The sequence below is a fragment of the Streptomyces sp. NBC_00090 genome, from assembly GCF_045160815.1.
GTDB lineage: Bacteria > Actinomycetota > Actinomycetes > Streptomycetales > Streptomycetaceae > Streptomyces.
In genome coordinates, this window is sequence record NZ_CP108224.1 from 684,544 (window position 1) to 915,229 (window position 230,686).

Here is a 230,686-nt window from a genome sequence, read left to right on the forward strand (position 1 = left end):
CTCCTCGGCTACACCCCGGACGTGCAGGTCCTCGCCGGCTCGCGCACCGGCTACGACAACCGGATCCAGCTGCGTCCCGGGCTCTCCGGCGCGGACCGCGGCCGGCTCCTGACCGCCCTCTGCGACCGCCTCCTGGAGCGGGCCGAGGAGCGGGGCGCCCGGCACGTGTCCTGGTGGTACCTGCCCGACGAGGAGGCCCGGGAGCTCGCCGCGCTGCCCGGCTTCGCCACCGTCGCCACGCCCTGTCTGCCCACGGCGGTGGTCCGCCCGCGCGGCGCGGGCTTCGAGGAGCACGTCGCCGCGCTGCCCGCCTCGCGGCGGTCGCTGGTCCGCCGCGATCTGCGGCGGCTCGCCGCCGGCGGCTACCGGTCCCGTAGCCTCACGGCCGATCCGGCGGACCTGGAGCGGTACGCGCCGCTCGTCGTCCAGGTGCAGGTCCGGCACGGTGAGGAGCTCAGCGAGGAGGGCGCGCTCCGGTACCTGCACCGATGTCTGAGCATCGGCTCCGACGACGAGGGCCCCGGCGACGACGGGTCCGGCAGCAAGGAGTCCAGCGACAACGTGGTGATCACGGAGGTCGTGGACGAGAAGGACCGCCCGGCCGCCTTCGCCCTGGGGATCGTCCACGGCCGGACGCTGCACATGCGGGTGTTCGGCTGCGACTACGCGGGCGGGCACGGAGCCAGTGGCGAGTACTTCGAGGCGACCGTGTACGAGCCGCTGCGGCTCGCCCTCGCGCGCGGCCTCGACGCCGTCCACCTCGGCGTCACCTCCTACCGGGCGAAGTCCCTGCGGGGCGCCGAACTCCGCCCCCGCCGCACCCTGTTGATGTCCCGCTCGGAGCGGGACCTGCCCACGCCCGCACCCGACTGGAGCTTCCTCGGGGACGACGAGCGGTTCCTCGCCGGAGCGTCATCGGAGGTCATCCCGTGCTGATCGTCGTCCAGCCCCTCTCCGCCGGGGTGCGGCTCGCCGCCCGCGCGGTACGGGCCGGCATCCCCTGTCTGATCCCCACCCAGTTCCCCGAGCTGCTGCCGCCGGAGGTCACGGCGGGCGCGACCGTCGTCGACTGGCATCCCGAGCTCGGCGTGCCCGGCCTGCTCCGCCGCGTCGAGGAGTCCGGGGCCCGGCCCACCGGGGTCGTCGCGGGCTTCGAGTACGTCGTGCCGGAGAGCGCGGAGCTGGCCCGGACGCTGGGCCTGCCGGCGCTCGGCGCGGAGGCCGCCGAGGCGGTGCGCCAGAAGGACGTGATGCGCCGGCGGTGCGCCGAACGGGACATCGCCTTCCCGCGTTCGGTGCCCGTCGCGCCCGAGTCGGCGGGCCCCTGCCCGCTGCCGTTCCCCGTGGTGGTCAAGCCGGTGGACTGCGGCGGCAGCCTGATGGTGAGTCTCTGCCGCGACGCGGAGGAGTACGAGCGCGCCCTGGCGGCCGTGCACCGGCCCGGCGAGGTGAAGTTCCATCCCAGCCCCCGGCGGGTCGCGCTGGTGGAGGAGTACGTCGAGGGGCCGGAGTTCTCCCTCGACGGCTGGGTGGACGGCGCCGGTCCGCACGTCGCCAGCGTCACCACCAAGTTCCTTTCGGACCCGCCCGACTTCTTCGAGACGGGTCACATCGCCACCGCCCCCGCGCACTCCCCGCACGGCGCGCTCCTGGAGGAGTTCGCCCGGCGGGTCGTGGAGGCCTTCGACCTGACCGTCGGCCCCTTCCACATCGAGACCCGGATCGACCGCGGCGGCCGGCCCGTGCTGATCGAGGTCGGTGCCCGGCTGGCCGGCGACTGCATCCCCGAACTGGTGCTCGCCGGCCCCGGGGTGGACCTGTGCGCCGCCGCCGTGGACGCCGCCCGGGGCGTGCGGCACGAGCCTGGCCCCCTCTCCCCGGTGAGCGCGGGTCTGGCGTTCGTCACGACCGACCGTCCCGGGCCCTTCGCCGGGACGCTCTCCGGTGCCGAGCCGTTCCTCCGGGCCGAGGAGTTCCGGGGGCTCGTCCCGGAGGCCGAGCCGGGCACGGTCCTCGACCCGGCCGACATCTTCAGCAACCGGGTCGCCCGGCTCCACTTCGAGGGAGACCTCGACCGGGTGGAACGGCTGGTCGCCTCCGTCCTCACCGAGGTCGAGGTCGACATCGCGGCCGCCGGCGCGACCGGCACCCAGCGCCCCGTACTCAAGGAAAAGGAAGGTGTCCGCGCATGAGCAACGAACTGGTCGTCACGCCGACCAGCACCCCTCGCCCCCGGCCGGAGGCGGGTTCGTCCACCGGGGCGATCCTCACCGACCACGCGTTCTTCATGCGGACCGGGAAGCGCCGCAGCTGGCAGGGGCTGACCGTCGCCGACCGCGACGCGATCCCGGCGCTGCGGCCCACCGCCGCCGCCGTGCACGGCGGGCAGGTCGTGATCGACGGGTTCACGGCGCACCGGATGGCGGACGGGACCGTCTCCGTGTTCCGTCCCGACAGTCACATCAAGCGGCTCAACAACGGAGCCCGGCGCCTCGCCCTGCCGCAGGTCGACTTCGACCGGGTGTGGAGCTCCGTACGCGCCCTGGTGGAGCTGGACCAGGGGTGGCTGCCCGAGGAGCCGGGCGCGACCCTGGACCTGCGGGCGGTGCTGGCCGCCGACGGGACGGGACTCTCGGCGGCCCCGGCCGACGACTGCCTGTTCTACGTGCTGGCCTCGGTGGCGGATCCCGCCGCGGCCGCCGGGAGCCCGGTGCGGGCGATGACGCTCGACGGCTACGTCCGGGCCTGGCCCGGCGGCACGGGTGACGTCAACGTCGCCGGCACGGTCGCCGCGGGCGTCGTCCCGGGCGAGATCGCCGCCAACTACGGCTACGACCACGTGCTGTGGCTCGACGGGCCGCAGGGCCGCTTCGTCCAGCAGATCGGGCGGCTGAACGTCTTCTTCGTGATCGACGGGGTCCTGACCACGCCGGTCCTGGACCGGACCGTCCTGCCGGGCATCACCCGCGACTCCGTCGTCAAGCTGGCGCGCGACTCCGGGACGAGGGTCGTCGAGCGGCAGGTGGAGCTGGCCGAGGTCCTCAAGGGCATCGCGGACGGCACGGTCGGCGAGTGCTTCGCCACCGGCACCGGGGTCGGCGTGGTGCCGGTGACGGGGCTGGGGCACGAGGGCGAGGAGCACCGGCTCGGCGAGGCGGCCGGGCCCGTGACCACGCGTTTCCGGGAGCTGCTCTCGTCCGTCCACCGGGGCGGGGCGGTCGACCGGTTCGGGTGGATGCGCCGGGTGACCGAGGTCGCTCCGGTCCACGCGTGAGGGCGTCACACCCCCTGTGACACGAGTCGCGGCGAAGAGGCCGGGAACGAAGAGCGCGGAGGTAGCGAAGAGATGGCGTACGTCGTCACCGACGAGTGCATCGGCTGCAAGTACACGGATTGTGTGGACGTCTGCCCCGTGAGCTGTTTCCACGAGGGCCCCGACATGCTCTACATCAATCCCGAGGAGTGCATCGACTGCAACGCGTGCGTCGCCGAGTGCCCGCCCGAGGCGATCTGGGCGGACGTCGACCTGCCGGAGGAGAAGCTCCAGTGGATCGAGATCAACGGAGAGATGAGCGCCACCTACCCGGTGCTCGACCAGAGCCGGGGTCCCAAGGGACAGCCCGCCAGCCAGCCTTCCTGATCAGAGAACGGGAACCGAGGCCATGACGACCCACGTCGAGAACCCCTTCATGCTCGGCCTTGACTCGAACTTCTATTTGAAGGACGAGTTCGAGAGCCCCGAGAAGCGCACCAACGTCACCTGGTTCTACCCCAAGATCTGCGGCTTCCAGGACGCCCTCGACGACGAGGCGAAGAAGGCGGAGTACTTCTCCTTCCTGGACCGGCAGTCCCACCCGGAGCAGACCGACATCCTGCTCTACTTCCACATCCCCTTCTGCGAGGCGTTCTGCAACTTCTGCGCGTGCTTCAAGGAGTCCGCGGCGAAGTACCAGGGCGAGCGGCAGAAGCGCTTCGTCAGGGCGATGGTGAAGGAGATCGAGCGCAACGCGCGCTCGAAGTACTTCCAGGGGACGAAGGTCAAGTACGTCCAGTTCGGCGGCGGCACCCCCTCCGCGCTGGAGCAGGAGTCGATGGCCGACATCCTGGAGGCCGTGCACCGCGAGTTCGACCTCAGCGAGGTCGACGGCATCTCCCTGGAGGGCAGCCCGCTCGGGCTCTCCAAGGACGGCTACATCGAGATGCTCAAGTCGCTCGGCATCACCCGCATCTCCTTCGGCGTGCAGACCCTCGACGAGGAGATCCGGCGGAAGCTGACCATCAAGGCCACCGTCGAGCAGGTCCACCAGACCGCCGAGAACATCCGCAAGGCCGGGATCCGCACCTTCGCGCTCGACCTGATGTACAACCTGCCGGGGCAGGACGACGAGGTCCTCGCCCGGGACCTGGAGGGCATCTGCGCCGAGCTGCGGCCCAGCTTCGTCCAGACGTACCGCTTCAACCAGTGGGAGGGGACGCGGCTCGACCAGCAGATCCGGGCGGGGAAGGTCGCCGACGTCAAGCCCTCGGGCAGCATCGAGCGGGTCCAGTACCGCCAGATCAAGGACGGGCTCGCGGCCTACGGCTACGACAAGCAGCTCCTGATCAACTTCTTCACCCACCTGGACGACCCGGGCGAGATCGGCCTCAACCACGCCTGTGGCGGCAACGGTTACCGCGCCAGCTACACCCTCGGCATCGGTCCGGCCGCCGAGAACTACATGGGCGAGCGGAGCTACCGCAACCACACCGACGTGGAGCGGTGGATGCGGGACGTGGAGGCCGGTGTCCTCCCCATCGAGCAGGGCCGGATCTGCAGCGAGGACGAGGTCGAGAACCGCGTCATGGTCTTCTTCCCGGTCTTCGGCACCGTCCGGAAGGAGGACGTCGCCAACTTCGAGAAGTACCGCCGGGAGGTCGACTGGCTGGTCGAGGGCGGCTACGCGGTGGAGACCGACGAGGAGCTGACCCTCACCGAGGTGGGCCGGGAGAACGCCGGCAACATCGCCTTCCTCTTCTACTCCGACGAGGAGAAGGCCCGGGCCCGCCGCACCATGTACCTCTCGCTGAAGAACAAGCGCAACCCCTTCCACCAGGACCAGCAGAACATCCCGCGGACCCCGCTCTTCCTGCAGACCCGTCCCAAGACCGCGGACGAGGCGCCCAAGACGCAGGACGAGACCCCCGCGGCGCCGGAGAGGAGCTGAACCGAGGGTGAGTGACCGCAAGACCCAGGCGGACATCGAGAACGACCTCCGCGAGGTCATCGCCGAGATCTTCCCGCACCAGCGGGTCGACCTCACGTCCGGCACCCCGCTCTTCAACGGCGGGCTGTCGCTGAACTCGACGCAGATGATCGAGCTGACCCTGGCCTTCGAGACGTACTACGACATCGAGCTCGAACCGGAGCTGCTCACGGTGGAGAACTTCGCCACCCTGGGCTCCCTCTCCGGGCTCCTCGAAGAGCTCCTGGACGACGAGGTGTCCCCTGTCTGAGATCGCCACGACGGGCCCGGCCCCGGCCGGGTCCCGTTCACGAGCGGACGCGCGGATCGTCCTGATCCACGGGAACGCCGGGGCGAGCGTCGAGGGCATCTGGTTCCCGTACCTGCGACGGGAGTTGGAGGCCCTCGGCCACCACGTGGTGGCCGAGACCTTCCCCGATCCCATCAAGGGCCGGATGCGGTACTGGCTTCCGTACCTCACGGACGTCATCCGCCCGGACGAGAACACGGTGATCGTCGGGCACTCGTCCGGGGCGCTCGCCGCCTTCCGGTACGCCGAGACGGCCCCGCTGCTCGGCACCTTCGCCGTCGCCGGACACCACACCGACTGCGGCTTCGAACTGGAGCGCCGCAGCGGCTTCTTCGACCGGCCGTGGGACTGGGAGGCGATCCGGGGCAACCAGCGCTTCATCGCCCAGTTCCACTCGAAGGACGACCCCTGGGTCCCCTTCGAGGTCGCCGAGGAGCTGCACGGCCTGACGGGCAGCGATTTCACGGTGATGGACGGCCTGGGTCACTTCGGCTCGTACGACCAACAGATGGACACCTTCCCGGAGTTGCTGGACGCGATCCGGCGCCGGCTGGAGGACCCCACGACCTGGCGGGAGGAAGGATGAGCGACTGCGGCGGGAGCACCGCCCCGCGGTTCGCGGACGAGCTCCTGGAGGGCCGGCGCGAGAGCGCGGCCACGGCCGTGGTGGACCTGGACTCCGGCGAGCGGGTCTCGTACGCGACCCTGGCCCGGCGTACGCAGACGCTGACGGACCTCCTCTCCGGGCACGGTGTCGGCCGGGGTTCGACCGTCGCCATGGTGATGGACAAGTCCGTCGCCTCGGTGACGGTCATGTGGGCCGCGCTGCGGCTGGGCGCCCGGTACGTCCCGCTGGACGAGTCACTGCCGTCGGCGCGGGTCGCGCTGCTGCTCGGCATGTGCGAACCCACCGTGACGCTCGTCCACCCCCAGCATCGCGGCCTGCTCGACGGGGCGCCCGCGGGCACCGTCGTGACGGTGGGCGGAGAGCTCCCCGCGGAGCCCGACGGGGAGTGGTGGGATCCCGGGGCCGAGACCGACGTCCGCGCCGCAGACTTGGCCTGCCGCGCCCCCGACGACCACGCGTACGTCGTCTTCACCTCGGGGTCGACGGGCTCCCCCAAGGGTGTCGTGATCAGCCACCGGGCCATGTGCGCCCTCCTCGACGGGGTGCAGCGGGTGGTCGGCTTCGAGGAGGACATGCGCTACCTCAACGTGGCGCCGCTCTTCTTCGACGCCTCGGTGGTCGACCTCTGGTCGACCTTCCTGGTCGGCGGCACCGTCCATCTGCTGCCCCGGCTGCGGATGCCCACCCAGATCACCCGGGCGTGCGAGGAGTGGCGGATCACCGACACCCTGCTCGTGCCCTCGGTGATCCGCATGCTGGTGGGCCGCTTCAGCGACGCGGGCCGCCGCGACCTGAGCTCCCTGCGGCGGCTCTGGTTCGGCGGCGAGTCCTGCCCGGTGTCGGTGCTGCGCGCCTTCGCCGCGATGGTGCCGGGGCTCACGTACGTCCACGGGTACGGGCCGACCGAGACCACGCACAGCGCGACGCTCTTCCTCACCGACGACATCGCCGGGTACGAGGAGGAGTTCCTGCCGATCGGCGGCCCGCTGCCCTCGGTCGACCTCCTCGTCGTCGACGACGGGCTCCGGCCCGTTCCCGACGGCGAGACCGGTGAACTGCTCATCGGCGGGCCCCAGATGATGGTCGGCTACTGCGGGGACCCGGAGCGCACCGCGCGGGCCCTCGTCGAACCGCCGGGCGCCGGCGGCGAGCGCTTCTACCGCTCCGGCGACTACGTGTGGCGGCGCGGCGACGGCGCCCTCGTCTTCCTGGGCCGGCGCGACGACGCCCTGAAGATCAACGGCAACCTCGTCCATCTGTCGGAGGTCGAGGCGGCGACGCTCGCCGTGCGGTGGGTGACGGACTGCTGCGCGGTGCCGGCCGAACACCCCGTGACGGGAAAGGCGATCACCCTCTTCGTCCTGGGGCGGCGGGACGCCGGCGACTCCCTTCCGGACGAGACGGAGCTCCGCCGGGAGCTGGCGCTGCGGCTGCCCGACTACATGCTCCCGGCCCGGATCGACTTCCTGGCCGACGGGGACGTGGACCTGACGCCGTCCGGCAAGCTCGACCGCAGCCGCCTGCGGGAACTCGCGAACAAGTAGCGCACACGCGAAGGGAAGGGAAGGCAGCGCATGGTGGAGGAGGAGCTCGCCCGCTTCGAGCGGTACGGCGCCGTGACCGTCGTCCCCCGCTCGGCCACCGGGCTCGCGCTCGGCGACGACCCGGCGCTGCTCCTGCGGCATCCGGTGGAGGAGTTCCTGCCGGAGCCCGCCACGATCGACCGGCTGGCCGACGCGTACGCCCGCGAGGGCCTGCGCGTCGAGGCGCGCACCGATGTCGGACTCACCGTCGGCGGCGATGTGGAGCTCCTCGCGGAGGTCTTCGGCAGCCCCGTGCGGCCCGTACGCAACAAGTACATCCGGGAGTCCGTGCGGTACGAGCCGGTGGCCGCCGGACCGCTCAGGTCCCGCCCGCACCCCGAACTCGTCGCCGAGGTCCGGGCGCCCCGGGCGGGGTTCGAGCTGGCGGCGAGTGCCACTCCCCCGCTGCCGCCGAGCGACCGGCACCTGCGGCTGCCCGAGGACGCTGCGCGGCTCGCGGGCGCCGACCGGCTGCACGCGGACGGCATCAGGGGTGACGGGGTCCGGGTCGTGATGGTGGACACCGGTCTCTACGACCATCCGCACCACCGGGCGCACGGCTACACCACCTCCGTGGTCCCGGCGCTCGCCCCGCTCGACCCCGAGGCCGACGAACGGGGGCACGGCACGGCGATGTCGGCGCTGCTCCTGGCGGTCGCCCCGGGGGTGGAGCTGACCATGGTCAAGATGGCGGGCGAGGCGTTCTCCTTCCCGCTCGCCGCGTTCCAGCGGGCCGTACAGCTGGCGCCGGACGTCATCTCGTGCAGCTGGGGCACCCTGCGGGCGGAGCCACATCTGCACCTGGAGGTCGCCGACGCGGTCCGGCGGGGCATCACGGTCCTGTTCGCCGCGGGGAACGGCTCCACCGACCGGCGTACCGCCATGTTCCAGTCGGTGGCCACGCCCGGGGCGCTCACGGTCGGCGGGGTCCACGTCGGCCCGGACGGCGGGCTGCGCGCCTCCGACCTCGCCTCCAGCTACCGGTCGTCGGTCTTCCCCGGCCGGGCCGTGCCCGATCTGTCCGGTCCCTGCGGGATGTTGCCCAACGGGAACTACATCGTGTTCCCGACGCAGCCGGGCTGCCTCTTCGACCGGCGGAACAGCGCCTACGACGGGACCGCACCCGACGACGGCTGGCTGGTCTCCAGCGGGACCTCGGGGGCGACGGCCTACGCGGCCGGGGTGGCGGCGCTCGCCGTGCAGCAGGGCATCGGCAAGGGCCGGGCGCTCCGGACGGCGGACCTGGCGGAGGCCTGCCTGCCGGTCACCGAGGGGCGCTCGATCACCGGGGACGACTGCGGTGGGGTGTGCCCGAACCACGCGGTGGGCCATGGCCTGCTCACCGCGCGCATGCTCCATCATGGGTGACGGCTCGGCACCTGGTCCGCCGATCGCCGGACGGAGCAAGAGAGTTGGTTGTCGGCATGATGATCGGTCCCACGGGCGGCGACACCGCCGTCGCCGGAGAACTCGCCACGATCGGTGAGGCCTCGGCCTCGGCGGCGTACGGCCTGGTCGGCAGGCCCGTCCTGTGCGTGGGCACGGATCTGGTGGAGGTGGACGAGATGCGGGCGGTCCTCGCCCGCCAACCACGCTTCGCGGCACGGGTGTTCACACCCGGCGAGCGCGCGTACTGCGACATCCCGGCGGACGGCGCCGAACGGTACGCCGTGCGCTTCGCCGCCAAGGAGGCGGTCCTGAAGGCGCTGGGAGTGGGCCTCACCGGTTCGGTCCTGACCGAGGTCGAGGTGGTGCGCGCCCCGTCCGGCAGCCCGTCGCTCCGGCTGACGGGCCGCGCCGCGGCGCTGGCCGAGGAGGCGGGCGTACGGACCTGGCTGATCACCCTCACCCACACGCGCACCCTGGCCCACGCCTTCGTGGCGGGACTCCCGGCCGGACTCCCGGCCGGCTGACCGGGGGCCGCACCGGGGCCGCACCCCCTGACCGCGCCCCGTGGCCCGCCGCCGCGCGGTGCTCACCCGCCGGCCTCGGCCACCGCCGCGATACGCAGGGACTCCACCAGCTCGCGGTAGAGGGTGTCCGACTCCAGCAGCTCCTCGTGGCGACCCTGTGCGCGGACGCGTCCGGCCTCCATCACGACGATCGTGTCGGCGTCGATCACCGTCGACAGGCGGTGGGCGATCGTCACCACGGCGCCGGTGCTCGCGCGGGAGCGGACGCACTCCTGCACGGCCACCTCGGTCAGGCCGTCCAGCTGGGCGGTGGCCTCGTCGAGCAGCAGCACGTCCGGGGTGCCGAGGAGGGCACGGGCCAGGGCGATGCGCTGGCGCTCCCCGCCCGACACGCTCGCCGAGGACAGCTCCGTGTCCAGGCCGTCGTCCAGCGTGTCGACCTTCTCGGCGAGCCGGACGTCTCGCAGGACGCGCCACAGTTCGTCCGAGGTGGCCTCGGGGCGCGCGAGGAGGAGGTTGTCACGGATCGTCCCGGGGACGATCGGGGTGTCCTGCTCGACGTAGGCGAGACGCGACCGGATCTCGTCGTGGCCGTGGTCGCGGTACGGCCGGCCGTCGAGGAGCAGCTCGCCGGCCGTCGGCTCCAGGAACCGCAGGACGAGGGAGAGCAGGGTGGTCTTGCCCGCTCCCGACGGGCCGACGATCGCGGTATGGCCTCGCCGGGGGACGGCGAGGTCGACGTCCCGTACCGCCGGTGCCGTGCCCGGCCCGTAGGCGGCCGTGACGTTCCTCAGCCACAGCACCGGCGTGCCGTCGTGGCACCCGCCGACCGTCGAGTCGTCGTGGAACTCGCCGGTCGTCGGGCCGTCTTCGGCCGACGAAGGGGACGCGGCCTCGCCCTCGACGGGCAACGCGTCCGTCTGCCGGATGCGTTCGGCGGCCGCGATGCCGGACTGCAGCGTGGTCACGTTGTGGCTCAGCTCAGTGACGGGGTCCATCAGGGCGAACGCGTAGAGGAGGAAGGCGATCAGGCCGGACACCTCCAGCCGCCCCTCGCCGACCCGCCAGGCGCCGACGGCGAGGATCGCGATGATCGCCAGGTTGACGCCGGACCACGCGGTCGTCCAGGCCAGCGCCTCGCGGCGGACGGCGCGGATGCCGTGCTCGGTCGAGGCGCGCGCGTCGGACATGATCCGCTCGGCCATGCGGTCCTCGGCGCGGTTGACCTTGACGGTGCGGATCGCGCGCAGCGTGCCTTCGAGGACACCGCCGAGCCGCCCCACATGGTCCTGGGCCCGCTGCTGGGCCTTGGCGATGCCAGGCATCAGGAGCGCGAAGGCCACGCCGATCAGCGCCACGGCGGCCACGGTGGTGGCGAGCAGTACGGGGTCGAGGACGCCCATCAGGACGAGGCTGCCGACCAGCATGACGGCGCCGTTGATCAGCCCGACCAGCGATTCGGCGGCGGCCTCGCGCAGCAGCACGGTGTCCGAGGTGACGCGGGTGACGAGTTCGCCGGTCGGATGCCGGGTGACGCCGGGCACGGTGGCCCGGAGGAAGCGCCGGACCATCGACTCGCGGGCCTCCAGCACCACCCGTTCCCCGAGCGCGCCCAGCAGCGTCCACTGCCGGTAGGAGACGGCGCCGCCGACCACGAGCAGCACGAGGAGGGCCGCCACGGGGCCCACCAGCGACGCGGAGCCGCCGAACGCGTCGAGCACCTGCTTGGTGACCATGGGCGTGGCGAGGCCGAGGGCGGAGGCGACGAGCGCCAGGCCGAGGCCCTGGACGAGGGTGCGCCGGTGCGGGCGGACGAACGACCACAGGATGCGCAGACGCGGCGCGGCCGTGCGGGCACGGGGAGTGGGGGCGAGGGAAGTGGCCATACCCATAAGGGAACACCCGTGTTCCACAACGGTCAAATGCTTTCCCAAACGGCACTGGCTGTTACCCTGAGCGCATGGGGTCCGAGCACACCGCCGCGCACCGCGCGGCCACCACCAGCGAGAGCGCCACCCGCGCCCGCACCCGACGCGCGATCCTCGACGCGGCCGTCTCCCTGCTCTCCACCGATCACGCCGCCTCCCTCGGCGATGTGGCGGAGGCCGCGGGCGTGGGGCGCACCACGGTCCACCGCTACTTCCCCGAGCGCTCCGACCTGCTGGCGGCGATCGGCGCGGACGTCCGCGAACGGGTCGCGGCGGCCACCGACCGCGCCCGGCTCGACGAGGGTCCGGCCCCCGAGGCGATGGAGCGGCTCTGCCTGGAGTACTTCGAGCTCGGCGACCGCCTGATGCTCCTGTACGACGTGCCGCAGTTCATCGCCTGGTCCGGCATCGAGGAGGAGACCCCCGCCGACCTTGCCGTCCTTGCCCTCGTCCGTCGGGGCCAGGAGGAGGGTAGCCTCGACGGCACGGTCGACGTCTCCTGGCTCCAGGAGGTCATGTGGGCGATGCTCTACACGGCCTGGCTCCAGGCCCGCGATCGCGGCACCCCCAAGCACACCTCGCTGTCGCTGTGCCTGCACACCCTGAGGAAGGCCACCGCTCCCTAAGGGGTGTCTCAGCGCGGACCGAGGACGGCGGAACGATGTACCGGTTTGCCTGATACCTTCGAAATGCCGTAATTGATCTGCGACACGCATCCGTGCCGCCCGCACGACGGGATCAGAGATGACCGGTGGACCCGAGCCCCTCAGCGCCGTCGCCCGCGACGCCTTCGAGCGGGAGCTCGTCGACCTGCGGACCGAACGCGAAACGGTCGCCGTGACCCTGCGGGACGGTGGCGGCGATCAGGCGGGCGACCGGGCCGACCAGGCCGACGAGCTGCAACGCGTCACCGACCTCCAGCGGCTGGACGCCCGTATCGCCGAGATCGAGGCCCGGCTGCGCGAGGGCTCCGTCGCCGGGCCGCCGAGCACCGACGTGGTCGGTGTCGGCAGCAGTGTGACCGTACGGTTCGCCGACGCCACGGAGACGACCGTCCAGATCGGCGAGGTCGCCGAGGTCCTGGACGCGACCATGGTCACCGCCGACAGCCCGCTCGGCCGCGCGCTGCTCGGCCACCGCGCCGGCGACACCGTCACGTACGACACCCCCGCGGGCCGGACGACCGCGGTCGTGCTGTCGCTCGGCTAGTGCGGCCAGTCGGCTGGTTCGCCAGTTCGGCCAGTTCGGCCAGTTCGGCCAGTTCGGCTAGTTCGGCTAGTTCGTGACGATCCCGGTGACCAGATTGATCGTGGTGGCCAGGATGCTGGCTCCGAAGACGTACGACAGCAGGCAGTGCCGGAGGACGATCGCACGGAACGTCGACGTCGAGACGTTCGTGTCGGAGACCTGGTAGGTCATGCCGAGGTTGAAGCTGAAGTAGAGGAAGTCGCTGTACCGCGGTGGGTCGTCGCTGTTGAAGTCGATCCCGCCGCCGGGTTCCAGGGCGTAGTAGAGGTACGCGTAGCGCGTGGCGTACATCAGGTGGAGCGACGCCCAGGCCATGAACACGCCGCCGAGCGCCGTCGCGGCCGCGGCGTGGCTCAGGTCCGAGTTGCCGACCAGCAGCATCACGACGATGCCGACGAGGCCGCCGACCGCGGCCCCGACGACGGCGAGCTCCTCGACGACGGGCCGGAACTCCTCGCGCCGGACGTTGTGATGGGTGGTGGCGGCGTCCATGGGCCACAGCACCCACCATCCCGTGACGACGAAGAGGGCCTGCGCCGTGGCGATGCCGGCGAGGATGCCGAGCGGCGCGTGCGTCAGTCCGCCGACGGCCGTGCCGGCCGCCGCGCCGAGGAACACCGATGCGGCGAGCCGGGGAACGGCTCCGAGCCACCAGCGGTTCACGGGTCAGGCCTCCAGGACGACCACGGCCTCGTCGGTGTACGCGAGGAACGTCAGCGTCTCGTGGAAGTACAGCTCGACGCTGTCGGCGTCGTGACCCGTGTAGCCGATCGCCACGTCCTGCCCGAGCAGCAGCTCGAAGTCGCCGCCGCGGGTGGAGAGGACGAAGCCGCCGCTGAGGGCGGGCGCCCAGATCGGGGAGCCGTCCAGCATCCGGCCCAGGTGGGCCGCGATCGGGTACCCGTGGTCGGAGGTCTCGCTGACCGCCCGGTACTCGTCCGCGCCGAGCAGCAGCGCGTACGGCCCGTCGACGCCGACGAGCCGCAGCGCCGTCAGGGCCCGGCTGACCGCGTCGGGATAGTCGCGCGGCTCGACGGGCAGCCGCAGCACCGGGTTGGAGGACCGGGAGCGCAGCCCGTCGACGCCGGCGGCACCGTACCCATCGAAGATCGTCCTGTCCTCGACGTACGCCATCGTGCGGGCCGCGTCCTTGACGGGCTGCCAGTCGGAGTCCCTGGAGCCGCGCTCGACGTCGTCGACGGCGGCCCGGGAGACGGTGAACGGCACCCGCAGTTCGACGATCGGCCGCGCCTCGCGCAGCCGCGCCGAGACACCGGGCGCGGGCGGGTGGATGTCGGTCAGATGGCCGACGCCCACGGCAGCGAGCCCGGGACCCGCCGGGTCGGGGACGTCGACGACGCGGCGGCCCGCGACATGGCGCCGGAACGTGCGGCGGGCCTCCTCCTCGATCTCCGCCCAGGCCGCGGGGGTGATCGGGGCGAGCTCACGGTGCAGGTTGTTCGTCACGTCGGGAGTCGTCATGACGCGGGGGCTCCTTTCAGACTGCCGATGCCCAGGGAGTCCCCGACGCCCGGGGAATCACCGGGGGCCTGGGAGTCCCCGGCGCCCGGGGAATCACCGGGGGCCTGGGAGTCACCGATGCCCTGTTGGTCACCGGGGCTCACGGCGGCCGTGGACCGGGCGGAGGGGGCGGCGGGGAGGTCGTCGAGCAGGTCGGCGCTCGGCACGAAGAAGAGACCGCCGGTGACGGCTCGGGAGAAGTCGAGGATGCGGTCCGTGTTGCCCGGGGGATCCCCGAGGAACATGTTGCGGAGCATCCGCTCGGTGACGGCGGGGGTGCGGGCGTAGCCGATGAAGTACGTGCCGAACTCTCCGCTGCCCACCCGCCCGAACGGCATGTTCTCGCGCAGGATCTGCTGCTCCACGCCGTCGTCGTCGGTGATCGTGTTGAGCGCGACGTGCGAGTTCGCCGGCTTGACCTCGTCGGGCAGTTCGACGTTGGCCTGCTTGGTGCGGCCGATGACGTGCTCCTGCTCCTCGACGGTGAGGGAGTCCCAGGCGGTCATGTCGTGTACGTACTTCTGCACGACGACGTAGCTTCCGCCCCGGAACTCCGGGTCCTCGTCGCCGATGTGCACGGCCTCGGCGGCAGCCGTGCCCGTGGGGTTCTCGCTGCCGTCGACGAAGCCGAGCAGGTCGCGCTGGTCGAAGTACGTGAAGCCGTGGACCTCGTCGACGACCGTCACCGCTCCGCCCAGCCGGTCCAGGATCAGCCTGGCCAGTTCGAAGCAGAGGTCCATGCGCCGGGCGCGCAGATGGAGGAGCAGGTCGCCCGGGGTGGCCGGGGCGTGGTGGCGGGGGCCGTGCAGCGGTGGGAAGGGGTGCAGGTCGCGCGGGCGGGGATCGCCGACCAGCCGGTCCCAGGCATCCGATCCCAGGCCGACGACGCAGGTGAGCCCGGACTCGGGGGAACGGAACGCCACCGAGCGGGTCAGACCCGCCAGGTCCTGGAGCCCCGCCCGGACGGCCGCCTCGGCGCCGGGGGCCACGGTGACCACCAGGAAGACGGCCGCCCCGGCCCGGGTGGGCGGCGTGACCACGGCCTGGGCGACCCCGGACTGGGCGACGAGGGACTGGGCGACGACCATGTGACTCCCGTCGAGCACTGATGCACATAAGCGACAAAGAGGACGGTGTCAGGGTATCCGCGTGTGCGATCACGCGCCCGGCCTGAGCCGATCCGGGGCCCTGCGGCGGCCGGGACGGTCGAGTGGCAGGCGTCGAGGGCCGGATCTAGCCTGCCCGAGGGAGCCGTTTCGTCTCCCGTGCCCGAACGCCGGAAGGTGGAGTGTCGTGAGCGCCGACAGCGACGACCAGGAGCGTCCCGAAGCCCGCGTGGGTCCCACTCCCGAGGGCGAACCGGCGTTCCGCCCGTACCACCATCCCGCGGCGGGCTGGGGCGCCGCCAAGAGCGTGACGCGCTTCCTCGTAGCCGAGGGCGCGCTGGTGGACGGCCCGCGCGCGATCATGAAGATGAACCACGAGAACACCGGGTTCGACTGTCCCGGATGCGCGTGGCCGGACGACACCAAGGGCCTCCACCTCGACATCTGCGAGAACGGCATCAAGCACGTCACCTGGGAGATGACCCGCAAGCGGGTCGGGCGCGAGTTCTTCGCCGCCCACTCGGTGACCGAGCTGGCCGGGTGGAGCGACTACGACCTGGAGAACCAGGGCCGGCTGACCGAGCCGATGGTCTACGACCCCGAGACGGACCACTACGTCCCGATCAGCTGGAAGGACGCCTTCGAGGTGGTCGGCCGCGCGCTGCGCGAGCTGGACAGCCCGCATCGGGCGTCCTTCTACACCTCCGGCCGGCTCGGCAACGAGGCGACGTTCCTCTACCAGCTGATGGCCCGGGAACTGGGCACGAACAACCTGCCGGACTGCTCCAACATGTGCCACGAAGCGAGTGGCCGCGCCCTCCAGGCTTCCCTCGGCACGGGCAAGGGGACCGTCGACCTCAAGGACTGGGAGTCCGCCGACGCGCTCTTCATCCTGGGGGTCAACGCCGCCTCGAACGCGCCCCGGATGCTCACCGCCCTCGCGGAGGCGCACCACCGGGGCGCGAAGATCGTGCACGTCAATCCGCTCGTCGAGGCGGCGGCCACCCGCACGATCGTGCCCCACGACTTCCTCGACATGGCCCTCTTCAAGACGACGAAGACGAGCACCCTGAACGTCCAGCCGCGCATCGGCGGCGACATGGCGCTGCTGCGCGGCATGTCCAAGGCGATCCTGGAGCAGTCGGAGACGGATCCCAAGGCGCTGGACCGGGAGTTCATCGACCGTCACACGGCCGGCTTCGACGAGTACCGCGCGCTGTGCGAGGCCACGCCGTGGGAGGAGCTGGAGCGGCAGTCCGGGCTGAGCCGCGCCGACATCCTCGCGGCGGCGCGCGTGTACGGAGAGGCCGACCGCTCCATCGTCAGCTGGTGTCTGGGCGTGACCCAGCACGAGCACGGTGTCGACACCGTCCGGGAGATCGTCAACCTGCTCCTGCTGCGCGGCAATCTGGGCCGGGAGGGAGCGGGCCCCTCCCCCGTACGCGGGCACAGCAACGTCCAGGGCAACCGCACCTGCGGGATCGACCACCGTCCCGGCGACGCGTTCCTGGACCGCCTGGCCGAGGTCTGCAAGATCGAGCCGCCCCGCGAACACGGCCTGGACACCGTCCGGACGATCCCGGCGATGCACCGCGGCGACATCACGGTGTTCGTCGGCATGGGCGGCAACTTCGCCCTCGCGGCGCCGGACACCCCGTACACCTACGCGGCGCTGCGCAACTGCGACCTCACCGTGCAGGTGAGCACCAAGCTGAACCGCAGCCACGTCGTCCACGGCCGGAAGGCCCTGATCCTGCCGTGCCTCGGCCGGACCGAGAAGGACCACCAGCGCAAGGGCGTCCAGAGCACCTCCGTCGAGGACTCGATGAGCATGGTCCACCTCTCCGTCGGCATGAAGCGCCCCGCCTCACCGCACCTGCTCTCCGAACCGGCGATCGTCGCCGGCATGGCCCGCGCCGCGCTGCCCGACAGCGAGACGCCCTGGGAGTGGTACATCGAGGACTACGACCGGATCCGCGACACGATGGCCCGGGCCCTCGACGGTTTCGAGGACTTCAACCGGCGCGTACGTCTGCCGCTCGGCTTCCGCATCAAGCAGCCGGCCAGGGAACTGATCTTCCTCACCCCGTCCGGCCGGGCCGAGTTCTCCTCGGCGGCGCTGCCCGACGTCGTCCCCGCCCCCGGCACCCTCGCACTGGGCACCATGCGCTCCCACGACCAGTGGAACACCACGATCTACTCCGACAACGACCGCTACCGGGGTATCAAGAACCTCCGCACGCTGGTCTTCATGAACCGGGCCGACATGCGCGAACGCGGCATCCCCGACCTCGGCCCCGTCGACATCACGAGCACCGCGAAGGACGGCAGCCAGAGGTTCCTCAACGGCTACCTCGCCATCCCGTACGACATCCCCCGGGGCTGCGCGGCCGGCTACATGCCGGAGATGAACGTGCTGTGCGCGCTCGGCGACTTCAGCACCCAGAGCGACCAGCCGATCATGAAGCACGTCAAGGTCACCATCGCCCCGGCGGCCTGACGAGACGTTCCAGGAGCAGGTACGCGCGCTGCTCCGCGGCGGCGAGCTCGGTCGGGTCCATCTCCGCCGGCCAGAGCTCGCCGGCCGCGGCGTCGTCGGCCTCGCGCAGCTCCACCACGGCCGCCGCCAGACGCGTCTGGACGAGCGGGAACGACGCTTCCCGGCCGTCGGCCAGGGCCTGTTCGGCCCGCTCGGCCGCCTCCGTGCACGCGGCCAGGGCCCGGTCCGCGCGGACCGCCGCGCGGTCGTGGACCACGAGCAGCGCGCAGGCCAGGGCGATGCCCATACCGAGGACGCTGCTCAGCGCCCGGTCCTGGACGAGCGCTTCGGCCGTGGAGGGAGTGGCCAGGTCGGTCAGCAGCAGGGCGAGCGGAGTGAGGAAGACGACGCCGAGACCGTAGTTGCGGGCGACGACGTACTCCAGCAGGAACTCCAGGAGCACGATCACCAGGACGAGCGCCACGGGTTCGGGGTGCGCGGCCAGCACGCCGAGTGCGATCCCGAGGCCGGCGACCGTACCCAAGGTGCGCTGGACGGCGCGCTGTGTGGCCGTGCGGACGTTGATCGAGTGCAGGACCGCGGCGGCGGAGACGGCCGCCCAGTAGCCGTGGCCGAGGCCCAGCAGCAGGGCCGCGCCGCCCGCGAGCCCGGTGCCGAGGACCATCCGCAGGGCGGGGACGAGCAGGACCGCGGCGTGACCGGGGCGCCGGCCCGTCAGCAGCTCGCCGGCGCGCAGTTCGGTCGCGCGTAGCTCTGCGGCGCGCGGCTCGGGGGCGTGCGGATCGGTGGCGCGCGGATCGGTGGCGCGCGGATCGGTGGCGCGCGGATCGGTGGCGCGCCGCCCGCCTCACCCGCGCCGGTGTTCAGGAGATCCGCGAGCTCGCGCAGCGCCGCGGCCACGGCGAGGCGCTGCGGCCGGTCCGGGTGGACGAACCAGCCGGACACGGCGAGCACCCAGGCCACGGCCGCGCCCGACGCGGCCAGGGCGGTGTGGGGAAGGATGTCGGCCGTGGCCGGTGAGCCGTTGGCCGCCACGGCGAAGGAGAAGAGCAGCAGCACCGCGCCGAGACCGCTCAGGCGTGCCGCGTCACAGGCGAGTTTGGCGAGCCCCGCCACCACGGCGGTCGCCGCGACGACCACGGCGGCGCCCGCTCCCCCGTCGGCCGGATCGGCCCACGCGGCGAGCGCCGAACCGCCGCCCACACACGCGGTCATGGCCACCGCGACCAGTGCGAGCACGCGGGCGCGCCGCGCGTAGGGCAGGTTGCGGCCGAACGTCGTCGTGAAGGAGCCCAGCATCGCGTAGACGGCCTGGTCGGCCCGCCCCGCCAGGGCCATCGGCAGAGCGGGCAGCGCCATGGCGAGGGCGGCCCGCAGTGCGAAGGACAGGGCGCCGTCCACGCTCTGCAGGGCGAGCGCCCCGCGCGGGGAGAGCGCGCTCCGCGCACGGGTCGCCGTACGACGCCACCCGTTCAGCACGCGCCGACCCACTCCTCCGCGCCGTCCGCGAAGGTCTCTCGTGCTCGCTGCCCCGGTACCTCCAGGACCTCGACATCGGCCCCGGCCGGCACGCCGCCGGGCGGGACCACCGCGAGGCCGTCGACGAGCGCGAGACCGCGCAGCATCGCCGGTCCGCCGAACGGGAGCGGAGCCACCTCGTGCCCCACGCGGCGCACCGGAAGCAGCCGGGTGTCGTGTGCGTGCCCGGGCAGTGCCGCGACGACGGTCGTCCGGTACGGCTGGCCCGCGACGACCCAGCCGTCCATGGCGGAGGTGTCGAACGGCGGCAGGTCGGTGAGTGCGGTCAGCGGTGCGGCGAGGGCGTGACCCAGAGCCGCGTCGAGGTCGCGGACGACGACGGGCAGCGGTCGTCCGGCGCTGTCACGGGCGCGGACGCGGGCCTGTTCCCACGCCACGGCGTGCACCGCCGATCCCCCACCGGTCCCGGGCACGGGCCGTGGCGTGTCCGCCGCCCTGGTCACAGGTGCGGTGCCGCGCAGCCCGTCGAGGGCGAGTTCGATGTCCAGTTCGGCCTCGGCCGCGGCGATCCATTGACGCATCTGGTGCATCCGGCTCCCCTTTCTCCTCGGGTCGGGCATGCAGTACGTACAGCGCAGGTTGCAGCGGTCGGTGAGGGACACTCTCAGGTCCGTGTGCACGCGGCCGAAGCCGTGCGGTCGCCGGAATTCACCGCCTTTCCTGACGGTCGGCGAAACCGGAACAATCACCCGTCGATCACCTTCGGAAATTTCCCGGAGGAAGTCAAAGAGGGATTCACGATGACGTCATCGGCGGCGCCTATCCGACCACAGAACCCCTGTACACAGCGGTGCGACACATCGATAGGCCACGCCTGTCACCTCATCGGAAACACCTCTTTGACATTCCCCGGGAAATCTCGCGAAGCTGCCGCCGCAGTGCGAGCCGAAAATTCGGAAAGAGGCGGACCGGAACATGACCGACATCGAGGATCCGAGCGACGATCCGAAGGTCACCGCGCCGAAGACGTGGGCGACGGGCCTGCCCGCCGTGACGCACGCGCTGGAGTACTCGCTCGGCCAGACGTCCCCGCGCTGATTGGCGTTACGGCGGGCGGTCCGGTACACCCGTGAGGTGCTGTTCCGTCAACTCGAATACCTGGTGGCCCTGGACCGGGAGCGTCACTTCGCCCGCGCCGCCCAGGCCTGCCACGTCTCCCAGCCCGCGCTCTCCGAGGCCGTCCGGAAGCTGGAGGAGGAGCTGGACGTCCCGCTGGTGCTGCGCGGCCGCAAGTACGAGGGCCTCACGCCCGAGGGCGAGCGCATCGTGGTGTGGGCGCAGCGGATCCTCGCCGATCGGGACGCCCTCAAGAGCGAGGTCGGCGCCCTGCGCAGCGGGCTGAGCGGCACGATGCGGATCGGCTCCGTCCCGACCGCGTCCGGGGCCGTCGCCCAGCTGACCGCCCCGTTCTGTCTGGCGCACCCGCTGGTCACGGTGGAGGTGAGAGCGGACCTCCGGTCCGGGGACGTGCTCCGCCAGCTGCGGAGCTTCGAGATCGACGCCGGGATCACCTATCTCCACAAGGGTCTCTCCGAGGGCTTCCGGTCGGTCCCGCTGTACGAGGAGCGGTACGTGCTGCTGACCGGCGCCGCCGACAGCCTCGTCCACCGGACGACGGCGACCTGGGCGGAGGCCTCGCGGCTGCCGCTCTGTCTGCTCACCGGCGCCATGCAGGGGCGTCAGGTGCTGGACGAGGTGTTCGCCGAGGTCGGGGTGCGGCCCTCGCCCCGGGTCGAGACCGATTCGGTGGCGGCCCTCTTCGCCCACGTCCGGACGGGCCGGTGGGCCGGCATCGTGCCGCACACCTGGCTGCACGTCTTCGGCGTGCCGCACGGGATGCGGGCGGTGCCGCTGGTCGAGCCCTCCCGCACGGTGCCGGTCGGTCTGGTGACCGTCGCCCGGGACCCGGGCTCGGTCATGGCCCGCGCCCTCACGGAGGTCGCCCGCGGCACGGATGTCGCCGCGGCCCTGGAACGCCTTCCGGGAGATCCGGCGCCGGGGCCCCTGTAGGGGACCGCGAGCGGGGGGGTCGGATAGCGTCGTGGGAGCGAACGGAGCCGGTGTCCGGTGCCGGCCGGCGCACACGAAAGGACAGCCATGCCCCTCGAAGGTGAGTACGAGCCCAGCCCGTCGACGTGGGTACGCAACCAGGTCGAGCTGTACGAGTCGTCCGGCGGCACGAAGGGCACGACGATGCGGGGCCTGCCCGTCGTCCTGGTGACGAACGTCGGGGCGCGGAGCGGCAAGCTCCGCAAGACGCCGCTCATGCGCGTGGAGCACGAGGGGGCGTACGCGCTCGTGGCGTCGAACGGCGGGGCGGTGAAGCACCCCGTCTGGTACCACAATCTGGTCGCCACACCCCTGGTCGAGCTGCGCGACGGCCCGCGGACGTGGGACATGAAGGCCCGGCTGGTCACGGGCGAGGAGCGGCAGGCGTGGTGGGAGCGGGCCGTCGAGGCCTTCGCCGACTACGCGGACTACCAGCGCAAGACGGACCGCGAGATCCCGGTCTTCGTGGTCGAGCGCATCAGCTAGGGTGTCCGGCCCCGATCCGCCGGACAGGCCCTCGGGGGTGTCCGGCGGGCGCGGCTACGCCCCGGCCGACCGGGGCCGCGTCAGCCGAGCGCCGCGCGAGAGCGGTTGAGGTAGTCGCGGAAGGCGTTGCGCTCGCGGGTCGTGAAGCCCGCGAGCATCTCACCCTCCAGGGCCTCGACGGCCGGGGCGTGGAGGGCGAGCAGGGCGCGGCCCTCGTCCGTGAGGCTGATGACGTGGCGCCGTCGGCTCGCCGGGTCCGGGGACCTGGTGATGAGGCCGCGCCGTTCCAGCGCGCCGACCAGGTCGGACATCGACTGGGGCGTGACGAAGGAGTTGCGGGCGAGCTCCGCCGAGGACATGCCGTCCCGGCGTTCGAGCACGGTCAGCGCCGTGTACTGGAGGGCGGTGACGCCCGATGGTTTGAGCAGCTCGTCGAGCCGGGCCCGGGTGGCCAGCTCGACCTGCTTCACCGAGTACAGCAGGGACGGCAGAGCGGCTTCCGTCACTTCCCCTCCCCATCATCAGGAATCCTGTCGAAAATTCTAGCGCAACCCCTTGCCCGGCGGCGGGGCGTCCTCCGATACTCAGGATTCCTGATGATTGAGGAGCCCTTCTTGAGCACGCTTTCGATCGACCGCCGCGACGGAGTGGCGGTCCTGACACTCCGACGGCCGGCCAAGCGCAACGCCCTCGACGACGCCACGGTGCTGCGCATCGAGGAGTTCTTCCGCGGTCCGGGACCCGACGTCCGGGCCGTCGTCCTGGACGCCGAGGGCGACCACTTCTCGGCCGGGCTCGACCTCGGCGAGCTGACCGAGCGGTCCACCGAGGAGGCCCTGGAGCACTCGCTCATGTGGCACCGCGTCTTCGACACGATCGAGGGCGGACGGGTCCCCGTGGTGGCCGCGCTGAAGGGTGCGGTGATCGGCGGCGGTCTGGAGCTGGCGGCCGCCGCGCACCTCCGGGTCGCCGAGCCGTCCACGTTCTACGCGCTGCCCGAGGGGCAGCGCGGGCTGTTCGTCGGCGGCGGCGGCTCGGTCCGGATACCCCGGCTGATCGGCGCGCACCGGATGGCGGACATGATGCTCACCGGCCGCGTCCACGACGCCGCCGAGGGCCAGGCGATCGGGCTCTCGCACTACCTGACCGACGAGGGCGGAGCGCTCGCCAAGGCCATGGAGCTCGCGGAGCGGATCGCGGCCAACGCCCCGCTGACCAACTTCGCCGTCCTCCGGGCACTCCCCCGCATCGCCGAGGCCTCGCCCGCGGGCGGCCTCCTGCTCGAATCGCTCATGGCGGCCGTCGCCGCCGGCAGCGACGACGCCCAGCACAGGATGCGGGCGTTCCTCGACGGCCGCGCCGGAAAGGTCGCCCGATGAACGAGATCCTCAGCACCCCGGGACCGCGGGTCAGGGACGAGTCGGAGATCGGGCGCTACCTCGGCTGGCTGGAGAAGGAGCGGCGGCTGTCGTTCCCGGACTACGACAGCCTGTGGCAGTGGTCCGTCACCGACCTGGCGGGCTTCTGGTCCTCGATCTGGGAGTTCTTCGACGTCCGCCCGCACACCGCGCCCACGGCCGCCCTGGGACGCAGGTCGATGCCGGACACGGAGTGGTTCCCCGGCGCGACCCTCAACTACGCCGAGCACGCCCTCGGGCGCGAGGGGTCCGACGACGACGCCGCCGTCGCGGTCGTGGCCCACTCCCAGACCAGGGCGCCGATCGAGCTGACCTTCGGCGAGCTCCGCGACCGGGTCGCCCGGGCCCGCGCCGGGCTCCTGCGCCTCGGTGTACAAAAGGGCGACCGGGTCGTCGCCTATCTGCCGAACATCCCCGAGACGCTCGTGGCCTTCCTCGCCACCGCGAGCATCGGGGCGGTCTGGGCGGCCTGCGCACCGGAGTTCGGCCCGCGCAGCGTGGTCGACCGGTTCGCCCAACTCGAACCGAAGGTGCTGCTCACCGTCGCCGGCTACCGCTACGGGGAGCGGGACGTCGACCGCCGTACCGAGGTGGCGGAGATCGTCTCCCAGCTCCCCACCGTGGAGCGGGTCGTCCACGTCCCCTACGGCTCGAACACCCTGCCCGACGCGATGGGCTGGGCGGAGCTGCTCGCCGAGCCGGCGGAGCCGGCCTTCGAGCCCGTGCCCTTCGACCATCCGCTGTTCGTACTGTTCTCCTCCGGCACCACCGGCATCCCCAAGGCGATCGTCCACCGGCACGGCGGGATCCTCCTGGAGCACCTGAAGAACAACGCGCTGAGCTGGGACCTGAGGCCGGGCGACCGGATGCTCTGGTTCAGCACGACCGCCTGGATGCTCTGGAACACCCTGGTCTCTGCGCTGCTCGTCCGCGCGTCGATCGTCATGATCGACGGCAATCCGGTCCACCCGGACCTGCGGGAGCAGTGGCGGATCGCCGAGGAGACGGGGGCGACGCTCATGGGCGTCAGCCCCGGCTACCTGATGGCCTGCCGCAAGGCGGGCGTCCGGCCGGCCGAGGAGTTCGACCTGTCCCGGCTGCGGCAGCTCGGCGCGGCGGGCAGCCCGCTGGCCGCCGACGGTTTCCGCTGGGTGGCCGAGCAGTTCGGCGACCGGGTGCTCCTGAACGTCGGCTGCGGCGGCACCGACGTCTGCACGGGCATCCTCCAGGGCGGCCCGCTCCAGACCGTGCGGGCCGGGGAGATCTCCGGCCCCTGCCTCGGCGTCGCCGCGTACGCCTACGACGCCGAGGGTAAGCGGGTCGTCGGCGAGCTGGGCGAGCTGGTGATCACCGAGCCGATGCCGTCGATGCCCGTCGGCTTCTGGGGCGACACCGACGGCTCCCGCTACCGGGCCGCCTACTTCGAGGAGTACCCGGGCGTGTGGCGGCACGGCGACTGGGTGCGGTTCGCGCCCGAGGGCCACTGTGTCGTCGCCGGGCGCTCCGACGCCACGCTCAACCGGGGCGGGGTCCGGCTCGGCACCGCGGAGTTCTACGCCGTCGTCGAGGACCTGCCGGAGGTCGACGACAGCCTCGTCGTCCACATCGAGGACCCCGAGGGCGGCAACGGCGAGCTGCTGCTCTTCGTGGCGTGCCCCGCCGGGCTGGACGACGCCCTCCGTACGAGGATCGCCCGCGCGCTGCGGTCGGCGCTGTCGCCGCGGCACGTCCCGGACGTCATCGAGCGGGTACCGGCCGTCCCGCGCAACCGGACCGGCAAGAAGCTGGAGGTCCCGGTCAAGCGGATCCTCCTCGGCGCGCCGCCCGAGTCCGTCGCGAGCACCGACGTCCTCGCCGACCCGCGCGCGCTGGACACCTTCGTCGCGTACGCGGCCGGGCGCGGCGCGGACACGGAGCGGCGGAGCGCGTCATGAGGGTCGCCGTCGTCGGGACCGGGGTCATCGGGGCCTCCTGGACCACGCTCTTCCTGGAGTACGGGCACGAGGTCGTCGCGACCGACCCCGCGCCCGGCGCGGAGTCCCGGCTCCGGGCAGCGGTCACCGCCGACCAGGCCCGGCTGACGTTCACCGCGGACCTCGCCGAGGCCGTCGCGGACGCCGGCTTCGTCCAGGAGAACGGCCCCGAGCGCCCCGAGCTGAAGGACGGGGTCTTCGCCGTCCTCGACGCCGCCGCCCCGCCGGGCACGATCCTGGCGAGCAGCTCCTCCGGGCTGCCGCCGTCCCGGATCCAGCGGGCCTGCGCCGCCCATCCCGAACGGGTCCTGGTGGGCCATCCGTTCAACCCGCCGCACCTCATTCCGCTCGTCGAGGTCGTACCGGGCGAACGGACGGACGAGTCCGCCGTCGAGGGCGCCATGGCCTTCTACCGCGCCCTCGGCAGACGTCCGATCCGGCTGCGCCAGGAGCTGCCCGGCCATGTCGCGAACCGGCTCCAGGCCGCGCTGTGGCGCGAGGCGTACTCCCTCGTCGACCGGGGCGCGGCCACCGTCGCCGACATCGACGCGGCCATCGCCCACGGGCCGGGCCTGCGCTGGGCACTGCTCGGGCCCTTCCTCAACCAGCACCTCTCGGGCGGGGCCGGCGGCATCGCGCACGTCCTGGAACACCTCGGCCCGCCCATGGAGGAGTGGTGGGCCGACCTCGGCGCGCCGAGCCTCACTCCCGAGCTGACCCGCAAGATCACCGAGGGCGTCGCCGCCGAGCTGGCCGGGACCGCGGAGGCCGATCTCGTCGCCGAACGCGACGCGCTCCTCTCCCTCCTCCTCGACGCCAAGAACCGGACCGACCACCTGTGAGCACCCCGATGAACCCCGACGATCTGACCGCGATCGACTTCCACGTCCACGTCGAGCAGGACGCCCACGGCCACCTCGCGCTCGACGCGGAGCTGATGGACGCCTCCGCCGCCTACTTCAGGTCCGGCCAGGACCGCACCCCGACGGTCGAGCGCCTCGCGGCGTACTACCGGGAGCGCCGGACGGCCGCCGTGATCTTCACGGTGGACGCGACCACGGGCCTCGGCCACCCGGCCCTGTCCAGCGAGGAGATCGCCGCGGCCGCGGCCGAACACCCGGACGTCCTCATCCCGTTCGGCTCCGTCGACCCGCACCGGCCCGACGCCGTCGACCGGGCCCGCGCGCTCGTCCTCGACCACGGCGTCCGCGGCTTCAAGTTCCACCCGAGCCTCCAGGCCTTCGCGCCGAACGCGCCGGAGCACTACCCGCTCTACGAGGCGCTCCAGGAGCTGGGCGTCCCCGCGCTGTTCCACACCGGGCAGACGGGGATCGGCGCGGGCCTGCCCGGCGGGCGCGGCATCAGGCTGCGCTACTCGGACCCGATGCTCCTGGACGACGTGGCCGCCGATTTCCCCGGCCTGACGATCGTCCTGGCGCACCCCTCGGTGCCGTGGCAGGACGAGGCGATCTCCATCGCCACGCACAAGGCCAACGTCCACATCGACCTGTCGGGCTGGTCGCCGAAGTACTTCCCGCCGCAGCTCGTCAGGGCGGCCGGCTCCTTCCTCCGGCACAAGGTGCTGTTCGGTTCGGACTTCCCCGTGGTCACACCGGACCGCTGGCTGGCCGACTTCGAGGCACTGGACATCAAGCCCGAGGTCCGCCCCCTGATCCTCAAGGAGAACGCCGTCCGCCTCCTCGGCCTCTGACGACGGCCTCTCCCCCGTGAACCGAGCGCGCGGAGCGCAGGGGGCTCCGCGCGCTCCTTCACGCCCTGCGGCGCCGCAACACCTCGCTGAAGCATTCCGCAAGATCTTGCCCGACGGAACCGGTCAGCTCGGCGACCTCACCCAGGAGGCCGGCGCGGTCGATGGCGTCGCTCCCGGTCGCCGGTACGGTGCAGGCAAAGGCGCCAGCCACCGCGCCGAACAGGGCGCATCGGGACGGCGGACGGTGGTGCCGGTGGTGGCAGTAGTGCCGGCGATCCGGCGGGGGAGGCCCGATGACGTCCGCCCCACCCACCGGCCCGTACGACGTCGTCGTCCTCGGCGGTTCGTCCTGCGTCAACGTCTGCTGGAACACCTGGGGGTCCGCCGCGGACCACGACGAGTGGTCCCGGGCGGACGGCCCCCGCCGGACCGCCGCCGCCATGGAGCCGTACCGCGACAGGGCCGTGCGCCGGATGGGGCTGCGACAGGTGCCCGACGGGGAGCTGTCGGCGCGGCGCTCGACGCGGCGCGCGAACTCGGCTGGTCCGAGGTCGCGGCGCCCGGTGGACCGGGCTTCCGGAGGACCGGGGAGACGGAGTAGCTATCCGCACGCGCGCCCCGGGTACGCGTCGCTCTCGGGTGCGCCGGCCGCCCGCATCCTGCGCAGGACCTCTCCCAGGGAGGCGTCGTCGACGGCGACGGGGATGTTGAGCTCCGTGTCGAAGACCATGGTGTCCGCGTCGGGGTGCCAGATGATCCACCGGGGCGGTACCGCCGGTTCCTGCCAGAGGGGCGCGAACCGTTCGACGTGTTCTCCCACCGTGCTCACTGCTTCGCCTCCCGCGTGCGCCGGCCGTCCACGAACGTCTCCACGATCTCGATGTCCCCGATCCGTCCGGTGTCGACGCGCCGCGGGTCGTCCCCCAGCACCACGAGGTCGGCGCGCTTGCCGGGGGCGAGGCTGCCCGCGCTGTCGTCCCAGCGGCAGGCGTACGCGCCGGCGACGGTGTAGGCGTGCAGGGCCTCGTCGACGGTGACGCCCTCGTCCGGGCCGATCCGCCGGCCCGAGACGGAGGCGCGTTCGACCATGAACTGGACGGCGCGGAGCGGCGAGCCGTCCGTGACCGGCCGGTCGGAGCTGCCGACGAGGGTGACTCCGTGGTCGAGGAATCCGCGGCCCCGGTACATCCACGGTGCCCGCCGCTCCCCCATGATCTCCGCGTAGTCGTCGCCGAAGTAGCGCAGGAAGTTGGGCTGGATCACGGCGCTGAGGCCGAGGCGTGCGAAGCGGGGCAGCTGGTCGGGCCGGATCAGCCCGGCGTGCTCGATCCGGTGCCGGGCGTCGGGGCGGGGCCGCAGCTCCTGGGCGCGTTCGAGGGCGTCGAGGGCGAGGTCGGCGGCGCGGTCCCCGATGGCGTGGACGGCGAGCTGCCAGCCGGCGAGGTGGCCGTCCACGATCAGCTCCGCGAGCCGCTCGGGGTCGTCCTGGAGCTGGCCGCTCCCGGACGTCCCCTCGTACGGGGAGGTGAGCGCGGCCGTGCGCGCCATCATGCCGCCGTCGGTGTAGATCTTGAGCGCGCCCAGGGACAGCCAGTCGTCGCCGAAGCCGGTCCGCAGGCCGAGGTCGAGGGCGCGGGGGATGCCGTCGTCGCGGTGCGCGCCGACCGGTCGGAGGGTGTCGCCGGCGGCCATGAGCTGGACCCGCAGGGGCAGTCGGGCCTGGTCCCTGAGCAGTTGGTAGGCGCCGAGTTCGACCGGGCTGTGGCCGAGGAGGCCGCCGCCGATGCCGGCTTCGGCGGCGGCGGTGATGCCCTCGGCGAGGCAGGCCCGGCCCGCGTGCTCGATCGCGTCGGCGAGCTCCTCCTGCGAGTACGGCAGCCGGAGCCGGCGTACGGCGGACATGGCGCTCTCGACGAGGAAGCCGTCCTGGTGCGGCACGTCGGACGGGAGCAGCTCCAGTACGGCGCTGTTGACCACGCAGGCGTGTCCGGAGTCGTGCATGACGAAGAGCTTCCGCCCGTGGCTGACCCGGTCGAGCTCGGCGGCGGTGAGGTGGCGGCCGAGGGCCCGCTGGTCGTATCCGGCGATGTCCACCCAGCTGCCGGGCGCGCCGGTGCGCGAGGTGGCGGCGTCGACGACGGCGAGCACGTCCTCGACGCGCTCGCACGGTGCGATGCTCGGGGTCTTCGCCTTCAGTCCGGCCCACGCGAGGTGGACGTGGCTGTCGATGAAGCCGGGGAGCACGGTGGCGCCCTGGAGGTCGACGACCTCGCGGGCGGGCAGCGAGGTCACCGCCGCGTCCAGGCCGACGATCCGTCCCCGCCAGATGCCGAGGTCGTGGGCGACGGGGTGGTCCGGGTCCATGGTGAGGATGTGCGCGTTCGTCAGCCTCGTGCAGAGCATGGGCAGTCCGTCCGGTTCGTCGGCGTCAGGAGGTCGGGGCGAGCACGGTGGCGCCGGTGGTGGGCGCGTACCGCTTGGGCGCCGCCGGCACCATCAGCGGGGTCCCCGTCTCCGGGTCGTCGATGATCCGGCAGGGCAGGCCGAAGACGTCCTCGACCAGTTCGGCGGTCATGACGGTCGCCGGGTCGCCCTCGGCGGCGATCACTCCCCCGGGCCGCATCACGATCAGGTGCGTGGCGTAGCGGCACGCCTGGTTGAGGTCGTGCAGGACCGCCACGATCGTGTGGCCCTCGCGGGCGTGGAGCCCGGCGCACAGGTCGAGGACCTCGACCTGGTGCGCGATGTCGAGGAAGGTGGTCGGCTCGTCGAGGAGGAGGATCGAGGTCTGCTGCGCCAGGACCATGGAGAGCCAGACGCGCTGGCGCTGGCCGCCGGACAGGTCGTCGACGGGCCGGTCGGCGAGTTCGAGGACGCCGGTCTGCCGCATCGCCTCGACGACGGCCGCCTCGTCGTCGGCGGACCACTGCTTGAGCATGCCCTGGTGGGGGTAGCGGCCGCGGGCGACGAGGTCGCCGACGGTGATGCCGCCGGGCGCGGTCGAGGACTGCGGGAGGAGCCCGAGGCGGCGGGCGACCTCGCGGGACCGGTACGAGCCGATGGCGCGGCCGTCCAGGTGGACCTGTCCGGTGCGGGGCTTGAGCATCCGGGCGAGGGCCGTGAGCAGGGTGGACTTGCCGCAGGCGTTCGGGCCGATGATGACGGTGAACGAGCGGTCGGGGATGTCGACGGTGAGGTCGGTCGCCACCGTCCGCTGGTCGTAGGAGAGGGTCAGGTTCTCGGCGCGCAGGCGGGAGGCCGGACGGTTCGTTGCTGTCATGCGCGGCTCTTTCGCGACTCGGTGACCAGTAGCCAGATGAGGTAGAGCCCGCCGACGCAGCCGGTCGCCGTGCCGACCGGGAGGAGCGCGGGGGCGAAGAGGCGCTGCACGGCGAGGTCGCTGAGGGCGAGCATGACCGCGCCCATGAGGGCGGACTGGAGCAGTGCGGGCCCGGAGGAGCGCGCCAGTTTGCGGGCCACCTGGGGCGCGGCCAGGGCGATGAACCAGATGGGGCCGGTGACGGCGGTGGCGAACGCGGCCAGGGCGACGCTGATGACGAGCAGGACGGTCCGGGTCCGGGTCACGTCGACGCCGAGGGCCATGGCGGTGGTGTCGCCCATCTCGACCATGGAGAGGCGGCGGGAGAGGAGGAAGGCGAGCGGCAGCAGGACGGCGACGGCGAGGCCGATGGCGTTGGCGTGCGTCCAGAGCCGGTTGCCCAGGCTGCCGATCAGCCAGGCCTGGGCTTCCAGGGCCTCCTGGAAGGTCGCCCGGGTGATCAGGTACGAGTTGACGGCGAGGAGCAGGGCGCTGACGCCGATGCCGACGACGACCAGCCGGAAGCCCTGGATGCCCCGGCCGAGCATGAGGAGGTGGACGGCGAGGGCCGTGGCGAGGCCGCCGATCAGTGCGCCGAGCGCGATCTGCGTCATGCTGCCGTGCAGCATGACGATGACGACGAGCGCGCCCACCGCGGAGCCGTTGGTGAAGCCGATGATGTCGGGGCTGCCGAGGGGGTTGCCCGTGATGCTCTGGAGGATGGCCCCGCTGACGGCGAGGGCGGCGCCGACGAAGAGCGCTGTCAGGAGCCGGGGCATGCGCAGGGTGTTGACGACGAAGTCGGCGATGCCGGACCCGTTCCCGGTGAGCGTTTCGAGGACCTCCCCGACGGTGAGGTCGAAGTCGCCGGTGGTGAGGGTGACGCCCACGACGGCGACCAGCGCGGCGAGGAGGGCGGCGGTGACGGCGACGGTCCGGCCCCGGAAGAGCACGGAGACGGATCCCGAGCGGGTACGGACGACCCGGCCGCTGACGACGCGGGGCGGGGCCGGGACGGTCCCGCCGGCGGGACCGGGTCGGGGCGCGGGTCCGGAGGCCTTCGCCTCCCGTACGGGAGTCACAGCATGACCAGCTTTCGGCGACGGCACAGGGCGATGAAGAGCGGGGCGCCGATGAACGCGGTGACGATGCCGACCTGGACCTCGCCGGGGGCGCCGAGGACGCGGCCGATGACGTCGGAGCCGATGAGGAGGACGGGGGCGATGAGCATCGAGTACGCGAACACCCACCGCTGGTCGGGGCCGACCACGAAGCGGGCGATGTGCGGGACGGCGAGCCCCACGAAGCCGATGGGCCCGGCGGCGGCGGTCGCGGCGCCGCACAGGAGCATGACGGCGACGGCGCCGAGGGCGCGGGTCCTGCCGACGTTGACGCCGAGGGCGCGCCCCAGCTGGTCGCCCATGGCGAGGGCGTTGAGCGAGGGCGCGAGGAAGAGGGCGACGATCAGGCCCACGGCGATGAACGGCAGGGCCATCAGGACGACGTCGTAGTAGCGGCCCGCGAGGGAGCCCACCGTCCAGAAGCGGAACTGGTCGAAGGCCCTCGGGTTGAGCAGCAGGATCGCCCAGTTGAAGGCGTACAGGACGGCGGTCACGGCGGCGCCGGCGACGACGAGCCGCTCGGGCGAGGCGAGTTTCCGGCCGGATGAGCCGAGGAGGTAGACCCCGACGGACGCGGCGGCGGCGCCGGCGAGGGCGAACCACACGTAGCCGAGGGGCGCGGCGACGCCGAAGAAGGCGATGGCGACCACCACGCCGGCGGAGGCCCCCAGGTTGACGCCGAGCATGCCGGGGTCGGCGAGCGGGTTGCGTGTCAGGGCCTGCATCAGGGCGCCGGCCAGACCGAGCGCCATGCCGACGAGCATGCCGAGGAGGGTCCGGGGGATGCGGTAGTCATGGATGATCACCGACGTCTCCGACCCGTCGGGGTTCCACAGGACGTGCCAGGTGGCGGTGAAGGGGATGCCCCGGGTGCCGACCCACACGCTGAGGAGGGCGACGAGGACCAGTGCGGCGGCGCCGACGAGCAGGCCGAGGCTCCGTAACGTCGCCCCGGTGCGGCCCGAGCCCGGCGGGGCGTCGCCCGGCGTCTTCCCGGGCTCACCACCGGTCTGCTGTCCGGACACCACCCGGGGATCGCGGGACTGGACGGACAACGACAGCTCCCCTGACGGCAGTTGACGCGTGGGGCGGGCCCAGCGGTGCACGGACTGACGGGTCGATACTTAGGTGAGGCTAACCGAAGCGCACGGCCGGGTCAACGCACGGGTGGACCCGGCCGGAGACTCGCGCACGGGTGGCCGGAACCTCCCCCTCACCCATGCCGACCGGCCATCCGGTCAGAGTAGGCTTACCTAACCATTCGCTACGTCTCCGTGGAGGAGCCACATGCCAACGGGCGTACCCACAGGGGGACTTGTCCTCGGTCGAGCGATCAGAGGGCAACGCCGCCGTGTCGTGGCGGCATCCCTGCTCGGCATGACCCACCAGGGCTGCGAAGCCCTGGTACCGGTGGTCATCGGCGTCATCATCGACACGGCGGTGGCCACCGGCTCCTCCGAAGCCCTGCTGCGCCGGCTCCTCGTCCTCGCGGCCCTCTTCCTCGTCCTCTCCACGTGCTACCGCACGAGCGCCCGGATCACCGAGGGCGCGGGCGAGCACGCCGCGCACCGGCTCCGGATGGAGCTGGCGGCCCGCGTCCTCGACCCCCGGGGCGGCTCCGACGCGAACCGGCTGCCCGGCGCCCTGACCAGCATCGCCACCAACGACGCCCGTCGCGTGGGCTCGGTGGCGACCGTCATCTCGTACGGGGTGTCGGCGGTCGCCGCCCTCGTGATCAGCGCCGTCGCGCTCCTCAGGATCTCCGTACCGCTCGGCCTCCTCGTCCTGCTCGGGATCCCGCCCCTGCTGTGGCTCGGCCACCGCATCAGCCGGCCCCTGGAACGGCGCAGCGAGACCGAGCAGGAGCACGCCGCCCACGCCTCGGGGGTCGCCGCCGACCTCGTCGCCGGCCTGCGTGTCCTCAAGGGCATGGGCGCGGAGTCGGCGGCCGTCGCCCGCTACCGCACGACGAGCCAGGACTCGCTGGCAGCCGCCCTGCGCGCGGCCCGGAGCCGGGCCGGACACGAGGGCGCGATCCTCGCGCTCACCGGCGTCTTCATCGCCGTGATCGGCCTGGTGGGCGCCTACCTCGCCATGGACGGCAGCATCAGCGTCGGTGACCTGGTGGCGGCCGTCGGCCTGGCGCAGTTCCTCCTCGGCCCGTTCCAGCTGCTCACCTACGTCAACGCCGAGCTCGCCCAGGGCCGGGCGTCGGCCCGGCGGATCGCCGAGGTGCTGGCCGAGCCCGTCGCCGTCGAGGGCGGGCAGGCGGCCCCGGCCGTCCCGGCCGCCGGACACCTCGCCCTGCGCGGGGTGTCGCTCGGAGCGCTGCGGGGGGTGGATCTCGACCTTCCGGCCGGCGGCCTGACCGGCATCGTCACCAGGGATCCGGCCGCCGCCGCCGATCTGCTGCTCTGTCTGGCCCGGGAGAAGGACCCCGCCGAGGGCATGATCGAACTCGACGGCGTACCCCTGACCGGGCTCGACCCCGACGCGCTGCGCCGGGCGGTCCTGGTCGCCCACCACGACGCGGACCTCTTCGAGAGCACCCTGCTCGACAACGTCCGGGCCGGCGCCGACGGCGACGGCGACGCGGTGGCCGTCGACAGCGCCCTGCGGGCCTCGGCCGCCGACGACGTGGCCCAGCTGCTGCCGGACGGCACGGACACCCTCCTCGCCGAACGCGGCCGGTCCCTCTCGGGCGGCCAGCGTCAGCGCGTGGCGCTCGCCCGGGCGCTCGCCGCGGACCGGCCCGTCCTCGTCCTGCACGATCCGACCACCGCCGTCGACACCGTCACCGAGTCCCGGATCGCGGGCCGCCTGCGCGAGCTCCGGCAGGGCCGTACGACCGTGCTGGTCACCACCAGTCCCGCGCTCCTGGCGGTGACCGACCGCGTGGTGGTCCTGGAGGACGGCACCGTACGGGCCGACGGCCACCACATCGAACTCCTCGCCGCCGACGAGACGTACCGCGCGACGGTGCTGGCATGACGTCCGACGGGGAACGACGTACCGGCGACACCGGCGACACCGGCGACACGCGCGCCACGGGCGACACGAGAGACACGAGGGAGACGGAACAGACCATGAGCGGAACCAGCCAGGACCGCGCGCTCCTGCCGACCGCCACCGGCGCCCAGTCCATGGCGGCGCTCCGCACGATGCTCCACGGCCACCGGCTCCTGGCCGTGGCCGCGATGACCGTCCTGGTCGCCGGAACCGCCATCGGGCTGCTGACCGCGCCCCTGCTCGGCCACATCGTCGACCTGGTCGTGGAGCAGCGGGGGTCCCAGGCCCTGACGGTGCCGCTCGTCCTGCTCATCGCCGTCGCGGTGGCCCGCGGCGCCGCCACCGCCGTCGGGAGCACCCTCGTCGCCCGGCTCGGCGAGACCGTCCTCGCCGCCCTGCGCGAGCAGTTCATCGAGCGGGCGCTGCGGCTGCCGCTCGACCGGGTCGAGGCGGCCGGCTCCGGCGACCTCGTCTCCCGCGTGACGAGCGACGTGACGATGATCGCCAAGTCGGTGCGCCAGGCGCTGCCCGAGTTCAGCCGCTCCGCCCTCACGATCGTGCTCACCTTCGTCGGACTCGCCGTCCTCGACTGGCGGTTCCTGCTGGCGGCGCTCCTCGCCGCGCCGGTCCAGGTCTTCTCCGTCCGCTGGTACATGCGCCGCTCCTCCCCCGTGTACGGCGAGCACCGCATCGCCACCGGCGCGTTGCAGCACCAGCTGCTCGACAGCGTCGGCGGCGTGCGGACCGTCCGTGCCTTCCGGCTCGGCGCCACGCACGCCGGCCTCCTGGAGGAGCGGTCGGGGGCGGCGCGCGACCTGGGCCTGCGGGGCATCCACCTCGTCACCGGCTTCTTCTCCCGGCTGAACCTCGCCGAGTTCATCGGCCTGGCCGCGATGCTCGCCACCGGCTTCGTGCTGGTCGACGGCGGCTCGGTCAGCATCGGTACGGCCACCGCGGCCGCGCTGTACTTCCACAGCCTCTTCAACCCGATCAACGCGACGCTGTACCTCCTGGACGACGCCCAGTCCGCGGGGGCGAGCTTCGCCCGCCTCGTGGGCGTCTCGGCCCTGCCGGCGGAGCCGGCGCCGCAGGGGGCCGACGCCCCCGTGGACGGCTCGGTCACGGTGTCGGGGCTCAGCCACGCGTACGGCACGGGAGCTCCGGTGCTGCACGAGGTCGACCTCGTCGTGCGCAGCGGGGAACGGGTCGCGCTGGTGGGCGCGAGCGGGGCGGGCAAGACGACCCTCGCCAAGGTCATCGCCGGGGTCCACGAGCCGTCCTCGGGGTCGATCACCCTCGGCGGGGTCCCCGTCGGGAAGCTGGGCCCGGCCGGGGTCCGCCGCGCGGTCGCCCTCATCAGCCAGGAGGTGCACGTCTTCGCCGGGCCGCTCGCCGAGGACCTGCGGCTGACCCGGCCGGACGCCGACGACGCGGAGCTGCGCGGCGCCCTGGAGCGGGTGGGCGCCCTGGAGTGGGCGGAGGCGCTGCCCGAGGGCCTGGACACGGTCGTCGGAGAGGGCGGCCACCGGCTGACGGTGACGCAGGCGCAGCATCTCGCGCTGGCCCGGCTGGTCCTCGCCGACCCGCCCATCGCCATCCTCGACGAGGCGACGGCCGACGCGGGCAGCGCGGGCGCGCGCGTCCTGGAGGACGCCGCCGCGCGTGCCCTGGAGGGCCGCACGGGGCTGATGGTCGCCCACCGCCTCCCGCAGGCCGCGACCGCCGACCGCGTCGTCGTCCTGGACGGCGGCCGCGTCGTGGAGAACGGCACCCATGAGGAGCTGATCGCCGCGGGCGGCCGGTACGCCGACCTCTGGGCGGCCTGGTCCGACAGCCGGCGGGAGCCCGCGGAGAAGGTCCCGAAGCCGGCCGCCGGCTCCGAGGTCCCGGTCGCACCGGCCCTCTGAGGGGCGGCACGGCGGGAACGGAAGGAGGGGCGTCACGACGGATCGTCGTGACGCCCCTCCCTTCGTGTGCGGCCCTCGCGCGTTCAGCTCTGCCGGGCGACGAGACTCGCCGGGCGCAGGTCGGTCCAGTGGGACTCCACGTACGCCAGGCAGGCTTCCCGGGTGTCCTCGCCGAAGACGGTCCGCCATCCGGCGGGAACCGCGGCGAAGGAGGGCCACAGCGAGTGCTGGTTCTCCTCGTTGACCAGAACCAGAAAGCGGCCCTGCGGGTCCTCGAAGGGGTTGGTCGTCATGCGTTCTCACTCCTCATGGATGTGACGTTGAACAGCTCGGACAACGGCTGTTCGGCGTCTGCTGTCACCGTGTGCAGCAGGGTCTGCAGTTCTTCGGCGAGCCGGCGGGCCTTCGCGGCGCCGATCCGCTCGGTCGCGTGGACGATCCCGCAGTGCACGGGCCCGTCGCCGCGCGGCTCGTAGAAGCTGAGCGTCAGCTCCGCCCGGGTCGAGCCGGTCGGGACGGCCAGGAGGGCTCCCACGCCGCCCTCCAGCTGGTCGAGGTCCGCCTGCTCGTGGTGGATCACCATCACCTGCGGGCCCTCCGGCCGCAGTCCGGCCGCCCGGACCACCGCCTCGAAGGGGACGTCCTGGCGGTCCAGCGCGCTCAGCGTGGTCTCCCGTACGCGGGTCAGCAGTTCCGCGAAGGTCGGGTCGCCCGCCGTGTCGGTGCGCAGCAGGACCGTGTTGAAGAAGCAGCCCACCAGGTCGGCGAGCTGGTCGTCGGTACGTCCGGCGACCATCGTGCCGATGGGCAGGTCGGTGCCCGCGCCGTGGGCGGTCAGCAGCGCCGCGAGGGCCGAGTGCAGGACCATGAACATGCTGGTGCCGGTCGCCCGCGCCAGCCGGTCGACGTCCGCGTGGAGCCGCTCGTCGAGGACGAACTCGACGATCCCGGCCGCCCTGCGGGCCTCTGTCGCTCCGGCCCTGGGGTTCGGCACCGCGGCCGGCAGGGCCAGTTCGCGCGGCACGTCCCTCAGCGTCCGTCGCCAGTGGGCGAGCTGGCGGCCGCCCCGACTGTCCGGGTCGTCGAGGTCGCCGAGGACCTCGCGCGCCCAGCGGGTGTAGTCGGAGTAGGTCACCGGGAGCGGCTCCCAGTCGGGTGCGAGGCCGGCCGTGCGGGCGGCGTAGGCCGTGGTGAGGTCGCGGAGGAGCGGGACCACCGACCACTCGTCCACCGCCAGGTAGTGCATGGTCAGCAGGACCGCCTGGGCCCCGTCGGCGCCGGTGAGCAGCCGCACCCGCAGCGCGGGCTCGCGCTCCAGGTCGGGTGCCGAGGCGGCCGGTTCGGCCAGTCGGGAGTCCAGGTCCCCGCAGCGCTCCGAGGTCAGCGCCGGGGCCTCGGCGGGCCGCCGGACGACCGTGCCGTCGGGCCGCTCGGCGAAGGCCGTGCGCAGCGGCTCGTGCCGGGCCGTCACGTCGGCGAGCGCCGCGGCGAGGGCGTCGGCGTCGAGCCCGCCGGGCGAGCGCAGCACCAGCGCGTGGTCGTAGCCCGGGCTGCGCCGGTACGACTCCCACTGCCACCGCTGGACGGGGGCCACCGGCAGGTCGGCGCCGTCGGCCGCCGTGTCCCGTGCCGGGCGCAGGGCGGGGCGGGCGGCGGCCGCGCCGTCCAGCTTGCCGGCGATGCCGGCGACGGTCAGCGCGTCGAAGACGTCCCGGATGCTCAGTTCGACGCCGAACTCGGCGCGGATCCGGCCGAGCAGCCGCATCGAGGCCATGGAGTGGCCGCCGAGCGCGAAGAAGCTGTCGTGCGCGCCGACGTCGTCGAGCTTGAGGATCTCGCAGAACAGCTCGGCGAGCCGGGCCTGCGTCGGGGTCGCCGGGCGGGCGTCGCCGGTCATCGCGGACCACTCCGGCGCGGGCAGCGCCTTGTGGTCCAGCTTGCCGTTGGGCGTGAGCGGGAGCGGGCCGTCCAGGGCGACGACGAGGGCGGGGACCATGTACTCGGGCAGCTGCCCGGCGACATGGGCGCGCAGTTCCTGCGGGTCGAGTGCGCGGGGCGCGCCCTCCCCGGTCTCGGGTACGGCGTAGCCGACGAGGCGGACGATGTCGCCGTCGCGGTCGGGCAGGACGGCGGCCTGGGCGACCGACGGGTGGCCGGCGAGCGCGGCCTCGATCTCGCCGAGCTCGATGCGGAAGCCGCGGATCTTCACCTGGGTGTCGACCCGGCCGAGGAAGTCGAGGTTCCCGTCGGCGCGCCAGCGGGCCCGGTCGCCGGTGCGGTACATACGGCTGCCGGGCGCGCCGAACGGGTCGGCGACGAACCGCTCCGAGGAGAGCGCCGCCTGCCCGAGGTAGCCGCGGGCGAGGCCGCGCCCGGCGACGTACAGCTCACCGACGACACCGGGTGGCACCGGCCGCAGGTGCTCGTCGAGGACGTAGCAGCGGGTGTTGGGGTCGGGGCGGCCGATCGGCACCCGGCCGGAGGCGCGGCCGCCGTGTTCGCGGGCCGGCCAGAGCGTCGAGTTGACGGTCGCCTCGGTGAGTCCGTACGCGCAGATCAGGTTCGCGGTGGCGCCGAACCGCTCGAAGAGGTCCGGGGGCACGGTCTCGGTGCCGACGAGGACGGTCGAGCCCTCGGGGAGCGCGCAGCCGGGGGGCAGCGCCGAGACCAGGGACGGCGGCAGGATCATGTGGGTGATCCGCTGATCCGCGAGGAAGTCGGTGAGGGCGGGGCCCGCGACCCTGGCCTCGTCGGTGATGAGCACGAGCCGTCCGCCGTGGCAGAGGGCCATGGCGAGCTCGAAGGCGAAGACGTCGAAGCCGATGGAGGCGAACTGGAGGACGCGGCTGTCGTGTTCCAGGCCCATCCGGTCGACGGCGGTGGCGACCAGGCTGGCGATGCCCTCGTGCGGGACGACCACGCCCTTGGGGCGGCCGGTGGATCCGGAGGTGTAGATCACGTACGCGGCCTGGTGCAGGCCGGCCGGTCCGCCGGCGGGCGGTGTCGCGGGCAGCGCGTCCAGTTCGGCCGCGGTGTCCGGGGCGTCGAGCAGCACCACCGGGACGCCGGTGACGTCCGGGATCTTGCCGGCGACGGGCTCGGTGCCGACGACGACGGCCGCTCCCGAGTTCTCGATCATGTAGGTGAGGCGGTCGCCCGGGTGGACGAGGTCGAGCGGCAGGAACGCGGCGCCCAGCTTCAGCGCCGCGACGACCGTCGCGATCATGTCCACCGAGCGCGGGACCGCCACGCCGACCACGCTCTCGGCGCCGACGCCGCGGGCGGCGAGCAGCCGGGCGACGCGGTCGGCCCGGGCGTCGAGCTGGGCGTACGTCACCGACCGGGAGCGCTCGACGACGGCGACGGCGTCGGGGCGCTCGGCGACCCACCGGGCGAAGAGCGCGGGCAGGGTCTCCTCGTCGACCTCGCGGGGCAGGCCGTTGAAGCCTTCGAGGACGAGGCTCCGCTCCTCCGCGGAGAGGATCTCGGCCCGCGACACCGGCTGGTCGGGGGCCGCGGCGAGTGCCCCGACGAGTCGGCGGAGCCGGTCGGCGATGACCTCGGCGGTCTCCCGGTCGAAGAGTTCGGTGGCGAACTCCAGGCGGCAGCCGAGGAAGTCGGTGTCGGCGCCGTCGGTGGAGGTGCGCTCGGTGAAGCTGAACACGAGGTCGAACTTGGCGGAGCCGATCCGGAACGGCACGTAGCGCGCCCGGAGTCCGGGCAGGGCCAGCTCGTCGTCGGTGCGGGCGTGGTAGCCGACCATTACCTGGAACAGCGGGTTCCGGGAGAGGGAGCGGGTCGGGTTGAGCTTCTCCACGACCGATTCGAAGGGGACGTCCGCGTGGGAGAACGCGGCCAGGTCGGTCTCCCGCACCCGGGCGAGCAGCTCGGCGAAGGTGGGGTCGCCGCCGAGGTCGGTCCGGAGCACCAGCGTGTTGACGAAGAAGCCGACCAGCTCGTCCAGGGCCTCGTCGCCGCGCCCGGCGATGGGTGCGCCGAGGGGGATGTCGGTGCCCGCGCCGAGCCGGTGGAGCAGGGCGGCCACGGCCGCGTGCGCCACCATGAACATGCTGGCGCCGGTCTCGCGGGCGAGCCGCTTGAGGCCCTCGTGGACCGTGCGGTCGAAGGTGATGTCCAGCTCGGCCCCGGTGAACGCCGGGCGGGCGGGCCGCGGCCGGTCGGTGGGCAGCTCCAGCTCCTCGGGGGCGCCGGCCAGGGTCGTGCTCCAGTGCTCCAGCTGCCGGGCGGCGAGGCTGGCCGGGTCGGCCGGGTCGCCGAGGAGACGCTGCTGCCAGAGGGCGTAGTCGGCGTACTGGACGGGCAGCGGCTCCCAGTCGGGGGCGGCGCCGTCGAGGCGGGCCGTGTAGGCGGTGGTCAGGTCCCGGAGGAAGGGACGGTCGGACCACTCGTCGGTGGTGATGTGGTGCAGGAGCAGCACGACGACGTGGTCGTCTGTCGCGAGCTCCACGATGGTGGCGCGGATCGGCAGTTCGCCGGCGAGGTCGAACGGCCGCCCGACGGCGGCGTCCACGATGCCGGGCACCTCGTCCTCGGTGGCGCGCAGGTGCTCCACGACGGGCGGGGCGTCGGCGGGCAGGACCCGCTGGAACGCGTGGCCGTCCCGCTCGACGAAGACGGTGCGGAGCGCTTCGTGGCGGGCGGTCACGTCGGCGAGGGCGGCGCGCCAGGCCTCGGCGTCGAAGGCGCCGCTCAGCCGCAGGACGAGCGGGAAGTTGTAGGCGGCGGAGGTGCACTCGATCTGCTGGATGACCCACAGGCGCTGCTGGGCGTGGGACAGCGGCAGTTCGTCGGGCCGCTCGGCGGCCGTGCGGGCCGTCAGGACCGGGCGGGCGGCGCCGCGCGAGGCCGCCGCGCGCTCGACGAGTTCGGCGACGGTGGGCGCCTCGAAGAGGTCGCGGATCGCGAGCTCGGCGTCGAGCGCGGTGCGGGCGCGGCTGACGAGCCGGGTGGCGAGGAGCGAGTGCCCGCCCAGGTCGAAGAAGTCGCTGTCGATGCCGACGCTGCCCTCGGCGAGGCCGAGGACCTCCGCGAAGAGCGCGCGGAGCGTCTCCTCCTGCGGGGTGCGCGGCTCACGGCCCGCTCCTGTGCCGGCGAAGTCCGGGGCGGGCAGGGCCTTGACGTCGAGCTTGCCGTTGACGGTCAGCGGCAGGGTGACCACGGTGACCAGCGCGGACGGGACCATGTAGTCGGGCAGGCCGGCCTTCAGGTGCTCGCGCAGCCGCCGGCCGAGCGTCTCGTCGGGCTCGGCGCCGTCCTCCCGTACGACGTAGCCGACCAGGCGCTTGGTGCCGGCGGCCTCGTGGACGACGACGGCGGCGTGGGCGACCTCGGGGTGCGCGGACAGCGCCGTGGAGATCTCGCCGAGTTCGATGCGGTAGCCGCGGATCTTCACCTGGTCGTCGGTGCGGCCGAGGAAGTCGAGCAGGCCGTCGGGGCGCTGCCGTACGAGGTCGCCCGTGCGGTACATGCGCTCGCCGGGCTCGCCGAAGGGGTCCGCGACGAACCGCTCGGCCGTCAGACCGGCCCGGTCGTGGTAGCCGCGGGCGAGGCCGGTGCCGGCGATGTACAGCTCGCCGGGGCAGCCGGGGGGCACGGGGCGCAGCATCGCGTCGAGCACGTGGGCGCGGGTGTTGCGGATGGGCATGCCGACCGTCGGCGTCGCACTCTCGGTGGTGGAGCCGCCGAGCGTGTTGATCGTGTACTCGGTCGGGCCGTACAGGTTGTAGCCGTAGGTGCCCTCGGTCACGCGCAGCCGCGTCCAGACCGTGTCGGACACGGCCTCGCCGCCGAGCAGCACGAGGGCGGGCCGGTGCCTGCCCGCGGGCTCGCCGGCCCCGCCGGACTCGCCGGCCTCGCCGGGTTCGTCGCGGTCGAGGAGGCCCTCCTCGATGAGCAGCTGGGCGTAGGTGGGCGTCACGTTGACGACGTCGACGCGGTGCTCGTCGCAGTACGCCACCAGGGCCTCGGCGTCGCGGCGGAGCTCCTCGTCGCAGACGTGGACCTCATGGCCCTCGACGAGCCAGAGCAGCTCCTCCCAGGACATGTCGAAGGCGAAGGACACGGTGTGCGCGATGCGCAGGCGTCGTCCGCCGGCCGAGGCGATGGCCGGGTCGAAGATCTCCTTCTGGTGGTTGAGCTGCATGTTCGTCAGACCCCGGTAGGGGGTGACGACGCCCTTGGGCCGGCCGGTGGAGCCGGAGGTGTAGATGACGTACGCGGGGTGCTCCAGACGGTCCGGCACGCCGTGCGCGAAGGCGGGCCGCTCGGCGTCGGTGACCGTGTCGCCGGGGAGCGCGGCCAGTTCGGCCGCGACGGCCGCCTCGTCCAGGAGGACCTCGGGGGCGACGGGCCCGTCGGGGCCGCGCAGCGTCGGAGCGACGGCGGCGGTGGAGAGCAGGCAGAGCGGTCCCGTGTCCTCGGCCATCAGGCGCAGCCGGTCGGCCGGGTGGTCGAGGTCGAGCGGCAGGTAGGCGGCGCCCGTCCGCAGGACGGCGAAGAGCGCGGCGACCATCTCGATGGACCGGGGCAGTGCGAGCGCCACGACGGTCTCGGGTCCGGCGCCCCGGGCGAGCAGCAGCCGGGTCAGCCGGTTGATCTGCGCGTCCAGTTCGGCGTACGTGAGGGCGCGGTCGCCGAAGACCAGCGCCACCGCGTCCGGGGTGCGGGCGACCTGGGCGGTGAGCATGTCGGCGACGGTCTCGTCCGGCACGTCCCCGCGGGTGGCCGTCCAGCCGGAGACGAGCGCGGCGCGCTCCCGCGGCAGCAGCAGGTCCATGCCGACGGTGCGGGCGGCCGGGCCCTCCAGGGATGCGAGGGCCTCGCCCAGCCGGTCGAGGACCGTGGTGAAGCGGGCGAGGATCGTGGCGGCGGCCTCCGCGTCGAACAGGTCGGGCCTGGCCGCCAGGGTCACCCGCAGGCGGGCGCCGGGCGTGACGATCAGCGTGAGCGGGAAGTGCGTGCCGTCGACGTTGGAGACGTCGGTGACGCCGTGGAGCGAGCGGAGTGCCGCCGTCCGGTCCTCGCCGTCGGCGGAGCGGAGCACGAAGAGGGTGTCGAAGAGGCGGCGGTGGCCGGTCTCCTGCTGGAGCGTGCCCAGACCCACGTACTCGTACGGCATCACGGCCGCGCGCTCGGTCTGCAGCCGCCGCAGCAGGTCGAGCAGCGGCTCGTCCGGGGCGAAGGCTATCCGGGCGGGGACCGTGTTCAGGAACATGCCGATGATGCCGGCCACGTTCGGGACGTCCGCGGGACGTCCGGCGACCGCGGTGCCGAAGACGACGTCGCCGCGGCCCGTCATCGCCGAGAGCACCAGGCCCCAGGCCGCGTTCAGCACCGTGTTCAGGGTGAGTCCGTGGCGCCGGGCGAGGGTGCGGAGCCGGTCGCTGCTCTCCCGGGTGAGGAGGGCGTCGAAGTCCGCCGGGATGACCGGGCCCGCGTCGCGCCCGGAGGGGGCGACGAGCGTCGGTTCGTCGAGTCCGGCGAGCGCCCCGCGCCAGGCGTCCAGGGCGGCCGTGGTGTCCTGGGCGTCGAGCCAGGCCAGGTAGTCGCGGTACGAGCCGGGCAGCGGCAGGCCGGTGGCGTCGCCGGCCCGCTCGTACAGCGTGAAGAGCTCCTCCAGGAACAGCCAGGCGGACCAGCCGTCCCAGAGGATGAGGTGGTGGGTGACGACGAGCCGGTCCCGGCCGTCGCCGAGGCGGATCAGCAGCAGGCGGCAGAGCGGTGCGGCGGACAGGTCGAAGCGCTGCCGGCGGTCGGCGGCGAGCAGCTCCTCCACCCGGGTCCGCTGCTCCTCGGCGGACAGGTGGGTCAGGTCCTCCTCCACCAGCGGGATCGCGGCGCCGTCCGCGATGAACTGCACGGGCCGGGGCAGGCCGTCGCTGGTGAATCCGGCGCGCAGGCTGGTGTTGCGGGCGAGGAGCGCGCGGCAGGCGGCCCGCAGGCGGTCGGCGTCGACCCTGCGGTCGAAGTCCAGGGCCTCCTGGGACTGGTAGACGTCGAGCGCGTCTCCCGCGTCGTAGGTGGCGTGGAAGTACATGCCCTCCTGGAGCGGGGAGAGGGGCCAGATGTCCGCGACGGGGAGCCCGGCGGCGGCGTGGACGCGCTCGGTCTCCTCCGGGGTGAGGACGAGGCCGCCCAGCGGGGCGGGGGCCGGCGGCTCCGGGGGCGCGGCGGCGGTCAGCTGGTCGAGCAGGGCCCGGAGGGCCGGGTCGACCGCGGCGCCGGACTGCTGCTGGAGGGCGAGGACGGCCTGGAGGGCGGCGGCGGCCTGCCCGGCGTCGGTGGCGGAGACGGTCACACCGTCTGGGTGCACGGGTACCTCGGGTGTCTCGGGTGCGGTCGGTTCGGCCGGGGCCGCGGTGGCGGCCGTCTCGGCGAGGGCGGCGGGGGTGCGGGACGCGAACACGTCGCGGGGGCTGAGCGTCAGCCCCTTCTCGCGCGCCCGGGTGGCGACGGTGATCGAGCTGAGGCTGTCGCCGCCCAGGACGAAGAAGTCGTCGTCCACACCGATCCCCGGCACGCCGAGGACGTCGGCGAAGATCGCGCACAGGGCGCGCTCGCGCTCGTCGCGGGGCGCCCGGCCGTCCGCCCGGGGCGCGGCCCCGGGGGCCGGCAGGGCGTTCTGGTCCAGCTTGCCGCTGGGCGTCAGCGGCAGTTCGGCGATGACCACGACGGCGCTCGGCACCATCGGGGCGGGCAGCGCTTCGGCGAGCGCGGCGTGCAGCGTCCCGGGCTCCGGGGCGGTGCCGGGCGCCGGGACGGCGTAGCCGACGAGGGCGCCGTCGCGGACGGTGACGGCCGCGCGGGCGACGCCGGGCAGGGCCGCGAGCGCGGTCTCGATCTCACCGAGCTCGATGCGGTTGCCGCGGACCTTCACCTGGCGGTCGGTGCGCCCGAGGTACTCGACCGCCCCGTCGGCGCGGCGCCGCACCAGGTCGCCGGTGCGGTACATCCTCTCCCCCGGCGCCCCGAAGGGGTCGGCCACGAACCGCTCGGCGGTCAGCCCGGGCCGGTCGTGGTAGGCCCGCGCCAGCTGGACGCCCGCGAGGTAGAGCTCGCCGGGCACCCCGTCAGGCACGGGGCGCAGGAAGGGGTCCAGGACATGGAGCCGGGTGTTCCACACGGGGCGGCCGATCGGGACGGCCGGTTCGGTGGAGCCCTCGTACGGGAAGTGGGTGACGTCCACGGCCGCTTCGGTGGGGCCGTAGAGGTTGTGCAGCGGTACGGGTCCCCGGCCGTCGCGGGAGCTCCGGGAGGTGAGGTCCCACCAGCGGCGGGCGTCGGCGCCGGTGAGCGCCTCGCCGCTGCAGAACACCCGGCGCAGGCTGATCGCCCAGTCGGGGACGTCCGTGGCGGCCTCCATGACCTGGACGAACGCGCCCAGCATCGACGGCACGAAGTGGGCCGTGGTGACGGCGCGGTCGCGGATCAGGCGGGCCAGGTAGGCCGGGTCCCGGTGGCCGTCGGGGCGGGCGAGGACGACGGTCGCGCCCTCGGTCAGCGCCCAGAAGAACTCCCACACCGACACGTCGAAGCTGGACGGGGTCTTCTGGAGGACCCGGTCGTCGGCGGTCAGCCCGTACGCGTGCTGCATCCAGGCGAGCCGGTTCACGATGGCCCGGTGGGTGACGGCGACGCCCTTGGGGCGGCCGGTGGAGCCCGAGGTGTAGATCAGGTACGCGGGGTGGTCGGGTCCGGCGGCCGCCGGGACGGGCACGTCGGAGAGGGGTTCGCCCTGCTCGTCGGCGTCCACCAGGAGCTGGTCGAGTCCCGGCACGGCGGGCAGCCGCCCGGCCGCCTCCCCGGTCGTCACGACGGTGCGCGCGCCCGAGTCGGAGAGCATGAAGGCGACCCGGTCGGCCGGGTAGTCGAGGTCGACCGGCAGGTAGGCGGCGCCCGTCTTGAGGACGCCGAGGAGGGCGACCATCAGTTCGGCCGAGCGCGGCACGGCCACGGCGACGTACTGCTCGGGGCCCGCGCCGCTGGCCCGCAGCCGCCGGGCCAGCGCCTCGGCGCGGCGGTCGAGTTCCGCGTAGGTGAGGGTGGTGTCCTCGAAGACGACGGCGGTGGCGTGCGGGGTGTCCGCCGTCCGCGCGGCGATGAGCGAGGGGAGGGTCGCCTCGGGAACGGGGTGCCCGGTGGCGTTGAGCTCCGTGAGGTGGTCGAGCTCGCGGGCGGACATCAGCCCGGTCCTGCCGACGAGGCGGCCGGGTTCGGCGACGAGGGTCCGCAGCAGGGCCGTGAACCGGCCGGCGAGGACGGCCACGGCCACCTGGTCGAGGCGGGCCGCGTCGTGCTTGAACCGCAGCAGCAGACCGCTCTCGGCCGGCTCGACGACGAGCGCGAGCGGGTAGTGGACGGCGTCGAAGACCTCGGCGGTAGTGATGCGCAGCTCGTCGGGGTGCTGCCCGGCGGACCGGTCGCCGGTCGGGTAGTTCTCCAGCACCACCAGCGTGTCGAAGAGTTCGCCGCCGCCCGCGACCCGCTGGATGTCGGCGAGGCCGAGGTGCTGGTGGTCGAGGAGGGCGGTGTGCTCGTCCTGGACGCGCCGCAGGAGGTCGGCGAGCGACTCGTCGGCGCGGAGGGTCACACGGGCCGGGACCGTGTTGATGAAGAGGCCGACGGCGGAGTCGAGGCCCGCCACCTCCGTGGTGCGTCCGGACACGGTGGTGCCGAAGACGACGTCCCGGCTTCCGGTGAGCGCGCCGAGGAGCAGGCCCCAGGCGCCGTGCAGGACGGTGCTCAGGGTCAGGCCGTGGGTCCGGGCGCAGGCGGTCAGCTCGTCGGTGAGGTCCTGGGGAAGCCGGGTGTCGACGTGCTCGGGCCGGGCCGGCGCGTCGGCGGCTCCCGTGGCGGGTGCGCCGTTCGGGGCGGCCGGGGCCGGGAGTTCGGGCAGTCGGGTGGGGCCGTCGAGCCCGGCGAGGGCCTGGCGCCATGCCTCGCGCGCGGCGTCCCGGTCCCGGCCCGCCAGCCACGACAGGTACGGCTCCGGGGAGACGGGCTCCGGCAGTTCGGCGCCCCGGTAGGCCTCGGTCACCTCACGGAGCAGGACGGAGACGGACCAGCCGTCGGCGACGATGTGGTGCAGGGTGAGCAGGAGGCGGTGGCGCTGCCCGTCCTTGACAAGGGTGGCGCGCAGCAGCGGAGGCCGGTCCAGGTCGAAGCGCTCGGCGCGGTCGGCGCGCAGGAGTTCGTCGAGTCCGGTGGTGGCGGTGTCGGCCTCCCGCCACGGCAGGGTCACGCGCTCGGCGAGCCGCTGGACGATCTCGCCGCCGGGCAGCTGGCGGAAGGAGGCGCGCAGCAGCGGGTGCCGGTCGAGGAGCAGTTGGAGCGAGCGGCGCAGCCGGTCCGGGTCGACGGGCCCCGAGAGGTCGAGGAGCTCCTGGACGAGGTAGAGGTCCGCGGCCCGGTCGTCGAACTCCGCGTGGAAGAAGAAACCTTCCTGGAGGGGAGAGACGGGGAGCGCGTCCGCGTCGAGCTCCACGTGGGGCGCGGGGGCGGTGGCTGCGGTCTCGCCGGCGGTCCGGGCGAGCGCGGCGACGGTCCGGTTGCGGAAGACCTCACGCGGGGTGATCGCGAGACCGGCCTCGCGGGCGCGGTTGACGAGCTGGATGGCGACGATGCTGTCGCCGCCCAGTTCGAAGAAGCTGTCGTGGACGCCCACCGACGGCAGACCGAGGACCTCGGCGAACAGTGCGGCGAGCGCGGTCTCGGCCGGGGTGCCCGGGGCGTCGGCGCCGGTCATGGCCGTCCACCGCGGCTCGGGCAGGGCCTTGCTGTCGAGCTTGCCGTTGGGGGTGAGCGGGAGCGGGCCGTCGAGGACGACGACGGCCGACGGCACCATGTGGTCGGGCAGGTCGTCGGCCACCCGGGCGCGCGCGGCCGTCACGGCGGCCTCGGCCTCCGCGCCGCCCGCCTCGGCCACCAGGTAGGCGACGAGCCGCTTGACGCCCCGGTGGTCCTCGCGGGCGAGGACGGCGGCCTGGGCGATGCCCGGGCAGGCCATGAGGGCGCTCTCGATCTCGCCGGGCTCGATCCGGTGGCCGCGGATCTTGATCTGGCCGTCGGCGCGGCCGAGGAACTCCAGGTTGCCGTCGGCGCCCCAGCGGACCCGGTCGCCGGTGCGGTACATGCGGGTGCCGGGCTCGCCGTACGGATCGGCGACGAACCGCTCCGAGCTCAGCCCTGCGCGGCCCAGGTAGCCGCGCGCGAGGCCGCGCCCGGCCACGTACAGCTCGCCCTCGGCGCCGACGGGGACCGGCCGGAGCGCCGTATCGAGCACGTAGGTCCGGGTGTTGGGGTCGGGGCGGCCGATGGGCGCGGGGCCCGGCCGGTCGGGCTCGGCGATCCAGAGCGTGGAGTTGACGCTGGCCTCGGTGAGTCCGTAGGCGACGACGACCTTCAGCCTGCCGTCCCAGCGGGCGATGAGTTCGCTGGGGACCGCTTCGGTGCCGACGACGAGCACGGCGCCCGCGGGGAGTTCGCACTCCTGCGGCAGGGCCGAGACGAGCGAGGGCGGCAGGATCATGTGGGTGGCGCGGTGGCGCGCGATGTAGTCGGTGAGCGCGGGGCCGGCGACGCGGCGCTCGGCGGGGACGACGATGATCCGCCCGCCGACGCACAGCGACATGATGAGGTCCCACACCGTCACGTCGAAGCCGACGGAGGCGAACTGCACGACCCGGCTGTCGGCGGTGATGCCGATCCGGTCGGTGGCGGTGGCGATGAGGCTGCCGACGCCGTCGTGCGGAACGACGACGCCCTTGGGGCGGCCGGTCGAGCCGGAGGTGTAGATGACGTACGCGGCCTGGTCGAGGGCGACCGGGACGCCCGGGTCGGTGTCGTCCAGGGCGGCGAGGGCGCCGGCGGTCGCCGGGTCGTCGAGCAGGAGGTGGGTGACGCCCTCCGACGGCGGGAGTTCACCGGCGAGGCCGCGCACGGTGACGACGGTGCGCGCCCCGGCGTCGGACAGCATGTAGGCGATGCGGTCCCGTGGGTGGTCCGCGTCCAGCGGCAGGTAGGCGGCGCCGGCCTTCATCACGGCGAGCAGGGCCACGACGAGCTCGGGCGAGCGGGGCAGGGCCACGCCCACCACGTCCTCGGCGCCCACGCCGCGGGAGGCGAGGAGGCGGGCGAGCCGGTTGGCGGAGGCGTTGAGCTCGGCGTACGTCAGCTCGCGGTCCTCGCACACGAGGGCGACGGTCCCGGGGCCGCGGCGGACCTGCCGCTCGAAGGCGGCGGGCCAGGACAGCTCGGGGACCTCGCGCGGTGCGACGCCGAACTCGTCGAGGACCAGGGCGCGTTCGGTGTCCGAGGTGAGTTCGAGGTGGCCGACGGGGCGGCCGAGGTCCTCGGTGAAGGCGTGCAGGAGCGCGAGGAAGCGGCGCTCGTGGTCACCGAGCGCGGCCTCGTCGCAGACGTCCGCGTCGGCGTCGAGGTGGACGGCGACGCCCCGGCCGTTCCGGGTCTCGGCGAAGGAGAAGGCGAGGTCGCTGACCGGGCCGAGCCAGACCGGACGCAGCTCGGCCTCGTGGACGGTCCCGCGGGCCGTCTCGTGGGCCGTCCCGTGGGCCGTCCCGTGGACCGTCCCGTGGACCGTCCCGTCTTCCGTCCGGTCTTCCGTCGCGTGGAGCGCGAAGCGCAGTCCGTCGGGGCGCGGCAGGATGTTGACGGTCGGGCCGACGAGCTCCGGTACGCCGTCGACGAGGCCCAGGTCCCTGGCCAGGTCCTCGGCGCGGTAGCGGCCGTGGGCGACCGCCTCGGCGATCGCGTCCCGTACGTGGGCCACCAGGGCGGCGCCGGTGACAGCGGGCCCGACGGCCAGGCGCAGCGGGACGATGTTGGACACCATGCCCGGGACGACCGCGGAGACCTCGTCCTGGCGGGCGGCGATCGGCAGGCCGAGGACGAGGTCCTGCTCGCCACTGGAGCGGTGGAGGTAGGCGGCGACGGCGGCGACCAGCAGGCGGGACGGGCGGACGCCCGCGCTCCGGGCCGCCGCGTGCAGCCGGTCGACCTCCTGCGGGGCCAGTTCCGTCGTACGCCGCAGCCGGCGTGTCATGGGGGCCGCGCCGCGCTCGACGAGGCGTACGGGCTCGGTCCGGCCGGCCATGCGCTCGCCCCACCAGGCGCGGTCCTTCGCGTACTGCCCGGAGGTGCGGTAGGCGCCGTCGGCGGCGACCAGGCGGGCGAGGGACCGGTCGGCGGGCGCAGGTGCCTGCTCCCCCGCCGTGTAGAGCTCGCCGGCCCGGCGGGCGAGGAGGGCGACGCCCATGCCGTCGATGACGATGTGGTGGTAGCGCTGGACCCAGAGGACCCGGTCGGCGGCGATCCGCAGCAGTGCGTGGCCGAAGAGCGGGTCGTGGGCGAGGTCGACGGTCCGGTCCCGGTCGGCGGCGGTCCACGCGTCGGCCGCCGCCTCCGGGTCGGGCGCGTCGCGCAGGTCCACGACGGTGATGTCGACGGGGTGGGTCCGGGGTGTCTGCCGGGGCCCTTCGCTTCCGGCGACGACGTTCACCCGCAGGCACTCGGCCTCTTCGACGGCCCGGCGGACTCCGGCGGCGAGGCGGTCGAGGTCGAGGTCGCCGCGGAGGTCGAGCGTGAACACGATGTTGTAGGCAGAGCTGTCCGGCTCCAGTTGCTGGGCCAGCCAGATGCCGGATTGCCCGCCGGTGAGGGGGATCCCGGAAGCGGACGTCCGGTCCGACTCGACGTCAAACATCGTACGAAGTGGCCTTTCCCTGGAGGTGCGTCGGTGTGGGTGGTCCCGCGCGCGGCTCGACACCCCTCCGTGCGCGGGGTGTGTCCCGAACCACCGACGGCGTGGCGGGACCGCCACGCCGTCGATCGTTCGACGCACCCTGGCGGTGCGTCAGTGGTGCGTCGTCACTTGATCGCCGCGAGCAGCGGCTCGATCTCGTCGATGGCGTACGGGATCGACAGGACGGTGTTGAAGGAGAACGCGGCGCCGATGTCCGGGTTCTGGTAGGGCACGAACAGGTCGCGCTTCTCCTGGTTGACCTTCAGCTTCTTGTAGAGCGGCTCCGCCTTGATGCGGTCGTTCGCCTCGGTGCTGGAGGTGACCCAGACGAGCCGGTCGACGTCGAGGATGTTCAGCTTCTCGGCGCTGAGCTCGGCGACGTTCCACCCGGGCTTGGCGAGGGTGTCGATCTCCGGCTTCAGCTTGAAGCCGAGCTCGGAGAAGAAGATCGCCTTGGGGTCGGTCTTGGTGAACGCCGAGTACTTTCCGGCCTCGAAGCTGTCCGCGACGGCCAGCGTCTTCCGGGCGAACTCGGGGTGCTTGTCACGGACCGCCTTGAAGCGGGTGTCGATGTCCGCGATCAGCTTCTCGGTCTCGGCGTCCTTGCCGAGCGCCTTGCCGATCTGACGGGTCATGACCTGCCACGGCGCCCCGTAGTCGGGGTGCTCCTTGGGCTGCGCGACGACCTTGGTGAACTTCGAGAGCGTGTCGTACTGCTCCTTCTTCATGCCCGAGTACTGGGCGATCACCAGATCCGGCTTCAGCGCCGCGATCTTCTCGATGTTGTACTCGTCACGCTCGCCGACGATCACCGGCTTCGTGGTGCCCCACTTGTCCTTCGTCCACGGCCACTTGCCGTACGGATCCTCCTTGAACCAGTCCACGGAACCGGCCGGCTTGACGCCGAGCGCGAGCACCGCGTCCTGGTCGGACAGACCGAGCGTGACGATCGTCTTCGGCTCCTTGTCGATCGTCGTGCTGCCGTACTTGTGCGCCACCGTCACGGGGAACGCGGGGGCCTTGCCGGCTCCGTCGGCCGACGACGAGGCCGAGCCCGAGGGCGCGGAGGACGAGCCGGACTTCTCCGTCCCGCCCCCACAGGCGGAGAGTGCGAGCGCCGCGACCGCGACGACGGCCACACGGGGAGCAGATCTGCCGAACCGCGCCGGGGCGGGACGAACACCAGTGGACACAGACGTTCCTTTCACGGGGATTCACAGTGCGTGCCACGCCCGCCGGGCACGAGAGTGCTGCCCGGTGGGGAGTGGCGGGTCGTGCGTGGGGGGCGCGGAGAGTGCGAGCGGTGGTGTGCGGCCCGCGCTAGCGGGCGGTTCCGACGCCGTCGGCGACCGGCCGGATCTCACCGGAGGCCGCGGAGGCGGGAGCCGGGACGGTGGCGGCGGAGGCCGGGGCGGGGCGGCGGCCGACGACCGAGTCGAGGATCTCGCCGACCCTGATCGCGGTGTTGGAGAGCAGCGACGACGTGATGCCGTGGGTGTGCTCGGTGCCGCCCTGGAGGTATATGCCGCAGCGCAGTTCGGGGTCGGTGGCGACGCGGTAGTCGCGCTCGACGCGGATACGGCCCTGCTCGTCGCGGTGGCAGCGGTCGGCGACGTCGCCCAGGAGGCCGAGCGGGTCGGCGGGGCTGTAGCCGGTGGCGAGCACGACCACGTCGGCGTCGAGCGTGGTCTCCTCGCCGCTGACCAGGGACTTCACGACGGCGCGTGCGCCGTCGGGGCCGTCCTCGACGCCGACGAGCCGGGAGATGTTGAGGAAGCGCAGCCGCTCGGTGCCGAGGACCTTCTCCTGGTACGACTGCCGGTACAGGTCGTCGATGAGGTCGATGTCCACCACGGAGTAGTTGGTGTTGCCGTGGTACTCCATCAGCTTGCGCTTGATCTCGTCGGGGGCCGTGAAGTACTCGTCGACCGCTTCGGGGTCGAAGATGCGGTTGGCGAAGGCGCTGTCGTCGGCGGGGCTGTAGCCGTACCGGGAGAAGACTGCGCAGATCTCGGCGTCGGGGAACCGGCGGTGCAGATAGGCCACGTTCTCCGCGGCGCTCTGCCCGGCACCCACGACGACGAACCGCTCGGGGGCGGTGCCCTCCAGGCTGTCCACCTTCGCCAGCAGGTCGGAGTTGTGCCAGACGCGGTCGCTCCGCTCGATGCCCTCCGGCATGCGCGGGCGCAGGCCGGTGCCGAGGACGAGGTTGCGGGCGCGGTGGACGACCAGCTCCGTACCGGAGCGGGCGGTCACCTCCAGGTACTCCACGACGCCGTCCTGGACGACCGGTTCGACCGCGATGATCTCGTGGCCGTACGAGACCATGTCGTCGACCTTCGCCGCCGCCCACTCGAAGTAGTCGTGGAACTCCACGCGCAGCGGGAAGAGGTTCTTGTGGTTGACGAAGTCGATCAGCCGGCCCTTGCTCTGCAGGTAGCAGAGGAAGCTGTACTCGCTCGACGGGTTCCGCAGCGTCACCAGGTCCTTGAGGAAGGACACCTGCATGGTCGCGTCGTCGATCAGCATGCCGCGGTGCCAGCCGAAACACGGCTGCCGCTCGAAGAAGTGGGCGGTCACCGCCTCCTCCCTGCCGACGCGTGCGTTGTGCTCGCTGAGCGCCAACGCCAGGGCCACGTTGGACGGCCCGAAGCCGATACCAATGAGGTCGTGGACCAGAGGTGTGTCACCAGGAAGAACCTGAGACATGTCACTCCCATCGTGCGTGCCGCCTGTGGGGGGCGTGGCAGGGAAACAGGGCATCGGGGGCACACCGGAGAGGGCACCCCGAGCGGAACTTAGGTAAAGCTAACCTGATCTGACGCCCCGTGTCGACGGGGCGCGGCCGAAGAGGGCGAAACCATGGCCTCCAACACCCTTGAAACCTGGCCCAGTTGTCATGTTAGGTAAGCCTTGCTTTACTTGGCGCCGGTCAATCGCTCTCCCTAGGAGGAAGCCCCATGCGGGTCGTCATGTTCGGTTATCAGACCTGGGGCCATCGCACCCTCCAAGCGCTCCTGGACTCCGAGCACGACGTGGTGTTGGTCGTGACACACCCCAAGAGCGAGCACGCCTACGAGAAGATCTGGAGCGACTCAGTCGCCGATCTGGCGGCGGAGCACGGGGTCCCCGTGGTCATCCGCAACCGGCCCGACGACGAGGAGCTGTTCGAGCGCCTCAAGGAGGCCGATCCGGACATCATCGTGGCCAACAACTGGCGGACCTGGATCCCTCCGCGGATCTACACCCTGCCGCGCCACGGGACGTTGAACGTCCATGACTCGCTGCTGCCGAAGTACGCCGGCTTCTCGCCCCTCATCTGGGCGCTCATCAACGGCGAGCCGGAAGTGGGCGTCACGGCCCACATGATGGACGAGGTGCTCGACGCCGGCGACATCGTCCGGCAGCAGTCGGTCACCGTGGAGCCGACGGACACGGCGACGGATCTCTTCCACAAGACGGTCGACCTCATCGCGCCGGTCACCATCGGCGCCCTCGGCCTGATCGCCTCCGGGCAGACCGAGTTCACCAAGCAGGACAGGTCGCAGGCCAGCTTCTTCCACAAGCGGGCCGAGGAGGACATCCGGATCGACTGGAGCTGGCCCGCCGAGGTCCTGGAGCGCCTGGTCCGCGCCCAGTCGGACCCGTATCCGGCCGCCTTCACGTTCCACCGGGGCAAGCGGCTGGAGATCCTCTCCGCCGTCGTCTCCACGGGCCGTTACGGCGGCACCCCCGGCCGGATCTTCTACCGCGAGGGCGACGGCGTCGTGATCGTCGCCGGGGCGGACGCCCGTACGGGCCGCAACCACGGCCTGGCCATCACCCGCGTACGGACGCACGACGGCCGCGAGTCGACCGCGGCCGAGTACTTCACTTCCATGGGCGGCTACCTCACCAGCCGCCCCTGACCACGAGGACCCTCACCATGCGTACCGCACGGCCTCGGCACTACCTCATGTGCCGGCCCACCCACTTCGACGTGGTCTACTCCATCAACCCCTGGATGGACCCGGCGAAGCCCGTCGACACCCAACTGGCCATCACCCAGTGGGAGAAGCTGCGCGAGGTCTACCTGACCCTCGGGCACACCGTCGACACGATCGACCCCCTGCCCGGCCTCCCCGACATGGTCTTCGCCGCCAACGGCGCCACCGTCGTCGACGGCCGGGCCCTCGTGGCCAGGTTCCGCGACGCCGAGCGCATCGCGGAAGGACCGGCCTACCACGACTGGCTGCGCGACAACGGATTCCCCGACCTGCGCACCGCCGACGTCGTCAACGAGGGCGAGGGGGACTACCTGTTGACCGGTGAGTGGCTGCTCGCCGGTACGGGCTTCCGCAGCGATCCGCGCTCGCACGACGAGGCGCAGGAGTTCTTCGGACGTCCCGTCATCGGACTGACGCTCGTGGACCCGAACTACTACCACCTCGACACCGCGCTGACGGTGCTCGACGAGACGACGATCGCCTACCATCCGCCGGCCTTCTCGCCGGGCAGTCTCGCCGTACTCCGGCGCCTCTTCCCCGACGCCCTGATCGCCACGGCCGAGGACGCGGCGGTCTTCGGCCTCAACGCGACCTCGGACGGCTACAACGTCGTCCTCCCGCACAACGCCACGGACATGACCGAGCAGTTGCGCGCACGAGGCTTCAACCCCATCGGCGTGGACCTCTCGGAGCTCCTCAAGGCCGGCGGCAGCGTCAAGTGCTGCACGCTGGAACTGCGCACGGCCGCCTGACTCCGGCGCGCCCCGGACGGTCCCGGGGTGCGCCGGCGGTTGCCGCCACGTCGATCGCTCCGGCGGTCCTCGGGCGGCAGCCCTCGTACAGCATATTAGGTTAGCCTAACCTAACTCTCGGAGGGGTAGTTGATGGACCAGCCGTACGCCGTCGTCGGCATCTCGAATGCGCCGACCGACTGGGCAGCGGTCTTCAGGTCGCTCGCCGGCTCCGACCTGACCCTCGTCACGGTGCCCGGCGCCGCGTTACCCACCCCGCCCGGAGCCGCGAGCGACCGAGCCGACCACGACGGGACCGGTCACCACGGGACCGGTCACCACGGGACGGGCCCCGGGCCGGTCACGGGCGCGCCCTCGATGCGGATGACGCCACCCAGCGTGCTGGACCTCCACGCGTACCTCCTGACCGCCATCGGCAAGGCCGCGCGCCGACGGCTGACCGACAAGCTGGCCGCCCGCGGCCTCCGCCTGTGGCATCTGACCGTGATGGCGCTGCTCGGCGACCTCGGCCCGCAGATGAAGACCGTCCTCGCCGCGCGGCTCGACATGAACGCCAGCGACCTCGTGAAGATCGTCAACGACCTCGAGAAGGCCGGCCACGTGGACTGCGTCCGCGACCCCGCCGACCGGCGCCGCGTCGTGGTCCGGCTGACCGCCGAGGGCCGGTCGTCCCTGGCCGCGCTCAGCGCCGAGATCGCGACGGCGGACGACGAGATCCTCGCCCCCCTCGACGCGGCGGAGCGCGAGCAACTCACCTCCCTGTTACGCCGCGTGCACAGCCACCTCGAACCCGCGCCGGCCGGCGTCGTGCACGAGCGCCCGAGCAGCGCGCGATCCCGGCGGCGGAGCGCCGGCATCCCCGTACAGACCCACTCCGTCGAGGACGGCCGGGTCGACTGGACCCGCCCCGCCGAGTCCATCGCGCGCCTCGTCGACTCCCGGCGCCACGCCCACCCGGCCGCCTACACCCACCACGACGGCCGACGGCTCGACATCCTCGGCGCCACCGTCTCGCGCCACGCCTACGCGGGGACACCCGGCCTGGTCCTCCACACGGAGGACGAGGGCGTGGTCGTCGTCACGGGCACCGAGGCCCACACGGGCCGCAACCACGGCCTCGCCCTGACCCTCCTCCGCACGGAGGAGGGCCGGGAGGTGGCACCGGAGGAGTGCTTCGGTCCGGCGGACTCGGTGCTCGCCGACGAGAGCGGCACCCTCAACGGCGGCCCAGGACCTCGGCGATCCGGCTGAAACCCTCCGCGCCGTGGCCCAGCCCCACCGCGCGGCGCGCCAGCCCCTCGGCGGCACGCATCACGCCCGCTTCGATGCCGTGGGCCTCGGAGGCGTGGACGATGTGCGCCATGGTCGAGACGGCGGACGTCAGCGGGTTGCCCTCGCCCGAGTGGCCGCCGCTCTCGACCTCCTCGGCCAGCTCCGCGAAGATCGGCGGCAGGATCGCTCCGATCCCCTGGGCCAGCGGGGCGAGTTCGCGCGGCGAGATCCCCTCCGCGCCCGCCAGGGCCAGGGCGTGGACGTACCCCGTCATCGACGTCCAGAAGATGTCGAGCAGCGCGATGTCGTACGCCGCCGCGCGGCCGACGTCCGCTCCGAGGTGGGTGTGCGTGCCGCCCAGCGCCTCCAGCACCGGCCGGTGCTCGTGGTAGAGCTCCTCCGGGCCGCTGTGGAGGAAGACGCCCGCCGGCGTGCCGATGGCCGTGGTGGGCGTCATGATGGCGCCGTCGAGATAGCGGATGCCGTGCTCGTCGGCCCAGCGACCGGTGGACCTGGCCCGGTCCGGGGTGTCGGCGCTCAGGTTCACCAGGGCGCGCCCCTTGAGCGCGGCGGTGACGTCGTCCCGACGCAGCACGGCGTCCGTCGCGTCGTAGTTGACCAGGCAGACGACGGTCAGCGGGCTCGCGGCGACCGCCTCGGCGGCGCTCCCGGCCCCGATCGCGCCCCGCTCGACGAGCTCGCGGTCCCGGCCCGGGGTGCGGTTCCACACGGTGGTGCGCACGCCGGCGGAGACGAACGCGCCGGCCAGCGCCCGGCCCATGGGGCCGAGTCCGACGACCGTGACGGCCGACGGCCGGGAGGCGTGGTCCTGCGAGGAGTGGTCCTGGGAAGAGGAGTGGTCCTGGGAAGAAGGCATGACTGAAGTCCCTTGCACATGAGGTAAGAAGGAAGACGTGCCGGACGGCACGGATGACACCGGGATGACCGAAGGACGAGGTCGAGGACGATGACGCGCAGCCGGGCCGAGGACACCGGGGTCTGCGGCGTGACCGCCGCCGTCGCCGTGATCGACGGCAAATGGAAGACCCTGCTGCTCTGGCTGCTCGAAACCGGCCCGCAGCGGCCCGGTGAACTGCGCCGGCTGATCCCGGCGATCAGCGAGAAGGTGCTGACGCAGGCCCTGCGGGAGATGGAGGCGGACGGCCTCGTGCACCGCGAGGTGCACGACGTACTGCCACCGAAGACCGTCTACTCGCTGACCGACTTCGGCGAGGAGCTCTCCGACGCGCTGGCACCCCTCTCCGACTGGGGCCACCGCCGTCTGGACCGGCTCGCCGAGGAACGCGCCGCGTCCTGACCGTTCGTCCGTCTCCTTTCCCTCGGCCACCACCAGGCTCTCCCGGGGCCCGTCCCGCGACAAGTACCCACAAAAAAGTGGGTGGGGCGGGGCGGTTGCCCCTGACCCCGTCTCAGTCGGTGGACCCGCACCGCGCGGATTCGGTCAGTGGGACCGCCGTGCGCCCCACGTCGCGCGGTGCCGGGATGACCCTGCCGTACCGGGAGATGGTTGACGCGGGCGCCGGACGCTCGAAGAGCCGTACCGGCGGCGCGCACAGCGCACACGCCCCGCACGGTTCGCCGGCCGACCCGGCGGCCCCTGCACTCGCCCCCGCCTCTCCATCCGCGTGCGCGGCCGGCCCCGGGGCCGGGGCCTCGCGGGGTTCGGGCTCGTCGAGACCGCCCAGCGCCGCCCGCAGCCGGTCCAGGGTCTCGCGCGCCGCGGCGATCAGGGCGTTCAGCTCCTCGTCCCCGTTCGCCGGTGCCCGCACGAGGAGACGGTTGCGCACCAGCACCCGGTGGATCGTGGTGCGCGAGGGCGGAACCGCGATCCCCAGCCGTTCGAGCGCGTCACGCAGCCGCCCCGCACCCCACTCCGGGTGCTGCTCGCGGAGCGAACAGATCAGCGCCTCCACGGCGGGCGCGATCCGGGCCGGGCTCCGGTGCGGGCGCCGTGAGCGGTCCTCCAGACCGCCTTCGCCGTGTGCCGCGTACCGCTTCCGCCAGGCGTACAGCGTCTGCCGCGAGACGCCGTGCCGCCGGGCCACCTCCCCGACGGGCCGGCCGGCCAGCACCTCGCGCATGGCCCGGTGGCGCTGTGCCGCACTCGCGTGTCGGCTCACCGATCCCCCTCCTCGTCTCCCCCTGCTCCTCCCTACCGGTGTAGACCACGACACGTTTCAGCGATGTCTCCGCACCCCTTCTCCGATGTCAAGGATGTCGTGGAACTCCTGACATGAATCCACCGGAATTTCACCTCGGGAGCCATGGAAAGCAATGCGACAGGGCGTCGGACAGCATTGACACCGCTCCATGCCACTGACGAGGATCGACCCCGCTCCGCACAACCGTACGGAGTTCCCGAACCACCAGGAAAACGGGAGTGACCATGGAAGAGCGCAATTCGCTCCGGCCGGACGAAATCGAGGTCTCACCCTCGCCGATCGCGACGCCCGATTTCGTGATCTCGGACAACGACCCGACCGACCCGGTGTTCGTGATCGCCGACAACGACCCCTCGGACCCGGTGATCTGACCTCATGGCCGTGGTTCACGGCGGGTGGGAGGCTGCGCCCCAGGCGCAGCCTTCGCTCGGCCTCAACAGCCTTCTGTCCCCCCTGACTCCCGAACGGTTCAAGGACGAGTACTGGGAGCGAGAACCGCTCGTCATTCACCGGGAGAATCCCGACCACTATGCGGCGTCGCTGAGTTTCCGCGATGTCGACCATATTCTTTCCACCTCCAGCGTCCGCACCTCCGAACTCAAAGTCGTGGTGAACGGCCAGGAGATTCCGCTCGTCGAAATGGCGGCTTCGGGACCGGGCGGTCCGAGCAACGGACTCGAAGTCCTCTACGACCTCTACCGGCGCGGCTCCACCGTCGTCTTCAAGTTCCTGCACGAACGCTGGGAGCCGCTCGGCCGGCTGTGCCGCACGCTGTCGGGCGAGTTCAGCGCCGGGTTCCAGGCGAACGCCTATCTGACCCCGGCCGGGGCACAGGGCCTCACCAGCCACTACGACACCCACGACGTGTTCGTGCTCCAGGTGTGGGGGTCGAAGCACTGGCGGCTGTACGACTCCCCCGACGAGCTGCCGCTGGCGAACCAGCCGTACCGCAGACCGAAGGCGGGTGCGGGCGCCCCCGTCCGCGAGTTCGACCTGCGGCCCGGTGACCTGATGTACATGCCGCGCGGGACCGTGCACGACGCCACCTCGAACGACGAGGCCTCGCTGCACATCACGCTCGGCGTGCTGCCGGTCCTCTGGTCGACCGTGCTCAAGGACGCCCTCGACCGGGCGATCGAGGGCGATCCGCGCTACCGGGGCGCGCTGCCGCCCGGCTTCGCCCTCGATCCGGAGCTGCGGGCCGGGGCCGCCGCGACCCTGGCGGAGCTGCTCGCCTCGGTCGCGGGGGCCGTGGACCCGGCCGAGCTGGTCGAGCGGGCCGCGAGCCGCGCCCTGGTGGGCCGGCGACCGGTCCTGGACGGCCACCTGCTCGACCTGGAGGGGCTGCGCACGCTCGGCCCCGACACCCGGGTGCGGCGCAGGCCGGAGCTCCTGTGGTCGCTCGGCGACCGGGGCACCGGGCTGCACCTGGAGTTCCACGGGAAGGTGGTGCGGCTGCCCGCCCGGATCGAGCCCGAGCTGCGGTACGTGCTCGACGCCCGGGCCCCGTTCACGGCGCGCGAGGTGACCGGCGCCCTGGACGTCGAGGGCCGGCTCGTCCTGGTCCGCCGGCTGGTGCAGGAGGGTCTGCTGACCCTGGCGTGAGCTCTCCGCCCCGGACCCGGTCCGGGGCGCTGGAGGGTGTCCGGCAAGACACCGCAAGACACCCCCTACGCCTCGTGACGGCCGCCGAGATGCTCCGCGAGGAAGCGCTCGGCGGCCGCGTAGAACGCCAGTCGGTTGCGGGGCCGGACGAATCCGTGCCCCTCGTCGGGAAAGAGCAGGTACTCATGGGGAACGCCGCCGCGGCGCAGTGCGGCGACCAGTTGCTCGGACTCCTCGCGCCGCACCCGCGGGTCCCGCCCGCCCTGCCCGATGAGCAGCGGGACACGGATCCGGTCGGCGGCGAAGAGCGGCGAGCGGGCACGCAGGAACTCCGGCTCGGTCTCCGGCGAGCCGACCCGCCTGCGCAGCATCGCCGCCATCGGTCCCCAGGTCGCGGGGACGGACTCGATGAAGCTGAGCAGCGACGAGGGCGCGGCGACGGCGACCGCGCACCGGTAGTCGCCGGGGGTGAAGGCGGCTCCGGCGAGCGCCGCGTATCCGCCGTACGAGCCGCCGTAGACGGCGACGCGGGCCGGGTCGGTGTGGCCCAGGGCCACGGTGTGGCGGACGGCGTCCCTGAGGTCGTCCTGCATGCGCCCGCCCCACTCGCGGTCCCCGGCGCGGGTGAACTCCTTGCCGTAGCCGGTGGAGCCGCGGAAGTTGACCTGGAGGCAGAGGTAGCCGCGGTTGGCGAGCCACTGCGCCTCGGCGCGGAAGCCCCACTGGTCGCGGGTCCAGGGTCCGCCGTGGACGCAGAGCACGGTCGGGAGCCGGTGGCGTCCGGCGCCCGGCGGGAAGGTGAGGTAGCCGTGGACGCGCAGCCCGTCGCGGGCGGTGAAGGAGAAGGGTTCGACGCGGGCGAGCGGGCGTCCTTCCAGGGCGGGGAGATGGCTGAACAGGTACTCGGTACGGGCGGGCCCGCCGTCATCGGCCCGATGGAGCAGCCGGTATCCGGCGGGTGCGTCGTCGGTGTTGTGCTGGACGAGCCAGTGCCGGTCGGCGCGGTCGCGGCCGAGGACGCTGACGTCGCCGGGGGCGGCGGCCCGGAGCGCGGCGAAGTCGGCGGCGAGGGACGGGTCGAGAAGTTCGATGTCGTTGCGGGCGCGCCGGACGAGGACGAACTGGGCCTCGCCGGTGACGGGATGGACGCCGACGCCCTCGACGTCGTGTTCCGGGTCCTCGTACAGGATCTCCGCCTGGCCGGTCACGGTGTCGACGCGCAGGAGCCGGGCGGTGTCGGCGCCCTCGGAGGAGAGCAGGAGCAGTCGGCGACCGCCGGTGACGAAGCCGAACGGCCGCAGCGCCGGGGCGTCTTCGGGGCCGGCCCGGTGCAGCTCGCGCCACGGCGCGGTCTCGTCGTCCCGTACGAGAAGGGCGGTGGAGCCGTCCGGGTACGGCCGCAGCGCGCCCCGTACCCGCAGCCGGTCGTCGGCGACCCACCGGCTGAACCCCTCGTCCCGCGCGGCGAGTTCGAGCTCCCCGGTCACGGGGTCGAGCCGGTAGGCGTCGTGCACGGCCGGGTCGCGCAGGTTGAGCCCGACGAGCAGCCGGTCGGGCCGGCGCGGGTCGAGCGAGACGATCCTGGCCTGTACGCCCTCGAAGGGGGTGAGGTCGCGGGCGGAGCCCGGGCCGGCGTCGGGGTCGACGGCGTAGAGGTGGGTGTTCTCGTCCCCGTCCCGGTCCTGGACGTACAGGAGACGGCTGCCGTCGGCGGACCAGGCGAAGGCCCGCACGCCCCGCCCCGCGTCCGCCGTCACGGGCCGGAACTCCCGTCGGCGCCAGGGTCCGGCGTGCACGTTGAGGACGCCGGAGGCGGCGGGCGCGAGAAAGGCGAGCCGCTCGCCGTCCGGGGAGAGGGCCGGACTCATGCGGTGGGGGTTGCCGAAGAGCACGGAGCGCGGAATGAGGGGCGGCGGGGTGGTGGGCACGGTCGCTGCGGTGGTCATCGTGTCTCACGTCCTGTCGTCGATGGCGGGTTGCGCCGGGGTGTGGACGAGCGGGAGGGGTCCTGATGCGGCAGATGGTGTTCACGTCCAGGGAGGCGGCGAGCAGCGGCGGCAGCGGCCTGACCGGCCCCGTCGACTTCCCGGAGACCGGTTCCGGCGGAGACCGGGGCCGGCGGGGGCAGGGTGAACGGCAGGGGCCGGGCGAAGGGCAGGGGCCGGGCGGGCGGCGGGAGCGGCGCGGCCCCGTCTCCGCGCTCCGGGCCGCCGGGCGCGCCACGGCCCGTACGGCGGCCGGTCTCGCGCGGGTGCTGGCCCTCGTGTGGCGGGCGAGCCCCGCGCTCACGACGGCCCTGGCGCTCTCGACCGTCCTGGTCGGCCTGGTCCCGGCGGCGGTGGCGATGACGGCACGGCTGCTCGTCGACACGGTCGTCCGGGGCGCGGCGCTGCACGCCTCCGGCGGGCCCGACCGCGTACGACTCTCCCTGGATCTGCCGGGGTTCACCTGGCATCCGCCGGCCTCCACGACCGTCACTGCGCTGGCAGTGCTCGCCGGCGTGCAGTGCGGCGTGTTCGCGTTGAGCGGGCTGGCGACGGCCGTGCGGAGCATCGCGCAGCAGCTGCTCCAGGAGCGGGCGACGCAGAGCGTGCAGGTGCGGGTGATGGAGCACGCGGGGCGGCTGCCGCTGTCGTTCTTCGAGGACTCCGCCTCGTACGACCTGCTCCGCCAGGCCCAGCAGGAGGCGTCGACGCGGCCCGTGATGATGATCGGCGGCGCGTTCACGCTGCTCCAGCACACGGTGACGTTCGCGAGCATGGTGGGGCTGCTGTTCGGGCTCGGGCCGCTGGTCGCGGTGGTGGCGCTGCTCGCGCCGGTCCCGGCCTTCGTCTCCGACGCGCGCTACGGCATGCGCGGCTTCCAGGTGACCCTCTGGTCCTCGCCGATCCGGCGCCGGATGGAGTACCTCTCGCGGCTCGTGTCGACCGACGCGTACGCCAAGGAGGTCAAGGTCTTCGGCCTGGCGCCGTTCCTGACCGAGCGGTTCCGGCTGCTCGGCGCGGTGGCGTACCGGGGGCTGCGGAGCGTGGTCACGGCCCGCTACCTCGTCGGCAACGCCTGGTCGCTCCTGACGACGCTGGTCGGCTCGCTCACCTATCTGTACGTGGCGGTGGAGGCGGTGCGCGGCCGGCTCGGCCTGGGCGACCTCGTGCTGTACGCGGCGGCGGCGACCGCCGTGACCGCCGCCATCCAGGGCATGTTCGGCGGCGCGTCCGGGATGTACGAGCACCATCTGTACCTGCGCAAGCTGTACGAGCTCCTCGCCGTGCGGACCGGCGCGGAGGGCGGTCGGTCCCTGGAGGGTCCGGTACGCGGCCATCTCGTCCTGGAGAACGTCACGTTCCGCTATCCGGGCGCGGATCGGCCGGCGCTCGACGACGTCAGCCTGGACGTCCCGGCGGGCGCCACGCTCGCGGTCGTCGGCCGCAACGGGGCCGGCAAGTCCACGCTGATCAAGCTGGTCTGCCGGCTGTACGAACCGGAGTCGGGCCGCATCCTGCTCGACGGCACCGACATCCGCGAGATCGACCCGGAGGCGCTGCGCGGCCAGGTGGCCGCGATGTTCCAGGACTTCGTCACGTACCAGGCGACGGTCGCGGAGAACATCGGGCTCGGCGACCTGCCGGGCCTTGAGGACCCGGAGCGGATCGAGGAGGCGGCGGGGCGTGCCGGGGCGGCGGGGCTCGTGGAGCGGCTGCCGCAGGGGTACGGGACGGCGCTCGGCAAGTGGTTCGACACCGGGGTGGAGCTGTCGGGCGGCGAGTGGCAGAAGGTGGCCCTGGCCCGGGCGTTCATGCGGCGCGGCGCGCTGCTCGTCCTGGACGAACCGACCTCGGCACTGGACGCGGAGGCCGAGCACGAGCTGTTCACCCGGTTGGGCGAGCTCGCGGCGGGCCGCACCACGGTGTACGTCTCGCACCGCTTCTCGACCGTGCGCAGGGCCGACCTGATCGTCCTGATCGAGGACGGCCGGGCGACCGAGCGGGGCACGCACGAGGAGCTGATGCGCCTGGGCGGCTCGTACGCGCGGCTGTTCGCCCTCCAGGCGGCGGCCTACACGGACGGGCCGCGGACGGACGGGCGGCCGTCGGCGGCGGACGGGCCCGGGCCGGACGGGGAGCCGCCGACGGGCGGCGAGAAGCCGGTCGTCGTCGCTCCCTCGGGCCCCGGTGCGGCGAAGGCCGCCGCGATCGAGGCCGCGCTCGCCGCCAAGGGCAGGCGAGCACCGTAAGCCGTTCACACCGGCATCACGACGCGGACCACGAGACCGCCCTCCGGGCGCGCGGTGAGGGTGACCGTCCCGCCGTGCGCCTGGGCGATGGAGCGGACGATGGACAGACCGAGCCCGGCGCCGTCACCGCTGCGGGTCAGTCTGCGGAAGGGTTCGAGCAGGCCCTCGGTCTCCCCCGGCGGCACGACCGGCCCGGTGTTGCGCACCACGAGGACACCTGCCGGCTGCCCGGTGGAGACCTCGATCGAGCCGCCGGGGACGTTGTGGCGCACGGCGTTCTGCACGAGGTTGCCGACGAGCTGGTGCAGCAGCACGGGGTCCCCGTTCACCGGCCCGGGCCGCAGGTCGAGCGCGAGCCGCAGCCCGGCCGAGTGGATCGCCGGCCGGCTCTGCCCGACGGCCTCGGCGGCGATCCGCGCCAGGTCGGCCGGTTCGCGCCGGTCGAGGCCGCGGTCGCTGGTGGCGAGGGTGAGCAGGCCCTCGATGAGCCGCTCGCTGCGCCGGTTGGTGTCGAGCAGCTCCTCCTGGATGCGGGGCAGGTCCTCCGGGCGGGCGCGGCCCAGTCGGATCTGGATCGCGGCCCGCTGCACGGCGAGCGGGGTGCGCAGCTCGTGGGAGGCGTTGGCGACGAAGCGGCGCTGCGCCTCGAAGGCGGCGTGGAGCCGGTCGAGGAGCGCGTCGAAGGTGTCGGCGAGGTTCTTCAGCTCGTCCTCGGGTCCGGTGAGGCCGATCCGTTCGTGGAGGGTGGCGGCGGAGAGCCGCTGGGCGGTCGCCGCGATGGTGTGGAGGGGGCGCAGCGCGCGTCCCGCGACGAGCCAGCCGAGGGCGACGGAGGCGACCAGCATGACGAGGAGGGCGAGCAGCGACATCAGGAGCAGCTGTTCGAGGGCGTCCTCGCGGAGCCGCTCGGCGAGGGCCGCGACCTGCTTCTTGGAGAGGGAGGGCGCGGTGTCGGCGTAGGGCGCGTCCTTGGGGAGCACGAGGACGGTGGTGCCGGTGAGCCGCTCCCGGAAGAGCACGTAGGTGAGGCCGAGGAGGAGCAGCCCCGTGACGGAGAAGAGGCCGCTGTAGAGGGCGGTGAGGCGCAGCCGCAGGGAGTGCTGGCCGCGCCGGGGGAACCGGGTCATGGACGGCCTCTCAGATGCGGTAGCCGCTGCCGGGCAGGGTCTCGATGAGCTGCGGCGGGCCGAGTTTCGCGCGGAGTTTGCTCATGGTGATGCGGACGGCGCTGGTGAACGGATCGGCGTTCTCGTCCCAGGCCCGCTCCAGGAGCTCCTCGGTCGAGACGACGGTCCCCTCGGCGGCGAGGAGGACCTCCAGGACGGCGAACTCCTTCGGCGAGAGCCGCAGGTAGCGTCCGTCGCGGAAGGCCTGGCGGCGCGGCACGTCGAGGGTGATCCCGGCCCGTTCGAGCACGGGCGGCAGGGCGCGGGTGGCGCGCCGCGCCAAGGCCTGTACGCGAGCGACGAGTTCGGGGTACTCGAAGGGCTTGGAGAGGTAGTCGTCGGCGCCGAGCGCCAGTCCGGCGACCAGGTCGGTCGTCTGTCCCGCCGCGGTGAGCATGAGGATGCGGGTACGGGCCTCGGAGGCGACGACCCGGCGGCAGACGTCGTCGCCGTGGGTGCCGGGCAGATCGCGGTCGAGGACGAGGACGTCGTAGTCGTTGACCGTGAGCCGCTCCAGGGCCGCGTCCCCGTCGAGGGCGACGTCCACGGCCATGCCGTGGACCCGCAGCCCCTCCGCGACCAGCTCGGCGAGCATCCGCTCGTCCTCCGCCACCAGTACCCGCATCTGCGCCGTCCCTTCGTCCGTTCCGCTCACGCCGCTTCCGCTCACGCCGCCCTGCTCGCGCGCTTCCGCTCGCGCCGTTTCCGCTCACGCCGCTCCGCTCACACCATTCCGCTCGCGGCACTCCGTGATACCCGGCGCGATGTTTCGCCACCGTATGCGGGTACGGAGACGGCCCCGCAACCCCGCCCTCGGTAGATCTGTCACCACGAGAAACCCGAGGAGAGGAGCACAGATGTCGATCGGTGGACGGATGAGGACCGGTGCGGTGGCGGTGGCCGCCCTCGCGGCCCTGGCCACGGGGTGCGGCGGCGGTACGGACGGTCCGGGCGTGGCGAGCAACGGCGGGGCGCCGTCGGCCTCGGCCTCCGCCTCCGCGTCGCCCGGCGGCAGCAGGCAGGACCAGCTCGTGGCCTTCGCCGGCTGCATGCGCGAGCACGGCATCCCGGTCCCGGACCCGGCCCAGGGCGACGAGAACATCCAGCTCCCGCCGGGCACCAAGGGCGACAGTCGCACGCAGAAGGCGCTCGGCGAGTGCCAGGGCCTCCTCGGCGCGGGCGGCAAGGAGAACACCGACGCCTCGGCGCAGGACAAGGCCGTCCGGCTGGCCCGCTGCCTGCGCGAGAAGGGCCTGGACGTGGCCGACCCCGAGCCGGGCAAGCCGCTGCAGCTGAGCGGCGCGGCGAACGACCCGAAGGCGCGGGTGGCGATCACCGAGTGCAGGGCGTCGGTCCGATGACGGAGCCGCTGACACCGGCCCGCGGATCCGCCGCCCCCGAACCGGCCCTCGAACCGGTCGACCCGGCCCCCGAGCCGGTCGGCCACGAGGAGCCCGTACGGGGAAGGGGCCGCCGGAGCCTGCTGATCGGCACGACGGTGGTCGTCCTCGGGGCCGTAGCCGCCGGCGGCGTCGTCCTCTCCACCCGCACGGACGCGCCCGCCGCCCCGGCCGCCGGGCCGCGTACGGGCACGACCCCGGTGGTCCGCACCGACCTCGTCCAGAGCGAACGCGTCGACGGCACGCTCGGATACGCGGGCGACTACACGGTCACGGCGCCCCGGGACGGCGGGATCGTCACCTGGCTGCCGGACGTCGGCGCGACGATCGCGCGCGGACAGCGCGCGTACGCCGTCGACGGGGTCGCCGTCCCGCTCTTCCACGGCGCGACCCCGCTCTACCGCACGCTGGAGGAGGGCGTCGACGACGGCCCGGACGTGCGGGTCGTCAAACGCAACCTCAAGGCCCTCGGATACGGCGGTCTGCTCGCCGACGACGACCGTTTCACGTCCGGCACCGCGGAGGCGGTACGGGACTGGCAGGAGGACCTGGGCCGGGAGCGCACCGGGAAGGTCGCCCCTGGCGACGTCCTGGTGGAACCCGGCTCGGTACGGGTCACGGAGATCCCCGGCATCATCGGCGCCCCGGCGGAGGGCCCGCTCCTCAAGCTGTCGGGCACCCGCCGGGTGGTGACCGTGGACATGCCGGTCGGGCGGCAGCAGCTGGCCGGGAACGGCGCCGCCGTCCGCGTACGGCTGCCCGGCGGCAGGACGACGGACGGCAAGGTGTCGCGGGTGGGTACGGTGGCCCGCTCGGCGCCCTCGGCCGGCCCGGACCGTCAGGCGTCGGCGGCGGACGCGACCGTACCCGTCGAGGTGACCCTGTCGAAGCCCGCGGAGGTGGGGGCGCTGGACGGCGCACCGGTCCAGGTCGACTTCACGAGCGGGCGCCGCGAGGACGTGCTCGCCGTCCCCGTCCCGGCACTGCTCGCCCTCGCGGAGGGCGGGTACGCGGTGGAGACCCCGGAGGGCCGGCTGATTCCGGTGACGCTCGGGGTGTTCGCGCAGGGGCGGGTGGAGATCTCGGGCGCGGGGCTGCGCGCGGGCATGAAGGTGGAGGTCCCGCTCGCATGACCGACCCCGTCATCACTCTGGAATCGGTGTCCAAGACGTATCCGGGCGGTGTGCGGGCCCTGCGGGGCGCCGACCTGACCGTGCGGGAGGGCGAACTCCTCGCCGTCGTCGGCCGCTCGGGCTCCGGAAAGTCGACGATGCTGCATCTGATGGGCACGCTCGACAGCCCCAGCGAGGGCCGGGTGCTGCTGCGCGGCCATGACGTGGCGACGTTGAGCGACCGCCAGATCTCGGCGGTCCGGGCCCACTGGATCGGCTTCGTCTTCCAGCAGTTCTTCCTCTCCCCCGGCCGCAGCGCCGTCGACAACGTCGCCGAGGGCCTGCTGTACCACGGCATCCCCGCTCGTCGCCGGCGGGCGCTCGCGGTCGCCGCGCTCCGCCAGGTGGGTCTGGGGCACCGGCTACACCACATGCCGCACGAGATGTCCGGCGGCGAGCGCCAGCGCACGGCGATCGCCCGGGCGGTCGCGATCCGTCCGGCGGTGATCCTCGCCGACGAGCCGACCGGCAATCTCGACTCGTCGGCCGGCGAGGGCGTCCTCGACCTGCTGCGGGAGCTCAACGCACGGGGCACCACGATCGTGGTCATCACGCACGACGCGGGGCTCGCCGCGCGGCTCCCCCGCCGGGTGGAAGTTCTGGACGGCCGGATCCGTACCGATTCGGCCGCGGGGGTGGCGAGTTGATCCCCCGCACCCCGCTCACCCCACTGCCCCGCGCGGCGCGGCTCTCCTCCGCCGATGTCGTCCGCGTCGGCCTGGTGGGCATGCGGGCCCGCCCCACCCGGGCGGTGCTCTCCGCCCTCGGCATCGCGATCGGCATCGCCGCCATGGTGGCGGTCCTCGGCATCAGCAACGCCGGCCAGGCCGAGCTGATGAACCGCATCAGCCGGCTCGGCACCAATCTCCTGACCGTCTCGCCGGGCCGGGACCTCTTCGGCGACGAGGCCCGTCTCCCCAAGGACGCGGCCGAGATGGTGGGCCGGATCGGCCCGGTCGAGTCGGTCACGGCGACCGGCGCCCTGCCCGGGGTGACCGTACGCCGCACGGACCGGATCGACCCGCTCGCGGGCGGCGGCATCGGTGTCAGCGCGGCCCGCACCGATCTGCTCGGCACGGTCGGCGGCACCGTCGGCGAGGGCGAGTTCCTCAACGGGGCCACCGGGCGCTATCCGGCGGTGGTCCTCGGCGCGGTGGCGGCGCAGCGCCTCGGCATCGACCGGACGGGCCGTCAGGTCTACCTCGGGGAACGCTGGTTCACCGTCGTCGGCATCCTCGAACCGGTGGCCCTGGCGCCCGAGATCGACCGCTCGGCCCTCATCGGCTGGGAGGCGGCCCGCACGCTCTTCGGCTTCGAGGGCCACCCCACGACGGTGTACGAGCGTTCCCCCGACGACTCGGTGGAGGCGGTCCGCGCGGTCCTCGCGGCCACGGCCAACCCGGAGAACCCCCAGGACGTACGGGTCAGCCGGCCGTCCGACGCGCTGGAGGCCCAGCTCGCCGCCAAGTCCGCCTTCACCTCGCTCTTCCTCGGGCTCGGGGCGGTCGCCCTGCTCGTCGGCGGGGTCGGCGTGGCCAACACCATGGTCATCTCCGTACTGGAACGCCGTCCCGAGATCGGCCTGCGCCGCTCCCTGGGCGCGGGGCGCGCGCAGATCCGCGTCCAGTTCCTGGCCGAGTCCGTCGCCCTGTCCGGAGCGGGCGGCACCGTCGGCGTCCTGCTCGGCGCCCTGGTCACCGCCGCCTGGTCCCTCTCGCAGGGCTGGCCCGTGGTCGTCCCCCTGGACATCCTTCTCGCGGGTGTGGCCGCGGCCGCCCTGATCGGCACGGCGGCGGGTCTCTACCCGGCGGGCCGGGCGGCCCGGCTGACGCCGACGGAGGCGCTGGGCTCGGTGTGAGGACCGCCCGCCGGGCGGCCGCCCCGCCATCGGCACGGGGCGGTCGCCCGGCATCCTTCACGCACCGCTGACGCCCCACCAGGCAACCGGCAGGCGTCCGTTCCCGTCCTCCGGGGTCGAGAGGGGCACCAGGGGGCCTCGGGGTGCCCGGGAGAACCGGGATCCCCGAGAACGCACCGAAGGTGCCCCGACGAGACCGATCGTGAGGAAGACCGTTTTGATACGTCTCACACGCGGCATGACCACCGCCGCGGCGTTACTCGCGCTGGCGGCGGCGTCACCCGGCGCCGCGTCCGCACAGCCGACACCCGCAGCACCGCCATCACCCGGAGCACCGTCGACGCCCGGAGCACCGTCGACGCCCGGAGCTTTGCCGACGCCCTCCCCGGGCAGCCGGTACGGGGACCTCGACCTCCCCGAGGGCTGGCGGATCGACGGGGCCGGAGGGGACCTTCAGCTGGTCTGGACGTCGCCCGAGCCCGTACCGATGGGCGACGCCCGGGTCGAGTTCCACGCCGGCGAGCGGCTGCTCGGCCGCCCCGTGGCCCAACCGGACGGTCGTACCTTCCGGTTGACGCTCGGCGACATCCGGCTCGAAGAGGGAACACGACTGCGGGTGACGGCCGGCGGGCGCAGCCTGGACGCGGCCGGCTCCGCCGACTCCGCGCGCGTCCGGCCGCTCTCCCCGACCGCGCTGCCGACGACCCCGCTCCCGGCCAACGCCGTCGACCCGGGGACCCCCGGCCGATACCGCACCGTCAGGGGCGAATACGCGCTGAAATCCGTGACGTTGCCCGGATTCCCCGCGCCCGTCGAGATGCGCGCCACGGTGGTGGGACCGGTCGACGCCCCGGGGAAGCGACCGGTGGCCCTCTTCCTGCACGGCCGCCACAGCACCTGTTACACCCCCGGGAGCGAGGAGATCGACGGCTCGTGGCCCTGCGCCGCGGGCACCCGGCCGATCCCGAGCCACCAGGGCTACCTCCAGGCCCAGCGGCTCCTCGCCTCCCAGGGCTACGTGACGCTCTCCGTCTCCGCCAACGGCATCAACGGACAGGACCACTTCGCCGAGGACGGCGGCGCCCAGGCCCGCTCGTCCCTGGTCCGCCATCACCTCGCCCGCTGGGCGGAGTGGAGCGCGAACCGGTCCGCCGCCCCGTCCGCCGTGCGCGGGACCTCACCCGCGGACCTCTCGCGCGTGCTGCTCGTCGGCCACTCCCGCGGAGGCGAGGGCGTCAACAGGGCCGCGCTCGACAGCCTCTACGCGCCGCCCGCCGACCAGGACGGCTACCAAGGCCCCGTACGGTGGAAGATCCGCGGCAACGTCCTGATAGGGCCCACGATCTTCGGCAACAACCCGGTCCCCGACGTGCCCTCGGCGACGATCCTGCCGGGCTGCGACGGCGACGTGTACGACCTCCAGGGCCAGAACTACGTCGACGGCACCCGCGGTGTCGGCCGGGGCACCGCTCTGCAGAGCGCGCTCTACGTGGTCGGCGCCAACCACAACTTCTTCAACAGCGAGTGGACTCCGGGGCAGGCGAAGGCGCCGGCCATGGACGACTTCTCGTCCGAGGACGGCGCCGACCCGGTCTGCTCGCCGGGAGCGCCGACCCGGCTGACCGCCACGCAGCAGCAGACCGCGGGCGCCACCTACATCGCGGCGGCCGCCCGGCTGTTCGTCGGCGGTGACGACCGGGTCCGTCCGCTCCTCGACGGCTCCGGCCGGCGCGCGCCCTCGGCCGACCCGGCCCGGGTCCTCGGCCACGCCGTCGGCGGGCACCGCACGCCGGCCTTCCTGCCGGGCTCCTCGGTGTCGGTGTCGGGTCCCGGTCGGCTCTGCGCCCAGGTCGACCCCGACGACGCCCGCGCCTGCCTGTCGCCCGACGCGGGCGGTCTCTCACCGCACTTCGCGTTCTGGGAGACCTCGCCCGAACCGGGCCGCGACGCCGTCGCCCTGCGGTGGGAGAGCCCCGGTGCCCCGGTCGTGGTGCGCTCGGCCCGGCCCTTCTCCCTCGCCGGGTCCACAGCCCTGACCCTGCGCCTGATCGTCCCGCCCAACAGCTCGGGCACCGAGCTGGACATCGCCGTCACCGACGCCTCGGGCCGCCGCGCCCACCTGGGCCGTACCGGCGTCGACGGAGTGCCCGGCAGCGAGCGGACCACGTCCTACTGGGCGCGCGAGGTCCGCGTCCCGCTCTCCGCGGCGACCCGGGCCGGTCTGGACCTGAAGCGGATCGCGGCGCTCGAACTGACCCCGCGCGGCCGCGCCGGCAGCGCGTGGCTCATGGACGCGTGGGGCTGGCGTCCCGGTACGCCGGCGGTACACCCGGCGGCGCTGGCGCGCGTCGACGTCGGCCGTCTGACGGTCGCGGAGGGCGACTCCGGGGTGCGGACCTACCGGATTCCGGTGCGGGTCTCCGGGAAGGGCAGCGGCCAGGTCCGACTGTTCGTCCCCCGGCCCGACTCCGACGAGGTCACGACCCGCACGGTGACGGTGCGGCCGGGCCGCCAGGACATCGACGTGTCCGTCGACGTCCGGGGCAACACCCGCTACGGCTACGACACGCGGCAGGACCTGTTCGTCAAGGCGGTGCGCGGCACCGTGGTCGGCGCGCACCGGGGCGGGGTGACCGCGCGGAACGACGACGCGATGCCGAAGGTGAGCCTGACGCCGGTCGCGGACGACGTGACCGAGGGCGCCACCCTCACCTGGCGGGTGACGCTGTCCGAGGCCGCGGACGCCGACATCATGGGCACGGCCGCGTTCCGTCCGGTGACCGACGGCCCGGAGCTGTCCTCGGCGGACGTCGACCGGGCCTGGCTGGAGGAGCGCTTCGGCGAGGCCCCGGACCCGGCCGTGCCCCTGTCCGAGCTGAGCAAGGAAGGCTGGGGCGTGATGTTCTCCGTCCCCGCCGGAGAGACGAGCAAGGAGGTGAGCGTGCCCACGGCCGCCGACGGGATCGCCGAGCCGACGGAGTCGCTGCGGGCCGGCCTGAGCACCTTCGACGAGTCCTGGGAACCCCTCCCCGGCCCGGAGTTCACCGGAAGGGTGCGGGACCTCCACCAGGTGCCGGCGCGTCAACCGGCGCGATCTGAATCCTCCGGGAGAGTGGATCCGGTTGCCACCAGGATCGGCCGCATTCTACGGTTCTGACCTGCTGAAAAGGCATCTGCCCCGCCTGCGGGTCCGGTTGACCGCGTCCTCGTGTGCGGCCTCGAACAGAAGGACGCCATCATGGCTGCGGACCGGCCTGACGACGTGGAACCTGCCCGGGTGCTGGGCAGGGCGCTGCGCGACCTCCAGCGGCGCTCCGGTCGCACGCTGCGTGCCCTTGAGAAGAATGTGCGCATCAGCGATTCGTCGCTGTCCCGGTACTTCTGCGGCACGACCGTTCCGCCGTGGTCGACCGTGGACGACCTGTGCAGGGCACTCGGCGGCGACCCTGCCGAGTTCCGGCACCTGTGGGAAGCCGCCGACCGGAGCCAGCGCAGACCCGTCCAGGCCGGTCAGAGGGACGCGGGACAGCCGCCGCCCGTGGTCGGCGGCGGCCCGGAGGGCGACGGTCCGGACGGCGACGGTCCGGCGGGCGACTCCCCGTCCGAGGACGCGCCGAGGCGTCGTCCCTCCCTCCGGAGCGGCCGCGCTGCCTGGGCCCTGGCCGGGACCGTGCTCGGGCTGGTGCTCGGCGCCGGGAGCGCGGCACTCGTCGGGCCTCCCGCCCCGGCACCCGACGACGCACCGCCCGTCGCGCACGGCGCGTCCGCCGCGCGGGAGCACGACAGGATCTTCGTGAGCCGCGCGACGGGGGCCTGTCTCGACGACAGTCTCGACAAGGGCACCCGGTCCTACGCGTGCAACGGCATGCCGTACCAGCGCTGGACGGTCCGCACCACGGCGGACGGCGGCACGCAGCTCAGGAACCATGCGACGGGCGAGTGCCTGGAGCACGGCGCCGACGGCCTGCGGACCGTGCCCTGCGGCCCGGCCGCCTCCCAGCGATGGACCGTCATCGCCGGGAGTGACGCGGCGTTCGAGGTCCGCAGCACCGCGACCCGACGCTGCCTGGACGACAGCCCGGAAGGCCTGCGGGTGCTGTCGTGCGACCGGACCGCACGACAGAAGTGGGCGTGAGAGGGGACGCGGTGAGGTGAGGGTGGGGCTCTATGCCACCTGCACGGCGTCCAGCTCCGTGTAGCGGTCCCCCTTCGAGAGGCGGAGGGTGTTCCACCCCTCGCGCAGCTCCACCGGGACCTCGCGCGGCTGCCATGCGTCCCAGCCCGTGTACGGGTAGTCGACGGTGCCCGCGGCCGCGCCGTTGACCGTCAGGCCGTGCGTCGCGGCGGCCGGTGCGCCCGCGTCGTCCAGCGAGCCGTTGCCGTAGCGGACGGTCAGGGTGTGGGGTCCCGAGGAGGCCGCGTAGACCCGGAACTCCACGAAGCTGTCGGGTTCGTCGATGTGTCCGACGGCCCGGTCGCCCCAGGCGTCCTTCGCCTCCCGGACCTCCGCCCGGTGCACACGGGCGAGCTCCGCCTCGTGGAGCGTCTTGCTGCCGCGGACGACCGGACGGCCGTCCGCGAAACCGAGGTCCGCCACGTACAGCGCGCGTCGTGAGGCGTCGGTGCCCCGGCCGTGGAAGAGGATCCGGTCGCGGCCGCCGGGGCCGGTCACGACGTCCTGGCCGCCCGGTCCGCCGATCGCCCCCGAGAAGGACTTCGTGGTCAGGAGGGGCTCGTCCCCCTTCACGTAGGGGCCGGTGAGGGTGTCGGCGATCGCCCAGCCCGTCGCGTACTGGGCCGTGCGGTAGTCGCCTGCCGAGTACAGGAGGACGTAACGGCCGTCCCGCTTGACGAGCGTGGGCGCCTCGACGAGGCCGCCTTCCCAGCTGCGGTCCCGCTTGACGAGGCGGACCGGATCCCCCGTGACGCGGGTGCCGTCCCACGAGACGGGCTGGATGTGGAGCCAGGTGTCCAGTTCGCAGCAGTTCCCGTCGCTCTTCCAGAGCAGGTGGCGGGTGCCGTTCTCGGTGTAGCTCGACGCGTCGATCGCGCCGCCCGCCTCCGTCGGACAGACCAGGGAGCCGGGACCGGCGGGACGGAAGGGGCCGTCGGGCGAGGACGCCAGGGCGGCGCCGATGCACTGACGTCCGCCGACGCGGTCGCGGGCCGTGTACTGGAGGGTGAATCCGTCGCCGTTGTCGAAGACCTCCGGCGCCCAGACGTCGTACGGGGGATCGGGCCTGACCCAGTCGCCCAGCACGGGCAGGACGTCCTTCTCGTCGACCGTCCAGTGGACCAGGTCGGTGGAGGTGGCGTGCTGGACGTTCCTGCCGTGGACGTTGGTGGCGTAGGCGTGGAAGACCCCGCCGACCGCCACGACGTCCGGGTCGGCGAACTCCTGGTCGAGGACGGGCTCGGTCGGGGAGGGCGCGGCGGAGCCGACCCGGGCGGACGCGGGTGCGGCCGCTCGGACCCGGACCGACTCGGGTGCGGCCGCCCGGGCCCCGACCGCATCAGGTGTCATGGCTCCGGCGGGGAGCGCGGCGAGGCAGGCGGCCGCGCCCAGGACCGTCATGGCCGCGACGAGGCCGCGGCGGGGCGAGGCCGGCCACCCGCCGATCGCGCCCGCCCGGCGGCGCCTCGCGCCCGCCCGGCGGAGAAGTCCGCCTCCTGGCTTGGTCCGGTGGTGCACGGATCCACTCTCCTTCCACTCAGTTCGTCCCGGCGGACGCGCGGGGCACACCACGAGAACGACACGGCCGCCGTCGCGTTGCGCGGCGGGCGGGACGGCCGGGGAGGTCACGTCCGGCGCCGTACGCCGATGGCCGCACCACCCGCCCGCCGTCCCTGTCCCGGGCTCGCCCGTGTCCCGGGACAGGGACGTCCCCGCAGGTCAGCGAGGGGGGAATCCCGACTTCGCCGAAGCACCCGGGACACGGTTGCGGCCCGTTCACCGACCGGCACAGACTTCGGTTGTCCGGCCGCCGCACCGCTCGACGGCAGCACCTCGACCGGACGTCCCGACCGTCCGGCGCGCCCCGCGCCGCACGGCGAATCCCCGGAACACCGCGCCACGGCGCTCCCTCACCGACGGACCGTCGGCGCACCTTCCCCCGACATCCACCCCGATGGCCCTTCGGCTCAGCCGGCGTCTCGCCGTACCGCTCCCCCGACCACCGCAGGAGATCCCCCATGCCCCGAAGCAGCCGTGCCCGCCGCTCCCTCCTCGCCGCCGCCCTGGCGGTCACCTGCGCCACGATCGCGCTCTCCGCCACCGTGTCGGCGGGCCCCGACGGGCCGCCGGCGGGCGAACGGCCGCCCCCGGTGCGCCCCATCGGCGCGGTGGCGGCCACCGCGGACGACCGGCTCCTGCACGACGCCGAGCAACGGCTGCTGCGCGACTGCATGGGCCGGCACGGGTTCACGTACCGCGTGTTCCCGCTCGACGGGGAGCCGGAGTCCACGCTCTTCCCGTACGTCGTCGACGACGCGGCCTGGGCCCGACGGCACGGTTACGGCGCCGAGCCGCGCCGGCAGCGGGAGGCCCTGGCGAGGAGCGATCCGAACCGCGCCTACTTCGCCGCTCTGCCGGAGGACCGCAGGGCCAGGGCGCTGGTCGCCGCCAACGGCCCCTCCCCGGACGGGCTGACCGTACGGCTCCCGGGCGGCGGAACCGTGCGGCGCAGCGACCGCGGCTGTGTCGCGGAGGCCCAGCGGCGGCTCTACGGAGACATCGGCGCCTGGTTCCGGTCCACGACCCGCGTCGGGGCCCTGGAACAGATCCTCCGGAGCCGGGTCGTCGCCGACGCCGGCTACCGGGAGAGCCTCGGCGTGTGGCGGCGGTGCATGGGGCGTGCCGGGCACGCGTTCGCCACGCCGGCCGCCGCCCGTGCCGCCGCGCTCTCCCCCGTACGCCCGCTCCCGAAGGACCGCGAGATCGGCCTCGCCCTGGCGGAGGTGCGGTGCGCCGGGGAGTCGGCGCTGTCCCGCACGGCCCGGCGGCTCGACGCCCACCACGGCGGGCTCCTCGCCGAGGAGTACCGCGCCGACGTCGAGACGCGGGACCGGCTGAGGGCCGCCGCGCTGCCCCGTGCCCGCCTGATCCTGAGCGACGGCCCGCAGGCCTGACCCGCCGGGTCCCCTCTGCTCCGCCACGTGCCCCACGCACGCGGCGGCCCACCGGCCGCGCCGCGAACGGCGGTCCGGCCATCGTCCCACCCATCCCATCCCATCCGAGAAGGAGAAACACCATGCGCATCACCCGCGCCCTCACGACGGCACTCACCGTCGGAGCCCTCACCCTGCTGACCGCCCCGGGAGCCGACGCCCGCGTCACCGTGCCCGAGGCCGCCGCACCCGTGTCCGTCACGGCACCGGCCGCCACCGCCCCTGCGGCGGTTCCCGGCCCGGACGGCTTCCTCTACGCCTGGGAGCACCCCCACGCGGGCGGGTTCCACTGCCGGTGGAACAAGGAGAACGCCAACTGGGCCGGCTGCCGCGACAAGGTCTCGGACGTCTGGAACAACGGATTCCCCGGCCGTGCCGAGGACGTGAAGCTCTACCGCGACACCGACTGGAACGGCTCGTGGGTCTGCCTCCACCAGGGCCACTCCCTTCCCGACCTCGGAGCGTCCGGCCTGAGGTTCTTCAGCCCCGGTCACGGCCAGGGCGAGCTCGTCAACGACAGCGTCGGGTCGCACCTCTGGGTCGACGCCTGCTGACGTGAGCCCCACCGGTTGGTTGCCGGCTCGGCGGGACTCCCCCGCCGGGCCGGCGCCCCGGGTCCGGGAGCGGATCCCGTGCCGTCGCGCGGACGGAACCGCCGGTCGACCGCCGCCTCCAAGTGCCGTGCGGGGGCTCGTACCGGCGGGTGCTTGGATAGCAGCCATGTTGAGTTCGACGAAAACCGCAGCCGCGCTCCGGACGACCGCACGCGTCTCCGCCGAATCGCTGGTGGTCCTGCTGATGGCCGCCGTGACTCTGTGGACTGTGGGTCGCATGTGGTCTGTGGTGTGGCCGCTGATAGTGGCCCTGCTCCTCACGACCCTGACCTGGCCACCGGCCCGATTCCTCAGGCGCCGCAGCTGGCCCCCCGCCCTGGCCGCGGCCGTGGTCACCGTCCTCTTCCTGCTGCTCGTCGCCGGCCTCGTCACCCTGATCGCCCTGCCCATGGCGTCCCAGTCCGGTGAACTCGCCGACGGCGTGGTGGAAGGGATCCAGCGGCTGCGCGAGTGGGCGGCCGGGCCGCCGCTGAACATCGGCGACGATCAGATCAGCGGCGCCCTGGACACCGCCGTCGCCCGTCTCCAGGACAGCATCGGCAGCATGGTCAACGCCCTCATGACGGGGGTCGGCACCGTCTTCAACGGCGTGGTCACCGCGTTCCTCGCGCTCTTCCTGATGTTCTTCTTCCTCAAGGACGGGCCGCGGTTCCTGCCGTGGCTCGGCCGACAGCTTCCCGGCCGGCTCGCCACCGACGTCCCTGTCGTGGCCGCGCGCTGCTGGGACACGCTCGGTGCCTTCGTCCGCTCCCAGGCGTTCGTCGGCCTGATCGACGCCGTCCTCATCGGTCTGGGCCTGTGGTTCCTCGACGTTCCGCTGGTGGTTCCGCTCGCCGTGCTGACCTTCGTCTCCGCGTTCGTGCCGATCATCGGCGCCCTGTTCGCGGGACTCGTCGCCGTACTCATCACCCTGGTGTCGAACGGCCTGACCGACGCGCTGCTCGTGCTGGCGCTCATCGTGGTCGTGCAGCAGCTGGAGGGCAACGTCTTCCAGCCCATGATCCAGAGCCGCGGACTGGGTCTCCACGCGGCGGTCGTCCTGCTGGCGGTGACGCTCGGCGGAAGCCTGGCCGGCATCGTGGGCAGCCTGCTCGCCGTCCCCGCGGCCGCGCTGATCGCGGTGATCTGGGGGTACGTGCGCGACCAGCTCGGCGATCCCGGCCCGGGACCCGAGACCGGCGAGTCGCCGGTCGACGAGTCGCCCGCTGGTGAGTCGCCCCTCGGCGCGGCGGTGACGGCGTAGCCCCCGGGTGAAGGGGGCGGGGCCGGGCCCGGCCGGGGGAAACGCAGACGACCCGTGGGCCTTGGTCCCGTCCGCTCGAGTTCGGACGGGAGCCGGCCGGACTCACCGGCGGCCCACGGGTCGGGTGACTGCGTGGTTTTCGGCAGGTGGCCTGCCGAGGTGCACCGAAGTGCGTGCGACGGCAGGCCGTTAGCCCGCAGTCACCTCACGAATCCGAAAAGAAACCATGTTCTCGGATCACCTCCTTTCAGCGTGTGCGCCCAGCCTAGGAGGACCGGGAAGAGGGCTCAACCCATTTAATTTCAGTCCTTCGGACCGAGTTCCGCGGCCACCAGGGCGGCGGCCTCGGCGACCAGCGGGTTGTCGGGCGCCGCGTCCTTCTCGGGCTTGGTCGTCAGCACGGCGAGCAGGATCGGGCCGCCGCCGGGAGGCCAGGCGATGCCCGCGTCGTTGTTGCCGCCGTACATCCCGCCGCCGGTCTTGTCGGCGACGGTCCAGTCGGCGGGCAGCCCCTTGCGGAACCGTTCTCCGCTGGTGGTGTTGGCGAGCAGCCAGCCGGTGAGCCGTTCCCGGTCCCCGGGCGTCAGCGCGTCGCCGAGGACGAGGCGCCCGTAGGTCCGGCCGATGGCGCGTGGGGTGGTGACGTCGGTGTCGCGCCAGGGCTCCCCGGAGTTCAGCTCGGGCTCCCAGCGGTCCAGCCGGGTGACGCCGTCCCCGATCGACCGGGCGAACCGGGTGACGGCGGTCGGCCCGCCCAGCTCGCGCAGCAGCAGGTTCGCAGCGGTGTTGTCGCTGTAGCGGATGGTCACGTCGCAGAGCTCGGCGACGGTCATCCCGTTGGCGAGGTTCTCGGGGAGCCCGGTCTTCGGCGAGAAGCCCGACCGCTTGACGTCCGCTTCCGTGTAGCGGATGCGCTTCGCCAGGAACGTGCCGTCGTGGTCGAGGTCGCGGAGGACGGCCGCGGCGGCGACGGTCTTGAAGAGCGAGCACATCGGGAAGCGCTCGTCGGCGCGGTAGGCGACCGACCTGCCGGTGCGGACGTCGTACCCGAAGACGCCCAGCCGGGCGGAGTGATCCCGTTCGAGCTTCCGCAGCCGCGAGGTGACCCGACCGCGGCCGCTGCGACCGTCCCTGCCGTCCTGGCCGTCCCTGCCGTCCCGGTCCGTTGTTAAGGCGTGCGCCGTCTCCCCGAACGAGAGGGCGGAGGCGAGCGCGGTACCGGCGCCGAGCGTGAGCGCGGTGCGGCGCGACGGGCGTGGTGCTGTGCTGGACAAGGTGGTTCCCCTTCCGGTTACCAGTTGATCCGTAGGTAGATCCGTACCGTAGATCCGCGCCGGGATCGTCAGGCGCGCGCGATCTCCTTGGACCTTTCACCGAGGGAGTTCACCGTCCATGGTCGGGAAAGATCATTGCGTGCGGGGGGACCGGCAGATGGGATGGCCAGGGTCACGGCTTCCGGTTCAGAGGCCGGCGCCCGAGGAAGCGAAGGACACCCATGCTGGACGGCTGCACCCCCTGGCCCGAGGAGTTCGCCGACCGCTACTGGGCGGCCGGGCACTGGCGTGGCAACACCCTGGACAACCTGCTGCGCGGCTGGGCCCTGCAGTACGGACCGCGGACCGCGCTCGTACACGGCGACACCCGCGTCACGTACGCGGCCCTGAACCGACGCGCGGACCGGACGGCCGCCGGAATCCGGTCGCTCGGCCTCCGGCGCGGGCAGCGGGTCGTCGTCCAGCTGCCGAACGTTCCCGAGTTCGTCGTCACCGTGTTCGCGCTGATGCGCGCCGGGGTGGTCCCCGTCCTCTGCCCGGTCTCCCACCGCATGTCCGAGGTCTCCCACCTCGTGCGGGTCACCGAGGCCGTCGGATACGTCGGTCCCTCGACATACCGGGGCTTCGACCACACGGCGATGGCCGCGGACATCGCGGCCCAAGGGCCGTTTCTACGGCGGGTGTTCACGCTTGAGGCGCCGGGCGCCGCGAACCCGTACGGCGGCTTCACGATCGACACGTCGAGCTGCCACTACTTCTCGCTGAGCTCCCTCGACGCCCCGCCCGGTCCCGCGCCCGCGCAGAGCGCCGACGAGGTGGCGTTCCTCCTGCTCTCCGGCGACACCACCGCGCCGCCGAGGCTCGTGCCGCGCACCCACAACGACTACGCCTACCAGGCCCGGGCCGCCGCCGAGCTGGTGTCGCTCACCGAGGACGACGTGTACCTCGCCGCGCTGCCCGCCGGGCTCGACCTCGCCTTCGGCGGCCCCGGCATCGTCGGCACGCTCTCCGTGGGCGGCACCGTCGTCCTGGTCGAGGACCCGGGACCCGCCGAGTGCCTTCCGGTCGTCGAACGGGAGCGGGTCACCGTCACGTCGGTCACGCCCGCCGTCGCCGGGCGCTGGCTCGACGGACTTCCCACGAGCGGGACGGATGTGAGCAGTCTGCGGCTCGTGCAGATCGCCGGCGGTCCCCCGGACCGGGCGGTCGCCGAACGGATGGGCCCCGAACTGGGATGTCGACCGCAGCAGCTCTTCGGCCTGGCCGAGGGGGTGCTCACCCTCACCCGGCCCACCGATCCGGACGAGACCGTGTTCACCACGCAGGGCCGTCCGCTCTCGCCCGACGACGAGATCCGCCTGGTCGATGCCGACGGCGACGACGTGCCCGACGGAGAGCCCGGAGAGCTCCTCGCCCGCGGCCCGTACACCATGCGGGGCTACTACCGGGCACCCGACGACAGCGCGCGCTCCTTCACCACCGACGGCTGGTTCCGCACCGGCACCCTCGCGCGGCGCACCCCGGACGGCAACCTGGTGGTGACCGGTCGCCTCTCGGACGTCTCGTGACGGGCAGCCGGGCCGGCGAGCGATCCGCCCGGCGATGCCACTCGGCGCCACTAGGTGCCATGCGGCGCCAGATTGACTTGCAATGGCGCCACTATGGTGCCATGCTCTTCCCATGGACCTGAGCCCCTACGTCGACCACCTCCGCCGTGAGCTCGCGGTCGCCGCGCATGCCGGCGGGGGCGATGCGCGCGCACTGGCCGAACGACTGACCGCCCCCTTGGAGTCGGCCGCTCGACTGACCCTCCTCCACGCGCTGTCCGCCGCATCGGAGGAGATCACCCGCGAGTTGGCGCCGGGATCGGTGGAGGTGCGGCTGCGCGGGACGGACCCCGAATTCGTGGTGACGACATCGCTCGCCACCGGGGTGCCGGACGAGGGTACATCCGCTGCGGCGGCACGGATGGCGCCATTCATGGCGCCATCGGCGCCACCCGCCGGAGACGGCGACGAGGGTGGCACCGCGCGCATAAACTTCCGGCTCCCGGCGCACCTCAAGGCCCGGGTGGAGGACACGGCCGGCCTGGAGGGCCTGTCGGTCAACGCCTGGCTCGTACGGGCGGTGGCCATCGCCCTGGAGCCCGCCGCACCGGACTGGCCCGCCACCACCGCACGCGCCGTCCACCCCGGCCGGAGCCACGGGGGTCGGGCCCACTAGAGGCCCACTCGGCGGCAATTCCGCCCGACGTGCCCACACCGTCACCCACCCTGCGCCGCCCCCACGCCATCTGCGCCGCGCGCCATATGCGCCACCCGTGCACCCCTGCACCCCTGCACCCCTGCACCCCTGCACCCCTGCACCCCTGCACCCCTGCACCCGCGCCATCTGCGCCACCCGCGGCAACACCCGCAACACCCACCCAAGCCAAGAGGACGGGAGAGCCATGCCTTCTTACGAAACGTCCGAGCCCACCACGCTCCCCACGCAGCGCGCCGCCGGCTGCCCCTTCGACCCGCCCGCCGGACTGGCGGAGCTTCGCGAGGAACGGCCGCTGGCCCGTATGACGTACCCCGACGGGCACGTCGGCTGGCTGGCCACCGGCTACTCCACCGTCCGATCCGTCATGGGCGACCCCCGCTTCAGCTCGCGGTACGAGCTGCTGCACTATCCCTTCCCCGGAGGGCCCGAGGGTCCGCTGCCGCCCGCCCCGGTCGGCGACATGACCGGAATGGACGCGCCCGAGCACACCCGCTTCCGACGGCTCCTGACGGGCAGGTTCACCGTCCGTCGCATGCGCCGACTCGCGGACCGGGCCGCGGAGATCACCGTCGAACACCTCCTCGACGCCCGGCCGCCGCAGGAACAGCGGTCCGCTGTCCGCATCGCCGCCGGCGTCTGCCCGGCCTCGGCCGTCACGGTCACGGAGCACGGCTCCTCCCCCGCCTCGTAGCCGCCAAGCCGCGAAGCCTCGACCCACCCGCGAAGCCGCGAAACCGCGAAGCCGCGACCCACCCGCAAAGTCCGACCCACCCGCAAAGTCCCGGTCCGTCGCCGACGGGCGCCTCCGGCATGCCGTCGGCGACGGACCGCCTCACCGACAGGATTCATCCACTGTGGCCACCTTCCTCTCCCAACTGGGCCGCTTCGCCTTCCGACGGCGGGGCCTGGTCGTCCTCCTGTGGCTCCTGGCCCTCGTCGGCGCGGGCTTCGCGGCCTCCACCGCCGCCGCCCCGCCCGCCGACACCTTCTCGATGCCCGGTACGGAGTCGCAGAAGGCGTTCGACCTCCTCCAGGAGAAGTTCCCCGACGCCCGCGCGGACGGCGCCGCCGCCCGTGTCGTCATCCGTGCCCCCGGCGCCGAGAAGATCACCTCCCCCGCCCACAGGGCGCAGGTCGAACAGCTCGTCAAGGACCTGGCCCGGGCGCCCCAAGTGGCCCGCGTGGTCGACCCGTTCCAGGCGAACGCCATCAGCGGCGACCGGACCACCGTGTACGCCTACGTCACGTACGAGGCGCAGGCCACCGAGCTGACCGACGCGGCGCACGACGGTCTCGCCGACGCGATGGAGCGGGCCCGGGACACGGGCCTCGCCGTCGAGGCGGGCGGCGACGCCGTCGAGATCGAGCAGGCCATGAGCGGTACGGGCGAGAAGATCGGCATCCTCGTCTCCGCCGTCGTCCTGCTCCTCACCTTCGGCTCCCTGATCGCCGCCGGAATGCCCCTCCTGACGGCCTTGATCGGCGTCGGCATCGGCATCAGCGGCATCACCGCGCTGGGCAGCACCCTCGGCCTGTCGTCCACGACCTCGATGCTCGCGATGATGATCGGCCTCGCCGTCGGCATCGACTACGCCCTGTTCATCGTCTCCCGCTACCGCTCCGAGATCGCCGAGGGGCGTGAGCGCGCCGAGGCCGCCTCTCGCGCCGTGGGCACCGCGGGGTCGGCCGTCGTCTTCGCCGGCCTCACCGTGATCATCGCCCTGGCGGGGCTCGCCGTGGTGAACGTCCCGATGCTCACCAAGATGGGCCTCACCGCGGCCGGCACGGTCGCCGTCGCCGTACTCGTCGCGATCACCTTCGTGCCCGCGCTCCTCGGCTTCGCCCCCGTCAGGGTCCTGGCGCGGAGGGACCGCAAGCAGCACACCGGAAAGCCGCTGTCGAAGCGTCAGCAGCGCCGGGCCGCCAAGCGCGCCGCCCGCGGCAGGCCCAACCTCGGCGCCCGCTGGGCCGGATTCGTCCTGCGCCACCCGGTCGCCGTCCTGCTCATCGGCGTCGTGGGCCTGGGCGCCGTCGCCGTACCCGCCGCGAGCCTCGAACTGGGCCTGCCCGGCGAGGGCACGATGGCCCCGCACACCACCCAGCGCAAGGCGTACGACATGCTGTCCGACTCCTTCGGCCCCGGCTTCAACGGGCCGCTGACGGTCACCGTCGAGGCCGAGGACGCGAAGGCCGCGGCGGAGCGGGTCCGCACGGCCCTGGAGGGGGTCCGGGGGGTCGACGCCGTCTCACCCGCCACCGTCAACCCGTCGGGCGACACCGCCCTCCTCACCGTCGTCCCCGCCACCGGACCCACCGACCCGAGGACCGAGGACCTGGTGCACTCCCTGCGCGGCGCGGCCGGCGGCCTCGCGTCCCGGTCGGGCGCGTCCGAGATCCTGGTCGCCGGACAGACCGCGATGTTCATCGACTTCTCCCGGACCCTGGACGACGCGCTGGTCCCCTACCTCGCCCTGGTGGTCGGCCTCGCCTTCCTTCTGCTCATGGTGGTCTTCCGCTCCGTGCTGGTACCCCTCAAGGCGGCGCTCGGCTTCCTGCTGTCGGTGTCCGCGGCGCTCGGAGCCGTCGTGGCCGTCTTCCAGTGGGGCTGGCTCGCCGACCTCTTCGGCGTCGACCAGCCGGGCCCGATCATGAGCACCCTGCCGATCTTCATGATCGGCGTGGTCTTCGGTCTCGCCATGGACTACGAGGTCTTCCTGGTCTCCCGGATGCGCGAGGCGTACGTCCACGGCGCCCGCCCCGCCGAGGCGGTCGTCACCGGGTTCCGCTACGGCGGCCGGGTCGTCAGCGCGGCCGCGATCATCATGACCAGCGTCTTCGCCGGCTTCGTCGTGGAGGACAACGACTTCGTCAAGATGATCGGCTTCGGCCTCGCCGCCGCCGTCCTCTTCGACGCCTTCGTCGTCCGCATGGCCGTCGTGCCCGCCCTGTTCGCCCTGCTCGGCAAGGCCGCCTGGTGGATCCCGAAGTGGCTCGACCGGCTCCTGCCGAACATCGACGTCGAGGGCGAGAAGCTGAACCGTCGGCCCGGGATCCCCTCGGAACGGACCGCACGGGAGAACCACCTCGTGGGCTGACCGCCCGCCCGCCCGGCCACTCAAGACCCGGCCGGCCGACCTGCCACTCAAGTCCCGGCCGACCGACCGGCCGGGACTTGAGTGGCCGTGATCCGTGATCCGCACGGTCGAGCGAGGCGATCACTCGATCGTGAGTTCCTCCGCCCCCGCTCCCCGTGTGACGCGACGCTCGTACGGACGGGGTGTGACCGGCACGGCCCGGACACATGGCGGGGCTGGGGGAGATGGCGTGACGCGGGACGCGGGACGACGAAGGGGCCCGGACGGCCAGGCTCTGCTGCTGGCGGCCGGGCTGGCCGATCTGGCGGTGAGCACGCTGGGTTCGGCCCTGGGGACGGTGCGGGGTCTGCTGCGCCGCTCGGACGCCGCGGAGTTGGTGGTCGAGGCCGAGCACGAGCTCGTGGCTCGCGGGCGGCTGGCGGTGGACCGGTACGCGGCCGTCCCCCCGGCCCAGCTGGAGATCCTCGCCCAGCACGTGCTGGCTCGGCGGGCCGCCGATGAGGTCTGAGCACTGGGAACCGGCGGCGTTCAAGGCCCGTGTCGACGAGGTGCTGCACCGGTTCGTCGCCCAGGAGGCCGACGAGTTCGCGGCGATCGACCCGCTCCTGGGCCCGGTGGCCGAGCAGCTGGAGGCGGCGGTCGCGGACGGCAAGCGGCTGCGGGCGGCGTTCTGTTACTGGGGCTGGCGTGCGGTGGGGCAGCCGGACAGCGACGCGCTCGTCCGGGCGGCGGCCTCCATGGAACTGGTGCACACCGCCGCGGTCGTCCACGACGACCTCATAGACGACAGTCCGCTGCGGCACGGGCGGCCCACGGCCCACGTCACCCTGCGCGGTGCCGCGGCGGGGCGCCCCGGCGCCGACGCCGCCGGGAGGTCGCTGGCGATGCTGGTGGGAGACCTGCTGATGGCGCTGGCCGGGCAGCTCTTCGCCACCAGCGGTCTGCCCGCCGCGTACCTCGCCCGGGCCCGCCCCCTGTGGTCGGTGATGGCCCGCGAGCTGATCGCGGGCGAGTGCCTGGAGATCCTGCGCACCGGCGCCGATCCGGACACCACGGCGTCCTTGAAGGTGACCCGCTACAAGACCGCCAAGTACACGGTCGAGCAGCCCCTGCTGATCGGCGGCGCCCTGGCCGGGGCGGGGGCGCGGCTGCGCGAGGGCTACTCCGCGTACGGGCTGCCGCTGGGTGAGGCGTTCCAGCTCCGGGACGACCTGCTCGGCCTCTTCGGCGACCCGGAGCACACCGGCAAGGCCAACGCCGACGACGTGCGCGGACAGCGGCCCACGGCCCTGCTGGCGGAGACCTGGCGTCTCGCCGGGGACGACGAACGGAAGCTGCTGAGCGCCCTGATGGGCCGGAGTGACCTGGACGGGGCGGGTCTGGACGCGGTGCGCGAGGTGATGCGCCGGCTGAGGGCCCCCGACCGTGTCGAGTCCATGATCCGCTCACGGATCGAGGAGGCGCTCGACGCCCTCCGCGGACTGGACGTACCGGCGCACGCCGAGGCCGCGCTGACCGCGCTGACGCGGTCGGCCGCGGTCCGCCTGTCCTGATCCGCCTGCCCTGATCCCCGCCTACCCCGACCATCACGACAAGGAGCCCTGCCATGACCCGTACCGAGGCATCGATGGACGCCCTGCGGCGATCCGGTGACGAACTCGCCGACGCCACCGTCGCCGCGCTCTTCGAACGCGGGGAGGTGGGCACGTTCAACAGCCTGATGCGCTACGTCTCCACCGTCGACGCTCCCCTGCCGGACGGTCTGCCGGACGTGGCGCGCGAGTACCTGGAGTCCACCCGCGTCCCGCCCGCGTGGGTGGACTGGTCGGAGATGGAGAAGGCCCGGCTGTTCTTCATCGACAACAACGTGCACATCTCCACCGCGCTGTCCTTCGCCTCCATGCCCGCCTGCTACCTCGTCCCGCACGTGGCGAAGCTGCTGTCGACCACCCACGGGCTGAACTACCCGTCCACACGCATGGCGGAGACCGGCCAGTTCACCGTCTACCTGATGCGGCCCGACGCGTTCGAGGCCGGCAGCCGCTTCATCCCCGCCGCCCAGAAGGTCCGCCTCCTGCACGCCTCCATCCGCCACCACCTCATCCGCGAGGACCGCTGGGACTCCGAAGCGCTCGGCACACCGATCTGCCAGGAGGACATGATCGGCGGGCAGATGTTCTTCTCCCTGGTCGTGCTGGACAGCCTCCACCGACTCGGCATCCACATGTCGACGGAGGGCGCGGAGGCGTACTACTACGCCTGGCGCGTCGTCGGTGCCATGCTCGGCGTCGACCAGGACGCCGTCCCCGAGACCCTGGACGACGCCCGCCGGTTCCTCGACCTCTACATGGTCCGGCACATGGGGCCCTCCGAGGAGGGCGCGCACCTGACCCGCCGGCTCATCGACCTGTACGAGGAGGTGGTGCCCGGCACCCTCTTCGACCCGATCGTCTCCGCACTCGTCCGCCACCTCATCGGCGACACCTGCGCCGACTGGCTCCGCGTGCCGCGCACACCGTGGGACACCGCCGTCAAGGCAGTGCCCCACCTCCTCGGCGTACTCGAGACGATCGAGGACCGCTCCCCGCTCGGAGCGTGGGCCCTGGACCGACTCGGCCACCTCACCACCGTCCTCGAACTGTCCTCCCTCACCCGCGGACGCGTCATGCACTACGCGATCCCCGAGCAGCTCAAGAAGGAGTACGGCGTCGCCGGCACGGTCCCCCGCACCACCCGATGGACCCCGCCGGCCGCCACGGTCTCCTGACGACCCGCGCGGACGGGTCGCCCCGCCCCTCGGGTGCGCGTGTACGCCTGCACACACGCGAAGCGCTATTCCTTACCCGAACTGCCCTGCTCAAACGCGTGTAAGGCCGACGATGCCATAACGTTCGCAACGGGAACTTGAGACAGGGAAACGGTGTTATAGCGTCGTTATAAACGGGCAATTTTTCACACTCTGACCCTCTTTGCCCATCGCCATCTAGGCGATCATCACCCCTCCCGCGAACAATCCACGGCGCTTCCATAACACATGATCCGGCTCCCCGGAAGGGTGCGCGCCAAGGAAGTTCACGGCGGCGCTCGGTAGCTTCGGCGCCCATGACCACTGCTCATACGGAACCGCGTCCTGCCCCTGATGGTGCGCCCGCCCTGCCCGAGGACTGCCGCATCGACCGCCCCACCCTGGCGGACGGGCCCCATCTCTGGCAGCTCGCACGGGACTCCGGCGCGCTGGACCTCAATTCGCCCTACAGCTATCTGCTGTGGTGCCGGGACTTCGCCGACACGTCCGTGGTGGCCAGGAACGACGCAGGACTGCCCGTCGGGTTCGTGACGGGTTACCTGCGTCCCGACGAGCCCGGCACCCTCTTCGTCTGGCAGGTCGCCGTCGCCGAGTCCCGTCGCGGACTCGGGCTCGGGGCCGCGCTCCTCGACGCCCTCTCTGCCAGGGTCGCGAGGACGCACGCCATCGACCGGGTCGAGACGACGATCACCCCGGACAACGTGCCGTCCGAGCGGCTCTTCCGCTCGTACGCCGCCCGGCACGGGGCGACCGTGACCCGCGAGGTCCTCTTCACCCCGGCCGACTTCCCCCCGCCGGGCCACGAGACCGAAGTCCTCTTCCGCATCGGCCCGCCGGCGGTCTGACCCCCGCTCCTCAGCCGCCGTCCCCCACCCGCACCCGCACCCACCACCGGAGTACGACGTGACCATCACCGAGACCCTCCCGACCGTCTTCGAGACCGTCGAGTCGGAGGTCCGCAGCTACTGCCGAGCCTGGCCCACCGTCTTCGAACGGGCCACCGGCAGCCGCCTGTTCGACGAGCACGGCCGCCCGTTCCTGGACTTCTTCGCCGGGGCCGGCTCGCTCAACTACGGCCACAACAACCCGGTCCTCAAGCGCGCGCTCCTCGACTACCTCGGCGGCGACGGCATCACCCACGGCCTCGACATGTCGACGACCGCCAAACGGGACTTCCTGGAGACCTTCCACGCGACGGTCCTCGAACCCCGCGCCCTGCCCTACAAGGTGATGTTCCCGGGGCCCACGGGCACCAACGCCGTAGAGGCGGCCCTGAAGCTCGCCCGCAAGGTCACCGGCCGCCAGACGGTCGTCTCGTTCACCAACGCGTTCCACGGCATGTCCCTCGGGTCGCTCGCCCTCACCGGAAACGCCGCCAAGCGCGCCGGGGCGGGTGTGCCGCTGACGCACACCACCCAGATGCCCTTCGACCACTACCTCGGTGGCCGGGTCCCGGACTTCCTCTGGTTCGAACGCCTCCTGGAGGACTCCGGCTCCGGCCTGGACCACCCCGCGGCCGTCGTCGTCGAGACGGTCCAGGGCGAGGGCGGCGTCAACGTCGCCCGCGCCGAGTGGCTCCGGGACCTCGCCGACCTGTGCCGCCGCCGCGACATGCTGCTCATCGTCGACGACATCCAGATGGGCTGCGGACGCACCGGCGACTTCTTCTCCTTCGAGGAGGCCGGCATCACCCCGGACATCGTCACCCTCTCCAAGTCCATCAGCGGCTACGGACTGCCCATGGCCCTCTGCCTCTTCCGGCCGGAACTGGACGTGTGGGAGCCCGGCGAGCACAACGGCACCTTCCGCGGCAACAACCCCGCCTTCGTCACCGCCACCGCCGCGCTCGACACCTACTGGCGCGACAACACCCTGCGGGACCGCACCCTCCAGCGAGCCGACCGCGTCGAGGGTGCGCTGCACGAGCTCTCCGCCGGCCACGAACGACTGGGCATGTCCGTCCGGGGCAGGGGGCTCGTATGGGGACTGGAGTTCACGCACGAGGGGCGCGCCGAGGCGGTCTGCCGCCGCGCCTTCGAACTCGGGCTCCTCCTGGAGACCTCGGGCCCCCGCAGCCAGGTGGTCAAGCTGCTTCCGCCGCTGACGGTCACCGACGACGAGCTGGACGAGGGCCTCGGCATCCTCGCTCGCGCCGTCCGCCACACCGCCTGAGCCGCACCACCTGAGTCACACCGTCCGAGTCACACCGCCTGAGCCACACCGCCTGAGTCACACCCGCAGAAAGGCAGACCCCATGATCGTCCGCTCCTTCGACGAGCTGGAGAACACCGATCGGCACGTGAAGGCCGCGTCGGGCACGTGGGAGAGCAAGCGCATCGTCCTCGCCCGCGAGCGGGTCGGCTTCTCCCTCCACGAGACGGTGCTCCACACCGGCACCGAGACGACGATGTGGTACGCGAACCACGTCGAGGCGGTCGTCTGCACCGCCGGCGAGGCCGAGCTCACCGACCACGAGACCGGCACGGCGTACACGATCACCCCCGGAACCATGTACCTCCTCGACGGCCACGAGCGCCACACGCTCAAGGTCAAGGAGGAGTTCCGCTGCCTGTGCGTCTTCAACCCCCCGGTCACCGGCCGCGAGGACCACGACGAGAACGGCGTCTACCCGCTCCTCACCGAGCCGCCTCTCACCGCACCGCACGGCGGCTGACCCACGACGCCCGGCCCACGGCGCGAGCCCGCCCGTACCCACAGGAAAGGCAGACATCCATGACCTCCGCACCCGCCCGTCCCCTCGACGCCTACCCCACCCGCGGCGCCGAAGAAGTACTCGTCGACCGCAAGGACCCCGTCGTCTGGTCCGAGCCCGGTACGCCGGGGCCGTTCTGGCCCCGGGAGCTGGAGGAGTACGACCGCGACGGCTTCCTCTCGGTCGACGCGCTCGTCACCCCCGACGAGGTGGGCGAGCTGCGCGCCGAGCTGGACCGTCTGGTCGCCGATCCACGGGTCCGGGAGGACGAGCGGGCGATCGTCGAGCCCCGCTCGCAGGAGATCCGTTCCGTCTTCGAGGTGCACAGGATCAGCGAGGTGTTCGCCCGGCTCGCGGCCGACCCGCGCCTCGTGGACCGGGCCCGGCAGATCCTCGGCTCCGACGTCTACGTCCACCAGTCCCGGATCAACGTGAAGCCCGGGTTCGGCGCCAGCGGCTTCGACTGGCACTCGGACTTCGAGACCTGGCACGCCGAGGACGGCCTGCCGCAGATGCGGACGGTCTCGGTGTCGCTCGCGCTGACGCCGAACTTCACGACCAACGGCAGTCTCATGATCATGCCGGGCTCGCACCGCACCTTCCTCGGCTGCGCGGGCGAGACCCCGAAGGACAACTACAAGAAGTCGCTCCGGATGCAGGACGCCGGAACGCCCTCGCGCAAGGCTCTCACCACCTTCGCCGAGGCCTGCGGGATCGAGCACTTCACCGGCGAGGCCGGGTCCGCCGTCTGGTTCGACTGCAACGCCCTGCACGGATCGGGCGACAACATCACCCCGTTCCCCCGGAGCAACGTCTTCCTCGTCTTCAACAGCGTGGAGAACGCACCGGAACTGCCCTTCGCGGCGCCCGTCCGCCGCCCGTCGTTCATCGCCGCCCCCGACGTGACGCCGATCGGATGACCGCGGCCGGGCCGCACCCGTACGGGCACGCCCACCCGCACCCGAACCCGCACCCGAATCCGCACAGCAGAAGACATTCACACAGCAGAAGGGACGACATGACACCGCCCGCGCCCCTCGACCGCCGCCGTTTCCTCACCCGCTCGGTGGGGATCGGCGCCCTGGCAGCCACTCCGGGCTTCCTCGTCGCGTGCAGCCGGACCGAGGTCGGCAGCGGAGCCCCCGCCGACGACGCCGGTCTCCTGGAGAGGCTGCGGAAGGAGGGCCACGTCCGGGTGGGCTTCGCCGGCGAGGCGCCGTACGGCTTCCAGGACGGCGGCGAACCGGCCGGCGAGGCCCCGACGCTGCACCGCGAGATCTTCAAGGCCCTCGGCATCCCCGAACTGCGGCCCACGCTCACCGAGTTCGGCGCGCTGATACCCGGGCTCCTCGCCGGGCGGTTCGACGTCGTCAGCGCCGGCATGGCGATCACCCCGGAGCGCTGCGCGAAGGTGGCCTTCTCCGAGCCCGAGTTCGTCTCCCCCACCGCGCTCATGGTGCGGAAGGGAAACCCGAAGGGGCTGAGCGACCTGAAGTCCTGTGCCGCCAAGGGCAGCACCGTCGGTGTCCTCACCGCCGCCGTGGAGGCGTCCTACGCGAAGGCGGCCGGAGTGGGCGACGGATCGGTGAAGGCCCTGGCGAAGCAGCAGGACGGTCTGGACGCCGTGGTCGCGGGACGGATCGACGCCTTCGCCCTCACCGGCATCTCGCTGCGCTGGCTGGCCCGCACCAACCGCGACGCCGCCGTGGAGGTCCTGGAGCCCTTCGTCCCCGTCGTCGGCGGTGTCGAGCAGCACAGCCCCGGCGGGGCCGTCTTCCGGCAGGGCGCCACGAGCCTGCGCGACGCGTTCGACCGGGAACTCTCGAAGATCACGGGTGACCCGGCCCGGTACGTGCGGCTCATCGGGAAGTACGGCTTCACCGAGCGCGAGGTGCCGCCCCGGTCCCTGCGCACGGCCGACCTGTGCGCGGCGTGACGGGGCTCCGGCATGGCTGACTTCCTCACCGAACTGGGCCGGGCGCTGCCCGACCTCGGTGCGGGTCTCCTGGTGACGCTGGAGGCCACCGTGCTGGGTGCGGCGCTCGCCCTCGTGCTCGCCTTCGCCCTCGGCCTGGCGTCTCGGTCACCGCGGCTGCCGGTACGGGGCGCCACCCGGGTCACGGTCGAGTTCCTGCGCGGGACCTCTCTGTACGTGCAGCTCTTCTGGCTCTTCTTCGCCCTGCCGATGCTCGGCTTCCGGCTGGAGCCGATGGCCTGCGGCGTCCTCGCCTTCGGCCTCAACTACGGCGCCTACGGTGCCGAGGTCGTACGGGGTGCCGTCGGCGCGGTCCCGCGCGCCCAGACCGAGGCGGCGATCGCCCTCGGCATGGCGCCGGGACGGCGGCTGCGGCGGATCGTGCTGCCGCAGGCCTACGTCCTGATGATCCCGCCCTTCAAGAACCTGCTCGTCCAGCTCCTCAAGTCCACCCCGCTGCTGTCCCTCGTGACCGTCGCCGACCTCACCTTCCGGATCGACCAGCTGCGGTCGGCGACCGGCGGCACCGCCGCCGCCTATCTGCTGCTGCTCCTGCTCTACTTCGGCGTGGCTGCCCTCCTGGGCGCCCTGATGAACGCTCTGGAACGCTCCGCGAAGGCGCGGCTCGGTCAGGGAGGCGGTGCCTGATGTGGGACATGGAAGCGGCGCGTGCCGCACTTCCCGTCGTCGTCGAGGGCTTCGGGATCACCCTTCTCGCCACGGTCCTCGGCTTCGTCGTCGCGGTGCTGGTGGGGCTCGCCATCGCCCTGCTCCAGCGCGCGGGCCCGCGGTGGATCACCCTGCCGGTGGGGTTCCTGGCCCACTTCGTCCGCTCGACTCCGGTCATGGTGCAGCTCTTCGCCGCCTGGGTGCTGGTCCCGGGGCTCGACGCGCTGCCGCTGGGCATCGCGGTGCTGGGCCTGCACTACGCCACGTACCTCTCCGAGGTCTACCGCGCCGGCATCGAGGCCGTGCCGAAGGGGCAGTGGGAGGCGTGCACCGCCCTCTCCCTGCCGCGGCGGCGCGTGTGGCGGGCGGTCGTACTGCCGCAGGCGGTGCGCAAGGTGCTCCCCGCGCTCGGGAACTACGCGGTGTCCCTGTTCAAGGAGACCCCGTTCCTGTCGGTCATCACCGTGCACGAGATGGTCCACGAGGCGAACACCTTCGGCAGCACCCACTTCGCCTATCTGGAGAGCTTCACCCTCGCCGCCGCCGTGTTCCTGCTCGCGAGCTGGCCGACATCCGTACTCGTGCGACGCCTGGAGGCACGCCTTGCCCACTGACATCCGGTTGCCCACCGACACCCGGCCGGGAAGCGACCCGAGCCAGGCACCCGAGACGATCCGCTTCGACCGGGTGACGAAACGGTTCGGCGATCACACCGTCCTCGACGGCCTCGACCTGACCGTCGCCCCGGGCGAGCGCGTGACGCTGATCGGACCGAGCGGCTCCGGGAAGACCACCATCCTCCGGCTGCTCATGACGCTGGAGCGCGTCACCGACGGCGTCATCCACGTCGGCGGCACGCCCTTCTCCCACATGCCCTCCGGCCCGGGCGGGAAGCTCGTCCCCGCGAACGAGCGCTACCTGGCACCGCGCCGCAGACACATCGGCATGGTGTTCCAGCAGTTCAACCTCTTCCCCCACATGAACGTGCTCGCCAACGTGACGGAGGCGCCCGTCCACGTCCTCGGTCTCGACAAGGACGAGGCCACCCGGCGCGCCCGCGACCTCCTCGACCTCGTCGGCCTCGCCGACAAACACGACGCCCACCCCACCCGGCTCTCCGGCGGCCAGCAGCAACGCGTCGCCATCGCCCGGGCGCTCGCGATGCGGCCCGAGATCCTGCTCCTGGACGAGGTGACCTCCGCCCTCGATCCGGAGCTGGTGGCGGAGGTGCTCGACGTCCTGCGGGAGGTGGCCCGCACGACCGACATCACGATGGTGTGCGTGACGCACGAGATGGGCTTCGCCCGGGACATCTCGGACCGGATCATGATGTTCGACCACGGACGCGTCCTGGAGTCGGGGCCGCCGGAGAAGCTGCTCGACGCCCCCGAGCACGAGCGCACCCGCGCCTTCCTGGGAACGGTCCACTGACGACCGGGGCGTCCGCCACGGCACCGGAACGACGTGAAGACTGCCGGACCACGGCAGTGACCGCCGGACCGGGCCGGTGTGACCATGTTCCCGACGGCGGAGGCCGCGTCGCGGGGCGGTGACCGGCGCAGGGCGTTCACCACGTCGTATGGGGGGACACATGGCGATACTGCCGCACCAGAGGAGCACGGAGGTCCACGCCGGCGGCCACATGGTGGTCTGCGGCGACGACGGGCTCGCGTACCGGCTGGCCGACGAGCTGCGGGAGGTCTACCGGCAGCGGGTCGTCCTGGTCGTCACCGGCGAGGAAGCCGAGCACCGGGCCGGCAGGCCGGTCGTGGTCCCGGCGGACACGACGAGCGGCGGCACCCTCGTGCCCGTACACGTGCTCACGGCGCAGGCGCCGACGGAGGAGGCGCTGTTACGGGCCGGGGTCGACCGTACGACGGCCCTCGCCCTGCTGTACGAGGACGACGAGACGAACCTGCGGGCCGCGATCGCCGCCCGCAGGCTCAGCCCGGGGCTCCGGCTCGTGGTCCGCATGTACAACCGCAAGCTGGGCCGGCACCTGGAGGAACTGCTCGACCAGGCAGCCCTCGTGCACTCCCCCGGCATGGACCGGAGCGTCCTCGACGCCTCCACGACCGTCCTGTCCGACGCGGACACCGCGGCCCCCGCACTCGCCGCCACCGCCGTCGCCGGGACGAGCAAGGTCGTCCAGGCCGACGGCGTCCTGCTCCGGGCCGCCGAGCGGACCCCGCCCGGACGCGGCGAGGTGCCGGACCCCGGCCTGTGCACCCTGGCGCTGCTGTCGTCGACCACCGCCGACCCGGCGGGCGCCGAAGGCTCGGAGGGCAGCGGCCCGCGGGGGCCCGTCCTCCTGCCCGACGACCGGACCGTGGCGGCCACCACCGGGCGCGGCAGCGTCGTCCTGGAGGCCGTGCGGTACGCGGGTCCCGCCCTGCCCGCACGGCGTCTGGCCCGCCGCGGGGCGCCGCTGCGCGCGCTCTTCTCCAGCCGCCTACGCTGGGCGCTCGCCGGCGTCGTCGCCTCCGTCCTCGCCCTCACCGTCACCACCACGGTGCTCACCGACGCCGATCCGGTGCACGCCGCCTACGTCACGCTGCTCGACCTGTTCTCCATCAACGACCCGGCGATCGGCGCGCCGCCGACGAACCAGATCATCCAGCTGCTCTCCGGTCTCGTCGGCCTGGCGCTGCTGCCGCTGCTCGTCGCCGGAGCCCTGGAGGCGCTGGGCACCTTCCGGAGCGCGGGCGCCCTGCGGCGCCCGCCCCGCGGCCTGTCGGGCCACGTCGTCCTGCTCGGGCTCGGGAAGGTGGGCACCCGCGTCCTCGCCCGGCTGCGGGAGCTCGACATCCCGGTGGTCTGCGTCGAGGAGGACCCCGAGGCCCGGGGCGTACCCCTCGCCCGCGGTCTCGGTGTGCCCGTCGTCCTCGGCGACGTCACCGAGGAGGGCGTCCTGGAGACGGCCAAGATCGGCCGTGCCCATGCCCTGCTCGCCCTCACCAGCTCCGACACCACCAACCTGGAGGCCACCCTCCACGCCCGTACGGTCAGGTCGGATCTTCGTGTCGCCCTGCGGCTGTACGACGACGACTTCGCCACCGCCGTCTACCGGACGCTTCGCGCGGTCCATCCCGAGGCGCTCACCCGCAGCCGCAGCGTCACCCATCTCGCCGCCCCCGCCTTCGCCGGCGCGATGATGGGCCGGCAAATCCTCGGTGCCATCCCCGTCGAACGCAAGGTCCTGCTCATCGCCGCCCTCCTCGTCGCCGGTCACCCGCGGTTCGAGGGCCGTACCGTCGCCGAGGCCTTCCGCCCCGGAGCGTGGCGCGTCCTCGCCCTGGACACGGCGGCCCCCACGACCCGCCGTCCCGACCTCGCCGCCTCGCACCGGGCGGGCGAGGAACCCCAACTCCTGTGGGAGCTGCACCCCGGATACGTGCTGCGCCCCGAGGACCGCGTCGTCGTCGCCGCCACTCGCCGCGGTCTCGCCGAGCTCCTGGACGGCCCGCCGTCCAGGAGCGAGAGGCCGGGCACGCCCCGTTCCCTGTGACGGGGACGGAGGTGTACCCGGTGTCGGGGACGGGGTGGCGCCGGTCTCGTGTCAGCCCTTGACGCGGACGCGGTTCAGGGGCGCCGGGGCGATCTTCTTGTGGGCCTTGAGGTACTCCACGAAGGTCTCGTGGTCGGGCCCGTTGCGGACCGGATCGGTGTAGCCGGCGAAGGCGCCGTAGCCGTCGGCTCCGATGACCGTGTACGCGAGGGCGGCCACCCGGTAGGTACGCGCGGGGTCCAGGGGCCTGCCGTTGATCCGCACGTCTCGGGGCGAGACCCGGTCACCGACCGGCCGCGCCGGATCGTAGCCGTACGACATGTTGCGCGAGACGGCGAAGGGGGCGAACCGTACGGAGCCGTCGGGCTGCTTCTGCCACTGCTGCTCCAGGATCGCGTCCAGCTGACGTCCCTTCACACCGACGGTGAGGACGGGGTTGCCGTAGCCGTAGGCGTTCCAGGACTCGCCGAACAGGATCCGGCCGTCCGCGTCGGCGGGGTGGCTTCCCTTGGCGTACGGCAGGTCGCCGCGTACGGCGTAGCTGCCCTTCACGGGCCGCGCGGCGATCAGTGCCAGGTCGGCCTTCCCCGCGCTGGTGCGCTGGGCGTTCCAGTACTGCACGTCGGCGTAGAGGTCGGCGGCGGTGCTCTCGCCGGCGGCGTTGGGCGTACGGGTGAAGGAGCCGGTCTGGACCGCGAGGGGGGTGGCGTACCGCTCCTCTCCACGCGCGGCCCAGTAGTCGACGATCCGCTGGACCTCGGGGTCCGGTGCCACGTCGCGCGTCACCGCGTGGTTGACGGACCGGGTGCGGTCCCTGAGGACCTCACCGGTCTTCGGATCGAGGGACAGGTTGATCTCGTTGATGACGGCGCCGTGGTTGCCCGCTTCGACGATCGGGCGCGGGTTGCCGGCCGGGTCGGGCACCGAGCAGTTGAACCGCCAGTGCCAGTCCCCCGTGACGATGGCGTCGACCTCGGGCGTGACCTTCTTCGCGAGGTCGAATACGGGCCCGAAGACCCCGTCGCAGTCGTTGTGGCCGGCGGTGAGGGGGAACTTCGGCGAGCCGCCCTCGTGGACGTTGAGGACGATGGCCTCGACGCCCCGGCGCTTGAGTTCCTTGCTGTAGCGGTTGATGGTGCGCGCCTGGTCGAGTGCGCGGAGTCCCGGCTGGTAGGACGTCGAGTTGGTGACGGAGCCCTCCACCGTGGTGGTGATGAAGCCGACGGGGACGCGCTTGCCCCCGGCGCCGCGGAACCACTCGATGCGGTACGGGTCCACGATCGGGCGACCGGTGCGGGCGGACACGATGTTGCCGGACTGGAAGTCGAAGTCGGCGCCGTGGAAGCGGCGCCCGGTGGAGTCCGTGAAGCAGCTGTCCACGCCGACCGTGCCGAAGCACCGGCCCTGTTCCATGTGCTTGACCAGGAAGTCGGGCGACACGTCGAGTTCGTGGTTGCCCATGGCGGAGAAGCGCACGCCCGGCTTGTTGAGCACCTCGATCGTGGGTTCGTCCTGGAAGGCGTCCACTTCGAAGGGCCAGCCGGCGAAGTTGTCACCGGAGGAGAAGAGCACGGAGTTGGCGTGCCCGGACCGTAACCCCTTGAGGTGGGTGGCGAGATAGGCGGCGCCACCGACGGTGACCGGGCTTCCGTCGCCCGCGGGGATGCTTCCGCCCTGTCCGGCGGTGGGTGGACGCAGGTAGCCGTGGAAGTCGGTGATGTTGAGGAGTTGCACATCGACGGTGTTGTCTGCGGAGGCCGGTGTCACGGACAGGGCGCCGCCGACGAGGGCGGTGCCCGCGGCGATGACGCCGATCCGGCGAAGGACGTTTCTCAAGGCGACGACTCCTTCGGGAGGGGGACGAGCAGAGCCATCCCAGCTCCCGGGGGTGTCAAGGCTGTGAACGTCGCACTGCGCACCAAGGCATGGGGAGTGATGACCTCACGTCCGGAGTCGCGTCCCGTCATTTCACGGGGAGCTGACCGGCGTCCCTCCTTCCGTCCCTTCGGCCTCCCCTTCCCCGGGCCCGCGGCGGATCCGGTGGGCCGTGTCGCGGAGCCACAGGGCGCTGCGCTTGGGGGTGCGGGTCTGGGTGGCGTAGTCCACGCGGACGAGCCCAAAGCGCTTGTCGTAGCCGTAGGCCCACTCGAAGTTGTCCAGGAGCGACCAGGCGAAGTAGCCGCGGACGTCGGCTCCCCGGCCGCGGGCCCGGGCGACGGCGGCCAGGTGGGCGGAGAGGTAGGCGGTGCGGTCGGTGTCGTCGACGTAGCCGTGGGCGTCGGGGTGGTCCTCGTAGGCGGCGCCGTTCTCGGTGACGACCATCGGGGTGCCGGGGTAGTCGCGGGAGACGCGCACCAGCAGGTCGGTGAGGTCGTGGGGCATGACCTCCCAGCCGAGGCCGGTGACCGGGAGGCCGCCGTGCGGGAGGTTACGGGTGACGGGGAGGCCCCGGGCGTCGGTGATGGCACCGTGCTCGTCGACTCCCGAGGTGCGCATCGAGCGGTAGTAGTTGACGCCGAGCGTGTCGATGGGACTGGCGATGACCTGGAGGTCGCCGTCCCGGACGGGGATCTCGATGCCATGGGCCGCGAGGTCGTCGATCAGGTCCCGCGGGTACCGGCCGCGCAGGATCGGGTCGAGGTAGAAGCGGAATCCGATCGCGTCGGCCCGGCGGGCGGCCTCGCGGTCGGCGGGGCCTTCGGTGGCGGGCCGGCTGGTGCCCAGGAGGTGGGTGACGGCCAGGTCGAGCGGGCAGCGGGCGGCGGCACGCAGGCGCTGGACCGCGAGGCCGTGTGCCAGGTGCAGATGGTGCACGGCCCGTACCCCGTCGGCGAGGGAGCGGCCGCCCGGCGCGTGGATCCCTTCGACGTGGCCGAGGACGGCCGAGCAGAAGGGCTCGTTGAGGGTGGTCCAGTGGGTGACGCGGTCGCCGAGGCGCTCGTGGACGAGTTCCGCGTAGTCGGCGAAGCGGTACGCGGTGTCGCGGACCGGCCAGCCGCCGGCGTCCTGGAGTTCCTGGGGCAGGTCCCAGTGGTAGAGCGTCAGCCAGGGGGTGATGCCGCGCGCGAGGAGCTCGTCGACCAGCCGGTCGTAGAAGGCGATGCCGGCCGGATTGGCCGGGCCGCGGCCGCCGGGCTGGACACGGGGCCAGGAGACGGAGAAGCGGTACGTGTCGAGGCCGAGCGAGGCGATCAGGGCGACGTCCTCGGGCATGCGGTGGTAGTGGTCGCACGCCACGTCGCCGGTGTCGCCGTTGTCGACTGCCCCGGGGACACGGCAGAAGGTGTCCCAGATGGACGGGGTACGGCCGTCCTCGTCGACCGCTCCCTCGATCTGGAAGGCGGAGGTGGCGGCGCCGAAGCGGAAGTGCGGGGGCAGGCGGTCGATGAGCTCGTCGTGCTGGGCGGTGACGGACGGGGCGATGGAGGTCATGAGGTGCTCCTGACGCAGAGGGAGGAGAGGTCGGGCGGACGGAGAGGCGCGCACGTGAGGACGGCCCGGACGCCGTCGCGGGCGTCCGGGCCGTGCGGGGACGAGGGGTCAGGGCAGTCGGTGGTCTGCGTTCAGCACGGCACCGCGTTCGGGGCGGTACAGGTCAAAGCCCCGTGTGTCGCACTGCAGGCCGCCGACGATGCAGTGGTCGACCAAGGCCTTGAGGGTGCGCTCCTCCCACGCGTTGAAGAAGTCGTAGTGGAAGGAGTAGCCGCGGCCACTGGCCAGGCGGACCTGGGACATGTCGCCGTTGACCGGCCACGCCATCTTGAACTCGATCATCGGCAGGGCGACGGGGTGGGAGGCCGGGCACATGTTGTCGTTGGTGCCGGGCTTGACCACCGGGTAGGCCATGTGACTCTTGTGGTCGGGGGTGTCGAGGTACAGGCCGTTCCAGCAACTGGGGGCCTGCATGCGCAGGTTGAGCTGTACGTCGGGCCGGCTCGGACAGCTCGCCGGGAAGTCGGTGTTGAAGAAGCTGTCACCGCATTCCCAGCCCTCGACGAAGCCCTTGTGGGCGCGGAACTCCTGGGCGCTCTGCATCGGGTTGCCGACGACGAACCGCAGCCCCTTGGGGAAGGGCCGCACGCTCCGGTAGTCGGTGACGCCCGCCTTGTAGTAGATGACCTGTGGGCCGACGGGCAGGATCTTCTGGTCACCGTTGTACAGCGAGGGCATCCAGTACGCGGAGGCGTCCGCAGGCGCCTTGCAGGTGGTGCTCCCTCCGTAGAGCGATCCGGTGGTGCTGGCGGCGTTCGTGGAGGTGTTGCCCATGAACGTGTGGTCGTGGGACTTGCCGAACTGGCCCGGGTAGACGATCGGGTCGTCCGGCGCGGTGTGGGTGACGGAGCAGCCGGCCTGGAACTCGTGATGGTAGGCCGGGGGCGGGGTGGCCGTGGACGGTGTCACACCGGTGACCTGGGGTACGGCCGGGATGTAGCCGTCTCCGTCGGCGTCGTCGCCCGAGGCCTGGGTGGACGCGGCCATGATGTGTCCGCTGTGAGCGTTGGCCGCGGCGACGGCGGGCGAGGTGCCGTTGTCCGTGCCCGCGGCGGAGGCGATGGTGCCGATGCCGAGGACACTGGCGATGAGGGCCGTGCCGAGGAGGAGTGCGGGGAGCCGCTTCGGACTCGATCTCATGGGGATCTCCTGCCCATGGGGGTGGTTTCGCGTGAACGCGAAGACGCCACGCGACTGGTGTGATGGATTCCCGTGCGGTGGTGCAGGGGTGGCGGGGTCCTGCTGCGGGCCCCGCCACCCCCGTTCGGGGAATCCGGCGTCGTCAGCTGTAGACGCCGAACTCGTGGAGGGAGTAGCCCCACCCGGTGCCGCGCGCGGTGAGCTGGAGCTTGACGTACCGGGCGGTGGTGGCGGTCTCGACGGTGTCGATGTCTCCGTTACCCGTGGTGGTGGTGTGGACCGTCCGCCAGGTGTTCCCGTCGTCGGACACCTGCACCTCGTAGGACTTGGCGTAGGCGGGGTCCCAGACGAGCTGCAGTGTGCGGATGGGCTTGGCCGAGCCGAGGTCGACCTGGATCCACTGCGGGTCGCTCCAGTCGCTGGCCCAGCGGGTGGAGGTGTTGCCGTCGGTGGCGTTGGTGGCGGGGCAGGGGCAGTCGCCGTAGGACGCCTGGGCGGAGGAGGCGGTGGTGGGCCTGTTCAGGGCGATGTTGGTGCCGGTGACGGGCGGGGCGACGACCTTGACGGACTTCGTCTCGATGCCGGCGTTGCCGCGGCCGTCCTCGGCCTGGATGTAGACCTTCCACACACCGAGCTTCTCGGGCGCGGTGACGGCGAAGGTGCCGTTGCCGGTGGAGCGCCACTGCGCGTCGACGAGACGCTTGTCGCCGTTGGCGTAGTTTCCGCTGAGGTAGATCTTGGGGGTGACCTGGTCTCCGTCGGGGTCGCGGATGTCGGCGCGGACCGTGAACTCACGGCCTGCCGGGGCCGCGGAGGCCGGGCTGACGGTCATGTTCGTGATGACGGGCGGAGTGTTGTCGCCCGCGGAGCCGGTGTACGCCTTCTTCACGGCGTAGTACGACAGTCGCTTCAGGCCGTCGGGCAGGAGGTTGAACCAGACGCCGCCGAAGTCGTGCTCCAGGCCGTAGTGGAAGAGGGTGGCGCCGAGGGCGACGCCCTGGTGGCCGCTGACGCAGCCCCACGCCTTCGTGTAGCCGTCGGCCTTCTGGACGTCGGTCGGCTCGTCGGGGATGCCGTTGACGTCGTCGGGGACCTCCCACTCGCCGGCGGGGCCGCCCTCGGTGATGATGTACGGCTTGTTGTAGCCGCCGTCGATCCAGTCCTGGCGCACCTTGCAGAGGTTGCCGTAGGAGTTCATCGAGTACAGGTCGAGGTCCGGCGCGTTGCGCTTGTAGTAGGGCCAGGCGCCGGTCCACGCGTCCGTGGAGGTGACCGGGTGGTCGGGGTCGACGGTGTGGATCTTCTTGGCGACGTCGTTGACGAAGGTCGTGTACGCGTTGCGCTGGGCCTCCAGCTCGGTGCCGCCGTAACAGTTCTGCAGGCCGAGGACGGACTCGTTGCCGACGTTCCACATCAGCGTCGCCGGGTGGGACTTGTAGGTGTCGACCCACTTGGCGAACTCGGTGAGCATGTTGTTCTTGTACGTCGTGTCGGTGACGTAGTTGACACACCCGCCGGCACCGGGGCCGCCGCCGGGCTGGAGCCAGAAGCCGTTGACGACCTTCAGCCCCTGAGCGGCCGCGGCGTCCAGCAGGGGCTTGCTGGAGGCGTCCGTCCCCCAGGTCCGGACGGTGTTGACGCCCATGGACTTCAGGTCCGGCATGTAGCGGGGAGCGTCGGCCATCGCCGGCCCCCAGGTGAGGCCCTTCACCGTGTACGGCTGCCCGCCGACGGTCAGCTGCCAGTTGCCCTGCGATCCGGTGATCTTGACCGCGCCCGCCGGCGGAGGATTGGTTCCGCCGTCGGTTCCGTAGACCTGGAACTCCCACAGGGAGTAGCCGTAGCCGCCGGAGCGTGCGAGGCCCTGCATGCGGACGTACCGGCCCGAGCCGGAGACGGCGAGATCGTCCGTGCCGCCGTCGCCGGCCGACACGGCCTTCAGGGTTCGCCAGTCGGTGCCGTTGTCGGACGCCTGGATCTCGTACGCCTTGCCGTAGGCGCCCTCCCAGTTGAGCACGACGCGGCTCAGGTTCCTGCTCGCGCCGAGATCGACCTGGATCCATTCGCCGTCTCGCCACTGGCTCGCCCACCGGGTACCGGTCAGGTTGCCGTCGACGGCGGCGCCGGCGGTGAACGCCTCACCCTCCTGAGAGGAGGCGGTGGCCGCCTTGCCCTGGGAGAGGAGCGTCTCCGCGGCCTGTGCCTGCGGGGACAGACTCAGGGTGAGCGAGGACGCCAGAAGGGCGCCGAGCGTCACGAGGGACATTCCGTTGCGCCCGCGGGAACGAGTGGGCGCGGAGGGGGGACTGGACACGTGTGTGCTCCTGGCTGATTCATGACGCCGGGCGCGGGGGTCCGGACCGTCGGACCGGCTCGCGTGCGGCGCCTCTTGTGGAGGGGGATGCACGGTCTTGTCGTGCGAGCCCTTCCGGGCCGGGCCGCGGGGACATGAGTACCCGGCCCGGAAGGGAATCGGAGTCCTCATCGCCGTACGGCGGTGAGGCAAAGGCGTCTCAGGGGAAGGAGACGACGGTGGACGGCACGGTCGAGGTGCCGGCGGGGATGGTGGACGCCCCGGTGTCGTTGATGACGTGGTTGTAGTGGCCCATACCGCCGAGGGACACCACCAGGAGGCTGTGGAACTTCACCCCCGGCTTGACGGGTGCCTTGAAGCCGTGGTCCTGGACGATGGTCGGGTCCACGTTGTAGTTGCAGTAGCTGCCCAGGCCCCACGCCTCGTGGGTGTTCACCGAGTCGTCGACGCGGTAGGCGGCGTACCCCTTCGTGGTGCCGTTCTGGATGGCGGCCTGGTTGGGGGCGTCGTACGCCTTCTCGTTCTGGTAGAAGATGGTGCGGCCGCGCTCGCCGTACCACTCGACGTCGTACTTGTTGAAGTGCTCGACGAACAGGCCGGTGGCGAGCACGTCGTCGCCGTTGACGCGGACGCCGTAGTCGGCGCGGTTGGTCTCCCAGCCCCAGCCCTCGCCGTGGTCGGCGCGCCACACCCAGGTGTGGTCGATGATGGCGTCGTCACTGTTCACGACCACGCTGGTGGTGGCCTTGCCGGCGCCGGCGCCGCCGATGCGGATGTACACGTCCTGCACGGTGGTGGGGTTGGCGGCGTGGTCCGCGCCGGAGTTCTGCGGTCCGAGCTCCAGCAGCGTCGGGGAGTTGACCGGTCCGGCGTCGATCAGGAAGCCGGCGAGCCGGACGCCGTCGACGTCGGCCACCTTCATCGCGGTGACGCCGTTGTCCGGAATGATCGTGGCGAGGCCGAGGCCGAGCACGATGGTGTTCGCGCGGTTCACGTTGATGGTCTGGTCGACGTGGTACACGCCCGGGGTGAACAGCAGGTGCAGGCCCTGGGCCAGCGCCTGGTTGATCGTGGCGGCGGTGGCACCCGGCTTGACCACGTAGAACTGGCTGAGCGGGACGGACTCGCCCTGCGGGGTGCCGTTCGCCCAGCTGGTGCCGCGGGCGTTCACGCGCTTGGCGGGCGCGAACACCTTGTACTCGCTGCCGTCCAGGTAGAGGTAGGGCTTCTCGCGGGAGATCGGCGTCGTGTCGAGCGTGGTGTAGCGGGGCTCGGGGAACGAGGTGGCCGGAGCGCCCTCGACGCCGGAGAAGGTCTGGTTCCACACGCTGTTGGACCAGCCGCCGATGGAGCTGTCCCTGGTGTACCACTGCTGCTGCGAGTAGTTGCCGACCTGGCCGTCGATCTTCGAGTCGGCTATGTACCCGCCACTGGCCCAGCCGTAGCCGTTCGGCGCCAGGTTGAGCCCGCCCTTGACGTGCATGCGGCGGAAGGAGGACGCCTGCGAGACCGCCCACCGGTTGGTGCCGCTGACCGGGTTGAGGGTCAGACCCTCCGCACCGCGCCAGAAGTTCTGGGTGGCGTTGCCGTTGAACCAGCCCGCGTCGACGGTCACGTCACCGTTGATGGTGGTGTCGCCCGGGCGCAGGCCGAGACCGGCGATCTGGGTGTAGAAGCCGATCTGCGCGTTCAGGTTGTTGTACGTGCCGGGCTTGAGGAGGAAGGCGTGGCGGCCGGCGCCGAACTGGGCCGACTCCTGCTCCTGGAAGACCTGGTCCAGCTTGGCCTGGATGTTCGGGGTGGACGGGTCGAGGACGTGCACGTTGGGGCCGAGGTCACCACCGCCCGGGAGGGTCGGACCGCCGCCGTCGGTGGAGCCGTACACCTGGAACTCCCAGAGGGAGTAGCCGTATCCGGTGCCGCGGGTCAGTCCGTTCATCCGGACGTAGCGGCCGGTGCCGGAGAGGGTGACGTCGTCGGTGCCGCCGTCGCCGCCCGTGACGGTCGTGACGGTCCGCCAGTCGGTGCCGTTGTCGGAGGCCTGGATCTGGTAGCTCTTGCCGTAGGCCCCTTCCCAGGTCAGGAGGGCGCGGCTGAGGGTGGCGCTCTGGCCGAGGTCCACCTGGACCCACTGGGCGTCGGTCCACTGGCTGGCCCAGCGGGTTCCGGTCAGATTGCCGTCGACGGCGGCGGACGCGGCGTAGGCGGCGCCTTCCGTGGACGAGGCGGTGGCCGTCTTGCCCTGCGAGAGCAGGGTGGGGGCGGCGTTCGCCGTCGCGGCGGGCAGGACGGCGAGCAGGCCGCCGGCGAGCGAGGCGACGAGTGCGCCGACGGTGGCCCGTCGGACAGGTGAAGCGGGGCGCCGGAAGGCCGGCGGGGACCCGACGGAAGACATGGGGGCTCCTCGGTGTACATGGCGGAAACATGGGAGAGCGCTCTCCGAAACCTTGCCCGGCCGGCATGTTGACGGTCAAGGCATGCGACAGGGCTTTTCTTTTGGCTTTCATTAAGTGACGACCTGATCCGGCGCCGAACGGCCGGAGTCCGTACCGCCACCGGACACGGAGCCCCGATATGGTGCACAAGTGGGGAATCGACAGGGCGCGCAGACGGGGAACCGAGGACCGACTCTGGAGGACGTCGCACGTGAGGCGGGGGTGTCGCGGGCGACGGTGTCCCGGGTCGTCAACGGCGTGCGGAACGTGGCTCCCGACATCCAGCGGGCCGTACGCGACGCGGTCGCCCGTACCGGCTACACGCCCAATCAGGCCGCCCGTTCCCTGGTGACACGCCGGACCGGGACCGTCGCCCTGGTGCTCTCCGCGACCGGGAAGGCCTTCGCCGCCCGGGTGTTCTCCGACCCGTTCTTCGGGCGGGTGGTGGACGGCGTGCTCCCGGTACTGCGCGAGCGCGCGATCCAACCGGTCCTGCTGGTGGCGGAGTCGGAGCAGGCCAGGACCCAACTGGTGGAGTACCTGCGTCGGGGCGGCGCCGACGGCGCGCTGGTGGTCTCGCTCGACGAGGACGACCCCCTGCCGGCGATGCTGGTGGCGGCCGACGTCCCCACGGTGCTGTTCGGCCGCCCCCGCGATCCCCTGCGGTGCGGCTTCGTCGACCTCGACAACGCCGCGGGCGCCCGACTGGCCGCCGAGCACCTGTGGGCGACCGGCCGGCGCCACCCCGCCACCATCGCCGCGCCGGTCACCGCCCCCACGGCGGGAGAACGCCTCGACGGCTTCCGGGAGGCGTTCGCGGCCCGCGGGGTGACGTCGGTGCCCGTCGTACGGGGACGGTTCACGGTGGACAGCGGCAGGCGCGCCATGGCGAGGCTGCTGGAGGACCACCCGGGGATCGACGCGGTGTTCGCCGCGAACGACCTGATGGCTCAGGGCGCCTGCCAGTACCTGCGCGAGCGGGGAGTGGCCGTCCCCGGCGCCGTGGCCGTGGTGGGCTTCGACGACTCGGTGGCCGCGCGGCGGGCACGGCCGCCGCTGACCACCGTGCGTCAGCCGGTGGAGCGGATGGCGGCCGCCATGGCCGGGCTGCTGGTCGAGGAGCTCGACGGCGGCGGGTCCTCAGCCGAACCGGCTCCGAAGCCGTCCGAGCCCGCCTCGAAGGTGTTCGATCCGGTGCTCGTCGTCCGCGAGTCCACCTGACCCCGCCGCACCGGCACGTCACGCCTCCAGGGCGTCCAGTGCGGCGAGCTGTCGCGTGACGCGCTCGGCGGACCAGGTGTCGCACCAGGCCGCGAACTCCCCTTCGTAGGCCCGGGGGACGGCTTCCACGCGCATGACGAGGGCGAGGTAGACCCGGTAGAGGGCCAGTCGTACCCGGGCGCCGGTGTCGATGGTCGGGCCGGGGCCGAGGGAGCGGTAGCCGGCCATGAGGTCGGGGTCGTCCTCGGCCGAACCGAGCGGGTCGAGTCCGACGAGTTCGGCCAAGGGGTCGCCGAAGAAGGCGCGTTCGCCGTCGATGAGACCGCTCAGGTGCCACGGTCCGGTACCGGTCCGGGCGAGGACGATGTTGCCCTCCCAGGCGTCGAAGTGGACGAGCGCGGGGCGGCGGACCTCGGCGAGCCGGTGGCCGAAGCGTACGGGCAGGTCGGCGAGGAGCGCGGCCGGGGCGGGCAGGGCGACCTCGAACCGGATCGCGTCGGCGAGGACGGCGTGCAGCATGGCGGTGAACGCGGAGGGCCAGTCGGGGCCGGAGAGGCCGACGGCAGGTCGCGGGTAGCCGTAGACCGGTCCGGTGACGGTGGCGATCCGGGCCATGGACTCCCCCAGCCGGTGGCGCAGCGCGGCGCGATCGGCCTGGGTGAGCCGGTCGCGGGCGGCGTCCCAGGTGGTGCCGTCGAGGTAGGTGAGGAGCAGCCATTCGGCAGGGGTTCCGGGGCCGGCGGGCTCGTGGTGGAGGACGGTGGGTACGTGGGCGCCCGCCCGGGCGGCGAGGCGGTGGAAGAGCGCCTCGGTGCCGAGGAGGCCCTGCTCGTGGGTGAGGGCGGGGGCGCTCGTCCGGGGGGCCGTCTTGAGCACCAGCCGCCGCCCGTCGTCGAGTTCGAGCAGACGGGCGGAGTTGTGGAAGCCCCCGCTGAGGACGGTGTCCCGGACGACCGTCACCGGGCCGAGTACATGGCGCAGCCGCTCGGCGGCGAGCTCGTCGGCGGCGTTGTCAGCTGCGTTGTCAGCTGCGTTGTCGGCCTCGTCGTCGGGCCCCGGTGGAGGGGACGGAACGGCGGTGTCGGCCATGGGACGCTCCTGTACGGGAAGCCTCGGACGGGGACGGTGTGGCGCGACGGCGGTGTTCTCCGGAAGGCCGCCGCGTCGAGGCGGGCGGCCGTGGTGCCGGGGCGGCCTTCCGGAGTGCACGAGGGCACGAAGGCCACGCGGTCAGCCTGCGGTCGCCTCCCGGTGGGCGCGGATGATCTCCGCGTACCGCCGCCCGCTGGTCTTCAGGGTCCGCTTCTGGGTCGCGTAGTCGACGTGGACGAGACCAAAGCGCTTGTCGTAGCCGTAGGCCCACTCGAAGTTGTCGAGCAGGGACCAGGCGTAGTACCCGGCGAGCGGGGCGCCCTTGCGCAGGGCGCGGGCGCAGGCGGCCAGGTGCTGCTCCAGGTAGCGGGTGCGGTCCGGGTCGTGGACCTCGCCGTCAGGGCCGACGGTGTCGGGGAAGGCCGATCCGTTCTCCGTGACGTACAGCTTGCGTATCCCGTAGTCCTCGGTGAGGCGCAGCAGGAAGGCCTCCAGGCCGCCGGCGTCGATCTGCCAGTCCATGCCGGTGCGGGGTACGTCGGGGAGGCGCACCTCGCGGGCGTGCGGGACGGGACCGGTCGGGTCGTCGGCGACGGTCACCGGGAAGTAGTAGTTGAGGCCGTGCCAGTCGATCGGGGCGGCGATGGTCTCGAGGTCGCCGGGCCGCTCGGGGAGGTCGACGCCGTACAGCTCGCGCATGTCGGTGGGGAAGCCGCGGCCGTAGACCGGGTCGAGCCACCAGCGGTTGGTGTGACCGTCCATGCGGGCGGCCGCCGCGATGTCCTCGGGCCGGGTGGAGGCGGGGGCGACGGTGGAGTGGTTGGTGACGAGGCCGATCCGGGCGCCGGGGGCGGCGGCGCGGATGGCCTGGGTGGTCAGTCCGTGGCCGAGGAGCAGGTGGTAGGAGGCGCGTACGGCGGCCGTCAGGTCGGTGAATCCGGGGGCCATGCGCCCCTCGAGGTGACCGATCCAGCCGGAGCAGAGGGGCTCGTTGAGGGTCGTCCACTGGGCGACGCGGTCGCCCAGGCGTTCGGCGACGACGGAGGCGTACGCGGCGAGGTGTTCGGCGGTGGCCCGCTCGGTCCAGCCGCCGCGGCTGTCCTGGACCCGGTCCTGGAGGGCCTGGGGAAGGTCCCAGTGGTAGAGGGTGACGGAGGGCGCGATGCCGGCGTCGAGGAGGGCGTCGACGAGCCGGTCGTAGAAGTCGATCCCGGCGGCGTTGACCGGTCCGTCGCCGCCGGGGACGACGCGGGGCCAGGCGACGGAGAGGCGGTAGGTGTCGGTGCCCAGGCCCTTCATCAGGGCGACGTCCTCGGGCCAGCGGTGGTAGTGGTCGCAGGCGGTGTCGCCGGTGTCACCGTTGTCGATCGCGCCGGGGGTACGGGAGAAGGTGTCCCAGATGGAGGGGGCCCGGCCGTCCTCGGCGGCGGCGCCCTCGATCTGGTAGGCGGCGGTCGCCGTGCCCCAGGCGAAGGACGCGGGGAAGGCGTCCAGGTCGAGCGCGGTGCGGGAGTCGGTGGATTCGGACACGGAGAACCTCTTCGTGATCGGTGTGGAGAAGGACGTCACTTGACCGCGCCCGCGGTGAGGCCGGCGACGAGGTAGCGCTGGAGGAGGAGGAAGCCGACGACGACGGGGACGCTCACCACGAGGGAGGCGGCCATCACCTGGTTCCAGTACACGTCGTTCTGGGTGGCGTAGCCCTGGAGGCCGACGGCGAGGGTGCGGGTGGTGTCGTTGGTCATCACGGAGGCGAAGAGGACCTCGCCCCAGGCGGTCATGAAGGCGTAGACGGCGACGGCGATGATGCCGGGGGACGCCGCCGGGACGATCACCCGGAACAGGGCCCTGATCGGGCCGCAGCCGTCGACCTTGGCGGCTTCGTCGAGTTCGCGCGGGATCGAGTCGAAGTAGCCGGTCAGCATCCAGATCGAGAACGGCAGCGAGAACGTCAGATAGGTGAGGATGAGCCCTTCGCGCGAGCCGAAGAGCGCGATGCCGGTGGCGTTGCCGATGTTGACGTAGATGAGGAAGAGCGGCAGCAGGAAGAGGATGCCGGGGAACATCTGCGTCGACAGCACCGTCACGGTGAAGACCCGCTTGCCGCGGAACTCGTAGCGGCTCACCCCGTAGGCGGCGAAGATCGCGACGACCACCGAGAACACCGTGGCCGCGCCCGCCACGACGATGGAGTTCACGAAGTAGTCGGCGAGGGGGACGGTCTCCCAGATGTCGAAGTACGGGCGGATCGTCAGCCCCGAGGGGATCCACTGGAACTTCCCCGAGACGTCCCCCAGCGGCTTCAGCGAGCTGGAGACCATCACGAACACCGGCAGCAGCACGAAGGTGGTGAGCAGGGTGAGGAAGATCCGCCGGATCCACAGGAACGAGCGGGGCGCCGCCATCGGGGAGCGCGGGACGCCGCGCCCGCGTGCGTGCTCAGACATCGGAGGTCTTCCTTCCGCGGGTGGTGAGCAGGAGGTAGACGCCCGTGACGACGAGGAGGAAGAGCAGCAGCAGCACGGACATGGCCGAGCCGGTGCCGAAGTTCCACGTCTGGAAGGACGACTGGTAGATGTGCAGCGAGACCAGGTCCGCCGCCTCGGGGGCCGCCTTGCCGAACAGCACGAACGGCGTGTTGAAGTCGTTGAACGTCCACAGGAACAGCACCAGGACGAGGACCTGGTTGACCGGCCGCAGCGACGGCAGGGTGATGTGCCGGATCTGCTTGATGACGCCGGCGCCGTCGAGGGCGGCCGCCTCGTACATGTCCCGCGGGATGTTCTGCAGTCCCGCCATGACGGTGAGGAAGGCGAACGGCCAGCCCTTCCACACGGAGACGGTGAGCAGGGCCCAGAAGCTGTTGTCGCCGATGAGCCAGAAGGCGGGGCTGTCGCCGATGCCGAGCTGGTCGTGGAGGACGTGGTTGATCAGGCCGTTGTCCCGCTGGAACATGAACGCCCAGGTGATGACGGCGGCGTAGACGGGCAGCGCGTACGGGACGAGGAACAGGGTCCTGAGGATGCCGCGGCCCCGGAAGTTCTCCTGGAGGAAGATCGCGGCGGCCGTCCCGAGGAACCAGCACAGCCCCACGGACAGGACGGTGAACAGACACGTCGTCAGGAAGGACTTGAGGAGCGCCTGGCCGACGGGGGCGTCGAAGTCGATCGAGACGGTGAAGTTGTCGAGGCCGGCCCACGGAGCCTCGGACCAGTTGCTGATGTAGAACTGGGTGAGCTCCTTGAAGCTCATGCCGATGCCCATGAGCATCGGGACGAGGTGCACGAGGAGTTCGAGGAACAGGGCGGGCAGGAGCAGCAGGTACGGCAGTGCGATGCGGCGACGCCCGGAGCGGCGTGGTGCGGGTGCCTCTCCGGGTGCGGCCTTGCGCACCGCCGGCTCACTCGGGCGAGTGAGGGCGGTTCTGGTCATGGAGGGGCTGCCTACTTCTTGGGCATCTGCTGCTGGGCCTTTTCGAGCTTGGCCCGCACGGACTCGGTGGTGACGGGCCGCCCGGCGGCGGCGTCGGCGAACAGTTCCTTGACGGCCGTGCCGACCACGGTCTCGAACTGGGACTCCTCGGGGACCTGCGGCAGGGCGGCGGCGCTGGTGGCGAGGGTGTCGCGGATGACGGTGAGCGACGGGTCGGAGAACGCGGGGTCCTTCTGGGCGCCCTTGACCGGCGGAACGGAACCGTAGGCCTTGTTGAGGAGGATCTGCTCCTCGTCGCTGGTCATGAACTTCACGAACTTCAGGGCACCGTCGAGGTTCTTGGTGTTCTTGAAGACGGCCATGTTGATGCCGGCGACCATCGAGTTGGTCTGCTTCCCCACACCGGGCTTGCCCGAGGCGACCGGGGCCGGGACGACGCCCCACTCCTCGGGGGCCATGCCCTGGGAGGCGAAGGTCTGCGAGGGGGTCTGCCACAGGACCATGCCGGTCCTGTCCTTGGCGAAGTCGCTCAGGGACTGGTTCTGCGCGTACTCGGCGTTGCCGGGGGCGACGATCTTCTGCGTGGCCATCAGGTCGACGTACTGCTTGACCGCCGCGACGGCGCCGTCGGAGGTGAAGTCGGCCTTGCCGTCGGCGGTGAAGAAGTCGGCTCCGTGCTGCTTGCCGAGGGCGAAGACCTGGTGGATGTTGTTGGACAGGTTGGAGCCCTCGACGCCGAGGCCCCACTTCCCGTCCTTGCTCAGCTTCTTGCCGGCGGCGATCACCTCGTCCCAGGTGGTCGGCGGCTTGGCGATGCCGGCGTCCTTGAACATCTGCTTGTTGTAGTAGAGGGCGTAGACCATGGAGTAGAGCGGGACGGCGGCCGGGTCCTTGCCGGGGGTGCCGGTGGAACCGAGTGCGGAGTCGACGAAGCGGTCCTTGCCGCCGACGGCCTCGAAGTTCTTCGCGTCGAAGGGCAGCAGCGCGCCGGTGGACTGGAGGGAGGCGCTCCAGGTGTTGCCTATGTTGAGGACGTCGGGGCCCTGGCCGGAGGTGGCCGCCGTGAGGATCCGGTTGAGCAGGTCGGACCAGGGGATCACCTCCAGCTTGACCTTGATCCCGGTCTCCTGCTCGAACGCGTCGAGCTCGGGCTGCAGGACCTTCTTGTCGACCTCAAGGCTGGAGCCCTGGTTGGAGGCCCAGTAGGTGAGGGTCTTCGGCGTCGACGTGCCGCTCTCCCCGCCGCCGCAGGCGGTGGCGGTGAAGGCGAGGGAGAGGGTGACGGCTCCGGTGACAGCGGCTCTGATTCTGCGCATGGCTCCTGGGCCCTTTCGGGGATGACGGGGATGCCGAAACGGACAGCGCCTGAACCGCTCTCCGTAACATCGACTTAATTTAGGATGTGAGTTAAACCCCACGGGAAGGTCGCGTCAAGGGCTGTACTGCGGGTATGTTGCAACGAACGACTTCAGAGACGGGGACCAAAGTGCATGCGAGAACTGGCCGCACGGTGCGTGACCTGCGGCGCGAGAATCGCACCGCCGTTCTGCGCAGGCTCTACTTCGACGGGCCGAAGAGCCGCCTCATGCTCGGCCCCGCGACCGGCCTGAGCTCCGGTTCGGTCAGCAACGTCGTCGCCGAACTCCTCGCGGAGGGCCTGGTCGAGGAGGCCGGCAGCGTCGACTCGGCCGGCGGTCGCCCCCGCACTCTGCTGCGCATCACCCCGGGCAGCGGTTTCATGATCGGCGTCGACATCGGCGAGACACGCATCAGGATCGAGCTCTTCGACCTCACCCTCACCGAACTCGCCCGCACGGAGAGGGCGCTGGCCTGCTCCGGTCCCCGCACCGACCGCTACGACGTGGACCTCGTCGTCGCGCACCTGCGCGAAGGCATCGCCGAGGTGCTGCTGGCCGCGGACGTGCCCGTCGAGCGCCTCCTCGGCGTCGGCGTCGGCGTACCCGGCATCGTCGACCACAGCGAGGACGGCGCCGTCGTCCACGGCCAGACCATCGGCTGGGACACCGTCCCCCTCGAACGGCTCCTGCGCCGCGCGGTCGACCTGCCCGAGACCGTGCCGTACTGGATCGACAACGGCGCCAAGACCCTCGGCCAGGCCGAGATGTGGTTCGGCGCCGGACGCGGGGCCCGCAGCGCCGTCGTCGTCCTCTTCGGCTCCGGCGTCGGCGCCTGTGTCGTCACCGACCCCATGGAACCCGGCCGCGCCCTCGAATGGGGGCATCTGACCGTACGGGTCCGGGGCCGCCGCTGCCGCTGCGGCTCCCACGGCTGCCTGGAGGCCTACGCCGGCGCCGAAGCCCTCCTGGAACGCTGGCGCGAGGCCGGAGGGCGGCCCCCGGCCGACGCGGACGAGGAGACCGCCCTCACCGCGATGCTCGCCGCCGCCTACCCCGCCGACCCGGGATCGGCACCCGACGCCACGGCGCTCGCCGTCCTGGAGGAGACCGCCGAATACCTCGGCGCCGGCTTCGCCGACCTCATCAACCTCTTCCAGCCCGACCGCATCCTCGTCGGCGGCTGGGCCGGCCTCCAGCTCGGCACCGGCTTCCTGCACACCGTGACCCGCTACGCCGCCCAGTACGCACTCCGCTACCCGGCCAGCCGCACCAGCATCAGCCTGGGCACCCTCGGCCCCCAGGCGGTCACGGTCGGCGCGGCCCTCCTGCCGCTCGCCGACTTCTTCGCCCGGGGCGGCCGCACCCCGGAGACCAAGCCCAGCGTGCCCGCCCCCGCCTGGCAGGCCGCCCTCCAGGACCGCGTGTGACGTGACGGCCCGGTCTCAGACGCGGTCGATCCGGGCCGCGCCGAAGGACACGTCGAAGCGGTCGCACCAGATGCTCACGCTCGTGTACGCCGACCAGTCGACGTCGGCGGGCAGCGGGTAGTTCTGGTTGCCCCTGTTGCCCTTGAGCCTGCCGAGGTCGACGTACCTGCCGTCGTCGAAGACGTGCCAGCCCGCGCTCCCCTCCTTCACCGGCGCGTCGCTCAGCCAGACGCGCAGAGCGGGGCCGTTGCTCGTGTCCAGGCCTTCGAGACGGAGCGTGTACGTACCGTCGGCGAGCCGGACGATCCGCACCGCCCCGGTCGTGGTGTGCTCGTGGCTGATGAGCGAGCCCCGCGCCACGGTGACGGGTCCGGTGGGAGTCGTCGTCATGGGCGGCGCGGGTGCCGACGTCGGGGCCGTCGCTGTCGCGGTCGCCGTCGCTGTCCCTGTCCCTGTCCCTGTCCCTGTCGCGGAGGGCAGCGTCTCGTTGACGGTCTCGTCCACCCAGAGCGCCCAGGGCTTGAACCACACCAGCCCGGCCACCACACCGATCGCGGCCACGACCGCCGTCCCGGCCCACCACCGCTTGCTCACGAGGCGCCCCACGGCGCACCCCCTTCGAATTCTGAGTCCTGTCCCCCCATCCAACGCGGTGGCCCGTCGTTCCGGGCAGCCGGGGCGGTGACGAAAGTCTTACGTCCGGCGCGGAGGACGTCGCCTCCCCGTGCCGGTCCGTACCGTCGCCCCCATGCGTGTACTCGTCACAGGAGGAGCCGGTTTCATCGGCTCGCACATCGTCACGGCGCTCCACCGGGCCGGACACGAACCGGTGGTCCTCGACGCGCTGCTGCCCAGCGCACATCCCACCGCACCCGACCCGCCCACGCCCGGATCCCCGGCAGCGGAGTTCCTGCACGCGGACGTCAGGGACCCGTCGCGGGTCCGGGCGGCCCTGCGCGGGGTCGACGCCGTCTGCCACCAGGCGGCCATGGTCGGCCTCGGAAAAGACTTCGCCGACGCTCCCGCCTATGTGGGCTGCAACGGCCTCGGCACCGCCGTCCTGCTCGCCGCGATGGCCGAGGCCGGCGTGCGGTCCCTCGTCCTCGCGGGCTCGATGGTGGTGTACGGGGAGGGTCGGTACGAGTGCCCCTCCCACGGTGTCGTACGTCCGGGGGCCCGTCGCCCCGAGGACCTCGCGGCCGGGCGCTTCGAGCCGGGCTGCCCCGGCTGCGGCGCCGACCTCACGCCCGGACTCGTCGGCGAGGACGCTCCGACCGACCCCCGCAACGTGTACGCCACGACAAAGCTCGCCCAGGAGCACCTGGCGGCGGCCTGGGCCCGTACGGTCGGCGCGACGGCGGTCTCGCTGCGCTACCACAACGTGTACGGCACGGGGATGCCCCGGGACACCCCGTACGCCGGCGTGGCCTCCCTCTTCCGCTCCGCGCTGGCCCGGGGCGAGGCGCCCCGCGTCTTCGAGGACGGCGGGCAGCGGCGGGACTTCGTGCACGTCCGGGACGTGGCGGCGGCCAACGTTCTCGCGATCGAGGCCGCGGCCGGGACCGCCGCGGGGATGCCGGGCTCCGCCCTCACCGCGTACAACGCCGGCAGCGGGGATCCCCACACCGTGGGCGAGATGGCCACGGCCCTGGCCCGCGCGGACGGCGGTCCGGAGCCCGTGGTGACCGGGGAGTTCCGGCTCGGCGACGTCCGGCACATCACCGCCGACTCGGCCCGGCTGCGCCGCGAGCTCGGCTGGCGCCCGTCGGTCGGCTTCGAGGAGGGCATGGCGGAGTTCGCGCGGGCCGGGCAACGGGCCTCCGCCTCCGTGGCGTCGCCACGGTGAACTCCGCCCCGGCCCCGGTCAGGTCGCGGCCGCGGGCAGGATGACCTCGAAGCGGCAGCCGCCCGGCACGTTGCGCACCTCGGCGCGGCCCGCGTGGGCCTCGACGATGCCGCGGACGATGGCGAGGCCGAGTCCGGCGCCGGCCGGCGGGGTCCGGGCCTCGGTGCCGCGCCAGCCGGTGTCGAAGACCCGGGCGAGGTCCTCGTCGGGGATGCCCCCGCAGCCGTCGGTGACGGACAGGAGCACCGCTCCGTCCCGGCGTTCGGCGGCGACCGCGACGGTTCCGTCGGCCGGGGTGTGACGGATGGCGTTGACGAGGAGGTTGGCGAGCACCCGGCTCATCTCCTTGCCGTCCACCTCCACGGGGACGGCCTCGACCTCCTCCCCCACCAGGCGCACGCCGTGCGCCCGGGCGAGCGGGTCGGCGCCGCTCAGCGCGTCGCCGACCAGGTCGTAGGAGGAGATCCGGCTCGGCCTGAGGCCGAGCGATCCCGCGTGGATGCGGGAGAGCTCGAAGAGGTCGGTGACCATGGCGGTGAGCCGTTCGACCTCGGTACGGATCTGCCGGTGGTAGCGGGCGGGGTCGGCGGCCACGCCGTCCTCCAGCGCCTCGGCCATCGCCCGCAGACCGGCGAGGGGGGTGCGCAGATCGTGGGAGATCCAGGCGACGAGCTCCCGGCGGGACGTCTCCAGCGCGCGCTCCCGTCCCCTGGACGCGTCGAGCTTGGCGCTCGTGGCGGCCAGTTCGCGGGTGAGGGCGGCGAGTTCGGCGGTGACGGCCCCGTCGGGGGCCGAGAAGCTGCCGCCGTCGCCGAAGTCCCGCGCGGCGCGGGCGAGGGCGCGGCTGCGGGCCACGACCCACCGGCCGAGGACGAGGGCGGTGCCGAGCGAGACCAGGGCCGCCATCGCGCCGACGACGGTCACGACCCACAGGTCGTGCGCGGAGAGGAACATCGCCCGCGCCACCGCGAGCGTCCCGGCGAGCATCGCCGTGACGGTGACGGCGGCGACGACGGTGAGCGAGACGGCGACGGAGCGGTGGCGTACGAGGCGCAGGACCACCGCTCCGCCGAGTCCGGCGCAGACGGCTCCCGCGAGGGCGAACGCGGCGATGAGCAGGACGTCCCTCATGCCGTACCGTCCTCCGCCCGTCCCGGCTCGAAGCGGTAGCCGACGCCCCACACGGTCTGGATGAGCCGGGGCCTCGCCGGGTCGTCCTCGATCTTGGCCCGGAGGCGGCGGACGTGGACGGTGACGGTGGACAGGTCTCCGAAGTCCCAGCCCCACACGCGCCGCATCAGCTCCTCCCGGCCGTGGGCCGCGCCCGGGTGGTCGAGGAAGTACGCCAGGAGGTCGAACTCCCTCAGTGTGAGCGCGAGTTCCTCACCGTCCCGGGTGGCCCGGCGGGTCGCGGGGTCGACGGTGAGGTTCCCGGCCCGCAGCACCGGGCGGGCGGGACCGTCGTCCGGCTGCGGCGCAGTACGGACTCGACGCGCAGCACCAGTTCGCGCGGGCTGAACGGCTTGGTGACGTAGTCGTCGGCGCCCACCTCCAGGCCCGTGATCCGGTCCTCCTCGTCCCCGCGCGCGGTCAGCATGATGACCGGTACCGGCCCGGCGGCGCGCAGCCGTCGGCAGACCTCCAGTCCGTCCGGGCCCGGCAGCATGAGGTCCAGCACGACGAGGTCCGGACGCCTGCGGTCCGCCCGCCGCAGCGCTTCATGGCCGTCGGCCGCGTGCTCGACGGCGCACCCCGCCCGCTCCAGGTAGCCGGTCACCACCTCGGCGACCGTCGGGTCGTCGTCGACTACCAGGATCCGCGGCGGGCCGTCCGGGGCACTGTGCTCGTTCATGCCGCCCAGCGTCGCACCCGTGTCACCCGCGGGGCCACCGGCGTCCGGGTCCCCACGGGGTGACGTCCGCGTTTCGTAAGGACTCGTACGGCCCCGATCCGCCTCGCGATTCCTACGGTGGGAGGCGTGAAACCCATGACCGTAGATGTCGTCCTCCCCTGTCTCGACGAGGCCGAGGCCCTGCCCTGGGTCCTCGCCCGCATCCCCGCCGGATGGCGGGCCGTCGTCGTCGACAACGGCTCCACCGACGGATCGGGTGCCCTCGCGGCGAGCCTGGGCGCGACCGTCGTCCACGAACCCCGACGCGGCTTCGGCGCCGCCTGCCATGCCGGACTGCTGGCCTCGGAGGCCGAGTTCGTCTGCTTCTGCGACTGCGACGCCTCCCTCGACCCCGGCCTCCTGCCCGGTCTCGTACGCTCCGTGGCCGAGGGCCGTGCGGATCTCGTCCTGGGCCGCCGACGGCCCACCCGCCGGGACGCCTGGCCGGCCCACGCCCGTGCCGGGAACCTCGCCCTGTCGTGGCTGCTGCGCCGGCGCACCGGGCTCCGGCTGCGCGATCTCGGGCCGATGCGGGCAGCCCGCCGCGAGGCGCTCCTCGGTCTTGAGCTCTCCGACCGGCGCAGCGGCTACCCGCTCCAGACGGTCGTGCGCGCAGCGGACGCGGGCTGGCGGGTGTCCGAGGTCGACGTGCCGTATCTGCCCAGGTCGGGCCGGTCGAAGGTGACCGGCACCTGGAAGGGCACGTGGCAGGCCGTGCACGACATGCGGAAGGTCCTCGACGAGCCGGCGACCGCGACCGCCGGCGGTGTCCGCCTGTGACCACCCTCCTCGTCATCGCCAAGCAGCCGCTGCCGGGACGCGTCAAGACCCGCCTGACTCCTCCCTTCACCCCCGTCCAGGCCGCCTCCCTCGCCGAAGCGGCGCTCGCCGACACCCTCGCCGCGGTCTCGCGCGTCCCGGCCGCCCGGCACGTCCTCGTCCTCGACGGAGCGCCCGGCCCCTGGCTGCCCGCCGGCTTCACGGTGCTCCCCCAGGCCGCGGGCGGGCTCGACGAACGGCTCGCCGCCGCGTTCGCCTCCTGCGACGGGCCCGCGCTGCTCATCGGCATGGACACCCCCCAGGTCACACCGGAGCTCCTGGCCCCGGCGCTCTCCTGGGACCGTGCCGACGCCTGGTTCGGCCCGGCCGCGGACGGCGGCTTCTGGGCCCTGGGCCTCGCCGTGCCCGACCCCGCGCTGCTCCTCGGCGTGGCGATGTCCCGACCCGACACCGGCGCCGTCCAGTTCGAGCGGCTGCGCGCGGCGGGGCTCCGGGTCGGCGTGCTGCCGGTGCTGACCGACGTGGACACCGCCGAGGACGCGCGACGCGTGGCGGCCGAGGCGCCGGGCACCCGTTTCGCCGCCCGGCACACCGCGCTCGCGGCCGAGACGGCGGGAGTGGGCGCGTGACCGCGGTGACGGCCTGGCGCGCCGACCCGTACACCGACGCCCTGCGCAACGGGCGGGGGCCGCTCTTCCTGCGCCGGGACGACGGCTGGCTGCTGCCGCTGGAGGTCGAGCGCTGGTGCGAGGCGCCCGACCGCGCTGACCGCCGCGTGCTGGAGCGCTGCCGCGGGACCGTCCTGGACATCGGCTGCGGTCCGGGTCGTCTGGTGGCGGCCCTCGCCGCCGAGGGCCGGCGCGCGCTGGGCATCGACATCAGTCCGGAGGCCGTGGCCCGGACGGCCCGGCTCGGCGGGACGGCCCTGTGCCGGTCGGTGTTCGCTCCCCTCCCCGCGGAGGGGCGTTGGGACACCGCCCTCCTGATCGACGGGAACATCGGGATCGGCGGCGACCCGTCGGCCCTGCTGCGGCGCGTCGGGCAGGTGGTGGGCCCCACCGGGTTCGTCATCGCCGAATGCGCGTCCGTGGACGTGGACGAGCGCTGCGAGGTCCGGGTGGACGACGGCCGCGGCGGCCGGGTCGGTCGGGTCGGTCGGGTCGGTCGGGGCAGCCCGGACGGTCGGAGCGGCCCCGACGGTCGGAGCGGTGGGGGCGGCCCGGGGGCGCCGTTCCCCTGGGCCCGGGTCGGTACCCGGGCCCTGGCGCGCCACGCGGAGCGAGCGGGCTGGGCCGTGTCCGGGCGGTGGGACCTGGCGGGACGTCACTTCCTGGAGCTGGTTCCCCGGTCGTCCGCCGTACGCCGCTGAGCACGCGCCCGTCTCCGCCGCACGAGCAGCAGCGCACCGGACAGCGCGGCCACGGCCGCCAGGACGATCGCCAGGTTCCGCTCGTACGGCAGGGGCAGCGCCGACGGGTTGGGGGGCGCCCCCGGCCGGAGGAGCAGCGGAAGGGTCACGAACACCAGGCAGCCGGCGACCATCAGCGCCCCGCGCAGCGGGCCCCGGGCGCGACGGCCCACGAGCAGCAGCCCCACGGCGAGCACCAGCGGTGCGATGATCCCGTCGTGCAGGACGACCGCCCCGGCCAGCCACACCAGCACGTCCACCGGGTCCGGCTCGGACGCCACCAGCCACGCGCCGATGCCGATCATCACGAGTCCGAGCCCCCCGGCCGCGTACCGGATGACGCTCACGCCTCTCACAGCACCTCCAGCCGGTGCACCCACTTGGTCTGGAGGACGCCGGGCCTGTTGGGGGCGATCATCCGGGCCGGGAAGCCGTGGTCGAGGGAGAGCGTCCGTCCGTTGAGGGCCAGCGCGAGCAGGGTCAGCGGATCGTCGGCGTACGTGGCGCCCATCTCCGTCACCCGGTAGGAGCCGCTCACTTCCAGCGAGGTGACGCGCAGCGCGGAGTGCCCCGGCCGGCCGCCGGCGCGTGCCACGAGGTCCCGTACCCGCACCCCGTCCCACTCCGCCAGGACGCTCCACCCCTCCACGCAGGCGATCGGCAGCCGGACCCGCGCCAGGGGCAGGGCGCGCAGCGCGTCGAGGGTCAGGGTGTACGGGCGGGGGCCGGTGACCTCCAGCCGCCATGCCCCGAGGTCGCGCGCGGCGACCCCGGCCGCGGCCGCGGTCCGGTTGACCGGCAGCCCCTGCGTCCCGTGGTCGGGGTGGCGGGGCGCGAGGAGGTCGAAGGTCTTCAGCGGGGTGAAGGACTGCCCCACGGTCGTCAGGGTCACCGCGCCGACCGCGGCGCCCATGCCGATCAGCAGGGAGCGGCGGTCGTGGACGTCCTCGGCCGGAAGCCCGAGGGTGCCCGTCGAGCGCCGGCTCCAGTGCGTCCTGATCTCGGGGGCCTTGACCACGATGTGGAGCAGGACGGAGCCCGCGGCGATCCAGGCGACGGCGAAGTGCACCGGGACGAAGGAGAAGGGCCACGGATACCACTCGGCGATGTTGAGCAGTCCGCTCAGCACCTGGAAGACGGCCGCGGCGACGAGGACGGCGACGGAGAGCCGTTCGAGGGTGTGGCGCACCGACCGCACCGGCGGCCAGACGAAGAGCCGGGGGTACACCGCCCACAGTTTGACGAGGAGCAGCACGATCGCGGCCAGGCCGGTGGCGACGTGGAGCCCCTGGGTGAGCCGGTAGCCCCAGGTCGGGCGGGCGGGCAGGTGGTCGGCGAGCCAGTCGGGCGGCTGCTGGAGGTAGTGGCTGAGAAGGCCGGTCACGAAGCACACGGCGAAGGCCAGTCCGAGCCATCTCCCCACCGCGGTCGCCGTTCTGGCGTCGTGCAGACGGCCGGTGAAGCGCGGCGGGCGGAGCGCGGACGCGAGCCGCGGTGAAGGCCGGCGCGGGCGAGAGGTCATACCGCCCATCACACCGCCGGCGGCGGGCGTACGGACGGTTCGACACCTTACGAAACCCGAACGTCGCGACGGGTCGCCCGCCCGGAGGCCGTGCGCGCTGCCAGGCTGGCGGCCATGCCCCTCGTACGACCTGTCCTCCTCACCGCACTGCCGCTCGCTACCCTCGCCACCGCACTCGTCGCCCTCTTCGGGAGCGGCGCGCGGGGTGTCGGGTTCCTGGCAGGTTACGCGGGGGCCTGGGCGCTGTTCGCGGTGGCCGTCGTCGTCCTGCGCCGCGTCCCGGCGCGTGCGGTGGTCCCGCTGGTCCTCGCCGGGGCGGTAGCGGTCACCGTCACCGGCCTGGTCGCGCCGCCGCGGACGAGCACGGACGTGTACCGGTACGCGTGGGACGGGCGGGTGCAGGCCGCCGGCGTCTCCCCGTACGACCACGCGCCGGCCGACGCGGCGCTCGCCGAACTCCGCGACCCGTGGCTGTTCCCGGACGCGTCCGGGTGCGCCGAGCTCCGCGACGCCTCCTCGCTCCCCGGCGCCTCCGCCGGCACCTCGACCTCCGCCGGCGGCCCGTGCACGCGCATCAACCGCCCTGCCGTGCACACCGTCTACCCGCCGACCGCCGAGGGCTGGTTCCTCCTCGTCCACGGCCTGTCGCCGGCCGAGGCCCGGCACAAGGTCCTCCAGACGGGCGGCGCCGTCCTCTCCCTCGCCGTCACCGGCCTGCTCGTCGTCGTGCTGCGCCGCCGGGGCGATCCGCGCCGGGCCGCCTGGTGGGCCTGGTGTCCGGCCGTCCCCGTGGAGGCGGTGAACAACGCCCATGTCGACGCCCTCGCCGTCCTCCTCTCCGTCGCCGCCCTGGTCGTGGTGGCCCGGCGGCGGGTGGTGGGCGGGGTACTGCTCGGCCTGGCGATCGCGACGAAACTGCTGCCCGTACTCCTGCTGCCCGGGGCGTTGTCGGGCGTGCGGCGACCACGCGCGGCCCTGGCGGTCCTCGTCCCGGTGCTCGCGACGGTCGCGGCCCTGTACCTCCCGTACATCGTCCTCTCGGAAGGCTCCGTCCTCGGTTACCTGGGGGGATACGCGGAGGAGGAAGGGTACGAGGACGCCGGCGCGGGCGGCCGGTTCGCGCTCCTCCGGATCGTCCTGCCCGACACGTGGGCGCTGCCCGCCGCCGTGCTCGGCACGGCCGTGGTCGCGGGGTCGGTCCTGCTGCGCGGTGACCCCGGACGTCCCTGGCGCGGCGGCGTTCCTCCTGCTGACCCCCGGCTACTCCTGGTACGCCCTGCTCGTCGTCGCCCTGGTGGCGCTCGACGGCCGCTGGGAGTGGCTGGGCGTGGCCCTCGCGGGGGCGGTCGCCTACCTCGCCGTGCCCGTGGCCGGGGGCTGGGTGGTGACCGCCTCCTACGGTCCGGCGGCGGTGGCCGTCTGCGCGGGGTGGTGGCGCCGGAGGGCGCCGGACCAGGAGGTGCCGGACATGCCGTCCGGACGGACCGCATCCGTTCCGCGTCCTTGAGCCGAATCGTTCGACCGGTTCACTTCACCAGCTCCTGAACCGTTGACGCGAGCCCCCGCACGGGCCGGTGAAGCACGGTCGGCACCGGCCGCGGTGGGCCGCGGCTGCGGTGGGCCGCTTACCCGCGCCCCAGATCGGCGATGACCTCCCTGGCGGCCCGGCCCCCGGAGGCCAGGGCGCCCTGGAGCGATCCCGTCGCCCGATGGTCGCCGCAGACGTACCTGCCGGGTGCGAAGCGCGTGGTCCGCGAGAGGACGAGCGGCGGGCGCATCACCGGAAGGGCGTCACGGACGGTGACGCGGTGCAGCGCTTCCCAGTCCCCCGACTCCGTGCCGTACACCTCGCCGAGGGCCACGCGGACGGCCTCCTCCTCCGCGGGCCCGGGGGAGCCGAGGACGGAGGTCGACACGAGCGCCCGCCCGTCGCTGGAGTACCCGGGCTGGACCTCGGTGAGGACGCAGGTGTTCAGGAACCGGAGCTTCGCGTCGACCACGAGCGTCGGCTCGGCCAGCGGTGACCGCTCGGCCGCGTGGTAGAGGGTGGTCACCGTGCGGCCGCGCCGCACGTCGAGGCCGGGCAGCAGCCGTGCGGCCGCGCCCTGTCCGGTGGCGACCACGACGGCCCGCGCCGACACCTCCTCCCCGTCGGCCAGGACCACGCCTCCGGGGGTCAGCGAGGCCACCGGCGAACCGGTCCGCAGGACGCCGTCGGGCAGCCGGGAGGCGAGCTGCGCGGGGACCGCGCCGATGCCGCCGGCCGGCAGGCACAGCGTGCCGCGCAGCATGCTCCGCCAGACGAGGTGGAAGAAGCGTGCCGACGTCTCCATCGTGTCTTCGAGGAAGACGCCGGAGAGGAAGGGGCGGAGGAAGCCCTCCACGAGTGCGGGCGAGATGCCCGCCTCGGCGAAGGCCGTGAGGGTCGTGACGTCGGGTCGACGACGGAGCCGCGCGGCGGGCAGCAGCATGTCCCCCGCGGACAGCACGCCCAGCGCGAGGAGGTCACGGGCCGAGACCCCCTTGCCGGGCAGGAAGCCGCCGGTCGCGCGGGAACGGCGGGTGGGATCGGTGAACCGGAGGCGCCCTTCGCCGGTGTCCACCAGTACGCCCGCGGTGAACGGCCTCAGCCGTAGCGCCCGGCGATCGATGCGCCGCTTGACCTGCGGATAGGCGGTGTTGAACACCTGGAAGCCACGGTCGAGGGTGAAGCCCCCGATCCGGTCCGTCCGCATCCGTCCGCCCACGGTGTCCCCGGACTCCAGCAGGCGGACCCGCAGACCCGCGGCGACCAGATCGGCCGCACACGCCAGGCCGGACGCGCCGGCCCCGACGACCACCACATCCCTGAGTCCACCGTCGGACGCGCCCACAGCCGTCACCACTCCTCGTCGGGTCCGCACAGCCCCCTGCGATCCGCACGTTACGCCCGCGAGGCGGGCTCCCCGGGGAAGGACGCGGCGCCCGGGGGCCACGAGGTGCTCACCGGCCTTTCGGCGCATCCGCGAGGAGCCCGGGCGGACCGGTGCCGGATGCCCGCATCCGCCGAGGGCCCTCCGGAGGAAAGAGAGGCGTCGAGAGAGATGTCAGAGATACCCGGCATGCCGGTAAGGGCGCCGCAGGAGGTACGAAGTGATCACCGTGCGAAGGAGCTTCCGCCTCGCAGTTCCCCTGGACGATCTGGTCACCTACCTGGAGGACTTCGAGCGTACCGAGGAGTGGGATCCCGGCACGGTGCGCTGCGTCCGGATCGACGAGGGTCCCGTACGCCCGGGCTCCACCTGGCGCAACACCTCCCGCTTCCGCGGGCGTACCAGCGAGCTCCTCTACCGTCTTCAGGTCCGGGACCCCGCCCACCTGGTGTTCGTGGGGACGAACAAGACGGTGACCTCGACCGATGACATGGTCTTCGAAGCCGTGTCGCCCGGGCAGACCCTGCTGACGTACCGCGCCTCTCTGCGGTTCAAGGGCCTGGCGAGACTGGCCTCTCCTTTTCTGAGAGCGGAGTTCGAGCGGCTCGCGGACGAGGTCGTCGAGCGACTGCCGTCGGCCGTCGCCGCACGCCGCCCCTGACCACCCCGGTGCTCCCGCACGGTCCGACGACGGAGCGGAGGAGGTGAAGGACATGACTGACGAGGAGTTCCGCCTCCTTCAGGCGCAGGCCCGCCGCGAAGCATCCAGGAACGTCTTTCCGGCATCCGGCTCCGACGACGACACGCCTTATGACGTCGCCGCACGTCACTGCGAGAACGGCGCTTCCGCGCACTGATCCCCGACGCCCGACGTGGGGCCCTCCCGAGGTGCGAGGACCCCACGTCATGGGCGCGTGGCGACACCGGTCAGGAGCGGTGCGGTGCCGCCGGTCCTACCGCTCCTGAACGCCCGGAGGTACCGGCAGCGGGAGCTGCAGACGGTTCCGGGCCTGGCCCGACGGTGCCCGGCAGGTCAGATCCTCGGCCGGCAGCCTGCCCGTCGTCAGATAGGCGGTGGCGGTCTTGTCGGCGCAGGACTTGGAGCCGTAGACGCCGTGGCCCTGGCCGCCGAGGACCGTGACCATCCTGGATCCCTTCATGGCCCGGCGCAGTCCCTGCCCGCTGACCAGCGGTGTCTGGGAGTCCCACTCGTTCTGCAGGATGAGCGCCCTGACGGAGTTGTTCACCTTCGTGGCGGGCTCGGCCCCCTTCTGCCAGAACGCGCACGGCTTGATGTGGGACGCGAAGTCGCCGTACAGCGGATACCTGGCCTTGTCGCGGATCGCGTCGCGGCGGTACTGCTCCGGGTCGCGAGGCCAGGCGCGGGTGTCGGCGCACACCACGGCCCAGAAGCTCGCGTCCATGTTGTCGGACGGCACGGCGCGGGCGAACGACGGCGGCACGGGGGCGGGCGACGTGCTCCGCCGCGAGGGTGCCGGCGTCGAAGGCCCGCCCGCCGCCGCCTTCTTGAGCCGGGCGACCGTCTCGGCGGCGTACGTCACGTCGAAGAACATGGCCCGCCCGGCGCGGATGTCGTCACCGGTCAGGAGCGTGCCGTCGAGGTCGACGGGCTTGCGGTCCGCCTGCGCGACCAGGTCCCAGAAGGTCCTGCCGACCTCGGCCGGGGTGGAGCCCAGCCCGTACGTCGCGTGCCGCTCGGCGGTCCACTCGCTCCACCGCGCGAACGCCGGCTCCGCGCCCTCCGCCCACACCTGGATCATGCCCCGCCAGATCCGCTCCGGGTCGACCGCGCTGTCCAGCACGAAGCGGTCGGCCCGCCGGGGGAACATCTGCGTGTAGACGGCGCCCAGATAGGTGCCGTAGGAGTACCCGAGGTAGGAGATCTTCTTCTCGCCGAGCACGGCACGGATCACGTCCATGTCCCGTGCGGAGTTGCGGGTGGTGAGGTGGGGCAGTACGCCTCCGCCCTTCGCCCGGCACTTCTCCGCCACGGTCCGCGCCCACCGGACGTCCTTGCCGAACGTCGCGGCCTTGTAGGGACGCTGCCAGTTCCGGTCGTCGTCGTTCAGACCGCAGCTCACGGGGGAGCTCCGGCCGACGCCCCGGGGGTCGAAGCCGATGAGGTCGTACTGCTTCTTCACGGCGTCCGGCAGCTCCGGCGCCAGCCACAGGGGCATGTCAAGGCCGGCGCCGCCGGGGCCGCCGGGGTTCAACAGCAGTACGCCGCGCCGGTCCTGGGCGCTGGTCGCCCTCGTCCGGGACACCTCGATGTCGAGCTTCCTGCCGTCCGGGCGGGTGTAGTCGAGCGGCACCTTGACCGTCGCGCACTCGAAGTTCGCCGGCGCTTCGGCGTCGCAGCGCTTCCAGCGCGGCTTCTGCTGCGTGTACGGCTTCAGGGCATCGGCAGCGGCGGCGGCCCTGGGCGCCGGGGCGGCCGCGGAGGCGACGGCGGGCGTGAGCGCGGGCACGAGCGCCGCGACGGCACTGATGGCCACGACGGGTGCTATTCGTCTGTTTCGCACAGTGAGTCAGATCCTTGTGGGAGGTGGACTGATCTGTCTCATGCACCTTTGCTCAGAAGGAAGTTGGGCGAATCCCCCGCCGGGACAGCGCGGTGTCCGACCAGAGGAGGAGCGCGGGCCGCGGAGATGGTTCCCGAGGCGGAGAACCCAACCGGCCGTTTTCCCGTGCACCTTGCTCGACGATTACGCCCGAGCACCACGATCGACCACCTCGCCCGAGCACCACGCCCGACAACCTCGCCCGTGCACCACGATCGACGGCCTGGACTCGTTCCTGCCGGACTTGTCGTCGGCCCCTGCTACGCCCGCGTCACCGGAGCGGACGGCACCGACTCCTGGCGGCAGGTCCTGCGCGCGCTCTGACGGTTCGAAGAAAACTTCGGCCGGAGGTGAATCCTTTCCGGGCCTCCCCGTCTCTTATCCGTGTACCGGCCGAACGGGCCGGCGGAACCAGGAGGAAACACCCATGGTCACCACCCTCGTCGTCATCGGAGTCCTGCTCGTGGGCGCGTGCAGCTGGCACCTGATGCGGCGCTACAACAAGGGCCGAAACTGATCAGCGCCGACGCACGGACGCCTTCCAGGTATGAGTAGCGCATGAACCAACGTTTCCCCTGGCCGGACGAGCGGCTGATCAAGGCCGCTCAGGACGGCGACGTCACGTCGCTCACCACCGTCGTCATGGAGTCGCAGCCCCATGTGCGCAAGTTCGCCATATCGCTGTGCGCCTCGCCGCAGGACGCGGAGGACGCGGCGCAGGAGGCCCTGATCATCCTCTACCGGAAGATCGGCACCTTGCGGGCCACCGGCGCGCTCGCCTCATGGATGTTCCGGATCGTGCGCAACGAATGCCTCCGGCAGGTACGGCTGCTCGTCTCGCGGAGAGACGAGGCGTCGACCGAGCCGGAGGCCTCCGCGGAACCGTCCGCGGAGGAGGCGGTGCTGCACAGGCTGGAGGTGGAGCGGATCGCGGCGGCGGTCAGCGCCCTCCCCCGCGACCAGCGACAGGTGCTGATCCTGCGGGACGTACAGGGCCTGCCCGGCAGGGCCGTCGCCGATTCGCTCGGACTGAGCAGCGCCGCGATGAAGTCGCGGCTGCACAGAGCGCGCGCGGCACTGCGTCACGCACTGGAAGCGGCCGACCCAGCACCCGATCAAGCCATCGGCCAACCAGTCGAAGGAGACTCGCGACCATGAACGTCGTCAACACCGTGAAGCCCGTGAAGCCCGCGCAGTCAGCGGCGCCCGACATGAACTTCGCCAGCAAGTCCGTTCCGCGCCATCTGGCGCGGGGCGCCATCGGTTTCGGGCTGATCATCGGCTCCGTCGCCATGGTGCCCGTCGCCGGCCCGGCCACCCTGCTGGCGGCCCCGCTGGCCCTCATCGCCTTCCGTGGCTGCCCCACCTGCTGGATGGTCGGCCTGGCGCAGACCATCTCCCGCGGCCGTCTGGAGCGGCAGTGCGTGGACGGCGTCTGCACCCTCACCAAGGCGCACCCGGCGGCGAAGGCCGCGGGGGAGCCTGGCTAGACCGCCGGAGACGCCCGGCCCGGCCACGGCATTCGGTTCACGCAACGAGGTTCGCGCGGACGAGCCGTACAGCGGCGACCGGGTCCGCGGCTCGTGTGACCGTCCGGCCCACGACGACATGCGACGCGCCGGCCGCGATGGCAGCGCGCGGTGTGCCGGGACGCGCATGATCGGCCGCGGTCTCGCCGGTGAGTGTGACTCCCGGCGTCACGATCAGCGCGTCGGCACCGAGCTCGCCACGCAGCGCGGCGGCTTCCTGCGGCGAGGCGATCACGCCGTGGCATCCGGCACGCCGCGCCAGTCGGGCCAGCCGGAGCACCTGTTCCTCGGCCGGGACGCACACGCCGACGTCGGCGAGGTCCGAGCTGGTCATGCTGGTGACGACGGTCAGGGCCAGGACTCGAAGGCGGGGAAAGTCGCGGGCCGCGGCGACCGCCGCGGACATGATGGCGGTGCCACCCATGCTGTGCACCGTCACCATGGACACGCCCAGCGCGCCCGCGGCGCGGACGGCGCCGGTGGCGGAGTTCGGGATCTCGAACAGCTGGCCCGGCCTCGGTGAGTGATGGTGAGCGGTGTGGCCCCAGGGACGGGTCGTGCGAGTCCATCAGGGCCTTGGGTCGGGTGAGCCGTGTCTCACCGGAGTGGGCGATCTTGCTATGCACCGAGTTGCATAGCAAGATCGGGGCCATGGCGCTCGAACACGCGATCCTCGTGTCGCTCCTGGAGAAGCCCGGATCCGGCTACGAGCTGGCCCGGCGCTTCGAGCGGTCCATCGGATACTTCTGGACCGCCACCCACCAACAGATCTACCGGGTGCTCAAGCGCATGGAGAGCGACGGATGGATCGCCGTCCGGGAGGTGCCGCAGCAGGGCCGCCCGGACAAGAAGGAGTACTCCGTCGTGGACCTCGGCCGGGCGGCGCTCTCCACCTGGCTGCACGCGCCCATCGAGCCCGAGAGCGTCAGGCACGACCTGGCCGTCAAGATCCGGGGCGCGGCCTTCGACGATCCGGCCGCCCTGATCCGCGAGGTGGAGCGGCACCGCCGGGCGCACACCGACCGGCTCACCCACTACCTCGCCGGCGAGGAACGCGACTTCACCGGCTCCGGGGCACCCCCCGCACCGGGCCCCGGCGAGCCCCTCGACAGCGAGCGCGAGCTCCAGCACGTCGTGCTGCGCGGCGGCATCGCCTACGAGCGGATGATGATCGCCTGGCTCGACGACGTCCTCGCCACCCTCGGCCGGTTCGACTCCTCGCACTGAGCGCGCCACCGCCGCTCCGTGGGCTCCGTGGGCCCCGTCGGCTCGTGAAATCGGCCCGCTCCCTCCACTCCCCCTCGCCCCCTTCGAGCCCTCGACCTCCCTTTCCCTGCCCTGCCCTGCCCTCACCTCCCAGCCGAAAGGCGGCACCGATGACCGACACGCTGCTGTTCAACCCGCGGACCTACGACCCCGCACACTTCGACCCGGAGACCCGCAGGCTGCTGCGAGCCACCGTCGACTGGTTCGAGGAGCGCGGCAAGCGGAGGCTGATCGAGGACTACCGGTCCCGGGCCTGGCTCGGGGACTTCCTCTCCTTCGCCGCCAAGGAAGGACTGTTCGCGACCTTCCTCACCCCGTCCTCCGCCGCCGACGCGGAAGGTGGCGAGGCCGGGGCCGACAAGCGCTGGGACACCGCCCGTATCGCCGCCCTCAACGAGATCCTCGGGTTCTACGGTCTGGACTACTGGTACGCCTGGCAGGTCACCATCCTCGGCCTCGGCCCGGTCTGGCAGAGCGACAACGCGGCGGCCCGCGCCCGCGCGGCCGAACTCCTCTCCCAGGGTGAGGTGTTCGCGTTCGGCCTCTCCGAGAAGACGCACGGCGCCGACATCTACTCCACCGACATGCTCCTGGAGCCCGACGGCTCCGGCGGCTTCCGGGCCACCGGCTCCAAGTACTACATCGGCAACGGCAACGCCGCCGGACTCGTCTCCGTCTTCGGCCGCCGCACCGATGTCGAGGGCCCCGACGGCTACGTCTTCTTCGCCGCCGACAGCCGCCACCCCGCGTACCACCTCGTCAAGAACGTCGTCGACTCGTCGAAGTACGTGAGCGAGTTCCGCCTCGAGGACTACCCCGTCGCCGCCGAGGACGTCCTGCACGCCGGCCGCGCCGCCTTCGACGCCGCGCTCAACACGGTCAACGTGGGCAAGTTCAACCTGTGCACCGCCTCCATCGGCATCTGCGAGCACGCGATGTACGAGGCCGTCACCCACGCCCAGAACCGCGTCCTCTACGGCCGCCCGGTCACCGCCTTCCCGCACGTGCGGCGCGAGTTGACCGACGCGTACGTCCGGCTCGTCGGCATGAAGCACTTCAGCGACCGCGCCGTCGACTACTTCCGGACCGCCGGTCCCGACGACCGCCGCTACCTCCTCTTCAACCCGATGACGAAGATGAAGGTGACCACGGAGGGCGAGAAGGTCATCGACCTGATGTGGGACGTCATCGCCGCCAAGGGCTTCGAGAAGGACAACTACTTCGCCCAGGCGGCCGTCGAGATCCGCGGACTGCCCAAGCTGGAGGGCACGGTCCACGTCAACCTGGCCCTGATCCTCAAGTTCATGCGCAACCACCTCCTCGACCCGGTCGCCTACGAGCCCGTCCCCACCCGCCTCGACGCGGCCGACGACACCTTCCTCTTCCGCCAGGGGCCGGCCCGGGGCCTCGGGTCGGTGCGGTTCCACGACTGGCGCGCCGCCTACGACGCGTACGCGCACCTGCCCAACATCGCCCGCTTCCGCGAACAGGCCGACGCCCTCTGCACGTTCGTCGCCACCGTGGCGCCCGACGAGGAGCAGAGCCGCGACCTCGACCTGCTGCTCGCCGTCGGCCAGCTCTTCGCGCTGGTCGTCCACGGCCAGCTCGTCCTGGAGCAGGCGGCGCTGACGGGCCTCGACGAGGACGTGCTCGACGAGCTGTTCGCGGTGCTCGTACGGGACTTCTCCGCGCACGCCGTCGAGCTGCACGGCAAGGACTCCGCGACCGAGCCGCAGCAGCTCTGGGCGCTGGGCGCGGTACGGCGTCCCGTCGTGGACGAGGCGCGCTCGGAGCGCGTCTGGCAGCGCGTCGAGGCCCTGTCGGGCACGTACGAGATGGCTCCCTGACGGTGACATCGTGCGCGGACCGGCCGTCCCCCGGCCGGTCCGCGGCTGCCGGGTAAGATCCAGAAGCTTCAGCGAGCCGTGGTCACGGGACGTGAGTGGCGCGGCCCGCGAGTGCGGCGAGCGCATCCGCGAGACCGTACGAGGGGGCATCACATGACGCAGCAGGAGACCGTCGCGACAGAGCGCATGGACGGATCAGCCGCAGCGCAGGCCGGGGACGCGTTCAGGGTGATCTATGCCGAGGCGTTCGCCGAGCCTCCCTACAACGAGACCGAGGACGACGTCGCCGCCGCCTTCCGCCGTTTCCCCTCCCAGACCAGCAGGCACGCCTTCCGCGCCGCCTTGGCCCGTACCGAGGACGGCGAGCCGGTCGGCATGGCGTACGGCTACCCGCTCGCCCCCGACACGGGCTGGTGGGACGAACTGACCGAGCCAGTACCCGACGACATGCGACGGGAGGACGGGCACCGCACCTTCGGGCTGATGGAACTCGCCGTGCGCGGACCGTGGCGCGGGCAGGGCATCGCGCGGCGTCTGCACGAGGCGCTGCTCGACGGCACGGAGGCCGAGCGGGTGTTGTTGAACGTCCACCCGGGCAGCAGGGCGGCGTCGGCCGCCTACCGGGCGTGGGGATACCGCAAGGTCGGCGAGGCGCGGCCATGGGGGACGGTCGCGGACCTCCATGACGTGATGCTGCTCGACCTGCGCTGAGCCTCCGCCCGGCACACCGGCGTCCGTGCGCCTCCCTCTGCGCTGGGCGCGCCCATGGGTGGGACTGCAGCACCGTGCGCTCGCCGGATCAAGTGAATCCGGGCGGGTGCATGTTGGTCCGCATATGTCATCGGGCACGTTCCGACCAGCGGTTCTCACCGTTGAGAGGGACACGTAATGACGAGCCACGCAACCGAAGTTGAGCTGGAAGACCTTCTCCTCCAGGCGCTGGACGCCACGGGTACGGGCGCGCGCTGGACGGCCGCTACGGACGAGATGTGGTGCCGTGTCGTGCCCGGGTCCGGCACGCGACGCGAGCCGCGACGCGAGCAGGGATGGAAGCTGCATCTGTCGGCGACGGCCGCCTCCGCGCCGACGGTCCTCGCACGGGCACTGGACGTGTTGCTGCGGGCGGAGTCGGCGTTCAAGTTCGCCCGGTCGCTGGAGCAGGTGAGTGCGCTCAACTCCCGTGCCACGCCGCGGGGAAGCTCGGGAAAGTTCATCACCGTCTATCCGCTCTCCGACGCCGACGCGGCTCGGCTCGCCGGGGAGCTGCACCGGGCCACGGAGGGGCTGGTCGGTCCGCGGATCCTGTCCGACCGGCCCTACGCAGCGCACTCCCTGGTGCACTACCGCTACGGCTCCTTCGTCGGCCGGCGGCGGCTGTCGGACGACGGCCTGCTGGTGTGGTTCATCGAGGACCCCGACGGCAATCCCGTGGAGGACAGGCGCACCGGCGAGTACTCCCCGCCCTCCTGGGCGGTCTGCCCGTTCCCCGCCTCCGTCCCCGTCCCGTCGTCGTCGCGATCGGCGGACGCGGCGAGCGGTCCGGTGGTGCTCGGTGGTCGTTTCGCGGTACGGGAGGCGATCCGGCACACGAACAAGGGCGGCGTCTACCGGGGCAGCGACGTCCGCACCGGCGCCCCCGTGGTGATCAAGGAGGCCCGGCCGCACGTGGAGGCCGACGCCTCCGGCTGCGACGTCCGCGACTGGCTGCGCGCCGAGGCCCGGACGCTGGAGAAGCTCAGCGGTCTGGGGCTGGCTCCGGATCCGCTGGCGCTGTTCGAGCACGGCGGGCACCTGTTCCTGGCCCAGGACGAGGTGCCGGGCGTCACCCTGCGCACCTGGGTCGCCGAGCACTTCCGCGATGTCGGCGGCGAGCGCTACCGCGCCGACGCACTGGCACAGGTCGTGCGCCTGGTGGACCTGGTCGCGGCGGCCCACGCCCGCGGCTGCGTCCTGCGGGACTTCACACCGGCCAACGTGATGGTGCGCCCGGACGGTGAGCTGCGCCTCATCGATCTGGAGCTCGCCGTCCTGGAGGACGAGGCCGCCCTGCCGACCCGAGTGGGAACTCCCGGCTTCAGCGCCCCGGAGCGTCTGGCCGACGCACCGGTGCGGCCGACCGCCGACTACTACAGCCTCGGCGCCACCGCGTGCTTCGTCCTGGCGGGGAAGGTGCCGAACCTGCTGCCCGAGGAGCCTCCCACCAGGGCTGCGGAGCAGCGGCTCGCCGCATGGCTGACCGCTTGCGCGGGGCCGCTCCGGCTGCCGGACGGCCTGGCGGAGATGATCCTCGGGCTGATGAAGGACGATCCCGCCGAGCGGTGGTCGCCGGCCAGGGCCCGCGAGGCTCTCCGGCGGGCGGCCCCGGCGCGACCGGGGAACCGTCCCCTCCCCCGCCCGGCACGGACCGACGGCCCGCACGATGCGGTGACCGGGATCGTGGAGCACCTCATCGACTCCATGACTCCGGCGGACGACCGGCGGCTGTGGCCCGTCTCCACCATGGCCGGGGAGACCGACCCGTGCACCGTGCAGCAGGGCGCGGCCGGTGTCCTGGCCGTACTGACGCGCTACTGGCAACTCACCGGTGACGCCCGCCTCCCCGAGCTGCTCTCCACCGCGGGCCGCTGGATCGCGGGCCGCACCGACATCCGCTCCACCCGCCCCGGCCTGCACTTCGGCGGCCGCGGAACCGCCTGGGCGCTGTACGACGCCGGGCGCGCCCTCGACGACCGCGGGCTCACGGACCACGCACTGGCTCTGGCGCTGGCCCCGCAGCAGGTGACGCCCCATCACGACATCACCCACGGCACCGCGGGCAGCGGGCTGGCCGCGCTCCACCTGTGGCACCGCACCGGTGATCCGCGCTTCGCCGAACTGGCCGTCGACGCGGCCGACCGGCTGGCCGCCGCCGTACGGCGTGATGCGACGGGAGTGAGCTGGGCGGTTCCCGCGGAGGCCGCATCCTCGGGGGCCGCTTCCCCGGCAGCCGCATCCCCGGCAGCCGCATCCCCGGAGACCGCATCCCCGGAGACCGCATCCCCTGAGGCCGGCAAGCGCTACTTCGGCTTCGCCCATGGCACGGCCGGCATCGGCTGCTTCCTCCTCGCCGCCGCGGCCGTCTCGCAGCGCCCGGAGCACAGGGAGCTGGCCGTGGAGGCCGGCGAGAGCCTGCTGGCCGGCGCCGTACTCACCGGCGAGGCAGCCCAGTGGCCCGCCCAGGCCTAGGACCCGCCCACGGCCCCGTACTGGTGCCACGGCGCGGCGGGCATCGGAGCCTTCCTCGTCCGGCTGTGGCAGGCGACCGGGGACGACAGGTTCGGCGACCTCGCCCGCCGCAGCACGCACGCCGTCACGGAACGCGCCTCCCGCGCCGCCCTCGCCCAGTGCCACGGACTGGCGGGCAACGGTGACTTCCTTCTCGACATGGCCGACGCCACAGGTGATCCCGTCTACCGCACCACGGCCGAGGACCTGTCCCGCCTCATCCACTGCGAGAGAGCCGACCGCCACGGCCACGTGGTCTTCCCCAACGAGTACGGGGACGTCTCGACCAGCTGGAGCGACGGATCCGCCGGAATCCTGGCCTTCCTCCTGCGGATCCGTCACGCCGACCCCCGGCACTGGATGGTCCAGTTGCCGGCCTGAGCGGCAGGAACTCTGTCGCCAGCCCACAGAAAGAAGGAGAACCCCATGGAGAACAAGGACCTCGAACTGCTGGCCCGGCTCCACGCCCTTCCGGAGACCGACCCCGTCGGCGTCGACGGAGCGCCGTTCGCCGCGACGTGCGAGTGCGTCGGCCTGCTGACCCTCCTCAACACCGTCTGTATCGGCATCAGCTGCGCCTAGGGCGCGTGTCGAAAGTCCCGCCTGCCCGGCGGCGCCCGGCACGCACGCTCGCCGCGTTGTCGGGATCACCCCGATACATCCAGTATCGGGGCGACCCTCCGCCTTGCGATCGCACGCACCGGACACCGCCGGGCCTGCCCTTCGGGCAGACGGCGCCACTTTCGACACACGCCCTAGGACAGCCGGCACCATCCGGCCGGTGGCTGTCCCGGGACAGCCACCGGCCGGAGCGGCGGCCTGAGAGGACCGGACCCCATGCAGCTCCACGCCGGTGATGACGACCTCGTCCCAGCAGCCCTCACGACGGCCGCCGTCACCCGTCCACACGCCACCACACCCCCCACCGCCGAGCCCGTGTACGCCATCAGCACGCGCGGCCTGGTCAAGAGCTACCCGGGCCCACAGGGCACCACCACCCATGCCGTACGCGGCCTGGACCTGGACGTGCCGCAGGGCGAGACCTTCGCCTTCCTCGGCCCCAACGGCGCGGGGAAGTCCACCACCATCGCCCTGCTGTGCGCGCTGGCCCGCCCCACGGCCGGGCACGCCACGGTCGCCGGCGCCGACGTGCTCGCCCGACCCCACCAGGTACGGCGGCACGTCGGCATGCTCTTCCAGCACAGCACTCTCGATGCGGACCTCACCGCCGAACAGAACCTGCACATCCATGCGCGCCTCTACGGAATGCGCCGCCACGACGCCCGCCGACGCGCCGCGGAGGTACTCGAGACGGCCGGGCTGACCGACCGGCGGCGCTCCCCGGTACGCACCCTGTCGGGCGGCATGCGGCGGCGGCTGGAGATCGCCCGTGCCCTGCTGCACTCCCCCCGCGTGCTGTTCCTGGACGAGCCGACCACCGGACTCGACCCGCACGCCCGCGTACAGGTCTGGGAGCACCTGCGCGCGCTGCGCGACCGGCACGGCAGCACGCTCTTCGTCACGACCCACTACCTTGAGGAGGCGGAGAACTGCGATCGCATCGGCATCATCGACCGCGGCCGCCTCGTGGCACAGGGCACGCCGCTCGCGCTGAAGACCGCGATCGGAGACGACCGCGTCGTGCTGCGCACCAGCGACGACACGACAGCGCAACGGGTCGTGCGCGGCATCGCGCCGCCGGACCGCGCCATCACCGTGGACACCGACGGGATCTGCCTGCGGGTGCCGGACGGCAGCGCCTGGATTCCCCGCCTCTGCGCGGCGCTGGAACACCACGGCATCGCCGTCCGCACCGCTTCCGCGGCACCACCCACGCTCGACGACGTCTTCTTCCACCACACCGGCCGCAGCCTCCACGCCGCCAGGCCCGGCCACACACCGTCCGGCGCCACGGCAGAGGCGGGCGGCGGCCGATGACCACGAACATCCAGCGGACCCCGTACGCCCCTGGCACCTCAGATACCACTGGCGCCTCAGGCACCTCTGACACGTCTGGCACCTCAGGCACCTCTGGCGGCGAACGGACGGCCCGCCTGCGACACGAACTGCGCGCGATCCACGCCCTGATCTACCGCGACATGCTGCGACTGGCCGGCCAGCGGGCCCACACCGCGCTGATGCTGCTCCACCCCGTGCTCTACCTGCTCATCCTCGGGGGCGGGCTGGCCGCCCTCATCCCCCACTCCTCCCTGGGCGTCGGCTACCAGACCTATCTCTTCCCGGGCATGCTGATGATGACGGTGCAGACACCGGCCATCATGGTCGGCATCCGTCTGATCACCGACCGGCAGAGCGGCTACCTGCGAGAACTCCTCATGGCTCCCGTCAGCCGCTCGACCCTCCTCCTGGGGAACTGCGCCGGCGGCACCCTGACCGCCACGGCCCAGGGCGCCGTACTGCTCGGCCTCGCCGGTGCGGTGGGCCTGCCCTACGACCCGCTCCTCCTCGCCATGCTCCTCGCCGGCATGGTCCTGGCCTCCTTCACCATCACCGCCCTGGCACTGGCCCTGGCCGTGACCCTCCGCAGAGCCGAGACGTTCCACACGCTCCTCGGCCTGGTGATGATGCCGCTGCTGTTCCTCTCCGGCGGCTTCTTCCCCCTGGACACCCTGCCCGGCTGGGCCCGCACACTCGCCAACGCCAACCCCCTCGCCTACGCGGTGGACCTCCTCCGCCGCTGCATCACCCACCGCGTACCCGGCCGGCAAGCGACCCCCGGGATCGAATGGGCCGGCTGGCAACCCCCGCTCCCCCTCGAAGCCGCCCTCCTCCTCACGAGCGGCGCCGTCGCCCTGCTGTGGGCCGCACGACGCTTCAACCGCCCGGAATGACAGACACCGACCGTCCGTACGGGACGCCACGGCGGACCTCCGTCTCCGCCGCACGGCGGAGACGGACGATGCCTGCGAACGATGCCCGGGAGCAGGGCTGTTGGGGACGATCGGGTGGTACCCGGACGACCCCCGATCGGAGCTCCTCATGTTGGACAAGGCCCTGCGTGCCACCGCCCTGCTCGCCCTCGTGGCCGCCGTCGCCGCGCCCGTCGCCGTCGCCGCGCCCGCCCCCGCGCTCCTCACCGTCGCGGCGCCCGCGTCGGGGGCCGTCACCGTCTCCTCCCTCAAGGGCGACGCTCGCATGGACTACCCCGTCGCGGACCAGGAGGTACGGGTGTCCGTCGACGCCCACTCCACCTACACCGTGGGCAGCATCCCGCAGCACTCCTGGGGCACCTTCCGTATCTCGCACTTCCAGGACGGCGAGCTCTACTGGGGCGAGTTCAAGGTCGACTGCCTCACCACCGGCGGCCCCACCGCCACCGTCACCGGCCGGCTGGTCCGCACCAGCCCCGGCCACCCCTGGCTCACCATGCTGGAGCCGCGCACCCGCATGGGCGTGAGCTTCCTCGTCCCGGAGCGGGGCGAGGCCCGCATCGGGCTGTCGGGAGCCACGAAGAAGGGCGAGCCGTCACTCACCAAGTGCATGGCACCCGCCGCCGCCGCGAAGGTCGTCGACGGCGGGTACACCCTGCGTGACCGCGGCCGGCAGGACGTGTCTCCGGCACCTCGCGCCGACCGGTCGGTCCGCTGACCCCGGGACTTCTCGAAGGCGCCCCTCCGTAAAGGTGCGAAGCGTTCAGGCTGCTGCTGCAATGGTGAGGAAAGCACCGTCGGACCTTGCCTTCCACGAACACGACGGCGGGCAAGGCCGACGCTGTCACGTCATCCCGAGCAGGGTGTGTGGAGTGGTCATGAGCGATGATTTCGAAGACATGGGACCGATCGACTATCTGGTTGTCGAGTTCCCGGGCAGCCGTATGACGGGCGAAGGCCTCCCACTGCTCCTCGACCTGGTCGACAAGGGCATCATCCGCATCCTCGACCTCCTGTTCGTGCGGAAGGACATGGACGGCAGCGTCGTCGTCGTGGAGTTGAAGGATCTGGACGGCGACGGTGAACTCGACCTGACCGTGTTCGAGGGCGCTTCGTCCGGGATCCTGGGCGAGGACGACGCCGTCGAGGCCGGCGCGGCACTGCAGCCCGGCAGCTCGGCCGGGATCCTGGTGTACGAGAACGTCTGGGCCGCTCCCTTCGCACGCGCTCTGCGGCGCGGCGGCGCCCAAATGGTGGCCGGAGGACGCATCCCCGTACAAGCCCTCCTGGCCTCGCTCGACGCCGTGGAGACCGCGACGGGCGGCAGTGACGCCGCCTGAGAGGGACAGATCCACTCGCGCAGAGGCAAGGAGAAACCGTCATGCCAGGACTTCTTCGAGGGATAGCGCGCACCGCAGTGGTGGCCGGGACGGCGACCACCGTCTCCAACCGCGTCTCTCGACGTCAGGCGGGGCGCTGGGCCGAGCAGAACCCGGCGCCGCCCCAGCAGGCACCCGCACCCGTCGCGGCTCCGGCACCTGCGCCCGCCGCACCGGTCGACGACATGAGCAGCAAGATCGCCCAGCTCAAGGAGCTCGGCGAGCTCAAGGAGCAGGGCATCCTCACCGAGGACGAGTTCGCGGCTCAGAAGAGCCGGATCCTCGGCTCGTGACCGTTACTCCTCCCGTCGTCGGCGGGCGGCGGATCGACCCGGCCGGCGGCGGGCGGTCTCCATGAGAATGAGCCGCAGAGCCACGGTCCCATGAGCCGCAGAGCCACGTGCCCATGAGCCGCAGGGAGGGGCCGTCCGGGGGATCATCCGTATCCAAGGAGAGCTCCATGACAAGCAACATGAGCGGAACCCGGCACGGCGGGCCGACGCAGAGCCCCGCCGGGAGCGGCACGACCGTCGGAGGATGGGTGGTCTTCGCCGCAGTCCTCATGATCTTCGTAGGGCTGATGACCCTGTTCCAGGGGATCGCCGGCATCGCCAAGGACGACATATTCGTCACCACCCGCAATTACGTGTACCAGTTCAGCCTGACCGGTTGGGGCTGGGTCCACCTGATCCTGGGCATCATCATGGTGCTCGCGGGCATCGCCCTGTTCAAGGGCGCCCTGTGGGCGCGGATGATCGGCGTCGCGCTGGCGAGTCTGGGCCTGATCGCGAACTTCATGTGGCTGCCCTACTACCCGTTCTGGGCGATGCTCCTGATCGCGATCGACGTCATCGTCATCTGGGCGCTGTGCGCTGCTCCTCGCCTGTCGAAGACGTGACCAGCCGATTCTTCCCTGCGGGTGCCGATCCCAGCGGCCCTGCCGTCATCGCCCGTCGCGGTGCTCGGCAGGGCCGCCGGCATCGCCCGCCGCTTCCCGCCACAGGGTGGGGAAGCCGCTCGCGAGTCCTTCCTCGACCCAGGCCAGTCGGCGGGTGAGGAGCTCCCGGCGGTGAGGGGGGCTCTGGGACATCAGGTGCTTCACCAAGGTCCGCAGGCGGGTGAGGACCATCGGCGCGTTCCCGGCGGCCGCGATGACGTCGTCGACGCCGGTGCGCAGGAAGTCCTCCCAGTCCGGCAACTCGACCACGATGCGCACCACACCGTCGGGGTCGGTGAGCCGCAGGGGTCGGCCGGAATGGGTGGCAACGGGCCCGGTGAGCAGGTCCTCCAGGTGGTCCAGCGCCTGGACCGCGGTGGCGGGGTCGTTGATCGCCTTGGACAGGGCCCTAAGCGCGATGTCGGCCAGCAGCCGGAAGGCGAGCAGGGGGTCCTGCTCGAAGGTCCGCTCGGATCCGGTGATCAGTCCGTCCAGGACCGCCGCCGCGGGCAGCTGTGCGCCGTGCACGTCGGCGACGGCGGCCCCGTGGGGCAGCGTGGCGCCCGGGACGGCGTGCAGGACGATGACCGCGTTCGCTGCCCGGGCGGTGGTGAGCAGCTGCTCCGCGTCGACCTCTTGGAGTACGGCGAAGGGTTTGGGCCAGGTGACCGTCGAGCTCAGCGGGGGAAGCGGGTCGGACGTCACCTGGCCGCCGCTTCTCGAGTACAGGCTCTCGAGGATGCGGCGGCCACGGTCGCTGACCGACTGAAGGACCGGCGCGAGCTGGACGGAGGTGAAGGCCGTCACCTGCAGCCTCCGCAGCAGGCCGAGCAGCGTGAGCAGCAGAAGCCCGGTGAGGACCGGCACGGTCAGCGACACCTGGTCGCCCGAGCCGATGGCCAGGGCTGCCGTACCGCAGAAAAGAGCAAGGCCGACGGCGAAGGCGAAGCTCCGCCAGACGATCGGGGCCTCGCGGAACAGCGTCAACCGCGGCGAGAAGGTGGTGTGGGCCCACTGCACCACCAGGATCAGCAACGAGAAGATCACCGCGATGGCGCCGAGCACGCCGAAGCCCAGCGCCACCAGCATGTCGATCACCAGTCGCGCCGAAACCTGCGGTCCTCGGTCGATGCCCGGCAGGGCGAGCCCCAGAGCCACTCCGACGAGGGCGAACAGCAGCTGGGTGGATCCGGCCCGAAAGCCGCGACTGCGTCGCAGTGCGGATCCGCGCATCATGTGGCAGCGCCCGTCCTCGGGACCCGGCGGCCGTGGCCGGGGCGCCGTCCGGCGGCCGGCCCGGGCACCCCGCCCTCGACGCCCTCGACGCCCAGGGCGGGCGGCAGTGCAGTCAGCATGGAGGAATTCTCGCGCAATGCCCGGCAGGGCGCCTGATCTGCGAGCGCGCCCGGCGCGCCGTCAGGTGCCCCGCCTCCCCCGAGCAGCCGAACGACGGCGCGACAGTCTCGCCGCGGGCGGCGGAGGGGGAAGGCGGCGGACGGATGGTCAGGCTGCCGGGACCGCCCGCTGAATGGCGGTGATGACGCGGTCGAGAGCGTCGCTGCTGTGCGGGTCGGTGAGGTTGGACCACAGTTTGAAGATGAAGCGTTGGAGGACGGGCCGGTGGAGGCTCTTCGTGGCGACGACCTTCATGACACGGGGGTGGTTGAGGGCGTGGACGACGAGGCGTCCCACGGTGAAGTAGCGGCCGTAGGCCGCGCGGATCGCGTCGGGGTAGGCGAGCAGGGCTTCCTCGCGCATGCGCGCGGTGGGTTGCTTGAGCGCGTGGGTGATGGTGTCGGCGGCCAGGCGGCCGGACTCCATCGCGTAGTCGATGCCTTCGCCGCTGAGCGGGTTGATCATTCCTCCGGCGTCGCCGGTCAGGAACAGGCCGCGGGTGTACTGGGGGCGCCGGTTCAGGCCCGCGGGCAGCGGCGCGCCGCGCAGCGGGGTGGTGGCATGGGCTTCGTCGAAGGGCCAGGCCGGGGACAGTCGCTCGGTCCATTCCCTGAAGAGCTGGCGGTGGTCGAGCTCGGGTTTGCGTCCGATGTGGAAGGTGCCCAGACCGACGTTGAAGGAGCCGTTGCCGACGGGGAAGACCCAGCCGTAGCCGAACGGCATGTAGGTCCGCCCGCGCGGGTCGCGGGTTTCGAGGTCGAGCCAGGCCTCCAGGTGGTCCTGGGCGCGGTGCGGCGCCGTGTAGTAGCGGCGCACGGCCACGCCCATGGGCCGGTCCCTGCGCTGATGGAGGCCGAGTGCGACGGCCAGGCGGCTCGACGCGCCGTCGGCGGCGACCACCAGCGGCGCCCGGTAGGTGCGAGGGGCGCCGTCCCGCTGGGCGACCACGCCGCTGACGCGGCCGGTGGTCGCGTCGATGACCGGGCCGGTGACCTTGGTTCCCTCCAGGAGGTGTGCGCCGGCCGCCACGGCCTTGCGGGCGAGCAGATGGTCGAAGTCCATCCGGCTGCGTACGAGTCCGAAGTCGGGGAAGGACGCCACGTCGGGCCAGGGCATCTCCACCGTGGTGCCGGAGCCGTGCACCCTCAGGCCCTGGGTTCTGACCCAGCCCTCCCCGTCGATGTCGACTCCCATGTCGACGAGTTGTTTCACGGCACGCGGAGTGAGGCCGTCTCCGCAGACCTTGTCCCGGGGGAAGGTCGCCTTCTCCAGGAGCAGGACGTCGTGGCCCGCCAGCGCCAGGTGGTGGGCCGCGGTGCAGCCGGCGGGGCCGGCGCCGACGACGATGACGTCCGCCGAGTCGCGACGGGGAGACAGGTCCATGAGATCTTCCTCTGCTGCGGTCGGCACGAGGTGCGGGGAACGGCTCCCGATGTGTACCCACCGCAGACGGGCCTGATCACCCGTGAGCGCAAGGTTTGCCTGGAAGCGGCGCACATGGCCGCGGATCGGGGGCGGTCGGGGAGCTGGGGCGTGTGTCGAAAGTCCCGCCTGCCCTTCGGGCGGACGGCGCTACTTTCGACACGCCCCCTAGCGCGCCACGCGGTAGCGGAGGTAGACGACTTTCGAGCTGAAGGTGCGGGTCTCGACGAGTTCGAGATCCACCCGGCGCTCGTGCCGGGGAAAGAACGGAATGCCGCCGCCGACCAGCACCGGGTAGACCATGACCTGGTACTCGTCGATCAGCCCCGACGCGGCCGCCTCGGCGGCGAGGGTGGCGCCGCCGATCGCGATGTCGCCCTCCCCCGGCTCGGCTCGCAACCGCTCGATCTCCTCCGCCAGGCCGCCGGAGGCCAGGCGGGCATTGCCCTGCACCGCCGACAAGGTGGTGGAGAACACCACCTTCGGGAGCGGCTTCCAGAGCGAGGTCCACTCACGCATCGCGTCGTCGAGCGAGGGATCCTGGTCGGCCGTCTCCCAGTACAGCATCGTCTCGTACAGCCGTCGTCCCAACAGGTGAACGCCGACCTCGCGGATCTCGTCGATCCAGAAGCGAAAGACCTTCTCGTCGGGCACCGTCCAGTCGAAGCCGCCGTCCGGCCCGACGATGTAGCCGTCGAGTGAGACGCTCATCGAATAGGTCACGCTGCGCATCAGAAGTCCTCCTCGGTGACGGCTTCGACAGTACGACCGCCGGACGCCGCAGGACTCGTCGCGGCTCGCGGAATCCCCTGGGCCAAAGCGGTTCATTCTGCCCATGGCCGGGCCGGCGTGCCCCGGCGGCGTGCCGGAGAGTCCGGCAGAAGCGGCCGTCGGACACCCCCCCTAGTGGGCCCCCCTCGGGTGCGATGCCGACGTCGGCGTGCCGGGAAGTCGGACCGTGACGAGGAGACCGCCGTCGGGGCGGGGGACGAGGTCGAGGGTCCCTTCGTGGGCGCGGACGATGCTGTGCACGATGGCCAGGCCGAGGCCGACGCCGGCATGCTCGTCGGTGCGTACGCGTTCCGTTCCGCGCTGGAAGGGTTCGGTGAGGGTCGGGACCAGTTCCGGCGGGAGCCGACGTCCCGTGTTCTCGACCCGCAGCACACTCGTGTCGCCGTGCGCCTCGGTGTGGACCGTCACGGTGCCGTCGACGGGGAGGTTGTGGACGATGGCGTTCTGGACGAGGTTCGTCACCATCCGCAGCAGGAGCTCCGCGGAGCCGCTGGTCCGGGCTGCCCCGCCGGTGACGTCGCCGGTGACGTCGAGCGTGATCCGGCGCTGTTCGGCGAGGGGAAGCAGCGTTTCGGCGGCTTCTTCGGCGATGAGGGAGAGGTCGACGCTCTCGCGGGTGAAGGTTCCGCGGTCGCCGCGGCTGAGCAGCAGGAGGGCTTCGGTGAGGTCGATCGCCCGCGTATTGACGGCGTGCAGGCGTTCGATGAGTTCGCTCCGGTCCCGTGTGGGGGCCTTGCGGGCGACGTCGAGGAGCGTCCGCGAGATCGCCAGCGGGGTGCGCAGTTCGTGGGAGGCGTTCGCGGCGAACCTCTGCTGCTCGGCGACGTGGGACTCGAGTTGTTCGAGCATCGAGTCGAACGCGTCGGAGAGTTCACGGAATTCGTCCTGGCGGCCCTTCATGCGGATCCGGTGGGACAGCGACCCGTTCCCGGCCGTCCGTGCCGCATCCGTGATCTGTGTGAGTGGTGCGAGCATCCGGCCGGCGAGGATCCATCCCCCGACGAGGCCGAACACGAGCAGGAAGACCATCGCCACGGCCGCGGCGGGGGCGAAGGTGCGCACAAGGAGGTAGCGGTTGGGCGAGATCCCGAGCAGACCCTGGGAGGTGTCGGGTACGTAGCGCAGCAGGAAGACCCACACCACGGCCAGGAGGAGAGCGCCGGCGACGGCGAGGAACCCGGCGTAGCTGAGGGTGAGTTTCAGCCGGACGCTGATCCCGGGGCGTCTACGCATGCGTACTGCCGGGGCGGGTGGTGTCGGGGCCGGCGTCGGTGGCGGTGTCGGGGCCGGCGTCGATGCGGTAGCCGACGCCGGGCGCCGTGGCGATGATCCATGGTTCGCCGAGCCGTTTGCGCAGTGCGGAGACGGTGATGCGCACGGCGTTGGTGAGGGGGTCGGCGTTCTCGTCCCAGGCCCGTTCCAGCAGCTCCTCGGCGCTGACGACCCCGCCCTCTGCGGCGACGAGGACTTCCAGCACGGCGAACTGTTTGCGGGTGAGCGCGACGTAGCGTCCGTCGCGGAAGACCTCCCGGCGGAAGGGGTCGAGCCGCAGGCCCGCGATCTCGCGGACCGGCGGCCGGGCGTACGCGCGTCTGCGGTCGAGCGCCCTCAGCCGCAGGACGAGCTCCCGCAGCTCGAACGGTTTGGTGAGGTAGTCGTCGGCACCGAGCCCGAACCCGGAGGCCTTGTCGTCGATCCGGTCGGCGGCGGTGAGCATGAGGATCGGGATGCCGCTGCCGGAGGCGACGATGCGCCGCGCGACCTCGTCGCCGGAGGGGCCGGGGATGTCGCGGTCGAGGACCGCGAGGTCGTAGGAGTTGACGCTGAGCAGCTCCAGGGCCGAGTCGCCGTCGCCGGCGATGTCGGCGGCGATCGCCTCCAGCCGCAGACCGTCACGGACGGCTTCGGCAAGGTAGGGCTCGTCCTCCACGATCAGTACGCGCATTCCTGAAGCGTAAGCAGCACGACATATCGCCGACGTATACAAAAACAAGTGCAGGGACGGTTGCGAAGACGGGTGCAAAGACGTGCGAAGACGTGCGAAGACGTGTGCGAGTCGTGGCACACGGGACACGGGACAGGCGACTCAGCCCGCCGGTGCCGGCGCGGGCCGAGGCCGGTCCGACGGCGTTTCCGCCGTAGTGCGCCACCAGCGGCGCGACGCCAGCGCGGCCAGTACGGCGCCGGCGGCGTTGACCAGTACGTCGTCCACGGAGGACACCCGGTCCAGCCGCAGGCCGTACTGTGCGGTTTCGACCAGGACCGAGCAGCCCGCACCGAGCGCCAGGATCCGCGGCAGGGACGCCAGCGCCGCGAACCGCATCGGGGCGAAGAACCCCAGCGCCGCGAAGATCAGCAGGTTGCCGACGATCCCGCCCGGCCCCATCGTGAGCAGGTCCCGCAGCGGTAGCAGGCTCACCACGCCGGGGACGGTGCCGGCCCCGGCGCCCGGCATCATGGTCATCCACAGGAACGGCACCGTCCCGTAGGCCATGCCCACCTCGGCCAGCGACATCCGCCACGCCGATGCGACGCCGGAGGCACGCCGTCGGCGTGCCAGAGCCCACACCGCCAGCGCGGGCAGCGGCAGCGCGACCAACGTCATGAGCACCACACCGTTGAACGTATCGAAGCAGCCGTGCCACCGCCCGGCCATGCACATCGGAGCGGACATCATCAGCGGCCGCCGCACGACGTACACGGCGCTCACCGCGCCGAGGACCGCCAGGCCGAGGAGCACGATCCTGTGCGTGCGGCGCGGCGGTGCTGACAGGGATGTGTTGTGGTCCATGCCCCCATTGGAGGTGGACGGCTGTTGTGGTGGCGTATGCGGTTCTCGATACGCCCGCGATACGCGAGATCCCCGGCATCAGCTGTGGACCCGGACACCGCGGGACGGCTCACCCAGGCTCCTCCACTAGGGCGTGTGTCGAAAGTAGCGCCGTCTGCCCGAAGGGCAGGCCCGGCGGTGTCCGGTGCGTGCGATCGCAAGGCGGAGGGTCGCCCCGATACTGGATGTATCGGGGCGATCCCGACAACGCGGCGAGCGTGCGTGCCGGGCGCCGCCGGGCAGGCGGGACTTTCGACACACGCCCTAGAGCCGAAAAGAAATCGGACGGCGATGTCGAGAACCCGCGTCCGGCTCCGTCCCCGGGGTGAACGCGACCACAATGGGTCGCACGAGCACCGAGGAGAACCACGATGGCCAAGTACCTGCTGCTGAAGCACTACCGCGGCGCCCCGGCCGCGGTCAACGACGTACCGATGGACCAGTGGAGCCCGGAGGAGATCTCGGCGCACATGCAGTACATGAACGACTTCGCGGCCCGGCTGGAGAAGACAGGCGAGTTCGTCGACGGTCAGGCGCTCGCCCCCGAGGGAGCGTGGGTCCGCTACGACGGTGAGGGGCGCCCGCCGGTCACCGACGGACCGTTCGCGGAGACCAAGGACCTCATCGCCGGCTGGATGATCATCGACGTCGACAGTTACGAGCGCGCCGTCGAGCTGGCCGGGGAGCTGTCGGCCGCCCCTGGGGCGGGCGGCAAGCCGATCCACGAGTGGCTGGAGGTGCGCCCGTTCCTGGCCGCGCCGCCCACCATCACGGAGTGACGTCGCCGATGGACGAGGTCCTGCTCAGGAGCCTCACGCCGAGCGTCCTCACCGTCCTCGTCCGCCGCGGAGCCGACTTCGCGGCGGCCGAGGACGCCGTGCAGGACGCTCTGGTCGAGGCGCTCCGGGTCTGGCCGGACGCCCCTTCCCCAGGCTCTCGGCCTCACACGAGCAGGGAAGACCCCATTCGGGACGCCAAGGGCTGGCTGGTCACCGTGGCCTGGCGCAAGTTCCTCGACGCGACGCGCGCCGACGCCGCCCGCCGCCGGCGTGAGGACCGGGTCGAGGAGGAGCCGGCGCCCGGGCCGGCGCCCGCGGTGGACGACACGCTCCAGCTCTACTTCCTGTGCGCCCACCCGTCGCTGACCCCGGCATCGGCGGTCGCGCTCACGCTGCGCGCCGTCGGCGGGCTGACCACCCGCCAGATCGCCGAGGCCTACCTGGTGCCCGAGGCGACCATGGCGCAGCGCATCAGCCGGGCCAAGCGCACCGTCTCCGGCGTGCGCTTCGACCGGCCCGGCGACGTCGCCACCGTGCTGCGCGTCCTCTACCTCGTCTTCAACGAGGGCTACTCCGGCGACGTCGACCTCGCCGCCGAGGCCATCCGGCTCACCCGGCAGCTCGCGGCCGCGATCGACCACCCCGAGGTGGCCGGGCTGCTCGCCCTCATGCTGCTCCACCACGCCCGGCGGGCCGCCCGGACCGCGCCCGACGGCAGCCTGGTGCCGCTCGCCGAGCAGGACCGCGGCCGGTGGGACACCGCGTTGATCACCGAGGGCGTCGGCATCCTCCAGACGGCCCTCGCCCGCGACCGGCTGGGCGAGTTCCAGGCCCAGGCCGCCATCGCGGCACTCCACGCCGACGCGCCCACCGCCGAGGAGACCGACTGGGTGCAGATCGTCGAGTGGTACGACGAGCTCACACGCCTGACCGACAACCCGGTCGTCCGGCTGAACCGCGCGGTCGCCGTCGGGGAGGCCGACGGACCGCGCGCCGGCCTGGCGGCGCTCGCGACGCTGGACGCCTCACTGCCCCGCCACGCCGCGGTGGCGGCGTACCTCCACGAACGCGACGGCGACCTGGCGACGGCGGCGCGGCTGTACGCCGAGGCGGCCCACAAGGCACCCAACCTCGCCGAGCGCGACCACCTGACACGCCAGGCCGCCCGCCTCAACACCCGCCGACATCAGTGACCGGTCGGGGGCGTCTTCGTTCACCACGGTCCGTTTCCAGTTCGCCACAAGGGCGAAGGGTCGAAGGATCGCCCTGCTTCGCGTCCGCCAGGGGCAGGTCGGGGGCCGCGCACTCCCCCAGGAAGGGGACGAGGAGACGACCCGTGCCGCCGGGCCGGCCTGCCGCACCGCGCGGGGGATGATGGGGGGTGGAACGACGGAACACGAGGTCAGGAGCTTCCATGGCGAAGCGGGTTCACCAACCCCGTGAGGACGCGGAATTCGATTTCATCCTCAGGATGAGCGAAGTCCCGGTCCTCGCATACTTCACCGGGACATGGCCCAAGGCAATCGAGCCCTGCCGGGCGATGGATCTTGTCGTGGGTGGCATCGCCGACGAGTACACGGGCCGCCTGACGGCCGTCCGCACCGACATCACGCGCTGCCCGGCCGCGACCGAGCGATACGGGATCACCGGAGCCCCGTCCTACGTCCTGCTGAAGGAGGGAGAGGCGGTGGCACACGGGACGGGGCCCATGACCACCGCCGAGGTGCGGGAGTTCCTGGCCGGCCACCTCTGAGCGACCGCCGCGGCGCTACGGCCGTCCTTGTGGCGCAGGGAGCGGTACAGCATCGCCACCCGTCGCGCGCTCCACGGGGGTCGGAGAGCATGGCGGACGGGTGTAACAAGCCGGGGTGTCAGGGGTTCTCCCTGGCCAATCGGCGATAGGCAATGGGGACTCGTCGCGCTGCTCGACAGTGAGCGTGTCGTCGACGACTCCGTCGAGACGCCGATCCGGCCCCGCGCAGCGGAGAACCTCCCGGCTGCCCGGACGACTTGCTGTTCCGCCGAGTCTCTCCGGCTCAACTCCTGCGATGTCGCCATGAGGGTGCCGAACGCAAACAGGCTGACGTGTCGACCCGCCTAGGTGCTGTCCGACCGGCCATGACGAGCGTGAACTCTACGACGTGCGCGAAAGGGGGCAGGGTGGAGGACGTTCTCGAGACCCTCGCCGTGCCGCTGCCCGAGGGCGGCGTCCACGTCTACCGGCTGTGGACGGTGGGTTCGTGGTCCGACCGGGACGACCCCATCGCCGTCTACAACCCTGACGGGCCGCCCGTACCGCCGCCCCTCTTGACCGATCAGGAGAAGACGTGGCTCCTGGAAGGGCGCCGCAGGCAGGGTCTCGAAACGGTCGGACTGGTTGCGCTGGAGGACGGACGAATCGAGCGCGACCCCGATCCCCCACCGTCGAAGCGATGTTCGCCGGCCTGAGGAGCAGGAAGTACCTGCTTCTCCAGCGGCTGACCGACCGCTTCGAGGCCGACTGGTACATCCAGGTCCCGCTCCGTGAGGACGAGACCTACGAGGTGGAGCACCACATGGGCACCTCGGAGCTCATGCCCCTCCTCGATGCCATCCCGCCCGTCCGGGGCAGGCCCGGCCTGCCACGCCGCAAGCCCAGTCCGTGTTCGCCGACCGCGGCTACGACCACGACATCTACCGTGACCAGGTCCGGGCCCGCCGGATCATCCCCGCCATCGCCCGACGCGGCACGCCCCAAGGCAGCGGGCTGGGCATCAACCGATGGGTCGTCGAGCGCACGTTCGCCTGGCTTCACGGCTTCAAACGAATCCGTGTCCGATGGGAACGACGAGCCGACATCCACGAAGCCTTCCTCAAGCTCCCCTGCTGCCTGATCGCCCACCGCCAAGTGCTGTCGCTTACCTGACCGGCCTCCGCATATGCCGGGCGGCGGGCCCAGCAGACTGATCGCATGAACCGCGATGACCTGGAAGCCGTACTCGATCGAGACGACAGCACTTTGGCACGTGTCGCCCTGGCCGAACTTCAGGGAGGCGCGGACTTTGAGGTCTTCCGAAGCCAAAGCTCCTCCGCGCGCCTGCTCTGGGCCATCTGGTCCGCCCGGCACCAGAACTTGCTCGACGACGGAGCCGCCCCTTGGCCCGGACTGGCCGAAGCCGTCGGCAGACTCCGTGCCGAGGGAACTGACCGGATCGCCCGGCGGGCCGGCTGCTGCCACGACGACCCGTGCCGCTTCAGAGGTCGCTTCTTATGGCTGCGGTGAGGGCTGGGGGGCCTTGGGGAAGCCCAACTCGTCCAGCACCGCGCTGAACAGGTCCTCCGCGAAGGTCTCCCGCGCACGCAGCAGCTCCTCGATCCGAGATTGCTGCGCCGAGGTCTGGACGCCAGCCGCCGAAGCCCACATGAGAGCGCCTCCAGCGTCGGCCGGCACCTCCGTATCGAGCTCCGCGCTTGCGTCTCACGGCCGCGTCGAACTCAGGGGTGTCCACCCACAGGCTCACGTCGTCCAGGTCCTCCGGCTCCTCGACTAGGAGTGCCGCGGCGTCGTCCAGGTTGAGCCACGCCTGCCAACGCTGCCCGTTGCCGGCCAGGCCGGTCACGAGCGCAATGCTGCTGTCGGAGACGTCTGCGACGCAAACCGGTGCACCAGTCCATTCGACCAAGGCAAGTAGGTAGTCGTCCTCCCAGATTCCTTGATCCAGCTGTAGGGTCTGCCAGCCACCCGGCCGCGGCCACCACGCATGGACGGCCTCCTTCAGCCCTTGATCGATGGTGTCGAACAGGGGTGCTTCCAGCAGCGGACGCTCGCTACAAGCAAAGACCAGATGGCCCGAAAATCCCACGGAACCTCCTCGTTGAAGACGAGCGCACCCTACGGGCTGCCACCGACAACACAAGCGTTGGCTGACCCCCACTCCCCAGCCGGCCGGCTCATCCATCAAGTCGGCGGTAGCCGATCAGGACCGCAGCTATGCCGACGAAGGCGAGGAAGTGCTCCGCCTTGCATTCGTATCGGCGGTGGAGTCTCCGGCAGCCTGCCAGCCAGGACACGGTTCTCTCGACTACCCAGCGATGTCGGCCCAGCCGCTGTGAGGACTCGACGCCCCTACTGGCAACGTGGTGGTGGATGCCGCGCCGGCGGAGCCATCGCCGCAGGTGGTCATAGTCGTACCCTTGTCCGCGTGCAGTTTCGCCGGCCGCCGACGCCGAGGTCCGCGGCGGGACCGGATGGCCGGGATGCCGCGCGTCTTCACCCGGGCCAGCGTCCATCGCCGGTCCGGCCAGCCATGGGCGAGCGGTCCGCGCTCCAACTCCCGCTTCAGCATGACCACTTGCGATTCACTCAGTCTTGGGCGCCCCGCGATCCTTTCGAGCGGACCCCGGACGCTCCCGCCTCCCACCCCTGCCGACGCCACCGCTCCACCGACCGCTCCGACACCCGCAGCGCGGCCGCGATCTCCCGGTTCTCCTCCCCGCCCTCGAAACGTTCCACGGCCTGCAGCCGGATCCGCTCCCGTGCGGCCCTCCCGGCGTCGGTCAACCCGCCGCCCTGCGCGTATCTCACGGTCCAGGGCGAACGGAGCTGGCCAGGAGTTGTCAGGCGAACAGCTCCGACATCACCCAATCAAGTTCAGTAGTACTGCAATGGTCGGCCACCCCGGCCCGGAACCTCCACGCGATCCCATCCCGTTGGGCATGATCCGGTCGTCCACCCTGGCGCGGCGCGGATCATGCTCGCGGCCTGCGCGCCTGCCATGGGAATTCCGGAAACACGCGGGCAACCCGACGGAAACCTACCCCGCACGCATGTTTTGCGACAGTGCGGCAAGAAATGGCTGGCAGCAAGCTCTAAGCTTGACGCGTTCCCTGTGTTTACGTGAACATAGCTTTCGTCGTTCGCCGACGAAAGGACCACCGTGCACCAGCGTACAAACCAGCCTCGATCACCTTCCTCACCTGCACATGTTCCCTCGGCTACGGAAATCGCCGCCCGCTCCCGATCTTCTGTTCGACGCCTCTCCGGTATCGCTTCTCATCGTCGGAACACCGACCGGGAATCGGCTGTCCGGCGCTGCCACCCCGAAGACTGACCGGATTTCCGACGCGCCAGCCAGCGCCTTGGCATGACCGGCAAGCCGCGCAGGCAACAATTCCCGCACTCTCGCGCGAGCTCTCCCGCACATGCTCGTCGATTCACCCTCCCTTAAATCCTTCCTGGCGGCGAACCACTCACTCCATCCATATCTGGGGATTCCCTTGCCCATATGGCACGTCAACACGACACTCAGGGGCGGCGGGGGCTCTGAGGTATTGCATGCGCTCGTTCGGCACAGCAAGAATTCCGAAACCGAGCATCGACGCTTCGTGACCGATTCCGCCCCAGTCGTCTTCAACGCCGCCAATCGCTTACATCTCCGCATCCACGGAGTGGATCGCTGCGGACTTCCCAACCCCGACGAACACATGACCTATCTCGCCTTCGCCGAACGCAATGCGGCACGGCTTCCGGAACGAACCGTCCGGTGAGCGCCCCCGAGATCTCCGAGATCCTGGCATGGGCCGGACTGGGCGACGGGTCCGGCGGGTCACGACGACCGGGCTTCGACGTGTTCTCGGACGGCCCGGTCCACGACGGTCCCGTCCTCCTTCAAGTCTCCCGACGGGATCCGCTGAAGGACACGGCCGGCGTCCCGCGGGCGTTCGTCCGCTCCGCCCTTCCCGACCGCGCACAGCTTGTGCTGTGCGGACCCGCGCCGTCCGGCGTGGCCGGCGACCCCGAAGCGGGCGCGGTGCTCGACGAGGTGATCGCGCTGCGCCACGAACTGCCGCCCCGTCTGCGGCGACGCGTCCACCCGCTGTGCACACCGCTCGCGGACGACCACGGCAACAGCCTCCTCGTGAACGCCCCGCAGCGCCGCGCCGACATCGTCGTCCAACGGTCGGTCCAGGAGGCTTTCGGGCTGACCGCCACCGAGACGCTGTTCAAGGCGCGGCCCGTCGGCGGGATCCCCCGCCAGATCACCTCCGGACAGACCGGACTGCCGCTGAAGAACCCTGGCGACGGCGAGGAGTTCACCGGCCTCGTCGGGTCGCTCCTCGACGACCGGGAGACCGCCGCGCACCTCGGCCGCGCGGCCCGGAAGACGGCCCAGGCCGCATTCACCGTGGGCCGCGAGGCGGCCGACAACGGCCGGATCGTACGCGCGTTCCGCCGAGACATCGTGAGAACCCACCCCGTGCAGGAGCCCTACCCCATGCCGGACTCCGCGCCCCACGAACCCGGACCCGTCTGGGTCGTCGGTGCGAGCTCCGGTTTCGGGTTCGCCCTTGCCCAGGACCTCGCCCAGGACCTCGCCCGGGCTGGACGGGCCGTGACCGGGCTGGCCCGGTCGGAGCCGCCCCTCGGCGCGGAGTCCGCGTACGGCCGCGCCGACGTCACGGACCCCGCCGGCTTCGACCAGGCCATGGACGCACTGCTCGACGCCCACGGGGCCCCGAGCGGGCTCGTCTACTGCCCGCCGAACACCGCCACCGTCGGCCGCTCGCGGGAGCTCGACACCGCCGACCTGCAGGACCTGTTCGAGGTCACGTATCTCGGCTTCGTCCGCGCGGTACGCCGAGCCGTGCCCGCCATGATCGAGGCGGGGCGCGGAAGCATCGTCCTGGTGGGCCCGCGCGCCGCCCGGATCCCGATGGAGACCCTCGCGGGCTACGCCTCCGCCAATGCCGCGGCCGGACAACTGGCTGGCCGTCGAAGTGCCCGCCCCGAACCTCGACCCCGCGCCCACACCCACGCCTGCGCCCGCGTCCACTCCCACACCCACACCCACACCCACACGAAAGGCCCTCACTGTGCACCCCCGCCTGCAACCCGTCGACCCGTCCGAGGCCGGCCGCGTCGACCTCGCGCAGCACGGCGCCGCGCCCCCGGTCGACGCCACGATCGAACGCCTCGGCGCCGGCGACACCCTCGCCCTGGACGCCACCGGATGCGAGGTCTTCGGCTACCTGGTCAGCGGCTCCGCGATGCTGACGGCCTCCGGCACGACGCACTCCGTCGCCGCGGAGACCGGCGTCGCCCTCACCCTGGGCGAATCCGCGCTGCTGACGGCCGAGAGCCCGTGCGCGTTCCTGCGGGTGCGCTCGGCCGTGGAAGGCGTGGCCGCGCCGTGATCATCACACCGACGCGCCGCGCGGACGACCCACACGCAAACGACCCACACGCGGCCGACGCCTGGGGGTCGCTGGCCCGTAAGGGCATGCTGTCGTCGGAGGTCCAGGTGGTCGACGTGACCGTCCTCGACCCCGGCGGCCAGGGCCCCTTCCTGGCGTCGCAGGCCGCGATCGACGGACTGGTGCGCGCCCCGGCAGTGGAACTCGCCGCCGTCGCACCGATGAACGCGGTGGCCCCGGGGATCGTCCCCACGGACAAGCTCCGCGAGGACTTCCAGCGGCAGGCCGCGCAACACGGCGAGTCCCTCTCGGAGTTCGAGGCGCGCACCCGGCTGCGCATCCCCACCGGCGTCTTCCAGGATCCCTCGGCGATCGCCGCCGCCGTGGCCTTCCTGCTCAGTCCTGCGGCCGTACACATCACGGGTCAGGTACTCGCGGTGGACAGGGGGATGAACTCATGACACGACGCACCGGCGGCACCGTCGTCTACACGAATCCGTGGATGCGCCTGCTGCAGGACACCATCGTGCACGCCTCGGGCGTGCCCGGACTGTACGCCTACGTCGACAAGCCCGACTTCGCGCTGATCGTCCCGCGCAGCGCGACCGGCTTCTGGCTCGTCGAGGAGTTCCGCTACCCGGTGGGCGGGCGGCGTTGGTCCTTCCCCCAGGGCAGCTGGCCGGAAGGCGGCTCAGGGGACGCCACCGCGCTCGCCCGCGCCGAACTCGCCGAGGAGACCGGACTGTCGGCGGGCCGCCTGCACCCGCTCGGACGACTGGAGATCGCCCCCGGGATGTCCAACCAGGGGATGCACGTCTTCGTCGCCGAGGAACTCGTGCCGGGCACCCCGCATCGCGAGGCCACCGAGTCGGACATGGTCCACCGGCATTTCACCGTCGACGAGTTCCGCGCTCTCGTCGCCGCCGGCGGGCTCGTGGACGCCGCCAGCCTGGCGGCCCTCGCGCTCTACCAGAACTGGCGCGCCGCCTCCGGCACGTACGGCGGAGGCACATACGGCGGAGCCGCGTACGGCGGAGGCGCGAACGGCAGCGCCACGGACAGCAGCGGCCCGCTCGGCAGCCTCACGGACAGCAACGACACGTCCGGCAGAGCCGCGGGCAACGGAGGCACGGACGCGTGACACCGATGACCGCGCCGACCAAGGTCATGTCTGGACGCGTGCCGCCGTGACCGGCGGCGCCGGCTTCGTCGGACGGAACCTGATCACCCGCCTGCTCACCGACGGCCTGGCCGCGCGGAGTGTCGACAACCGGATCGGCGGGCCCCGCCCCGGCGTCGAGACTGTCGCCGCGGACCTGCGCGACCCGGAGCGGGCCGCCGCCGCGCTGGCCGACGTGGACGTGGTCTTCCACCTCGCCGGCAATCCGAGCGGCACCGCCTCGGTCGCGAACCCCGGTACGACTTCGACTCCAACGCCCTGGTCGACCTCCACGCCCTGGTCGGCCTCGACGTCCTGGAGGCCGTCCGCGGGAACCCGGGCGCCCGGCTGCTCTACCTGTCGTCCGCGATGGTCTACGGCAAGCCCGACACGGCGCCCGGCGCCGGGAGGAGGACGAGGTCCGGCCCGTTCTACCCCTACGGCGTCGGCAGGCCGGCGGTCGAGCACTACGTCGCCGCCCATGTCACCGCGTACGGCGTCGACGCCACCCGCGCGCGGGCCTTCGTCGTCTGCGGACCAGTGGAGGCCCTACGGCCAGGCCGTCGACGGCACGTGGTGGGACACCAGCACCATCCCCGGACACCTGCGGGCCCAGCTGGCCTACGCCGGAAGCCGCCCCGGACACAGCGCCGCGCTCCGACCCGTCGCGGCCGAACTCGACGCGCCGCACCGGCAGTCCGCCGCCGCGGCCCGCCGCCCCTGGACAGAAGGAGGACCATGCATCCCGTACTGAGCGTCGTCGTGCCCGTCTTCAACGCCCGCCCCTACCTCGAGGAGTGCCTCGCCTCGCTGCAGAACCAGTCCCTCACGGACATCGAGATCGTGGTCGTGGACGACGGTTCGACCGACGGCAGCGCCGACCTCGCGCACAGGATCGCCGCCGACGACCGCCGGATCCGGGTCCTGGAGGTGACGCACGGCGGCATCGGCCGCGCCCGCAACCTCGGCGTCGAAGCGAGCTCCCCGACCCCGTACCTCGCGTTCGCGAACAGCGACGACATCGTCACGCCCGAGGCCTACGTCAAGCCGATCGACCTGCTGGAGCGCAGCGGATCGGACTTCGCCACCGGCAACGTGCAGCGTCTGGCGGACGGCGCCGTCAGCCAGGCGTGGCAGTACGCCGGATTCCTCGGCACCAGGGTCGGCGCCCACATCACCGACGACATGTCGCTGCTGACCGACCGCATGGCCTGGAACAAGGTCTTCCGCAGGTCCTTCTGGGACCGGCGCCGCCTGGCGTTCCCCGAGGGCATGCTCTGCGAGGACTCCCCCCTCACCATCCCCGCGCACTTCCTCGCCGACTCCGTCGACGTCGTGCACGAGCACGTCTACATCTGGCGTGTACGGGTCGGGTCCATCAGCCAGCGGCTCACCGAGGCCCGCGGCGCGGCGGACCGGGTCGCCGGATGCGCGCACGTGAGCGGCTTCCTCGCCACCGCGGAGGACGGCCGCTGGGCCGCGTACAAGGACCGGTACGACCGGTCCGTGCTCACCGACGACCTCGTCGACCTCCTGCGCGTGATCCCCGACGGCGACGACACCTTCCGGGAGTGCTTCGTCGACCGCGCCGCCCACCTCGTCGGCAGCTTCGCGCCGGGCGTCGTCGACAGCCTCCCCGACGGCCTGCGTCGGCAGTGGAGCCTGGTGCGGGAGCGCCGGATTGCGGAACTGCTGCAGTCGATCGCCCGCGAGGGCGTGCCCTGCCAGGCCCCCGAGGGCAGCGCCCGCTGACCGCACCGTCGCCTCCCCCACCGCCCGGTCGCCTCACCGGAGTGCCCGCATGCCCGATCCCGATCCCGGCTCCGGTCACGCCCTCCCCCTGGCCCGAGTCCGCAGCGCCCGATGCTCGACGAGGCGGACGTCCCGTCCGACAGGGGCGTCCTCCCGCTCGCGCTGAACCCCCGCCGTCGACCCGGGTGTCCTGCGGCGGTGTTCGCGAGCACGCGGAGGCCGCCGACAACGCCGGAAGCGCCGGCTGCGGCGACCCGGACGGTCGGGAGCAGGCCCCAGGTTTCGACGCCGGCATGACGCTTTCGCCCGGCCGTCCCCCTCCGCGCCGACACCTGGGGCGACTCTGTGACCTGCGTGAAGACCTGGTGAAGAAGATGATCATGAGGAGCCGGCCGCGATTAGCCTGCCCGAATGAAACTCATGTTCGGACGAAGAAGCCGCCTCGCCCAGCTCACGCTCGGTGCGGCCGTGGCTGCCTCCGTCCTGCTTCCCGCCCAACCCGCCCAGGCCGCCTCGGGCCTGGACCCGTTCGCCGCGAATTTCAAGCTCACCCGCGTGGACGGGGACAAGACGGGCCTCATCGACTCCGCCGAGGCCGCCGGAGTCGCCAAGGCGTCCGTCACCGACGTCCTGGGCACCCGCACGGGGCGTCCGGGACTGTGCCACGCCACCGCGCTGAACGGCGCCCTCAAGCCCGACGGGTTTTGTTGGGACGACGAGGACGACCGGTCCAACTACGCGGACGGTGCCGGTGGGTGGATGCCGCAGGGCTTCGCAGGTTCGCATGCCGCCACCGCCGACGGGCTGTATGCGGGCCGCTCCCTCACCGCCACCTCCTGGTACCACGGCACGTACGTCGAGAGCCGCACCCCGAAGACCGTCGAGGACTACGCGAGGGTCACGATCGCGGAGTCGGCCGGCGGCCAGGTCAAGTACGGGCACATCGCGCTCGTGGAGCCGGTCAACGGAAACTTCAAGCCGCTCGAGTACACCTCGCACTCGGACGGCGTCGCCTGGTACGGGAACCGGCTGTTCGTCGCCAACGGCGCGGAACTCCAGGTCTTCGACCTGACGCGCATGTGGCGCATGAACGACACCACGAGCGCCTTCACCCGCCTGGACGCGGGCAAGACCTCCGCCCGCTTCCACCTCTGGGCGATGCCGCTCGTCGCCCGCTACAGCACCGTCAGCACCGCCGCGGTGGACAACGCCGCTTCGGCCTGGCTCAACAACAGCCCCCGCGCCTGCGGTCCGTCCGTCAACAACGAGCTGTGCCTGAGCAGTCTGAGCATCGACCGTTCCGGTGCGACGCCGGCCCTGGTCTCGGTGGAGAACAGGAGCGGCGCGGGCGCCCGTATCGTCCGCTGGCCGCTCTCCGCCCTCGGCACCGGCCTTCCCACCACGGTCGCCTCGGAGCCCACGGGCTACACCTCACCCGTGTGGGGCATCCAGGGCACGGCAACGGACGGCACCAGCTACTACATGAGCGGCACCTGCCCCACGTACTGGCCGGGCGGCACCGATCTCTACTCCTGCATCCACGTGGCCAAGCCCGGCGAGGCACCGCACGTCCTCACCCAGGCACCTCAGCTGACCCAAGGCCTGTCCTGGGACCCCCTCGCCAAGCGGCTCTGGGGCGCCAACGAGGCGCTGGTGGACTCCAGCGGACCACGCAGGGTCGTGTTCAACATCGAGCCCGACGCCGGCAAGCCCGTCGACGGCTGGAGCTGGCTCACCAACTTCCACGTGGCGGGCTCCGTGTGCGCGACGCCCCAGGGCAACGGCACCGCCAACGGCACCCCGATCACGGTGTGGACCTGCACGGGGTCGGACGGCCAGCGGTGGAAGTACGAGAACGGCCTGATCGTCCACAAGGCGAGCGGCAAGTGCATCACCCCCGAGGCCAACGGGGCGAACACCAACGGCGCGCTGCTGACGCTGTGGACGTGCAACCCGTCGAGCGACGTCCAGAGGTTCTCGCCTTCGGCCGACGGCAGCGCCGTCAACGCCTATGGCAAGGCCATCACGCCGAAGGGCAACTCCCTGGGCAACGGCGTCTGGCTGACCCTGTGGACCCAAGGCAGCCCCACCCCTGACGTCCAGGACTGGGTGGTGAAGGGCTTCTAGTCCCGCACCCGCTCTCTCCGGACACCGACAAGGGGCCGGCCCTCACTGGGGCCGGCCCCTTGTCGTCACGACTCCCGTACGTCTGGGTCGAGTCGCCGTAGGTGAGGAATGCCTGGGTGGCGGTGACGGCCCACCACCGCATGAGCGTCCTGCCCGTTCCCGCCCGGTGCGGGTGGTTGGCGGAGATCCAGGGTCGGCAACGGAGATCCAGGGTCGGCAGTTGACAACGTTTCAGTTGCGGAAGCAGGCCAATCTGACCGAAAGACTTCCTGTGCGATGCGACATGTGAAATTTTACACGTCACACATCAGCTGCCCGCGTCCACAGCACGCGGCCACAACGGCCCCGGAGGCCCCCACAGATGCATCCCTTCCGGATATCGAAGGCCAACGCGCGCAGACTTCCTGCGCTCGGCGCAGCCGTCTTCATTACGCTCGGCCTGTTCGCACCACAGAGCCAGGCCGCCTCCGTCGGCGCCACGACCCCGTCCAGTGCGAACGCACGTGGAACCGCGGCCTCGGCGCCGCGGTCGATCCCGGTCCCCAAGTCGCCCGATGCGATGAGCAACGGCTCCCGCTTCCGGATCTCCTCACAGGACAATGCCGAGGAGTCCGCCCCGGCACCCGCCCCGACCGTCAAACCGGTCAAGCCCGTCAAGCCCGCCAAGCCCGGCCAGCAGTCCTCGGCCGCCGCCGGGGACGAGTGCGGTGACCTCTCCGGCGTGATCAACGCCACGGGCAGCGCGTTGGTCCAGCAGCTCAAGTCCCTCCCCCAGATCACCTGTACCTACCCGCTGTTCGGCCTCACCGGGGAGGACGCGCGTAAGGCCTTCCGCGAACCCCAGATGGTGACCGTCGCCAAGGCGCTGCGCGACGCCTCCGCCACGTACTCGGGCAGCAACAGCGCCGACATCGGCCAGCTGGTGCTGTTCCTGCGCGCCGGCTACTACGTGCAGGACAACAACGCGGACGTCGTCGGCGACTACGGCACGACGCTGGACAGCGCGGCGCTCGGCGCGCTGGACGCGTTCTTCGCCGCTCCGCGCAGCAAGGACGTCACCGACGCCAACGGCGAGATCCTCAACGAGGTCGTCACGCTGATCGACAGCACCCACGCGGCCGGCCGGTACGCCGGCGTCGTCAAGTGGATGCTCGGAAGCTACGACGGCACCTGGCCCGGCCAGATGAACCTCGCCATGCAGCACGTCGAGTGGGTCGTCGAGAACGGCTTCAAGGCCAAGGACGACGACCGCGGCTGGCGGGCCGCCCTCAAGGCCGACCCCACCATCCTCGACACCTGGGCCGGCTTCATCACGCGCAACAGCGCGCAGCTGAACCGCCTGGACGTCGTCAGCAACGTCGGCCGCTACCTCGGCTACGCCCTCGACGTCCCCGAGCTCAAGGACCGGCTCCGGCCGCTGCTGAAGGACCTGATCAACCGCTACCCGAACGTCGGCCCCACCGCGCCGATCACCATGAACCTGGGCTGGTACACGCGCCAGTACGACAGGAACAACTGCGCGGCCTACGCCATCTGCGACCTCGGCGACCGCGTGCTCCCGGCGATCCTGCCGATCCAGCACACGTGCACCCCGGACCTGAAGATCCGCGCCCAGGACATGTCCCCCGCACAGCTGGCCGGCACCTGCACCAGCCTGGTCAACCAGGACGCCTACTTCCACCGGGTCATCGGCGACAAGGGCGCGATCCCCGGTGACGTGAACACCAACCTCGAGGTCGTCGTCTTCGACGACTACACCCAGTACTCGCTGTACGCCTGGGCCATCTACAACATCGACGTCGACAACGGCGGCATGTACGAGGAGGGCAACCCGGCCGCCGCCGGCAACCAGGCCCGCTTCATCGCCCACGAGGCCCACTGGCTGCGCCCGGACTTCCAGATCTGGAACCTCAACCACGAGTACACCCACTACCTCGACGGCCGCTACAACATGTACGGCGACTTCGAGGCGGGCATGACCACTCCGACCATCTGGTGGGTCGAGGGCATCGCCGAGAACATCTCGTACGGCTACCGGGGCGAGCGCAACGCCGACGCGATCGGCGAGGCCGGCAAGAAGACCTACAAGCTCAGCGACCTGTTCGACACCGTCTACGGCCAGGAGGAGGACCCCGAGGTCAACTCGAACCGGGTCTACCGTTGGGGCTTCCTCGCGGTCCGCTACCTGCTCCAGGCGCACCCCGCCGACGTCGAGACCGTGCTCACCAAGTACCGCACCGGTGACTGGAACGGCGCCCGCACCTTCCTGAAGCAGACCATCGGCACCAGGTACGACGCCGGCTTCGCCACCTGGCTGACGACCGCCTGCGCGACCGACGACTGCGGCCCCCTGCCGGAGGCCTCGTCCACCCCGCTCTGCACCCTCAGCGACCCCCGTCAGTTCGACAAGAACTGCCGCCGGGACAATCTCGCGGCCGCTACCGGCAACTACAGCTACCACTTCGTGTACCTGCCGGCCGGCGTCAAGCAGCTGACCATCACCAGCAGCGGCGGCACCGGCAACGCCGACCTGTACTACGGCGGCAGCAGCTGGGCCACCACCAGCGGCTACCAGGCGAAGTCCACCAACGCCGGCAACAGCGAGGCCCTGACGATCGACAACCCGCCGTCCGGCTGGGTCTACTTCAGCCTCGCCGCCGCGCAGGACTTCAGCGGTGTGAGCGTCTCCACGCAGTCCAGGTGAGCCGGTTCGCCGGGGTCGGCTGGGCCGGCCGACCCCGGCGAAGCAGCTCGGGTCCCAGCGGGGCGACAACAGCATGGCCACGTACGAGATGGACTTCGCCGCGGCCGCGCAGGCGGGACAGGACGTCTACTGCTTGGTGACCCCTCGCTACAGTGGCCGCCGGACGGTACCCACCGGATTCGCCATCCACGCGCATTGGACGAACCCGGACGGGAGTCCGGAGCACCACCACCACGCCGACGCGTCCCGCCGGCGGGCGGATGGCGCATCGGCCGCACGATCGAAGGGTTCACCAAGCGATGTTTCTCCTGGAGTTCGCTCGCGATTCCATCAGGGAGCCTTCGAAGAAGCAGGCAGCCGATCTGGCGGCAACGAGTGAGATGAACCTGCGATACGCCTATTTCGAGGCCGAAGTATCCATCGCCGCAGAAGGGTTCGAAGCCGAGACCCTGCAGGTTCCGCTGCTCGACTTCGTCCACTGTGTGCTGCTGGCGGCACGAGCGGTCGGAAACGGGCAGTCCGGCCGTATCAGTTTCACCGAGAGCAGCCTTCTGATCGAATTCGTTCCGTCGGGCGAGAACCTGGCGGTCCTGCGGTCGTGGGATCCCGTTCCAGGGTCATGTGGAACGACTGAATTCCTGCACTCCGCCTACCGGTTCTCCGTCGATTCGCTGAGTCGCATCGGCGAACGGTTTCCCGACTTCCAGCGCAATCCGTACCACGGAACGCTCGGGCGCATGACCCGGGAAATTCCCCCGGCTGTCGCCGTGAGAGAAGGCACTGTCGGTAAGGAAGAACGATGGGGCGGGGCGAGAGAACAGTGAGAGCGGTCTCCCGGGTGTTCTGGATCCTGTCCACCGGCCAGCCCACCACCGGCCTCGACCTGGTGGTCGAAGTCCTGGACAGCAAGGTGCGGATGACCCACCCCTCCGAAGACCTCGTCTTCGAAGACTGAGCAGGAGGCAGCCGCCCCGCCGTCAACGCCGGCCCGGCGCCCGCGAGGCTTGCCCGCGAGACGCTCTCGATCTGACACACCGCGCCGTTCGTCGCCGCGTCACAGGCGCTTGGCGCTGCGCAGGGTCTTGGCGTAGTAGCCGTTGCCGTCGAGTCGTGAGACGCCCCCGACGTCTCCGATGGTCGGGCCGTTCACCTCCTCGCGGCTGGACACGAAGATCAGGTGGCCCTGCGTGTCGTAGCCGAGGACCATGCCCACGTGGTCCAGGCGCTCGCCGGTCCGGGTGTCGAGCTTGAAGAAGACGAGGTCGCCCGGCTGCAGCTCGTCGATGGTCGAGGGGCGGTCCTTCGCCGCAACGCCGGTCAGGGGCAGGACGTTCACGCCCTGCCGGGAGCGTGCCATGCCGTTGGCCGTGCGCGGCAGTCCGTCACCGGTCTTGTCCGACGACATCAGCGGGTAGCGCGCGCGGAAGCCCAGCACCATGCGGATGAAGCCCGAGCAGTCCAGGGACCGGGCGCGCACGGCCTCCGGTGTGCCGACGGAACCGTCCCGGAAGGAGTACGCGGTGCCCAGGTAGTCATAGAAGTCGGACTGTTCCAGGCGCAGGTCGCCGCCCTCGGTTCCGGCGGTGTTCAGCGGGCCGAAGTTCGCGTCGCCCGCGACGACGACGCCCTGCCCGTCCTTGCGCTGTGGCGCGCCGGCCACGTACTGGAAGGCGAAGGCGAAGAGGTCGTCCTCCTTGCTGTCGGCGTACTCCGCGTACCAGTCCTTGAACCACTTCTGCTTCTCCGCGCCCTTGGACCAGGGTTCGGGTATGAGGCGTACCCAGTCCGTGGTGGAGACCTTGGACGCCGTGGCGGTGGGCTCGGCGAAGGTCCGTGCCGGGCCGGTCAGTTTCGCGGTGCGCGCTCCGTCGGTCAGGACCGCCTTGACCTGGCCGTCGGCTCCCCTGAGCACGCTGCGGGCCGGGTTCTCCAGGCGGGACCACCGGTCCTCCGAGGTGTCCTCGGGCTTGCCGCTCTGTCCACGGGTCCCGTTGAGCACGCCGACGTTCCGCACCTCGGTGACGCCCTGTTCCTCCTGCTTGCGCAGTTCCAGGGTGAGGTACCCCGAGGTCGCGACGAGCCCGAGGACGACGAGGCCCGAGACGAGCGGGCGCGACTTCTTCTTCCCTGTCATGGTTGTTCCTCGATTCTCAGGCGGCGGGCATGATGCCGAGCAGCAGGCCGGCGGCGACGACGATGTAGGCCATGAGGGAGACGGAGGCCGTCGCCAGCAGGGTGGGCCCCTTGGGCTGGCGGACCAGCTGGTAGGCGATGAGGCCGGGGACGATGAAGCCGAGGGTCTGGTTGCCGTACAGCAGCGGGAACTCGATCGACAGAACGATCATCACGGTGGCCTGGAGCAGCACGCCCAGGAGGACCACGGCGGCGAACAGCCTCTTGCCGTAGAGGATCACCAGCCGCTGCATGAGCTTGGTGCCCGCGTAGGTCAGGGCCGTGACGCCCACGACCATGGCGGCCCGCTGGAGGTCCTCGATGAGGGTCAGGGCGATCCAGCCCGGCGTGATCATTCCGCCGGGGGAAAGGTTGGTCGTGAGATAGCACAGCAGGGAGAAGAGCAGGCCTATGGCGATGCCCAGGGCGGCCATCTCGGGGGTCAGGGCGGCGGTGGTCAACGGGGGCTCCGGGCGCGTGTACGGGTGGTGAGGCGGGAGGTCGGCAGCGGCCGCGGCCGGCGGGGTCAGGAGTGGGGAGGCGGTCGTTCGCCCTCGTGGGCAGGGGGCTGGAACCACCCGTAGGTCTCCTCGTTCCCGGGCCTGCTCCGCGTGTCCTGGGAGCCCTGCCACGCGGGGAACGGCTCCGGATCGGGACGGCCCTTGACCACCTGGGTCGGGATCCGTACCAGGGGGATCTCCTGGGTCTGGGAGGCCTGGTACCGCTCCTCATGGGCCAAGGGGTACGAGGCGTAGGGGTCGAGGCGCGCGGGCTGCGCGGCAGGGACGTCGAAGGGCTCGCCCGGACCGCTTTCGGTACCGCTCTCGTCCTCCGGGAGCCCGGCGAGGTACTCCAGCAGCTCCTCGCCCTGGCCGTGGATGTTGCCGATGGCGACGAGCGAGGAGCCGTCGGGCATCCGGCCGAGCATGGCCGGCATGAACTCCTCGGCGGACAGCCGCTCGCCGCCCAGGTCGACCGCCCTGTCCCGCCACTCGGCGGGGATGGCGTCGATGGCGCTCTTCGCGGGGTGTCCGATGACGAAGACGTTGTCCGGCTGCAGGTCCGGGATGATCTCGCCCATCTGCCCGTTGCGTTCGACGCGGTCGGGCCGGCAGTTGATCACCACGTTCAGCGGGCGGTTGACGGCCCCCAGGTCGAGCAGCTGGTTGACGTTCATCAGCGTCGACTCGGGGTCGTTCGCCGCGAAGACGTTGGCGAAGGCGAGGCGCCTGTTCTCGGGTGTCACGTAGCGTTCCACGGACAGGACGCCCGGGTCCGGGGGCGCGTCGTACATACCCTGGAGGGCGACCTGTCGTTCGACGCCGAGGAGCTCCGCCACGGCCAGGGCGATGGCGACGTTCTCCTTGAAGGTGAACCAGCTGAAGCCGCGGAGCTCCGCGTCGGTGACCGTCTCGGGGTCGGCGTAGACGAGCTGACAGTTACGGGCGTCCGCCTCCTCCCGCAGGATGTGGAACCGTTCCTTCTCGGCGGTCACGCAGATGCCGTTCTCCGGCATCGAGCGGCACAGGGACCGGGCCACGTCGTCCAGGGTGGGGCCCATCTCGGCGAGGTGGTCCTCGCGGACGTTGCACAGGACGCCGATGGTGGAGCGGATCAGCTTGCTCTGGTTCACCTCCTGCAGCGCCGGCATGACGGCCATGCACTCGATGACGAGGGCATGGGGCCGGTAGGTGGCGGCCCGGCGCACGATGCCGATCTGCTCCACCACGTTGGCGATGCCGAACTTGCGGTAGACCGGCTCCTCGGTCGCGTCGGGGTGGATGAAGCGCGCGGCCGTCCCCGTCGTCTTCGCGACCGTGACGAGACCTCCACCGCGCAGGGCTCCCGCGCACAGCCGGGTGATGGAGGACTTGCCGCGGATGCCGTTGACGAGCACCCGGGTGGGGATGACGTGCAGGGCCGCGTAGTGCCTGCGCTGTTCGATGATGCCCGCGATCAGCAGGAACACCCCGCCGGTCAGCAGGACGAAGTAGAGGTAGAGCACGGCCTTGTCACCTTCCGCCGACGCTGGGCCCGGGCTCCGCGGGGCGGCGTGCCTGGTTGTGTCTGTGGGCCTGCGCCTGCTGGCGCAGGAGTTCGAGGCTGCGGACGACGGCGCCCACCTCGTCCTGGTACCGCGGGTACAGCACGGTCTTGAGGTCGCCGTCCGCGAGCTTCTCGGCGCCGGCGGCGAGCGCTCGCAGCGGTCGTACGACGACCAGGTAGATCCAGCCGAGGCAGAGGATGATCGCGGCCAGTCCGAGCATTCCGGCGAGCACGCTGCGGTCCTCGCGCTCGTACGGGGCGATCTGGAAGCGCTCGGCGTCCTGCCAGCTGACGACCGTCCAGCCGATGTCGGCCGTGACACCGCCCCCGGAGAAGGGGGCCGCCGCCGCGACGGTGACGCTGTCCCCCTCCCGGATGAGCAGGCCGTTCTCGACCGGGCCCGCACCGACCCGGACACCGGCCGCCCGTACGAGGTCGGTCAGGGCTTCGCGGTCCAGCTCCTCGAAGGCCAGGAATCCGTCGCTGGCGGCGATGGTCAGGCCGGCGGAGTCCAGTACGCGGACCTCTCCGAGGCCGGGCCTGGCCAGCAGCGAGTTGAGGAACTCCACCCGGATCTCACCGACCAGGGTGCTGCCCTCACGCCCCGGGGCGGGGGCTCCTGCCTGGATCACCGGCTCCTTGCCGCCCTTGCCGGAGACCCGGACCAGGGGCAGCCCCTCGCCGCGGCTCCACGCATGGGGTTCCGCTCCCGCACGGGCACGGACCTCGCCGTCGGCGTCCACGAGGTACAGGGCCTGGTAGCGGGTGTGCTTCTCCAGCGCCTCCTGGAGAACACGGCCGGTGGTGCCCTCGCCGTCGCCCCCGTTCTTGCCCTCGCCCTCGCCCTCGTTCTCGCCCTCGCCCTCGCCCTCGTTCTCGCCCTTGCCCTCGTCCGCATCGATGAGACGGGAGGTGGAGACGAGATCCGCCTGCGCCTCGTTGAGCGCCCGGCGGAGCCGGTCGGCGATCAGGTCCGTTCGGTCCCGCTGGTCGTTGACCATGGTGGTCGGAACGCTGACGGACCCGTCCGTTCGATTCAGCAGAAGTCCGACGGGCACACACCACACGAGCAGCAGCGCGGCTGTCAGCGCGAGCGGTCCGCGTCCTCCGACCCGGATCCTTCCGCGGAGCGCGGCGCCGGAAGCGCCAAGGCCACCGTCAACGCCGCCGTCACCGTCACCGTTTCCGCCGGCAGCACCGGTGCCGCCCAGTTGCCGTCGCAGGCGCTCCAGGGCGGCGCCGATCCGGGCGGGTTCTCCCCAGCGGGGCACCGTGACGGGTCGCATCAGATCGCCCCGGGCGAGCCGGCGCGACTCCAGGAACAACCGCAGCAGCGGCCGCTGCACGGTCACCCAGAGCACGCACACCGCGAGCAGCCCGAGCAGGACGAGGACGCCGGCCGCGGCCAGACCGTACAGCTCACGGCCCTGCTCGCCTGTCTGCTCCTGGACCACGGGGAGCAGTGCCACGACCGTCAGTCCCAGACCGGCGGCCACGCTCTGCTTCTCCTCGGGGTTGGAGGAGGCGAGCGAGGCGTACCCCGCGGTGGCCACACGGCCGTTGTACTCGCCGCCGACGAGCGACCCGCTGACGCCGGGGTAGCCCCGCGATCCGGGCTCCTTGGCACGGACCGGATGCTGCTCGGTCCGCGCTGCCGCCCGGTCGGAGAGCAGACTCATCTGCTTCTGGAGGAAGACGAGCTCCTGGCGCTCCTGATCGGAGTTGAGCGCCTCGGCCCGCTCGAAGCCGGCTGTGCCGAGGACCTCGCCGTCCTCGGCCACCACCGCCATGGTGCGGAACGGGCCGAGGTTGATGGCGGGCACGGACAGACCGCTGGACGCGATCAGCAGCTGCTGCGGCCGGTCCTTCCAGTCGAGTACCGCCATGGTCATCAGGCGTACGTCCCCGGTCTCCAGCCGCACCATCCGGGGTGTCAGTGCCAGTTCGCCGGTGAGGACGTCCTTGTCCAGCCAGGCCAGGGGAATCGACTCCCCCCGCGCGGCCAGCACCTCTCCGCTCTCCAGGTCCAGCACGGTGGTGCCGGTCCACTTCTGGTACGTCCGGCCCAGGTCCGTCAGGATGTGTGCGGGCTTCACCGGTCGACCCGCGCTCAGCGCCGTGGCGGTGCGCTCCAGGTCCGTGACGCGTTCGTCGATCGAGGCGCGCAGGGCGATGGCGCCGTCCTCCGCGAAGTACTGCTGCGAGGACAGCACCGCCTTCGGCGCGACCATGTCCTCGCCGGGACCCAGTACCTTCGCCGTCAGACCGGCCAGGGCGAGGATCAGCACGCAGAGCACCACGATGGGCGGGCGGATGCCGCCGAGAAGCGGCATGTCCGCGCGCCTGCGGCTGCGCCTCCGTCCTCCTCGCATGGAGTAGGCGGCTTTACTCGATGTCACTGGTGTTCTTTCCTGACTGCTACGGACGCGGTGCACGGGAGAGGCGAGACCGCTGACACGAACGCTTCTGACACGAACGCTGCTGCCGCGGGCCCTGGCCGCGGCCCGACAGCCCGGCGGCCTGGCGGCCCCGACAGCCCGACGAGCGCACGAGACGGGCTGTGTGACGGCTCAGTCCTTGAGGGAGAGCTCGGCCAGACCGTCGCCCCCCGGCGCCCCCCTGTTGAAGAGGTAGCCACGGGTCCGGTCCGCGGCGAGGCGGTACCGTGCGAGTCGATCCGCGGACAGGTCGCCCGGGCTGTCGATCATCTGCCGCACGTCGACGAGCCGGTGGTCCTCGACGGCGTCTTCGGGGAGCTTCTCACCCGGTTCGATCTCGGGCGGGATGTCCACCAGCGTGGTGCGGTAGCGGGCGGCGACGTCCCATCCGGACTCCGTCTCCCGGAACTCGAACCAGCCGATGGCCCCCTCCTCGGTGAGTCCCGTGGGCGACGAGTGCCGGGCGACCTGGTTGCCCAGGCTGTAGGCGACCCAGGTGCCGTTCACCTTCTGGATCGGCTGCACCACGTGGGCGTGGTGCCCGATCACGAGATCGATCCCGGTCTCCTCGGTGATCCGCTCGGCGAGCTGCAGTTGCGGGATGCTCGGCTCGTTGTAGTGCTCCAGGCCCCAGTGGACCGAGAGGATCACCACCTCGGCCCCCTGCTTCCGCGCCCGCGCCTCGGCCTTCTTGATCGCGTCCGTGCCGATCCGGTTGAACGCCCAGCGCTCCTTCTCGGGTGTCGGGTTGAGGAACGACTCCCACGAGAAGGACAGGTGGGCCACCTTCACGCCCTTGACGTCGCGGACATTGATCTCGTCCGCTTCCTCAGGGGTACGTGCCGAGCCGCTGTGGCCGAGCCCGACCCGGTCCATGGTGTCCAGAGTGCGGCGGACGGCCTTGAGCCCGTGATCGTAGGTGTGGTTCGACGCGGTCGAGCAGGTGTCGTAGCCCACGTCCTTCAAGGTCGTGAGGATCTGCGGCGGCACCAGGAACTCCGGGTAACCCTCGAAGGGGCCCCTGGGCTTGCCGACAGGGGTCTCCATATGACATATGGCCAGGTCAGCCTTGCTGATGACCGGTTGCACGCCGGCCATCAGCGGGCCGAAGTCCAGCCCCGCGCTCCCCTTGCCGGAGGTCTTCGCGTCCTTGGCAGCCTGCTCCACCAGCTCCGGATGGATGAGAACATCTCCCGCGGCGGCGACGGTGAATGTGCGCCCGCCCGGCTTGCTCTGTGTCTCAGCGGGGGTCGACGCGCAGCCGACGGTGAGAACGGCGAGGACTGCCACCCCTGTCAGCACACGAACCATGCGGAGAGAATCACAGAATGTCACCGGCCGATCTTCCCACGCGTTCCAAGATCAACTTCGCACAGGCGATCACGGGATCATCACATTCCCTCCTCATCCTTGCCGTCATGGGTGTCGCGCTGACGCTTCTCGGATGCCAGGCGGTACCGAGCGACGACGCGGATACCGGGCGACCGCGGACCCGCGAGCTCGTGGACCTCGGCGACCGGATCCTCGAATACGCCCGGCAGTCCGAGGCCCGGACCGGGTACACGCCCCCCGACGACACCCGACGAGAACGCCTGGCGCGCGGCGTCGGCCACCTTCTGGACGGCGACCGCGCGGAAGCCGAGAAGCTCCTCGGCGACGCCGGCTTCCGGGTGACGGGACTCACGGACACCGCCTCCGGCAGGCGCTACGACGAGGTCGCCGCTCGGGAGCCGGGCGCCGAGGCGCGGTGGGGACGGCTGTACGTCAACGCCGACGCCGGTGTCCGCTGGAGCGTGCAGGTACCGCACCCGGTCGCCGACCGCGGCACCGAATCCCTCGGAGCCCGGCTCCTGGAGGGCACACCCGGTGGCGCACTGGTCCTCGCCGGCGCTCATCGCACCGCCGGCCGAGGAGACGCGGCAGATGTCGCGCACCGCACCGACAGCGTTTTCCATGCGATCGTCTCGGAACTACAGAAACGCGGCATTCCGGGCTTGCAGCTGCACGGTTTCGCGAGAACGCCGGACCGTCCCTACGACGCCATCCTCTCCACCGGCGCCGCACAGACGGCACCCGAGGAGGCCGCCGAGCTGGCCGAGCTCATGGAGGGCCGCGACCTCCGCGTCTGCCGGGGATGGGCCGACCGGTGCCCCCTGGAAGGAACCACGAACGTCCAGGGAAAGACGGCGAAGCGCCACGACGCGACATTCATCCATGCCGAACTCGCCCCAGGGGCCCGGGGCGACGGTCCCGAGGCCGCACGAGCCCTGACAGCCCTCTCCACTCTCCTCTCGACATGGTCGGGCACCGGAAAGCGGTGACCACCGACAACGCGAGGGGCGACGACCCCGTGGTCCGCGGTCGAGCCGGACACCACGAGAACGCCGCCGAGAGGAGGTTGACGGCCGAGCGGCCGATGGCAGTCCCTCCTTCGCGCGGTCGGGAACCCGTGCCCGACAGCCCGGCGCTGCGTCCGGTCGGCGGCGCGTGGGGGCGCACACGCGCGTACGCGGGGAGCGTGCCCCCATGTCTTTCTCGCCAACTTCACTTCACCGAGCAGACTGCTGCGACCAGGGGTTTCTCCGGCTTTCGTGCGGTGCCCGGGCGGTGCGCACTCGGCCGGGTCGGCGATCGGTTCTCCGTGGTCACCCGGCCATTCACCGCACGTTCGGCCGCTACGGGGAGGGCGTTCACGGGGGTGGCTGGTTCGGAGTGATCGCGGTGCGGTTCCCCCGACTCAGTGTCGGTGGCCGCTGCTACATCCATGTCAGGAGGGTTCGCGTCGGTGCGGCCCTCATGTCGGGAGGGGACAGTTCATGACGCCTGAGGGCTATCACCGGGTGCGAGGCCACATCCGCCGGAATCCGACCCGTCGGTCCGCGAAGAAGATGAGCCCGTGGCTGATCGGCGGCATCGGCGCCGTGGTGGTGCTGTGGGCGCAGTTCGTCGGATTCGAGGGGGCTGCGCCGGCACAGCCCGCCACGCCGGGGGTGACGGCGACGCCGTCGGCGGGCCGCTGATGGGGCGGCGGCGGTTGGCGATCCGTCGACCGCGCGGCGCGGTCGAGTACGGGGCAGCGGCCCTGGTCGTCGCAGCGGTGGCCTCCTTGGTGGTGCGGTTGCTCGTATGGGTGGGCGAGGTGCTGGTGCGGTGGTGGCCCATCGTGGCTGTGCTCGCCCTACTGGGACTCGCGGCCGGCGTCTGGCGGGCTGTGGCGGCCACGCGCGAGCACGCGGCGCGAGCACGGCGTCTGTCGGTCCTGCGGTTCACCCTGGCGGAGCTCGACGCTATGGACGACCGGCAGTTCGAGTTCGCGCTCCGGGACTTGCTGATCCGGGACGGCTGGTCGGCCCGGCAGGTCGGGCAGCAGGGCGATCAGGCCGCCGACGTCATCGCCGACCACCCCGCGTACGGACGCCTCGTAGTCCAGGCCAAGCACACCAAGGTCGCCGCGAAGGTCGGATCCCAGGTGATGTACCAGGTGAAGGGGACAGCAGGCCCCGCACACCGGGCGAACGCGGCGACGGTCGTGACGAACGGCGGTTTCACCCGCGACGCCAGGGAGTGGGGAGAGCGGCACGCCGTGGGCTGGACCGACCGTGAACGGCTGTGCTCATGGGCCGAGCGGGGTATCCCGCTCCATCAGATCCTGCAGCTTCCCGCCCTCACCCGCCGACGGCTCCCCGGCGCTCGCCGACCCTGGTCCGCCGCGCCGTACGAACGGACCGCTCCCGAGGGGAGGACGAACGGTGCTCGATGAAGACGCCACGACGAGATCCACTCCGTCGCCACCAACCCCGCCTGGCGCCGACGCGGCTACGGACGCGCCGTCCGTCACCGCAACCATGCAGTCCCGCGCCACCCATGACCTGGATCTGCCGAGAGGAAGCGTCCTAGGGCGCGTTTCAGAATTGCCCGGACGCACGCGGTGATCTGATGCGGCACATGGTGATGGCATCCTTGGTCAGTGCTCTCATCTGATCATGCAGGTGCCGTGTTCTTCGACGTCGATGGCACTCTCGTCCCGCGGACAAGTTCGTCGGTCTTCCTGGCCGGCTTCCTCGGACATCGCGACGAGTTGGCAGAGGCGGAGGGCGGGTACGCCTCAGGCACCCTGGACAATCGACAAGTCTCGGAGCTGGATGCGGCGGGCTGGGCAGGCGTGCCCGAGGGGCAGGTCCTCGGCTGGCTCGACGGGCTTCCCCTGGTCTCGGGCATTTCGGAGACCGTGGCCTGGTGCTGGAGCAACAGGCTGGTGCCTGTCCTGGCGACCCTGGCTTGGTCCCCGGTCGGCAGCTACCTGACCGACCGCTTCGGCTTCCATTCGTTCAGCGGACCTCGGCTGGAGACCGCAGGAGGCCGGTTCACGGGGCGCGTGGCCCGCCACTTCGACGAGTACGACAAGCGGGACTTCGCCCTGACGCAGGCGCGAGAGCTGGGGCTGGACCCCCTCTCGTGCGGGGCAGTGGGAGACAGTCGTTCCGACCTGCCGCTGTTTGCCTCGGTAGGGGTGGCCGTGGCATTCAACGCCTCGAAGCACGCGCGGACGGCTGCGACGGTTGTGGTCGAGGACGACGACCTTCGAGGTGTGCTCCCGCACTTGAGCCGCTTGGTCACAGCCACTCGTTGATGGCCGCGACCAGCACGGTCGCCTCGTTGGCTTTGTCGATCTCTGGGAGGTTCTGGCACACATTCCGTGAGGGAACTGGTCAGGAGAGCGGGGAATCGGTGTCGTCCCACTTCCAGCCAGTTTGAGGGAACTGCTCTAGGAAGGCGGAGAGGGAGGTTGCCTGATGGATGGCGGATGACCAGTTCTCCGCGGAGACATCGAGTGTCACCAGAGGCGGGGTGTCCTGGCGAAAGTCATAGACAAGCAGTTCGCGGCTTCCGTCCCCACCGATGACGACGGCGCCGGGGAAGCGCTTCTGGAACTCGCCAGCCTCATTGATGCCGATGAGTTCGGCCAGTGCGTCGATCACCAGGAAGTCTTCAGCGGGAGGAACGAACTGACTCAGACTCCCGGTGGTGCCCAGGAAGTCCCGGTAGTCCTGCGGAAAGTGGACTCCGAAGTGGTGCTCGACCTGCGCAATCGGGTCGTCGTTCGAACTCATGAAGCAGTTCTATCAAGAGCGACACCCGCTTGGTGGCGGTGGCCGCCTTGTGCCGCAGTGAGGAGGACGCGTTTGCGGAGCAGGGGGAGCTTGGCCCGGCCGCACATCTGGCGTTTGATCATCTTGATGTGGTTGACGCGGCCCTCGACAGGGCCGGAGTTCCAGCGGGTACTCAGGCCCTGGACGACAGCTTCCCAGTCCTTCTCCAGACCGGTCGCGAACGCGTGCAGCCGGGGCAGGTCCGCGGTGCGGGTGGTGGTAATCCAGTCCTTGAGGTGCTGGCCGGAGCGGGTTTGCAGGATCTCCGCGAAACCGCGGACGTGCGTGTGAAGGGCCTTCAGCTCCGGGCAATGGGCAAGGATCGCGGCAAACTGCTCACGTTCCTCGTCGCTCAGGCGCTCGGGGTGTCGCATCGTCCAGCCGGTGACCCGCCGGATTCCCGGTGGTGCGGGTTGGACGGCGCGTATGCGGCGCCGGCGCCTGGGCCGCAGATAGCCGCTGATGATCTGGTAGCTGCCGCGGTAACCGCGGGCTTGGAGCTCGGTATGCAGCTGAATGGCGTTGGTGTGTCCTTCGGCCCAGCGTTTGTCCAGGTGGGCCTTATAGGGGTCGAGCTGGCTGGGGCGGGGCTGATGCCGTCCGCTCAGCAACTGTTCGGGGGCTGCTGCGCGGGCGTTGCGGCGGACGGTGTTGCCGCCCATGTGCAGTTCTCTGGCGATCTCCCGGATGCCGTGTCCCCGGGCTAACAAGGCATGGATGGTCGCGTGCCGCTCTCGGATGCGGGCCTCGATCGGCGACATCGCCTTCGTCGCACCCGTGCTGTCGCCTTCGCTCGCCGGGCTATCAGGGCTGGTGACAGCCGTCTTGAGGCAGTTGCTGTGGAGTCGGACGGTGGCTTCGGCGGCGGTGCCGAGGTTCTGCCAGAGGTGGAACCGGTCGGCCACCTGGACCGCGTTCGGGGCGCCTGTGCGAGCGCCATCGGCGTAGGAGCCGGCTCGGTCACGGCAGATGATCTCAGCGCCGGGGTGTTCGCGTAGCCAGCTGGCGAGGGTCGAGGCGTCGCGGCCGGGCAACAGGTCGAGAGGTTGGCGGGTCTCGCAGTCGATGAGAACGGTGCCGTAGTGGTGTCCGCGGCGAGTGGCGAAGTCGTCGACGCCCAGCACCTTGGGAACGGCCCAGAGCGGGTCAGGCATGGCCATGATCGCCCGTAGGAGTGTTGCCCGGCTCACCCGCGTCTGCAGGGCAGCAGCAAGACGGGCCCCGGCCCGGCCGGCGAGAGCAATCGCAATGACCGCCAGGAGACGGCGCGAAGCAGGAGTCCGTCTCCCGTACCTGACGTCAGCCCCGTGACCTGCTCGACGAACGTACGACGCCCGCACTGGTCGTTATCGCAGTACAGCCGCCGCACGGTCAGTTCGATCAGCACCGGTTGGTCACCGACCGGAGTGTCGGCCAGTCGGCGCTCGTAGCAGCTGTGCACATGACTTGACGGAAGCGCACAGTCCGGGCAGGAAACGCTGGGGCGGAGGCTGCGGAGCCAGATCACCGCCCCGCGCGGCTGGAGCCCTGCGAGGTGGCTCTCGGGAATCTTGAACCCTGCGTTCGGTGACGGGGTCTTGCGCCGTGATCCGGCGATACTGCTGCTCGACGGCGGCGGACATGGACGAGGATGAGATCCGCCTTCCACACCACGCTCACAGCCGTCGCCCCGGTGCACCCAAGCCAGGGCACAGACGGCTCGGGGTCTGGTAGCTCGGCCTGGCGCAGACCTTGCCGCCACCGCGGCGGCACTTCGGCGGCACTTCGGCGGCTTCCGGGCTGATCCCGGCGAGCACGTCGTCCCGCGAGCAGACAGGCGGCCTCGGCCACCTGATCCGCGTGCTCCTCAATGCCGGGCCCCGCCCGTCCCGCCAGTTCCACTTCCACGGTGTCGGCGATTCTGCGAGCGGGTCCGGGGACACTCAATCGGGGCGCGCGAAGGAGCCGTGCGCCTTGAGATTGGTGCCCCCGATTCCGCCAGCCGGGTGGGAAAGATCAGGCGGGGGTGATGTTCTCCGCCTGGGGGCCCTTCTGGCCCTGGGTGACGTCGAACGTCACGGTCTGGCCCTCCTGGAGCTCACGGAAGCCCGAGGAGTTGATCGCCGAGTAGTGGGCGAAGACGTCCGGGCCGCCACCGTCCTGGGCGATGAAGCCGAAGCCCTTCTCCGCGTTGAACCACTTCACAGTTCCCGTAGCCATGTCTCATGCCTTCCAGTCGATGAATGCCTCTCGCGGTGTGCGGGAGGCGGAGGTGATCGCCCTGGTTCCTGCGGCACAGCACAGCAAAAAGCCCACGCCGAAAGCATGGGCAAGGGGAACTTCCGAACCACGACAGCTAACGGGGACGGTACACGTCCGCACACCCCGTCACCAGAGGAAACGCCTGCATCTGCGCGATACATTGGGCCTGGTCCATGGAGTTGGATTGTTCCGGACGGACTGTGGGGGATCGCGGAGCCGTTGATCCCTCCGTCGAGGTGCGGCCGCAGGGCGGCGGGACGCAGGCCTTTACTGGCTCGCCCGCGCTGGAGCAGGCCCGCTCGGCCGGCAGGTTCATCCCCGTCCATGACAACCGGTGGGCCGCAGTCCCGTCGGCCCACGGAGATGCCGGCTGGACGAAGACGTTCACCGATCCCCGGCTCTGCGCGGCCATCGTCGACCGGTTCACCTTCGGCGGCAACATCATCCAGACCGGAACCAAGTCCTACCGCCTCGCCCACACCGAAGCCCAAGCAGCCCGGACACAAGCCGACTGACGGCCCAGCCGCAGCCTCCTGGCACTGAAGCCAGGGATGCGGAGGCGAATTCGTGTCGTCTCAGCCGAGGAGGAAGGAAGTCCCCTCTGCGACGGACGGTGCACAGTCGGGTGTGAATCGCCTGATCTCACCCCGGAACGATCGGGCTTCCAACCAACTCGTCGGTGTCGCATCTGGCAGCGCGGCCATAAGTCTTTCGAAATCAGTGGGCCGGTAGACCTTGAACGTCTTCGCTCGCCCGTAGTCAGAGGGCTCTATATCGAACCGGAGGTCAACGACCGGCTGCGGCTCACGGCCCCAGTCGCTGGAGGACAACGCACCGTGACCATGAATCCGAGCGTCAACCAGAACCTCAGGGTCCGCATCACCGATCTCGCAGTCAAATACGGGGAAAGCCGTCGCGACGCGGGATACGATAGCCCGGTATGCCCGGTATGCCTGGCCGAGGGGCGGTGCACAGAACAATGCGTGGGTGAATCGTCGGACCGGTCTCGGCATGGGCACCTTGTGGTGGGATCGACCGTCGAAGGCCAGGCCACGCCGAACACACACGAAGTCCAGGAAGGCAGATACTGCGCCGGCCTCGTGGCTCTTCCCTCGTACGACAAACCGTACGGCGCTACGTCCCTGGTCGTGCAGGATGACGTACTCGTGAAATCCCATCACATGGCCGGAATGAGTACGGCAGTACACCTCATCGAAGCCATCGACCGGCAGATACTCAGGGACCGGGCCGGCCGCTCCGGAGCCAGCCCGGATCACGTCGAGGACAGGTGACTCCTGATCGAGTTCTGCATCGTCACGCAACGGTTCAACCTCGTTGAAGCCCTTCCGGAGCAACTCATTGATCTTGCGTGCGGCATGACGCCTCGCGTGTTCCTCATCATTGAGCGTCGAGGTACTGGCTTTACCGCTTCCACCGACGGACCCCCACCGGACGGAACAGCGGATCCCTTCCTGACTGATCTCCCGGTACTCGGACTTGCCCCCCGCCAAGAGCTCGAACCGCCGCCATCCCGTCATCAAGCCCTCCAACGCCTGCAGCGGCACCATGCAACCAAGACCGCCCTCACGCGGTCACGCTATCCCGTGACGGCCCGCTGCCCACCGCCCCCCGCCTGGTCAAGCCGCCCCAGCCAACGGGGCTCCGCCCCGTCTTACCCCCTTGAGACGTCGTTTCCTTTGGTGCAGGGCGATCGTTGACGGGATGTGGACCGTCTTGTCGAGCAGTGGGTCCCGGGCGAACTGTGGGAGCTGTTCCGGCGGGTGGTACCCCCGACGGTTGGCGCCGGCTCCCGCCGGTCCTCGGAACCTGCTGGCAAACGGCGTACAAGCGGTTCGCGCGTTGGAGCCGCCCATTTGCGACGATGGCTGCGAGAGCGTGGCATCGTGCCGAGGATCGCCCGCCGTGGCATCGAGTCCTCTCAGCGCCTGGGCAGCCATCGCTGGGTCGTGGGACGCACAATGTCCTGGATGGCCGGCTGCCGTCGCCTGCACCGGCGATACGAGCGCAAGGCCGAGCACTTCCTCGCCTTCGCGGGCATATCCGCAGCCCTCATCTGCCACCGCCGCCTCATAAGTGCGGACACGCAGAACCGGTCATCGCGAGGCGGCCCGAACGCTGCTCGCCCAGACCCGGATGGGTACCACCTCAGGCTCGGCCGTGGTCTGCTCCGAGTGGTTCTGCACGCCTTTCAGGCCCGACCAGTGCATGGCACCCGGCTCACTGTCGGCGAGGAACTCTTCGATGACCGGCCCGAGGTCGTCGGAAATTACGTAGGCACCGCCGAACGGCAACGCATCCGCAGTCACCGACCCAGTCGAGCACCGGAGCTGTCCGGCCTGCTCGTCATGCCACACGTAGAACGTCGCCACCCCGGGAAAACCCAGCTCGCGGATACGGACCTGGATGGCTGAGGCAGTCCGCTCGAAGGCGGCCACCACCGCGGAGACGGACAACGACCTCCTGTCCTCGTCCTCCGCGCTCAACCACCAGGTGTTGGTCTCCCACTCCACCCGACGGTCAGCCGGCTCCAGCACCAAAGGCTCGTCGGCTACCTCGGCAATCCACGTCAACAGCACTACAGCAGTATCCCCGCATAGCCCGTGGCTCCGTGACCCGCCATAAGAAACGGCGGGTAAAAGGGCACCTACCTGCCGATGGAGCCGTCGGCCTGCTCACGGAGCTCGATATCGGCACCCTCGAAGGCCCAGGCGAACCAGTAGAGCTCTGCCGCTGTCAGGTGCTTGACCAGGCCGAGAACACATTCCTCAGCCAGCCTCCTGACCTGACGATTGGTCGAGGCATGGAGAGCGGGTGCTGCCAGAAGCCGGAGGTCTTGGTCAGCTGCGTCTATATCTGGCTGCCATGGTGTGGAACGCCTTTTTCGGTTCCCAGTGCCTCTCGTCGAGCATCCGGACGACGCCGTAGGAGCCGAGGTCTTGCTTGCCGGGCCTGCTGTAACCGGCGAGGGTGAACCAGAGCGCGGTGTCCACGCCTTCCTCCTCGAAGATGTCCAGCAGTTCGGTGAGGTAGCGCGACTGCTCGTCCTCGTCCGGGGTTGCTCCGTGCGGTACCTGCCAGGCCATGCCGCCGCGTTCTCCCGCGCCGAGGTACGCGCAGGTTCCGTACTCGGTCACCGCGACGGGCTTGCCGTGGGCGAGGTGCCCGCGCAGCTCGTCCCGGAAGTCGTGGGCGTTGTGGGCGGCCCGGTAGGCATCGATGCCGACGAGGTCGAAGGCGCCCCAGTCGACGAACTCCCAGGGCGCCGACGCGTAGGTGACCTGCCCGCCGAAGTGCGTGCGGACGGTCGCGGCGATCTGGGCAAGGAAGTCGTTGAGCCGTTCGTGCACCGGTCCGAGGGAGGACCACCACTCCATGTCGGCACCGGCCATGGCCCGCAGTCGGTCGCCGTAGGTGTCGCCCGGGAGGAAACCTCCGCAGAACGCGCTGATCTCGCAGCCGGCGACGAACACCACATCCGCACCGGCCTCCCGTACGGCTTCCGCGCGAGCGGCGCAGTCGGCGAAGAACGGGAGCAACTGGTCGCGGGGAAGGTCCACGGGAAAGGGGGCGAACCAGACCTCAATCGTGTCGCCGTCCTCGCCCTGGACGGGGTGTACCCCTTCGAACTCGGCATCCCGAGCCGGATCTTCGGTGCGCTCCAGGACCGTTACGAGGTCCTGACATGCTCCGTCGACGGCGGTCCCGTCGCCACGAACGCCGACTTCTCGGTGACGGTGGGGCACGGCCCCACCGTCCTCGCGGCCGCGGACACGGTCCTGCTGCCGCCCTTCGACATCTCCAGGCTCTCCCGAGACCTGCCGCCGGGAGTGGCCGAGGCCCTCTCGACGGTCCGGCCCGGGACCCGGATCGTGTCCGTCTGCACGGCCGCCTTCGTACTGGCGGCGGCCGGACTCCTCGACGGCCGCCCCGCCACCACCCACTGGGCCGTCGCCGACGTCTTCCGGTCGTGGTACCCGACGGTCCGGCTCGACCCGGACGTGCTGTTCGTGGACGACGGCGACGTGCTGACCTCGGCCGGCGCCGCCTCCGGTGTCGACCTCTGCCTCCACCTCGTACGGCGGGATCACGGTGCGGCCGTCGCCAACCACGTGGCACGAGTCTGTGTCGTGCCGCCCTGGCGGGACGGCGGACAGGCCCAGTACATCGAGTACCCGGTGCTCCCGCCGTCGGTGAACGGCACCTCGGCCACCCGCCAGTGGGCGCTGGAGAACCTGCACGAGCCGCTGACACTGCCACGACTCGCCGGGCACGCCCGGATGAGCCTGCGCACCTTCGCGCGCCGCTTCGGCGAGGAGGTCGGGATGAGCCCGGGGCGCTGGCTGATCCAGCAGCGCGTGGCCCGGGCCCAGTACCTCCTTGAGACCACCGACCTGTCCGTCGACGACATCGCGGGACGGGTCGGCTTCGCCACCGGCACCTCCTTGCGCGAACACCTGCACTCCGCCATCGGCGTCTCACCGATGGCGTACCGCCGCACCTTCCGGGGTACCACCGCTCCGGCGGGGTGAGCCCCGCTCGCCCCACACCCCGCGGACCCCGACGGTGTGGTGACGGACCGACCGGGAGTTCACCGGGGCGCCGGTTCGAGCCAGAGTCGTCCGGACGAACCCACCGCGGTGCGCGGGCACGGTACGGGCCGGGACCCGCACGAGTCCGCCCTTCCTCCCGACCCACCGTCGTCGCCCTGGGGACCCCGGTCAAGACGACCGTGGCCGCCGACGGCCACTACGCGCTGCCGCTGCCGCACGGTTCGTACCAGCTCAGGATCACCCCGGCCCAGAGCTACTACGGCGGTGTCACCACAGCTCGGCGGTGCCGGCCGGTCCGACGTGGTCGCGGGACGGTCTCGCGCGTCAGGGACGGGCCAGCTCGTCGACGAGGGTCAGTTCCTCGATGTCGAAGTCGAGGTTACGGAGGGCGGCCACGCTGTCCTCGACCTGTCGCGCACTGCTCGCCCCCACCAGGGCGGAGGTGACGCGGCCGCCGCGCAGCACCCAGGCGAGGGCGAGCTGGGCCAGGGTCTGACCACGGGACGTGGCGATGTCGTTCAGGGCGCGCAACCGGGTCACCAGGTCCTCGGTGACGGCGTCCCGGTTCAGGAAGGGGCTGTCGCTCGCGGCCCGCGAGTCCTCGGGGATGCCGTCCAGGTAGCGTCCGGTGAGCAGGCCCTGTTCCAGCGGAGAGTAGGCGATCGATCCGACCTGCAGGTCGTCGAGGGCGTCGAGCAGGCCCTCGTCCTCCGGGCGCCGGTCGAGCATCGAGTAGCGCGGCTGGTGAATGGTGAGCGGCGTGCCGAGCTCGCCGAGGATGCGGGCAGCCTCGCGGGTCTGCGCGGGCGAATAGTTGGAGACGCCGACGTACAGCGCCTTTCCCTGCTGGACCGCGGTGTGCAGGGCACCCATGGTCTCCTCCAGGGGCGTCTCCGGGTCGAAGCGGTGCGAGTAGAAGATGTCGACGTGGTCGAGGCCGAGCCGGCGCAGGCTCTGGTCGAGCGACGACAGCAGGGACTTGCGGGAGCCCCACTCGCCGTACGGCCCGGGCCACATCAGGTATCCGGCCTTGGTGGAGACGACCAGTTCGTCGCGGTAGGGCGCGAAGTCCGTCCGCAGGAACTCGCCGAGGGCGGACTCCGCCGCGCCGGGCGGCGGGCCGTAGTTGTTCGCCAGGTCGAAGTGGGTGATCCCGAGGTCGAAGGCGCGGCGCAGGATGGAGCGCTGGGTCTCCGCCGGGCGGTCCGGGCCGAAGTTGTGCCACAGCCCCAGGGAGAGCGCGGGGAGCTTCAGGCCACTGCGCCCGGTCCGTCGGTATGGCATGTCGGCATAACGGTCGGAATGTGCGGTATACAACGCGACTCCATGGCGTGGGGACGGCACCCGGTGATCGGGGTGTGGCGGGAGGGTTTGTCGTGCTGTGACCAATCTCCCCCGACCTGTGGGCATGGATCCAACAGGAGAATCCGATGAGATTCAGCGATTAGGCTTCTGAATCATGGAACTGCGGCATCTCCAGCACTTCGTCGCCGTCGCCGAGGACCGGCACTTCACGCGGGCCGCGGAGCGGCTCATGGTCTCCCAGTCCGGCCTCTCGGCATCGATCCGGGCCCTGGAGCGGGAGCTGAGGGCGCCGCTGTTCGTACGGAGCACCCGCCGGGTGACGCTGACGGAGGCAGGGCGGGCGCTGCTGGTCGAGGCGGAGCGCATCCTGGCGCAAGTACGGGCCGCGCACGAGGCGGTGGCAGCGGTCCAGGGCGTGCTGCGCGGCACGCTCTCCCTCGGGACCGAGCAGTGTGTCGCCGGAGTGCACGTGGCGGGGCTGCTGGCCGCGTTCAGGCGGCGGCACCCGGATGTGGAGATACGGCTCCGCCAGGAGGGCGGGCTCGCATTGGCCGAGGACGTCGCCGCCGGGCGACTTGACCTGGCCTTCGCCTACCGCACCCGGGCGGACTCCGACCAGCTGCGCTCGGTGCCGCTGGCAGCCGAGCCGATGACACTGCTGTGCCACCCCGGGCACCCGCTCGCCGCGACCGGGCCGGACCTCGCGCCTCCGGACCTCGCGCTTCCGGACCTCGCGCTTCCGGACCTCGCCGAGGAGGTCTTCGTCGACTTCCACCCCGGCTGGGGACCCCGCCGCGCCACGGACGCCGCGTTCGCCGCCGCGGGCGTACGGCGAGCCGTGAGCCTGGAAGTGAACGACGTGCACAGCCTCCTGGACCTGGTGGAGGAGGACCTCGGCGTCGCCGCCGTACCGCGGCATTTCCGGCACAAGCGGGAGTCCCTGCACGCCATCCCTCTCACCGACACCGGCGGGGAGGTCTACGAGACAGTGGCCCTGCTCCCACCGCCACAGGCCACCAGCCCGGCAGCCCGCGCGCTGATGGCGCTGCTGGAGCGGGGAACCGCCCGCTGACGTACCGGGGAACGCCCGCCGCTCCGGACGCTCCCCGGACGCTCCCCGGGTGTCGGGCGGTTGTCGGGCGGCACGGTCCGCGGGACTCGGATCGCGGCCCCCGCGATCGCCCGGCGGACCATGGCCTTGGCCATCACCAGCACCCGCCCAACCGCCCAACCACCACGACAAACACCGTTGCAGTACTAGGGTGCGATCTCGAACTGCGGGGGCTGGAGGCCCGCCAGGCACCGGGTGTCCGGCGCGGACGGGTCGGCGAAGAACGAGTTGGTGATCGTCTGCGCGCACCGCGAGTCGGCGAAGACCACGTGGGCCACGTAGGGAACCGTGACGGCGTGGGACCGGCTCAGCGTACGGGCCACGTAGGCCCCGTTGCTGGGCGCGGTCTGGGCGTCGAAGCCGCCGGACAGCGCGAGGGTCGGGATGTCGCTGCGGGTCACGTCGCGGATCCAGGCGGGCGCCGGGGGGACGTCCCAGGCGCGGCAGTCGTCGTGGAGCCAGGCGAGCTGCGGCGCGTTGGCCAGCATCGAGCGGGGGAACGACGGGAACGCGCGGCGCCCGCCCCGGATGATGTCGGCCCGGCTCTCGTACGGGGTCCACTGGCTGCAGAAGACGCCGTAGACCAACCCGTGGGCGACCCTTCCGATGGCCTGCGGGCTGTACTTGCCGCCCGCGAGCTGCTCCGCGATCCGCTGCGGGTTGCCGTGGGCGAGCTCGTCGATGGAGCGGGGCACTCCGGCCGCCACATGGGTGGCCGAGGTCAGCCAGGTGACCAGGTTGCCCCCGTCCAGCACGACCTTCACCGGCTCCGGGTGGACCGGGACCGTGACGGTGGTGGTGACCGGGTTGGCCTCCAGCTCACTGACGAGGCGGAGGAAGGTGGCCTTCAGGTTCGGGTAGCGGGTATTGCAGGCGGGCTGCTCCGCACAGGCCTTGAACAGGCCGTCGAAACCCTCTCGTGCGGCCTTCCAGGTCACGGCCCCGCCGCCCAGGGACGGCGGCAGGACGCCGTCGATGCCGACCGACCGGACGCCCTTCGGGTGCAGGCGCATGTAGTTGAGCGCCAGGTGGGTGCCGTAGGAGATGCCGAAGACGTTCCACTTCTTGACGCCCAGCGCCTTGCGCAGGGCGTCGTAGTCGGCCGAGCTCTCGATGTCGTTGTAGGCGCTGCGGTCGGCCCCCCGGCTGTCCACCCGGTCGCGGCAGGCCCGGGTCGCCTCGACGTGCAGGCGGCCGGTGGACGGCGCGTTGGAGACGAGACCGAGGGCGCGGGCGTTGAACTCGTCGATGTTCGGACAGGTGAGCACCGGGTCGGCCGAGTAGGTGCCGCGCTGGGACATGAAGATCACGTCACGGTCGCGGTTCAGGTTGCCGGCGAGCGCCATCGGGATCTCGGAGACCGCGTCGTCGCCGGGTCCGCCGGCGAACCACACGATCGGGTCGCGCGCCGGGCTGCTGGACTCCGCGGGCATGATCGCGACGGCGAGGGTGATCTTGCGCCCCTCGTGGCCCTTGGGCTCCTTGGGCTCCTTGGGTCCGTTGGGTCCGTTGGGTCCGTTGGGTCCGTTGGGTCCGTTGGGTCCGTTGGGTCCGTTGGGTCCGTTGGGTCCGTTGGGTCCGTTGGTCCGGAAACGGTTCTCGGGCACGGTGAGGGTGCCGCAGCGGGCGCGCGCCAGATCGGGGATCGGGTCCGCCGTCCTGGGGCAGGGGCCCGGTTCGAAGCGGGCGTCGCCCACCGTACGGGCGACCGTGCCGATCGGGCCGTCGGTGCCGGACTCGGCGTGTGCGGGCATCGCGGCGAGGCCGACGACGAGGGCGCCGGCCGTGGCTCCTGCCAGCGTCGCCGGGAGCCGTCGGGCGGGGCGCCGACGGGGGGTCGTGCTTGGGGACATCGTGCGTCCTCCGGGTCAGGGGATGATGGTGAACGGCTTGGGCACGACACCCGCCACGCAGCCGGTGTCGGGCGCGGTCGGCCGGGCCAGGAAGGAGAGCAGGACCGACGCGGCGCAGGGCTCCTGGGGCACCACCCAGTGGGTGATCCCGGGGACCACCACGGCGGTCGAGCGGGGCAGTGTCCGGCCGGCGAACGGCCCCCAGCTCGCGCCCGTCTTCGCGTCGAAGGTCCCGGTGATGATGAGCGCGGGCACCTTGCTGTGGGTGGCGACCCGCTGGACCGGGGTTCGGTCCGGTACGTTCCAGGCGCGGCACAGGTCGTGCTCGAAGGGCAGCTGCGGTGCGTGCGCCAGCACGGAGTCCGGGAAGCCGGGGAAGGCTCGTCGGCCCGCCTCCAGCACGTCGCGCTTCGAGTAGCCCGGCGCCCACTCGGCGCAGGCCACCGAGTGCGTCAGCCCGTGGGCGAACTCGCCGATGACGGGCGTCGCGCCGGCGGCCTGGGCCCGCGCGAGGCGTTCCGGATTCCCGCCGGCGAGTTCGTAGAGTGCGGCGGGGACGTCGGCGGACGGGACCAGTTGGCCGTTGGTGACCAGCAGGTTCACCAGCGTGCCCCCGTCGAGGACGACCTTCACCGGGGTTCCGCCACCGGGCGGCGGCACGGTGAGCGTCAGGGGGTTCTCCTCCAGCCGCCGGACCTGCTCCGTGAGCGTGCGGGAGAGGTCCGGGTAGCGGGCGTTGCATGCGGGCTGGGCCTCACATGCCGCGAAGATCGCGTTGATCCCCTCCTGGGCGCTGTCCCAGGCCCACGGCAGGCTCACGGTCTGCGGCGGCACGACCGAGTCGATCGCCAGCGAGCGGATGCCCTGGGGGTGCCGGCGCAGGTAGGTGAGGCCCAGGTCGGTGCCGTACGAGTAGCCGTAGACGTTCCACTTCTTGATGCCCAGGGCCTTGCGGAGGTCGGCGAAGTCCGCCGCGTTCTGGGTGGTGTTGTAGGCCGTGAGGTCGTTTCCTTCGGCCGTCAGGCGGTCCCGGCACTGCTTCGCCGCGCGTACCAGCCCTCGTCCGGTGGACGGCGCGTCGTAGGGCAGTCCGACGGCGGTCGCGTTGAACCGGTCCATCTCCGGGCAGGCGAGGTTCGGCTGCGAGTGGAGGGCGCCGCGCTGGGTCATGACGATCAGATCGCGGTCCCGGTTCACGTGGGAGGCGATCAGAAAGGGGATGGCCCCGATCGCGTCGCCACCGGGACCGCCTTCCATGAACACCACCGGGTCCGCGGCGGGCTTCGCCGAGGTGGCCGGAATGATCACGACGGTCGTCCGGATGGTCCGGGTCTTCTTGCGGGTGCGGTTCTCGGGCACCTCCAGGAACCCGCACCGCCCGGGGATCGGCTCCGGCGTCTCCGGGCACGGACCGGGCACGAACCGTGCCGGGTGTCCCGGCCGGGGCCCCTCGGCAGGGGGTGACAGGGCGCTGCTCGGGGTGGGGCCGAGCGCGCCGAGCACGGCCAGGCCGGTCGCGACGAGCGCCGTCCTGGTGCGCGCGCGGTGGGGGCGCCCCTGCAGGGGGATGTGTCGCGCCGTCCGGCGCCGAACGGTCCTGCCGGTCCCGCGAACGGACGGCAGGTCGTCCGGACCGGTGATCTGTTCTGCCATGTGATCCCGTCTCTCGGATGTCCCCGGCCGCTCGGGGGCCGGGGCGCGTGGGAGTGGACGCCCGCCGTGTGGTCCGGCGAAGTCGGCGTACGCCAGCCTGCGTCCGCGACGGGAGGCGCACCACTCAAGGACTCCACTCGGAGCATGAGTTCGCCTCACGAACAGGGGTACTCGCGAGGATGGGCCGGACCCCCGTCACGGGTCCGGCCCATCCTCGGGGCGGGGGGGAAACCCCTGACCCGCCCCACCCCGCTCACTCCCACCCGCTCCCCCTCCCCCTCCCTCAGACCACCGGCAGACGAAGAATCTCCTCGTGGAGCCGGGGCCCTGACCGGGGGCGTGGAGGTGTGGGATCAGACGGAGTTCCGGGCGGCGGTGGCGCGGCGGCGCGTCATGATCAGGACGCCCGCGGCGGCGCCGCCGAGGGCCAGCGCCCCGAGGGCGTACGGGCTGCCGCCGTCGACCCCGTCCGCGCCGGCGCCCCCGTCCGCGCCGGCGCCTGCGGCCCAGCCGAAGCCCGCTTCCACGGCACCGTTCGGCCGGCCGGAGATCTGGTAGGTGACGGTCTGCTTGATGCGCGGCGGGCACTTGAGGGTCACGGTGTCCTTGCCGGAGACGGCGTCCGACGGGAGCTTGAACTCACCCACCAGGACGCCCTTCCGGTCGCCCGGCAGGAGGTGGAACTTCCCGCCCGCCTCCGACTCGCCCTTGCCGTACGTCTCGTTACCGCAGGCGGTGGTGCTGACGGTGACGGTGGTGCCAGGGGCCGCGTTCCGCGGATTGACCCAGACCTCACCGGAGGGCGCCGCGACGGCGGAGGGTGCAGACAGGGCGAGGGCGACCAGGACCAGGGCGAGCTGGGGACCCGTACGTGCGAGACGCATGCTTCTTCTCTCCTCTTCGGCGGAGCTTTCCTGGCCGGCGGTGCCGCGCGGCTCCTGTGCTGTGCTCCGTGCACGAGAAGACCCCCGCCCGGTCATCACCGCAACGGGAAGATCGCGCGCACTGTCCCCCGGTCGGCGTCTTGATCGTCCTTGCCGGTGATCAACGCCGCAGGTCACAGCAGTCCGTACGGTGCTCGGGAAAGAACGGTCGTTCTGCGCGCGAACGGGCGAACGAGCTGGACGTCTTGACCACGAGCGTTGTCGAGAAGGTCACGACCTGCGCGGGTTTCCCGGCCCGCGCGGCCGCGTTCTTCCACGCCCTCGGGTCCCCGGAGAGCCGGCCTGGTGGCTTGCCAACCGTTGACCGGGCTCCCCGGGACATCCCTCTGCCGTGCCGGCGACGAGAAAGTGTCAGCCCCGGCCCAGGATGGCCGTGAGGGCTTGCTGCAACGCCGCTCCGGGATCCTCCGACGCCCCTTCGGACCGCCACGCGACGAACCCGTCGGGGCGGACCAGCACCGCGCCGTCCGTGGTGACGCCGTGGGCCTCCGCCCAGTCCGTGTCGCTTTCGGGGGAGAGCTCCGCGTCGGGCCCGTCGCCGATCCGGTACGAGTCGAGCGGCACCGACAGCTGTTGCCCGACGCGTGTCGCCTCGGTGTGCCACCTGCCGGCGCCGTCCGCGGAACTCAGGAGCACCAGGGACCGCTCGTACAGGTCGAGGGTGGAGATCCGGGTACCGGCGCGGTTCAACCACAGGTGGGGTGCCCGGCTCCCGGGTTCGCCCGTCAACCGCAGTCCGTCGGACACGACCGGCAGCGTCCGGTCGGCGCCCAGGACGGCGCCCTGCGGATAGCGGTATCCGAGCACCTCGTTGAGGATGCCGCCCTTCCTTCCCTTGGGGCTGCCGGATCCGGGGACGGGGACGTACCCGGGGTGACTGTGTTCGACCGACCGCGCCGCAGCCCGGGCGCTCGTCGTCTCCGCGACCGGCCGGCGCTCCGCGTCGTAGGACGCGAGCAGGCCGGGGCCGGCCCAGCCGCCCAGTACGGCGGCGAGCTTCCAGGCGAGGTTGTGCGCGTCCTGGATACCGGTGTTGGAGCCGAACGCCCCGGTGGGCGGCATCTCGTGGGCGGAGTCGCCGACGAGGAACACCCGGCCGTCCGCGTACCGTTCGGCGATCCTCTCGGCCGCGTGCCAGGGAGCTCTGCCCGTGATCTCCACATCGAGGTCCGGCACCCCCACGGCCCGCCGGATGTGTTCCCTGCACCGCTCGTCGGTGAACTCCTCGAGCGTCTCGCCGTGTTCGGGGTGCCACGGAGCGTGGAACACCCAGCGCTCCCGATTGTCGACCGGCAGCAGGGCCCCGTCGGCCTCCGGGTTCGTCAGGTAGCAGACGATGAAGTGCCGGTCGCCGACGACGTCCGCGAGGCCGCGGGAGACGAAGGTGATGCTCACGTTGTGGAACAGGTCGCCCTGACCGCTCTGCCCGATGCCGAGCTGCTCGCGAACCGGGCTGCGCGGGCCGTCCGCCGCGACGAGATAGTCCGCGCGGATGGTGGTGTGCTCACCGGTGCCACGGCTCTTGACCTGCGCGGTCACCCCTTCGGCGTCCTGCTCGAAGGACATCAGCTCCGTCGCGAACCGCAGGTCTCCGCCCAGCTCGCCGGCGCGCTTGAGCAGCACCGGTTCGAGATCGTTCTGGCTGCACAGACACCACCCGGCGGGGCTGAAGCGGGCGAGCCCGCCGCCGGGGTCGATCTCCTTGAAGAGCCACTCGCCGACGTCACCCACCAGGCTCGGCGTCTGCAGGATGCCGTTGTTGCGCGCCAGGACCGACGCGGCCTCCTGGATGGGCTGCACAACCCCGGCTCCGCGGAACAGCTCCATCGTGCGCACGTTGTTGCCGCGGCCACGCGGGTGGATCGAGGTGCCCGCATGGCGCTCGACCAGGGTGTGCGGCACTCCGAGACGCCCCAGGAACAGCGAGGTGGACAGGCCCACCAGCGAGCCGCCGACGATGAGTACGGGCGTGCGGTGACCGGGTGCTTCGCCGGCCATGTCGAATCGGTCCATTGTTCGTCTCCGGCGTCACCTGCGACGCGAATCGGGGATGGGATGCAGATGCATGCCCTTCGGGGACGGGGCCACGTGCCGGAGGCACCCGGATGACACGCGGTTCACTCGTCCGCCCCATGCGGGCTCGCGCGCTGTCGGCGCTCCTGTCAAGGATCGACACATGACGACCCCGGCGTGTCGGTCACGTAGGTCGTTCCCCCACCCCCCACCGACACGTAGGTCGTTCCCCGACCCCCACCGAGAAGAGAAGAGGTGTGCCGGATGGCCCCCTCGGGACGCGTCTCGCAGTCCGTGTTCGACGGCTCCAGGCTGCGGGTGATCCTCCTGCTCGACCTGTACGAGGGAGCTCAGCAGCAGTTCCTGGACGCATACGAGCTCATGCGCAAGCAGGTCGCCTCCGTTCCCGGTCACATCAGTGACCAGCTCTGCCAGTCCATCGAGAACCCCTCGCAGTGGCTCATCACCAGCGAGTGGGAGAGCGCCCCGCCGTTCCTCGCGTGGGTGAACAGTGAGGAGCACGTCGAAACCGTCAAGCCGATGCACAGCTGCGTCCGGGACACCCGTTCGATGCGCTACAGCATCCTCCGGGAGACCAGCCCTGGTCAGCCGGCCTCGCGGACCGCGGCATCGACCGACGCGCAGGTGGAGGCCCGCGTGGGCGACGGTGTGGCACGCCACGCCCTCACCTTCACCGTCAAGCCGGGTTCCGAGTCGAAGGTGGCGGAGATCCTGGCCGGGTACGAGCCGCCCCGGGCCCAGGTCGACGAGACCACCCGGCTGCGCCGTACCTCCCTCTTCATGCACGGCAATCGCGTCGTGCGGGCCGTGGAGGTGGAGGGCGACCTCCTCGCGGCACTGCGGCACGTCGCCCGTCAGCCCGAGGTACGAGCGGTCGAGGAGGCCATCAACCCGTACCTGGAGCAGGACCGGGACCTGACCGACCCCGAGTCGGCACGTGTGTTCTTCACCCGGGCCGCGCTCCCGGCCGTCCAGCACGTGGTGTCCAGTCGGCCGGCCCCGGCCGGCCTGCGACGGCACGCGCTGTACTACCCGGCCAAGGAGGGCTGCGGGATGGAGCTGGCCCGGCTGCTCGCCCATCAGGACCGGGCCGCGGCGGACGATCCGGACAGCCCGGTGTACGCCAGCACCGTGTTCCAGCGCGACGACATCGTGGTGCGCCTCGTCGACGTCACCGGCGAACTCGACCTCGACCCCGTCGCCTCCCTCGGGCTCAAGGGCGCCGGGAAGGCCGCGGAGCTGGAGCGCCTGCTCGACGGCGCCGCGATCGGCGTCGAGGGCTCCCTGAAGACGGAGCGCAACATCAACCGGCTTCTGTCGCACGCCGACATGCTGCCCGTCACCGACCGCTCTGCGGATTCCTGACGGCCGGTCGCGGCCCCGCCGCAGTCGCTCCCCAGCACGTCACTGCCACATCCGGAGGTATCAACCATGCTCAAGCAGCGTCCACGCATCGTGAACCTGAGCGAGACGGAACCCAACCGCAGGCGGGGAGGTGACCTGCGGGCCATGCTCACGCCGGCCACCGTCGGTGCCACCAGCGGCTTCATGGGCCTGGCCATCGTTCAGCCGGGCGAGCGCATCGGCGAGCACTACCACCCGTACTCCGAGGAGTTCGTGTACGTCGTCTCGGGCGCTCTGGAAGTGGACCTGGACGGCGACACGTACGCACTCCGGCCCGATCAGGGGCTCCTGATCCCGATCGACGTGCGGCACCGCTTCCGCAACGTGGGCGACGTGGAGGCCCGCATGGTCTTCCACCTGGGCCCGCTCGCCCCCCGGCCGAGCCTCGGCCACGTCGACACGGAGGTCACCGACGAGGCCGAGCTCGCCGCCGCGGGCCCGCACCTGACCGTGCACGACCCGGGACAGGTGTCCGAGCGAAGCGGGGCCATCGAGTGACCCGGCGAGTGGCCGTCACCGGTATCGGTGTGGTCGCTCCGGGCGGCACCGGAGCGAAGGCGTTCTGGGACCTCCTCGCCGCCGGCCGTACCGCGACCCGCGGCATCACCCTGTTCGACCCCGTCGGGCTGCGCTCCCGCATCGCCGCCGAGTGCGACTTCGACCCGGCGGACCACGGACTGGACCCGGACCTGAGCCGCCACGCCGACCGGTACATCCAGTTCGCCGTCGTCGCCGCCGGGGAAGCCGTCCGCGACGCCGGACTCGAAACCGACGCCGAGGACCCCTGGCGCGTCGCCGTCTCCCTGGGCAGCGCCGTCGGCGGCACCACCCGGCTCGAACACGACTACGTCCTCGTCAGCGAGGGCGGGCGGCGGTGGGACGTGGACCACCGCGCGGCCGACCCCAAGCTGCACATGGCGTTCTCGCCGAGCACCCTCGCCTCCGTCGTGGCCGAACAGTTCGGCGCCCGCGGCCCGGTGCAGACCGTCTCCACCGGATGCACCTCCGGCCTCGACGCCGTCGGCTACGCCTTCCACACCATCGAGGAAGGCCGGGCGGACGTCTGCATCGCGGGCGCGTCGGACTCCCCGATATCCCCGATCACCATGGCCTGCTTCGACGCCATCAAGGCCACATCGCCCGACAACGACGACCCTGAGCACGCCTCCAGGCCCTTCGACAACAACCGCAACGGTTTCGTCATGGGCGAAGGCGCGGCCGTCCTCGTTCTGGAGGAGTACGAGCACGCCAGGGCCCGCGGTGCGCACATCTACTGCGAGATCGGCGGCTACGCCACCTTCGGCAACGCGTACCACATGACCGGTCTGACCGGCGAGGGGCTGGAGATGTCCCGGGCGATCGACTCGACGCTCGACCAGGCCCGGCTCGACCCCACGCTGATCGACTACGTCAACGCGCACGGCTCGGGCACCCGGCAGAACGACCGCCACGAGACCGCCGCCGTGAAGCGGTCCCTGGGGGCGCACGCCTACGACACGCCCATGAGCTCCATCAAATCCATGGTGGGGCACTCGCTGGGCGCGATCGGCGCGATAGAGGTGGCCGCCTGCGTTCTCGCGCTGAAGCACCAGGTGGTACCTCCGACGGCGAACTACGAGACCCCCGACCCCGAGTGCGACCTGGACTACGTGCCGCGCACCGCCCGCCCCCGGAAGCTCAGGAACGTGCTCTCCGTGGGCAGCGGATTCGGCGGATTCCAGTCCGCGGTCCTCCTGACGGGGCCGGGCGGGAGGACACGATGAGCACTGAGCGCCCACGGCGCGCGGTCGTCACCGGCATCGGTGTGATCGCCCCCAACGGATTGCGTGCCGACGCGTACTGGAAGTCCGTCCGGGAAGGGCTCGGCGTACTGGACCGGATCACCCGTGAGGGGTGCCAGGACCTGCCGCTCAAGGTCGCGGGCGAGGTCCGGGGCTTCGACGCCTCCGCCCTGATCGAGGAGCGCTTCCTCGTCCAGACCGACCGTTTCAGCCACTACGCGATGGCCGCGGCCCAGCTCGCCCTCGACGACGCCGGCCTCGGCCACGACGCACCGGAGGAGCCCTTCTCGATCGGCGTCGTCACCGCGGCCGGTTCCGGCGGTGGCGAGTTCGGCCAGCGAGAGCTCCAGAAGCTCTGGGCCCAGGGATCCAAGTTCGTCGGCCCGTACCAGTCCATCGCCTGGTTCTACGCCGCGAGCACCGGCCAGATCTCCATCCGGAGCGGGTTCAAGGGGCCGTGCGGTGTGGTCGCGAGCGATGAGGCGGGAGGCCTGGACGGCCTCGCCCACGCGGCCCGGGCCGTACGGCGTGGGACCGGCGCGGTGATCGTCGGAGCGGCGGAGGCGCCCCTCGCCCCGTACTCGATGGTGTGCCAGCTCGGATACCCGGAGCTCAGCACCGTCGAGGACCCGGACCGCGCCTACCGGCCCTTCACCGAGGCAGCCTGCGGCTTCGTCCCCGCCGAGGGCGGCGCGATGCTCGTCGTGGAGGACGAGTCCCGTGCCCGCGACCGGGGAGCGGCCGTCCGGGCCGTCGTGGCCGGCCACGGCGCCACGTTCACCGGCGCCTCCCGGTGGGAGGAGTCCCGGGAGGGACTCGCCCGCGCCATCCGCGTCGCCCTCGACGAGGCCGAGTGCGCGCCCGAGGAGATCGACGTCGTCTTCGCCGACGCCCTGGGCGTACCGGAGGCGGACCGCGCCGAGGCGCTGGCGATCGCCGACGCCCTCGGGGCACACGCCACCCGCGTACCCGTCACGGCGCCCAAGACGGGCATCGGTCGCGCCTACTGCGGGGCGCCCGTCCTGGACACCGCCGCCGCGGTCTTCGCGATGGAACACGGCGTGGTCCCCCCCACCCCCAACGTGTTCGACATCTGCCACGACCTCGATCTGGTGATGTCCCGCGCTCGCCCCGCCGAGCTGCGCACGGCCCTCGTCCTCAGCCGGGGACTCATGGGATCCAACGCGGCGCTGGTCGTGCGCCGCGGCGACGACTCCGCCTGGTAGGACCGGGCGGGAAGGAGAGCACAGATGATCACCACCGCACTGACCTTCGACGAGCTCGCCGCGCTGATGAAGCAGGCGGCCGGGGTCACCGTCGACGCCCGGGAGCTGGAGAAGGCGCCGGACGCGCCGTTCACCACCCTCGGCCTCGACTCGCTCGGCCTGCTCGGGATCGTCGGCGAGCTGGAGAACCGGTACAGCGTGGCGCTGCCCACCGACGCCGAGCGCTGCAAGACACCCGCCGAGTTCCTCGGCCTGGTCAACAGCGCCCTCAAGACGGGAGTCTGACGTGTCCGGCCACACCGACAACAGCATCACCATCGACGCCCCGCTCGATCTCGTCTGGGACATCACCAACGACATCGAGAACTGGCCAGACCTCTTCAGCGAGTACGCCTCCCTCGAGGTGCTCTCCCGCGAGGGCGACTCCACCACCTTCCGCCTGACCATGCACCCGGACGAGTCCGGGAAGGTCTGGAGCTGGGTGTCGGAGCGCACCGTCGACCGCCCCGCGCGGACCGTCCGCGCCCGCCGCGTCGAGACCGGCCCGTTCGACCACATGAACATCCGGTGGGAGTACGAGGAGACGCCGGCCGGCGTCCACATGCGCTGGGTGCAGGACTTCGCGATGAAGCCCGATGCTCCGGTCGACGACGCCTGGATGACCGACAACATCAACCGCAACTCCCGCACGCAGATGGCCCTCATCCGGGACCGCGTCGAGCAGGTCGCCCGCGACCGCCGGAGCGCCTCGGTCCTGCCCGGCTGACCGCACCCGGCCGCGCACACCCGCACACCTTGGAAGGACGCTCGATGCACCACGCTCTGATCGTCGCCCGCATGGCGCCCGGTTCGGCGCCGGCGATCGCCGACGTGTTCGCCGCCTCCGACCGTGGCGAACTCCCCCACCTGGTCGGCGTCACCCGGCGTCGTCTGTTCCAGTTCGGCGACGTGTACCTGCACCTCATCGAGTCGGACCAGGACCCGGCGCCGGCCATCGCGAAGCTGACCGGCCACCCGGAGTTCCGGGACGCCAGCGAGAAACTGTCGGCGTACGTCAGCGCGTACGACCCGCAGACGTGGCGAAGCCCCAAGGACGCCATGGCGCAGTGCTTCTACAGCTGGGAGCGCGACGCCGGTTCCTGATCCCCCGAGGTACGCACGGCAGGGAAACCCGAGGCCGCCCGCCCCGCGAACGACGCGGAGCGGGCGGCCTCGGGTTTCCCTCCTTCGGCCCCGTCAGGCGGGAACGGTGCACTCGAAGGCGTGGAGGTACGCGTTGACCGGGCGGATCTCGCCGATGACGAGCCCCGCGTCCGTCAGCCGGTCGACCATGCTCTGCCGGGTGTGCTTCGCACCGCCGACATTGAGGAGCAGCAGCAGGTCCATGGCGGTCGTGAACCTCATCGAAGGCGTGTCGTCCACGAGGTTCTCGATCACGACGACCCGGGCGCCGGGGCGCGCCGCCCTGCGGACGTTGGCGAGCGCCCTGCGGGTGCTGTCGTCGTCCCACTCCAGGATGTTCTTGATGATGTACACATCCGCCTGGATCGGGATGTCCTCGCGGCAGTCGCCGGCCACGACACGGACCCGGGGGCTCAGCGCGCCGCCGTCCCGCAGTCGCGGGTCGGCGTTCTCCACCACTCCCGGCAGGTCGAGCAGCGCGCCGTTCAGGGCGGGGTGCTTCTCCAGCAGACTCGCCAGGACGTGCCCCTGTCCGCCTCCGATGTCGGCGACGCAGGACACGTCCCCGAGGTCGAGAAGGTCCGCCACGTCCTGCGCCGACTGCTTGCTCGACGTCGTCATGGCCCGGTTGAAGACGTAGGCGGACTCGGGCGCGTCCTCGTTGAGGTACGCGAAGAACTCCCGGTCGTACACGTCCTCGAAGACGTTCCGTCCGGAGCGCACCGCCTCGTCGAGCTTCGGCCAGACGTCCCACGTCCACGGCTCGGTGCACCACAGTGCGATGTACCGCAGGCTGTGCGGATCGTCCTCGCGCAGGAGCCGGGACATCTCCGTGTGGGCGAAGGTGCCGTCGGGGTGCTCGGTGAAGACCCCCTGGCAGGACAGCGCGCGCAGCAGCCTGCGCAGTGTCCGCGGCTGGGTCTTCACCGCCGCCGCGAGGTCTTCCACGGTCATGGGAGTGTCGCCCAGGGAGTCGGCCACGCCCAGGCGGGCGGCCGCACGTACGGCGGCGGCGCACGCCGCCCCGAACACGAGCTCCCTCAGCCGCATGGGCGCGGCGGGAGCCGGATCAACCGTTGTCATCTGTCTGCCTTGTCCTTGCTGTCGTGCCGTGGGTGGTGCCGGGGAACCCGGTGAGTCAGCACATTCCGGCCGGTTCCGAGAGCGTGCAGGTGTTGCGGGTGAAGGTGTTTCCCTGACCGATGTCCCGGTTGGCGAGATCGGCGGGGCTGTTGCTCATCACCACGTTGTCGCGGATCGCGTTCTGCTCGTTCGGAACGCCCACGAAGCTCTTGAACAGCACGATGCCGCCCGAGAGCGGCGAGGTGCCCACGTTGTCGACGACCCTGTTCTTCTCCACCACCGTCTCCTCGGCGCCGGTGAGGACGATTCCCGAGCCTTGCAGGAAGGGCAGACGGGGGGTCTTCGGGCAGTACTTGTTGTTCGAGTGGATGTTGTTCCGGCGCAGGGTCATCGCCCCGGCGCGCGGCTTGGACTCGTCGCCCACCACGAACACCGCGGCGCAGTTCCCGGTCGCCTCGTTGTGGGCGACGGTCACGTTCCGCAGGCGCCTCACCGTGATGCCGATCCGGTTGCCGGACAGGGTGTTGTGCGTGAGCACCGTCCCCTCGGCGTCCGTGGCGCCCTGCTCCGTGTCGGTGGTGTTGGCCAGGAACAGTCCGGCGTCGGCGTTGTTCCGGGCGATGTTGTGGCTGAACACACCACGCACGGATCTCTCCTGGGCGATACCCCACTTTCCGTTCTTGTCGGCGCGCACCTTGTGGACCGTGAGCCGGTCGGTCCGGGACGCCCACAGGCCGTTGCCGGTGAAGCCCCTGAGGGTGAGCGAGCGCACGGTGACGCCTTCGACGGGGCGGCTCTCCGTCCCGGTCACGCAGATGCCGTGACCGGCCTTGGCGCACGCGTCGTCGGCTGCGGCGTCGCCGGGCACGATGGCGGTGGCGGAGAGGCCCGAGCCGCGCAGCGTCAGGCCGGACGTGGTGATGCGGACGCTCTCACGGTAGGTGCCGGGAGACAGGATGATGGTGTCCCCCGGCTTCGCGGCGTCCACGGCCTTCTGGATCGATGCGCCGGGCTTCACCAGGTGCACCGTCCGGCTGTGGGCCGACGGGGTGGCTGCGCCCAGCCCCGAGGCCGCGAGAGCCACGGTGCACGCCACGAGGGCGATCTGTCGTTTGGTCATGTCCCGAAGCTATGAGCGCGTTTTCCGGCCTGCCACCGCTGATCCTCCAGGCGGACCTAGGCATACCTCCTTGCGGTCCACGCACGGGCGTGGCGCGCGGGTCCTGGATGAAAACGCCCCTCCTCCGTGGATCATGGGGGCCGCCGGGGGCACCTCTTCGGTGCAGCGGGCGGCGAAGGGGTTCGGATGCGTAAATGGTGGCCCTTGGCCGCGATCTGCCTGGGCACCTTCATGCTTCTGCTGGACGTCACCATCGTGACCGTGGCGCTTCCCGCCATGGCGGCGGACCTCGGCACCACGCTCGCCGATCTGCAGTGGGTGGTCGACATCTACGCGCTGGCACTGGCGTCGCTGTTGCTCGGCGTCGGTTCCCGCGCCGACCGGATCGGCCGCAAGAAGGTGTATCTGGTCGGGCTGATCGTCTTCACCGCCGCTTCGGTGGTGTGCGCGGTCGCCCCGAACGAGGGTGTGCTGATCGGCGCCAGGGCGGTACAGGGGATGGGCGCCGCCGGGATGTTCGGTACGACGATCGCGCTGCTCGGCATGCACTACAGCGGCCGGGATCGGGGGGTGGCCTTCGCCGTGTGGGGCGCCACCAACTCGGTCGCCGCTGCGGCCGGGCCGGTGGTCGGCGGACTCCTCACTCAGTACCTGGACTGGCGATGGATCTTCTTCGTCAACCTGCCGGTCTGCCTGGTCGCCGTCGTGATGACTCTGCGTTCGGTGCGAGAGGCCAAGGGTCAGGGCCGGCAGCGTACGGACGTGCTCGGCATGGTCACTTTCACGGTGGCGAGCGGGGCCCTCACGTTCGGGCTGATCCGAGCCCACTCCGACGGCTGGGCGGCACCCTTCACGCTCGGCCTGTTCGCCACGGCGGCCGTCGCCCTCACCCTCTTCGTCGTGGTCGAGACGAGGCACGAGCACCCCGTCCTCGACCTGTCGCTGTTCCGCAGGCCGTCGTTCACCGGCATCATGGTCAGCGCCCTGTTCCTGCAAGGCGCCGCGTTCGCCTATCTGTTGTACGAGTCCCTGTGGATGCAGTCCGTACTGGGGTACGAGCCCGTCGAAGCAGGTCTGTACCTCCTTCCCATGTGCGCCTCCGCGTTCGTCGCCTCCGCGCTCGCAGGCCGTTTCGGCCCCTGGCCTCCACGGGCGTCCATCGGAGGAGGGCTGGCGCTCATCGCCCTGGGCTCCGGGATGCAGGCCACCCTCGACGCGGGGTCTTCGGGCAGCAGCCTCGTGGCGGGGCTCGTCGTCGCCGGCCTGGGGGTCGGGCTCGTGACACCGAGTCTGTCGGCGGCGGCCCTGGCCACGGTGCCGCCGGAGCGCGGAGGCATGGTGGGCGGCGCGGTCAACACCTTCCGCCAGTTGGGCTTCGCCTTGGGGATCGCCGCGTTCGGCGTGATCTTCCAGTCGCGGATCGAGAGTGTGCTGAGGGCCGACGGCAGTGTCCCGGACCCGCACGAGGCGGCCGTCGCTCTGAGCGGCGGACAAGCCCGGTCGATCGTTGCCGGCTGGCCGGAGGGCGACCGCGCCGGGATGGCGCACCTGGTACGTGAGGCGTTCGCGTCCGGCCTGAACGCGGTGCTGGTCGTGGCGGCGGCGCTGGGGGCGGTGGCCTCCCTGCTCGTCGTCGCGACGGTGCGCGTCCCCGCGGGCGGCGCCGAGCGGCAGAAGCCGGAAGCGGGCGCGAGCCCACGCGGACAGGAGCCGCGAGCGGACGCCGCCCTGTAGCGGCGGCCCGAGAAGCCCTTCGACAGCGCCACGAGGACGGGTCGTGGCGGCCGGGGAAGTCACGAGGACCCCCTGAATGCCCAGCTCAGAAGGCCTGGTCCCCGCGCGAGCGGGGGTGTTCCGAGGAGGTGGCCCTCCATGGCGCGGAGGGCCACCTCCCGGTCGGTTCACCGGCGTGCGGCCGTCACGCCGGGCGGTGGTGCGAGCCGTGGTACGGCCTGGCGTGCGGGCCGTGGTACGGCATGTGGTGCGGGCGGTGGTGCGGCCTGGGGTCCGGGCCGCACCACCGCCCGGTGGTGCGACGGTGTCGCTACGGGGCGACCTTCAGCAGCTTGTTCGCGGTGCCGGAGGAGGGGTTCTTGATGGCGTCCGCGGTGGCCGCCCCGGTCAGCGCGGCGGCGGTGTCGGCGGGCGTCGCGGACGGGTTGGCCGCCAGGTACAGGACGGCGGCGCCCGCCACGTGCGGGGCGGCCATCGATGTGCCGGAGATCGTCTTGGTGCCGGTGTCGCTGTCGTTCCAGGCGGAGGTGATGTCCGAGCCGGGCGCGTACAGGTCGACCACCGCGCCGAAGTTCGAGAAGTCCGACTGCTCGTCGTCCTTGGTGCTGGACGCCACGGTGAGCGCCTCCGGCACCCGGGACGGCGAGCCCTGCCCGGCGTCGGAGGACTCGTTGCCCGCCGCGACCGCGAAGGTCACGCCGGACTCGATGGCCCGCTTGACCGCCGCGTCCAGCGCCTCGTCGGCGCCGCCGCCGAGGCTCATGTTCGCGACCGAGGGCCCGGAGTGGTTCTGGGTGACCCAGTCGATGCCCGCCACGACCTGTTCGGTGGTGCCGGAGCCGTTGTCGTCCAGGACGCGGACGGCGACGACCTTGGACTTCTTGGCGACGCCGTGGGAGGTGCCGGCGATGGTGCCCGCGACGTGGGTGCCGTGGCCGTTGCCGTCGTCGGCGGTGTTGTCGTTGTCCACGGCGTCGAAGCCGTGGCTGGCCCGGCCGCCGAAGTCCTGGTGCGAGATCCGTACGCCGGTGTCGATGACGTACGCGGTCACGCCCTCGCCGCCGTTGTCGGGGTAGGTGTACTTCTGGTCGCCCGCCGCGTCGGCCTGGTCGATCCGGTCCAGGCCCCAGGACGGGGGCTTCTCCTGCGTCTCCTTGATGCTGAACCGCTTGTTCTGGACGACCGTCCCGACGGCGGGGTCGGCGGCGAGGCGCTTGGCCTCCTCGACACTGAGGCCGGACGCGGAGAAGCCGTTGACCTCGGAGCCGTAGGAGCGCACGAGTGTGCCGCCGTACTTCTTCGCGAGGTCCGCCTTGTTCGCGGATGCGTCGAGGATGACGACGAAGCTGCCGGCGACGGCGCCCGGGGCGCCGAGACCGTGCACGGTCCCTTCGGCCGGGGCGGCCGCTCCGGCGATGTTGCTCGCGAACAGCGCCGCAGCGGCAGCGCCTGCCACACCAGTGGCTATGGCCGCGTTACGAAGACCGTGGGATCGCTTGTGAGTTGCCATGAAAGGGGATCTCTCCTCGTGTTGACGTGTGGGGCGTCAAACGTTCGAGAGAACCCTGTGCGGGTTGGCAGGAGCAAATCAAGAGCGAAACCGGGGTTCGGGCTTATTCAACAAGGTTTCTTAATGATCTCTCCGCATCGTCTTCACGCCGCACACGCCGTCTGGCGAACTCCCGTCTGAAATGGGCACGTTCTCGCTCCGCCGCCGGAGCCATGCCCACCACCAGGCAGATCACCCAACGCACCGGGCGGGACTCGTCCGGGACGGGCAGTCCCCGCCCCGGACGGAGCGGGGACTGCCCCCCAACCCGCCCGGGAGCCGCCCCGCGGGCGGGGACCCGTCAGCGGCAGACGGGTCCCGGCTGTCTCACGACAGTTCAGTGTGCGGCAGGGTGTTGGGCGGTCAGCGGGCGGACGCCGTCCCGTTCCAGGTCACCTCCCGCATCGGGACCCACTGCGAGCCGGCCAGGCTTGGAGTGGGGCCGGCGGGCGGTGTGACGCCGCGGATGCCGCCGTCCCATGCGGAGACCTCAAGTGTGAGGTTGGCGCGGGCGGCGTCGTCGAGGTGCTTGAGGTCGATGGTCCACCGCTCGCCGTGGTAGAGGTCGTTCGTGATCTGGTTTCCCGCGCCGGTCAATGTGGCCTCGCCTCCCCGGTAGTCGAGCACGAGCCTGGCCTCGGCCAGGCTAGCCACGGCGGCGGGATCGCTGGTGATGCGCCACCGGCCGGGCCCGTCGGCCGTGATCTGCGGGGCCGCCGGCGCCGCGGAGAGGGAGTAGGTGTACCGGGCGAACGGCGCGGCGACCTTGGCGGAGCGCCACCCCGTCGCCGGCGCCAGTCCGGTGGCGGGGAAGACGTCGGCGGTGATCCGGGTTCCGGCCGGGGCGGCGAAGCGTACGTTCGGCCGCACGCCGGTCATGTCGGCGGTGCCGGTGATGATCAGACGGTCGCGTCCGTCGAGCGGGGCGACGACGGCGCCCAGTGACTCGGCCTCGCCGAGGACGATGATCCGGGCGCACACCGTGCTGGTTCCGGGCTTGCGTACGAGCAGCGAGGTGCGCTGCCCGGCCGGCACCCTCACGACGAGTTCGTCACCGGTCGTCGTCTTCGAGACGGTGCCCAGTTCGCTGGTGACCGAGACGTCCTTGCCGAAGGCGAGTGCGCGGTCCGTCCACTCCGGCGCCCAGTAGACCCACGTCGGAAAGTCCTGGTCGGTGAGCTTCGCCATCGGCTCGACGGTGGCCCAGCGCAGATCGACCCCGTTCAGGTCGGTCATGACGGGGAACACGTTGGAGCGGTCGGCCGGCATGGTCAGCGGCTTGTCCGGCACGGTGAGGGCGCCACCGGCGCGCTCGATCCGGAGCTGCACGTCGGTCCGGGTCGGCAGGCTGACGTTGCGCTGGGTGTTGTTGACGAACACGAAACCGCGTCCGGCGGTGTCGAACCGGCCGATGTAGCGCAGTCGGCGGGTCTGTGTCGGGTCGAGGATCTGGCCGGGGTCGCGGGTGATGCGCGTCCTGACCAGTTCCTCGGAGCAGGTGGTGACGAAGGTGTGCAGGCGCCGGTAGTGCCTGTAGGAGTCCCTGGTCTGCCCGAACTCGCCGAGCGGCGCCTGGAAGTCGTAGGTGAGCGGCCAGTTCCCGTTCAGGCCCGGCACCTGGGTGCCGCCGTGGAACATGTAGTAGCCCAGGTAGTTCGCCCCGCGCCCCACGCTGTCGTAGGCGTGCGCCGCCACGTACTTCCGCTCGACGAGGAAGCGGTCGTGGCCCCGCATCGGGCTGCCCGTGCCCAGCTCGCAGAAACCGCGCGGGTAGTCGAGCGTGTCGTAGAGGGCACCGCCGATGTCGGTGTTCGCGGTCCACTCGTCGGTCCCGTAGATGAACCCGGATGTCGCGCCGGTGCCCGCTCCGTACTCCCATCCGCGGTAGGTGTAGGCACCCTGGAGGGGGATCGCGGTGTCCTTGTCGAACCGGGAGTTGGCGGTGACCGTGTAGTACGGCACCACCATCCCGTGGTCGGTGCACATCTGCTTCAAGGTGGTGATGTGGGCCGGGTCGCCGGAGGCGAACTCGTTCTCCAGCTGGATGCCGACGATCGGCCCGCCGTCCTTGACCCACATTCCGCTGAGCTGGGCGGCGATCTGGGCGAAGTACTTGTCGACCTTGGCCAGGTAGCCGGCGTCGTTGGAGCGGGAGCCGGAAAGGGCGTGGGAGGGGATGCCGCCGTCCGTCGCCTCGGCGTTGACGTACGGGCCGACACGCAGCCAGACCTGCAGGCCCTGGCGCTGGGCCGCGGCCATGAAGGCGCGCAGGTCCTTGCGTCCGGTCCAGTCCCAGGTGCCCTCGGACTGTTCGTGGTGGTTCCAGAACACATAGGTGGCCACGATGCCCACGCCCGCGGCGCGCATCTTGCCCAGCTCGCGCTCCCAGCGGTGGGCCGGCTGGCGAACGTAGTGGAACTCTCCGCTCACCGGATACCAGGCGGCGCCGTTGCGGTACCACCCGTTGCGCGTGACGCCGTAGGTGATCCCGCCCGCGACACCGCCCGCGTTGACCAGGGGCGCGTCGGTCCGGGCCTCCAGTGCGGTGGCGTCCAGCCGGTACGGCATCACCGCGGGGGTCCACAGTTGGCTCGCGTCGCCCGTGTCACCGCGGATCTCGAGTGCGGCGCCGGCGTCGGTGGAGGCCCCGACGACGGACAGCAGCTTCCCGCTGGCCCGGCTGACGATCTTCACCTTGCCGCTGCCCGCGTCGTCCAGGCGCCACTGCTGGTTGCTGCCGCCGTTGGCGGACCACTGGATCACGCGGGCGCCGTCGGAGCTCTGCCCGCCGGCCACGTCGAGAACCTTGCCCGACTTCATGCACATGATCGTCACCCAGCCGTCGCCCTGGTCGACGAGACTCCAGTGCTGGTTGGCGGCGCCGGTGGCCGTCCACTGGATGATCTCGGCTCCGTCGCCGTCCTGGCCCCCGTAGACGTCGAGCAGGAAACCGCTGTGGGAGTTCGTCAGGGTGACGGGTGCTGTCGCGTCGCCCGTCGCGGCGTACGCCCGGTGAGGCTGGATCAGGCCGAGGGCTGGGCCCGCGGCGAGCACCACCGCGGTGGCGCCCAGCAGCTGTATCACGCTGCGGCGGCCCGGTCCCTGGGGAGCGTCGGTCGTCGTGCTGTTCATGTCGACTCCTCTGTGCTGTGTGTGCTCTCGCGGGGCACGACGCCCGTGCCGTGCCCCTGTCCGTGCCCCGGCCGGCTCGGCCGGGCCGGGGCGGATTCGTCAGCGGGTCACAGGACCCATTGCTGGGTTGTGCCGCCGTGGCACGGCCACAGCCGCAGTGGGCTCCCCGACGTGGTGCCGCTTCCGGCGTCCAGGCACTTGCCACCGGCTCCGGTGAGGACGCCGGCAGCGCTCAGCGTCCATTTCTGGGTGTCGCCGCCGTCGCACGGGGCGACCACGATCGCGGCACCGTCGGCGGAGCCGCCGCCCGACACGTCGAGGCACGCGCCGGTTCCGGTCTTGACGGGCCCTGCGGCGCCGTCCAGGGTCCACCGTTGTCCCGTACCGCGGGCGCAGCCCTCCAGGGTCACGGGATCGCCGTTCGCCGCGGGGCCGGTGAGGCAGCGGCCGGTGGCCGGGTTCACCAGGGCGACCGCCCAGGTCTGCGCCGCCGAGTCCGCCTGGCAGGTGCCGAGTCGGAGCCGGGTGCCGTTCGCGGTGCCGCCGTCGGCCGCGGTGACGCACTTGCCGCCGATGCCGGTGATGGTGCCGTCGGGGGTGAGGGTCCACCGCTGGTTGGCGCTTCCGCTGCACGGCCAGCCGACGAGTGGGGTGCCGTCGGCGGAGCTGCCGGCCTCGGCGTCCAGGCACAGGCCGCCCTTGCCGGAGAGGCTGCCGTTCGCCGGGTCGTACGCCCAGTCCTGGCCCTCGCTCGCATTGCAGTCCCACAGCTGCACGTGCGTACCCGGCGACGTGGAGCCGCCGTCCAGGTCGGCGCAGCGGCCGGAGGCCGGGTGGTGCAGCGGGTTGGCGCTCTGGGGGCCGACCGGAGGCGGTGCGGGGACGTGGCCCGTGGCCTTGTACACGTGCCCGGCCAGTGCCGTGAAGGTGATGCGGTCCCCGTTCCGGGTGGGGGTCACGGTCGCACCCGTGGTGGTGTCGGTCAGCGTGTGGGCGCCGGTGAACATGGGGCTGCGCACGGCGAGCTCACCCGCCTTCGCGGGCTTGAGGGTGAACGTGGCGTCGCCCGTGGCGGCCCAGGTCGCGCCGACCGTGACGTCGCCGCGCGCCTTGAGGCCGGTGAACGATCCCGTACGCCAGGCGGAGGGCACGGCGGGCAGGAGCTCGATGTCGTCGTTCTGGCTCTGCAGCAGCATCTCCGTCATGCCTGCGGTGGCGCCGAAGTTGCCGTCGATCTGGAACGGAGGGTGCGTGTCGAACAGGTTGGAGAGGGTGCTCGACGTGAGCTGCTCGGCGAGCATCTTGTGCGCGTGGTTGCCGTCGAGCGCCCGGGCCCAGAAGTTGATCTTCCACGCCTTGCTCCAGCCGGTGCCGCCGTCGCCCCGTGCGCGCAGGGAGACCTTTGCGGCTTCGGTCAGGGCGGGGGTCTTCGCGGGCGAGATCTGGTTGCCGGGGTGCAGCGCGTACAGATGTGAGACGTGCCTGTGGTCGTCACCCCTGTCGTCGATGTCGTCCTTCCACTCCTGCAGTTGTCCCCAGGACCCCACGCGCAGGCCCGGGTCGAGCTGGTCGAGCGCGGTGCGCAGGCGGTCCTGGAAGGCGGTGTCGGTGCCCAGTTCCCGGGCGGACGCGAGGGTGTCGGTGAGCAGGCCGTGGACGATCTGCTGGGCCATCGCGGCACCGGAGGTGAACTCGCCGTGCTCGGGCGAGAAGCTGGGGGTGACGACGAGCTTGCCGTCCCGCGGGTCGGTGCGCAGGTTGTCCAGCCAGAACTCGGCCGCGCCCTTGAGCAGCGGATAGGCCCGGTCCCGCAGGAAGGCGGGGTCCTGGTTGAAGCGGTAGAGGTCGTAGACCTGGGATGCCAGCCAGCCGTTGGCCTCGGGGAACCAGAACGCGGTGGACCAGTCGTGCACTCCGGTGTAGCCGAAGGCGTTGACCTCGTTGTGCACCACCCAGCCGGGTGAGCCGAACATCTCGGTGGCGGTGGTGGCGCCGGCCTGCTTCAGGTTCTCGACGAAGGCGGTGAACGGGGCCGCGGTCTCGGCGAGGTTGGCCTGGGCCGCGGGCCAGTAGTTCATCTGGAGGTTGATGTTGGTGTGGTAGTCGGCGCTCCAGGGCGGAGAGGTCGAGTTGTTCCACACTCCCTGGAGGTTGGCCGGGAGCGACCCGGGGCGGGAGGAGGCAATGAGCAGGTAGCGCCCGTACTGGTAGAACAGCGCCTCCATCGCCCGGTCGTCCGGGGAGTTCCCCCCGGTGTAGGCGTCCCGCAGCTGGTTCGTCGGCTTGTCCGGCATCACCTGGCCCAGGTCCAGGTTCACCCGGTCGAACAGGGCGCGGTTGTCCGCCACATGGGCGGCCCGGAGCGTGTCGTAGGACTTGGCCGAGGCCTTGTCCACCGCGGCCCGCACCGCCGTGCGCGGGTCCGCGCCGCGGTAGACCGGGTGGGACTGGGCGTAGTTGGTGCCGGCGTTCATGACCAGGGTGGCGCTGTCGGCGCCGGTGACCTTGACCTGCCCGCCGCTGCTGGTGACGGTGCCTCCGACGGCCTTGACCTGGATCTGCGACTCGAAGATCAGGCCGTTGTCGGCGAGTGTGCCGCGGATCGTGAGGCGGCCCTTGGACGCCGTCGCCGTGAAGTCGGAGCGCGGCGAGGTGTAGCGCAGGGTGAAGGAGACCTTGCCGGGCCGGTCGGCCGACAGCCGGCCCACGACCGCCTTGTCCGGGTAGCTGGCGAAGTACTCGCGGGCGAAGACGGTGCCGCCGCTGGTGTAGTTCACCTTCGCCGTGGCGTCGTGCACGCTCAGCGAACGGCGGTAGCCGGAGTAATCGGACTGCTGCCCCGCCATGTCCAGACGCAGGTCGCCGAAGGTCTGGTGGGCTCCGAAGCCGGCGCGCTGCTGGCCCAGCTTGCTCGCGACCCAGGACGGGTCGGCCTTGCCGCCGGAGTCGATCGCGTCGACCACTTCCTGGATGGCGGTCGGGCGCGGAGAGGTCCAGTTGCCGAAGTTGTGGCCTGCGGATCCCGGCCCACCGGTCCACAACGTCTTCTCGTTGAACTGGAGTTGCTCCGCCTGCACGCCGCCGAAGACCATGGCGCCCATGGCGCCGTTACCGATCGGCAGGGCCTCGGACTCCCAGTCGGAGGCGGGTCGGTCGTACCAGAGGGTGTGGGGGTCGGGTGTCGCGACCGCTACCGGCTCAAGCCGTGCGGTGTCGTCCGTGACGGTCGGAGCGGTCACGGACGCCGTGCCCAGCAGCAGTCCGGTGGTCAGGGCGGCCATCGCCGCCCTCCAGGGGACGCGTTGTCGGTTCATGTCTCATCCTGCGGGTGGGGGATGGGGCGGTGGGGGGGAAGGGGTACGGCCCCGGCGGGGAGCCGTACCCCTGCGTGCTCGGGCTCGGGTCACCAAGGAGAGGTGAAGGGCACCTGGACCGCGTCGACCGTGAAGCCGTTGAACCGGAAGGGGGTGTCGGTGCCGGAGACGTTCTCGACTTCGGCCAGCACCCCGAAGCGGGCGCTGCCGAGCCAGGAGGCGTCGACCGGGTCGCCGAGCGGGGTGAAGGCGGTGCCGTCGAGGGAGTACGACGCGGTGACGGTGCCACCGTCGCGCTGGAGGCGCAGCCACACAGCCTGCTCCTCGGGGTCGGGGATGCGGCGCGGCTCCTCGGCCCAGCCGCCGCGCTCCGAGGAGAGGGTGATGGTGGGGCTGCCGTTGTTGTGCTTGCGCTGAAGGGCGATGTAGTCGTCGTCGCCGCCGTAGAGGACGAGACCGGCTTCCATGTAGCCGCGCTGGGTGCGGCCGGTCATCTTGACCGTGGCGGTGCCGTTTCCGTCACCGGTGCCGGTGAGGACCACGTTGTGGGCGCTGTTGGCGCCCGCCCACAGGAATCCGCGGCCGGCGGGGGTGAGTTCGAGCGTGTCGCCCGGCAGGACGGCACGGTGGTCCGGCGCGTCTCGTACGACGGACCACTTGTCGGTGTCCAGCTGGAGGGACTTGGCGCAGAGGGGCGACGACGGGTCGGCTCCGACGTTCAGCTCGACGGGGACGCCCGCGATGTTCCCCAACTGGCTGGGGGTGGTGGGGGTGATGACGGCCTTGCCCGGGGCCTTGGCCGTGACCTTCCCGTTCGCGTCGACCTCGGCGACCGCCGTGTTGCTGCTGGTGTAGGTGGTCGACGGCAGCAGCGGCAGCACCTTGTCGGCGTTCTCTGCCACCTCGTCGCTCGTGACCTGCGCCGGGTCGGTCGCGTGCAGGTCTGCGCGCAGGTTCAGTCCGTTGTCGAGGTTGTTTCCTGTGATCACGGCCCCGGACGAACCGCGGTAGGCGAACAGCGAGGTGGAGTACGGCGATGCGGTGGCGGTGGCGCGCACCTCGGTGGCGGTGCCGGGGGCCGGGCAGAGGTTCTGCGCCTGTGCGGCGAACGCGGTCTTCCGGTCGAGGCGCGCGGCCGTGTTTCCGGTGAAGGTGATGCCGGCCACGCTCTTGGCGTCGAGCAGCCGCACGTCGCCGGTCTCGAAGGTGTTGCTGTCGACCCGGATGTTGCGGTGCACCGGACGGGAGGCGTCGACGTCCTGGTTGGTGGGCTCGACGAGAATCACCGGACTGGCGGGCCGCTTGAAGGTGTTGCGGCGGATCAGGACGTCGGTGACGGGCCCTGACTCGTACCACTGGTAGGCGTCGGAGGAGATGAAGATGCTGGCCATCGACATGCCGTCGAAGACGTTGTTCTCGATGACCACGGGCTTGCGGGTGGTGACCAGCAGGCCGCGGGTGGGGATGTCGCGGAAGGTGTTGCCGCTGATCTGGACGGTCGGCGTGTACGTGGTGTTCTCCACCACGAAGTCCCAGGGCCTGACCGAGTCGGGGAGCGCCTGGTCGAAGGTGACCGTCATGCTCGTCAGCGACTTGTCGTGGTCCCGGCCCGAAGGTCCGTCGACCGCGACGACCTTGGCGGTGATGCCGGGCACCGCCGCCATGGTGCGCTTCTCCACGATCTCCACCGCGTCACCCGGGTGGAACTGGGGGAAGCCGGCGGTCTCGTTGTGCCGGTACTCCAGGTTGAGGACGTTGGGCGCGGGGCGTCCTGCGACCTCCATGTAGGTGCCGTGGATGTTGATCGCGTCGTCGTGGGCGCCGTCGAAGACGTTGCCGGTGATATCCACCCGGCCCTTGACGCCGGACATCTGGACGAAGTCCGCGAATCCGGCGGTGGTACGGCCGGACGCGGGATCCGTACGGAACTCGTTGCCGGTGATGGTGATGTTCTCGCTGAGCTGGCCCACGAAACCGAAGCCGTGCAGGTAACGGGCCTTCAGCCCCTGGACGGTGACGTTCTGTGACTCCCAGAACAGCGCGGAGGGGGTGTCGCGGGTGGTCTCGCGCATCTGGTAGACCAGCCCGCGGTCGCCGGGGACGGTCCCGGTGTTGTAGTCGATGCGCAGCTTCCGGTCGCCCAGGTCCGTCATGCCGGCCACGTCGTGGAAGAGCGGATTGGCGCCGCGCCAGGTGCGCTGTACGGCCGGGTCGTGGATCTGCGTGTACCACATGCCGTTCACGCCGGACCAGTACGGCTGCCCGGTGGCCGGACTGGTCTCACCCAGCCACGTCACCTGCCGGTCCCCCACCGAGAAGCCGCTGCCCTGGGGAAGCGTCAGAACCCGGTAGGCACGGCCTTCGGTCACCCCGGTGTCGCTGACGGTGGCGTCGATGACCTTGGGAGCGGTGTAGTCGAAGCTGAAGTTCTTGACGGAGACGTTGACGGAACGGATGGCCGCGAACGTGGTCATCAGACCGTGGAACTGCAGATGGGAGCCGCCTCCGTCGACCGTGACGTCGCGCATGTCCTCGAGCAGGATGCCGATCCGCTTGTCCCGGTAGCTCTGGTCGGCGCCGACGGTGTTGGAGACGTACAGCTCGCGGGCCTCGGCCTGCTCCGGATAGATCTGGTAGGTGCCGCGCGGGAAGAGGATACGCACCGGACCTCTGACTGTCTTGGCCTGCCGTACGGCCTTGGCGACGGCGGCCGCGCTGTCACGGCTGCCGGTCGGATCGGCACCGAACGCGGTCACGTCCACGACCGTCTCGGTGGGCCGGGCGGCCCGGGCGGCGAGCGCGGGCGAGGGCCCGGACAGGGCTGCGGCGAGGGCAACAGCCAGCATGCCCAAGGTGGTTCGACGCCAAGGAGAGCGGAGGGATTGCATGGGGGCTCCTGCGGGGGAAGCGGAGGGAGTCAACCAAACTCGAACGAAACGGCAAGTTTTCAAACACTCGCGGGGTGTCCCTCATGACAACGCCACAAAAGGTCGGATGTCAATAAGCGCGCAGAGACCTCCACGAACGATCTCAGCGGCTACCCAGGCGCGCGAAGCAACGGCCACGCGCCACCCCGGGGGGCCGGGGCGGCGCGTGGCCTCTTCCGCTGACAAGCCCATCCATATACGATTCGGTCGAAAGCGGTGGCTTCCCGCAAACAAACCAACCGCCGAGAACTTCTCCCGATTCGTGGATCTTCACTCCAGGCAGAGAGGAGGACATCCGATGAATCTTGTGCTGGTGAGAGCGAGGGAACGGTCCTTGTTCGCCGGAAGACACCGCGGGTGGTGGGTCGCCCCCGCGGGAAGTGGACCGCGGGGACGTACGCCGAGCGCCACGCACGCCGACGCAGCTCAGGTGCTGGACAAGGGCGCAGCCGGCACACCCGGGCAGCTGTCTGACGGAACACGTCGTCCCGATCCGGTGCCCTGAGCCCCTTGGTCAGCTCCCGGGCCACTGAGACGACTGCCCCGCAGTCGGCGGCGAGCGTGCTCACCGGCCGGTCCGAGCCGAACATCGGCCGCCGCGGTCCAAACGCTTCGAGCACCGTGTCGGCATTCGGCCGCAGACCCGCCACGGTCCAGTGGGACCAGTCGGCCTCCGTGACCATGATCGAGAGCTTTGCAGACGGCACACAGGCCCACCCCGCCGGCGTGTGGCCAGACCGGCACGCCGAACTTGGCCACGAGCAGCAGAACGGCGATGTTCTCGTTGACGCCGCCGACCCGCGCCGAGTCGAGCTGGAGGACGTCGATGGCGCCCGCCTGGAGCAGCTGCTCGAAGACGATGCGGTTCTGTACGTGTCCCCCGGTCGCCACCTTGATCGCCGCGACGGCGCGCCGCCGGCCGCGTTGGCGGTCAGGGCCCGCACCACCTCCCGTAGCGGGTTGCGCGACAGCCCCGGCCGCTCCGCGAGCATCTCCCCCTCGGCAGCCCGTCGCCCGGCGAGAGCCGTGCCGGCGACAACCGTCGACAATCAGCGCCTTGATCTCTTCAATCGCCTCCTCGGTGGCGCAACGCCCCCTCCACACCCAGTGACCGACATCTGTCGGCGAGCTACACCCGCGCCATTCATCGGATGACTAGGGTCACCCGCATCCATCCCCTTCACGTCGCTGCGCGAGGTCGGCGAGGGAGCGGCCAACTCCCGCTAGACCATGCGCCGCCACGGGCGTAATAGGAGTCAGGGACATTCGAAGGGAGGTTGCGGAATCGTTTCCAGGCACCTATTGCCAGGAGTGCCATCGGCCCGTAACGTCCTCGACCACAGGAAGACATCGGATGATCTGTTCGTGAGTGGTGACCATCCCCCGCGACCTCGCCGGAGTCTCCTGGCGGCCGCCCCGCGGCATCCCGCCACCCGAGAGGAACACGGACGATGAAGCCCCGTAACGCTCATGTCGCTGTCGCCATCGCCGGAGTCGTGCTTCTTGCCGCCGGCGCGACAGCGTGCAACCGTGCCGGCGCCGATGCCACGGCCGGCGGCGGCAAGCCGTCCATCGGCGTCGACCTGCCCCGCGCCGACTCCGACTTCTGGAACTCCTACTCCACGTACCTCAACCTGGAGGTGAAGAAGGGCGGGCTGAGAACTCTTCCGTTCAGCAGCTCCGAGAACGACGTCACCAAGCTCGTCTCCAACGTGCAGGTCATGGAGCGGACCGGCGCCAAGGCCATCGTGATGGCGCCCCAGGACACCGGGGCGATCGCGAGCACGCTGGACCGTCTCGAAGGCAAGAACATCCCCGTCGTCAGCGTCGACACCAGGCCGGACACGGGCAAGGTGTTCATGGTCGTCCGGGCCGACAACCGCGCGTACGGCACCAAGGCCTGTGAGTACATCGGGAAGCAGCTCGGCGGCAAGGGCAAGGTGACCGAGTTCCAGGGCGACCTGACCTCGATCAACGGCCGCGACCGGTCCGAAGCCTTCGAGTCGTGCATGAAGGAGAAGTTCCCCGGCATCAAGGTCTTCCCGCTGCCGACCAACTGGGACGGCGCCGTTGCCTCCAGCAAGCTCCAGACCCTCCTCGCGCAGCATCCCGACATCAAGGGCATCTACATGCAGGCCGGCGGCGTCTTCCTCCAGCCCACGCTCGCCCTGCTGCAGCAGAAGGGGCTCCTGAAGCCCGTCGGCGACGCCGGTCACATCACGATCGTCTCCAACGACGGCATCCCGCAGGAGTTCGAGGCCATCCGCAAGGGCCAGATCGACGCGACCGTGTCCCAGCCCGCCGACCTGTACGCCAAGTACGCGCTGTTCTACGCGAACGCGGCGGCCGAGGGCAAGACCTTCAAGCCCGGGCCCACCGACCACGGCTCGACGATCATCCAGCTTCCCAACGGCCTTGAGGACCAGCTTCCCGCTCCCCTCGTGACCAAGGAGAACGTGGACGACGAGAGCCTCTGGGGCAACTCCATCGACAAGTGACGACACCGCCTCACGCCCCCAACCATCGAAGAAAGGACGGCCCGTCATGCCGGACACGGTGACCGCCGCCGCGGCACCCGTGGTCGAGGCGGCCGGAATCTCCAAGCGCTTCGGGGCCACCGTCGCGCTGCGCGAGGCCCGTATCACCGTCACGCCAGGGGAATCCCACGCCCTCGTCGGCCGCAACGGCGCCGGGAAGTCGACGCTGGTCTCCATCCTGACCGGAATGCAGAAGCCCGATACAGGCGGTCTGCGGTTCTCCGGCGAGCCCGCCCCCGCCTTCGGTGACATCGACGCCTGGCGTTCCAAGGTCGCCTGCGTCTATCAGAAGTCCACGATCGTGGGTGAACTGACCGTGGCGGAGAACCTCTTCCTTCATCGTCAGAGCCGCGGCGCCCTCCAGCCCATCCGCTGGAAGGAACTGCGACGCAAAGCGGCCGATCTGCTCGCCGAGTACCACGTCGATGTCGATCCCTCGCGGCAGATCAAAGATCTGACCGTGGAACAGCGGCAGTTCGTCGAGATCGCCCGGGCGCTGTCCTTCGGTGCCCGCTTCATCATCCTCGACGAGCCGACGGCCAAGCTGGACGCACGGGGCATCGAGCGCCTCTTCGCCAAACTGCGCGATCTCCAGCAGCAGGGTGTCGCGTTCCTGTTCATCTCCCACCACCTGCAGGAGGTCTACGACCTGTGCAGCAGCGTGACCGTCTACCGCGACGCCCGGCACATCCTCACCGCGCCGGTGACCGAGCTGCCTGAGGAGGCGCTCATCGAGGCGATGACCGGCGAGCATGCTTCCCGGAGCGCCCACCCGCGCGAAGCGCGGGCCGAGGCCGGCGAAGGGTCCACGGTTCTGGGTGTCCAGGAGCTGTCGCTGCCCGGAGCCTTCGCCGATGTCTCGCTGGTCGTGCGCGCCGGCGAGGTCGTGGGCCTGGCCGGAGGAGCGGCCAGCGGCTGTGTCCAGCTCGGCGAGACCCTCGCAGGCCTCCACCGACCGGACACGGGCCGGATCGAGGTCGCCGGCCGGACCGTCAAGACCGGAGACGTGCCGGCTGCTCTGAAGGCAGGGGTCGGCTTCGTTCCGGAGGACCGGCACATCCAGGGTCTGGTGCCGGAGCGCAGCGTGGCGGAGAACGCCACGCTCACCGTGGGCGATCAGCTCGGCCCGTTCGGGCTCGTGCTTCCGTCGCGCACCAGGGCGTTCGCCCAGCGCATGATCGCCGATCTGGACGTCAAGACCCCGGACACGACGACGCCCGTGTCCGCCCTGTCGGGCGGCAACCAGCAGAAGGTCGTCATCGCCCGCGCGCTCGCGACGAACCCCGAGGTACTGATCGCGATCCGCCCCACCAACGGGGTGGACGTGAAGTCCAAGGAATTCCTGCTCGGCCGCATCCGGCAGGTCGCGGACGAAGGCCGGTGCGCCGTCATCATCTCGGACGAGCTGGACGATCTGCGTGTCTGCGACCGCGTCGTGACCATGTTCCACGGCCGGCTCGGCGCGGAGTTCGAGCAGGGCTGGGGTGATGACGAACTGGTCGCCGCCATGGAGGGCATGGCCGACCCGCACGAAACGCAGGACAGGAAGGGAAGCCATGTCCGTCACGACTGACCTCAAGCCCCCGCAGCAGGATCCGGGCATCAGGTCCGACGCCGGAGCCGGTCGCGGAATCGACCTCAAGCGGTACCGGAATCTGTCCCTGGTCCCGGCGCTGTTCGTCCTCGGAGTGATCGGCTTCATCGTGTCGCCGGCCTTCCTCACCGCCGACAACCTCCTGGGCGTGGCCCAGCAGTCCACCGAGCTGAGCCTGCTGGTCCTGGCCTCCGCCCTCATCCTCATCGTCGGACGGATGGACCTGTCCCTCGAATCGACCATCGGGCTCGCCCCTGTGGTGGCGATGTGGCTCGTCCTGCCGGACGTCGGACGGTTCACCGGCATGGGGGTGCTGCCGACCTGGTCAGCCGTGCCGGTCTGTCTCCTGGTGGGCGCCGCCATCGGCGCGCTGAACGGATTCCTCATCCTGAAGCTGCGTCTCAACGGCTTCATCGTCACCCTCGGGGCACTCACCATGCTCCGAGGACTGCAGGTCGCCATGTCTGAGGGCAAGTCGATCGTCGACGTCCCCGACTCGTTCCGCTACCTCGGAAGCGCCACCTGGATCGGCGTCCCCGCCTCGATCTGGATCTGCGTCCTGCTCTTCGCGGTGGGCGGCTCCGCCCTCGCGTGGCTGCGCCACGGCCGTGCCCTGTACGCCATCGGAGGCAACAGCGAGGCCGCCCGCGCCGCCGGTATCCGGGTCGACAAAGTGACCTGGATCGTACTGATCATCGGCAGCGTCCTCGCCGCCCTCGCGGGAGTCCTGTACACGGGCCACTACGGCTCGGTCTCGGCCGACCAGGGCAGCGGCTGGATCTTCCAGGTCTTCGCGGCCACCGTCATCGGCGGGGTCAGCCTCAACGGCGGACGCGGCTCGCTGTTCGGCGCCCTGACGGGTGTACTGACACTCCAACTGGTCGTCAACGTCATGACGCTGGCCGGCGTTCCGCCGCTGTGGAACCAGTTCCTGAACGGCGCGATCATCATCGTCGCGCTCATCATCTCCCGCTTCGCCTCAGGGGAGAAGCAGGAGTAGCGGCGTCCGGGGGGAACGCCGCCGCGATGCCGGCCTTGCCTCCACGGCGGGGCCGGCTTCACGGTGTTCGGATGCTTCACGCGCCACACGAAGCGTCGAGCGCTCGCGTGGAACACCTTCGCCCTGCTGGCCTGCGCTCTGGGGCTGTGACGAGGTCTGGGATTTCCCTGACTTCACGCCCACGCTGGCTCCAAGATGTACGCAACCGTTGCCAGAAGATGCACGCTACGGTTCCAGCCCTTGACACCACCACCGAGGATGGCCGCGGCGCTGGCAACGGTTCCCGGATGGCCGGCCCCATATCCTGCGCGAAGTATGGACTGGAGGTTCCGGTCGGCGGCGGAGGCCCAACACTGATGATCACCGGAGTCACCAGGGAGCCCGCAGCATGACCGGCACCACGGAGGCCCTTGGCGGGTCGGCTGCAGTCGACGATGCAGCACGAAGTGTCACGCGCCCGTTCTACGTATACGCCGTGCTCGCCAACTCGCTGTTCCAGCGCGGCGTATTCGTCATCTTCCTGTATCAGCGAGGCTTCTCCGCCGGGCAAGTGGCCCTACTGCAGACACTGCTCTACCTGGTCAGCGGACTTGCGGAGTTGCCGACGGGAGTCATCGCCGACCGAATCGGCAGGCGTGCCAGCATCGTGATCGGCCAGATGCTGATAGCTGGATGTCTGCTCGGCCAGGGGACGTTCTCCCACTACTGGGTGTTCCTGGCGCTGTTCATCGGGCAGGGCGTGGGCATGGCATGCGTGTCCGGTTCGGACACCGCCCTGCTGTACGACCTGCTCGTGCGTCGTGGTGCAACGGCCAGCTACGTCAAGATCAAGTCCCGGTTCACCATGCTCGGGACGGTCACCTCGGGAGCCGCCATCGTCCTCGGCGGCCAACTGCAGCAGATCTCCTGGGGAGTCGTCTACGTCGGTTCGGCGGCGTGCCTCGTCCTGGCCGTGGTGGTGCTGATGTCAGGGGTGCCCGAGATCCGCGGCGCGGACGCGGTGGACGAGCAGGACGGAGCCGAGGAGCACGGCGACGTCACAGCATGGCGGGCGATGCTTCGGGTCGCCACGCCGGCGCTCGTGACGCTCGTCGTGGTGTCCGGATTGATGCATGCGACTTTGACGCCGTACATCATCTTTACGCAGAAGACCCTCTCCGATCAGGGAGCGGGCACCGCATGGGTCAGCGTGGTCATATCGGCGGGATTCATCGCCGGCGGGCTCACTCCGCTGCTGTCGGACCGCGCGGACCGGCGCATCGGGTACCGGATCGTAGTCCCGGTGTCTCTCCTGACGCTCGCCGCGGCACTCGGCCTGAGCGGCCTCGGCCTTGTCTGGGTCACCATCGCCGCGTTCCTGGCCCTGGCCGGGATTCCCGAGATCACCGCCGTGATCGTGGACAACGTGTTCAACGAGGCCGTGCCGTCGCGCCACCGCGCGAGCCTGCTGTCGATGATCGCATTCGTGGAGTCGGCGCTCATCGGCATCGGCTATCTCGTCCTCGGCGCGCTCATGGACGGGATGGGCTCCAGTGTGGGCATGGCCACCTACGCCGCAGTCCCCCTGCTGGCATGTCTCCTGTGGCTCCCGGTGCTCTTCCGAGGGGCACGGGTGACCACCGAGATCGAGAAGCCCGCCGACCGAAAGGCATCCTGAAACAGACCATCTCGCGCAACGTCCTGCCCGATGGCAGGGGCGCTGCTCGTTGACATGTCGCTCCCAGGCAGCGAGGAGCTGTCATCGCATGCTGATCGAGGCGGTAGTCGTGGTCGCGGCGCCGGCTTCGGATCAGGTGGCTTGGCTGGACGAATACGACGTGCCGCCGGACGAGATCGCCTTGGGCTTCGATGATGTTTTCCGCCTCGCTGGGCGACTGGTCGATGAGGGTCAGCTCAGTCGTGATGTGTTGCCCTCGCTGCAGATGATCGATGAAGCTTTCAGCGAGATGTACCAGGACATCTACGTGGATCGGTGGACAAGGGAGGCATTGTCCACCGACGCCGGGTGGGAACGCGCCCGGCGGTTGGCGCGAGAAGTCCTCACCGCGGAAGGCGAAGAGACGTCTCCGCTGCCAGGCATCCGCATCGTTCGATGAGTCCCCAGCCCAGCCCGGCCCTCGGTCTAGGCTGCGGTCTCGCGCTCGATGGCGGCGAGCCGGTTCTTGAGTCTGTAGCTGGGGCCGTTGATGGAGACGACGTCACAGTGGTGCAGGAGGCGGTCGAGGTTGGCCGTGGCGAGAACCTCGTCACCGAACACCTGCCCCCATTCGCTGAAGGTCTTGTTCGACGTCAGGATGATCGAGCCCTTTTCGTAGCGCTTCGAGATCACCTGGAACTCCAGTTCGCCTCAGCGCGTTCAAGGGGTTGGTGGCCGACTTCGTCGACGACAGAACGCCGTGGCGAAGATAGGTACAGAGTTTACTGTTGAGGCGTCCGGCCGCCTCGGCGACCTTGAGCTGGCGGACCATGTCGTCGAGGGTCGTGAAGTAGACGGAGTAGTCGGCCCGGCAGGCGGCGAACCGAGAGCGCGACGGCGATGTGGGTCTTGCCGACCCCGGGCGGACCCAGCAGGGCCGCGTTGGCCTTGGCCTCGACAAAGGCGAGGGTGGCGAGGTCCTAACCTTGCGGGGATCGAGTTCGGGCTGGAAGGCGAAGTCGTACTCGTCGAGCGTCTTATGGTGCGGCCGCTTGGACAGCAGCAAGCCCTGTCGGAAGCGTCGGTCAACGCGGACGGCGAGTTCCTCGGACAGGACCAGGTTGAGGAAGTCGAGGTAGCCCATCTTGGCCTCGTCTGCCCGGCCGGCGTACTGGTTCAGGCTCTCGGCCAGGTGGGGCAGGCCAAGCTTGGCAGCCGTGGTGCGGATTCGGGTGCTGACCAGCTCGCTCAACTGGGCTCCTCCGGCGTGGGGTGGGGTGTGAAGGGACGGGTGCCGGTCAGTTCGTCATATTCCGACAGCGGTCTGCGACCGACCTCGACGCGAACGGCTGCCGCCCGGTTCAGGAGAGCCATCAGCGAGCCGGCCGTCTCCTCGCCGAGTGCGTTCTGATGTGGGGCTGCGGAGGAACGTCACCTGTAGTGGTCCGCCGGTTCCGCGACCAGCAGGGCCCGGTCCTCCAGCGGAAGGCTCCACGGCCGGCCCTTGCGGACTGTGTCCGTGCCCTGGCGCCTGAGAACCGTCACCAGCTTCCCGAAGGCGCGCGGGCTCAGCCCGGAGAACGGGGCTATCCAGGGCGGCTCCGACGCCATGGCCACACCAGCCACACCGTGATCGTTCCAGCCAGAGGAGGGCGAGCGAGTGTCCTTCCGCAAGGTCAGCGGCCACCGATGCTGTGCCTGCCGACACGGCCAGTCCAGAATGCTGCCGTGGCCGAAGACGAGCAGAGCGGCATAGAACCGCGTTCATTCCTGACATGCGCGATAGAGGTGGCTCGGCAGCTGGACGTCGGAGACGTCGCCATGAAGCCGAACGACCAGGCCCGCAGTCTCGCCCATGCGGTGCGTAAGCCCCTGCTCGAACGCGCAACTCTGCCGGAGGTGTTGTTCGCCCCGCTGATGGCTGCAGCCGTGTACGACCCAGATCCCGGCTTCTGCCGCTGGTTCGTCGAGCCGGCGGTCTACGCATTCGGACGCCGCCGTGTGATGGCGGCATTGGTCGACTATCTGCGCATCGGCACGGATGCTGAGCGAGCTGGTGCCGTGCGGGCCTGGTACAGCGCCCATGTGCCCTTGCGTGCAGATCGATCCCCGGCGTACGGGCCCGGCGGGGTACGTGATCCCGCTCTGGACGATTCACAGGACATCAAGGCCGCCTGGCTGGAGGCATCCATGCGGGTGTTCGCCGAAGCGACCGACCTGCAGATGCGCCACCGGGTCCTGCTGGGCCTGCCTACCTCCCGCGCGGCATACCCGCTATCCCTGCACGAACTACGTGAAAGCACACTCGCATCCGCCCGAGTCCATCCCGACCCACACGTCCGTCGCTGGGCCGCGGCAGCAGACCACGAGGGGGGCTGAGCCTGATTCGCCCCTCCTGGCAGTTACGGGACAGCCCTTAGCTTGACGATTAACCTCAGTGCGACAGTTCCACGACGGGCAGTCAGTATCAAGGTCAAGCCGGAGCACACTCTCGAGCCTGGATCCGGCAAGGTCACGGACCCGCGTTGCCCTCAAAAGCGCCCAGGTTGATCAGGCTTATTCGGTCGTCCCAGGCGTCCCACCGCACGTGCTTTTGCGCGCCCCAGTAGTAGTTGTCGTAGCCCATGAGGTCGCCGTATGCCTCGTCTTCCTGCGCCCTGTCGGGTGTGCCGAACACGGCCAGGAGATCCTCGTACGAGGCCAGGTGGGAGAAATGGGAAAGATGAGGTCCGTAGATCGCGAAGCCGACGACGACTCCGGCCCGAATCTTGTAGGTGAGCTTGTCGGCGCAGTACAAGAACCCGTCTGACCGGGCAGCATGGTCGATGACCTCGTCGAGGGTCAGCCGCCGCCCGTCGGCGTCGTGGTACTCGCTGTCGATGTTGGTCCCGCCGCAGTACTGGGCGACCACGGAGGACTGGGCCTGGGTGATGATCCGGCGTGGAATGCTGGTGGCTGGTGCTCCCAGCGCCGTGCCGCCCATCTCGACGGTCGTGAGGTCGAGGTGTGGTCGGGACAGCACGTCCAGGTTCTCGAGGATCTCGATCATCGTCAGAGTCTAGGCTTGACGTTCTCCAGTGCGCCGTGGCTTGGTGCCGACCTTGTGGTGTGAGGGCCGAGTGTAGGGCTCGCCGGTGGCGAGGACGCGTCCGACGTCGTAGCGGGTGGCGGGTTGCTGGTTCTTCGAGCCGAGTGGGCGGCCGGGGCCGGGTCGGGTGGGTTTCGGTGCACGGGCCGGCGTGCCCGTCCGCGCGTGCAGGTTCCTGAACCCTCGGCGAACCCGGGCGGGGGTGAGCTTGTTCGGTTCCGCCGGTCGTTCCCACGGCCGGCGAAGATCCGCGGTAAGCGGGCGGGCGAGGCGGAGTTGTGCGTGGGCGGCCAGGACGAGCCAGGTCCAGCGGTCGGCCGCAGCGGAGTCGCGGAGCTTGGGCCGGGTCCAGCCGAGGGTCTGCTTGAGCAGGCGGAACGTGTGCTCGACGTCGAACCTGCGCAGGAACGCCTGCCAACACCGGTCGATGTCCCCGGCGGCGCCCCCGGTGCCCGACCACCACAACCAGACCGGCTTGTTGACCCCGCCGCTGGGCAGCTTCGCCACAGTCAACCGGATCACCGTGCCCTCGATGATCGGCAACGGCCCCACGTGATCCCCCCACGCGGCCCTGCGTGTCAACCGGGGATGGAGCCGGTCCCACGCCTGAGCGGTCGCGATCCCGTACCGCTCCGTGGTCGTGGAGGTGACCGCCGCCGCCTCGCCCCAGGTGAGCGGGTCGCCGAACACGAACTCGCCTCCATGCTTCGGCGGGCGACCGCCCTGCGGCGGGCAGATCCACGGGACTGGGACCGGCTTGCGCATCACCCGGTCAGAGCGGAGCCGGCCCAAGACCTCGATCGGCATGTCCGCCAAGAGGTGCGCGATGCGAGGCGCGTCGTAGCCGGCGTCCAGGACGACGAGGACGTCCGGTTGGCCCCGCTGCCACTGGCCCGCCGCGATGAGGCGTTCGACGACCTCGCGGACCTGGACGGCTGTGACGGCCGCGAGGTCGGCGCCGGGCTCCAGCCGGATCGCGTCGAGCAGGGCGGTCCAGGAGGTGCGGCCGCTCTCCAGCGCGGCAACGATCGAGTACGGCCAGCCCGGAACCATCTGGTGCTTGCCCAGGCCCCGGCCGAAGGTGTGGCAGAAGGAACGGTCCGAGCACGTGTCGGCGTCCGGCCGTAGCCACGGCGAGACGTCGACCGCCAGCACCAGACGCCCGTCGGCCGCGCGGGGCAGCGGCACTCGACCAGGGCACGGCGGAGCCGGGCGACGTCGATCCGGCCTTGGTTCAGTCCGGCGTAGAGGGCGCCGTGCCCGCGCCGGTGCTCGGGCGCGAGGGCCAAGTCCACGAGCGTGCGAACCGGAACGTCGGTGCACAACAACGCATCACACAGCTCGAAGAGGGCATCACCCCGGGCAAGCAGGGAGGCGTACAGCTCGGTGCGGAACGCCGTCACCGTCGTGAACGCGTCTGGTTGAACCCCGTGCTCGACCTGTCCCACGATCCGGCCTCCACGCGCCGCGCCGACCTCTGCCCGCAGGATCAGGCCCTGGCCCCGTGGACACGCCGTGAACAGGGGAAACCCCGAACAAGTTCGAGCCCTGTTCGACGGCGGACCAAAAACGTCAAGCTTAGAGGTTGTTGTCTTTCCGGGCTTGAGGACTGCGTTCTCGCTGGTCAGGCATAGGGTCGGCGGTCTCGTGGCAGTGGTGACGTGTCGTGTCGTTGCTTTGGTGGAGGTCGAGGATCCCGTCGGTCGTGGGACTGCTGGAACAGCGTGAGCTCACCGCTCGCCGTCGTGTCGACGATCTGCGGGAGGAGGCCGACCGCCTCCAGGCGGAGCTGGCCTTGGCTGAGCGGGAGTGGAACGAGTGGGTCATCGCCCGCTCACGCGTTGGCGAGGTACTGGCCCCGGGCAACGACGCCGTCGTCGGCCCCGCCGCCTCCGAGGGTCTGCCGGCTCCCGGTGTGCAACCGGCGCGGCCCGAACCGGCGGAGGCGGCGAAGCCGAAAACAGTGGTGCCGGTGTGGCGCGCGGGGCTGGCCTGGTCGGCGCTGTCGGTGGACTACCAGCGCATCCTGCAGGCCCTCAGCGACCGTAACCGACTCGGTCAAGGAGCGTTGACGTGCCAGGAGATGGCCGCCTGCTTCGGCCTGGACCCCGTACCGGGAAAGGTGGAGGCACTGCGATCGAAGGCCAAGCGGCTGACGGCGCGCGGCTGGCTGATTGAGCCGGCACCTGGCCGATTCACGCTCGCGAAGGACGTGGCCGGGCAACGCGGCGGGTCATGAGCATCGTCATCGACCAGTAGACCATCGCCTCCGCGCTGGCGATGGAACGCTCGAAGTCGCGCACGACGGCGACTTCGCATCAGGTAGGCGAAGAACCGCTCGACGATCCACCGCTTGGGCAGCACGACGAAGCCGCGCATGTCGTCGCTGCGTTTGACGATGGCGAGGACCAGGGCGAGGGCCGCGAGGCAGTACTCGACGAGGCTGCCGGTGTATCCGCCGTCGGCCCAGACCAGGGCCAGCAGGTGGTGCGCGGCAGTGACCTGGGTGAGCAGGACCTGGGCCGCGGCGCGGTCGCCCACATCCGCTGCGGTGATCATCACCGCGAGCAGCAGGCCAAGGGTGTCGACCACGACGTGCCGCTTGCGCCCGTTGATCAGCTTGCCGCCGTCGAAGCCGCGGCTGTCAGAGCCGACGACCGCGTCCGCTTTGACCGACTGCGAGTCGATCACGCCCGCGCCCGGCTCCGAGTCCCGCCCGGCCCGCTCGCGGACCAGGCGGCGGAGCCGGTCGTGGAACTCGCGGACCAGATCGTGGTTGCGCCAGCGCCGGAAGAACGCGTAGACCTGGTCCCACAGTGGGAAGTCGGCAGGCATGGCCCGCCACTTCGTGCCGTTGTCGACCAGGTAGCGGATCGCGTCCAGCATCGCGCGGTGGCAATAAGCCTCGGGTTGCCCGCCCCGGCCCCGCAACCAGCCCGGCACCGGCAGCAGTGGCCGGACCACCGCCCACTCGGCGTCCGACATGTCGGTGGGATACCGACGCTCGCGCGCCCCGTGGTCTCTGGCGTTCCCGAACCTGTGAGCCAGACAGTCACACGCGAGAGTGGCTGAAGTGGACCCCACTCCCGCGTTTCCGTAGAAATGCGACAACAGGGCCTCCTGGACAGCACGTTGGCTTCGACACCCTTCGAGCTACCAAGAGGCCCTGCTCTCATGCACGGCAGCCGATCGACTGACTTCTCGACGAGATCGGGACGACGGCAGTCGCGTCGCTTCTCGTGATCGCTGGGACGGACAAATTCGCACTGCCATCCAGGTAGACGGTCGGCTTGGTGACGCCCCGAGGCCGCCTCGCGGGTTTGAGTCCGGTGCCGCGACTGACGAACCTGGCGAAGAGTCGTGTCCTACCGGCTCGAGGCGCGGCCAACAGCCCCCGCTACGTCCTACTTCTCCTCCGGCTCCCAGGCGCGGAGCAGGTCGAGCAGCCCTGCGTCTCCGTCAACGTGCAAGGAGTCGGCCTGGATCCGGTCGTACAGGTAGAGGACCAGCTCACTGGCCGTGCCGTGGACGGAGGCGCCGGCTGCGTCCGACTCTTCGCCGGTCGCGGCGGTGGGCGCGGGGATGCGGGTGGTGCGTGCGCCGTCGCCGTCGACGGTGAGGCGCCAGGAGCGGCCCTCGGCGGCGTGGAAGTCGAAGGCCGTGGGCTTGTGCGGCCAGGCACTCGGCGTTGCGCAGACGGTGAACAGGAACTCCTCCACACCGTCGAGTGCCAGCTCGACCGGCAGCGGCTGCGGGGCGCCCCCGGCGAGCTGGGCGTCGTAGGTGTGCACCGCGGTCTCCTGGACCCGGTGCCGGGCGGTGCCGTCGGCGGTCTGCGGTGACTGCGACGCGGGCCACCACGTCCAGCAACCGCTCTCCGGGCCTGCCTCGCGCAGGGCGCCCAGCAGGAGCTGCGTCGACGCGGCCAGCCAGGCCAGCAGGGCCTCACGCTCCTGCGGCACTTCCAGCGCGGCGCGCGCGGCGACGGCCTCGGCCGGGGGAGCGTCGGCAGACCCCGCGCCGACGATGGCGGCCCAGAAACGGTCTCCCCCACCCAGGTGCTTCACCAGATCGAACAGCGTCCACCCGGGGCAGGTCGGCACCTGCGCGTCGAGACCGGGCGCGGCGGCGACCACGGCGCGGAAGGCGGTCGACCGTTCATCGATCAGTCGCAACAGGTCAGGGAACTCAAGATTCTTTTCCACGCCGGATGTCTATCACCGTGCTCTGGTGATCGGACAGCGATTTTCACAGTCGCCGCCGGTTGGCCATTGCGGACGTCCTCGCCTCCCACCGCTCGGGTGACAAGCTGCGCACTGCTGCGAGGACGCTGGTGGTGGCGGTACGCCAGGCGTCGTGCCTGTGGGTGCTCTGGCCTCGCCGTGCGGCCGGGCACCTCGGCGACGTGACGTCCACCCGGTGCGCGCGGTCATGCTGCCGCTCGATGTGATGGACGCGGAGGTCACGACGGCGGGGGAGGACCGGTCGGGTCGGGAGTTCAGGTGACTCCCGTTCGACCAGCACTCCTCAAGTTCGGAACAACAGCCACTTAGCTGAAGCTCTCGACAGCGATGGCCGCCGCCCGAGGCGGTGATCCGGGAAACGTGTGCGGTGTGCCGCGCGTAAGACGACTCAGGCCACGGTCTCGAGGACGGAGCGCCCTCCCCTGCGGATGCCTTTCTCGCTGCGGATGCGGGCGCGTTCTCGGCGTTGTGCCAGGGCTGCTCTTCGTTCCCCAGTCGGTTGCTGTCGGCAACGGGGCGGGGCTGCCCGCTCATGGAGTGCGCGGGCCGTGCCGAACGGTCCATGGCGTCATAGGCGCGGCCCGCGCAGAGTCGGAGCCGCTCATGCGTGCGTGCAGCCGGTTGAGCCGGGCGGCCTCCCGAGTCACGCCCCGTCAGGCCGTGGACTTGCCGTTGACGCGTAACTCCTCGGAGGGCATCGAGTCCCATTCGGTATTCGCGCCGTCGCGCGTCACCATGAACAACGGACGCGATCGGAGGACCCGCCCGACTAGTTGCCGCCGCCCATCATGTCAATCGCCGACCAGCAGACTGCCGGGTGCCGCCGAGCTCGCGCCGAGCACTCAGCGCGAGCCCCGTCTGGGCTCGGCCGCGCATACGCGACACCTGAACATGCGAGCTCACCAGTCCCGAGGCCGACCATGGCGACATCGTCGCCGCCATGCTGGACGGCGAAACCACATTGAAGCGACTGCGCCGTGAGGACGGCCTGGTATGACTGGTGCCCGACGACACCGGGTACGAGCCGATCCCGGGTGACCATGCCGTCATTCTCGGCAAGGTCGTCACTGTCCTGCGCGCGCTGTGCCCGGCACGAAAGGGGTCCGCCCGGTCGCCGGCCGACGCGCCTGTGGGACAGCTATCGTCAGCGGTTGGAGGCGGACCGGAACGTCGAGGCCGTCACCTACTTGCTGTGGATGGACTGGTTCGAGGACCACACCACTTCCGCGATGGCCTTCGTCATGGTCCTCGGTAATGACATCGACCGAGTGGTGGCCGAGCGATCGGAAGCCTTGCTCCGCCGAGCCCGTCGGGTTCTGGAGTGTTCGGGCCCGGTGCGCTGGACGGTGAAGGAGTCGACACACCGCACCGCCGTGCGGCTTCCCGCCCTGCATTCAGCCCTCTTCCGCGGTCTTCGGGCGGGCTTCCACGACGTCTACGGCGACCTGGAACCGGCTGGGGCTCGGCGGACAAGAGTTCGCCGAGCCTGTCCAGTCCATTTCTAGAAGGTGCTGAGCAGCGGTGTCCCTTGGCCCCAGCGGGCGGCACCGGCGAGGTGACCGACCCGGCCTCCCACGCCGACGACTCGACGGCCGTCGTCGCGGCGGTGCCGGCCGCGCGGGCGACCCGGCCCGCCGGAGTCGACGGGCCGCTACACCGTATTGAAGAGGATCTTGTTCTTGCCCGAGAAGAGGGGGTCGGCCCGCGTGAGCTTGGCCTGGACGCTCGCGCCCAGGTCGAGCTTGGCGCCGGACGTGATCCTGCCCATCACGGCTGGTTCCGCGAGGTGCACCATGCCCTCCTTCGGTTTTTCGTCCTCCGCGTCGGTGTTGATGACCGTGCCGCCGAAGACCTCGCCCACCCGGTTCTTCAGCACCGCGGCCTCCGCCAGGTCCACCGCGCGCCGGTCCGCCACCTTCCCCTTCCCCCGCGCCATGTCGCACGGCAGGCAGTACAGGGCGTCGAGCACCCAGCTCGGCGGGGCCTGGCCGGCGCACGCAGCCACGCACAGCTCACCGGTGTACCGGTCGATGAGGCGACGCAGCGGGGCCGTGCAGTAGGAGTACGGGGCCGCGATAGCCGCGTGGACCGTGTGCTCCGGGATGTGGTGGTCGCGGAAGGTGGTGTACTCCGCCTTGAGCAGCATGGCGGTGGCCTCGCTGAGGAAGGCCATGTGCTTCTGGTCAGCCGGATTGAGGGAGTTGACCAGCGCGGCATAGGAGACGCCGGGCTTCCAGTCGATGCCCAGGAGCTTTGCAATGTCGTGCACGCGCTGGACCACGTGCTGGTCGGCCTGCTCCTTCTGGGTCCGCAGGATCCCGGTACCGCTGTCCAGCATGATCCGGGCCGCAGCCATTCCGGTCATGAGGGAGATCTGCTCGTTCCAGCCCTCCACCGGCAGTGCCGCCACGTAGCTCAGCCGGAACGATCCGTCCTCCAGGGTGACCTCCTGGTCCGGCAGGTTCACCGAGACCCCGCCGCGCGCGGCCTCGACGGCCTCCCGCAGCTTGCCGATCTCGCGCAGCAGGGCGACGGACTCCTCAGCCGTGCCGGCCTCGATGTCCTGCTGGACCCCCGCGTAGCTGAGCTTGGCCCGGCTGCGGACCTTGGCCCGGCTCACGGTCGAGTCGGTCACGTTGCCGTCGGCGTCCAGGTCGTGCTGCCACAGCAGGGCGGGGACGACCTGATCCGGAAGCAGACTGGCCGGCCCCTCGGAGATCGAGGGCGGGTACAGGGGCACCTTGAGGTCAGGGAAGTACAGCGTCTCGATCCGGTCGCGAGCCTCGGCGTCCAGCGGACTACCCGCCTTCACGAAAGCGGCCACGTCGGCGATGGCGTAGTGCACGCGGTACCCGCCGCCGGGCCGCCGCTCCAGGTACATGGCCTGGTCGAGGTCCTTCGAGGCCGGCGGGTCGATCGTGAACAACGGCAGGTGGGTGGCGTCCTTGTCGGGCAGCCGGACCGCGGCTTTGGCGGCCTCAGTCGCTTCGAGCACATGCGCGGGAAATTCCGTAGGAGCCTTCAGCTCTGCCCGGAGCTCCTGCAGTGCCTTGAGCAGGGCGTCCTGGGCCTCTCGGGACATGTGCATCTGTCGGCGTCGCATGTACCGAGCGTAGGGCTGCGACCACGGAGCGGCGCGGTGAGCGGGTCCGGGCGGGGGAAAAAGGGAGCAGCGATCCGAGGGGGCCATCCTCACGGGGCGCGGGGGGCTGTGGCCGTGCCCGCAGCCGCAGGAGTCGATAGGTACACATCCGCCTGACGGGTGCTGACGCCGGTCACGAGACGACCGTGCCGGGGCCGTCTGGACCTGCCGGACGAAGAAATCCGGCAGCCCTACCGCGACGGCGAGAGCGCCTACAGCCTCGCCAAAGCCTTCACGGTGCCGCACACGACCATCCGCCTGCGGATCCCGAAGGACGAGTGGCGCGGAGACCCATCCCGGCAGACTCCTGCGCCTCAGCGTCCGAAGCCCAAGTCCCGTCCCCCGGCGAATCTGGCGACGCTACGCCTCCCCAAACGGAGATCCTGCTGCGCTACCACGCCGGTGAGTCCGCCTCGAGCATCGCGCGTGCCGCGGGGGCGTCGTGCATGACGTAGATGTCGTTGCGGGCGGAGTAGCTGGTGAAGGCCTCCAGGAACTCTTCGGGGCCGAGCGTAAGTGATCATTTGCGCGGTGGACCTGCCGTGACCTGCGGAAATGGGTCACTCTGATCCGTAGCACGTGCGCACTGCGTGACGGAGTCACAGTCCGCGGCTGGTGGTGCGTGCGCGACTTCCCGCCACCATCGAGTGAAATCCGCCAACTCCCGCGCGGCGGCAGCCAGATCGCCCCAGGCGCCGCACCGGCTGCTCGCTCCCGGCTCGGCGGCCGGGCCGTCTACGACTCGGTCGGCTGCTCCAGACGCTGAACCGCGTGAGCAGCCTGCTCGGCGGACCTGCGCGCCTCCCGCAGGGCACGCTCCGCCGCCTTTACCGCCGTACCGGCCTCCGCCTCGGCTGCCTTGGCCTCGGCCTTCGCCTGCCGGGCACCCTGAAGCTCGTGCTCCATGCGGCGAACCCGCTCGGCCGCCTCCTCCCGCTTCCCATCGGCGGACTCCTGCGCATCACGCGCCTTGGCGAGCTCCCGCTCGCGCCGGCCGACCTCGGCGTCGGCCTCCTCCGCCGTCGTACGAGCGCGCTCGAGGTCGCGCAGCCGCGCCGCCTCACGCCCCGGCTTCTTCTTCGGCCCGGGCTGTTCGACCGGAGCCGGGCGCGCGGGCACCGTCTCCGGAGTGACGGCAGCGAAGTCGACC

189 protein-coding genes and 17 pseudogenes (2 of these 206 running past the window's edge) are annotated in these 230,686 nt (G+C 71.6%); 119 read left to right on the forward strand and 87 right to left on the reverse strand.

The window, feature by feature from the left end:
* From OG361_RS03045 to acpS, 10 genes are all read left to right on the forward strand, one after another.
* Positions 1–936, forward strand: the 3' portion of a protein-coding gene (locus tag OG361_RS03045; protein WP_405851717.1) for a hypothetical protein. The gene continues 258 nt to the left of window position 1, outside the view; 936 of the gene's 1,194 nt are visible here — the last part of the coding sequence; the start codon falls outside the window, past its left edge; its stop codon occupies positions 934–936.
* On the forward strand, positions 930–2,192 hold the full coding sequence (locus OG361_RS03050) for an acetyl-CoA carboxylase biotin carboxylase subunit family protein (RefSeq protein WP_405851718.1): 1,263 nt from the start codon (positions 930–932) through the stop codon (positions 2,190–2,192). The genes OG361_RS03045 and OG361_RS03050 overlap by 7 nt, the downstream gene beginning before the upstream one ends.
* Positions 2,189–3,274 carry an aminotransferase class IV gene (locus OG361_RS03055; protein WP_405851719.1) on the forward strand — a complete coding sequence of 362 codons (1,086 nt, stop codon included), beginning with the start codon at positions 2,189–2,191 and terminating at the stop codon, positions 3,272–3,274. Before OG361_RS03050 ends, OG361_RS03055 begins: the two co-directional genes overlap by 4 nt.
* Positions 3,275–3,346: 72 nt before the next feature.
* Positions 3,347–3,640 carry a ferredoxin family protein gene (locus OG361_RS03060; protein ID WP_384559560.1) on the forward strand — a complete coding sequence of 98 codons (294 nt, stop codon included), beginning with the start codon at positions 3,347–3,349 and terminating at the stop codon, positions 3,638–3,640.
* A 22-nt stretch (positions 3,641–3,662) separates the two neighbouring features.
* Positions 3,663–5,204 (forward strand): coproporphyrinogen-III oxidase family protein, encoded by a 1,542-nt coding sequence (locus OG361_RS03065; protein WP_405851720.1) that lies wholly within the window; start codon positions 3,663–3,665, stop codon positions 5,202–5,204.
* Positions 5,205–5,211: 7 nt separating this feature from the next.
* On the forward strand, positions 5,212–5,493 hold the full coding sequence (locus OG361_RS03070; RefSeq protein ID WP_384559564.1) for an acyl carrier protein: 282 nt from the start codon (positions 5,212–5,214) through the stop codon (positions 5,491–5,493).
* Between the two features lie 64 nt (positions 5,494–5,557).
* Positions 5,558–6,118 carry an RBBP9/YdeN family alpha/beta hydrolase gene (locus OG361_RS03075; protein ID WP_405862032.1) on the forward strand — a complete coding sequence of 187 codons (561 nt, stop codon included), beginning with the start codon at positions 5,558–5,560 and terminating at the stop codon, positions 6,116–6,118.
* Positions 6,115–7,704, forward strand: coding sequence for an amino acid adenylation domain-containing protein (locus tag OG361_RS03080; RefSeq protein WP_405851721.1), 1,590 nt, complete (start codon positions 6,115–6,117; stop codon positions 7,702–7,704). The genes OG361_RS03075 and OG361_RS03080 overlap by 4 nt, the downstream gene beginning before the upstream one ends.
* 30 nt (positions 7,705–7,734) lie before the next feature.
* Positions 7,735–9,111 (forward strand): S8 family serine peptidase, encoded by a 1,377-nt coding sequence (locus OG361_RS03085; RefSeq protein ID WP_405851722.1) that lies wholly within the window; start codon positions 7,735–7,737, stop codon positions 9,109–9,111.
* A gap of 56 nt (positions 9,112–9,167) precedes the next feature.
* The gene (gene acpS / locus OG361_RS03090) at positions 9,168–9,656 is read left to right on the forward strand and encodes a holo-ACP synthase (protein ID WP_405851723.1); all 489 of its coding nucleotides are present in this window, start codon (positions 9,168–9,170) and stop codon (positions 9,654–9,656) included.
* 62 nt (positions 9,657–9,718) lie between these two features.
* Here the strand turns inward: acpS and OG361_RS03095 are convergent, their stop codons facing one another.
* Positions 9,719–11,542 (reverse strand): ABC transporter ATP-binding protein, encoded by a 1,824-nt coding sequence (locus tag OG361_RS03095; RefSeq protein ID WP_405851724.1) that lies wholly within the window; start codon positions 11,540–11,542, stop codon positions 9,719–9,721.
* Positions 11,543–11,616: 74 nt separating this feature from the next.
* Here OG361_RS03095 and OG361_RS03100 point away from each other — a divergent pair, with 74 nt between their 5' ends.
* Positions 11,617–12,210, forward strand: a complete 594-nt coding sequence (locus OG361_RS03100) for a TetR/AcrR family transcriptional regulator (protein ID WP_405851725.1) — start codon at positions 11,617–11,619, stop codon at positions 12,208–12,210.
* Between the two features lie 118 nt (positions 12,211–12,328).
* A complete protein-coding gene (locus tag OG361_RS03105; protein WP_405851726.1) occupies positions 12,329–12,793 on the forward strand; it encodes a GreA/GreB family elongation factor in 465 nt (154 codons plus the stop codon).
* A 66-nt stretch (positions 12,794–12,859) separates the two neighbouring features.
* Here OG361_RS03105 and OG361_RS03110 read toward each other — a convergent pair whose 3' ends face one another.
* From OG361_RS03110 to OG361_RS03120, 3 genes are read right to left on the reverse strand one after another with little or no spacing between them, the layout of a single operon-like run.
* Positions 12,860–13,495 carry a DUF1345 domain-containing protein gene (locus tag OG361_RS03110; protein WP_405851728.1) on the reverse strand — a complete coding sequence of 212 codons (636 nt, stop codon included), beginning with the start codon at positions 13,493–13,495 and terminating at the stop codon, positions 12,860–12,862.
* 3 nt (positions 13,496–13,498) lie between these two features.
* The gene (locus tag OG361_RS03115; RefSeq protein WP_405851729.1) at positions 13,499–14,314 is read right to left on the reverse strand and encodes a family 1 encapsulin nanocompartment shell protein; all 816 of its coding nucleotides are present in this window, start codon (positions 14,312–14,314) and stop codon (positions 13,499–13,501) included.
* Positions 14,311–15,441: a Dyp-type peroxidase gene (locus tag OG361_RS03120; RefSeq protein ID WP_405851730.1), complete on the reverse strand. Its 1,131-nt coding sequence runs from the start codon at positions 15,439–15,441 to the stop codon at positions 14,311–14,313. The genes OG361_RS03115 and OG361_RS03120 overlap by 4 nt, the downstream gene beginning before the upstream one ends.
* 205 nt (positions 15,442–15,646) lie before the next feature.
* On the opposite strand from OG361_RS03120, the gene OG361_RS03125 reads away from it, so the two are divergent.
* Entirely contained in the window at positions 15,647–17,959 is a 2,313-nt protein-coding gene (locus OG361_RS03125) for an FdhF/YdeP family oxidoreductase (protein ID WP_405851731.1), read from the forward strand.
* On the opposite strand, the gene OG361_RS03130 is transcribed toward OG361_RS03125, so the two are convergent.
* From OG361_RS03130 to OG361_RS03140, 3 genes are read right to left on the reverse strand one after another with little or no spacing between them, the layout of a single operon-like run.
* Positions 17,937–18,623, reverse strand: a complete 687-nt coding sequence (locus OG361_RS03130; RefSeq protein WP_405851732.1) for an FUSC family protein — start codon at positions 18,621–18,623, stop codon at positions 17,937–17,939. The two genes, OG361_RS03125 and OG361_RS03130, sit on opposite strands and share 23 nt — an antisense overlap.
* A 50-nt stretch (positions 18,624–18,673) precedes the next feature.
* Positions 18,674–19,438, reverse strand: coding sequence for a hypothetical protein (locus OG361_RS03135; protein ID WP_405851733.1), 765 nt, complete (start codon positions 19,436–19,438; stop codon positions 18,674–18,676).
* The gene (locus OG361_RS03140) at positions 19,432–20,028 is read right to left on the reverse strand and encodes a hypothetical protein (protein WP_405851734.1); all 597 of its coding nucleotides are present in this window, start codon (positions 20,026–20,028) and stop codon (positions 19,432–19,434) included. Before OG361_RS03140 ends, OG361_RS03135 begins: the two co-directional genes overlap by 7 nt.
* A gap of 385 nt (positions 20,029–20,413) precedes the next feature.
* Between OG361_RS03140 and OG361_RS03145 the strand changes: the two genes are divergently transcribed.
* From OG361_RS03145 to OG361_RS03155, 3 genes are all read left to right on the forward strand, one after another.
* On the forward strand, positions 20,414–20,536 hold the full coding sequence (locus tag OG361_RS03145) for a hypothetical protein (protein WP_405862714.1): 123 nt from the start codon (positions 20,414–20,416) through the stop codon (positions 20,534–20,536).
* Positions 20,537–20,572: 36 nt separating this feature from the next.
* Positions 20,573–21,508, forward strand: coding sequence for a LysR family transcriptional regulator (locus OG361_RS03150; RefSeq protein WP_405851735.1), 936 nt, complete (start codon positions 20,573–20,575; stop codon positions 21,506–21,508).
* Between the two features lie 87 nt (positions 21,509–21,595).
* On the forward strand, positions 21,596–22,033 hold the full coding sequence (locus OG361_RS03155) for a nitroreductase family deazaflavin-dependent oxidoreductase (protein WP_405851736.1): 438 nt from the start codon (positions 21,596–21,598) through the stop codon (positions 22,031–22,033).
* An 80-nt stretch (positions 22,034–22,113) separates the two neighbouring features.
* Here OG361_RS03155 and OG361_RS03160 read toward each other — a convergent pair whose 3' ends face one another.
* Positions 22,114–22,539, reverse strand: a complete 426-nt coding sequence (locus OG361_RS03160; protein WP_405851737.1) for a MarR family winged helix-turn-helix transcriptional regulator — start codon at positions 22,537–22,539, stop codon at positions 22,114–22,116.
* A 108-nt stretch (positions 22,540–22,647) separates the two neighbouring features.
* Here OG361_RS03160 and OG361_RS03165 point away from each other — a divergent pair, with 108 nt between their 5' ends.
* Genes OG361_RS03165 through OG361_RS03180 form a run of 4 tightly spaced genes read left to right on the forward strand, consistent with a single transcriptional unit; the run spans position 22,648 to position 27,135 of the window.
* Positions 22,648–23,412, forward strand: a complete 765-nt coding sequence (locus OG361_RS03165; protein WP_405851738.1) for a crotonase/enoyl-CoA hydratase family protein — start codon at positions 22,648–22,650, stop codon at positions 23,410–23,412.
* On the forward strand, positions 23,409–25,385 hold the full coding sequence (locus OG361_RS03170) for an acetoacetate--CoA ligase (protein ID WP_405851739.1): 1,977 nt from the start codon (positions 23,409–23,411) through the stop codon (positions 25,383–25,385). The genes OG361_RS03165 and OG361_RS03170 overlap by 4 nt, the downstream gene beginning before the upstream one ends.
* Positions 25,382–26,266 carry a 3-hydroxyacyl-CoA dehydrogenase NAD-binding domain-containing protein gene (locus tag OG361_RS03175; protein WP_405851740.1) on the forward strand — a complete coding sequence of 295 codons (885 nt, stop codon included), beginning with the start codon at positions 25,382–25,384 and terminating at the stop codon, positions 26,264–26,266. The genes OG361_RS03170 and OG361_RS03175 overlap by 4 nt, the downstream gene beginning before the upstream one ends.
* Positions 26,267–26,274: 8 nt before the next feature.
* Positions 26,275–27,135 (forward strand): amidohydrolase family protein, encoded by an 861-nt coding sequence (locus OG361_RS03180; protein WP_405862033.1) that lies wholly within the window; start codon positions 26,275–26,277, stop codon positions 27,133–27,135.
* Positions 27,136–27,193: 58 nt separating this feature from the next.
* Here OG361_RS03180 and OG361_RS03185 read toward each other — a convergent pair.
* Positions 27,194–27,376, reverse strand: a pseudogene (locus OG361_RS03185) (hypothetical protein); the annotation flags it as partial.
* Between the two features lie 52 nt (positions 27,377–27,428).
* Here OG361_RS03185 and OG361_RS03190 point away from each other — a divergent pair.
* A pseudogene (locus OG361_RS03190) lies at positions 27,429–27,611 on the forward strand (hypothetical protein); the annotation flags it as partial.
* Positions 27,612–27,736: 125 nt separating this feature from the next.
* On the opposite strand, the gene OG361_RS03195 reads toward OG361_RS03190, so the two are convergent.
* Genes OG361_RS03195 through OG361_RS03215 form a run of 5 tightly spaced genes read right to left on the reverse strand, consistent with a single transcriptional unit; the run spans position 27,737 to position 32,636 of the window.
* On the reverse strand, positions 27,737–27,964 hold the full coding sequence (locus tag OG361_RS03195) for a hypothetical protein (RefSeq protein WP_405851741.1): 228 nt from the start codon (positions 27,962–27,964) through the stop codon (positions 27,737–27,739).
* Entirely contained in the window at positions 27,961–29,538 is a 1,578-nt protein-coding gene (locus OG361_RS03200; protein WP_405851742.1) for an amidohydrolase, read from the reverse strand. Before OG361_RS03200 ends, OG361_RS03195 begins: the two co-directional genes overlap by 4 nt.
* A 25-nt stretch (positions 29,539–29,563) precedes the next feature.
* Positions 29,564–30,415: an ABC transporter ATP-binding protein gene (locus OG361_RS03205; RefSeq protein ID WP_405851743.1), complete on the reverse strand. Its 852-nt coding sequence runs from the start codon at positions 30,413–30,415 to the stop codon at positions 29,564–29,566.
* Positions 30,412–31,536 (reverse strand): FecCD family ABC transporter permease, encoded by a 1,125-nt coding sequence (locus tag OG361_RS03210; protein ID WP_405851744.1) that lies wholly within the window; start codon positions 31,534–31,536, stop codon positions 30,412–30,414. Before OG361_RS03210 ends, OG361_RS03205 begins: the two co-directional genes overlap by 4 nt.
* A complete protein-coding gene (locus tag OG361_RS03215; protein WP_405862035.1) occupies positions 31,533–32,636 on the reverse strand; it encodes a FecCD family ABC transporter permease in 1,104 nt (367 codons plus the stop codon). Before OG361_RS03215 ends, OG361_RS03210 begins: the two co-directional genes overlap by 4 nt.
* A gap of 226 nt (positions 32,637–32,862) precedes the next feature.
* Between OG361_RS03215 and OG361_RS03220 the strand changes: the two genes are divergently transcribed.
* Complete coding sequence (locus OG361_RS03220; RefSeq protein WP_405851745.1) at positions 32,863–34,566, forward strand: ABC transporter ATP-binding protein; 1,704 nt, start codon at positions 32,863–32,865, stop codon at positions 34,564–34,566.
* 95 nt (positions 34,567–34,661) lie between these two features.
* Positions 34,662–36,491 (forward strand): ABC transporter ATP-binding protein, encoded by a 1,830-nt coding sequence (locus OG361_RS03225; protein WP_405862037.1) that lies wholly within the window; start codon positions 34,662–34,664, stop codon positions 36,489–36,491.
* An 83-nt stretch (positions 36,492–36,574) separates the two neighbouring features.
* On the opposite strand, the gene OG361_RS03230 is transcribed toward OG361_RS03225, so the two are convergent.
* From OG361_RS03230 to OG361_RS03245, 4 genes are all read right to left on the reverse strand, one after another.
* Complete coding sequence (locus OG361_RS03230; RefSeq protein WP_405851746.1) at positions 36,575–36,784, reverse strand: MbtH family protein; 210 nt, start codon at positions 36,782–36,784, stop codon at positions 36,575–36,577.
* The gene (locus OG361_RS03235; RefSeq protein ID WP_405851747.1) at positions 36,781–51,231 is read right to left on the reverse strand and encodes an amino acid adenylation domain-containing protein; all 14,451 of its coding nucleotides are present in this window, start codon (positions 51,229–51,231) and stop codon (positions 36,781–36,783) included. The genes OG361_RS03230 and OG361_RS03235 overlap by 4 nt, the downstream gene beginning before the upstream one ends.
* Positions 51,232–51,395: 164 nt before the next feature.
* Positions 51,396–52,409 (reverse strand): iron-siderophore ABC transporter substrate-binding protein, encoded by a 1,014-nt coding sequence (locus tag OG361_RS03240; RefSeq protein WP_405851748.1) that lies wholly within the window; start codon positions 52,407–52,409, stop codon positions 51,396–51,398.
* A 181-nt stretch (positions 52,410–52,590) separates the two neighbouring features.
* Positions 52,591–53,979: a lysine N(6)-hydroxylase/L-ornithine N(5)-oxygenase family protein gene (locus OG361_RS03245; RefSeq protein ID WP_405851749.1), complete on the reverse strand. Its 1,389-nt coding sequence runs from the start codon at positions 53,977–53,979 to the stop codon at positions 52,591–52,593.
* Between the two features lie 251 nt (positions 53,980–54,230).
* Here OG361_RS03245 and OG361_RS03250 point away from each other — a divergent pair, with 251 nt between their 5' ends.
* The 3 genes from OG361_RS03250 (at position 54,231) to OG361_RS03260 (ending at position 57,259) form a co-directional block, all read left to right on the forward strand.
* Positions 54,231–55,178: a methionyl-tRNA formyltransferase gene (locus OG361_RS03250; protein ID WP_405851750.1), complete on the forward strand. Its 948-nt coding sequence runs from the start codon at positions 54,231–54,233 to the stop codon at positions 55,176–55,178.
* A 17-nt stretch (positions 55,179–55,195) separates the two neighbouring features.
* Positions 55,196–56,008, forward strand: a complete 813-nt coding sequence (ddaH, locus tag OG361_RS03255; protein WP_405851751.1) for a dimethylargininase — start codon at positions 55,196–55,198, stop codon at positions 56,006–56,008.
* A 132-nt stretch (positions 56,009–56,140) separates the two neighbouring features.
* Positions 56,141–57,259, forward strand: a complete 1,119-nt coding sequence (locus OG361_RS03260) for a winged helix DNA-binding protein (RefSeq protein ID WP_405851752.1) — start codon at positions 56,141–56,143, stop codon at positions 57,257–57,259.
* Here the strand turns inward: OG361_RS03260 and OG361_RS03265 are convergent.
* Positions 57,225–58,157 carry an NAD(P)-dependent oxidoreductase gene (locus tag OG361_RS03265; protein ID WP_405851753.1) on the reverse strand — a complete coding sequence of 311 codons (933 nt, stop codon included), beginning with the start codon at positions 58,155–58,157 and terminating at the stop codon, positions 57,225–57,227. The two genes, OG361_RS03260 and OG361_RS03265, sit on opposite strands and share 35 nt — an antisense overlap.
* A 90-nt stretch (positions 58,158–58,247) precedes the next feature.
* Between OG361_RS03265 and OG361_RS03270 the strand changes: the two genes are divergently transcribed.
* Complete coding sequence (locus tag OG361_RS03270; RefSeq protein WP_405851754.1) at positions 58,248–58,598, forward strand: winged helix-turn-helix transcriptional regulator; 351 nt, start codon at positions 58,248–58,250, stop codon at positions 58,596–58,598.
* Between the two features lie 112 nt (positions 58,599–58,710).
* Here the strand turns inward: OG361_RS03270 and OG361_RS03275 are convergent, their stop codons facing one another.
* Positions 58,711–59,421: a helix-turn-helix domain-containing protein gene (locus OG361_RS03275; RefSeq protein WP_405851755.1), complete on the reverse strand. Its 711-nt coding sequence runs from the start codon at positions 59,419–59,421 to the stop codon at positions 58,711–58,713.
* 260 nt (positions 59,422–59,681) lie between these two features.
* Here OG361_RS03275 and OG361_RS03280 point away from each other — a divergent pair, with 260 nt between their 5' ends.
* The gene (locus OG361_RS03280; protein WP_405862716.1) at positions 59,682–59,834 is read left to right on the forward strand and encodes a hypothetical protein; all 153 of its coding nucleotides are present in this window, start codon (positions 59,682–59,684) and stop codon (positions 59,832–59,834) included.
* A gap of 4 nt (positions 59,835–59,838) precedes the next feature.
* The gene (locus OG361_RS03285) at positions 59,839–61,068 is read left to right on the forward strand and encodes a cupin domain-containing protein (protein ID WP_405851756.1); all 1,230 of its coding nucleotides are present in this window, start codon (positions 59,839–59,841) and stop codon (positions 61,066–61,068) included.
* Positions 61,069–61,133: 65 nt separating this feature from the next.
* Here the strand turns inward: OG361_RS03285 and OG361_RS03290 are convergent, their stop codons facing one another.
* Complete coding sequence (locus OG361_RS03290; protein WP_405851757.1) at positions 61,134–63,014, reverse strand: S9 family peptidase; 1,881 nt, start codon at positions 63,012–63,014, stop codon at positions 61,134–61,136.
* A 65-nt stretch (positions 63,015–63,079) separates the two neighbouring features.
* Between OG361_RS03290 and OG361_RS03295 the strand changes: the two genes are divergently transcribed.
* Positions 63,080–65,302, forward strand: a complete 2,223-nt coding sequence (locus OG361_RS03295; protein ID WP_405851758.1) for an ABC transporter ATP-binding protein — start codon at positions 63,080–63,082, stop codon at positions 65,300–65,302.
* Positions 65,303–65,307: 5 nt separating this feature from the next.
* Here OG361_RS03295 and OG361_RS03300 read toward each other — a convergent pair whose 3' ends face one another.
* Both OG361_RS03300 and OG361_RS03305 read right to left on the reverse strand, forming a co-directional pair.
* The gene (locus OG361_RS03300) at positions 65,308–66,429 is read right to left on the reverse strand and encodes a sensor histidine kinase (protein ID WP_405851759.1); all 1,122 of its coding nucleotides are present in this window, start codon (positions 66,427–66,429) and stop codon (positions 65,308–65,310) included.
* A gap of 10 nt (positions 66,430–66,439) precedes the next feature.
* On the reverse strand, positions 66,440–67,093 hold the full coding sequence (locus tag OG361_RS03305) for a response regulator transcription factor (RefSeq protein ID WP_405862039.1): 654 nt from the start codon (positions 67,091–67,093) through the stop codon (positions 66,440–66,442).
* Between the two features lie 232 nt (positions 67,094–67,325).
* Here OG361_RS03305 and OG361_RS03310 point away from each other — a divergent pair, with 232 nt between their 5' ends.
* The 6 genes from OG361_RS03310 to OG361_RS03335 all read left to right on the forward strand — a co-directional run bounded on the left by OG361_RS03310 (position 67,326) and on the right by OG361_RS03335 (position 75,033).
* Positions 67,326–67,829 carry a hypothetical protein gene (locus OG361_RS03310; protein ID WP_384559642.1) on the forward strand — a complete coding sequence of 168 codons (504 nt, stop codon included), beginning with the start codon at positions 67,326–67,328 and terminating at the stop codon, positions 67,827–67,829.
* Positions 67,826–69,001, forward strand: coding sequence for a peptidoglycan-binding protein (locus OG361_RS03315; protein WP_405851760.1), 1,176 nt, complete (start codon positions 67,826–67,828; stop codon positions 68,999–69,001). Before OG361_RS03310 ends, OG361_RS03315 begins: the two co-directional genes overlap by 4 nt.
* Positions 68,998–69,687: an ABC transporter ATP-binding protein gene (locus tag OG361_RS03320; protein WP_405851761.1), complete on the forward strand. Its 690-nt coding sequence runs from the start codon at positions 68,998–69,000 to the stop codon at positions 69,685–69,687. The genes OG361_RS03315 and OG361_RS03320 overlap by 4 nt, the downstream gene beginning before the upstream one ends.
* Positions 69,684–70,898: an ABC transporter permease gene (locus OG361_RS03325; RefSeq protein ID WP_405851762.1), complete on the forward strand. Its 1,215-nt coding sequence runs from the start codon at positions 69,684–69,686 to the stop codon at positions 70,896–70,898. The genes OG361_RS03320 and OG361_RS03325 overlap by 4 nt, the downstream gene beginning before the upstream one ends.
* A 217-nt stretch (positions 70,899–71,115) precedes the next feature.
* On the forward strand, positions 71,116–74,055 hold the full coding sequence (locus tag OG361_RS03330) for an alpha/beta hydrolase family protein (protein ID WP_405851763.1): 2,940 nt from the start codon (positions 71,116–71,118) through the stop codon (positions 74,053–74,055).
* Between the two features lie 81 nt (positions 74,056–74,136).
* On the forward strand, positions 74,137–75,033 hold the full coding sequence (locus OG361_RS03335) for a helix-turn-helix domain-containing protein (RefSeq protein ID WP_405851764.1): 897 nt from the start codon (positions 74,137–74,139) through the stop codon (positions 75,031–75,033).
* A gap of 30 nt (positions 75,034–75,063) precedes the next feature.
* On the opposite strand, the gene OG361_RS03340 is transcribed toward OG361_RS03335, so the two are convergent.
* Entirely contained in the window at positions 75,064–76,590 is a 1,527-nt protein-coding gene (locus tag OG361_RS03340; protein ID WP_405851765.1) for a family 43 glycosylhydrolase, read from the reverse strand.
* Positions 76,591–77,090: 500 nt separating this feature from the next.
* Here OG361_RS03340 and OG361_RS03345 point away from each other — a divergent pair, with 500 nt between their 5' ends.
* The 3 genes from OG361_RS03345 (at position 77,091) to OG361_RS03355 (ending at position 79,922) form a co-directional block, all read left to right on the forward strand.
* A complete protein-coding gene (locus tag OG361_RS03345; RefSeq protein ID WP_405851766.1) occupies positions 77,091–78,026 on the forward strand; it encodes a hypothetical protein in 936 nt (311 codons plus the stop codon).
* Between the two features lie 122 nt (positions 78,027–78,148).
* Entirely contained in the window at positions 78,149–78,619 is a 471-nt protein-coding gene (locus OG361_RS03350; protein ID WP_405851767.1) for a peptidase inhibitor family I36 protein, read from the forward strand.
* A 157-nt stretch (positions 78,620–78,776) separates the two neighbouring features.
* Complete coding sequence (locus OG361_RS03355; protein WP_405862041.1) at positions 78,777–79,922, forward strand: AI-2E family transporter; 1,146 nt, start codon at positions 78,777–78,779, stop codon at positions 79,920–79,922.
* Between the two features lie 302 nt (positions 79,923–80,224).
* On the opposite strand, the gene bla is transcribed toward OG361_RS03355, so the two are convergent.
* Entirely contained in the window at positions 80,225–81,196 is a 972-nt protein-coding gene (bla, locus tag OG361_RS03360) for a class A beta-lactamase (protein ID WP_405851768.1), read from the reverse strand.
* Between the two features lie 221 nt (positions 81,197–81,417).
* Between bla and OG361_RS03365 the strand changes: the two genes are divergently transcribed.
* From OG361_RS03365 to OG361_RS03440, 16 genes are all read left to right on the forward strand, one after another.
* Positions 81,418–82,764, forward strand: a complete 1,347-nt coding sequence (locus tag OG361_RS03365; RefSeq protein WP_405851769.1) for a (2,3-dihydroxybenzoyl)adenylate synthase — start codon at positions 81,418–81,420, stop codon at positions 82,762–82,764.
* Positions 82,765–82,876: 112 nt separating this feature from the next.
* Entirely contained in the window at positions 82,877–83,419 is a 543-nt protein-coding gene (locus OG361_RS03370; RefSeq protein WP_405851770.1) for a hypothetical protein, read from the forward strand.
* Positions 83,420–83,645: 226 nt separating this feature from the next.
* The gene (locus OG361_RS03375) at positions 83,646–84,152 is read left to right on the forward strand and encodes a hypothetical protein (RefSeq protein ID WP_405851771.1); all 507 of its coding nucleotides are present in this window, start codon (positions 83,646–83,648) and stop codon (positions 84,150–84,152) included.
* Positions 84,153–84,315: 163 nt separating this feature from the next.
* Positions 84,316–86,556: an MMPL family transporter gene (locus OG361_RS03380; RefSeq protein WP_405851772.1), complete on the forward strand. Its 2,241-nt coding sequence runs from the start codon at positions 84,316–84,318 to the stop codon at positions 86,554–86,556.
* 229 nt (positions 86,557–86,785) lie between these two features.
* Positions 86,786–87,064, forward strand: a complete 279-nt coding sequence (locus OG361_RS03385; RefSeq protein ID WP_405851773.1) for a polyprenyl synthetase — start codon at positions 86,786–86,788, stop codon at positions 87,062–87,064.
* A complete protein-coding gene (locus OG361_RS03390) occupies positions 87,054–88,109 on the forward strand; it encodes a polyprenyl synthetase family protein (RefSeq protein WP_405851774.1) in 1,056 nt (351 codons plus the stop codon). Before OG361_RS03385 ends, OG361_RS03390 begins: the two co-directional genes overlap by 11 nt.
* Positions 88,110–88,162: 53 nt before the next feature.
* Positions 88,163–89,323, forward strand: a complete 1,161-nt coding sequence (locus tag OG361_RS03395) for an oxygenase MpaB family protein (protein ID WP_405851776.1) — start codon at positions 88,163–88,165, stop codon at positions 89,321–89,323.
* Positions 89,324–89,658: 335 nt separating this feature from the next.
* Complete coding sequence (gene ectA / locus OG361_RS03400) at positions 89,659–90,207, forward strand: diaminobutyrate acetyltransferase (RefSeq protein WP_405851777.1); 549 nt, start codon at positions 89,659–89,661, stop codon at positions 90,205–90,207.
* A 58-nt stretch (positions 90,208–90,265) separates the two neighbouring features.
* The gene (gene ectB, locus OG361_RS03405) at positions 90,266–91,534 is read left to right on the forward strand and encodes a diaminobutyrate--2-oxoglutarate transaminase (protein ID WP_405851778.1); all 1,269 of its coding nucleotides are present in this window, start codon (positions 90,266–90,268) and stop codon (positions 91,532–91,534) included.
* Between the two features lie 82 nt (positions 91,535–91,616).
* Positions 91,617–92,036: an ectoine synthase gene (locus OG361_RS03410; RefSeq protein ID WP_405851779.1), complete on the forward strand. Its 420-nt coding sequence runs from the start codon at positions 91,617–91,619 to the stop codon at positions 92,034–92,036.
* Positions 92,037–92,095: 59 nt separating this feature from the next.
* The gene (thpD, locus tag OG361_RS03415; protein ID WP_384559671.1) at positions 92,096–92,995 is read left to right on the forward strand and encodes an ectoine hydroxylase; all 900 of its coding nucleotides are present in this window, start codon (positions 92,096–92,098) and stop codon (positions 92,993–92,995) included.
* A gap of 98 nt (positions 92,996–93,093) precedes the next feature.
* Entirely contained in the window at positions 93,094–94,011 is a 918-nt protein-coding gene (gene ehuB, locus OG361_RS03420; protein ID WP_405851780.1) for an ectoine/hydroxyectoine ABC transporter substrate-binding protein EhuB, read from the forward strand.
* 12 nt (positions 94,012–94,023) lie between these two features.
* Entirely contained in the window at positions 94,024–94,698 is a 675-nt protein-coding gene (gene ehuC, locus OG361_RS03425; RefSeq protein WP_384559675.1) for an ectoine/hydroxyectoine ABC transporter permease subunit EhuC, read from the forward strand.
* Entirely contained in the window at positions 94,698–95,333 is a 636-nt protein-coding gene (ehuD, locus tag OG361_RS03430; RefSeq protein WP_384559677.1) for an ectoine/hydroxyectoine ABC transporter permease subunit EhuD, read from the forward strand. Before ehuC ends, ehuD begins: the two co-directional genes overlap by 1 nt.
* A 1-nt stretch (position 95,334) precedes the next feature.
* Entirely contained in the window at positions 95,335–96,150 is an 816-nt protein-coding gene (gene ehuA / locus OG361_RS03435) for an ectoine/hydroxyectoine ABC transporter ATP-binding protein EhuA (protein ID WP_405862043.1), read from the forward strand.
* A 148-nt stretch (positions 96,151–96,298) separates the two neighbouring features.
* Positions 96,299–98,227, forward strand: coding sequence for an NAD-binding protein (locus OG361_RS03440; protein ID WP_405851781.1), 1,929 nt, complete (start codon positions 96,299–96,301; stop codon positions 98,225–98,227).
* Between the two features lie 51 nt (positions 98,228–98,278).
* Here OG361_RS03440 and OG361_RS03445 read toward each other — a convergent pair whose 3' ends face one another.
* The 5 genes from OG361_RS03445 to OG361_RS03465 all read right to left on the reverse strand — a co-directional run bounded on the left by OG361_RS03445 (position 98,279) and on the right by OG361_RS03465 (position 107,568).
* Entirely contained in the window at positions 98,279–100,063 is a 1,785-nt protein-coding gene (locus OG361_RS03445) for a bifunctional metallophosphatase/5'-nucleotidase (protein WP_405851782.1), read from the reverse strand.
* A 132-nt stretch (positions 100,064–100,195) separates the two neighbouring features.
* Positions 100,196–101,659: a GH1 family beta-glucosidase gene (locus tag OG361_RS03450; RefSeq protein ID WP_405851783.1), complete on the reverse strand. Its 1,464-nt coding sequence runs from the start codon at positions 101,657–101,659 to the stop codon at positions 100,196–100,198.
* Between the two features lie 108 nt (positions 101,660–101,767).
* Positions 101,768–102,859, reverse strand: coding sequence for a DUF1996 domain-containing protein (locus OG361_RS03455; RefSeq protein WP_405851784.1), 1,092 nt, complete (start codon positions 102,857–102,859; stop codon positions 101,768–101,770).
* A 142-nt stretch (positions 102,860–103,001) separates the two neighbouring features.
* Positions 103,002–105,125: a discoidin domain-containing protein gene (locus tag OG361_RS03460; protein ID WP_405862045.1), complete on the reverse strand. Its 2,124-nt coding sequence runs from the start codon at positions 105,123–105,125 to the stop codon at positions 103,002–103,004.
* A 247-nt stretch (positions 105,126–105,372) separates the two neighbouring features.
* Entirely contained in the window at positions 105,373–107,568 is a 2,196-nt protein-coding gene (locus OG361_RS03465) for a discoidin domain-containing protein (protein WP_405851785.1), read from the reverse strand.
* Between the two features lie 190 nt (positions 107,569–107,758).
* Here OG361_RS03465 and OG361_RS03470 point away from each other — a divergent pair, with 190 nt between their 5' ends.
* Positions 107,759–108,829, forward strand: a complete 1,071-nt coding sequence (locus OG361_RS03470) for a LacI family DNA-binding transcriptional regulator (RefSeq protein WP_405851786.1) — start codon at positions 107,759–107,761, stop codon at positions 108,827–108,829.
* An 18-nt stretch (positions 108,830–108,847) separates the two neighbouring features.
* Here the strand turns inward: OG361_RS03470 and OG361_RS03475 are convergent, their stop codons facing one another.
* The 5 genes from OG361_RS03475 to OG361_RS03495 form a co-directional block, all read right to left on the reverse strand.
* Positions 108,848–109,918 carry a phosphotransferase family protein gene (locus OG361_RS03475; protein ID WP_405851787.1) on the reverse strand — a complete coding sequence of 357 codons (1,071 nt, stop codon included), beginning with the start codon at positions 109,916–109,918 and terminating at the stop codon, positions 108,848–108,850.
* A gap of 141 nt (positions 109,919–110,059) precedes the next feature.
* Positions 110,060–111,451, reverse strand: coding sequence for a GH1 family beta-glucosidase (locus OG361_RS03480; protein WP_405851788.1), 1,392 nt, complete (start codon positions 111,449–111,451; stop codon positions 110,060–110,062).
* 35 nt (positions 111,452–111,486) lie between these two features.
* Positions 111,487–112,326 (reverse strand): carbohydrate ABC transporter permease, encoded by an 840-nt coding sequence (locus tag OG361_RS03485; RefSeq protein WP_384559808.1) that lies wholly within the window; start codon positions 112,324–112,326, stop codon positions 111,487–111,489.
* 34 nt (positions 112,327–112,360) lie between these two features.
* Entirely contained in the window at positions 112,361–113,353 is a 993-nt protein-coding gene (locus tag OG361_RS03490; protein WP_405851789.1) for a carbohydrate ABC transporter permease, read from the reverse strand.
* Between the two features lie 11 nt (positions 113,354–113,364).
* Positions 113,365–114,669, reverse strand: a complete 1,305-nt coding sequence (locus OG361_RS03495; protein ID WP_405851790.1) for an ABC transporter substrate-binding protein — start codon at positions 114,667–114,669, stop codon at positions 113,365–113,367.
* Between the two features lie 170 nt (positions 114,670–114,839).
* Between OG361_RS03495 and OG361_RS03500 the strand changes: the two genes are divergently transcribed.
* Positions 114,840–116,138, forward strand: a complete 1,299-nt coding sequence (locus OG361_RS03500; protein ID WP_405851791.1) for an ROK family protein — start codon at positions 114,840–114,842, stop codon at positions 116,136–116,138.
* Between the two features lie 15 nt (positions 116,139–116,153).
* Here the strand turns inward: OG361_RS03500 and OG361_RS03505 are convergent, their stop codons facing one another.
* Entirely contained in the window at positions 116,154–116,744 is a 591-nt protein-coding gene (locus tag OG361_RS03505; RefSeq protein WP_405851793.1) for a DM13 domain-containing protein, read from the reverse strand.
* 142 nt (positions 116,745–116,886) lie between these two features.
* Between OG361_RS03505 and OG361_RS03510 the strand changes: the two genes are divergently transcribed.
* A complete protein-coding gene (locus tag OG361_RS03510) occupies positions 116,887–117,984 on the forward strand; it encodes an NAD-dependent epimerase/dehydratase family protein (protein WP_405851794.1) in 1,098 nt (365 codons plus the stop codon).
* 18 nt (positions 117,985–118,002) lie between these two features.
* Here the strand turns inward: OG361_RS03510 and OG361_RS03515 are convergent, their stop codons facing one another.
* Both OG361_RS03515 and OG361_RS03520 read right to left on the reverse strand, forming a co-directional pair.
* The gene (locus OG361_RS03515) at positions 118,003–119,115 is read right to left on the reverse strand and encodes a sensor histidine kinase (protein ID WP_405851795.1); all 1,113 of its coding nucleotides are present in this window, start codon (positions 119,113–119,115) and stop codon (positions 118,003–118,005) included.
* Positions 119,112–119,836 (reverse strand): annotated as a pseudogene (locus OG361_RS03520) (response regulator transcription factor). The gene OG361_RS03515 and the pseudogene OG361_RS03520 overlap by 4 nt, the downstream one beginning before the upstream one ends.
* Before the next feature lie 135 nt (positions 119,837–119,971).
* Between OG361_RS03520 and OG361_RS03525 the strand changes: the two are divergent.
* The 3 genes from OG361_RS03525 to OG361_RS03535 are packed head-to-tail and all read left to right on the forward strand — an operon-like array spanning position 119,972 to position 122,024.
* A complete protein-coding gene (locus OG361_RS03525) occupies positions 119,972–120,655 on the forward strand; it encodes a glycosyltransferase family 2 protein (RefSeq protein ID WP_384559704.1) in 684 nt (227 codons plus the stop codon).
* Entirely contained in the window at positions 120,652–121,284 is a 633-nt protein-coding gene (locus OG361_RS03530) for a DUF2064 domain-containing protein (RefSeq protein WP_405851796.1), read from the forward strand. Before OG361_RS03525 ends, OG361_RS03530 begins: the two co-directional genes overlap by 4 nt.
* A complete protein-coding gene (locus tag OG361_RS03535; protein WP_405851797.1) occupies positions 121,281–122,024 on the forward strand; it encodes a methyltransferase domain-containing protein in 744 nt (247 codons plus the stop codon). The genes OG361_RS03530 and OG361_RS03535 overlap by 4 nt, the downstream gene beginning before the upstream one ends.
* Here OG361_RS03535 and OG361_RS03540 read toward each other — a convergent pair.
* Both OG361_RS03540 and OG361_RS03545 read right to left on the reverse strand, forming a co-directional pair.
* Complete coding sequence (locus OG361_RS03540; RefSeq protein WP_405851799.1) at positions 121,979–122,410, reverse strand: hypothetical protein; 432 nt, start codon at positions 122,408–122,410, stop codon at positions 121,979–121,981. The genes OG361_RS03535 and OG361_RS03540 overlap by 46 nt on opposite strands.
* A gap of 5 nt (positions 122,411–122,415) precedes the next feature.
* On the reverse strand, positions 122,416–123,585 hold the full coding sequence (locus OG361_RS03545) for a molybdopterin-dependent oxidoreductase (RefSeq protein WP_405851800.1): 1,170 nt from the start codon (positions 123,583–123,585) through the stop codon (positions 122,416–122,418).
* 114 nt (positions 123,586–123,699) lie between these two features.
* Between OG361_RS03545 and OG361_RS03550 the strand changes: the two genes are divergently transcribed.
* The gene (locus OG361_RS03550) at positions 123,700–125,130 is read left to right on the forward strand and encodes a glycosyltransferase 87 family protein (RefSeq protein WP_405851801.1); all 1,431 of its coding nucleotides are present in this window, start codon (positions 123,700–123,702) and stop codon (positions 125,128–125,130) included.
* An 80-nt stretch (positions 125,131–125,210) separates the two neighbouring features.
* Here OG361_RS03550 and OG361_RS03555 read toward each other — a convergent pair whose 3' ends face one another.
* Positions 125,211–126,458 carry an NAD(P)/FAD-dependent oxidoreductase gene (locus OG361_RS03555; protein WP_405851803.1) on the reverse strand — a complete coding sequence of 416 codons (1,248 nt, stop codon included), beginning with the start codon at positions 126,456–126,458 and terminating at the stop codon, positions 125,211–125,213.
* 259 nt (positions 126,459–126,717) lie between these two features.
* On the opposite strand from OG361_RS03555, the gene OG361_RS03560 reads away from it, so the two are divergent.
* Entirely contained in the window at positions 126,718–127,158 is a 441-nt protein-coding gene (locus OG361_RS03560) for an SRPBCC family protein (protein WP_405851804.1), read from the forward strand.
* 52 nt (positions 127,159–127,210) lie between these two features.
* A complete protein-coding gene (locus OG361_RS03565) occupies positions 127,211–127,354 on the forward strand; it encodes a hypothetical protein (protein WP_384559721.1) in 144 nt (47 codons plus the stop codon).
* A gap of 96 nt (positions 127,355–127,450) precedes the next feature.
* On the opposite strand, the gene OG361_RS03570 is transcribed toward OG361_RS03565, so the two are convergent.
* On the reverse strand, positions 127,451–129,040 hold the full coding sequence (locus OG361_RS03570) for an alpha/beta hydrolase (RefSeq protein ID WP_405851805.1): 1,590 nt from the start codon (positions 129,038–129,040) through the stop codon (positions 127,451–127,453).
* A 597-nt stretch (positions 129,041–129,637) separates the two neighbouring features.
* On the opposite strand from OG361_RS03570, the gene OG361_RS03575 reads away from it, so the two are divergent.
* Positions 129,638–130,237, forward strand: a complete 600-nt coding sequence (locus OG361_RS03575; protein ID WP_405851806.1) for an RNA polymerase sigma factor — start codon at positions 129,638–129,640, stop codon at positions 130,235–130,237.
* A complete protein-coding gene (locus OG361_RS03580; RefSeq protein WP_405851808.1) occupies positions 130,234–130,569 on the forward strand; it encodes a hypothetical protein in 336 nt (111 codons plus the stop codon). The genes OG361_RS03575 and OG361_RS03580 overlap by 4 nt, the downstream gene beginning before the upstream one ends.
* A 37-nt stretch (positions 130,570–130,606) precedes the next feature.
* Here OG361_RS03580 and pyrF read toward each other — a convergent pair whose 3' ends face one another.
* The gene (pyrF, locus tag OG361_RS03585) at positions 130,607–131,113 is read right to left on the reverse strand and encodes an orotidine-5'-phosphate decarboxylase (RefSeq protein ID WP_405862047.1); all 507 of its coding nucleotides are present in this window, start codon (positions 131,111–131,113) and stop codon (positions 130,607–130,609) included.
* A gap of 146 nt (positions 131,114–131,259) precedes the next feature.
* Here pyrF and OG361_RS03590 point away from each other — a divergent pair, with 146 nt between their 5' ends.
* The 11 genes and pseudogenes from OG361_RS03590 (at position 131,260) to OG361_RS03640 (ending at position 142,153) form a co-directional block, all read left to right on the forward strand.
* A complete protein-coding gene (locus tag OG361_RS03590) occupies positions 131,260–131,835 on the forward strand; it encodes a PadR family transcriptional regulator (RefSeq protein WP_405851809.1) in 576 nt (191 codons plus the stop codon).
* A gap of 149 nt (positions 131,836–131,984) precedes the next feature.
* The gene (locus OG361_RS03595) at positions 131,985–133,721 is read left to right on the forward strand and encodes an acyl-CoA dehydrogenase family protein (RefSeq protein ID WP_405851810.1); all 1,737 of its coding nucleotides are present in this window, start codon (positions 131,985–131,987) and stop codon (positions 133,719–133,721) included.
* Positions 133,722–133,874: 153 nt separating this feature from the next.
* A complete protein-coding gene (locus OG361_RS03600; RefSeq protein ID WP_405851811.1) occupies positions 133,875–134,432 on the forward strand; it encodes a GNAT family N-acetyltransferase in 558 nt (185 codons plus the stop codon).
* A 177-nt stretch (positions 134,433–134,609) separates the two neighbouring features.
* A pseudogene (gene lanL, locus OG361_RS03605) lies at positions 134,610–137,366 on the forward strand (class IV lanthionine synthetase LanL).
* 45 nt (positions 137,367–137,411) lie between these two features.
* On the forward strand, positions 137,412–137,567 hold the full coding sequence (locus tag OG361_RS03610) for a VenA family class IV lanthipeptide (protein WP_384153012.1): 156 nt from the start codon (positions 137,412–137,414) through the stop codon (positions 137,565–137,567).
* Between the two features lie 255 nt (positions 137,568–137,822).
* Entirely contained in the window at positions 137,823–138,923 is a 1,101-nt protein-coding gene (locus OG361_RS03615; protein WP_405851812.1) for an ATP-binding cassette domain-containing protein, read from the forward strand.
* Positions 138,920–139,837, forward strand: a complete 918-nt coding sequence (locus OG361_RS03620; RefSeq protein WP_405851813.1) for an ABC transporter permease — start codon at positions 138,920–138,922, stop codon at positions 139,835–139,837. Before OG361_RS03615 ends, OG361_RS03620 begins: the two co-directional genes overlap by 4 nt.
* A 148-nt stretch (positions 139,838–139,985) precedes the next feature.
* Positions 139,986–140,594, forward strand: coding sequence for a hypothetical protein (locus tag OG361_RS03625; protein WP_405851814.1), 609 nt, complete (start codon positions 139,986–139,988; stop codon positions 140,592–140,594).
* 160 nt (positions 140,595–140,754) lie between these two features.
* Positions 140,755–141,216, forward strand: a complete 462-nt coding sequence (locus tag OG361_RS03630; protein ID WP_405851815.1) for a DUF6325 family protein — start codon at positions 140,755–140,757, stop codon at positions 141,214–141,216.
* A gap of 41 nt (positions 141,217–141,257) precedes the next feature.
* The gene (locus OG361_RS03635) at positions 141,258–141,548 is read left to right on the forward strand and encodes an SHOCT domain-containing protein (protein ID WP_405851816.1); all 291 of its coding nucleotides are present in this window, start codon (positions 141,258–141,260) and stop codon (positions 141,546–141,548) included.
* Positions 141,549–141,715: 167 nt separating this feature from the next.
* Positions 141,716–142,153: a hypothetical protein gene (locus tag OG361_RS03640; RefSeq protein ID WP_405851817.1), complete on the forward strand. Its 438-nt coding sequence runs from the start codon at positions 141,716–141,718 to the stop codon at positions 142,151–142,153.
* Positions 142,154–142,198: 45 nt separating this feature from the next.
* On the opposite strand, the gene OG361_RS03645 is transcribed toward OG361_RS03640, so the two are convergent.
* The 7 genes from OG361_RS03645 to OG361_RS03675 all read right to left on the reverse strand — a co-directional run bounded on the left by OG361_RS03645 (position 142,199) and on the right by OG361_RS03675 (position 148,592).
* Positions 142,199–143,428 (reverse strand): DUF2254 family protein, encoded by a 1,230-nt coding sequence (locus tag OG361_RS03645; protein WP_405851818.1) that lies wholly within the window; start codon positions 143,426–143,428, stop codon positions 142,199–142,201.
* Entirely contained in the window at positions 143,425–143,547 is a 123-nt protein-coding gene (locus OG361_RS03650) for a hypothetical protein (protein WP_405851819.1), read from the reverse strand. The genes OG361_RS03645 and OG361_RS03650 overlap by 4 nt, the downstream gene beginning before the upstream one ends.
* A 148-nt stretch (positions 143,548–143,695) precedes the next feature.
* Positions 143,696–144,970: a geranylgeranyl reductase family protein gene (locus OG361_RS03655; protein WP_405851821.1), complete on the reverse strand. Its 1,275-nt coding sequence runs from the start codon at positions 144,968–144,970 to the stop codon at positions 143,696–143,698.
* 207 nt (positions 144,971–145,177) lie between these two features.
* The gene (locus OG361_RS03660; RefSeq protein WP_384559751.1) at positions 145,178–145,741 is read right to left on the reverse strand and encodes a dihydrofolate reductase family protein; all 564 of its coding nucleotides are present in this window, start codon (positions 145,739–145,741) and stop codon (positions 145,178–145,180) included.
* A gap of 171 nt (positions 145,742–145,912) precedes the next feature.
* The gene (locus OG361_RS03665; RefSeq protein WP_405851822.1) at positions 145,913–147,034 is read right to left on the reverse strand and encodes a sensor histidine kinase; all 1,122 of its coding nucleotides are present in this window, start codon (positions 147,032–147,034) and stop codon (positions 145,913–145,915) included.
* Positions 147,027–147,746, reverse strand: coding sequence for a response regulator transcription factor (locus tag OG361_RS03670; RefSeq protein WP_405851823.1), 720 nt, complete (start codon positions 147,744–147,746; stop codon positions 147,027–147,029). The genes OG361_RS03665 and OG361_RS03670 overlap by 8 nt, the downstream gene beginning before the upstream one ends.
* Positions 147,747–147,887: 141 nt before the next feature.
* Positions 147,888–148,592: a VanZ family protein gene (locus OG361_RS03675; protein WP_405851824.1), complete on the reverse strand. Its 705-nt coding sequence runs from the start codon at positions 148,590–148,592 to the stop codon at positions 147,888–147,890.
* Positions 148,593–149,002: 410 nt separating this feature from the next.
* Here OG361_RS03675 and OG361_RS03680 point away from each other — a divergent pair, with 410 nt between their 5' ends.
* The 5 genes and pseudogenes from OG361_RS03680 to OG361_RS03700 all read left to right on the forward strand — a co-directional run.
* Complete coding sequence (locus OG361_RS03680; RefSeq protein ID WP_405851825.1) at positions 149,003–149,410, forward strand: YciI family protein; 408 nt, start codon at positions 149,003–149,005, stop codon at positions 149,408–149,410.
* 8 nt (positions 149,411–149,418) lie between these two features.
* On the forward strand, positions 149,419–150,603 hold the full coding sequence (locus OG361_RS03685) for an RNA polymerase sigma factor (protein WP_405862049.1): 1,185 nt from the start codon (positions 149,419–149,421) through the stop codon (positions 150,601–150,603).
* Between the two features lie 221 nt (positions 150,604–150,824).
* On the forward strand, positions 150,825–151,163 hold the full coding sequence (locus tag OG361_RS03690; RefSeq protein ID WP_405851826.1) for a thioredoxin family protein: 339 nt from the start codon (positions 150,825–150,827) through the stop codon (positions 151,161–151,163).
* 407 nt (positions 151,164–151,570) lie between these two features.
* A complete protein-coding gene (locus OG361_RS03695; RefSeq protein ID WP_405851827.1) occupies positions 151,571–151,858 on the forward strand; it encodes a hypothetical protein in 288 nt (95 codons plus the stop codon).
* A 116-nt stretch (positions 151,859–151,974) separates the two neighbouring features.
* Positions 151,975–152,315: pseudogene (locus OG361_RS03700) on the forward strand (transposase); the annotation flags it as partial.
* Positions 152,316–152,657: 342 nt separating this feature from the next.
* Here the strand turns inward: OG361_RS03700 and OG361_RS03705 are convergent.
* The 3 genes and pseudogenes from OG361_RS03705 to OG361_RS03715 all read right to left on the reverse strand — a co-directional run bounded on the left by OG361_RS03705 (position 152,658) and on the right by OG361_RS03715 (position 153,974).
* Positions 152,658–152,813: a hypothetical protein gene (locus OG361_RS03705; RefSeq protein WP_405851828.1), complete on the reverse strand. Its 156-nt coding sequence runs from the start codon at positions 152,811–152,813 to the stop codon at positions 152,658–152,660.
* Positions 152,814–153,340: 527 nt separating this feature from the next.
* Positions 153,341–153,648, reverse strand: a pseudogene (locus tag OG361_RS03710) (transposase); the annotation flags it as partial.
* A 104-nt stretch (positions 153,649–153,752) separates the two neighbouring features.
* On the reverse strand, positions 153,753–153,974 hold the full coding sequence (locus tag OG361_RS03715) for a helix-turn-helix domain-containing protein (protein WP_405851829.1): 222 nt from the start codon (positions 153,972–153,974) through the stop codon (positions 153,753–153,755).
* A gap of 617 nt (positions 153,975–154,591) precedes the next feature.
* Between OG361_RS03715 and OG361_RS03720 the strand changes: the two genes are divergently transcribed.
* Positions 154,592–154,936 (forward strand): hypothetical protein, encoded by a 345-nt coding sequence (locus OG361_RS03720; RefSeq protein ID WP_405851830.1) that lies wholly within the window; start codon positions 154,592–154,594, stop codon positions 154,934–154,936.
* Positions 154,937–154,995: 59 nt separating this feature from the next.
* On the opposite strand, the gene OG361_RS03725 is transcribed toward OG361_RS03720, so the two are convergent.
* Positions 154,996–155,643: a hypothetical protein gene (locus tag OG361_RS03725; protein WP_405862718.1), complete on the reverse strand. Its 648-nt coding sequence runs from the start codon at positions 155,641–155,643 to the stop codon at positions 154,996–154,998.
* 21 nt (positions 155,644–155,664) lie between these two features.
* On the opposite strand from OG361_RS03725, the pseudogene OG361_RS03730 reads away from it, so the two are divergent.
* From OG361_RS03730 to OG361_RS03785, 12 genes and pseudogenes are all read left to right on the forward strand, one after another.
* Positions 155,665–156,141, forward strand: a pseudogene (locus OG361_RS03730) (SDR family NAD(P)-dependent oxidoreductase); the annotation flags it as partial.
* A gap of 121 nt (positions 156,142–156,262) precedes the next feature.
* Positions 156,263–156,583, forward strand: coding sequence for a hypothetical protein (locus OG361_RS03735; protein ID WP_405862720.1), 321 nt, complete (start codon positions 156,263–156,265; stop codon positions 156,581–156,583).
* An 86-nt stretch (positions 156,584–156,669) separates the two neighbouring features.
* Positions 156,670–157,044: an SDR family oxidoreductase gene (locus OG361_RS03740; RefSeq protein WP_405862051.1), complete on the forward strand. Its 375-nt coding sequence runs from the start codon at positions 156,670–156,672 to the stop codon at positions 157,042–157,044.
* Entirely contained in the window at positions 157,041–157,724 is a 684-nt protein-coding gene (locus tag OG361_RS03745) for an NUDIX domain-containing protein (protein WP_405851831.1), read from the forward strand. Before OG361_RS03740 ends, OG361_RS03745 begins: the two co-directional genes overlap by 4 nt.
* A 46-nt stretch (positions 157,725–157,770) precedes the next feature.
* Positions 157,771–157,983, forward strand: a pseudogene (locus tag OG361_RS03750) (NAD-dependent epimerase/dehydratase family protein); the annotation flags it as partial.
* A gap of 74 nt (positions 157,984–158,057) precedes the next feature.
* Positions 158,058–158,234 (forward strand): annotated as a pseudogene (locus OG361_RS03755) (NAD-dependent epimerase/dehydratase family protein); the annotation flags it as partial.
* Positions 158,224–158,496, forward strand: coding sequence for a hypothetical protein (locus OG361_RS03760; protein WP_405862722.1), 273 nt, complete (start codon positions 158,224–158,226; stop codon positions 158,494–158,496). The pseudogene OG361_RS03755 and the gene OG361_RS03760, both read left to right, overlap by 11 nt.
* Complete coding sequence (locus OG361_RS03765; protein ID WP_405851832.1) at positions 158,481–159,494, forward strand: glycosyltransferase family 2 protein; 1,014 nt, start codon at positions 158,481–158,483, stop codon at positions 159,492–159,494. The genes OG361_RS03760 and OG361_RS03765 overlap by 16 nt, the downstream gene beginning before the upstream one ends.
* A 411-nt stretch (positions 159,495–159,905) precedes the next feature.
* Positions 159,906–161,621, forward strand: a complete 1,716-nt coding sequence (locus tag OG361_RS03770; RefSeq protein ID WP_405851834.1) for an RICIN domain-containing protein — start codon at positions 159,906–159,908, stop codon at positions 161,619–161,621.
* Positions 161,622–162,180: 559 nt separating this feature from the next.
* Positions 162,181–164,325, forward strand: a complete 2,145-nt coding sequence (locus OG361_RS03775) for a collagenase (protein WP_405851835.1) — start codon at positions 162,181–162,183, stop codon at positions 164,323–164,325.
* A gap of 299 nt (positions 164,326–164,624) precedes the next feature.
* Positions 164,625–165,149 carry a hypothetical protein gene (locus tag OG361_RS03780; protein WP_405851836.1) on the forward strand — a complete coding sequence of 175 codons (525 nt, stop codon included), beginning with the start codon at positions 164,625–164,627 and terminating at the stop codon, positions 165,147–165,149.
* Positions 165,146–165,280, forward strand: a complete 135-nt coding sequence (locus OG361_RS03785; protein WP_405851837.1) for a hypothetical protein — start codon at positions 165,146–165,148, stop codon at positions 165,278–165,280. The genes OG361_RS03780 and OG361_RS03785 overlap by 4 nt, the downstream gene beginning before the upstream one ends.
* 99 nt (positions 165,281–165,379) lie before the next feature.
* On the opposite strand, the gene OG361_RS03790 is transcribed toward OG361_RS03785, so the two are convergent.
* The 5 genes from OG361_RS03790 to OG361_RS03810 form a co-directional block, all read right to left on the reverse strand.
* Positions 165,380–166,459, reverse strand: coding sequence for an NlpC/P60 family protein (locus OG361_RS03790; RefSeq protein ID WP_405851838.1), 1,080 nt, complete (start codon positions 166,457–166,459; stop codon positions 165,380–165,382).
* A 16-nt stretch (positions 166,460–166,475) separates the two neighbouring features.
* Positions 166,476–166,958 (reverse strand): poly-gamma-glutamate biosynthesis protein PgsC/CapC, encoded by a 483-nt coding sequence (locus OG361_RS03795; RefSeq protein WP_405851839.1) that lies wholly within the window; start codon positions 166,956–166,958, stop codon positions 166,476–166,478.
* Positions 166,959–167,023: 65 nt separating this feature from the next.
* Positions 167,024–168,502 (reverse strand): poly-gamma-glutamate synthase PgsB, encoded by a 1,479-nt coding sequence (pgsB, locus tag OG361_RS03800; RefSeq protein WP_405851840.1) that lies wholly within the window; start codon positions 168,500–168,502, stop codon positions 167,024–167,026.
* Between the two features lie 7 nt (positions 168,503–168,509).
* Entirely contained in the window at positions 168,510–170,876 is a 2,367-nt protein-coding gene (locus OG361_RS03805; protein ID WP_405851841.1) for a HAMP domain-containing protein, read from the reverse strand.
* A 237-nt stretch (positions 170,877–171,113) separates the two neighbouring features.
* A complete protein-coding gene (locus OG361_RS03810; protein WP_405851843.1) occupies positions 171,114–172,292 on the reverse strand; it encodes a CapA family protein in 1,179 nt (392 codons plus the stop codon).
* 107 nt (positions 172,293–172,399) lie between these two features.
* Between OG361_RS03810 and OG361_RS03815 the strand changes: the two genes are divergently transcribed.
* The 4 genes from OG361_RS03815 (at position 172,400) to OG361_RS03830 (ending at position 175,611) form a co-directional block, all read left to right on the forward strand.
* Positions 172,400–173,302 carry a hypothetical protein gene (locus OG361_RS03815; RefSeq protein ID WP_405851844.1) on the forward strand — a complete coding sequence of 301 codons (903 nt, stop codon included), beginning with the start codon at positions 172,400–172,402 and terminating at the stop codon, positions 173,300–173,302.
* Between the two features lie 495 nt (positions 173,303–173,797).
* Positions 173,798–174,001 carry a hypothetical protein gene (locus tag OG361_RS03820; protein ID WP_405851846.1) on the forward strand — a complete coding sequence of 68 codons (204 nt, stop codon included), beginning with the start codon at positions 173,798–173,800 and terminating at the stop codon, positions 173,999–174,001.
* Entirely contained in the window at positions 174,001–174,741 is a 741-nt protein-coding gene (locus tag OG361_RS03825; RefSeq protein ID WP_405851847.1) for a restriction endonuclease, read from the forward strand. Before OG361_RS03820 ends, OG361_RS03825 begins: the two co-directional genes overlap by 1 nt.
* Before the next feature lie 234 nt (positions 174,742–174,975).
* On the forward strand, positions 174,976–175,611 hold the full coding sequence (locus OG361_RS03830; protein ID WP_405851849.1) for an HAD family hydrolase: 636 nt from the start codon (positions 174,976–174,978) through the stop codon (positions 175,609–175,611).
* Between the two features lie 79 nt (positions 175,612–175,690).
* On the opposite strand, the gene OG361_RS03835 is transcribed toward OG361_RS03830, so the two are convergent.
* From OG361_RS03835 to OG361_RS03850, 4 genes are all read right to left on the reverse strand, one after another.
* Complete coding sequence (locus tag OG361_RS03835) at positions 175,691–176,092, reverse strand: SMI1/KNR4 family protein (protein ID WP_384577577.1); 402 nt, start codon at positions 176,090–176,092, stop codon at positions 175,691–175,693.
* On the reverse strand, positions 176,089–177,390 hold the full coding sequence (locus OG361_RS03840) for an ISL3 family transposase (protein ID WP_405862053.1): 1,302 nt from the start codon (positions 177,388–177,390) through the stop codon (positions 176,089–176,091). The genes OG361_RS03835 and OG361_RS03840 overlap by 4 nt, the downstream gene beginning before the upstream one ends.
* Complete coding sequence (locus tag OG361_RS03845) at positions 177,318–177,872, reverse strand: transposase family protein (protein WP_405851850.1); 555 nt, start codon at positions 177,870–177,872, stop codon at positions 177,318–177,320. Before OG361_RS03845 ends, OG361_RS03840 begins: the two co-directional genes overlap by 73 nt.
* A gap of 254 nt (positions 177,873–178,126) precedes the next feature.
* Positions 178,127–178,330, reverse strand: coding sequence for a cold-shock protein (locus OG361_RS03850; protein WP_048475199.1), 204 nt, complete (start codon positions 178,328–178,330; stop codon positions 178,127–178,129).
* A 407-nt stretch (positions 178,331–178,737) separates the two neighbouring features.
* Between OG361_RS03850 and OG361_RS03855 the strand changes: the two are divergent.
* A pseudogene (locus OG361_RS03855) lies at positions 178,738–178,887 on the forward strand (ATP-binding protein); the annotation flags it as partial.
* A 60-nt stretch (positions 178,888–178,947) separates the two neighbouring features.
* Here the strand turns inward: OG361_RS03855 and OG361_RS03860 are convergent.
* Positions 178,948–179,940 (reverse strand): WGR domain-containing protein, encoded by a 993-nt coding sequence (locus tag OG361_RS03860; protein WP_405851851.1) that lies wholly within the window; start codon positions 179,938–179,940, stop codon positions 178,948–178,950.
* A 321-nt stretch (positions 179,941–180,261) separates the two neighbouring features.
* Between OG361_RS03860 and OG361_RS03865 the strand changes: the two are divergent.
* Positions 180,262–180,450, forward strand: a pseudogene (locus OG361_RS03865) (IS5/IS1182 family transposase); the annotation flags it as partial.
* A gap of 36 nt (positions 180,451–180,486) precedes the next feature.
* On the opposite strand, the gene OG361_RS03870 reads toward OG361_RS03865, so the two are convergent.
* Both OG361_RS03870 and OG361_RS03875 read right to left on the reverse strand, forming a co-directional pair.
* Positions 180,487–180,969 (reverse strand): hypothetical protein, encoded by a 483-nt coding sequence (locus tag OG361_RS03870; protein WP_405851852.1) that lies wholly within the window; start codon positions 180,967–180,969, stop codon positions 180,487–180,489.
* A gap of 261 nt (positions 180,970–181,230) precedes the next feature.
* Positions 181,231–181,950 (reverse strand): hypothetical protein, encoded by a 720-nt coding sequence (locus tag OG361_RS03875; protein WP_405851853.1) that lies wholly within the window; start codon positions 181,948–181,950, stop codon positions 181,231–181,233.
* Between the two features lie 54 nt (positions 181,951–182,004).
* Between OG361_RS03875 and OG361_RS03880 the strand changes: the two genes are divergently transcribed.
* Entirely contained in the window at positions 182,005–182,922 is a 918-nt protein-coding gene (locus tag OG361_RS03880; RefSeq protein WP_405851854.1) for a GlxA family transcriptional regulator, read from the forward strand.
* A gap of 345 nt (positions 182,923–183,267) precedes the next feature.
* On the opposite strand, the gene mgrA is transcribed toward OG361_RS03880, so the two are convergent.
* Entirely contained in the window at positions 183,268–184,260 is a 993-nt protein-coding gene (gene mgrA, locus OG361_RS03885) for an L-glyceraldehyde 3-phosphate reductase (RefSeq protein WP_405851855.1), read from the reverse strand.
* Between the two features lie 142 nt (positions 184,261–184,402).
* Between mgrA and OG361_RS03890 the strand changes: the two genes are divergently transcribed.
* Positions 184,403–185,320, forward strand: coding sequence for a LysR family transcriptional regulator (locus OG361_RS03890; RefSeq protein WP_405851856.1), 918 nt, complete (start codon positions 184,403–184,405; stop codon positions 185,318–185,320).
* A 185-nt stretch (positions 185,321–185,505) separates the two neighbouring features.
* Here the strand turns inward: OG361_RS03890 and OG361_RS03895 are convergent, their stop codons facing one another.
* From OG361_RS03895 to OG361_RS03910, 4 genes are all read right to left on the reverse strand, one after another.
* Entirely contained in the window at positions 185,506–187,212 is a 1,707-nt protein-coding gene (locus OG361_RS03895; RefSeq protein ID WP_405851857.1) for an alpha/beta fold hydrolase, read from the reverse strand.
* Between the two features lie 15 nt (positions 187,213–187,227).
* The gene (locus tag OG361_RS03900; protein ID WP_405851858.1) at positions 187,228–188,865 is read right to left on the reverse strand and encodes an alpha/beta hydrolase; all 1,638 of its coding nucleotides are present in this window, start codon (positions 188,863–188,865) and stop codon (positions 187,228–187,230) included.
* 353 nt (positions 188,866–189,218) lie between these two features.
* Positions 189,219–189,749: a sortase gene (locus OG361_RS03905; protein WP_405851859.1), complete on the reverse strand. Its 531-nt coding sequence runs from the start codon at positions 189,747–189,749 to the stop codon at positions 189,219–189,221.
* Between the two features lie 411 nt (positions 189,750–190,160).
* Positions 190,161–191,822, reverse strand: a complete 1,662-nt coding sequence (locus tag OG361_RS03910) for an FAD-dependent oxidoreductase (RefSeq protein ID WP_405851860.1) — start codon at positions 191,820–191,822, stop codon at positions 190,161–190,163.
* A gap of 264 nt (positions 191,823–192,086) precedes the next feature.
* Here OG361_RS03910 and OG361_RS03915 point away from each other — a divergent pair, with 264 nt between their 5' ends.
* The 7 genes from OG361_RS03915 to OG361_RS03945 all read left to right on the forward strand — a co-directional run bounded on the left by OG361_RS03915 (position 192,087) and on the right by OG361_RS03945 (position 197,397).
* Positions 192,087–193,208, forward strand: a complete 1,122-nt coding sequence (locus tag OG361_RS03915; RefSeq protein ID WP_405851861.1) for a SchA/CurD-like domain-containing protein — start codon at positions 192,087–192,089, stop codon at positions 193,206–193,208.
* Between the two features lie 66 nt (positions 193,209–193,274).
* On the forward strand, positions 193,275–193,745 hold the full coding sequence (locus OG361_RS03920; RefSeq protein WP_405851862.1) for a cupin domain-containing protein: 471 nt from the start codon (positions 193,275–193,277) through the stop codon (positions 193,743–193,745).
* Complete coding sequence (locus tag OG361_RS03925; protein ID WP_405851863.1) at positions 193,742–195,010, forward strand: beta-ketoacyl-[acyl-carrier-protein] synthase family protein; 1,269 nt, start codon at positions 193,742–193,744, stop codon at positions 195,008–195,010. Before OG361_RS03920 ends, OG361_RS03925 begins: the two co-directional genes overlap by 4 nt.
* Complete coding sequence (locus OG361_RS03930; protein WP_384572455.1) at positions 195,007–196,254, forward strand: ketosynthase chain-length factor; 1,248 nt, start codon at positions 195,007–195,009, stop codon at positions 196,252–196,254. Before OG361_RS03925 ends, OG361_RS03930 begins: the two co-directional genes overlap by 4 nt.
* A gap of 24 nt (positions 196,255–196,278) precedes the next feature.
* A complete protein-coding gene (locus OG361_RS03935; RefSeq protein ID WP_384572458.1) occupies positions 196,279–196,539 on the forward strand; it encodes a phosphopantetheine-binding protein in 261 nt (86 codons plus the stop codon).
* Position 196,540: 1 nt separating this feature from the next.
* The gene (locus OG361_RS03940; protein WP_405851864.1) at positions 196,541–197,020 is read left to right on the forward strand and encodes an SRPBCC family protein; all 480 of its coding nucleotides are present in this window, start codon (positions 196,541–196,543) and stop codon (positions 197,018–197,020) included.
* Between the two features lie 44 nt (positions 197,021–197,064).
* Complete coding sequence (locus OG361_RS03945) at positions 197,065–197,397, forward strand: TcmI family type II polyketide cyclase (RefSeq protein WP_384572464.1); 333 nt, start codon at positions 197,065–197,067, stop codon at positions 197,395–197,397.
* Positions 197,398–197,490: 93 nt separating this feature from the next.
* Here OG361_RS03945 and OG361_RS03950 read toward each other — a convergent pair whose 3' ends face one another.
* Positions 197,491–198,519: a methyltransferase gene (locus OG361_RS03950; protein ID WP_405851865.1), complete on the reverse strand. Its 1,029-nt coding sequence runs from the start codon at positions 198,517–198,519 to the stop codon at positions 197,491–197,493.
* A gap of 55 nt (positions 198,520–198,574) precedes the next feature.
* On the reverse strand, positions 198,575–199,639 hold the full coding sequence (locus tag OG361_RS03955; RefSeq protein WP_405851866.1) for a nitrous oxide reductase family maturation protein NosD: 1,065 nt from the start codon (positions 199,637–199,639) through the stop codon (positions 198,575–198,577).
* Between the two features lie 186 nt (positions 199,640–199,825).
* Here OG361_RS03955 and OG361_RS03960 point away from each other — a divergent pair, with 186 nt between their 5' ends.
* A complete protein-coding gene (locus OG361_RS03960; protein WP_405851867.1) occupies positions 199,826–201,373 on the forward strand; it encodes an MFS transporter in 1,548 nt (515 codons plus the stop codon).
* Between the two features lie 310 nt (positions 201,374–201,683).
* On the opposite strand, the gene OG361_RS03965 is transcribed toward OG361_RS03960, so the two are convergent.
* From OG361_RS03965 to OG361_RS03990, 6 genes and pseudogenes are all read right to left on the reverse strand, one after another.
* The gene (locus OG361_RS03965) at positions 201,684–202,883 is read right to left on the reverse strand and encodes a S8 family serine peptidase (protein ID WP_405851868.1); all 1,200 of its coding nucleotides are present in this window, start codon (positions 202,881–202,883) and stop codon (positions 201,684–201,686) included.
* 402 nt (positions 202,884–203,285) lie between these two features.
* Positions 203,286–206,054 (reverse strand): beta-galactosidase, encoded by a 2,769-nt coding sequence (locus OG361_RS03970; RefSeq protein ID WP_405851870.1) that lies wholly within the window; start codon positions 206,052–206,054, stop codon positions 203,286–203,288.
* A gap of 107 nt (positions 206,055–206,161) precedes the next feature.
* Complete coding sequence (locus OG361_RS03975; protein ID WP_405851871.1) at positions 206,162–209,368, reverse strand: glycosyl hydrolase family 95 catalytic domain-containing protein; 3,207 nt, start codon at positions 209,366–209,368, stop codon at positions 206,162–206,164.
* Positions 209,369–209,457: 89 nt separating this feature from the next.
* Positions 209,458–212,214, reverse strand: a complete 2,757-nt coding sequence (locus OG361_RS03980; RefSeq protein ID WP_405851872.1) for a DUF1349 domain-containing protein — start codon at positions 212,212–212,214, stop codon at positions 209,458–209,460.
* A 191-nt stretch (positions 212,215–212,405) separates the two neighbouring features.
* A complete protein-coding gene (locus OG361_RS03985) occupies positions 212,406–212,978 on the reverse strand; it encodes an amidohydrolase family protein (RefSeq protein ID WP_405862055.1) in 573 nt (190 codons plus the stop codon).
* 4 nt (positions 212,979–212,982) lie between these two features.
* Positions 212,983–213,210: pseudogene (locus OG361_RS03990) on the reverse strand (enolase C-terminal domain-like protein); the annotation flags it as partial.
* Between the two features lie 536 nt (positions 213,211–213,746).
* Between OG361_RS03990 and OG361_RS03995 the strand changes: the two are divergent.
* The 5 genes from OG361_RS03995 to OG361_RS04015 all read left to right on the forward strand — a co-directional run bounded on the left by OG361_RS03995 (position 213,747) and on the right by OG361_RS04015 (position 219,522).
* Positions 213,747–214,793, forward strand: a complete 1,047-nt coding sequence (locus tag OG361_RS03995; protein WP_405851873.1) for a sugar ABC transporter substrate-binding protein — start codon at positions 213,747–213,749, stop codon at positions 214,791–214,793.
* Positions 214,794–214,839: 46 nt separating this feature from the next.
* Positions 214,840–216,405 carry a sugar ABC transporter ATP-binding protein gene (locus tag OG361_RS04000; protein WP_405851874.1) on the forward strand — a complete coding sequence of 522 codons (1,566 nt, stop codon included), beginning with the start codon at positions 214,840–214,842 and terminating at the stop codon, positions 216,403–216,405.
* Positions 216,389–217,426, forward strand: a complete 1,038-nt coding sequence (locus OG361_RS04005) for an ABC transporter permease (RefSeq protein ID WP_384572491.1) — start codon at positions 216,389–216,391, stop codon at positions 217,424–217,426. Before OG361_RS04000 ends, OG361_RS04005 begins: the two co-directional genes overlap by 17 nt.
* A 388-nt stretch (positions 217,427–217,814) precedes the next feature.
* Positions 217,815–219,083 carry an MFS transporter gene (locus tag OG361_RS04010; RefSeq protein ID WP_405851876.1) on the forward strand — a complete coding sequence of 423 codons (1,269 nt, stop codon included), beginning with the start codon at positions 217,815–217,817 and terminating at the stop codon, positions 219,081–219,083.
* Positions 219,084–219,171: 88 nt separating this feature from the next.
* On the forward strand, positions 219,172–219,522 hold the full coding sequence (locus OG361_RS04015) for a hypothetical protein (protein ID WP_405851877.1): 351 nt from the start codon (positions 219,172–219,174) through the stop codon (positions 219,520–219,522).
* 26 nt (positions 219,523–219,548) lie between these two features.
* On the opposite strand, the pseudogene istB reads toward OG361_RS04015, so the two are convergent.
* Together istB and OG361_RS04025 are read right to left on the reverse strand one after the other, a co-directional pair.
* Positions 219,549–220,314 (reverse strand): annotated as a pseudogene (gene istB, locus OG361_RS04020) (IS21-like element helper ATPase IstB).
* A 203-nt stretch (positions 220,315–220,517) separates the two neighbouring features.
* Positions 220,518–220,688 (reverse strand): annotated as a pseudogene (locus OG361_RS04025) (IS5/IS1182 family transposase); the annotation flags it as partial.
* Between the two features lie 102 nt (positions 220,689–220,790).
* On the opposite strand from OG361_RS04025, the gene OG361_RS04030 reads away from it, so the two are divergent.
* A complete protein-coding gene (locus OG361_RS04030) occupies positions 220,791–221,441 on the forward strand; it encodes a hypothetical protein (RefSeq protein WP_405851878.1) in 651 nt (216 codons plus the stop codon).
* A 133-nt stretch (positions 221,442–221,574) separates the two neighbouring features.
* Here OG361_RS04030 and OG361_RS04035 read toward each other — a convergent pair whose 3' ends face one another.
* Together OG361_RS04035 and OG361_RS04040 are read right to left on the reverse strand one after the other, a co-directional pair.
* Positions 221,575–222,111 carry a hypothetical protein gene (locus OG361_RS04035; RefSeq protein WP_405851879.1) on the reverse strand — a complete coding sequence of 179 codons (537 nt, stop codon included), beginning with the start codon at positions 222,109–222,111 and terminating at the stop codon, positions 221,575–221,577.
* 9 nt (positions 222,112–222,120) lie between these two features.
* A pseudogene (locus OG361_RS04040) lies at positions 222,121–223,598 on the reverse strand (NF041680 family putative transposase).
* A 245-nt stretch (positions 223,599–223,843) separates the two neighbouring features.
* Between OG361_RS04040 and OG361_RS04045 the strand changes: the two are divergent.
* On the forward strand, positions 223,844–224,389 hold the full coding sequence (locus OG361_RS04045) for a hypothetical protein (RefSeq protein WP_405862057.1): 546 nt from the start codon (positions 223,844–223,846) through the stop codon (positions 224,387–224,389).
* A gap of 98 nt (positions 224,390–224,487) precedes the next feature.
* On the opposite strand, the pseudogene OG361_RS04050 reads toward OG361_RS04045, so the two are convergent.
* Positions 224,488–225,135, reverse strand: a pseudogene (locus OG361_RS04050) (IS5 family transposase); the annotation flags it as partial.
* Positions 225,136–225,554: 419 nt separating this feature from the next.
* Positions 225,555–226,355, reverse strand: coding sequence for a maleylpyruvate isomerase family mycothiol-dependent enzyme (locus tag OG361_RS04055; RefSeq protein ID WP_405851880.1), 801 nt, complete (start codon positions 226,353–226,355; stop codon positions 225,555–225,557).
* Between the two features lie 946 nt (positions 226,356–227,301).
* Here OG361_RS04055 and OG361_RS04060 point away from each other — a divergent pair.
* Positions 227,302–227,472, forward strand: a pseudogene (locus OG361_RS04060) (LexA family protein); the annotation flags it as partial.
* Between the two features lie 573 nt (positions 227,473–228,045).
* On the opposite strand, the gene OG361_RS04065 reads toward OG361_RS04060, so the two are convergent.
* The gene (locus OG361_RS04065) at positions 228,046–229,497 is read right to left on the reverse strand and encodes an RNB domain-containing ribonuclease (RefSeq protein ID WP_405851881.1); all 1,452 of its coding nucleotides are present in this window, start codon (positions 229,495–229,497) and stop codon (positions 228,046–228,048) included.
* Positions 229,498–230,271: 774 nt separating this feature from the next.
* Positions 230,272–230,686, reverse strand: partial view of a hypothetical protein gene (locus OG361_RS04070; protein ID WP_405851882.1) — the final stretch only. Its footprint extends 458 nt past the window's final position; only the last 415 of its 873 coding nucleotides appear in the window; the start codon falls outside the window, past its right edge; the stop codon is at positions 230,272–230,274.

What these genes read in the sequence shown, in the direction of transcription:
- OG361_RS03055 (WP_405851719.1), top strand. Translation starts at nt 2,189, where the DNA reads ATGAGCAACGAACTGGTCGTCACGCCGACCAGCACCCCTCGCCCCCGG.
- OG361_RS03060 (WP_384559560.1), top strand. Translation starts at nt 3,347, where the DNA reads ATGGCGTACGTCGTCACCGACGAGTGCATCGGCTGCAAGTACACGGAT.
- OG361_RS03065 (WP_405851720.1), top strand. Translation starts at nt 3,663, where the DNA reads ATGACGACCCACGTCGAGAACCCCTTCATGCTCGGCCTTGACTCGAAC.
- OG361_RS03080 (WP_405851721.1), top strand. Translation starts at nt 6,115, where the DNA reads ATGAGCGACTGCGGCGGGAGCACCGCCCCGCGGTTCGCGGACGAGCTC.
- OG361_RS03085 (WP_405851722.1), top strand. Translation starts at nt 7,735, where the DNA reads ATGGTGGAGGAGGAGCTCGCCCGCTTCGAGCGGTACGGCGCCGTGACC.
- acpS (WP_405851723.1), top strand. Translation starts at nt 9,168, where the DNA reads ATGATGATCGGTCCCACGGGCGGCGACACCGCCGTCGCCGGAGAACTC.
- OG361_RS03095 (WP_405851724.1), bottom strand. Translation starts at nt 11,542, where the DNA reads ATGGCCACTTCCCTCGCCCCCACTCCCCGTGCCCGCACGGCCGCGCCG.
- OG361_RS03100 (WP_405851725.1), top strand. Translation starts at nt 11,617, where the DNA reads ATGGGGTCCGAGCACACCGCCGCGCACCGCGCGGCCACCACCAGCGAG.
- OG361_RS03105 (WP_405851726.1), top strand. Translation starts at nt 12,329, where the DNA reads ATGACCGGTGGACCCGAGCCCCTCAGCGCCGTCGCCCGCGACGCCTTC.
- OG361_RS03115 (WP_405851729.1), bottom strand. Translation starts at nt 14,314, where the DNA reads ATGACGACTCCCGACGTGACGAACAACCTGCACCGTGAGCTCGCCCCG.
- OG361_RS03120 (WP_405851730.1), bottom strand. Translation starts at nt 15,441, where the DNA reads ATGGTCGTCGCCCAGTCCCTCGTCGCCCAGTCCGGGGTCGCCCAGGCC.
- OG361_RS03130 (WP_405851732.1), bottom strand. Translation starts at nt 18,623, where the DNA reads ATGGTCCTCGGCACCGGGCTCGCGGGCGGCGCGGCCCTGCTGCTGGGC.
- OG361_RS03140 (WP_405851734.1), bottom strand. Translation starts at nt 20,028, where the DNA reads ATGCACCAGATGCGTCAATGGATCGCCGCGGCCGAGGCCGAACTGGAC.
- OG361_RS03145 (WP_405862714.1), top strand. Translation starts at nt 20,414, where the DNA reads ATGACCGACATCGAGGATCCGAGCGACGATCCGAAGGTCACCGCGCCG.
- OG361_RS03155 (WP_405851736.1), top strand. Translation starts at nt 21,596, where the DNA reads ATGCCCCTCGAAGGTGAGTACGAGCCCAGCCCGTCGACGTGGGTACGC.
- OG361_RS03170 (WP_405851739.1), top strand. Translation starts at nt 23,409, where the DNA reads ATGAACGAGATCCTCAGCACCCCGGGACCGCGGGTCAGGGACGAGTCG.
- OG361_RS03175 (WP_405851740.1), top strand. Translation starts at nt 25,382, where the DNA reads ATGAGGGTCGCCGTCGTCGGGACCGGGGTCATCGGGGCCTCCTGGACC.
- OG361_RS03180 (WP_405862033.1), top strand. Translation starts at nt 26,275, where the DNA reads ATGAACCCCGACGATCTGACCGCGATCGACTTCCACGTCCACGTCGAG.
- OG361_RS03200 (WP_405851742.1), bottom strand. Translation starts at nt 29,538, where the DNA reads ATGCTCTGCACGAGGCTGACGAACGCGCACATCCTCACCATGGACCCG.
- OG361_RS03205 (WP_405851743.1), bottom strand. Translation starts at nt 30,415, where the DNA reads ATGACAGCAACGAACCGTCCGGCCTCCCGCCTGCGCGCCGAGAACCTG.
- OG361_RS03220 (WP_405851745.1), top strand. Translation starts at nt 32,863, where the DNA reads ATGCCAACGGGCGTACCCACAGGGGGACTTGTCCTCGGTCGAGCGATC.
- OG361_RS03225 (WP_405862037.1), top strand. Translation starts at nt 34,662, where the DNA reads ATGAGCGGAACCAGCCAGGACCGCGCGCTCCTGCCGACCGCCACCGGC.
- OG361_RS03230 (WP_405851746.1), bottom strand. Translation starts at nt 36,784, where the DNA reads ATGACGACCAACCCCTTCGAGGACCCGCAGGGCCGCTTTCTGGTTCTG.
- OG361_RS03235 (WP_405851747.1), bottom strand. Translation starts at nt 51,231, where the DNA reads ATGTTTGACGTCGAGTCGGACCGGACGTCCGCTTCCGGGATCCCCCTC.
- OG361_RS03245 (WP_405851749.1), bottom strand. Translation starts at nt 53,979, where the DNA reads ATGTCTCAGGTTCTTCCTGGTGACACACCTCTGGTCCACGACCTCATT.
- OG361_RS03250 (WP_405851750.1), top strand. Translation starts at nt 54,231, where the DNA reads ATGCGGGTCGTCATGTTCGGTTATCAGACCTGGGGCCATCGCACCCTC.
- ddaH (WP_405851751.1), top strand. Translation starts at nt 55,196, where the DNA reads ATGCGTACCGCACGGCCTCGGCACTACCTCATGTGCCGGCCCACCCAC.
- OG361_RS03260 (WP_405851752.1), top strand. Translation starts at nt 56,141, where the DNA reads ATGGACCAGCCGTACGCCGTCGTCGGCATCTCGAATGCGCCGACCGAC.
- OG361_RS03265 (WP_405851753.1), bottom strand. Translation starts at nt 58,157, where the DNA reads ATGCCTTCTTCCCAGGACCACTCCTCTTCCCAGGACCACTCCTCGCAG.
- OG361_RS03270 (WP_405851754.1), top strand. Translation starts at nt 58,248, where the DNA reads ATGACGCGCAGCCGGGCCGAGGACACCGGGGTCTGCGGCGTGACCGCC.
- OG361_RS03285 (WP_405851756.1), top strand. Translation starts at nt 59,839, where the DNA reads ATGGCCGTGGTTCACGGCGGGTGGGAGGCTGCGCCCCAGGCGCAGCCT.
- OG361_RS03290 (WP_405851757.1), bottom strand. Translation starts at nt 63,014, where the DNA reads ATGACCACCGCAGCGACCGTGCCCACCACCCCGCCGCCCCTCATTCCG.
- OG361_RS03295 (WP_405851758.1), top strand. Translation starts at nt 63,080, where the DNA reads ATGCGGCAGATGGTGTTCACGTCCAGGGAGGCGGCGAGCAGCGGCGGC.
- OG361_RS03300 (WP_405851759.1), bottom strand. Translation starts at nt 66,429, where the DNA reads ATGACCCGGTTCCCCCGGCGCGGCCAGCACTCCCTGCGGCTGCGCCTC.
- OG361_RS03305 (WP_405862039.1), bottom strand. Translation starts at nt 67,093, where the DNA reads ATGCGGGTACTGGTGGCGGAGGACGAGCGGATGCTCGCCGAGCTGGTC.
- OG361_RS03310 (WP_384559642.1), top strand. Translation starts at nt 67,326, where the DNA reads ATGTCGATCGGTGGACGGATGAGGACCGGTGCGGTGGCGGTGGCCGCC.
- OG361_RS03315 (WP_405851760.1), top strand. Translation starts at nt 67,826, where the DNA reads ATGACGGAGCCGCTGACACCGGCCCGCGGATCCGCCGCCCCCGAACCG.
- OG361_RS03320 (WP_405851761.1), top strand. Translation starts at nt 68,998, where the DNA reads ATGACCGACCCCGTCATCACTCTGGAATCGGTGTCCAAGACGTATCCG.
- OG361_RS03335 (WP_405851764.1), top strand. Translation starts at nt 74,137, where the DNA reads ATGGCTGCGGACCGGCCTGACGACGTGGAACCTGCCCGGGTGCTGGGC.
- OG361_RS03345 (WP_405851766.1), top strand. Translation starts at nt 77,091, where the DNA reads ATGCCCCGAAGCAGCCGTGCCCGCCGCTCCCTCCTCGCCGCCGCCCTG.
- OG361_RS03350 (WP_405851767.1), top strand. Translation starts at nt 78,149, where the DNA reads ATGCGCATCACCCGCGCCCTCACGACGGCACTCACCGTCGGAGCCCTC.
- OG361_RS03365 (WP_405851769.1), top strand. Translation starts at nt 81,418, where the DNA reads ATGCTGGACGGCTGCACCCCCTGGCCCGAGGAGTTCGCCGACCGCTAC.
- OG361_RS03370 (WP_405851770.1), top strand. Translation starts at nt 82,877, where the DNA reads ATGGACCTGAGCCCCTACGTCGACCACCTCCGCCGTGAGCTCGCGGTC.
- OG361_RS03375 (WP_405851771.1), top strand. Translation starts at nt 83,646, where the DNA reads ATGCCTTCTTACGAAACGTCCGAGCCCACCACGCTCCCCACGCAGCGC.
- OG361_RS03390 (WP_405851774.1), top strand. Translation starts at nt 87,054, where the DNA reads ATGAGGTCTGAGCACTGGGAACCGGCGGCGTTCAAGGCCCGTGTCGAC.
- OG361_RS03395 (WP_405851776.1), top strand. Translation starts at nt 88,163, where the DNA reads ATGACCCGTACCGAGGCATCGATGGACGCCCTGCGGCGATCCGGTGAC.
- ectA (WP_405851777.1), top strand. Translation starts at nt 89,659, where the DNA reads ATGACCACTGCTCATACGGAACCGCGTCCTGCCCCTGATGGTGCGCCC.
- OG361_RS03410 (WP_405851779.1), top strand. Translation starts at nt 91,617, where the DNA reads ATGATCGTCCGCTCCTTCGACGAGCTGGAGAACACCGATCGGCACGTG.
- thpD (WP_384559671.1), top strand. Translation starts at nt 92,096, where the DNA reads ATGACCTCCGCACCCGCCCGTCCCCTCGACGCCTACCCCACCCGCGGC.
- ehuB (WP_405851780.1), top strand. Translation starts at nt 93,094, where the DNA reads ATGACACCGCCCGCGCCCCTCGACCGCCGCCGTTTCCTCACCCGCTCG.
- ehuC (WP_384559675.1), top strand. Translation starts at nt 94,024, where the DNA reads ATGGCTGACTTCCTCACCGAACTGGGCCGGGCGCTGCCCGACCTCGGT.
- ehuD (WP_384559677.1), top strand. Translation starts at nt 94,698, where the DNA reads ATGTGGGACATGGAAGCGGCGCGTGCCGCACTTCCCGTCGTCGTCGAG.
- OG361_RS03440 (WP_405851781.1), top strand. Translation starts at nt 96,299, where the DNA reads ATGGGGGGACACATGGCGATACTGCCGCACCAGAGGAGCACGGAGGTC.
- OG361_RS03450 (WP_405851783.1), bottom strand. Translation starts at nt 101,659, where the DNA reads ATGACCTCCATCGCCCCGTCCGTCACCGCCCAGCACGACGAGCTCATC.
- OG361_RS03455 (WP_405851784.1), bottom strand. Translation starts at nt 102,859, where the DNA reads ATGAGATCGAGTCCGAAGCGGCTCCCCGCACTCCTCCTCGGCACGGCC.
- OG361_RS03460 (WP_405862045.1), bottom strand. Translation starts at nt 105,125, where the DNA reads ATGTCCCTCGTGACGCTCGGCGCCCTTCTGGCGTCCTCGCTCACCCTG.
- OG361_RS03465 (WP_405851785.1), bottom strand. Translation starts at nt 107,568, where the DNA reads ATGTCTTCCGTCGGGTCCCCGCCGGCCTTCCGGCGCCCCGCTTCACCT.
- OG361_RS03475 (WP_405851787.1), bottom strand. Translation starts at nt 109,918, where the DNA reads ATGGCCGACACCGCCGTTCCGTCCCCTCCACCGGGGCCCGACGACGAG.
- OG361_RS03485 (WP_384559808.1), bottom strand. Translation starts at nt 112,326, where the DNA reads ATGGCGGCGCCCCGCTCGTTCCTGTGGATCCGGCGGATCTTCCTCACC.
- OG361_RS03490 (WP_405851789.1), bottom strand. Translation starts at nt 113,353, where the DNA reads ATGACCAGAACCGCCCTCACTCGCCCGAGTGAGCCGGCGGTGCGCAAG.
- OG361_RS03495 (WP_405851790.1), bottom strand. Translation starts at nt 114,669, where the DNA reads ATGCGCAGAATCAGAGCCGCTGTCACCGGAGCCGTCACCCTCTCCCTC.
- OG361_RS03510 (WP_405851794.1), top strand. Translation starts at nt 116,887, where the DNA reads ATGCGTGTACTCGTCACAGGAGGAGCCGGTTTCATCGGCTCGCACATC.
- OG361_RS03515 (WP_405851795.1), bottom strand. Translation starts at nt 119,115, where the DNA reads ATGAGGGACGTCCTGCTCATCGCCGCGTTCGCCCTCGCGGGAGCCGTC.
- OG361_RS03525 (WP_384559704.1), top strand. Translation starts at nt 119,972, where the DNA reads ATGACCGTAGATGTCGTCCTCCCCTGTCTCGACGAGGCCGAGGCCCTG.
- OG361_RS03545 (WP_405851800.1), bottom strand. Translation starts at nt 123,585, where the DNA reads ATGACCTCTCGCCCGCGCCGGCCTTCACCGCGGCTCGCGTCCGCGCTC.
- OG361_RS03550 (WP_405851801.1), top strand. Translation starts at nt 123,700, where the DNA reads ATGCCCCTCGTACGACCTGTCCTCCTCACCGCACTGCCGCTCGCTACC.
- OG361_RS03565 (WP_384559721.1), top strand. Translation starts at nt 127,211, where the DNA reads ATGACTGACGAGGAGTTCCGCCTCCTTCAGGCGCAGGCCCGCCGCGAA.
- OG361_RS03575 (WP_405851806.1), top strand. Translation starts at nt 129,638, where the DNA reads ATGAACCAACGTTTCCCCTGGCCGGACGAGCGGCTGATCAAGGCCGCT.
- OG361_RS03580 (WP_405851808.1), top strand. Translation starts at nt 130,234, where the DNA reads ATGAACGTCGTCAACACCGTGAAGCCCGTGAAGCCCGCGCAGTCAGCG.
- OG361_RS03590 (WP_405851809.1), top strand. Translation starts at nt 131,260, where the DNA reads ATGGCGCTCGAACACGCGATCCTCGTGTCGCTCCTGGAGAAGCCCGGA.
- OG361_RS03595 (WP_405851810.1), top strand. Translation starts at nt 131,985, where the DNA reads ATGACCGACACGCTGCTGTTCAACCCGCGGACCTACGACCCCGCACAC.
- OG361_RS03600 (WP_405851811.1), top strand. Translation starts at nt 133,875, where the DNA reads ATGACGCAGCAGGAGACCGTCGCGACAGAGCGCATGGACGGATCAGCC.
- OG361_RS03610 (WP_384153012.1), top strand. Translation starts at nt 137,412, where the DNA reads ATGGAGAACAAGGACCTCGAACTGCTGGCCCGGCTCCACGCCCTTCCG.
- OG361_RS03615 (WP_405851812.1), top strand. Translation starts at nt 137,823, where the DNA reads ATGCAGCTCCACGCCGGTGATGACGACCTCGTCCCAGCAGCCCTCACG.
- OG361_RS03620 (WP_405851813.1), top strand. Translation starts at nt 138,920, where the DNA reads ATGACCACGAACATCCAGCGGACCCCGTACGCCCCTGGCACCTCAGAT.
- OG361_RS03625 (WP_405851814.1), top strand. Translation starts at nt 139,986, where the DNA reads ATGTTGGACAAGGCCCTGCGTGCCACCGCCCTGCTCGCCCTCGTGGCC.
- OG361_RS03630 (WP_405851815.1), top strand. Translation starts at nt 140,755, where the DNA reads ATGAGCGATGATTTCGAAGACATGGGACCGATCGACTATCTGGTTGTC.
- OG361_RS03635 (WP_405851816.1), top strand. Translation starts at nt 141,258, where the DNA reads ATGCCAGGACTTCTTCGAGGGATAGCGCGCACCGCAGTGGTGGCCGGG.
- OG361_RS03640 (WP_405851817.1), top strand. Translation starts at nt 141,716, where the DNA reads ATGACAAGCAACATGAGCGGAACCCGGCACGGCGGGCCGACGCAGAGC.
- OG361_RS03645 (WP_405851818.1), bottom strand. Translation starts at nt 143,428, where the DNA reads ATGATGCGCGGATCCGCACTGCGACGCAGTCGCGGCTTTCGGGCCGGA.
- OG361_RS03650 (WP_405851819.1), bottom strand. Translation starts at nt 143,547, where the DNA reads ATGCTGACTGCACTGCCGCCCGCCCTGGGCGTCGAGGGCGTCGAGGGC.
- OG361_RS03655 (WP_405851821.1), bottom strand. Translation starts at nt 144,970, where the DNA reads ATGGACCTGTCTCCCCGTCGCGACTCGGCGGACGTCATCGTCGTCGGC.
- OG361_RS03660 (WP_384559751.1), bottom strand. Translation starts at nt 145,741, where the DNA reads ATGCGCAGCGTGACCTATTCGATGAGCGTCTCACTCGACGGCTACATC.
- OG361_RS03665 (WP_405851822.1), bottom strand. Translation starts at nt 147,034, where the DNA reads ATGCGTAGACGCCCCGGGATCAGCGTCCGGCTGAAACTCACCCTCAGC.
- OG361_RS03670 (WP_405851823.1), bottom strand. Translation starts at nt 147,746, where the DNA reads ATGCGCGTACTGATCGTGGAGGACGAGCCCTACCTTGCCGAAGCCGTC.
- OG361_RS03675 (WP_405851824.1), bottom strand. Translation starts at nt 148,592, where the DNA reads ATGGACCACAACACATCCCTGTCAGCACCGCCGCGCCGCACGCACAGG.
- OG361_RS03680 (WP_405851825.1), top strand. Translation starts at nt 149,003, where the DNA reads ATGGCCAAGTACCTGCTGCTGAAGCACTACCGCGGCGCCCCGGCCGCG.
- OG361_RS03685 (WP_405862049.1), top strand. Translation starts at nt 149,419, where the DNA reads ATGGACGAGGTCCTGCTCAGGAGCCTCACGCCGAGCGTCCTCACCGTC.
- OG361_RS03690 (WP_405851826.1), top strand. Translation starts at nt 150,825, where the DNA reads ATGGCGAAGCGGGTTCACCAACCCCGTGAGGACGCGGAATTCGATTTC.
- OG361_RS03705 (WP_405851828.1), bottom strand. Translation starts at nt 152,813, where the DNA reads ATGTGGGCTTCGGCGGCTGGCGTCCAGACCTCGGCGCAGCAATCTCGG.
- OG361_RS03720 (WP_405851830.1), top strand. Translation starts at nt 154,592, where the DNA reads ATGCTCGTCGATTCACCCTCCCTTAAATCCTTCCTGGCGGCGAACCAC.
- OG361_RS03740 (WP_405862051.1), top strand. Translation starts at nt 156,670, where the DNA reads ATGCTGTCGTCGGAGGTCCAGGTGGTCGACGTGACCGTCCTCGACCCC.
- OG361_RS03745 (WP_405851831.1), top strand. Translation starts at nt 157,041, where the DNA reads ATGACACGACGCACCGGCGGCACCGTCGTCTACACGAATCCGTGGATG.
- OG361_RS03760 (WP_405862722.1), top strand. Translation starts at nt 158,224, where the DNA reads ATGTCACCGCGTACGGCGTCGACGCCACCCGCGCGCGGGCCTTCGTCG.
- OG361_RS03765 (WP_405851832.1), top strand. Translation starts at nt 158,481, where the DNA reads ATGCATCCCGTACTGAGCGTCGTCGTGCCCGTCTTCAACGCCCGCCCC.
- OG361_RS03770 (WP_405851834.1), top strand. Translation starts at nt 159,906, where the DNA reads ATGAAACTCATGTTCGGACGAAGAAGCCGCCTCGCCCAGCTCACGCTC.
- OG361_RS03775 (WP_405851835.1), top strand. Translation starts at nt 162,181, where the DNA reads ATGAGCAACGGCTCCCGCTTCCGGATCTCCTCACAGGACAATGCCGAG.
- OG361_RS03780 (WP_405851836.1), top strand. Translation starts at nt 164,625, where the DNA reads ATGTTTCTCCTGGAGTTCGCTCGCGATTCCATCAGGGAGCCTTCGAAG.
- OG361_RS03790 (WP_405851838.1), bottom strand. Translation starts at nt 166,459, where the DNA reads ATGACAGGGAAGAAGAAGTCGCGCCCGCTCGTCTCGGGCCTCGTCGTC.
- OG361_RS03805 (WP_405851841.1), bottom strand. Translation starts at nt 170,876, where the DNA reads ATGCCGCTTCTCGGCGGCATCCGCCCGCCCATCGTGGTGCTCTGCGTG.
- OG361_RS03810 (WP_405851843.1), bottom strand. Translation starts at nt 172,292, where the DNA reads ATGGTTCGTGTGCTGACAGGGGTGGCAGTCCTCGCCGTTCTCACCGTC.
- OG361_RS03815 (WP_405851844.1), top strand. Translation starts at nt 172,400, where the DNA reads ATGGGTGTCGCGCTGACGCTTCTCGGATGCCAGGCGGTACCGAGCGAC.
- OG361_RS03820 (WP_405851846.1), top strand. Translation starts at nt 173,798, where the DNA reads ATGACGCCTGAGGGCTATCACCGGGTGCGAGGCCACATCCGCCGGAAT.
- OG361_RS03825 (WP_405851847.1), top strand. Translation starts at nt 174,001, where the DNA reads ATGGGGCGGCGGCGGTTGGCGATCCGTCGACCGCGCGGCGCGGTCGAG.
- OG361_RS03835 (WP_384577577.1), bottom strand. Translation starts at nt 176,092, where the DNA reads ATGAGTTCGAACGACGACCCGATTGCGCAGGTCGAGCACCACTTCGGA.
- OG361_RS03850 (WP_048475199.1), bottom strand. Translation starts at nt 178,330, where the DNA reads ATGGCTACGGGAACTGTGAAGTGGTTCAACGCGGAGAAGGGCTTCGGC.
- OG361_RS03860 (WP_405851851.1), bottom strand. Translation starts at nt 179,940, where the DNA reads ATGGTGCCGCTGCAGGCGTTGGAGGGCTTGATGACGGGATGGCGGCGG.
- OG361_RS03890 (WP_405851856.1), top strand. Translation starts at nt 184,403, where the DNA reads ATGGAACTGCGGCATCTCCAGCACTTCGTCGCCGTCGCCGAGGACCGG.
- OG361_RS03895 (WP_405851857.1), bottom strand. Translation starts at nt 187,212, where the DNA reads ATGTCCCCAAGCACGACCCCCCGTCGGCGCCCCGCCCGACGGCTCCCG.
- OG361_RS03900 (WP_405851858.1), bottom strand. Translation starts at nt 188,865, where the DNA reads ATGGCAGAACAGATCACCGGTCCGGACGACCTGCCGTCCGTTCGCGGG.
- OG361_RS03905 (WP_405851859.1), bottom strand. Translation starts at nt 189,749, where the DNA reads ATGCGTCTCGCACGTACGGGTCCCCAGCTCGCCCTGGTCCTGGTCGCC.
- OG361_RS03910 (WP_405851860.1), bottom strand. Translation starts at nt 191,822, where the DNA reads ATGGACCGATTCGACATGGCCGGCGAAGCACCCGGTCACCGCACGCCC.
- OG361_RS03915 (WP_405851861.1), top strand. Translation starts at nt 192,087, where the DNA reads ATGGCCCCCTCGGGACGCGTCTCGCAGTCCGTGTTCGACGGCTCCAGG.
- OG361_RS03920 (WP_405851862.1), top strand. Translation starts at nt 193,275, where the DNA reads ATGCTCAAGCAGCGTCCACGCATCGTGAACCTGAGCGAGACGGAACCC.
- OG361_RS03930 (WP_384572455.1), top strand. Translation starts at nt 195,007, where the DNA reads ATGAGCACTGAGCGCCCACGGCGCGCGGTCGTCACCGGCATCGGTGTG.
- OG361_RS03935 (WP_384572458.1), top strand. Translation starts at nt 196,279, where the DNA reads ATGATCACCACCGCACTGACCTTCGACGAGCTCGCCGCGCTGATGAAG.
- OG361_RS03945 (WP_384572464.1), top strand. Translation starts at nt 197,065, where the DNA reads ATGCACCACGCTCTGATCGTCGCCCGCATGGCGCCCGGTTCGGCGCCG.
- OG361_RS03950 (WP_405851865.1), bottom strand. Translation starts at nt 198,519, where the DNA reads ATGACAACGGTTGATCCGGCTCCCGCCGCGCCCATGCGGCTGAGGGAG.
- OG361_RS03955 (WP_405851866.1), bottom strand. Translation starts at nt 199,639, where the DNA reads ATGACCAAACGACAGATCGCCCTCGTGGCGTGCACCGTGGCTCTCGCG.
- OG361_RS03960 (WP_405851867.1), top strand. Translation starts at nt 199,826, where the DNA reads ATGCGTAAATGGTGGCCCTTGGCCGCGATCTGCCTGGGCACCTTCATG.
- OG361_RS03965 (WP_405851868.1), bottom strand. Translation starts at nt 202,883, where the DNA reads ATGGCAACTCACAAGCGATCCCACGGTCTTCGTAACGCGGCCATAGCC.
- OG361_RS03970 (WP_405851870.1), bottom strand. Translation starts at nt 206,054, where the DNA reads ATGAACAGCACGACGACCGACGCTCCCCAGGGACCGGGCCGCCGCAGC.
- OG361_RS03975 (WP_405851871.1), bottom strand. Translation starts at nt 209,368, where the DNA reads ATGAACCGACAACGCGTCCCCTGGAGGGCGGCGATGGCCGCCCTGACC.
- OG361_RS03980 (WP_405851872.1), bottom strand. Translation starts at nt 212,214, where the DNA reads ATGCTGGCTGTTGCCCTCGCCGCAGCCCTGTCCGGGCCCTCGCCCGCG.
- OG361_RS03985 (WP_405862055.1), bottom strand. Translation starts at nt 212,978, where the DNA reads ATGGTCACGGAGGCCGACTGGTCCCACTGGACCGTGGCGGGTCTGCGG.
- OG361_RS03995 (WP_405851873.1), top strand. Translation starts at nt 213,747, where the DNA reads ATGAAGCCCCGTAACGCTCATGTCGCTGTCGCCATCGCCGGAGTCGTG.
- OG361_RS04000 (WP_405851874.1), top strand. Translation starts at nt 214,840, where the DNA reads ATGCCGGACACGGTGACCGCCGCCGCGGCACCCGTGGTCGAGGCGGCC.
- OG361_RS04005 (WP_384572491.1), top strand. Translation starts at nt 216,389, where the DNA reads ATGTCCGTCACGACTGACCTCAAGCCCCCGCAGCAGGATCCGGGCATC.
- OG361_RS04010 (WP_405851876.1), top strand. Translation starts at nt 217,815, where the DNA reads ATGACCGGCACCACGGAGGCCCTTGGCGGGTCGGCTGCAGTCGACGAT.
- OG361_RS04015 (WP_405851877.1), top strand. Translation starts at nt 219,172, where the DNA reads ATGCTGATCGAGGCGGTAGTCGTGGTCGCGGCGCCGGCTTCGGATCAG.
- OG361_RS04035 (WP_405851879.1), bottom strand. Translation starts at nt 222,111, where the DNA reads ATGATCGAGATCCTCGAGAACCTGGACGTGCTGTCCCGACCACACCTC.
- OG361_RS04065 (WP_405851881.1), bottom strand. Translation starts at nt 229,497, where the DNA reads ATGCGACGCCGACAGATGCACATGTCCCGAGAGGCCCAGGACGCCCTG.